Consider the following 230,686-nt stretch of genomic DNA (forward strand, 5'->3'; position numbering starts at 1 on the left):
CTTAGCCATTTACTCACTCCGTTCCTCTGCTTTGTTTCATTATAAACGGGTTTTATTTCTAGAAACAGAAATAACCCGAATAACGGGGCACTTTTTTATAAGTGTCCATTATTCGGGTTACAGTTCATATAAGGATGGGGCTTTCTTTACCCAAGGTATTGCTTGGAAGGTGTGAATTCATCATTCATTAATACATAAGGATGTGTTTCCATTAAGATGGTAACGAGATAATCTGGCATTCTTTCTCCATCATAAGCACAAACAAGTGGAAATGAAAGGTCGTTCACAGCATCATCAACAATTTTCTCGAAGTCTTCTATTAGATAGAGCGGCTCTTCCATTGAAGCCCATTCTACGTGTGCCCAGGAACGGAAGGAAAGGTTGTTTTCTACGTAAGGTTCTACAGTTTCCTTGAAATACTCGTGAATGGCAGGGGGATGATAGCTTCCACTTGAGAAGTAAAAATCAAAGCTATTCACACGGTGAACAAAGCGCAATTGATCCTCCGTTAATCTTACCTTTAATTCTTTTAAAATCATGAGATACAGGCGATCATTTTCAATGAGAATCGTATATTCGCCGTGCAATACGCCTTCTTCAATGTAATCGCAAACTTCTTCGATGTAGCTTTTCGTCCCTTGATAAGCATAAAGCACATGAACACTTTTTTTCTCTATGAATAGCTGCTTCATTTTACTTTTCAACAAATCACTCCCCGCGTTTGATTTTATATTTAGTTTACTACAGTTTCCAAAAGATGAAAAACCCACTTCTTGTAAGAAGCGGGAGCCTTCTTTAATCAATAGGGTCAACGGATTTTCCATATCGGAGAACATCAAAGACAGCCATTCCGTCACTTGGTCTGCCGTCGTCATTACGAAAAGGCATAAGAGAGAAGAAGATAAAGTAGATAGAGAAATACGTAAATTGATAGAAAAAGAGCGTTACGGGAATGGTGTTGGATGTGATTAAAAAGTTAATGATTAAAATGACGATTAAGTTAAATAAACTTCCGCTTAAATAGATGGAAATGTGAGCCCAAGTCTTGTTATATTTTAATTCTTCGTATTGACACCAGCCTTCCATGAAATACTTGCGTTTTATTTCAAGGGGTCCAATATGGAACAATGTTGGACCAGTCCCAATACAAAATTTCACTTTGCCTCCAAATAGTCTTGCTACAAGCACGTGACCAGCTTCATGCACGAGTGTGACAATTGGTAGGATAACGAAGAAATTCACTAGAAACATTGGAATATCATTTAATGTAAACATGTCTTACCTCCATAAGGTGTTGGGTTTTCTATAAAGTAAGACGTTCCCGTATGAAAGCATTCCTAACGTTTTTTCAGTAAGTAACATAAAACGGTAATAAACGAAATCATCACGATACATTTATGGATGATTGTGGTGAATTTTACAGAATGGCGACATTCCACTCGAAAGAGCTAAAAATCAAGAAATCAACCATACAAGCTAACATAGTTTACAGAATCGAGAAGGACATTTGGACAATATGGCGTAAATGTTTTAGTAGAGACCATAAAGGGAGGTGCCTTATGTACGAGTTAAAAACGAAAGAAACAGACAATAGCGTGATTGAATTTATCGAAAGGGTCGACCATCCGAAGAAAAAGGAAGATGCGTATCGCTTGTTAGATCTCTTTACAGAAACAACAGGATATGAAGCGAAAATGTGGGGGCCAAGTATCATTGGGTTTGGCTCTTATCACTATAAATACGCGACTGGGCATGAAGGAGATGCTCCGCTCGTTGGATTTTCTCCACGAAAAGCAAAGATAAGTTTGTATCTTGCGCAAGGGGAACCAGAACGAGAAAAAGCGCTTGAACGATTAGGGAAGCATAAGACAGGAAAAGCATGTGTGTACGTCAATAAAGTAGAGGATATTGATCAAGATGTATTAAAGGAATTGATTGCGCAGTCTGTGCAGCATTTGCAAAAATTATATCCTTCTAACTAGTAGAGAGCCGCTTTTCTTACAAGCGGCTCTCTTCCTTATTGATCGATGACTCTTCTCGATGGATGGGCCATTGTTTGCTAGATTATAAAAATGTTCTTTCATCTAACCACTGGCCCATTCGACTAAAGGGCTGTTTAGATTCGGAAGTGTTGTTTTCATTTGGGGTGCAAAAGGCATAATAATCAACTTCCTCAATAAACGTTATTAAACGGATCACGGCATAAAGAAAGGCAAGAGAGGATCCGATTGAAAAGCTGAGCCCGTATCCATCATAGCCCATTGGTAGAAAGATGAAGGATAGTATGAAGTTAAAACCAAAGAACAAAATCGACGTGATCATGGCCCCTTTGCGATCTTCAAAATATAAAAGAATTAGCGTGATAACTAACACCATGGCATTTGAAAAAGCACCAAGTGTCGTGAAACGGAAAATCGAAATAATGTTAGGCTCGAGTGCAAGGGAGCTAAGAAGATAACCTGCTGTAATGATTATTAAAAGAGTGAAAACGCCCTGACTTCGCAATAAGCGTTCCATTTCTTGTTTTAGCACCAATTGCATGCTTGTTTTTGCTCGCTTGATTTGTTGCAATGTACCGCCTTCGTTGATATAGCCATAAAAAACGCGATAGCGCTCATAAAATCTCGTTTCGACAGAGACTACAAAAATAATGAGTGTAGGTATGATCGTTAAGTATGACCAGAAGATCGCTGTATCGTACGTGCGATTATAAATAAATGAATCAACTAGCGTAGCACTTCCTTCTCCAAACCAAATGACCCAATTGCATACCCAAATCCCAATGTTGTATAAAAACCCAGTCCAGAAGAGAGCAGGAAAGCGATCAAAGTAGCTTAAGTAAGTAAATTGTTTCTTCATTTCTCTATCTGGAAATGTCATTAGCATCGCCATCAGGAGACCAAACAACGTGACCACCATCCCTAATGTAAATCCAATAAGTAAGAACAAACTTGGTGCGTGTTCAAAACTTGGGAGGCGGTCAATGTTTACACCAAAGAGATAGACAAGTCCAACAGAAATGGTGCCGCCTATAAGAAAGCTATAGGCAACAGCTTGATAGAATTTAGCGGCGCTTAGAAATAAGAAGAGTACCCAAATTAAATTGATTGTAATAAATAAAGAGAAAATCACAAGTTCAAACACAAATGGCAAAGGTGAGATCCAGATAAAGATTAGCCAGGCGGTTGTCGCAATGAGAAGCGTAAATTTCGTCATCCCGATAAACGTGGCAAAAATCTCTTTGAATTTTTTTTCATAGAACAGATCTGCGACGTATCTCGTGACAATGAGCTGCTGAATTCCAAGAATGACTTGCGAAAAGATAAAGCAATAAGAGACAGAGAGATTGAAAATGGCTCGCTCTTCAAGAGATAAAATCGAAAAGTAAGAGGTTAGCCACTGAATAAGGGCGATTGTAACGATCACGATGAGCCATGGTCCTGATGTGACAAGCCCCGCAAATGCATAAGCTTTTAAACGGGATGAAAAGTAGTCTTCTTGAAATAGCTTTTGTAATTTAAATCCGATTCCGGCCATATTCAGCACCTCTCTTTTCATATAGGTCAACGTACTGATTAATAAACTGGTGCACTTGATAAAATGTTTTGGTACGATTTTGTCCGTTACGACCAAATTTCTCTGCTTCGATCGGATGATGATAAAACCATGTGCAATGTTCGGCGATTTTCTTAGGATTAACAGGTGGAACGACGAATCCTGCTGGACCATATGGATCATGATCCCGGCCATATATTAGCTCAGAGCAAGAGCCTACATCTGTGACAATCCATGGAATCCCAGCGGCCATACCCTCGAGAACGGCTAAGGGCTGTCCTTCTGAAATGCTTGTTAAAAGGCACAAATCAAAGTTTGGTAAATAGTCGATAATGTTTACTTTTCCAACAAGGAAGACGCATTGATTGAGTTCATGCTGATCGATTAACTGCTGACATTCAGCCGCGTAATCTTCTTCTTCATCAAGTGGGCCCATAATGGTAAGCTTAAACGGAGTTCCGATCTCTTGCAGTAGTTTAGCAGCGTGAATCATCGTTTTAATATCTTTAATTGGAACAACTCGAACAATCGCTCCGATACGGAGTAACTTTTTATCTCCATTTATTTTTGTAACTCCTGATAAACGATCATATTGAATACCATTTGGGATAATCGAGAGTTTATCCTGTGCAGCACCAAGCTCACTTTGGAGGCCACTGTTTTTATCGAATAGGGTAATAATGTCATCTGCTTCTTCGTAAGCCTGTTTTGAAAGGTGGTGGAAGAACGAGATCCAACGTTTTTTATAATAATCTGGAATCCAGGAAGCTTGAAGAATTTCCTCTTCTCTTTCTCTTGAATAAATGCCATGCTCTGTTAAGAGAAAAGGAATGTTCTGTTGCTGCTTGATTGCAGCTGAAATCAGGCCGGCATACCCGGTAGAAGCAGAGTGGATCAGATCCACTTCAGGAAACTTGAATTGAAGCAATTCTAAAACCGGCGTAAACATACCACGCCACATCCAGAAGTAATCAATAAAGGAGCCAGTTTGGCTTTCCTTCTGGTAACTTTCTTGAACAGTCTTCCAGAAAATTCTGCTGGAGAAAAAAGAGTTTGTCCCACCAAGCCTATTCGTGAAAACGTCAATTGCTTCTGGTGTAACCTTGCGAAACATCATCCAGTCCGTAATAGCCTCCTCTTCGAAAGGGGTAAGCTGGATCCTTCGTTTATGATTTGGTTGTTTCATATTTAAAGGTAAATTCGTAACCCCTGTTATGTTAGTAGGTAACTCATAAAGATAGTCTTTTTCTGTAAGCTGAACCGGTGTGATCGCGATGATTTGAAATTCAAACTGAGGCATCCGATTTGCAATCATATGCACCCAGCTCGCAACACCGCCGCTTACATAAGGGTAGCTTCCTTCGACAACGATTCCAATTTTCATCATGTAACATCCTTTATCGATAAGTCTGCATCTGGCTTTGTGAGAGTGAGTTGATAAAGAGAGCTTTCTTTACTCAACAAACTCACTTCTCCATATGGAAAAGAACCTGTTTCTAGTTGTTTACCTTCCTGCACTCGAATGAGGAATGTAGAGGGATTTAATAGTTTTTTTCCAGATATATGAATCTGATCTTCTTTATACGTGACCTCAATGTTTGCTTCCTCATATTTTTTGTATTTTTTTACAGCGTTGTGTTGTGTTAATGGTTCTAGATAGGGATAGAGCTCATTTGTTTTCTTCAACATGGCTTCAAGATTTGTTTTCATACCTTCCCAGCCATCTCCTGTGGATCGAGCAGAGTCTAGCACATCGTCTGGATGAACAAAATGGGACATCATGCCAAAGTTCGCAATCGCATCAATTTGGAAAAATTGATCCTCTTCGCCTTCAAGGTAACCACTAGAAATCCTTGGGAAGTTATATAAGTGATCAAATGTTTCATCTTGGCCGAACTCCTGTATATAGCTTCCTTCTTCGTCACTCCCTGAATAGAGAGCAGCGATGACTTCTAAGTTAGGGAGGCCCTCTTCAAGTGCCGCAATCCCTGTTTTATTAATAATATTGGAAGGAGGGACGTAGGTTTGAATTTCTTCATTTGGAAAGAAATAATCAAACGATGATTTGATGCGTTTTATACCGACGAGCATTTCTTCCAGGCTACTCCATGGTTTGTACCCAAGCGTGGGGTCGATCCGCTCGTCTTTCAAAACAAGTGATTGATGGTTGTATCCATGCAACCCAATTTCGCCATCATGTTTCAATAAATCTCTACCGAAGTAAAGCATCGGATAGCGACTTCGTTCCTTAATATCTTCACTCGTTTGCTCAGTTGTATCTTGATAAGTTCCAATCATTACGCCTGTATATCGCACATGATAATCTTTAGCTAGTTGCTTCATATCCTGCCACCAAACATTGGAATAGAAATCCTTAATCGACATATCATACTTCTTTCGAATGGCGTCTGTTGTTTCATAAGGAACAGGAGACGGAAAATCATCCAGATACATGACTTTAATGCCAGCCTGGCTGCTAACAAAAGCAGGTGTTAAAAAGGACATAGCTTGCAACAATAGGCCACGTGAATTTTTCTCCGCTACGGAAGTGGTGTTCCAGAATAGAACTTTTCCCTTACCGAATTCATGAGTCCACATGATTGGTTCATCCTGGGCTGTAATGAATACTTCAGAAGTCTTTGCGAGCTCTACATCAGCAATACTATGAGCAAACAACGTTGAACTGCTGTCTAAATCTATGTAACCCGGAAACAGTTCTTTCTGAAACGAAAGCCCGTTTATCCCATCCAAGAAATCGCCAAAATCGGTTACACCAATAAGGTCACTCCATTCATCATTAATAAAACGAGAACCGATATAAAGTCTTCCGCCATCTTCGACAAACGATTTAATTTCATCATATGGCCAGTCCTTCGAATGCTCTCCTGCTAGGACGAGGACATTGTACGGGGAAGCCTCGATTGAAGAAATGTCATCTATTGAAATGGGCTCGTAAGCTATTTTGGCGTAATCAAGAGCGTATAGAAGATTTGAGAGAACCGATTTTGATAGGTCGCTATCATCTTCATGGATATAGATCTTCATTTTTTCTCCTTTCAACTCATTGGATGATGAACTCATTGTTGCAAAAGCTACTTCTTTCGATTCTTTTGCAGGAAGGAGCTGTTGAAAGAGGTCAAGGCGAACCATCTGTAAGCCGCCAATAAAGATCAGAAGAAGGGCAAAGATGGCGATCACATATTGGTACGATTGCTTTTTCATTCTGCATTTCCCCCAAGTTGTTTTAGTACAAAGCGCTGATTGTCAGGTATTTTCGATTCTGGCACATATTTTTCTATCGCATTAAGGAGTGGCTTGATCATTGCCCAACTCCGCTTTCCATAATAAAATTCAATTAATTTAAGGTACCCATCTGGTTCATTAGGAAAGGCATTGGAAACGTAAGCATACGTTTTGATTGCTTTTTCTTCATAATCCATTGCTAAATAAAGATTGCCAAGATAAAGGTACCGTTGCTTATCATTTGAGGGGGTTTTTGTTTCATTTTCTAATAAAGTAGCATATTCTTTCTGTACGTTAAGAAGAGAGCTATCTTCAAGCAATCCGCTTTTTAAATAACGCTCGTACACATCAGCAACTTTCAGAAAGCTACTGTCATCATGAAGACGATAAAGTTCTTTCGCTTTCTGGAGTTCTTTTTCATACCGATCAAGAAGAATGTTCATTGTTGCTGCAGCATAATGAACGGTTTCAGAATCACTATTATTTAAGCCAAGGTTTAAATATTTTCCTTGGTTCGTAATGTTTGAATTGATAAGACGGACAATCAAATCTTTTCTAGTCGAATGTTCATGATCGTTGAGTGCTTCTGCTAAAGGGACTAAGTCAAGGCTTGTTGCCGCTTCGTGACGAAGAGATTCAAGGTTTAAAACATCGAAGGTTACATATTCTCCATAGTCAACGAGTATTTTATCTGACACCCAGCGTTTCGCTAGCATCCACGAAATTAGACCAAATAACTCACCGATGAGGGGGAGAAAACATGAAACAATCGAGACCCAAGTCAGCACACCATGATGGTTTTGATCGACTATTCGTTTCAGGAAGTTGGATAAGACGATCATGATCATTGCATGAACGAAATAAAGTAGGAGGAGTGTCATTGGGTGTAAGATATTATCCAGCATGCAACCCACCCTTTTCGGTTAATGCTTTCTTAATTCTTTCTTTTACGGTTTGGGCATTTTCTGGAGCGGTCCCTGGCAATAAGAAAGAGAAAATGTTTTCTGATGGATCATATCCCATAAGATCGATTTCTCGTAGATAAGATCTGAGAATGATTTCAGCTTCTATAGGCGTAATTTGATCAAATTCAGCAAATTGTACGTGAATCACACTAAAGGATTGATCAAATTTCTCACTTCGCTTCTTTTGTATTTGTACCTTTTGCTCGAACGCTTCTTTAAAATAAATATTTGTTCCTTGAAACATCTTTATTTTCTCTTCTTTCAGTTCGAGCTCAGTTGCTTTTTCAATCCTCGATGACATCCAATCAAGGACTAGTGACATGATTTGAATTTCATAAGTTGTTAGTTTCGCAAAATCAACTTGATAAATGACAAGGACTTCTTTGATTTCGTTACCGTAAATAATTGGACCTACGAGAACCGGGGAATTATTCTCATCTTCTATCGTTCGTAGGGTAATCGTTTTATTACGGAAGAGTCGTTTGTAAACGGCAGAGTCTTCTTCAATAAAAACCGTTTGTGGAAGATGATTTGAATCGCCCTTTCGAATATGTAGACGCAACGTCCTTTTAGAAGAATCTAAATGGTAAATCGCTAATTCCTTCGCTTTAAAGAGATTCGAGATGATCGAAATGGCTTCATTTCGAATGAGTTCAGGTGATGACTGATCAAGTGCTTTCCCCACTTGGTAGATCCGCGTTAAACTATGCTCAAATTCGAGCATTTTTTCTTGCATGGTTTTCTGAGAGTGTTCTAAGAGTTTGATAGACTCTGTTAATTGTTCATTCTCGTCTTTTAACTCGTCGTGTCGATAATGAAGGCTTTCATATCGTTCCTGGAAGGATGTGCTAGATAAGCCACAAACAATGGCTAATAATAAGCTAAATATAATCCATGAGGCCTCACTCATATCATAGAAAAGCAGGTAGATATCCCCACCGTTAAACCCGATTGCCATCATATGATAAATAAGGGCTAGAAAGAAGCTGAGCAACCCCAGGGTTAACCCATAACGTAGCGAGAAAAGGAGAACAAAGAAAAATAATGGATCAAGCTCCCAGGTAGTTAAGTGAAGCTGGAAGAGTTGGTCACTCATACCGATAAGTACAATCACTACGATGACCTCTATTAATTTCCTTGCCGTATTTTTTTGTGTGTAAATCATTAAATCATCCTCTTCGAATAAATTAAATACTTTTATGCAAAAAATATTGTGGAATTAATTCCAATGTCTGATATACTATTTTTGACAACTAAATATAGAGAAGGGCAAACTTATTGAAAAATAAGGGCGCAAAGACATGGGTCGTCGATTCTATTCTGTGAATACCGATCGCCAGTCTACAATGCCAGAGCCGCTCTCTGATTAATCAGGAGGCCAACCAATGGGTATTATCTCAACAAAGCAAATTGTTGCCATGTCATGTGCTGTTCTGTTCACTTTAGTCTTGATTTCTCCACTTACCTCTCATGCCACCAGTCATCCACTTTCTGACGTTACATCTTACAAAGTTTATTATGATGCCCCAACAACTCGATTAATTGCAAAAATGAAGCAATACGACGTGATGATCATAGAACCTGTTTACTATAGTAAACAACAAATTTCAGAGATAAAAAGTTCTGGTACAAAAGTTTACGGCTACATTAATACAATGGAAGCTGACAATTGGAATACAGCGCTTATCAATCAATTAAATGAAGATGATTTCTTTCACCGTAACGGAGAAAGAGTACACTATACCGAATGGGATTCCTATCTCACAGATATCACTTCTGTTCACTACCGTGACGTTCTTCTATCAGAAGTGACCAAGCAAATCGCCGATAAGGGACTTGATGGTGTTTTCCTTGATACAGTTGGAGATATAGATGATGAGCATTGGGAAAACCCCGCTGTTTTACAAGCGCAACAAGAAGGAATGGTCACTTTTCTCCAACAAATAAAACAAGAGCATCCTTCGCTTTCTCTTATTCAAAACTGGGGCTTTCAAACGTTGAAAGATTACACAATCCCTTACATTGATGCCATTATGTGGGAAAATTTCAATTATACAACCGTATCGAAAGATGAGTGGTCTAAGGATCGCATGGCTGATTTAAAAAACATCCAACAAGAAACCAATCTAGCCGTTTTTACTGTTTCAACAGAGCAAAAATGGAAGAGCACTGCCTATGCTAAGTCGAATGGGTTTGTTCATTTCCACACAAGAAATGGTTACAATAGCTGGTAAGTTCTTAATATTAGAATTGCATATAAATTAATAAAATACCATATTTTATGTGGAAAATTCGTTAAAATTTAGCATAAATCCGACAGCGTTCGTCAAAAACGAACGCTGTTTTTATATTAAGAACATTCTCGTCTGATTCTAGCTTCGTATCGGCTTTCTGCTTAAAAAGCAGTGTCACACCAATAAAAAAAGGCCTGGCGTATGCCAGACCTTATTAATGTAAGCGAAATCCCGCGACTATTGAACTTGCATTGTTTCAAGTGCTACTGCAGTAATGGCACCTTCCTTTGATTCTGAAACAAACGAAAGCTTGTTTTTACCCGTATAATACACGTGAAGATACTCATTATCGAGTTCGTTAAAAGTTACCTCATCTGGCTCACCAAATTGACAAACCAAATCTGAATAGGGAATAGCTGGTCCTTCTGATAACGCATTATAGCGTAACTGACTTAAGGCTTCATTTGGAGTGAAGTAAGCGTACTTATCATCATAAAAACCAGGCGTTCCTTCATAAAACGTTTTATCATAAGTCAAGTCAGGTTTTATTTTCTTTAATGCTTCTTCTGACATACCTAGGAAAATCGACGCATCTTTTAAATGACCCTGCTCGGCAAATTGTAACAGTTCAGAATGAAACGGTGCCTTCTCGCACGTTGCGGTTTCGTTTGTGGCAGTAGGGTTTTCATCTGAAAGAGCATATTCCCCATTAAAACCGACTGCTGCATCATGGTACTTTAAGCAGGAGTCCTCAATAAATGAAATGACCTCATTTGATAGAACGAATGTACCTGTACAGGAAGGGTCTTCCGGATCCTTAAACGTTGCTTCACTTCCATTGATTGTTGCTGTCCCATTCATTTCTCCAACCTGATCATCGTTGCTAATATTAAATGTAAATTCAAAGGATTCCTTCGTTACGTTTGATAAAGTAAGCTCGCCCTGATCGAAGGTTGGATTAATATAAAGAGCTTCTTGCCAGTTCGCTTCTTCGGCTATTGTTTTTTCTTCAGTCTGGGAAGAAGGGGAGTTACCAACTTCAATCTTTGTATAAACGCCTGTAAAGGAAACGGGGGTTTCATTTAGGCTCTCACACGCTTCGCTCGTGTCGATTGTTAACCGGTCTTCTTTCCAACCAAAGGATACTTTGCATGCTGTGTTTTCAGCATGAATAAATGTTGCAGTTTCCCCGTTAACCTGAGCTGTGCCTGATAATTCACCTACATTCTGACCGTCGTAAGCTTGTAGCATAAACGTAAAAGAATCAGTGTTAGGATCCGTTATATCAAGCCCGCCAAGTATCTCCCCATCTTTTTCCCATTTGTACGTCCCTTCTTGAAAGAGAGCATCACTAGCAGTCTCCGTCGAAGACTTGTCCACCACTTCTTTTTCAGCTTCTGCTTTTTCAGCAGGGTCTGAGGTTGTAAGGAAATTACAGGCGGAAACTGTGAGCAGCAAGATAAATAAAAACACCAAACGAAGGGTTTTCATACGATTCCTCCCTAGTAAAGTAAGTTGATGTCATTATTATACATAAGGTTATCTGAAAGAAAGGAATATTGGTGTCGAGACAGAAAAAAATCTCTTGTCTAGTTTAAGCGAATATTCGTGTAAACTAGTTGTCCATTTCCGGGGAAATTAATGGAAGAAGTCGAAAGGGTTTTTCAATTAGGATTGAAAGGAAGATTGTGTTGAAATAAGCTGTTCTTTCAAAAGATAATGAACGGTTATTCGTGCTAGAGAGGATGGGAAAATCGTGCACAGTTCAGAATGATGGTCCTAAAATGACGACTGCGAAACGGAGTGTCTGTGATGAAATATGATAAGCTAGAAAAAGAATGGAGGAGAGGAGTTGAGTAATGCTGGATTTTATTTCAAATAATGTAATATGGCTAGGGATAGGCTGTATTGTCATCGCTCTATTACTTGCAAAATTCACAAAAAAGAAGTGATGTAACGAAATAAAGAAAGGAACAGACAATCATCTGTTCCGTGTATTCATTATTAGCATTCAGACAATAAAAGGAGTGAACATATTTTGGGGAAATGTACGATTGATCACTCACAAAATGATGTGATGACGAAGCTTGAGGAACAGTCGCCCTATATGCCAGATCACCTTGTGCAGGAAACAAGGAAATTTTTAAAACAAAGGCTTAATCAAGAAACATTAAATGAAGTCTTTCATTTATTAAAAAAATACGACCTTGCATCAGAGGAAGAACGAGAAAAACGAAATGCTGAACTTCAAAAACGCTTCTTCCAAACTAGCTAGCTTTTTTTATTTAGTCTCACTTAGGGAAGACATCGTCTCATGATCATAGACAATTTTTCCACCGTAATGCCCTGTTAATGACAGTGTGATAATGCCAGATAAACAGAGAATTAGAACAAGTGGCTTTATCCATTTTAATGGTATGATTAAGTTAAGTAGCTTCAAAGCGGTAATAGCACCAAAAACTACTAACGTGATCAGGGCGTATGTTTCATGTGTGTGGATGAGGTATTCAACCTGCCTTCCCCAGTGGTCAAAGGCATATCCTTCTGCAGAATCACCCGTAACGTATGAAATAACCGCAAAGACAAATCCGGTAGGGAGAAGGAATAATGCTATTTTTTCAAAATAGTCCTCTTTCCAAAAAGTTAAAAATTGTGCAACCACTCCAATGAACAATAATGCAATCGGAAAATGGACAAGTAAGGGGTGCAAAGGTGATGATAACATAGCTTGAGCTCCTTTCCATATCGTGTGTCATTCATGATTGTAGCTGCTAAATCTGAAATTGGGCTGAAAAAATGCATGGCAAAATTTAGAGAGAAAGAAGTTTTTTTTATGACCATTAAATTATTCTATGAAGACTCCTACATAACGAACTTTACTGCTCATACTTGGGAACAGTTTACGGATGAAGCAAACCGTTCCTACATTGTTCTCGATCAAACAGCTTTTTATCCAACTGGTGGAGGGCAGCCATATGATACTGGGACACTTAATGGTGTTCAAGTACTTGAAGTAGAAGACGTAGATGGCCAAATTCGTCACTACGTTGATGAACCACTGCCTCAACAAGATGCTGTACAAGGTCAAATTAACTGGAAACGCCGTTTTGATCATATGCAGCAACATGCGGGGCAACATATTCTTTCGGCGGCTTTTGAAGACCAGCTTGGATACAGTACGGTCAGCTTTCATCTTGGACAAGACGTTTGCACAATTGATTTAGAGGTTGCTCAATTGAGCGAAAAAGATGTCGCAGTTGTAGAAGCGTTTGCGAATGACATCATACAACAAAACTTGCCGATTGAAACAAAATGGGTAACTGAAGAAGAACTGTCGCAGTATTCTCTTCGCAAGCAGCTTGCTGTGTCGGAAAATATTCGTCTAGTGATCATCCCAAATGTTGACTATAGCGGTTGTGGTGGGACCCACCCTTCTTCGACTGGCCAGGTTAGTGCCATTTCGGTTTTAAAAATTGAAAAGCAGAAAAACCAAACGCGCGTTTACTTTGTTTGTGGACACCGTGTGACCAATGAATTGCGAACAAAACAAGCTGTTGTGCAAGGCCTAACGAACCTATTGAACGTTCCAGAATCTAAGCTTGTTTCGGCAGCTGAGCGCGTTCTGCTTCAATCAAAAGAATATGAAAAAACAATTGATGAGTTAAATGAAAAGCTCCTTGCAATTGAGGCGAAAGATTTACTACACGAGGCAAGTTCAATCCACGATCTAAAGATCGTTCAAATGATATCATACGAATATAGGATGAAAGATCTTCAAAAGCTTGCGAAAATGGTTCTAAAGGAAGATCCTGCGGTTGTTGTCTTTTTTGTTAGTGAACGTGATAATAAGATGCAAATCGTTTGCGGTAGAGGAGAGACCGATCTTGATATGAATCTCGCCTTAAAAGGTGTACTTCCACTAATTAACGGAAAAGGTGGAGGGAAAAAAGACTTTGCACAGGGTGGGGGAGAACCTATACGTTCTGCAGAGGAAGTAATGATGGAACTTGTGAAAACAGTACGATAAAGGGCGCTGAGAAATCAGCGTTTTTTTATAGGAATAACTCTTGTCATACAAGGTAGTGGTGTGTATACTGTGAGTATACCTTGTTTTACAAGATAGCTAACCAACCCTATAACTCTTGCATAACAAGTGTTATAGGGTTAAAGGAAAAGGTGAAGCATATGCAAACAACGCAAATGTTAAAAGGAATCATCGATGGATGTATTTTATCCATTATTCAGGAGGGGGAGGTTTATGGATATGAGCTTGCTTCAAAACTAGATGATTACGGTTTTGAGTCGTTTAGTGAAGGGACGATTTATCCCATTCTCATTCGTCTCCAAAAGGATAAGCTCATTCAGTCCACTTTAAAGAAATCAACCGCAGGGCCAAAACGCAAGTATTATTCTTTAACGGAAAAAGGCGAGGGTGAATTAGCAAGTTTTCACATGCGGTGGAATCAATTAAGTAACACTGTGAATCAAATCTTGCATAAGGGGGAGTAAGAAGATGATGAAAGAAAATGAGAAATTTATTCAAGAGATGCGCGTCTATCTTATCGCTAAAGGTGTGGATGAAGGAGATATGAATAGCTTTCTTATGGAAGCGGAAGATCATTTAATGGAAGGGGAAAAAGAAGGGAAAACGGCAGCTGATATTTTTGGTCGATCACCAAAAGCATATGCAAAAGAGCTTATCGCTTCGATGGATCAGTCTCCACGAGAGAATCGAAATTTGATTGCACGCATCATCGCTGGTGTGTTTGGGATCTTTTTAGTTTCTCAGTTCATTGAAGGGAATACCGCTTTTTCACTAATCGAAATTATTGGTTATCCTGTTTCATCCATTATTTGGTTGATAGCATTAGTTGGTGCGATGCGTCTCAGTTCATTTCACAATGGTGTCAAAAGCTTTCTTATCGTTTATGCGCTCACGATGATTCCCATGCTGTTTACAGTAGGTGTAACGCTTCTTCATATGAGGTATGGAACTGACGTTTTATTTCTAAGTCAACCAGTTGTTTTCATTGTCGGTGGTGTTATCATACTAGGCTTGATTGCTAACTTTACTTCTTTAATTGGCATTTTAACAAGCCTAGTATTGATGGTGATTCTTTTTGGTGGTCAGCTGCTCATTCGTTTCCTTCAATTGGAAGGTTTTGGTTGGGAGTTAGGTGCTTATGCGGTGAGTGTTATTGGACTTCTTGTAATGATAAGCTTTCATAAGGAAGGACCACGAACATTTGTTAAAGATTAGATGAAATGCCTTCTTTGTTATAACGGCTTTGTTATTTCACTTGGTAATCGATTCATCATCTTTACTCGAAAGCTATGCAAAATAATGCCTAGAATAATGAGGATAATTCCAATCCACGCGATTGAGTTCGGAAGCGGACTGGAAAGAAGCAACCCTTCCCCAGCGATCACGAACAACACTTGTGTGGACTGAGTAGCTTCAACGGAAGCAAGTTTTGCCTGGTTTAATCTTACCCGATCGGTGGCGATGAAAAATAACGTTGTCGCGATAACTCCAGAACTAATCGCGACGATAAAGGTTTGAAGCAGTTGACCTGATGAAGGAAAGCCAACAGTGGGAATCGCGAAAAAACTTAAGATGATCCAAAACGGTAGGCTTGAAAGCGTCATACCAAACACACGTTGAAACGTATCAAGGTTATCCCCGCAAAGCTCCATCATCTTACGATTACCGAGAGGATAGGCAAATGAGGCAATAATGACTGGAAGTATCCCTACAAAAATTTCATGAAGTGAAAGGTCGTTAGCTTTTTGCAACTGAATAAGCGCGACACCAGCTAGAATAATGGTAGATATAAGAAGCGCTCTCGTTTGAATACGATGGCGTTTTCTTATTTTCCCTTCCTTAGTATGTATTGTTGTGAAAAAGAGTGGGGTAACTAGAATGCCACCGACGATTGTCATTTGCCATGTACCAGCCACTAGCCAGCCTGCACCATATGAGGCCGCATAGGTTAAAGGGGCATAAAACAAAACGAAACCAACAAAACTCCAGATGAACCATTGGAGAGGTCTCTTCCTGATTTCTCGAATAACTTGTTTTAAATTACGTCTAATGAGTACAATGATAAGAAGAAAAGGAATCATAAATAGAAAGCGAAGGGAAGCACTCCACATCCAGCTCCCGCCTGCTAATTCCATTGATCGATTTAGTATAAATGTAATGGCAAAAAACACTGAGGCGAGAATACCGAGACCAATTTCCTTCATTCCTACCACTTCCTTTTAGTATATTATCATTTACTGTTTATATATTATAATATACTAAATGAGGTAATGAAAAAATACAAGAAAAATCAGTAGAGAGGATTATTTCGTGAGTAATCAAAAAAGCATCGAGGCAGAAAAACTTGCTCAGCAAGTTGGCGCAACGTTAAGGTTTATTCGTAAAGAGCGAGAGATGAGTTTACAGGATCTTGCTGAGAAAACAGACGTTAGTAAACTGACATTAGGTAAAATAGAAAGGGGAGAAGCAAACCCTTCTTTAACGGTAATATGGAAAATTGCAAATGGACTTTCCATTCCAATCTCAAGTTTACTAGCTGAGAAAGAAGAAGTAGTCATTTCGAGAAAAAATGAAGGAAATAAAGTGTTGAGCTCTAATGAGGATTTGACCCTTGAGCCGATGTTTACTAACAGTGGCTACGGTTCTCTTGAAACACATCGGGCTTTTCTTAAACCAGGTGGCACCTATTATACGGAGGCACATCAGGATGATGTAATTGAATATGTCACCGTAATGGAAGGGAAGGCGACCGTTCAAGTTCAGGAGCAAAGGTACGAATTAAACACGTATGATTCCATTAAGTTTAAAGCAGATCAGCGACATGGTTATTTGAATCCCAATCAGGAACCTGCCGTGCTTCATTTCGTTATGATTTACCCAAATGCTAAGCTATGACAATAAAAAAAAGCCACAGCGGTGGCTTTTTTCTATTTGCTTCTTTAATTATTTATTATAGACGGCTAAACGATCAATGAGCTGTGAACTTTCCTGGTTAACACCAGTTACTTTCACGTCGATATCGTTTTGCCTGAATTTCATAATCACTTTATCAACGGCACCAACACCTGAGTCATCCCAGACGTGAGCATCTGATAAGTCAATTTCAACTGTTTTAATGCCTTCTTCTTTGTAATCGAAGCTATTTACAAAGTCAGTAACTGATGCAAAGAAAAGTTGACCGTGAATGTGATAGATTTTTTTCTCAGTCATTTCGTCGATTTTTTCTTCCACACGTACTTTAGAGATCTTAGCAGCGAAGAAGAGCGCGCTTAGTATAACACCAGCAAGAACACCTTTTGATAAATCATGGGTAGTGACAACGGTAATAACCGTTACAATCATGACCGCTGCGTCAGACCGCGGCATTTTATGAAGGTTTTTAATCGATGCCCAATCAAATGTGCCGATCGATACCATAATCATAACGCCGACAAGGGCTGCCATTGGTATTTTGGCTAGCAAGTCATTTAACAAAAGAATAAGAATCATTAAGAAAACACCAGCGACAAATGTGGATAGTCGTCCGCGTCCGCCTGACTTTACGTTAATAACCGATTGTCCAATCATCGCACAACCAGCCATTCCTCCGAAAAATCCAGCGACAACGTTTGCCATACCCTGACCTTTTGCTTCTTTGTTTTTATTGCTGTCTGTGTCTGTTAAATCATCCACGATTTGAGCGGTTAAGAACGTTTCAAGTAAACCAACAATAGCTAGAGCCATTGAATAAGGAAAGACGATCGCAAGCGTTTCAAAGTTCAATGGAATGCTTGGTAGTAAAAACATTGGTAGTGCCTGAGTTAATTCTCCCATATCCCCTACGGTTCGGACGCCGCTTCCTGTCGTGATTGCAATAATGGTAATGACGACGATTGCGATAAGCGGTGACGGAATCGCTTTGGTAAAGCGAGGGACAATATAAATAATCGCGAGTGCGCCTGCTACCATGGCATACATTGGCCATGACTCACCAGAAAAGTGTGGCAGTTGCGCAGTGAAAATAAGAATAGCTAGTGAATTTACAAAACCAATCATTACAGACCGTGGCACAAATTTCATAAAGCGAGCTAACTTAAATACACCTAAGAAAAATTGAATGACACCGGTAAGGATTGTAGCAGCTAGTAGGTATTGTAATCCGTGCTCTGCGACAAGCGTCACCATAAGTAACGCCATCGCTCCTGTTGCAGCAGAAATCATACCTGGTCTACCACCAACAAAAGAAATCACTACGGCAATACAAAAGCTTGCATAGAGTCCAACCATCGGATCGACGCCCGCGATAATGGAAAATGCAATCGCTTCTGGAATTAAGGCAAGTCCAACTACGATGCCGGCTAGGGTATCGTTTTTCACATTGCCAAACCAATCTTGTTTAATAGAAGATAAATTCAATGTTGCACCTCTTTCTAAGTCTAGTATTTTGATGACTCCTAACTCTCATAGAAGTCGGGTCCGTTTACAACAAGATGAAGTTTAGCACAGAAACTATGAAAATGGAAATAGGTATGTAAGCGAAAGTCATCGGTATTTTACTTGGAAATTCTCTTGTATACGTTGATATACGACCGTATTTGTTTTTGATAATTTACTAGTAGCTTTATGAAAACAAGTGATTGTATCTATTTTTAATCTAATTGAACCTAATTTGATATAACCTGTTATAATGAGTTATCGTATTACTAGAGTTTTGATCCATTGTCGAAAGAACTTTGTTAGAATAGGGTGATAGATTGATAAGGAGCGATAACATGAGTCAGGATAATGAGCACCATGATATTATGACGATCTCTCAAGTGGCGAAGTATTTTCAAATAAGTGAGATGACCACATATAAATTGGTTCAGGATGGCAAAATCCCAGCTTTTAAAATTGGCAGTCATTGGCGTATCCAAAAGTCGGATCTAACTGAATTAATTAAGAAACTTAAAAATGGCGAGCGAATTTAATGGAGGCGGCAAACAGAAAGACAGCCCGATGATTTGAAATCATCGGGCTGTCTTTTTTGATTAAGCAGAGGCTTCTCCTCTCAGTTTATTCTCAATGTCTTCTAGACTTTTTCCTTTCGTTTCAGGAACAAATTTTAAGACAAAGAAGAAGGCAAATACTCCAATGATGGCAAAGATGACAAACACCCAAGCCGTGCCTAGTGCGCCAAGTAAAACAGGGAAGAATAGGGAAACAACCAGGTTTGAGGCGGAGAGTAGGAGCGTTGTAAATCCTGTCGCAGCCCCGCGTGCCTTATTAGGGAATAATTCGGGCAGCATGACCCAAACAACCGGCCCCCATGTAGCTGAGAAAAAGACGATAAAGAGACCGAGAAAGACAACCGTTAGCCAGGCAATTGTCGTAGTAAGTTCTGCTGTAAAAAGAATGGTTGCAAGAACGGCTAAGCTTAATGACATCCCTACATTCCCAAGTAGAAGTAACTTCTTCCGTCCAAGCTTATCAATCGTCGCGATGGCAACTAACGTCATTAATACGTTGACGATTCCAATTCCAAGAGTTCCAAGAATAGAAGCTGAATCGCCAAGACCAGCTTTGGTGAAAATCGTTGGCGCATAATAGATGACCGCATTAATGCCGATGAGCTGTTGAAAAATCGCGATACCACTCCCAACGAGAAGCATGGGACGAATCCATTTTGATTTCAACACATCCCAAGTGCTTTCTTCCACTTCTTCGATCTTTTTCATTTGTTTCATTTCTTCATCAATTTCACTTTCTTTACGTGTTAACGACATGACCTTGCGTGCTTCCTCTTCACGATTTCGTTTAATGAGCCAACGAGGACTTTCTGGCATAAAGAGAACACCGATCATGAGGACAATTGCCGGGACGGATGCGAGACCAAGCATCCAGCGCCAACCTTCAATAGGTGCAAAAGCATAATTGATAAGATAAGCAAGCACAATTCCAATAGTAATCATTAATTGGTTAAGCGAAGCAAGCGCACCTCTTGACCTGGTTGGTGCCATTTCCGATAAGTACACAGGTACAATCGCTGTTGAACCACCAACCGCTAGTCCGAGAATAATACGGCCGATAATTAAGATCACCGCGTTAGGTGAAAAAGCTAATACGAGCGATCCAATCATGTAAATGAGGGCGATCGCAAACACTACTCGTCTTCGCCCAAACCGATCAGAGACATATCCACTCATTCCAGCACCTACAATGGCGCCGCCTAACAATGAACTAACTACGACCCCTTGTAGGAAATCCGATAACGGGATGTCCTGTTCAATAAATAATAATGCGCCGGAAATGACACCGGTATCATATCCGTACAATAGTCCTCCGAGTGCCCCAAAGAAAAAAATCCAACCTTTGCTTATGTTTTTTTTCATGAAAGAACCCACCTTTTGATAACTTCATTCTTTCGAATATTTTCCACTCTTTTGTAAAACGCAAACCTGAGATAAAGAAAACAGTGTGCTGAAGCTCAATTCTTGACTTGTGACACAGTGTCACATATAGTAGGTATGGTGATGTGACACCGTGTCATAATTTTTGTGGTAGGTGAGTGATTGTGCCAAAGGCAACATTTTTTAATTTAAAAGAAGAAAAGAAGCAAATATTAATTGATGCAGCGAAGCAGGAGTTCTCTAGGAATTCTCTCTATGATGCATCCATTTCAAATATCCTGAAAACAGCTGGCATTCCACGCGGCAGTTTTTATCAATACTTTGAAGATAAAGAGGATGCGTTCTTTTACTTACTAAATGAACATGCAAAAGAGCGTCACGAGAATTTAATTTCAAACTTAAAGAAGTTTGAAGGAGATTTGTTTAAAGCGATTAGTGAGATTTTTAGATCAACGCTCGAGCATTCGGAGGATACAGGCCAAAGAGATTTCATTCGAAATGTCTTGCTTAACATGAACTATAAAATTGAAAACACCTTTTCGCAGTATTTATCAGATGATGTTGCGAATGAGCGATACGATGACATATATGATCTTGTTAACGTTGAACAGTTAAATGTGTCAAACAGAAAAGAAATGTTTCATGTCGTGCAAATCATCTCAGCAGTAACCTTTCATAATTTGATTCACAGCGTGTCAAACAACTTATCCATCTCAGATGCCATGAGGAAATATGAGACCGAACTCGGGCTGCTTAAATCCGGGCTATTGCGATCGTCTTCTTAATGAACATCGGTAGAACAAACAAACAGGAAGAAAGAAGGGAGAACATGAACGACAAACAATCAGCACAAGAAACTGAGTCTTTTAACAAAGTGCCGCTATTAATCGTATTGTTATCAGGAGCTTTTGCAGCGATACTAAATCAGACGTTATTAGCAACCGCTTTGCCACATATCATGGTGGATCTGGACTTGGAGGCGAGTACGGCTCAATGGTTAACATCGATCTTCATGCTAGTAAATGGAGTGATGATCCCGATTACCGCATTTCTAATTGGGAAATTTACAACGAGGACCCTCTTTTTGACAGCCATCGGGTTATTTGCGGTTGGTACGGCTATTTGTGCGGTAGCACCGAACTTTGCGCTGCTTATGGTAGGGCGGATTATTCAAGCGTCAGGGGCAGGGATCATTATTCCACTCATGCAAACGATCCTCTTTTTAATTTTCCCAGTTGAAAAGCGAGGAGCGGCAATGGGGATGTTCGGTCTCGTCATTTCCTTTGCCCCTGCTATTGGTCCAACGTTATCAGGTTGGCTTGTTGAACAATACCCTTGGAGAAGTTTATTCTATGTCATTCTTCCGATTGTCATCATTGATTTCATCATTGCTTACTTCATTCTTAAAAATGTAACAGAGCAGACGAATCCGAAGCTTGATCTTTTATCCATACTGCTTTCCTCATTAGGATTTGGTGGTTTATTGTATGGCTTTAGTAGTGCAGGTACTAATGGATGGGCAAGCGAACAAGTCCTGATTTCTATGGGTATTGGGACAGTGACGCTCTGTTGGTTCATCTTACGACAGTTAAAATTGAAACAGCCTGTCCTTCAATTTAGAGTATTTCAATACAAACTATTCACCTTAACCACGGTATTAGGGATGGTCGTGTTTATTGCGATGATCGGGGCTGCAACAGTTCTGCCTCTTCTTATGCAAAATATGCTTGGGTTCACTGCGTTTGAATCAGGCTTAATGCTTCTACCAGGGGCACTCATTATGGGCTTTATGAACCCAATTACCGGGCGCATTTTCGATAAGTTCGGTGCAAAATGGCTTGCCATTATCGGGCTAATTATCGTGACCGTCACAACCTTTATGTTTACGAACTTAACCCCTCAAACGACATTCACCTATCTTGCCATTGTGAATGCGGTAAGAATGTTTGGGGTAGCTATGGTGATGATGCCGGTGACAACTGCTGGTCTTAATCAGCTTCCAGCTCATCTTATTCCGCATGGTACAGCGATGAACAACACGATGCGTCAGGTTTCTGGTGCAGTAGGTACGGCGCTTCTTGTAACCGTGATGTCACAGGCAGCCCAGCCATCTCGTGGTGTGGAAGGTCTTGTTCACGGTGTGAATGTCTCCTTTATTGTGGCAGGCATATCTGCGATCGTGGGGCTAGTAATGGCTTTCTTTATCAGACAACCAAAAGCAGAACAAGAATCGGCTAAGCAGACGAAAGTAGCGACTGACAATTAATGCGGTTACTTCTAAACTAACTTGAGATTGAATCATATGGCTAAAACTCTTCCTATAAACAGTAGGAAGAGTTTTTTTGTAATAGATGAAACGATTATCCAACTCAATCGTATAGATAAGATCATCATTAAAAAGGAGCAGTTTTATGAAAAAGTCTACGAATGAAAGTAAGATGGGCGTAGGGATCGGACTTGGAGTTGCAATAGGAGCAGGGATAGGTGTTGCGCTCGGTAATATGGCCGTTGGAATTGGTGTTGGCATTGCGCTAGGAGTGGCTTATGGTTCTAGTAAAGATCGAAAGAAGAAATAGCTCAACCTCGAATAGGTTGAGCTGCCTTATTAGTTGTTTCGGTTTGCATACACGTTCATGGCATCTCGCATAAAGAGAGCAAGACCTTCACCATATTGGTCAATATTTTTCGTGAATCGTGGATCATCGACATACATTTGACCAAGGCCACGAAATGCTTCAAGTGTATAATGATAGCCAAAATTATTGTTTAAGAACTCGTACCATTCATGGATCGCTTTCTGTGCTTCCTCTGAAGCAGGAGAACCATGTCTTATCGTAGCGAGCTTTTGATAAATTCGACGAAATGACTGATTCAGCGCCTCCTTTTCTTTATGACTTAAGCTGTTTACCTTTTGGCTCGAACGATTGACGGCTTCTTCTCCGTACTTTTCGCGGGCTTCTTGTTCATAGTGGTTGTTTGAAAAATCTAATCCGTTGAATTTTTCTTTATCTGTCATGGGTTGTTCTCCTTTCGTATGTTGAATGGTGTGCTCAATCGTATGAATAATGGTTTCTAAACGATCTTTCTTTTGCTGCAAACATTCTTTCTGATAGTACAGAGCTTCAAGGTGATTAAAGTCAGGACGATCCATGATGTTTTTTATTTTTTTTAATGGAAAATCTAGGGCTCTATAAAACAAAATTTGCTGGAGCTTTTCTAGATCTTCTTCTGTATAAACACGATAGCCGTTATCTGTCGTTTCTGGAGACAAAAGACCAATCTGATCGTAGTAATGAAGTGTTCGAACACTAATGCCCGTTAGTGTAGCTACTTCTTTTACGTGCTTCATGAACAATTTCCTCCTTTCCATTTTTACTTTAGACGGTAACGTAACGTAAGAGTCAATAGCCATTCTTTCATTTCTTTATAAGTTTACTTTTGTAATCCCTTCACCTTAAAAAATGTTATTATTTAGAAAACTGTTGGTGTGTCCTATTGAGATATCTCATTTCCTTTTGCGATATGACATTCATAAGGAGGAGCAGATGCAGGAAAAAGCAATGGTATTAAGTGATGGGAGAAAACTTGGTTATTGGGAGTATGGCGATCAGACAGGGATTCCGATTATGCTATTTCATGGAACACCTGGGTCACGCATTTGGTTTTTAGAAGATGATGAACTTGCCAGAGCAAAAGGTGTGCACTTAATTTCAACGGATCGACCTGGATACGGCCTTTCGACCTTTCAAAAAAACAGGACGATTCTTGACTGGGCTGTAGACGTTGAGGAACTCGCAACCCACCTTAATTTTACACGTTTTTCTGTACTTGGCGTCTCTGGAGGAGGACCATTCGCAGCTGCGTGTGCTTTCGCAATTCCTGAGCGTGTTATTCGGACAGCGCTTGTTTCGACGGCTACACCTTTTTATAATGGAAAGGCGCCAAAAGAGATGGGGAAGGAAAATCGTGTTGCGTTCTTTCTAACAAAGTATTTTCCATGGGTGATGAAGAGAGCGAACTTAGCTCAAAAGAAAATGTTAGAGAGAGAACCTGAGAAATACATGGATTCCATGCGATCATCAAATCACCGCCATCTCTCTGAATGGGATCGTGAGTTGTTAAAAACGGAAGCCCTCATTGAGATAAGTTATTATCATGCGAAAGAAGCCTATCGTCAAGGAGTAGAGGGAGTATTATATGAAACGCAGCTCTTAGCGAAGGATTGGGGATTTGAGCTAAATGAAATTCGGAACCCACTTAAAATTTGGCATGGTGAAAAAGACACGTTGTCACCAGTAAATGAAGTCCAGAAATTGGCTAACCATTTAGTGGAAAGTGAAGTGACGGTTGTGTCGCAAGGCGGTCACTTTTTAACCGAAAAAGAAGATCTTTGGGAGGATATGTTACACTATCTTTCTGTAAAACAGGAAGTGTTTATGTAAAGGAGACTAGAAGATGAAAACAGAACGAGAAAAAATGATTAACGGGGAGCTTTACCGTCCCGATGACCGGGAACTAGTAAAGGATCGCCTTCATGCGCGTCAAATCACGAGGCTATATAATCAAACAATGGAGACAGATCTGGAAGAAAGAACAAGACTGTTAAAAAAATTCTTTGGTTCAACAAAAGAGAACGTATACATAGAACCTACATTGAAATGTGACTATGGTTATAACATTCACGTAGGTGAGAATTTTTTCGCGAATTTTGACTGTGTGTTTCTCGATATTTGTGAGATTCGGTTTGGAGACAACTGTATGTTAGCCCCGGGTGTTCATATATACGCTGCTACACATCCATTAAATCCAACCGAACGCAATTCAGGTCAAGAATATGGGAAACCTGTTTTCATTGGAGATAATGTATGGATTGGTGGAGGAGCCATTATTAATCCAGGTGTGACAATTGGAAACAATGCTGTGATTGCTTCAGGAGCGGTTGTTGTGAAAGACGTCCCTGAAAATGTAGTCGTTGGCGGGAATCCTGCTAAGGTCATTAAGGCTATTGAAAAATAAATTATTAGAAAATTCTCGTAAAACTATTGAAAACCCTTTAAAAGTAGGTTATAGTTTTGGATATCAAAGTTACCAAAACGTTTCGGTAAAATGTTGAAGATTGTGAGAGAAGCTAATGGCGACGATTAAAGATATTGCAAAAGCAGCAGGTGTGTCCGTCACAACTGTCTCAAGAGCTTTAAATGGGTATTCAGATGTGAGTGAGCGGACAAGAAAAAAAATTAAGCAGATTGCTGATGATCTTTCCTACAGCCCTAACGCGTTAGCAAGAAGCCTTGTGATGAACAAAACGAAGACAATTGGTTTGCTTGTATCGGGGATCTCAAGAGAAGGTGCGAAGGATAACATTGTTTTCGAAGTGTTAACTGGCGTAAATGAGTATTGTGGTCAAGTTGAATATGATATTGTTCTATTCAATACATCAAGTAGTCAGCAAAAAAAGAAAACCTATACCCAGCTTTGTCGGGAGCGACGGGTTGATGGAGTTGTCATTCAAGGAATTAAAAACGATGATCCTTATTTAATTGAAGTAATTGAAAGTGATATTCCATGTGTGCTTGTCGATATTCCCATTCAAGGTGACACTGTTGGCTATGTTGCAACAGATAATGTAGCAGGGGCTAAAGAGGCCGTTCAACATCTTGTTGATCTTGGGCATAAACAAATCGGCATGATTAATGGTCATGATCGCGCTTTTGTTAGTCAAGAACGCATTCAGGGTTATATAGAAGGTTTAGAAAGAAATCACCTTATCTATAATAAGAGTCTTGTTTATAATGGCGGCTTTTCTGAAAAACAAGCAGAAGCAGCAGCAGTTTCATTACTAGAAAATTATCCTGATACAACCGCTATTTTTTGTGCCAGTGATTTGATGGCATTTGGTGTTATGAGGGGAGCGAAACGACTAGGGAAAGAAGTACCTAAAGATTTATCAATTGTTGGATACGATAATATCAATCTCTCTAGTTATGTGACGCCTTCTTTGACGACAATTTCTCAAGATATGTATCAAATCGGTTACTCTGCAGCGAGTTTATTGATTGAATTATTGGAAGGCGGAGACCCGAAAAGAAGCAAAATTGTTTCTCATGAGCTCGTTATAAGAGAATCAACAGGGGAGCGTAACCAGCCATTTTAAAAACCTGAGTGATCAGGTTTCTTTTTGGAAGAAAATCCGAAACGTTTAGGAATTTCTTTACCCCCTTTCCAAAACGTTTAAGTAGGAGGATAAGATGGAGTACAGAGTAATAAAAGAGAATGACTTATTTCTATTAACTGATGAAAAAGGTAATATTCCAAACGATCACCCTTATGGTCCAGGTCTTTATAAAAAAGACACAAGATTTCTGAGTGAATTTGAGATTAAGATCAATGGTGAAGAACTAATCTTACTTTCTTCAGAAGGAGACAAAAGCTATGAAAATGAAATGATACTAACTAATCCACATATGGAGGAAAATGGACAACTCATTTTATGGAGGGAGTCTATTGAACTGAAACGTAAGCGCTTTATTTATGATGGTGTTTTATATGAACAAGTCGTAGTGAAAAACTATTATCCAAAACCTTTAACATTCCGGATAAGCTTAAATATTGATGTTGATTTTGCGGATATGTTTTTGGTGAGAGGATTTCAAAGCGGGGAAGTAGGGACGTTAGCAGGAGTGGAGCTGGGAAAACGTTCTATGACCTATAACTATAGAGGCGCTGACAGTGTTGTTCGCTCGTCGGTTGTAAGCTGGGATCATGAAGCGGTAGAAGTTAAGGATGGCTATGTTGAGTTTGAATGCCATCTTCTTCACGGTGATGAGCAGAAAATAACGTTCAAAGTTAATCCTGTCATCGATGGAGTAAGTGGCAAAGAGTATGCTGCTGATGTGGCATACACGAAACTTGTTACTTCCTATCACTCTTGGAACGACAAAACGACGAAAGTCCAGACAGACTATCTTCCTTTACAGCGGATGGTTGAGCGAGGTGTTAGTGATTTAAGGGTGCTATTAACTGATGTTGGCTATGGACCGTTTCCTGTAGCTGGGTTACCTTGGTTTGGTGTACCGTTTGGCAGGGATAGTCTGATTGCTGCCCTGCAAATGCTCTCATTCAATCCAGACGTAGCGAAAGGCACCCTTAGAACATTGGCGCATTATCAGGGGATAAACAATGATCCGTGGAGAGATGAACAACCCGGAAAAATCATGCACGAAATTCGTTACGGAGAATTAGCCAATACCAATCAAATCCCATTTACACCTTACTATGGATCTGTCGATTCGACCCCTTTGTTTCTTGTGTTGCTTGTGGAATATGCGAAGTGGACAAATGACCTTACGCTTGTGAGAGAACTTATACCAAATATTCTTGCGGCGCTAAATTGGATTGATCAATATGGCGATCTAGACGGAGATGGACTTGTGGAATATCATCAGGAATCAAGTAAGGGAATTGCGAATCAAGGATGGAAAGATTCAGGTGATTCCATCGTTCATCGAAATGGAGATTACGCAAAAACCCCGATTGCTTTAGTAGAAGTGCAGGGATATGTCTATCAAGCAAAAATAGGGTTAGCGGATTTGTTTGAAGCCTTGAATGATCATCAAATGGCAGAGGAATTAAGGAAGCAAGCTGAAATTCTTAAGGTGACATTTCATAATGCATTTTGGATGGAAGAACACGGTTTTTATGCGATTGCACTTGATAAAGATAAAAACCAGGTTGGCACGTTAACATCAAACCCTGGCCACTTGCTTTATTCAGGCATTTTGGATGAGGAAAGAATCAAGTCTGTCTCAAGCATGCTAATATCAGAAAAAATGTTCTCGGGGTATGGCATCCGGACAATGGGTGAGGGAGAAGCAGCCTACAATCCCATGAGTTATCACGATGGAAGTGTATGGCCTCATGACAACAGTATGATCTTGCTTGGAATGGGGAAAAACGATCGAGCCAAGGAAGCTGCCCTTATAATGGACGGTCTTATCGAGGCATCCAGACATTTTGAATATGATCGTCTTGCTGAATTGTTTTGTGGCTATTCCCATCGTGTACGCAAGCTGATTAAATATCCGGTGGCATGTTCACCACAAGCATGGGCAGCAGGGACACCACTAACCTTTATTCAAACTTTACTCGGCTGTTTTCCAAATAATTTGAAGGATGAAATCACGTTAAATCCTATTCTGCTTGATGGTATGAATGAACTACATGTTGAACAACTTCGGATTGGCAAGGGCATTCTTTCGATATCGCTGTATCGAATGACGAATGGAATGACCGAACTAAAGGTTCATGAAAATACAACTGGTTTAAGAATTGCTGTTGCAGAAACTTCCCTGAGCTAGTTATTCAACTGTTCAGGGTCACTTATATTAATTGTTGAAAGGGGATTCATTATTATGAATAAGAAAAAATGGTTGTCTGCTACTGTTATCTCTTCCTTTTTAATCGGCTCTATTCTAACAGGGTGTAGCAGTGGAGAGGAATCAGGAAGTGAAAGTTCAAATGGAAAAACAGTTGTTGAAATGAGTGGGTGGGGCGCTAGTCCAGAAGAACAAGAATTGCTTGAAGAGACGCTTGCTTCTTTCGAAGAAGAACATCCAGACATCGATGTCGAGTTCCAAACAATTTCGGATCAGTATATGGATGTCATGAAGACACGTTTAATTGGTGGAGAAGCGGCGGATGTGTTTTACCTTGATGCTTCTGAAGCACCAGGTCTCATGAGTAAGGGAGTACTTGAGCCATTAGATGAGTATGTCACGGATGATTTTGATGTAGACGATTTTGAGCAGCCATTAGTAGATGCATTTAAACAAGATGGACGAACATACGGCTTTCCGAAAGACTTTTCTACGTTAGCTCTTTTCTATAATAAAAAAGCATTTAAGGAAGCAGGTTTGTCGGGACCGCCAAAAACAATGGAAGAGCTTAGAGAGTATGCAAAGAAACTAACAGTTGATGAAGATGGTGATGGGAAACCAGAACAGTATGGTCTAGGTTTAGCAAAGGAACTTGCTCGCCAGTTTTACAAGCTAGATGCTTATGGAGCAAAACTGGTTGATAAAGACGGAAATGCCGCATTTGCAAGTAATGAAGCGATTGAAGCGCTTCAACCTGTTGTCGATCAATATCGTAAAGATAAGACATCTGCCCTGCCAAGTGATGTTGGAGCAGGCTGGGGCGGAGAGATGTTTGGACAGGGAGAAGCTGCTATGGTGATTGAAGGCAACTGGGCAGTTCCTTTTCTTGAAAATAACTTCGCTGACCTTGAATTTGGTACAGCTGAAGTTCCTATGATTAAAGGTGAACAGGCTACGGCAGCTTTCCCAGTAGCTTATGTGATGAACAAAGAGTCCAAGAAGAAAGATGCTGCCTGGGAGCTAATATCTTACCTGACGGGTAAAGAGGGAATGAAAATTTGGACGAGTAAAGGATTTGCGCTTCCAACAAGAAAATCAGTTGCGGAAGAATTAGGATATGCAGATGATGAAATTCGCGGAGCATTAGTGGAAGGGGCGTCTTATGCTCAACCTTGGCAGGCAGGTGAAAACCTCCCAACAATCTCTAATAACTTTGATAACCAATTTACAAGTGCATTACTAGGCGAACAACCTCTTGAAAAAGCTCTAAAGAAAGCAGAAGATACAGCTAATCAAGAAATTAGTGCTGGAAATTAATTGAGCATGGGGGAGTCATTCCCCCTTCTTAGATGGAACGTATCTTTGAAAGGAAGTGACACACTTGAGTAAGGGTCATCCTTCTAACCAACCTTTAGAAAAAAATAATGTAAATCCAAACTATGGAAAACGAAAGCCGATTGGGAAAGCATTAAAAGAAACGATGACAGGTTATTTTTTTATGGGGCCAGCTATTTTTGTGATTGGGATATTTATTTTAATTCCCATTTTTTACGCTATTTTTCTTTCGTTTAATAAAGTAGAACTTCTTGGAGGAACAAGCTATCAATTTACAGGACTGGACAACTTCTTAAGGATGGAAGTTGACAGCAGAGCATTAATTTCATTAAAGAATACGGCAGAATATGTGGCAATCGTCGTACCCATTCAAACCTTCCTAGCTTTGATACTCGCGGCAGTTCTAAATTCGGATATTAAAGGAAAAAACTTATTTCGTATTATCTTCTTCTTACCAACGGTTACTTCATCTGCTGTACTAACTCTAATCTTTATGTGGATGTATAATCCAGATGGCTTAATCAATCATGTTCTCGCTTTCGTCAACCTTCCAACATATAACTGGCTAGCTGATCCAGCGATCGCATTGAAATCGATTATGATTATGAATATATGGGCAACAGCTCCATTTTTTATGATCATTTATTTAGCAGCCATGCAAGATATTTCAGATTCAATTTATGAAGCGGCAACGATCGACGGGGCTAATTGGTGGCAGAAGTTCTTTAAAATCACCATTCCAATGTTGAAACCTGTTACCTTTTTTGTTGTGGTTATGTCTGTGATTGGGACATTTCAGCTATTTGACCAATCGTATATTTTTTCAGGTGGATCAGGCGGTCCTAATAACTCAACGTTGACGATCGTGTTATTAATCTATCAGTATGCTTTTAAACTATTAGATATGGGATATGCATCAGCGCTCGCAGTCGTATTGGCTATTATTATACTGGTAGTGACAATCATACAGAGGAAATTCTTTGCGGAAGAAAAACTACATGATTAGGGGGTGCTCAATTTGAAGAAAAAAGGATTTTCGAAACCTCTTTTATATACGGTCCTAATTATCTATGCGGTCATTACATTTATTCCATTTATTTGGGCGATTTCTTCATCCTTTAAGCCACTTCCTGAAATTGTTTCTGGTGAACTTTCACTAATACCAAAAGATTTTACAATTGATAATTATACAGAACTATTTAAACAGGAGCCTTTGTTCTTTAGATGGATGTTGAATAGCTTGGTAGTAACCGGGTCGATGGTGATTCTAAATCTTATTTTTAACTCAATGGCTGGATATGCATTGGCAAGGATTAAATTCTCCGGTCAGAAAGTATGGTTCTTTCTCATTCTAGCTGTTCTTATGATCCCTGGACAGGTAACGATGATACCCAGCTACCTTATTCTAAAAGCATTTGGGTGGCTAAATACTTATCAAGGATTGATCGTTCCAGGCATGGTCAATGCTACCTTTATTTTTATGATGCGCCAGTTCTTTATTAATTTCCCTAAAGAACTTGAAGAAGCTGCTCAAATGGATGGACTTAGTAGAATTGGAACCTTTTTTAGGATTGTTCTTCCTCTTGCCAAGCCTGCATTAGCAGCACAGGCTGTCTTTACGTTTATGGCAGGATGGAATGATTTTATGCGACCGCTCATTGTGATGTCAGACAAAGAGATGTTTACCCTAACGCTTGGATTGAATGCGTTTAAAGGACAATATATTAGTTTCTGGAACTACATTATGGCCGCTTCTACATTGATGACGATTCCTTCTCTATTAATTTACGCCTTCTTTAATCGGTTTTTTATTAAAGGAGTTACTTTTACAGGTGGAAAATAATATATGGTAGTGAAAAGGGGGGAACCTTTCTATTAGAGGGTTTCTCTTTTTCTATTCTTACACAGAAAGATGTTTTTCATGATAGAATGGAAATGATATGTAACATTTTTTCTTACATGCAATTAATTTGATTGAAGTGTTTTTTATATAGTTTTTTCAATAGAATAAATAATCACTTTTTTAATACGCTTGAGTGCTAATCACAAAAAAAACGATATATAGTTCAACTTCCTAATTTATTGGAACTTAGAAATCATTGGAAAGGAAAGGGTGTGCGGGCTTTGACTGTGCGAGAGCAACTACTAGACTACCTCGATCAAAATCTAGAAAGCTACCTTAGAACATGGAAAGAAAAAATTCGAATCTCGGATACAGATGTTCATCGAGATAAGGTAGAAGCCAACGGCATCCTCATGTACCGCCTGGTGCAGAAAAATATTGAAAAGCCCATTAGTGAGGAGAAAATCATTTCTCTCGCACATAAGGTCGCGATTGAGCGAGCAGAAGCAAATGTGAATATTGGCGATTTTATTTACAATGTGAATGCTGGGCGAAGTGTTCTCATGAAGCATGTGACTTATTCAGATATTCAGGTGAATGATTTGCAGGCGATATTGGATGCCATTAATGAATTATTTGATCAATTTTCTTATCACGCTGTGACCGAATACACGAAGCTAAAAGAAAATGAACTTCAGGAGAAAATTTCATTTATTGATGAAACACATCAAGAAAAGCTTTCCATTTTGGGGCAGATGTCTTCTAGCTTCGTACACGAATTTCGAAATCCCCTTACTGCGATTATGGGTTTTGTGAAGTTATTACAAAAAGATTATCCAACGCTTAATTATCTCGATGTTATTGACCACGAACTTCAGCAGTTGAATTTTCGTATTGCTCAGTTTCTTCATGTCTCAAAGAAGGAGATTGATAGCGGTCACGAGGAGTGGCTAGACGTCAATGACATTTTTGAGTCTATTCTCGACTTTATCTACCCGAGTATTGTAGATATTGATGTAGAAATCCAAAACGATTTTCCAGAAGGCATCTCCATATTTGGACAGCAGGATAAACTGCGCCAAGTTTTTCTTAATATTCTGATGAATTCATTAGATGCATTGAAAGCTGTAGGGTTTCCAAGATGCATTCACATTTATGGTGAGAAAGTAAACGGCACAGTTGATATTCATATTACGAACAATGGACCTGAAATTCCAACAAAAACCCTAGACAGAATTTTTGAACCTTTTTATACTACAAAAGAATTGGGTACTGGAATTGGTTTGTATGTTTGTCAGAAGATCATTCAGAATCATAGCGGTTACATTAGTTGCCATTCGGACGAACATGAAACAACTTTTACAATTCGCTTACCTTATGTAGAAAAGAATGAACAAGAAAAAACACTATGAATGGCGCTTTGAGGATAAGTCCGTTTATACTGTGTCCAGGGTTCATTTAATTTCGCTACATAGATGGGAGTGACAAATATTGATTACAAAAAATGCAGGGAAATTAAGCAAAGCTTACTTTAAATCTTATCTGAACCTCGTGATGAGTACACGAAACTTTACGGTAGATGAGGCAAAGTGGTTTGCGTTTGAAGAGCTTTTCCAATCTGATGAAATGAAAAACGGAGAGGAAACATATGAGAGATTTATGCAAGCCTATGCGGAGCTTTTGGATGAAGGTAAGACTTAAGATAAGCTAGAGACTCGGTGCAGTCTCTTTTTTATTGTTGTGTTTTGAAAGGAGGGACTACCATGTTTGGGTGGGAGTATGTACCTGATTGGTTTCCATGGTTTGCTGGGCTTGTGGTCGTATTGTTTCTGATACTTAGTGAATGGTGGATCCGAAGATAGAAAAACAGGCCAAGAATAAAATCCTGACCTGCTATTATTAAAGCATCTTGTATTCTTCGTGTCTTACAACGATTCGTTTCTCTTCGTCTTCTGAGTATTCTTCCCATTCAGCTACAATCGTATTGTTTAATAAGCTAATGACTTTAGCTTTTCGATTATCGATTTCAACGACACTACCGATTTCAGGGAGAATGATTTCCTGTTCTTCCTCCATGCAAATCCCTCTTTTCCATTTAAACTGATTTATATAATAACATAATTCATTTCTAATGCCTAACAATCTGAAGAAATTGATTTTCCTTTTTGCTTAAGAAGCCAAATGGGGGCTCACTGTCGATAGAGAGAGGTGGAATTGGACAGAGATGAGTAGCGTTTTTACGATCATATAAAAAGGTCGTCACGCATATGCTGAATCATAGCCTATTCTCTCCCCCCTCCTTGTGAGGGGTATTTTTTTGTGTAGGAAATGTTAAAGAAAACAGGCATTTTCTCTCTTTTTTGTTGGTGGAATGAGATGTAAAATAAGGAGAGAGAAAATGAATACATATTCAGGAGGTAATGAAATGTTTCGATCACTTGAAGATTTTGTTTCTGTATGGGAACGAGAAACGGCACAAACAACTAAACTATTGCGTCACTTAACAGATGAGTCTCTTTCACAACAGGTTGCGCCAAATCATTTTACACTTGAGAAATTAGGCATCCACTTATCACAGGCGATTACGTTTATGATGAGCAGTGCTGGACTAGATTTAGCTCCATTAGAAGAGCGTGAGTCATACAACGCCAAGGATATTGCGACATTGTACCAACAAACTGCGGAAGGTTTTGTTCGGGTGCTGCAAGAGCAGTGGAGTGATGAGAAATTATTAGAAACGACAACGTTCTTTGGTAGCGAAACGACTTATGGCAGTATCCTACTTCTATTACTTCAGCATCAGACGCATCATCGAGGCCAAATGACGGTTTTGATGCGTCAGGCAGGTTTAACAGTCCCTGGTATGGTGGGGCCATCTCGTGAAGAATGGGCAGCAATGAAAGGATAAGAATCGAGTTGAAGAGGCTTTCTCATTTTAGAGAACAGCCTCTTTTGTTTAGTCGTAAAAAAAATGACAATAATCCCACTTTCCTCACATATACTGCCTGTGAAAAGAGGTGGAGACGTGGAGCGTGAGAATTGCCATCTTCCAAACTGTGCACAAACGAACGATCCAGCCCCTTTGTTTCGAGCTGAAGCTTATGATCCTATTAATAAGAAGATAAAGGAAATCAGTCTTGAAGATTATAAGGGGAAATGGGTTATTCTCTTTTTTTATTCAAGTGATTTTACATTTGTTTGACCAACAGAACTTGCAGCGGTCGCTGCAATTCAGCCTGAGCTTCAGGCGATGAACACTGTCGTACTGGGAATTAGTACTGACAGCGTCTATGCGCATAAAGTTTTTACAGAGGTTTCTCCTGCCGCATCTAAAGTGACTTATCCTCTTGTTAGTGATCGAAATCATCGAATCAGTCGGGATTACCGTGTCTTAAATGAAGAGGCAGGTGCGACGTATCGAGGAACGGTAATTGTTAATCCAGAAGGCGTAATTGTTTCGAAAATGACGTATCCTGTTAAGGTTGGGAGAAATGCATTTGAAATTCTCAGATTAATGCAGGCACTGCAGTACAATCAAAAAACAGGTGAAGCCGTACCGGCAAATTGGATCCCAGGTCAAACGGGTATCCCTCCTCGGTCAAGGTATATAGGAAGAGTATGAACAGAGCCTTTTCGGGCTCTTTTTCTTTGGAATGACTATCATTCATTACATAAATCATCTTACGACAAAAGTGCTTTTCGGTTGCATGTTAGAAGATTGGAAGAAAAGGGAAGGATAAACCTATCGGATATTGTTATAAAAATAGTCCTTTAGCTAACATACCACTTCAGAAATGAAACATACAATGGAGCGTTCATCACTTCCCAAAAGATCGAGAGCGTTGACATCGGAAGGAATGTTTCACAATGAATCAAATGAAACAATCCAAAATATTTGATACTCATGCGAAAATATTTGAAAAAAGAAGAAACAAAAAAACCGTTGATACGAAATGGCGTCACAAGTTGTTAGCTACAGCTAGCGGAGATATTTTAGAACTGTCTGCCGGCACGGGCACAAATTTTCCCATCTATCAAAATGTGACATCACTCACAGCAGTCGATTTTAGTTTAGAAATGGTTCGGTATGCAAGAGAGGCTGCAAAAGAAATGACTTTTCCATGTGAAGTTCTTCTCGAGAACGTGGAAAAACTTGATTTTGAAGAAAACAGGTTTCATACTGTCGTTTCAACGTTATCTATGTGTTCTTATCCACAACCAGGGTTTGTTCTTGAACAAATGGTGAAATGGTGTAAACCAGGTGGACAGGTTTTGTTATTTGAACACGGCGTAAGTTCAAAACCCATTATCGCTAACTTACAGAAAAAGCTAGATCCGTTTTTATCAGAGAGAATTGGCTGTCATATTGATCGAGATATGTTGGAAATCCTTCAACATTCGAGTTTGCATGTCACCAAGATTGAAAGTCACTTTTTTGGAATGTTTCACCTAGTTTTTGCAACTGTATAAGTCCTCCTGAAGTGGACCATCATCGCTAAATATGTCGAATGATGACTTGTTTTAGGAAGCGGTTACGCTAAGTGTTAGATTGTGATTTAATAAAAGAAGTGCCGTTCTGGATTGAGATAAATCAAAACCTTTCGTGTTTCGGTTTCTTCATTCTTTAATCGTAGAACGATGAAACTTTTCACATGATTAAAACGTTCTATAAGATGAATGGCTTAAAGTAAGATAGGATGAAGCAACATAAAATGACTTTTGTGTAACAAATAGTCACTTTATGTAACATTAATATTACATTAATGTTACAATGGCTATATTAATTTAATAGAAAGTGTGGCTAGGATTATGTGTGGTTTTGTTGGCGTGTTACGTACAGAACCAGGAAAAACGGATCATCATAATCATGCTGATTTTGTAAAAAGAAATCAGATTATTACGCATAGAGGCCCAGATGACGAGGGCTATTATACAGATGAATCAATTTCTCTTGGTTTTAGAAGACTAAGCATTATCGATCTTGAAAGTGGACATCAGCCTTATCACTATGAAGATAAGCGCTATTGGATGGTTTTTAATGGAGAAGTTTATAACTATGTAGAACTTCGTGAACGGTTAAAGAAAGAAGGTTATTCGTTTCAAACGGAGTCTGACACCGAAGTGGTGCTCACTCTTTTTGTGCACAAGGGTGTAAAGGCCTTCGCTGAACTAAGAGGAATGTTTTCCATTCTCATTTGGGACAAGCTGGAGAAGAAACTAGTTGGCGCACGTGATCCTTTTGGGATTAAACCACTCTATTATAAGCAAACGGACGAAGACATGGTTTTTGCTTCAGAGAAAAAAAGCATTACGATGATCGATCAGTTCGAGGCTGTGAATCCGGCAGCTCTTCAACATTATTTAAGTTTTCAATACGTGCCAGAACCGCAAACAATGACAGAGGGAATCAAAAAAGTTGAACCTGGTCATTATTTTGTGAAAAAACAACATGAACCAATGATTTTAAAGCGTTACTTTCATGCTACATTTAGCCCGATAACAGCTGAACGAAACTGGGTGAAGGATATTCAACAAGTCCTTTATGATTCGGTTAATCTACACATGCGAAGTGATGTTCCAGTTGGATCGTTCTTATCGGGTGGAATTGACTCAACGATTATCGTTTCGATGGCAAAGAAATTCAATCCGCAAATCAAAACATTTTCTGTAGGATTTGAGCGAGAAGGATATTCTGAAGTCGATGTTGCGAAGGAAACAGCTGATAAGCTTGAGGTTCCGAACTACTCTTACATGATTTCAGCCAAAGAGTACGTTCAAAAACTTCCTAAAATTATGTGGCATATGGATGATCCTCTAGCTGATCCAGCATGTGTACCGCTCTATTTTGTTGCGCGAGAAGCGCGGAAACACGTAACGGTCGTTTTATCAGGAGAAGGAGCAGATGAACTCTTCGGTGGATATAACATCTACCGTGAACCAGATGCACTTCGCCTCTTTCAACCAATGCCTGGTGTGATGAAGAAGATGGTCAATCGTGTAGCCAATGTGCTACCTGAAGGGATGCGGGGGAAGAGTTTCCTTGAACGAGGCTCAACGCCACTTTCGGAACGATATATTGGTAATGCGAAGATGTTTGAAGAGAGTGAAAAGGAAAAGCTGCTGACCACTTACTATCAGAATGAGCATTATCAAAAAATCACTAAGCCTTTTTATCAAAACGTGAAGCGTGACAACCCGGTCAATCAGATGCAATACATCGATATTCAAACGTGGTTAAGAGGGGATATTCTTCTAAAAGCGGATAAGATGACGATGGCGAATGCGCTTGAACTTCGGGTGCCATTCTTAGATAAAGAAGTGTTTCGAGTCGCTCGGGAAATACCTGTGCATGAAAAAATTGCAGATGGAACGACAAAATCTATCTTACGCAAAGCGGCTCGTGGCATTGTACCAGATCATGTTCTAGATCGTAAAAAACTTGGATTCCCAGTGCCAATTCGTCATTGGTTAAGAAATGAATTATACGATTGGGCGAAGCAGTTGATTCATGTAAGTGAAACAGATTATTTACTCGATAAAACAGTTGTCATAAAGCTTCTTGAGGCACATCAAGCTGAAAAAGGGGATTATTCGCGCAAAATATGGACCGTGCTTGTATTTATGCTCTGGCATCAGATTTTTGTGGAAGGTGTTTATTCCTTCGAAGAGCTTCAAGAAGAAGATGAAATTGTAAGCAAAGTAGCGACATATCGATAATCAAAAAAAGGTGACTCTCTAGGGTCACCTTTTTCATGTCTTCTCACCTAAGAGTGATTTTCTTCAATCTCAAGAAGACGTTTTTCAATTGGACCGTAATCCTCTTGATGTCCTGTAAAGACGGCAAGATCATAGAGGCGGTTTAGTAAGTAGTCTCGATCGAGACGGTAGATAAATTCTTTTGGGATATGGTCCATTGAATTTTTAGCAAAATCCCAAACAACATCCAGTTTATCTTTGCTAATGGATTGGGCAACCATGCTAAGAGCCGAGATGATTTCTGTAATAATGGGGTAGTTGTCGCCTGCATAATGCCTAAGATAACCAAATCCTCGATACAAATAATAACTAAAATCTTCTGCATCCATGACCACTCTGACTTGCTTTTCTTGATCGGCAAGATAAGGAGTGAAGGTAATATCTCGCTCTACTTCAAGAAGGAGGTCAGCCATTTGGTGAATGATGGTAATCGCTGTTTGAGGATCATCGTTACCTAATGACTTTACTCCGATTTCAGAGAGTTTTGTCATCCCCATCTTTAAATCCTGAATTTCTGTTTCTTTATAACCCAGTTCAATATGCTCACAGTACTTCTCAACATTCACGCGTTCGGCACCAGCTCCCCAGTAGGAAAAGAATCGATTCCCTTTTAACACGTAATCCCCGACTTTGTTGTGGAGCTTAATAATGATTTGATCCTTTTTTGCTTCATCAATCATCGCTTTAAAATCAATAAGCTGAATATATCCTGAGTCAGGAGCGGTAATCAGCGTTTCTGTTTCTCGTTCTTTATCCATTAGGTCGCCGGGCTCTTCGCAACGAAATTGTTCTAGATCATTGCGGAGCGTTTTTCTTACAATCGAAATGGATTCTTCCTTCATGTTTGTAGCAATGTTATGTACCTGCATCCAACTCGTCGCGTGATTGATAAAAAAGATAAACGTCACCACCGTGACAAATGCGAGAAAAACGGTCGTAGCTGGAATCGCAACGAAATATTCGTCTTCTTTACTAGTAATAAATAAGAAAATGACAAGAACGTAAACAAAGCTACCGTGGAAAATACCGATAAAATGCTGAGTGGTTCGGTCAGCAACGAAATTAAGGAGCATTCTAGGTGAAAACTGTCCACTAAACGTTGTGAGAACAACGAGCAAGGAGTTTAGTGTAAAGGCACTTAGCGTTAAAATTCCACCGATAAGGGCGCTAATGAGTAGCCTTGTTGGTTGCGCTGTTGTTCGAATCATGTTTGGGGTGTATTGAGAAAGTTCAAGAACTAAATCCAAATATAAGGTTAGCGCTACAAATACAAAGGCGCCTAAAATATATAAGCCTGGCATATACCAGAGTGTTGCCTGAAGTTCATGCTTTCGAATACGCTTTGACATCTCAAAATACTTCCGCAGTTGCCAGGGTAAAAGGTTCTTAATCATGACTGGGGAGCTCCCTTCTAATTCAATTGTTAACACTTTAGAATTCCCCTAAGAATAGATCATTAAACAAAAAAACACATTTTAAAAACGGTAGGGAAAGAAGGGGTCATTCTCTTTAGTCCATTTACCCGGTTATGCATAGGTTTCAAAGGCAGGGGGATAATAAAAGGATAGAGGAAATGCAATGAAGGTGATGAACAATGATGATTGAAAAGACAATTCTATGGCTATTAGTTCTAATAGGGGTGGGTTTGTTTGTTTTCAGTATGCGAAAGCCACCAATTAAAGAGTGGCTTCTCTTTTTTTTACTGACAGGTTATTTCTCTTCTATTATTGGAGTTATAGTAGTAGAAGAAGGAATGCTAACCTATCCTGTCAATTTATTCAATCGCCATTTCGATTCTAGTCTTACATATGAGTATGTGCTTTTTCCGGTAGTCGGAGTGTATTATTATCAATCGACTTTTCGTTCAGGATGGACCGGTTACTTTGTGAAAGGATTTATCTATTCGGGGATTATTACCATCACAGAGTTTTTTCTCGAAAAGTATACCGACTTAATTCATTACGAGAGCTGGACATGGTACTACACCTTTTTTAGCACAATACTATTGTTACTGATTATAAGAATCATCGTTAACTATCTACCTGGTATGGAACAAGAGAGGTAACGTTTTCAGGATGTATGTTTTTTATAAAAGGAATGAATACTACCTTCAGAGCATACAAAATGGAGGTAGTCGAATTGCTAAGAAAAGTGATGTTATTATTCAGTCTATTGATTATGGTCCTGTTGCCATCCCATGTTTACGGAGAAGCTCCCTCTTATGCGAAATGGGGGAAAATCGCGATTGAACAAACGACAAAAAAATATCCAAATCAACAAGTTACAGACTACAGATATGATGGAAAGGTATTTATCTCTAATGTAAGAGAGCAATATGATTTTGAATTTACGTTAAAACAAAACGGTCAGTCACGAGAGATACGAGTGTATGTGCTTGTTAATCCTCAAAGTGATGAATTAATTGATGTGAAATATGATGAAATTGAAGAATTTCAATGAGTGAGGTCATGAAAAGCCAGTCTTGGTGACTGGCTTTTTGCTATGGACCCTGTAAAAAAGGGTTTTAGCGTGTTAAATCGAATAATAGTATCTATAGATAGAGAGCGATTTTGCCTTTAAGGAGAGGAAACCATGAACATTATTAAACGTAAGGCAGATGTGGAAGCGTTGTTGAAAGCTTTTGATCAGTTTGCCGAATTTGATCAGCTGGGTCAAAAGCATTATTTTGTTTTTGAAGATACTGAAAAAGATGGTCGATGTACTGTGATGAAATATGAGAATGAATCCTTTTCTATCCATTGCAAAGGCGCTTCTTATTGTGATAGTGAAGAAGTGTTTTTAGAAATAGATGAACTGATCAATCTTCTATGGAAGCGTCGAAAAGCAGTGAATGCCGTACTTCGAGAGACGCTGAAGGAAAAAGTTTCTTGATGTCTGTATGATAATTTACGTGGGGCTTATCCTCTCTATGAGTGTGATTCCTAGTTTGATTGAGCAAGAGTACTGAAGAGTTTCTTACATTCGTGTAAACTGTAAAGGGTAAAAGAATGCAGTTATGAATTGAGGGGCTCTTGTGTTAGGTGTATTTATCGAAATTATTGTACCCGTATTTATTCTAATTGGGATTGGGGTGTTGCTTCATCGCATTTTTCACTTTGATTTATACACGCTTGCGAAAGTGAACATTTATTTCATTGTGCCAGGATTTATTTTCTTGAAGCTTTATGAAACGTCTTTTTCTTTATCTTTATTTTTATCGGTGTTAACGTTCTTTAGTATTTTGATTGTGGTGCTTTACGTGGTATCCAATGTGATTAGTCGGTTATTTGGTTACAGTAGAAGCGTTAGGGCTTCGTTTACAAACAGTATTTTATTCTATAATTCTGGAAACTACGGCGTACCTGTGAATGATCTCGTTTTTAAGCAGGATCCTTTTGCGATGTCGATCCAGGTGATTATCTTAACGTTCCAGAACATCCTCACGTTTTCATGGGGGATTTTTTCATTAAAAACAGTCGAAGGAAGCAAATTAAGTGCGCTACTCGGTTATTTTAAGATGCCAGTCTTGTATGCCATGTTGCTTGGGATTGGCTTCAACCTGATAGACGTTTCGATTCCTGAATTCGTTCTTATTCCGGCAGAGTACATTGCAGACTCAATGATTGCGATTGCCTTATTAACGCTCGGAGCTCAGGTTGCTCAGCTGCGATTATCGAAGAATTTATCTGTGGTGTATGTCAGCTTGATTATACGTCTGTTACTTGGCCCTGCGATCGCGCTTGGTATTATTTACGTGTTAGGAGTCGATGGCGTCACAGCACAAGCATTGTTCATTTCATCTGCGATGCCAACAGCTGTAAATAGTGCGATTATCGCACAAGAATATGAAAATGAGCCAGAGCTTTCTGCCCAAATTGTTCTTGCTTCCACAGTGTTTAGTATGATTACGGTGACCGCAGTTATTTCGTTTGGTCGGTTGTTATTTTAACGGAGATTGTTCAGGGGAGGTTGAATGGAAACCTAATAAAGAGTTTGGAACTGGAAATCGGAACCATTGATTTTATTCGATGGAAGGTGTAGAGTATAAGCATAAGCAATACCCATTTCCTGCAACGCACGTTAACAACGGTTGTCTCAAACCGATGCTAGTTTTCCGGGAACTCTACATCCAGTTGCTGATAACAAGCCGGCCTACTGAGCGGGACGTTAAAGGTAGCTGTGCGGGTACCCACCTGCTTTTACGCGGGCTTTGAGACACTTATAGTGACGACGAAGCGGGTTTGGGTTTAAACTTGCTTATGATCTTACATAGAATGATGCACGTTCATAGATGAAAGGCATGGGAGCGATTCGCTTCCATGCCTTTTTGATGTGTGTCTCTTTTGTTCGACACTGTTCGAGCTAAAACGGGTGGTGACAGGCACTTAAGTAAAGTACTCTAATTTTGCATCAGGGAAGAACTTGTCAATATATCCACCCAGCGTATCTTTCATATCTTGCTGCTGGTCTTTTTGGTAGACGTATTTTCCAATGCCGTATTTTCCCCATTTGTACATGCGGTCTTCTTCTTCCATTTCGAGTTTGGTCATCGGATAGTTTTTTTGAATCACGCGTTTTGCTGGTTTCGTAAAGCGATGCTGAATGAGTTCAAATGTTAAATCTTTTGTTGCGCTTTTTGGAAGCTTAGCTTCTAGTTTCTCAAATAAAGTAAGATAACCTTCTTTCCAATCCTCATACAAGTAAATAGGCGCAACGATAAAACCGAGTGGATATCCTGCTTCTGCCACTTTCGCTGCTGCTTCAATTCGCTCATCCAGGCGTGAGGTTCCTGGTTCTAGAAACTTAATCACGTAATCTGCATTCATACTAAAACGAAAACGAGTTCGTCCCTGATGATCAGCATCAAGCAGATGATCAACGTGTGCGAACTTTGTTACAAAACGAAGGCGGCCATGATCTGATTTGCCAAAGTATTCGATCGCTCGCTTTAGGGTATGCGTTAAATGATCGATGCCAACGATATCTGACGTACAAGAAGCCTCAAAACGAGTAGGTTCTGGTGCTCTCTCCTGCATATACTTTTCAGCCGCTTCGAAAATGTCATCTGTATTCACATATGTTCGAATGTATGGTTTACTCCCCATTGTCGTTTGGAGATAGCAGTAATGACAGTGACCCATGCAACCAGTAGCAAACGGAATCGCATATTCAGCAGACGGTTTGGATGTATCAAACTTCAGTGTTTTTCTTACCCCAACAACAAGCGTTGATTTTGCGACACGATATTGCTGGAAGTGGTTATCCCCTGGTAGATTTCGAACCTGATTGTGAGAGGTTGTTTCTCTAATCTCAATGTTCATTTTTGAAAATTTGTCATGAAGCTCTCGTCCTAATGGATACTCTAAGGCACGTGGTTCCATATAGACGAGTTGAGGCACAAATGGCTTAACCAACAAAATTCCTCCTATTCAATTGATCCGAAATATGTGGCATATGCTTGTTCGGCTTCTGCTTCTGAGCGGTAAATCGCAATGTCAGAATCAAGAGGGTAGTAAGTTTCATATAAGAACAAGGCAAGCTGACCTGGTTGGTCAGGATCGTTTACAACGGCTGCTTCCTGAATATTCGCTACGTTATAGGTATGTGGGTTTCGATACATCACGTAAACTACATCACCTGCGTGATACCCTTGTCCTGAATCATAATTTGAATCATGTAAATCCATTTCATCACTCCTTTACGTTCTACTACCTCATTGTTCCACAAGAGAATGAATTCCTTTCTGGTAAATAACGCCTATTTCAGTCATAAAGCATTGGAATCGTGCATACGATGTTCTGTTGACTTAAAGATGAGGGAGGTGTGTGAAGGCATGTTGAAATGGTTAAAGAATTTGTTGCCTTCACAGAAGGTGACAGATCAACTATTTGCTCGGTTTAAGGGATACAGAAAATGGAGAGGCGGAGCATGGTATAAAGTATCTGATCGTGTTGCCCCTAAAAAGAGCGTGTGGATGAGAGAAGTAAAAGATCCAAATGCTTATTATGTATGGAGTCGTGAAATTTACGATTAAATCCATTAGTCAAAGGCGCCGTGCTCATTCCGGCGCCTTTGACTAATGGATCGACATACTTTGACATATTACGGGTGGTGACAGGCACCATTCATGAATATTGACTCGCAAACTACGTATACTATTTTGTATAATTATGTAAAATGTCAAGGCGCGGAGAGATGACTTTGAAAAAAAGGACGTGCTTCTAGAAGCAAACAATGCTAGCAAATAGGAGAATACAATGAATATTGTACTTGCCACTACCCTAATCATTGCTGTTTTTTTGAAAAGCGATTGGAGAAGTTGGGAAAAATATTATCCGGAGATGCTCTATATTGCGTTAGCAGCATCGGTATATGAACTTATTGCTTATAAAGAATTTCATCTTTGGGAATTTAAAGAAACAGCTATGCTAAGCAAATTCAATGTTCATTTACTTCACAATCTTGTCGTCAATCCGATCGTTGTTTTACTCTACTTGTCGAATTACCCCACACAGGGAAAAAAGCTTTTTTATAATCTAAAATGGATCTTTGGGTTTTGGGTGATCGAATGGTTTGCTTCGATCTTCCATGTGATTTCCTATCATAACGGGTGGAACCTTATATTGTCACTCCTATTTATTATGGTTATGTTTCCAATGATACGTCTCCATCATTCCAACAAAACCCTTGCACTTCCTTTATCAGTTGTGATCTCCATCACCCTGTTGCTACTGTTTGGATATATCTAATCAAACGATAAGAAAAAAGGTGCATTTGTTATACCTACATAGGAAGATGATCGATCGTATTAAAAGTAAATGGCAGCGTATGGTACCGAGTGGTATTGCCCGCTGCCTTTTCCTATGAATAAAAAACAATTATACTAAAGGAAATATCAGTAAAAAAAGAAGTAGTGCTAAACGTTTTTATTTGAATCCATCCTTAATCGAAACGTTGTTTGAATGAAGAGAAACTTCTTTAGTCGATGATGGAAAAACAACGGGAGTTGGGACGAAAACAGGTTCTCCTACATATAAAGTACAATGAGCGCCACTTTTGTAAAAGGTGCATCAACATGAAGGTTTCAAGGTTATTGAAAGAGGAGGACTAACAGAATGAACGCTTTTCATATGATAACCTTTATTAAAGAATTAGAACGTTTAAAAGAGACAACCCGGACGGCATACATGAGAAGCGGAAGGCGCGAGAGTGTGGCAGAACATTCCTGGCGTCTCGCGATGTTTGCTTTTGCCCTAAGTGACGAATTCCCTGAACTCGATCGCTATCGTGTTCTGTCTATGTGTCTGGTGCACGACCTTGGTGAAGCTTATGACGGCGATGTGTCTGCAACTATTCCTGTAGATCAACAAGAAAAGATCAAAAAAGAGGAAGAGGCTGTACAGCGTCTTACTTCTTCGCTTGAGGAGAGAGAAAAAGCCTCCATACTTTCTCTATGTCAGGAGTATAATCGTGGAAAAACGAAAGAAGCCCGCTTTGTAAAAGCACTTGATAAAATGGAGACGATCATTCAGCATACACAGGGCACGAATCCACCAGGCTTTGATTATGAGTTTAACCTTACTTATGGAAAAGAGTACGCCGAATATGATGAATTAGTAAAATTAATCCGCAAGGAAATTGATAAGGAAACGGTTAAAAAAATGAATGAAGATGCTTAACAGCTAACATAAAGGAGAATGCCAGTGAAAATTAAACTGATTCGTCATGGGAAATCTGCATGTGATTTTTCAAAACGTTTAACAAGTCAGAATTATCGTGAATGGGTGAGAAAATACGGGGAGGAAGGAATCTGTGATTTAGCCCCTGCTGATGTACAACTCGCTTTGAGCGAGTCCACACTTGTTTTAACTAGTGACTTAAAACGTGCCATCGATTCCGCGAAAACAGCGGATACCATACAAAGCGATCCCCTCTACCGAGAACTGGATCTTCCTCATTTCCACGTGAACTTTCTTAAGCTCACTCCCCGTATCTGGACAGTCCTTTATCGTTCCCTTTGGCTAATTGGTTTTTCAAAACAGGCTGAAACTCGAAAGCAAGCGAAGAAACGAGCAGCAGTGGCAGCGGAACAATTAGAGAATCACGCGATCACATATGGTACTGTCGCTCTGGTCGGGCACGGCTTTTTTAATCGCTACCTTGGCCGTTCATTAAAAAAACGAGGCTGGGAGATGGATGGCAATAAAGGATCTGCAAACTGGACAATCCATACGTATGATAAAAAAAGATAAGCCGTTCATTGAATTCTTTCTTATTATGTTGAAATATTTTTAGCTGTACGGGTAGAAGTAACATGGAAAACGAAAGATTGTCGAGAGAACTTTGATCATACAGAATGATTTGGGTAACGGGCTATCGATGAGAGCGTTTACGCAATTTTAATCTTCAGTTAAGTAAAGTACCTTTCAACAAAAGCATCGATGACACACATTTTAATTTTACCGACCCTACTTCTGACGATTATCATGATGGACAACCCAACAATGTTATCGCAGCAAAGCATAAACGATGAAGCTTAAGAGCCTTGAGCAGATTGCTTAAAAATCAAGGGGTTGTCAAAAATAAAAAAGCAGGTAAAATGGACGCAAGGTTTAAGAAATCATCTGTTTAGCATCATAGAAAAACAGGCGAAACATATCATGGAAGTATAGAGAACAAACTGTTCCAATGAGGAACCATTACATGCTAGAAAGGGGAAAGAAATCATGAATCGTTCAGTGGTCTGTCCATGTGAGGGTGTTATTGAAAAGATCTTTGTCAATCATTCCTCCCGAGTTTATGAGTGGGAGCCTATGTTTGTCATTCGAAACGGACAGGGCAATATTGAGAAAATTACGCTAGGAGTAAGCGGAGAAATTTCTGAACTTCATGTGAAAGAGAATGATCGCGTGACAGGCGGGCACATTCTTGCATCAATGAAAGAAGATGATTTTGTAACAGGAAGCGATTAATGATCGGTTGATGCCGAACACATTTTAAATAAGAATGAAACCAGCTGGCGCAAGCATCTTACGGGCTACCGTAATGCTTGTGCCTTTTTTTGAACGTGGTCCGATTAACAAAAGTTTCTTTTGAATTTCTAATGAATTTGTCTTGCAGGATCACCCGTTTTTTAGTAAAGTACACATATATTACACCCCAGATGGACAAATGTTTTTGTATGGAGGACACTATGAAGAAGATTGGACTATTACCACGTATTCTTATTGCTATTGCACTTGGTATCGTAATCGGCGCTTTTCTCCCAGACTGGATCGTGCGACTATTTGCGACATTCAACGGGATTTTTGGGAATTTCCTCGGTTTTGCGATTCCATTAATCATTATCGGGTTTATTGCACCTGGAATCGGTGAGATCGGAAAAGGCGCAGGAAAGTTAATCGGAATTACAACATCGGTTGCCTATCTTTCTACGTTTCTTGCTGGTTTGCTTGCGTTCTTTGCGGCAAGAAATCTTTATCCGTTCTTTCTTGAAACCGGTGGAGCTGCATCAGAAATGGCAAACCCAGAAGAGTCATTGTTAAAACCGTTTTTTGAAGTTGAAATTCCGCCAATTATGGGTGTAATGACAGCACTCGTTCTGGCGTTTACACTCGGTCTTGGCATGGCAGCGATGAAGGGAACCATGTTAAAAGGCGTGATGGGTGAGTTTCGCACAATTGTGGAGAAAGTGATTAGCTTCGTCATTATTCCTTTACTACCGCTTCATATTCTTGGTATCTTTGCGAACATGACAAGCGCTGGGCAAGTTCAAACGATCTTAAGCGTCTTCGCAAAAGTATTCGTCATGATTATCCTTCTTCACCTGACAATGCTATTGATACAATATAGCGTAACTGGTGCCGCTACTTCACGGAATCCGTTTAAGCTTCTAAAAGGGATGATGCCGGCGTATTTTACAGCTCTTGGTACACAGTCTTCTGCTTCAACGATTCCTGTAACGTTAAGACAAACGAAAAAGAATGGTGTACGTGAGAAAATTGCGGATTTTAGCGTACCGCTTCTCGCAACCATTCATCTTTCAGGAAGTACCATTACCATCGTATCTTGTGCGATGGCGGTGATGATGCTAAATGGACAAGATCCAACTTTTGCATCAATCATTCCATTTATCCTGATGCTAGGTGTGACGATGATTGCGGCACCTGGCGTACCGGGTGGGGCTGTAATGGCTGCGATTGGGTTACTAGAAACGATGCTAGGATTTGATTCAACGATGATCTCTCTTATGATCGCGTTGTATCTCGCCCAAGATAGCTTCGGCACAGCCTGCAACGTAACAGGTGATGGCGCCTTATCGGGTCTTGTTGATCGATTAACGAGAAAGAAAACATCAATCAAAAGAGCAGTGAAAGCTGGATAAAGGTTTTGAAGTGGACAGGCATTCGCCTGTCCACTTTTTTTGTATACTCATCTCATTATTCATAAGGTAAAAAGGATTTCGCTCTGATGCTCTTGAATTGAATGGAGTTGAGGGGGAGAAAGTGATGAAAAAGACAATTTTAAACGAAAATAAAAAGAGCTGGGATAAAGTGGCGCATCATTTTAATGGCATAGACGCACTTCCTGCTTATGGTCCTTATGCACAAACAGAAGACGAACTACACCTCTTTAGTGAAGTGGAAAATGCAAAAGTCCTTGAAATCGGCTATGGTAGTGGCCATTCGCTTCGCTATATGGCGAATAGGGGAGCATCTGAACTTTGGGGAGTCGATTTGTCTGAAGAACAAAGAAGGATCGCTGAAAATACGCTAGCTGGTTTATCAGCTAACTTATATTGTGCGCCAATGGAACAAGAGATCCATCTACCGAAAAATTATTTCGATTACGTTTATTCGATCTATGCGATTGGGTGGACGACGGATCTGAAAAGTACATTTGAACTAATTTATTCTTACTTAAAGAAGGGAGGAAGCTTTATTTTTAGCTGGGACCATCCTCTCTATGTACATTTAAAAAGTGAGAATGGGGAGATCAAGCTAAACGGTTCTTATCAAAAGGAAGGTCTCCATACGTTTGAAGATTTTAAAGGAGAAGGCGTATCGATGGGGATTCATAAGCGGAAAATGGCCACTTATATTAATGAGTTAATTCAGGCTGGTTTTACCATTGATGAAATGATTGAAAGTGATGTAGGCGAGGAATATAGTGGAAAAGAGTGCGCGTCATCTGATCGTTACTATTCTCTTTATAAAGCGAGAAAATTTCCAACCACAATGATTCTTAAAGCAGGTAAATAGAGGCTGGAGTAGACTAGGAAAAGCACGGCTGATTCTTTTGGAAGAAAACGGAACTTTACTTAGGCCAATTCGTAACCTTTAAGAAGAGTCTCTTATGAAGGATGTGAATTGGTTTGATAGTGAAATTTCTCGCAAGCTTTTGCTTCCTAGTTATGGCCGTTGTTTTTGCGTTCGTCTTTAGCAAGGTGTCTTCTTTTGTTGAAAAGCACATATTAAATAGACTTTGTGTGCAAGAGCAGATAATTGTTATAACAATAGGAACAGTTCTCTTTGAAGCAGGACTTGTGCTACTTTTAGCGAAAGTGATTGCATGGTCTATTATTGATTCTTTGTTTGTGGCAAGTCTATTGCTACTTGCAATGATCTGGTTACCTGCTTATTTTAGACCCTATCAAGAGAATGCTAGTCGGACTGTTGGGAAGTTTCATAGAGGTATTCACTCAGGTGAAATCGAGGTACATAAGTTCGGTTCGATGCATCCATTTTTTATTGGAACGTTGATCTTTTGTGCGGTAGGCTTGCTTACTGTCTTTGGCTATTATTTTTCATATTTTATATAGAAAATCGGATGAAGAACATATTCATACAAGGTGCCACCTTTAGGTATTCGACTAAGGAGATAAAAATAGATGGCATCATCACAAAAAAATAAAAATATGTAACGCAGTTTCGATTGAATTCATGCTTTTACCTCTCCTTCATAGCGTGTTGTTCAGTATTGGCAGTGGGGAAGGTTTTATACGTTTGACAGGGGATGAATCAAATAGCTAGACGAATGAATTGTAACCTTTTAAGATGTAGGTACTGAATCATAAAGGAGCTTCGATATGAATTTTGTCGCATTAGATTTTGAAACCGCCAACTCGTCAAGAGGAAGTGTATGTTCGATTGGCCTTGTAGAATATGAACATGGTCAACTTGTTCGAGAATATTACCGTTTGGTCAAACCGAAACAAAATGTCTTTTCAGGGATCAACGTGAGCATTCACGGGATTACAAAAGAGGATGTAGCGAATGAGCCGGAATTTGATGTTCTTTGGAAAGAGGAAATTCGAGATCTAGTGGAGGGGAAATTTTTGATTGCTCATAATGCCCAGTTTGATATGAGCGTACTACGAGCAGTTCTTGATCAGTATAACCTGCCTTATCCGATGCTGGCTTATAATTGTACGGTGAATCTATCAAAAAAGACGTGGACGCTACCAAAGTATAAATTAAATGTAGTCTCCGATTATCTTGGTATCCAACTCGACCATCACCATGCACTAGATGATGCAAGAGCTTCTGCTCAAATTTTCCTGAAAATAGCTGAGGCGTTAAATACCAACGATGTCAAAGAAGTCATTGAGAAGACTGGTACAGCGAATGGCGTTCTTTTTGATAGCGGTTATGAATCCGCAAAATTGCATAAGAAGAACACAAAGAAAACCCCTGCATCCAAAATTCGCTCATGAATTTTGGTGAGGGGTTTTTTGTTTAAAACGTTAAAAGAAATGAATGAGAAATGAGAGGGTATCAAGCTCTCTGGCTAAATCAATTTGCTGAAGATGGACGTTAGCCGGAAGTTTAAGATAGGCAGAAGAAAAGTTCATAATGCCAAGAATACCGGTTTCGGATAGTTTTTCAGAAATCATCTGCGCCGAAGCAGCAGGAATCGCCAGGATTGCTACGGTTACACTAGCGGTTAAGCGATCATTCATTTCATCAATATGATAGACTGGAACACCGGCAATCGTTTTACCAACTAATTTTGGATTGTTATCAAAAACCATTTTTATTTTTGGAGACGATTTTCTTAAATGATTGTAGTGGAGAAGCGCAGTCCCCAGGCGACCAGCGCCAATCAAAGCCGCTTCTGGCTCAGTATTCTCGTTTACGATCAGGTGAAGATGATTCACAAGTTTTTTGACTTCATATCCTGCCCCTTTACGTCCTGGGGCTTTTATCTTAGAGAAATCTCTTCTCACAAGATCGGATTTATAATTAAGCGCGTTTCCTATCTCTACGGAGGAAATCGATTTTTGACCAGATTTCTTCACGCTTTTTAAATAAGAAAGGTAGAGTGGAAGCCGCTTGATGGTTGCATTTGGAAGCTTGTTCTCTTCCTTTTTCATACTATTACCTCCGTCGAACTAATCCGCTTACTTCTCTATTATAATCTTAATCTAGCAAAGTGCAATTTGGAAAATAATCCAAAAGAACTAGTGAGGGCTTATTTTCACCTCTTATCCCGACGCTGAGGCATTTATACATGACTAACAGAAAAAGAACCGGTCATGTGGCCGGTTCTTTCAAGCAGTTATTGATTGAGTTCTTGTTTACATAAATACCAGTCAATACATTCAAGACCGTCTTCGTTCTCGCGTTTTTTCATATCCTCTTGTGTTTTAGGAGGAGAAACGAGTACTTTGTCTCCAGGCTCCCAATTCGCAGGTGTTGGCGCACCATGTTCATCCGTTGTTTTCAGTGCCTTTACTAGCCGCATAATTTCCTTCATATTACGTCCTGTCGTAAGAGGATAGTAGATAACAGCTCGCACAACCTGTTTATCATCCACAACGAAAACAGCACGGCTCGTTTCTGTTTGACTTTCTTCTGGCATAATCATCCCATAGCGTGTAGCCACTTTTCGATCTAGATCAGCGATAACTGGAAATTCAATTTCGGTATCAAAATTTTTCTCGATATTACGAACCCATGCGAGATGGGAAGAAACGCTATCAACACTTAGACCGATTAGCTCTACATCGAGCTTTCGTAATTCAGGATAGATTTCTTGAAATGCGACAAATTCTGTTGTGCATACCGGCGTGAAGTCAGCTGGATGGGAAAACAACACAAACCATTTTCCTTTATAATCATTTAGGGAAAGCTGACCGTGTGTAGTGTTTGCCGTAAAGTCAGGGGCAAGTGAACCAATTCGTGGTAGCTGATAAGCTGTTTCAGTTTGTTGCTCTGACATAATGAAACATCCTCCTTCTTTTTTTATCTATGATCGTTTTTCCCTCCTATTTTCTAACTAAACTGTCTTTTTTGTGACGAATTTTTTAAAAATTCCTTTTTCAATCGAATGAAAATGATAGAATGAAGCGAAGGAAAAGAATACCAAATTGAAGAGAGGAGAAGGTAAATGAAAATTGAGTTTCTTGGTACCGGTGGCGCGATGGCCATTCCCCGCCCACTTTGTCAATGTGCTGTTTGCATTGAAGCGAGAAAGAAAGGCGTTCCATACAGTCGATCAGGTCCGAGTGTTTTTGTTCATGGGCCAAATGTGCTCATTGATACGCCTGAAGATAGCTATATGCAACTAAACCGATCGCAAATTTCTACGATTGACGGTGTATTTTATTCCCACTGGCATCCGGATCATGTGATGGGAAGGCGTGTGCTAGAATCAGTGAATGCGGATTGGTGCAACTATCCTCCAAAAGGGACAACGACGGACGTTTATTTGCCTGAGCAAGTGGCAATTGATTTTCAATCCAGATTAGGTACAGGGGAGCATCTCGCTTTCTTTGAAAGTCAAGATTACATAGCGCTACATAAGCTGAAAGATGGTCAAAAAGTCACCATTAATGATGTGACGATTACACCTTTTCGTTTATCAGAGGACTATGTCTATGCTTTTTTATTTGAAGGGGACGGTAAGCGTGTTTTGATTGCTCCGGATGAACTTTATGGTTGGGAGCCACCAGAGCTTGGTGATTTAGATCTTGCGATATTGCCGACTGGCATTTGCGAATTTCACCCTTTAACAGGAGAGAGACAGATTAGTCCCGATCACCCTGTTTTGAAAGAAGAAGCGACATTCCGTCAAACACTGGCGATCATTGAGAAACTCCAGGTGAAAGAAGTGTATTTAACACATCTTGAAGAACCTGATCAATTGAGCTATGACGATCTAAAAATAGTGGAAGACACGTTTCAGTATGATAAAAAGATTTCGTTTGCGTTCGATACGTTAACGATTAATCTAGAGAAAGACCTTGTTTAAAAAAAGGGACTTTAGGGAAACATTTTTTTAGAATAGAAACGAGGTGAGCGAGTGGAACTTTCATTTGGATTAATTCTTAATATTGTTATTGCCATTTATTTATTTGTAGATGCGAAGAAACGTGATAAAAGCTCTTTTTTCTGGGCGATTCTCGGCTTGATTTTCGGTCCGATCGTTCTTGGTATCTATTTTATTCAAACTGGTAGAAAAGGCATCGGTTGGTTGATCATTGTCCTTGCATTAATCTGGTTTATCCTTGCCATTGTGCTAGGTATTTTGGCGGGGATCCTTGGTCTCTTATTTTAAGGTGAAACCTGAAGCGCACGCGCTTCAGGTTTTCCTTTGTGTTTAGGAAGGCTTAGAATGTGGAAGAGTGGGAGAGACATCAATACATGATATGAGCGCTTAAGTTGAATGCGTCAAACAGCATTAAGCGTTGCTGCTACTATTCATAGATAAGTAATGTCTCAAGGGGGAAGCGATGGATGATGAAGCAAAAGTGATAGAGTGGATCACTTCCGAAATCGAAGTAGAATCATGCACCATGCAAGATTATCCGGTCTACCAATCGGGTAAACGAATCATCGACCGAAGCGGAGATTATCTAATTGTCTACTTTCATCCGTTGCTTGAGAAAGTTGTTTATACGTTTAAAGGTGTAGAGGATATCTATTTTATAGCCCGCGGTTAAACACTGTAGAATAAGGTGATCTAGATCGTTATAAGAAAGAGGAGCGCAACTGAAGTTGCGCTCCTCTACATTTATGAGACTAGGTGAATGGTTTCCTCTATGTCCTTTGAGGTTATAAGAGAAAGTTGATTTAAAAGGGCAATTTGAAAATCTCCCGGACGATTTTCAATATGATCTGCCGCTTTTTCACTTGCGACCCCATAAAAAGCAAGCGCACCATATGCAGCAAGCATTGGGTCTTCTTCAACTGCTGCAAAAGCGCCGAGAAGAGAGGAGAGGAGACAGCCAGTGCCAGTTACTTTCGTTAAGATTGGGTGGCCATTGCCAAGCTTAAGGGTTGCATCTCCATTAGAAATCACATCGATTGCACCGGTAACGATCACCGTACAGCCGAACATCTTAGCTGCTTTTTTTGCAAGAAATTCGGTGTTTCCTTCTCCTTCCGTGGCATCTACCCCTTTAATTGTCCACTGTTTTCCTGCAATATTTGCAATTTCTGCGGCGTTTCCTCGTAGATACTGCACGTCCACTTCTTTAAGAAGTCGCCGAGCTGTTGATGTGCGATAAGGAGTAGCACCAGCTCCAACAGGATCGAGAATCACGGGGATGTGCATTTCATTTGCCGCTTTTCCAGCAATAATCATTGCATCTACCAGATCCTTCGTTAAGGTACCGATATTTAAAACAAGTGCGCCAGAAATTTTCACCATATCAGCCACTTCTTCTTTTGCATAAGCCATGACTGGACTTGCTCCGGCAGCTAGTAAGCCGTTCGCTGTAAAGTTCGTCACGACAGTATTTGTTATATTATGAATGAGAGGGGATTCCTCTCTTACCTTTGTAATGAGAGCAGCAGCCTGAGATTTTTCCACGATCAACATCCTTTCCTACTTGTCATTTCTTTCACTAAGGCCTTTCCCTTATTTTTTCATTGTATCAATAAGGTGCGAGTGTGGAAATAAAAAATGAGAGGGTGCTCCTGTTTACGGTTTCGAATACCGATTCCAAAAACGTAAGATCCAAGAAAAAGGAAAGGGTAATCGGTAGCCCGCTTTTTCAAGTTGTTTTAAAAGGTTAATAAACGCACCACCTACCCGGCGATTTTGCTTTAATTTTTCCTCGTTTTCTTTTACTGTAATGCGATAGCCGTTTTGAAGACCTTCTATTTTGACCTCTTTTCCACCTAGCTTTTCAGTTGTCTCCTTCATTACTTTAGAATGATCCATTATGATTTCTCCTTTTTGTTCCATAGTCGTTTTTCCATAGCAACGATGAAAAAAATGATAATAAAAGAAATGCCTCCAGTTATGCTAGTAGGGAGGATGAGGGAGTGCATGTCAAGAGCTAGACTTATAAAGAACCCAATGAAACTGAAGCAAAAGAGGATAAACGCATAATGTTTATTCCAGAGCATGCTTTTTGATTGAACTTCACGTTGTTTTAAGCTTTCCTTCCATTGTCGATGGTCTTGAAATTCATCTGATAGTCGATCAAGCGGATTCTCGATGGATGAGATTCTAGCATAAAGCTGCTTAAGAAGCTTTTTCGGGTCATAGCGATGGTCAGCCTCTTCTTCGCGATTGATCCATTCTTGAACGATCGGCTTGCCTTCTTCGATTAAATCAATTTCAGGATCTAACGTATAAAGAATACCGACAATAGTGGAAATGGCTCGTCCGAGAAATGCGAATTCACTCGGTAATTGGATGGGTTGCTTATTGACGAGTGTTTGAACTTCTTTTAATACTTGCTCTGCCGTATCTTCATCCATCATCGTTAGATCCTGTTCAATAAATAAGGTAACGAGCGTTTGAATGGCTTTCTCGATCTGTCTTTTATCTGAATTAGGAAGAAGGAAGCGCAATTCGTCAAGCGCCTCAGTAACTTCAGTATACTGACTAAGCACAATTCCTGTGATGAGCTTTCGAATGGACAGAGCATCTTTTGCTTCAATGTGTCCAACCATCCCAAAATCGATGAAAACAATTGTGCCGTCTTCTTGTATAAGAAGATTACCAGAGTGAGGATCAGCGTGAAACTGACCTTCTTGAAGAAGCTGTTCAAGATACCCTTTTAACAGCTTACGGGCCAGTTCTTTCCGATCAAGTTTCTTCTCATCAATATAAGAAAGGTTTGTGATGCGTGCGCCTTCCATCCATTCCATGACGAGTACTTTTTTCGTTGACCATTCTGGCACGTAATTTGGTACCCGATAGCCTGGATGATCACTGTAGCGCTCCTTAAAGTGAAGCCCATTGTTCAATTCTTTCTTAAAATCAAGTTCATCTTCAATCACATGACGAACTTCATCATATAACCTGCTTAAATCAAGCTGCTTACCGTATGACGTAAATGTATCCATGAGCCAGAATACGATGCGAAGAGCTTGGAAATCAGCTCGAATAATCTTGCGAATGTTTGGTCGACGTATTTTAATTGCCACATCTTCTCCAGATGTTAATGTTGCTCGGTAAACTTGCCCAATAGAGGCCGAGGCGACTGGACGATCCGATAGTTGATCAATGACATCCTTATAATCAGCTGACCATTCTTTTTCAAGAATATGTTTGGCTTTTTCCCAGGGGAAAGAAGGAACGCGATCCACAAGATCTTCAATTTCTTCCAGAAAAACTTTTGGAAGAATGTCAGCTCTCGTTGCAAGAAATTGACCAAGTTTTACGAGTAATCCCTCAAGACGAATCGCTTTTTCCTTGTATTCTCTCGCTTGTTTTTTTAATAACTTCTGCCAGCGTTCCTGGTCCCAGGAATGTTTGCTTTTTCTACGGAACCGTTCTAGTTGAAGAAAGAACTTAACGGACATCCAAACGATGACACTAATCCGATACAGCGATTGATATTTCATAGACGACTCCTACTCCTGAATAAGTTGTTTAGTGTTTAACATAGCCTATTTCCACCTTTTAGAAACAATTTTCATGATTGAAGTGCACATCAAACACCCCTATCGCAACTAACGATAGGGGTGTTGTTTGAATGCGCCAATCAGACTGGTGCATTCACTTCCAGATCTTCGATTACTTTCTCCTGGTATTGCACATCTTTTCTAGCGTTAAAGCGATCCGCTTTTTCAACGGTTACCGTAATGTTGTAATCGGGGATGCCGGCGTATTTTTCATACCGACCTCTTGGTAAGAGGAAGTTTCCTTCAGGAAAATGCACCTCAAGATTTCCACTTGCGATATCCACAAACTTCGCTCTTCCTTGAAAAACACCAAATCCATTGTAAACGACGATTCCTTCCCCTTCCGTGATGCTTAGTCTGCTTGCATCATCGGCATTGATCAGTACATCGTATCGCTCTGCTTTGTTGAAAGGATCGGTTTCTTTATAAACCATTGAGTTAAATTGCTTTCCGCGTCTTGAGGTGACAATAAACTGACCATCTTTTTTCCCAAGATCCGGAATCTCAACAGGAACAAGATTTCCTTTTCCATCTGGAGTTGGGCAGATACCGCCTTCACATAACCAGGCGCCACCCCATTGAAAGACGTCACCTTTCTCCGATAAATGTTGAACACCGTCATAATCACGATTGGCAATCGCTATTTCATTACGAATATCCTGTCCCGTTTTGAAGTCAATAAAGTGGGCTTTCTCTGGCTTAACGCGCTTAGCAAGGTCAAGATAGATTTTCCATTCTGAACGCGCTTCTTCCACTTGATTTTGATTTCCTTCTATTTCGGGCGAAAAGTAAACCATTCGCTCGGTTGAAGTAGAGGTGCCACCACCTTCTTGTTCATATCTAGTTCGAGCGGGTAGCACAATGACTGCTTCTTTCGCATCGACCAGAGTAGAGGTGTTCAGAATAATATCCTGATGAACGCGTACCTCTAACTCCGACAGGGCTTTTTCGATAAAATCAGGATCAGGCATCGTTTCGAGGAAGTTTCCACCTGATAAGTAATAAAGCTTAATCTTTCGCTCGTGATCTTCTGGAAGGACGATGTTTTCTAAGGTCACACCAACGATATCCCCTTGCCATTTTGGTAGCTCAAATCCCCATACTTGTTCCATGCGTCGAATGCTGTTGGCGTCAAACCCGCCCCCAGGTAATACAAACGGATCGGCGCCCATTTCTCCTGAACCTTGCACAGACGAGTGGCCGCGGAAAGGCATGAGGCCACTATTTTTCTTTCCAAGAAAACCTCGGAGTAGAGCGAGATTAGCGACTTGGGAAATGTTATCTGTCGCAAAGGAATGCATGGTTAAACCAAGCGCCCATGCAAAAACAGCACTTTTGCTTTTAGCTAAAAGAAGAGAGAGTTCAATGATGCGCTCTTCTGCTATGCCAGAAAAGCGAACGATCTCCTCCCATGATTGAAGTTGAACGCTTGATTTTAACTCTTCATACCCATTCACATGCTCTTGAACAAATGCGTGGTTAATGGCTGAGCTATGTTCCTCTTCTTCCATATCGAACCAATGTTTCATTATGCCGTGCATAAAGGCAATATCTCCACCAACGTTTACTTGGTAAAAGTCGTCCGCTAATTTCGTTCCAAATAAAGCCGATTCGCCGTTAGAAGGAATCCAATATTTATCCATGGCAGGCTCTTTATAAGGATTGACCATAATGATTTTCGTGCCTCTTTTTTTCGCTTCAAGCATGTATTTTGTGGAGACAGGGGAACTATTCGATGCGACACTTCCCCAGAACATTAATACGTCCGTTCCAAACCAGTCTTGATAGTTCACTGTAGACGCACCGACACCGATTGAACGTTTTAAAGCGGTTTTACTCGGTGAATGACAAATACGTGACGCATTATCAATATGATTTGTGCCAAGGAATCGAGCGACTTTTGCTGCAACGTAATAGGATTCATTTGTAATACCTCGTGATGTTAAATAAAAAGCGTACTGCTTCGGATCAAGCTTTTTCATCTTATTGGCGATCAGGTCCAGTGCATCGTCCCAAGTTAGACGAGAAAACCGATTCTCGCCTTTACGACGAATTAACGGATAAGGGATGCGCCCTAATTTCCTGAGCTCGGTACTGCTGTATTGACGAAGTTCGTTCATATCAGAATGTAAAATACCTTCATTAATCGCAGGCATTGTGTTCAGTCTTAGTACATTGAGCCTTGTTGTACAGACGTGAGGTCCTTTTAATGTTTGATCGTATAATCCTGAAACCCCTAGTGCACATCCATCGCAAACGCCCTGTGTTAAAATTCGCGTCGCATATCCAATATTGTCTCGGTTTTCCCAGGCGATTTTGGCAGTATCACGGAAATGCTGAGGTTTTACTTTTCCTAAGCCAAAAGGGATGGGGCTTACCCAATGCTTTGGCTGCGGTTTTTTAGTTGCTTTAATTGGTCCTTGATGCTTTGTTTCACCCATGTGATTCACTCCTCTAAATGATGTCTAACATAATAAAAACCACCGTTTCCCCGTCGTGTGAAACGGAAAAACGGTGGTTGAGTCTTTAGCAGGGTCGCTACCAAGTGCCTAACCATTTTGGTTTTTATTAAGTAATTTTCATTTTTTCTTCGATGTTTTGATCAAATACAAAGATCGACATTCCGAAATCGCGGTCAATATCGATATCGACAAAGAGGTCAAGAAATTTACTCCCTAGAAACTCTTCCATCTGAACGGGAGGATTGTTTCGATACATTTCTTTTACCATTTCCGTTCTTGCAGCACGCAGCATTTGCTTCCCATCATCTGCGCTAGCAATAAATTTTTCAACGGGTGAAAGATTACCTTCCATCTCACAAATTGCCCAGTTTTTGCAAAACGTTGTTGTGATTTTACTAGGTCCTTTGCCCATATGTTTCTTGCGAAAAGAGCGTACAAGGTTGCTGAATTCTGCTTCATACTTAGTCATACTGTCCTACTTTCTTATCGAGATGGTCATTACCTTACAACTGAATTTACATATTTACAGCTGTAGGCATCTCATTTTCTTTACGAAGCCTACGAATGTCTTTCCGAATGACGATTGATATAATGAGTGCGACGACAAACATACCTGCAAAGAACGTTAAACTCGCAGCATAACTACCTGTTGTATCTTTCATCCAGGCAGCAAACATCGGTCCGACAAGTCCAGCGGCTGCCCAGGCTGTAAGAATGTACCCGTGAATGGCCCCAAGTTGTTTTGTTCCGAACATGTCGCCGATATAAGCAGGAATGGAAGCAAATCCTCCACCATAGCATGTGTACACGATTGCAAGCATGATTTGAAACAAGATTGCGGTCGTCGTATGAGGAAGTAGGGCAAACAGAGCAATTTGTAGAACAAAGAACGTGGTATACGTATTTGGACGCCCAATATAATCGGAAACCGATGCCCATCCGATTCTGCCAAGACCATTAAAGATCCCAAGGACACCAACGAGCGCAGCCGCCTCCGTGGTTGTTAATCCGATACTTTCCTGTGCAAGTGGTTTTGCAGCAGAAAGAATCGCAATTCCGCACGTCACATTGATAAAAAGCATGAGCCATAAGTAATAAAATCGTGATGTTTTAATCGCTTCATTCGCAGTGAGCTGAGAAAGATCTCCTGATTTTTTCGATTGCTTTTGTTTTTCTTTAAACCCTTTTGGGGCCCATTCTTCAGGAGGTTTCTCTAAATACAAAGAAGAAGCGACCATAAGGATAAAGTAACTTGCTCCAAGTATGTAAAAGGTGTTGGCAGTTCCAACTGATTTAATTAACGAATCCATAACAGGACTTGCGATCGCTGCGGCGAAGCCGAACCCCATAATGGCAAGACCAGTTGCAAGACCACGTCGATCTGGAAACCACTTTACTAATGTTGAGACAGGGGCGATATAGCCAACGCCAAGACCAATTCCTCCAAGCGCTCCATAAAAGATATAGAGTAGGGGAAGAGAGCCCATATTGACAGCGAATCCTGAACCGAAAATACCAATTCCAAAAAAACTAGCTGCAAGAAGTCCCGCTTTCCTTGGACCGTATTTTTCTACAAAATGACCGAGAAATGCTGCTGAAAGCCCTAAAAATAAAATGGCAAGACTAAATGTAAACTGTACTTGCTTAGCAGACCAGCCAAATTCGTTAATAAGTGGATCGGTAAAATTACTCCATGCATAAACAGAACCGATTGAAATATGAATTCCAACTGCAGATGCTGCGATTAGCCACCTGTTCTTAACCTTTTTCATCCACTTCATCTCCTTTAGTTCGTTAACAAGCTAACTAATGAAACAAAATAAAAACTGTCGATCGACCAAATAAGAGAATGGGCATTCTCTTGGAGGTGATTGACAGTTAGCCGATAGCAGGTACGCTACTAGACATAACCAACAGTTAATCGCTTTCACTATTGTTATAACCATCAGAACCTGAGGCAGGTTCGCTACCCCGTATCCTTAATTGTTACAACATCATGAACTTTTATAAATAATAGCATAAAATTTTACAACCTATCAATATATTCTTACAGTTTAGGAGAATGGAGTGAATTAATTGGAACGGTTTTTTAACTTTTTTTGAATGAAATATGCAAGTATAGCAGAGATTACTAAAACAATGACGGTTACTAAAAAAGAATTTTCTGCACTTGTGTAATTCCCAGTGCTAGTGTAAGACGATTGGTCATAGAAAATGGCGAAAAATATTCCTGATAAGAGTTGTAAACAAAAGAATAATACGATAAAACTGCTAACGAATGAGAAGTAATTTTTCATTACTATTGTTCCTTCCTATGTTCAGTAAAGCTAGTTAAAGTGACTTCCTTTATATTACTTCGCGCTTCGAATTGATTACTAGGGGAGAAAACGCAAAGATACAATGACGATTGAAAGGAACTACTGTTTCACGTTTCGATAAGAGGGGAATGGTAGGAAAAGACTTTGCAATTTCTGTTTAGGGAGGACAAAATCGTGAAACGTGCTATGCTCATTATCAATCCATCTTCGGGTAAAGAAAAAGCAATGAATTACGAAGAAGAAGCAGTAAACATTTTACAGGAAAATCATGTAGACGTCACAGTAAAATATACAGAAAAAGAAGGAGATGCTGTCCGTTTTGCTAAAGCGGCATGCGAAAATCATTTTAATACGCTCGTTGCAATGGGGGGAGATGGAACAATTAATGAAGCGATTAACGGTTTAGCGAGTCAGTCAGAGCGTCCAAATTTCGGCTTCATTCCTTTAGGGACGGTTAATGATTTCGCTAGAGCGCTCGGCATTCCAATGCAACCGAAAAAGGCGCTAAAAGTCCTGGCACAACAGCATACAAAACCGGTTGATATCGGGCACATTAATGATCAATATTTTATGAATGTGCTTGCTGTAGGAGCCATTGCAGAAGCAGTATATGATGTGACACCTGAGCAAAAATCCAAATTTGGACCGCTTGCTTATTTAATTGAAGGGGGAAGAGCGCTAAAAGATAAAACGCCATTTGACCTGAAAGTGACGTATGATGGGAAACAATGGAATGGAGAAGCGTATATTATGCTGATTGCATTAACGAATTCAGTAGGTGGGATTCAGTCTTTTGCCCAGCATGCCGAAGTGAATGATGGCTATTTTCACGTCTTTATTTTAAGAGAATTTTCTCTCCCAAAAGTATTTAAGATTATTCCAGATCTGTTTACTGGGCATTTACAAGACAACGCTCAAGTGGAATATTTCCCTGCATCTACTCTGAAAGTAGAGTCAGACCATGAGCTTGTCGTCAATATTGACGGGGACGAGGGTGTCCATCTTCCATTTGAAGCAGAAGTGATGCACAATGAATTACATATTTTTGTTCCTAAAGAGTAGGGAGTCTACTCTTTTTTACTTCTTAAAGGAAAAAACCTTTGCAGCTGTTCGCTTAAACCCCGTACTTCTTATTCTAGTGCTACGTGAATATGCTAGTGGTGATGAAAACTGGGATGAGGTGGAAAGTATGGGACAAAAAGTGCTTTTTTTTGGAGACGTTGGGATCGATGACACCATTGCTTTATTATTTGCTTATTTATCAAAAGATGTAGAGGTTGTTGGTATAGTAGCATGTTATGGTAACGTATCGAAGAAGCAAACAACGAGGAATGTTCGTTATTTACTTAAAGAAGTAGGGAGAACGGATATCCCTGTAATGGGTGGGGCGGAAAAACCAATGACAGGGGAGGTACCAACGTATTACCCGAATGTTCACGGTCCAGAAGGTTTAGGTCCGATTACGCCACCACCAAATGAAGCTGAGCCGTTAGAAAACTTCTTTGAAGTGATCCCTCTCATAGAAAAGTATCGAGAAGATTTAGTTATCGTTAATGTAGGCAGAATGACTTCCCTCGCAACGTTGTTTCTTCTCTATCCTGATACGATGAAAATGATTAAATCTTTCTATATTATGGGGGGAGCATTTAATGTGCCAGGGAATGTCACTCCGAGTGCAGAAGCGAACTTTTATGCGGATCCCGTTGCAGGCAATATCGTCATGAAGTACGCAGAGAATGTTTTTTTATTTCCACTAAACGTAACGATGCATGCTATTGTCACACCAGGAATGGTAAATTATATAGAAGCTAAAAGCAAGCCGCCTTTTCTTAAGGCGCTTTTAGATTATTATTATGAGAATTTCTATCAAAAGATGGTCCCGAATATTGAAGGAAGTCCTGTTCATGATGCGCTCACTTTAATGAGTGTTAAAAATAATAGTATCTGTACTTTTTACCGTACGCCAGTTGCAGTAGAAATAACTGGAGAGGCACGAGGCCTTACTATAGGAGATTTCAGAAAATCATTTGAGCAAGCAAAATTTGATAAAAGGCCTGCTCATTTTGTGGCGATCGAACTGAATTACTTCAAATTTTATAAATTATTTATGGAAAACATGACGGGAGAGCCATTCTAGGAGAATGAAACCTTTTCTTGTCATTTTTCGTAAAGAGAGTAAAATCGATAAGAAAACACCATTTTTTAGTAGCTGATCTCTGTACCCACTAAGTGACGAGTCGATTTCGATTACGTATGGACGTTATTTCCCCTTATATATATAATCTGTTGCGAATAGATTAAAAGCTTAGCGTAGCAAATGTAAGAAATGAAGAGGGTGCTTGTGCTTGAACGACATGGAGAGATTATTGATAAACATCAAAATAGAAGGGACAAGTGTTCTTCAGAAGCCAGATGACTTAACGATCATTGGTAGAGGAAGAAGTGCGGTCGTTTTTAAGCTCCCGAGTGTGCCAAAAGTGCTGAAAGTTTTTTACCCTGATTTTGTTCACCTCGCAAAACTAGAAGCATCGATTTATCAAGAATTAGCTAATCGTGATTACTACCCCTCTTTCTATGAAGGAGGAGAGGGGTATGTCGTATTAGAATATCTAGAAGGACGGACGTTCTACGAGTGTTTAATTCAAGGAATCGTGATTACAGATGAAATGATTGCGAAAGTGGATGACGCCCTCAACTACGCTCGTAAGAAAGGTCTAAATCCATCAGACACACATCTTCAGAATGTCATGCTTTTATCCAATGGGGATGTACGCGTTATTGATGTCGTTCGCTTTCGTCAAAGTAAGGTCTGTACCCACTGGGAAGATTTAAAAGTAGCTTATGATTCCCTTTATTCGTTTCGTTTCTTTCCAAAAAAATATCCAGTATGGTTCGTTGAAATGATTATTCGCCTTTATCGTAAAGGCTTGATACGATTGAAAAAAAGGAAGTGATGACATAGTGCAAAAATCGCGCTTATTTCGTTTTTTTATATGGCTTCTTCTCATATTCACAGTGATCTGGGTTGGAAGTAAAATTGAATTTATTTTTCGTCCCCTTGTTATCCTTGTCACAACATTAGCGTTTCCAATTATTGCAGCAGGAGTCTTCTATTACATTCTAAGACCAGTCATTGCCCTTTTAGAAAAATGGAAAATTCCAAGGCCGCTCGGAATTCTTCTCGTGTATCTTGCGCTTGCCGGTGGCGTAACCGGCCTTGTTTTAAGCATTGGCCCAGTGCTTGTTGAACAATTTAATAGTCTTGTAGAGGGTGCCCCGACGCTTGTGAACGATTTGCAAAATGCAATTAATAGCTGGCAGAAGAATCCATACATAGCTAGAATTCTTCAAAGTGAAATGATCGACATACAGGGATTGACTGATCGAATCTCAGGTTCAATTGGAGAAATTAGCTCTTCTTTCGGGAATTATCTCTTTTCAATTTTAAATATAGTTACAAATGTTCTAGTTGGTATTGTGCTTCTTCCATTCATTTTGTTTTTTATGTTGAAAGATGGAAAAAAACTGATGCCCTCTTTACTTAAAGTCGTTCCAAAAGCTCATCGGAAAGAAGGAGCGAAAATACTTGAAGACATGGATGATGCATTAAGTGGGTTTATTCAGGGGCAGCTCATCGTAAGTGTCTTTATCGGGACATTTGTTTATATCTGGTATGTGATTATTGACCTAGATTATGCCTTAATTCTTGCACTTATTGCTCTTTTTCTTAACGTTGTCCCGTTTATTGGGCCGATTATTGGTACGGCACCAGGTGTCATTGTCGGTTTAATTGAATCACCGCTTACAGCTCTTTGGGTGGTTCTGGGGGTAATCGTCATTCAACAAATTGAAAGCAATTTAGTTTCACCGCTTGTAATGGGACGTAAACTGGATATCCATCCTTTGACGATCATTTTACTATTATTGGTGGCAAGTAGTCTTGCAGGTTTCCTTGGGCTTATTCTTGCTATCCCAACGTACGCAGTGTTAAAAGTAATCTTTACGCATACGTATCGTTTAATAAAGCTGCAGCAGCGGGGCAAGCATTCAACAAACGAATAAAAGAAAGACAGGTTCCGAGAGAACCTGTCTTTTTACTATTCAATGACGCGGACCGTTACGTCTTTGCGACCCCAGTTTAGAGCGTCTTGTTGCCCCGGAATAAAAACATCAATTCGATTGTGATTGATGTCACCACCGATGTCAGCTGCAATGGCAGTTCCGTAACCTTCTACCTCAACAATTGATCCTAACGGGATTTGATCTGGATCAACTGCAATGACTTTCGCATCAGGGTACTTTTCTAAATCAATTCCCATTTTCGTAACCCCAGAGCAACCTGTGCAGTCAGCCGTATAAGCCGTACTTTCAACGGTAACTTCTTTACCTGCAGCAGAACGTGGTGAGGCAATTCGATCTAACGCTCTACGTGTAGCAGGTCCAGCAATTCCATCAGCCGTTAGCCCTTTGTTACGCTGAAACTGTTCGACCGTAGCGACTGTTCCGGAACCGTAGATTCCATCAATTTGACTTTCATAGCCAGCTTCCTGAAGCTGACTTTGAATATGTATAACCTGCTTTCCAATGTCTCCTCTTCTGAGGACTTGAATCGCGTGGTTTGTTTCAGAACCAGCGAGCCCATCGACCTGCAAATTTCGGTTTTCTTGAAATGCAGCAACGGCATTTTCCGTAATAGGACCAAAATAACCTGTTGCTGTATGGTAAGGAAACATTCCCTTTGTCATTAAATAGTCTTGAAGCTCTTTCACATCTTCCCCAGAGCTCCCCTTTTGCATTGTTCGATCTCCAATTGCTGCTGAAGCAAAGGAAGGTGTAGCAACAAAAATAGCGCTTGCGATTAGCAGCACTACCATGCTTCTCATTTTTTGAATCATCGTTTCTCCTCCTTAAATGATTTTACATTACAAGTGAAACCATTCGGTTGGAAGAAAAGATATCCGACGTTTTTCTATCAATACACGACAATCTAATTATGAAACAACCACTTAATGGAAAGAGAATGGAATCATACGTTGACTCTTTGCTTCAAGAAACGGAGAATAGAAGAGGGTAAAAAAAGAACGGGTTGTTAAGAAAGGAGAAACGAGTGGCGTGAAAGAGCTTGATCCAAAATGGATACACCTTATTAATATTGTTCTTGGAGTGATTATCGTTCCGTATTCTGCTCTAGAATTTGTTGCTGTCCTTAAGTTAGCTGACAACAACCGATTCCTATTCGTTCCAATTGGACTATTTGCACTCTGGCTAATTTTATATTTTATTCAGTTAAAGCAGATGAAAACCCTCCTTGTCATGGGTGCTGTTTTTCTAAATGTGTTCTACTTATTTTTTGTTATCCCACAATTGCTATATTAGAAAACTTTCTGGACTTAAATAGGATGAATACTTTTATGAAAAGCGGGTATTGTACTAAAGTGGTCATCGTGATCAACAAAGTACTTAGAAGATAAAGGAGAGGAATTCAAATGACTAAAGTATTAATGGTCGTAACAAATCATACAGAAATCGACTCAGAACACAAAACAGGGTTATGGCTTGAGGAGTTCGCTGTCCCTTATAACATCTTCAAGGAAAAAGGATATGATATTAAAGTAACTTCGATCCAGGGCGGCGAAGTTGAACTTGATCCAAATAGTATTCCAGAGGAAGATCCGAAGGAATGGGAAGATGCGCAAAACCAGCTTAAGAATACTACAAAAGTAACAAAAGAAGACGCAAATAACTTCGATGTTGTATTCCTACCAGGTGGTCATGGTACGATGTTTGATTTCCCGAATAGTGAGGTTCTCCAGCACATTCTTCAGGAACAAGCTGAAGCAAATAAACTTATCGGCTCTGTTTGCCACGGTCCAGCTGGACTAGTGAACGTTACGTATAAAGATGGTACGCCTTTAGTAAAAGGGAAGAAAGTCAGTGCCTTTACTGATTCAGAGGAACGTGAAATGGGTCTTGTTGAACAAATGCCATTCTTGCTAGAATCAAAACTTCGCGAAAAAGGTGCGAACTTTGAACTAGCGGATAACTGGTCCGTTTTCTCTGTTCGTGATGGTAATTTGATTACAGGCCAAAACCCTCAATCAAGTGAAAGTGCAGCGAATAAAATTATCGAAGCAATTGAAGGAAAATAAGCGATAACCTTATTTTAATAAAGCGAAATGCTTTTAACGAGTGAGGAGTGAAAGGGAGTGGGCCAGTATTGGTTCGCTCCTTTTCTACGTTTGAACTTTTTCCTAAAGAGGAACTGAGCAAGCATGTGTAGAATGAAAGAAAGATGAGGATGATCAGTTTGAAATTTATATTATCTCACCCCTTTATTGAGGTGACACGCAAAATAGAACGAAACGAACAGAAAACGCTGGAACAGGAGTACGACTTAGAATTATATGAAGATCGTATTATCGTTGGACAGGATCACTTTCCCATTCAACATGTCTTTGATATGTCGTATCGTTTTCAATCAACGCTTTATGGTTTTTTGTACCTTCATACCAATCGAGGTGTGGTGTCCTTTATCATTAAAGAGGATCCAACCGTCTTTATTAATGAATACCGTAAGCTCGTATAAGGTTATAGGAAGCAAAATAAAAAAATAAATTAACAATAGCTTCGTTTTTTAACGCAATTAAAAAGAGAGAAGGAGGTAGATGTGATGGGTATCGAAAAAAGAGTAGTCCTTTCAAATGGCGTTAAAATGCCTTATTTGGGTTACGGTGTTTTTAAAATGAGCCATGATGAAGCGATAAAAGGTGTTAAGGTTGCTTTGGGAACAGGTTATCGAGGAATTGATACGGCATCCTATTATCAAAACGAAGAAGCGGTTGGAAGGGCGATAAAGGATTCCGGTGTTCCGAGGGAGGAAATCTTTCTAACTTCTAAAGTTTGGAATGATGAACAGGGATACAACGCCACATTATCCGCATTTGAGCGGTCACTCGAGCGCCTTGGCACTGATTATCTTGATCTCTATTTAATTCATTGGCCCGTCCCACACTTATTCATTGAAACGTGGCAGGCGCTCGAAAAACTTTATCATGAAGGAAAAGTTTGTGCGATTGGCGTTAGCAACTTTGAAACCCATCATCTTGAAGCCATTTCTCGTATTTCAACTGTGACGCCGGTCGTTAATCAAATTGAGCTTCATCCAGAATTAATTCAGGGTGAATTGCGTGATTATTGTCGTTCAAAAGGAATACGTGTTCAAGCATGGTCTCCTTTAAAACGAGGCCAGGTGCTCGCTCATTCTGTTATTCAAGCCATCAGTGATCGTTATGGGAAAACCCCTGCGCAGGTTGTTATAAGATGGTGTTTACAACATGATCTCCTTTTAAATGTAAAATCTTCTAAAGAAGAACGAATAAAAGAAAATGCAGATGTGTATGACTTCCAATTAACGGATGAAGAGATGACGTCAATTGATTCTCTCCATGCAAACAGCCGTATTGCCCATCATCCAGATGATTTAGATTTCTATGAAAGAACGGTTCCGGGATTCAAAAAATCAACATCGACCACCTAAAAAGGCGCCTGCAAAGGGCGCCTTTTTTATTGATAAATGACTATTTGATCCATTTCTTTTTTAAGGGGCCGTCTACGCCGAAAACCGGATCACATTCAGGTATGGGCACTTTTCGAATGTTTTCAAGAACAGCAGGCCGCTCGTTTCGTTCCCCTGTTTTTAGGTCATGATCGCGGCCATTTGGATAGGCGCCGACGACAAGAAAATCGGAAGAAGCCTGTTCTTTTTTGTGCCCAACTCCTGCGGGTATGACCACAACATCTCCTTTCTTCACATGAATCGTTTCTCCCTGCTCACCCCCAAACGTGATTGAAGCTTCTCCTTTGGCGATGCCAAGTACTTCGTGTGTATTGCTGTGATAGTGATGATAAGGAAAGACCCCATTTTGCCATGCGTTCGTCCAATTGTTATTGTTAAAAAGGGTCATTGCATCATGATTTTCTAAAACAGCACGGTAAAGGGTAAGTGGATAAAAAGGGTTGTTTGGAATTGTACCGTCATCATCAAAGTAAATGGTTTTCATCATTTCTTTTTCCATTGTCATCTCTCCTTTTTTGTTATGTATACGTTTTTAAGCAAAGTGAAACATGAGCGTTTAGGAAATGGAGTAGAGGGAATTTATCTACGAATCTATCCTTCCCCCTTAGATTGAAATAGTTGAGCTTTGGAGTTGACTAACTTGTCTATACAAGATAAACTACAAAGTGAAAGTTGAACTTGTCTATACAAGATATTGAATAAATGAAAGCGGTTGAAAGGAGAAGATAGCGATGTTGAAAAAACTATTTGGTAAAAAAGAAAAACCATCAGAAGAGGTTATTTATGCACCATTAAACGGTAAAGTTGTTGAACTTGAAACGGTCCCTGATCCGACATTCTCACAAAAAATGATGGGAGACGGCGTTGCGATTGAACCGACAGATGGCAAAGTGGTATCACCAGTAAACGGAAAGGTTATTCAGTTTTTCCACACGAAGCATGCAGTTGGAATTGAATCTGAATCTGGTCTGGAAATTTTAATCCATGTTGGGCTTGAAACAGTTGGCATGGGAGGCGAAGGTTTTGAAGGTCACGTGAAAGAAGGCGACAAAGTAAAAGTTGGGGATCCTCTTATTACGGTTGACCTTGATCTTGTGAAAGAAAAAGCAGCAAGCACGATTACACCTGTCATCATTACGAACGCTGATGTTCTTGAAAATGTTGAGAAGAAATACGCAGCAGGCGCTTCAAACGAAACAGAAATCATGACGACGAAAGTGAAAGCCTAAGAATGGCCTTAGAGAGTACATGTCTCATCGTGCTCTCTAAGTAATTAACTGTTTTTCTAAGGGGGAAGAAAACATGGCGATTAATCGAGAGTCCGTTGAGCAAATTCTTGAAGCCATTGGTGGAAAAGAAAACATTTCGACTGCCACACATTGTGTGACTCGTCTCCGTCTTGTTTTACATGACGAAAGTAAAGTAGATACAAAAGCATTGGAAGACAACGAACTTGTAAAAGGATCGTTTTCAGCGAATGGACAGTTCCAGGTTGTCATTGGACAGGGAACCGTTGATAAAGTATATAAGATTTTTGCAGAGTTGGCAGAAATTGAAAGCGCGTCCAAACAGGATGTGAAGGATGCGGCTGCAAGCAAACAAAACATCCTTCAGCGAGGCGTGAAGACGCTTGCCGACATTTTTATTCCGATTTTACCTGCGATTGTAACCGCTGGCTTGCTTCTTGGGATTAATAATATTCTCACAGCACCAGATATTTTCTTTAACGACCCGCTTGTCGAAGTGTATCCGCAATGGGCGGATTTGGCGAGTATTATTAACCTGATTGCCAATACAGCCTTCGTCTTTTTACCAGGTCTAATCGGTTGGTCAGCCGCCAAGCAATTTGGGGGAAGTCCACTGCTCGGTATTGTACTAGGTCTCATTCTCGTCCATCCGGACTTATTGAATGCATGGGCATATGGTGAGGCAGATGATATCCCAACGTGGAACTTATTTGGACTTGAAATTGAAAAAATCGGCTATCAAGGTCAAGTATTACCAGTACTTGTATCAGCCTATATCTTAGCGAAAATCGAAACGTTCTTAAATAAACGAATACCCGATTCGATTCAGATGTTGATCGTAGCGCCTGTAGCGTTACTTGTCACTGGTTTTCTTGCATTTACTCTAATTGGTCCCGTTACATTCTGGATTGCAAATCTCTTAACAGATGGCTTTATTGGTCTGTTTGATTTTGCACCAGCCATTGGTGGACTAGTCTATGGTGCGCTTTATGCACCACTCGTTATTACAGGAATGCACCACACGTTCCTTGCTGTTGACTTACAGTTAATTGGTAGTACGGGTAGCACATTTTTATGGCCAATGCTCGCTCTATCGAATATTGCGCAGGGTGCTGCTGCACTTGCGATGATGCTCATTACACGTAATGAAAAAACAAAAGGTCTTGCAGGAACATCAGCCGTATCTGCCTTCCTTGGCGTCACCGAACCCGCTTTATTTGGAGTGAACTTACGCTTTAAATTTCCATTCTTCGCTGCAATCATCGGATCAGCGATTGCTGGTCTTGTGATTACCGTTAGTGGCGTTGAAGCTACATCAATTGGTGTAGGTGGTATACCAGGATTCCTTTCCATTTTCAAAGAATACTGGGCTGCTTTCTTTACAGGTATGGCGATTGCAATTGTTGTGCCATTTGTTTTAACATTCTTATATGGAAAAGTGAGAAAAGTAAGCGAGCAATGAAAAGGAGCGATATCATCAGGTGCGTAGAAGCTCCGGTGGTATCGCCTTTGTTTTTGATGATTTAATCTAATAATAGGAGTGGAATCAGATGCAACCATGGTGGAAGAAATCTGTTGTTTATCAAATTTATCCGAAAAGCTTTAATGATACGACGGGTAGTGGAACAGGAGATATTCAGGGGATTATTGAAAAGCTTGATTATTTACAAAAGCTAGGAGTAGATGTTGTTTGGTTAACGCCGATCTATGATTCTCCTCAAAATGATAATGGGTACGACATTCGTGATTATTTTAGTATTTATGAAGAGTATGGCACGATGGAAGACTTTGATCGCCTTTTAACAGAAGCTCATGCAAGAGACATTAAAATTATTATGGATATCGTTGTCAACCATACGTCAACGGAACATCAATGGTTTGTCGAATCTCGTAAATCAAAAGATAATCCTTATCGTGATTATTACATTTGGAAAGACGGCGTTGATGGAGCAGAACCGACAAATTGGCAGTCAAAGTTTGGCGGCAATGCCTGGCAGTTTGATAAGGAAACGGGTCAATATTATTTACATCTTTTTGATGTCACGCAAGCTGATTTGAACTGGGAAAATGAGAAAGTACGCGATGAAGTGTATGATATGATGACATACTGGTTTGAAAAAGGGGTAGATGGTTTCAGGCTAGACGTCATTAACTTAATCTCAAAAAATCAGAAGTTCCCAAATGATGACGGATCGGTAGCACCTGGCGACGGACGCAAATTCTATACAGATGGTCCTCGCGCTCATGAATTTATGAACGAAATGAATCGGAATGTCTTTATGAAATATAACAGCATGACAGTTGGTGAGATGTCGTCTACGACAATTGAAGACTGCATCCAATATTCAAACCCTGAGCGTAACGAACTAAGCATGACGTTCAATTTCCATCATTTAAAAGTCGACTATCCTAATGGAGAAAAGTGGTCTGTTGCTGACTTTGATTTCTTGAAGCTTAAAGAAATTCTTTCGACATGGCAAACGGAAATGATCAAAGGTGGCGGGTGGAATGCTCTGTTCTGGTGCAACCATGACCAGCCTCGCATTGTATCGCGCTATGGAAATGACGGAGAGTACAGACGAGAATCCGCAAAAATGCTCGCTACCACGATGCATCTGATGCAGGGTACTCCTTATATTTATCAGGGTGAAGAAATTGGGATGACAAATCCGAAGTTTGATGCGATTTCTTCTTACCGCGATGTGGAGTCTTTGAACATTTTCTCGATCTTAAAAGAGGAAAAAGGGTATAGTGAGGAAGAAGTTCTTGAGATTCTACGCCATAAATCAAGAGATAACTCAAGAACGCCAGTGCAATGGACTTCCGAGCCTCATGCTGGTTTTACGACAGGTGAGCCGTGGATTCCAGTAGCAAAAAACTATGAGACAATTAACGTAGAAGAGACATTGAAAGAAAGAAATTCGGTTTTCGAACATTATCAACAGCTGATCTCACTGAGAAAAAATGTGGATCTCATCACAAATGGCGATTTTGAACTCCTTTTAGCTGAAGATCCTCAATTGTTTGCCTATGTGCGCAATGGGGAAAATGAAAAGCTACTAGTTATTAATAATTTCTATGAAACGGAAGCGACTTTTGAACTACCTGCTCAAGTAGACGTAAACGAATATCATGCAAAGGTGCTCATTTCAAACTATGTCGATTCACCTTCATCCTTTGAAAAAATGACGTTACGACCTTATGAGTCGGTTGCTTATCATCTAACTAAGGCAAGGTGAGGATATGAAGCAAACAAAGTATCAACAAATCTACAACGAGTTATCTGAACGGATTCTAGAAGGTACGTATGAACCGAATAGTAAATTGCCTTCTGAACATGAACTCGCTGAAGCTTATGGCACCTCTCGAGAAACCATTCGGAAAGCTCTGAATTTGCTTTCTCAAAACGGAATGATTCAAAAGATTAAAGCGAGAGGATCTGTTGTTCTTGATCTTGATCGCTATGAGTTTCCGGTATCTGGATTGGTTAGTTTCAAAGAAATCTCACAAAAAATGAACCGCGCATCACGAACAATTGTCCATCATCTTGAAAAAAAGTTGCCAGATCAATGGATCCGTGAGCAGCTTGAGCTTGAGGAAGGGAAAGAAGTTTGGCACGTGATTCGTGCGCGTGAAATTGATGGGGAAAAAATCATCTTAGATCGTGACTTTTTTACAGCTAAATGGGTTCCCAAGCTAACTAAAACAATATGTGAAAATTCCATCTACGACTATCTAGAAAACGATCTTGGGCTTTCCATTAGCTATGCGAAAAAAGACATTATTGTGGAAGAAGCCAACGAAGAAGATCACCGCTATCTGGATTTACATGAGTACAAGCATGTCGTGGTTGTTCGAAATTATGTTTATTTAAATGATACAACCTTAATTGAATATACTGAATCACGACATCGTCTTGATAAGTTTCGATTTGTCGATTTTGCTAGACGTGAAAAACAATAGAGGAAGCGCTCCATGCGGGGCGCTTTTTTTTGATCATTTTTCTCGATGGGAAGGAATTATTTATGTAAGCACGAATGGAGAAAAGGGTAAGAAATCGTAGAAAGGAGCTACAAGTTTGAAAAAAATCGAGGACCGTGTATCGCTAACGAAAGTAGCCCCTCAACATATCGAACCATTAAGGGAATTTACGTTACATAAACAGCAGCTTGCTTTTACTTCTATGCCGATTCTAGCTTACGAAAAATGCTTGCTCGATCAAAAGCGGTTTCCTGTAGCCATATTGGAAGGAGACCGGCCAGTTGGTTTTTTCGTCCTCGATCAGGGGGCAGATGTATGGGCATATTCAAAGAGTACTCATGCGATCTTATTAAGGGCATTTTCGATTAATCTCCCCTATCAGGGCCGAGGTATCGCTAAAGCTTCCCTTCAACAATTAAAACCGTTTGTGAAAACTCACCTCCCTCATTGTCGAGAAGTCGTTCTAGGTGTAAATCAAAATAACCCTTCAGCAAAGAAAGTCTATCTTGGCGCCGGGTTTATCGATACTGGTAAGGAGAAAATTGGACGATCCGGTCCAATGGCGATTTTAAAATTCTTTATTTAATTGCCGTACACATTCATCATACGGGTAGTTAGAAATAAGTGTGGACAAAGGAGGAAAACAACGTGTGGTATGATACGCCAATTACGTCGAAATTAATGATAACGTATCCTATTATTCAAGCCGGCATGGCAGGTGGTGTCACGACACCCGAACTAGTGGCGTCTGTTTCAAATGCAGGAGGACTAGGAAGTTTAGGCGCTGGGTATATGACCCCTGCCCAAATGCAGAAGGCAATACGTGACATAAAGAGGCTCACAACAAAACCTTTTGCGGTTAATCTATTTATTCCAGAGGACGATCGATCTTCAGAAGAGAGTATTGCGAACGCGCAAATCAAGCTTCAATACTTTGAAGCTGAACTGGATATTTCTGATCAAGAACGGAAGAGAAAGTCGTATTTAGAAGCTCAAATGGACTATCAAGATAAGCTTCAGGTGATCATGGATGAAGGCGTTCCAGTATGCAGTTTTACATTCGGCGTTCCTTCTAAAGAAGATGTCAGTCGATTAAAGACGGCAGAAATGATTCTAATCGGGACGGCTACGACGGTTGAAGAAGCAAGGATGAATGAAGAGCGTGGGCTAGATATGGTTGTGTTGCAGGGAATGGAAGCAGGTGGTCACCGAGGGACGTTTAAAGCTGACTTTCAGGAAGCACTCATCGGAATTGCTTCGCTCATTCCTCAAGCTGTAGATGCTGTTAGCATTCCTGTCATTGCAGCAGGGGGAATCATGGACGGTAGAGGAGTGTTAAGTATGCTTGCTCTCGGTGCAGACGCTGTTCAAATGGGCACAGCGTTTGTTACGTGTCAGGAAAGTGGCGCTCATCCGCTTCATCAACATGCCATTTTAACAACTAAAGAAGATCAGACAGTCATAACCTCAGTATTTAGTGGCAAGCCCGCACGTGGTATAAAGAATGATTTCATTACTAGAATGGCCGGACTAAAGGATTTACCAGGATACCCGACGTTAAATACGTTAACAAAAGATATTCGGAAACAAGCAGCGATCGCGAAACGTCCTGAGTGGATGTCGCTTTGGTCTGGGCAAAGTTCTCGCCTTAGTACAACGAAATCAGCTAGGGAGATCATTCATGACAGCGTCCAACAAGTTAACGCTATCCTTAAAAGGCTCTCTACTTCTTAAACAAGATCAGGCCCCTCTCACTATGTGAGAAGGGCCTTTTCAATGACTTGCATTGGTACGGCCGGTCATCTGACAGCATCTTTTGTTATGAAAAGATAATGACCGGCTGTATCATGAAGTGTGGTCATAAATTGGTCAGACAATACCTGTTTGTTTAGAAAGTTAACAGGGAAATGTAAAAAGAACAACACAATGTAGTGGAAAATGAAGGAGGACGTTTAACAATGAAAGCAGTCGTTATAAAGGAATTTGGAAGTCCTTCCAAATTCCAAGTGGAAGAACTCTCTGCAAGAGATTTGAAGCCAGGTGAACTAAAGATTAATGTAAAAGCGACGAGTGTAAATCCTGTTGATACAAAGGTTCGTTCTGGTCAAGCTGAGGCGTTTGCACCAGACTTTCCAGCGGTACTTCATGGAGATGTAGCAGGAATTGTAGAAGAAGTAACCGAGGGAAGTCCTTTTCAAAAGGGAGATGAAGTGTATGCTTGTGCTGGCGGTGTAAAGGGTGTTGACGGAGCCTTACGCGAGCAAATGATTGTCGATCAAAAGCTTGTTGCTAGAAAGCCTGAACGATTATCCATGTCGGAAGCGGCAGCCCTTCCGCTCGTTTCCATCACCGCATGGGAAGCCCTTGTTGATCGCATGAACGTAAGACCTGGTCAAAAAGTGCTCATCCATGGTGCCACTGGAGGCGTTGGTCATATTGCCATTCAGCTAGCAAAATCACTAGGAGCGATCGTATACACAACCGCATCTACTTCCATGAAGATGAACATTGGTAAAGAGTTAGGTGCAGATTATGCGATTAACTATAAAGAAACGTCGGTAGAAGACTATGTTAACCAGTATACAAATGGTAAAGGGTTTGACGCTGTATTCGATACGGTCGGCGGCGATAATATGGAGAAGTCGTTCCAGGCAGTAAAAAACGGAGGACAAGTTGCTTGTATCGTTGGAAGTGGTGAACATGATATGACGCCGCTTTACGTAAAAAGCGCTACCTATCACGGTGTGTTAATGCTTGTTCCTATGTTAACGAATGAAGGAAGAGAGCACCATGGTGATATCTTGACTAATGTGGCTCGAATGGTGGATCACAATGTTATAAAACCTGTCTTAGATGAAGAAAGCTTTACGTTTTCTACCATTGCTGATGCGCATGCTCGTCTTGAATCTGGAAAGACGATCGGGAAAGTTGTCGCAGTAAATGACCTTTCACAATCATAAGGATATTCACAAAAAAGGAACCCTTTCCACAACTGGAGGGTTCCTTTTCTATTAGATAAAGAATTCGAAGATGAGTCGCGCTATTCCGTCCATTCAGAGACGAGTTCTTCGTTCTCTTCGACCCACTGCTGTGCCCCTTTTTCAGCATCATCAGCATCTTTAATCGTAGCCATTAAACTACCAAGAGAATCATCATCCATCTGCCAATTGTTCATCCACTCAACAATTTCAGGGTGTTCGTCACTGAAATCTGTTCTTGTCATGAAGAAGATATCATCTGCTTCACCGTAAACTTTCTTTGGATCTTCAAGATACTTTAAGTCATATTCAGCAAAAGCCCAATGAGGATTCCAGAGAGTGACGATAATTGGCTCTTTGTCTTCATACGCTTTTTTCAATTCACTCATCATCGCCGGTCCTGAACTGTCAACAAGGTCATACTTTAAGTCGTATTCTTTAAGAGCAGTTCGACTCATTTCCATTAAACTAGCACCTGGGTCAATTCCGACAATTTCTTCTAAGCCCAGCTCATCTTTTTTGTTATTTAGTTCATCAATGCTTGTAATGTCCATATAAGAGGGAACAACAAGTCCTAGACCAGTTCCTTCATACCAAGCATCTTCTAAGACAACATCTTCTTTGTACTCTTCGTATAATGGCTTATCTGTGGTCGGTAGCCAAACTTCTGCAGCTACATCAAGATCACCTTGAGAGACCCCTGCCCAGACTGGGGATTTTTCCATTGATTTTAGTTCGATATCGTAGCCTTTATCTTCTAAAATGACCTTCCACATATTTGATACAGCAATGTTCTCTGCCCAGTTGTTTAAACCAAACGTCACTGTCCCTTTCGATTCTGCATCATCTTCTGAACCGCTACACGCAGCTAAAATGGATAGTGCTGCAATGACCATTAGTAAAATTCCTCTTCTCATCGATACACTCCTCTTTCTCTCTTTATTGTGCAAAATTGCACATGTTTCTTATCATAACAAATCTGTCACAGTTTTGCAGGTTTATTACAAAATCAGGACAGTGTATGATTAGAGAAAAGGAGGGGTGGGGAATGATCACAATCGCAACGACGCTTATTGTTATTTTTCTTGTAATTATCTTAATTGGTACATTAATGGTTGCTGGTAAGAGTGATCCTGGTTATGGGAAGAAGGCCAAAAATACGACTGTCACGATCTCCGCTATTTACCTTTTTGTAACCGTTTTAGCAGTAGCTGGAATTGCTGCTTATGTATATTTTAGCTAAACCAAGAAAGCTCCAGAATAGGGCTGGTTAGTCAGTCCTATTTTGAAGCAACAAAGATCATTTCAGCTGCAAGGTAGCCAAATCGTAATCCAAAGAATAATAAAACGATACTTGCGGTTACACTAATGGCACGTAACGTACGTGGTTTCATTAATGTCTTTCCAAAATGGACCGTCATACATAGATTGATATTCCAGAGACCGATTCCTATAAAAACGAGAGCGGATAAAAAGAACGCCTGCCATTTGTCAGGTTGTTGAAGGGATACACTTAATACAGAGCCATAGATCCCTAACCAAAATAAGAGGTTCATTGGATTGAATGCAGCAATCATAAAGCCAGTGAGGTAAGAATGAAAGAGGCCAGCTCCTTCTTTGTCGTTTTCTTCTTCTAAACTTACTCGTGATAAAAATCCTTGAACACCAGAAACCGTTAAAATAATGGCACCTAATATCATGAGGGAGATTTGAACAGCGGTTAACTTTACAAAGGTTGCAATCCCAAAATACATTAAGTACATAAGAATAAGATCAGCGCTCATCCCTCCTGCCCCTACGAGAAGTGATGACCAAAACCCTTTATGTATGCCCCTTTTCATAATTTCAATATTAATTGGTCCAAGGGGTGCAGCTATAGATAAGCCTAGAACGATGTGAGTAAGTGCAATCTCTAACATGCTCGGCATTCTCCTTATTCATCACCCTTTTTTGGAAGATGACCTTATTTAGAAAAAGTGACTGAAAACCGATATTCTCTCTTACTTAAATACATGTCCAAACCATTTAAATTAGAAGTGTAATTTTGAATTTGTTCGAAAATATGCTATTATGCTTTTTTGGGTCGCTCAATATTTTGAAGAAGATGTGGAAAATTGTATAATGAAGGTTACTACTACCATTGGAATTGATGTGATGTGGATATGAAGCATTTTTCGATGTTTACCAAAAGTGAAATAAAAGAACGTTTTCCAGTCAGCTTCTATCAAAGGGGGCTAACGTATTATCAGAATGGACGCGTTTCTGAGCTTACATATGATCAAGAAGATCAATCCTACCGAGCTTATGTAAACGGCAGTTTAGAATATGGCGTGTTAATTGAGCTACTTGGTGATAATTGGTTTGGATCTTGTGAATGTCAGGCATTTGAGACCTACGGGACATGCAAGCATCTCGCCGCCGTTCTCATTGCGATAAGTGAAGAAGGTCCGCCAGAAGAAGAAAGCGAGAAATCATCGCAGGTAACTCAATCACCACGAAGTTATAATGAAACGAATCAGCTTATCCAGGTGTTAAGTGATTATCAACCGGAACCGGGTCGTTCCAATGCAAGAGCAGATGAGCTAAAAGTTGAATTCACGGTAAAAGCAAGCTCGTACCCTACATTACGTAAATCACAGGGTGATTCACCATGGACGCTCGAGCTCAAAGTAGGGGTTAATCGGTTGTATGTTGTAAAAGATATCCGGTCCTTTCTTGATGCAGTCCTAGAAGAGCAGTCGTATTGGTTTACGAAAAAGTTCAGCTATGAACCCGATGAACACACCTTTCATGAAGCAGATAAGTCGCTTATGGAAATTCTCCTTGCGATTAGACGAAACGAAAAGGTTTACTTGGATTTACCTGATAATTGGGGACGGTTTACTGAAAATCGGGAGTTGATTTTACCGCCTTTAACGGCAAATGAATTTCTAACTGAGTTTGTCAAACAAGGTCGCTTACTACGTTTTGAATACAATCGAACGCTTTATGAAGAAACATCACTTGTCGAGAGTGGTCTGCCCTTTTCCTTTGAAATTGATGAGATGGATAACGAGTATGTGATTCAGTTAAATGGTTTTCAAAGTGCAGCTTACTTTCCTACTTATGGTTGGTTATTTCATGAGGAAAAACTTTATAAGCTCTCCAAAAAGCAGCAATCTCTATTAAGAGACCTAACCGCTTTTCGGAATGCGGCTAGAAAGAGTGAACTTTCGATTTCAACAGCGCAAATTGAGCCTTTTCTATCTCAGGTTGTACCTGGATTAAAGAAGCTTGGAAGTGTTGTTATTTCTGAGCAAATCAATGATAAAATCATCAATCCAGAGCTACAGGCAAAAGTCTATGTAAATGCTGAAGGAGACCGATTACTTGTCACGGTAGAGTATGAATATGGTGATGATGTCATCAATCCATTTAAAGATAATAACCGGATTGTCAATGAGCAAGGAATCGTTCTTAGAGACAGTGAAAAAGAACAAGCCATTATGTCCTTAATTGAGCAGGCCTCTTTGAAATTTAACGGTAAAGAACTTTACGCTGAAGATGAAGCGCTCATTTTTGATTTTCTCTATTGGACGATTCCAGAGCTAAATGACCTTGCGGCCGTTTTTCTGACTGAATCAGCACGTGCCTGGTTGTTAGATGAATCGTCTGCCCCTGTGACGTCCGTTGATATGGACAATAGTGGAAACTGGCTTGACGTTAGCTTTGACATGAAAGGGCTCGATGATGAAGAAATATCCAATATTCTAAAAGCGGTTATTGAAAAGGACCGTTATTATCGCCTTTCAAATGGTACCTTTGTTTCAATGGAAAATGAAGATTTTCAACACGTGAGTCAATTATTCGACGACCTGAATATTAAACAAAATGATATCGATCGAGGAGAGCTCCATCTTCCGCTCTACCGAGGATTACAGCTGGATGAAAGAATGAGTGGAGGGAAGCATGGATCTCGCTACAGCAAAGCTTTCCGAGATCTCGTTTCCCGATTGAAACATCCAGAGGATCTCCAATTTGATCTTCCGTCTGGCTTAGAGGCAGATTTGCGTTCTTACCAGATGACGGGCTTTCAATGGTTAAAAGCGCTGGCGCATTATCACCTTGGAGGTATTCTTGCAGATGACATGGGGCTAGGTAAGACGCTGCAGAGTATTGCGTATTTACTTTCTGAGAAACAAGAGAATCCCGAGGCTACTGCACTCGTTGTTGCCCCAGCTTCGCTTATTTACAATTGGAAGAAAGAATTTGAAAAATTTGCACCTGACCTTACGATTGCAGTTAATACAGGAACACCAACAGAACGAAAAGAGCTTCTTAGTCAGGGACTACAGCCGGATGTATGGATCACTTCCTATCCAACGCTTCGCCAGGACATTGACCATTATGAAACAGTACAGTTTGATTCGGTTATTCTTGACGAAGCACAGGCTATCAAAAATCCTGCAACCAAGACGTCACAGGCAGTCAGAATGCTTCGTGCGAAGAAACGCTTTGCCTTAAGTGGAACGCCAATTGAAAATTCACTTGATGAACTATGGGCGCTATTTCATTCGATCATGCCAGGTTTCTTCCCTGATCAAGCGACATTTCGAAATTTACCTCATGAGCGGATCTCGCGAATGGTCAAACCGTTTATTTTAAGACGGGTCAAGAAAGATGTTCTAAAAGAACTTCCTGATAAAATTGAAACGGTTCAAGTATCTGAGTTAACGAAACAGCAGAAAGAGCTGTATATTGGTTATTTGCACCGCATTCAACAAGAAACGAAAGAAAGTCTTGCTGGTGACGGTTTTCAAAAGAATCGCATGAAAATTCTAGCTGGTCTTACGCGACTTCGTCAGCTGTGCTGTCATCCATCACTTTTTGTTGAGAACTATCAGGGGCAATCAGGAAAACTTGAGCAGCTCTTGGATATTGTGACAACATCCATTGACAATAAAAAGCGACTGCTTATTTTCTCACAGTTTTCTAGCATGTTGAAAATCATTCATCAAAAGCTCGCTGATCTTGGATACTCCGTATTTTATCTAGATGGGCAAACCCCATCGAAAGATCGTGTTGAAATGACAGAACGGTTTAATGGGGGAGAAAATGACATTTTTCTAATCTCATTAAAAGCAGGCGGTACAGGATTGAACTTAACGGGCGCGGATACCGTCATCTTATATGATCTTTGGTGGAACCCAGCTGTCGAAGAGCAAGCAGCAGGTCGAGCTCATCGAATTGGACAGAAAAAAGTCGTTCAAGTGATGAGGTTAATTACACAGGGAACGATTGAAGAAAAAATTTATGAACTTCAACAAAAGAAAAAAGAACTCATTGAGAAGGTCATTCAGCCTGGTGAAACGATGATTTCCAGTTTATCTGAAGAGGAAATTAAAGATATTCTAAGCATTCAATAAGGATGCCTTCATCTAACTGTATAGTGTATGAGGAACTAACAAACACTAGCTATTGGAGGATATAAGTATGGATGTATGTGAATTATGTGGAAGAAGTGGCGTCACGTGTACCATTCATCATTTGACCCCAAAGGAAGAGGGCGGAGCGCATAAACCAACCGCATCTCTTTGCATTCCGTGTCACAAGCAAATCCATGCTTTATATACGAACCAGGAATTAGCGATGAGACTTGATTCCATTTCAAAGCTAAAGCAAGACGAGCAAATTCGTCGCTACTTGAAATGGATTAGAAAACAACCTTCAACAAAGAGCGTAAAAATGAAAAAGTCAAATAATCGCAAGCAAAAAAAATAAATTTTCGATTTATTTTTTTATCATCAACCCTTGAGGTCAGCAGGTTTTACCAACTAATTGAGACAAGCAGTTATTTAGTACTAGAAATTACGCGTTTCGACATTTTTTCTCGTGGTATAAATAGGTAGAGGTAAGATTGTACTAATTTATACGGTATGAGAAACAGAAATTATTTTAAGATGAGGTGAAGTGTATGAGGGAAAAAGTATCCTCCGTGTTTTGGAGCACGCTGGTTATTAGTTTGATTATGGTGATCTGGGGGGCAATTTCTCCAGATACGTTAGGTTCGATGTCAGCAAGTGCACAGTCATTTATTTCTAACAAGTTAGGGTGGTATTACCTCATTCTTGTTACGCTATTAGTTATTTTTTGTATTTTTATTATTTTCACGCCGTATGGAAAAATCAAGCTTGGGAAGCCTGATGAAAAACCAGAATTCACAAGATTAAGCTGGTTTGCCATGCTATTTAGTGCTGGAATGGGTATTGGACTCGTCTTCTGGGGAACAGCTGAGCCGATGTCTCACTACGCTGTTAATGCACCAACAGCAGAAACAGGAACACCCGCTGCTATTAAAGAAGCAATGCAGTATTCATACTTTCATTGGGGTATTCATGCTTGGGCGATTTATGCAATTGTCGCGCTCGTACTAGCCTACTTTAAATTCAGACATGACCGTCCTGGTTTGATTAGTGCAACGTTGTACCCGATCTTTGGTGAGCGAGTAAACGGTCTACTCGGTAAAGTCATTGATGTACTTGCCGTTTTTGCTACAATTGTTGGTGTTGCTACGACACTAGGATTTGGAGCTGTTCAAATCAACGGTGGGCTTTCCTATTTAACCGATATACCTAATAGTTTTAGTACACAATTGGTTATTATCGGTGTTGTCACTGTCCTGTTTATGATTTCAGCCTGGACGGGAATTGGGAAGGGTATTAAATACTTAAGTAATGCGAATTTAGGACTTGCAGGGGTTCTTTTCCTAGCGGTCTTTATCCTGGGTCCAACCATTTATATTTTAAATATGTTTACAGATACGATTGGTGCTTATATTACAAACTTTATGGCAATGAGTTTCCGTATTGCACCATTGAATCCAGAAAATAGAGAATGGATTAACAACTGGACGATTTTCTATTGGGCATGGTGGATCTCTTGGTCACCATTCGTAGGAATCTTCATTGCGCGTGTTTCACGCGGAAGAACCATTCGAGAGTTTCTTGTAGGCGTTCTTCTTGTACCTTCTATCGTTGGTTTCCTATGGTTTTCAACGTTTGGTGTCTCAGCGATCAATATTCAACAGCAAGGAATTGCTGATATTGCCTCTCTTGCAACAGAGGAATCGTTGTTTGGTACATTGCAAAATTACCCATTGGGTACCGTGTTATCGATTGTAGCGATTACGCTTATTGGGACTTTCTTTATTACATCAGCTGATTCGGCAACGTTTGTACTTGGGATGCAGACCACATATGGTTCATTAAATCCTGGTTCAAATGTGAAGCTAACTTGGGGAATTATCCAATCTTCCATGGCTGCTGTACTTCTTTATACAGGTGGTCTACAAGCGTTACAGAACGTACTGATTTTAGCAGCCTTACCGTTTTCGGTCATCATGATTCTCATGACCGTCTCGTTCTACAAGGCGCTTAAGAAAGAGAAGTATCTAGTTGCGAAAGATCCAAAGCCACGCAAAGAAAAACGAAAAGAGAAGAAATCTGGCGTTGAAAATGCAGATCACACTGCTCCCGCAACAAAATAGTTAGGAAAAGACGATGAGACATTCTCATCGTCTTTTTTTTCATACGTTAAATCTTTACAATTAGGAAATCTCAGGATAAAATAATTGAGATTATTTATTAAAACTAAGTGGGGATGAACGATGAGCGTTAGCGTCACATTGCAAGTTAGCGAACGAATTTTGGGTCAAAAAGAACACATTGCTATGCAAGTTACGAAGGCACAAAATAAAAAATATTCAACTCTGCTCAAAGATAAAACAGAGCAACTTTTTCCTTTGCGTGTTGAATTAGTGTCAATCTATGCAAAAGCACTTGCACTTGAGGAAGCAGAAGCAGAAAAAAGCATCGAAGCGTGGGGGTTAGAAACAGGTAGGCTGTGTGCACGATTGGAAACAACTCTTGATTCGATGCTAGGAGAAGTCCCTCACTATCGTACCTACATAGGCGAAGTATTAAAAGAAGTGGCGATAGAGCAGGAGATGAGTCTTCAGGAGTTTTACGTTCTGATTTCTAAGCTAGATCATGCTATGAATCTTGTCGTGTATTATTTTAGCGTTCCGTTTGTTGAGTATCAAACCAACTTACTCGAGCAATCGCGCAACGAAATTCTTGAGTTATCTGCGCCAGTCGTGCCAATTATGGAGGGCGTTGCGGTATTGCCTTTGATTGGCACAATTGATACGTATCGAGCAAAAATGATTATGGAAGAGTCGCTAAATCAAAGTGTTCACCTTCGTCTAAATTATTTTGTTTTAGACTTATCTGGTGTTCCGATTGTAGATACGTTTGTTATTCAGCAGATTTTTCAAATTATCGAAGCGCTTAGACTTGTTGGTGTTGAAGCACGAGTGAGTGGGATCAAACCAGAAATTGCTCTTTCTGTTGTAAAACTGGATACCAATTTCAACAAGGTCAACACGTATTCGACGTTGAAACAAGCACTTGCAGATTTATTGATTCAATGCTAATTAGAAAGTGTCATGGAAGAAAGAAATCCTTATCAAATCTTTCAATTCTGTAAACAAATCAGGTAGTTGATTAACTTTAGTTAACAAATATCACGACCTTGGGTTTAGAAAAGCGAATATACGTGAATGGTTAACTATTGGATAAATGAAAGCTGGTGATTTGATGCTTACAGAATTGTTTGAAAAGTCCAGACACACTGTCGTTCTTACAGGTGCAGGAATGAGTACAGAAAGCGGTTTGCCTGACTTTCGATCTGCGCTTGATGGCATATGGAACGAGGTGGACCCGCTCCAGCTTGCAAGCAGAGACGCAATGCAGTACGAACGAAATATGTTTGTTCGTTTTTATAAACAGCGTATTAAAAAGTTGAAAGAAACTTCACCGCATCAGGGTTATTATCATCTCGCTGAATGGGAGCGAAATGGTAAGGTTGGCTCGATTCTTACACAAAATGTTGATGGATTCCATCAGTTAGCAGGAAGTCAAAATGTCGCAGAAATGCATGGATCATTAAGACGCATGTATTGTGATGATTGTGGAGAACAAGCGTCGAGTGATTCGTATTGGAATGATGATCTCATCTGCAAATGTGGCGGATTTAATCGTCCCGGGGTTGTGCTTTTTGGTGAACCTTTGCCGCTGAATGCAATCCACCAGGCTAAGATCGAAGCAAAAAAAGCTGATCTCTTTATTGTTCTCGGATCTTCTCTTCAAGTTTCGCCGGCTAATGTGTTTCCTATGGAGGCAAAACGAAACGGAGCAAAGCTTGTTATTGTTAATGATGAAGAAACAAGTTATGACAAAGTAGCGGATCTTGTTATCCATGATAAGATCGGAAAAGTCCTCAATGATTTAGCATAAGCAAAAGCGTTATAAGTTTGAATGAGGTACCGACACAAGTCGGTATTTTTTTTGACTCTATTCCTCTATTTTTCTAACTGTAGAAATAGTAAGATAATAGAAGGAAGGAGCTGGAGAGTATTGATTAAACTTGTACCAATGAGTGAAATGGATTATAAATTATTCCTAGACACTTCCATTCAAACTTATGCAAAAGAAAAAGTAGCTGCAGGAAACTGGAAAGCGGAGGATGCAGTGGAGAAGTCAAGTCAGGAGTTTCAACGTTTGCTCCCTGAGGGCAAGGAAACGGATAGCCATAGCCTCTATACAATTGTAGTAAAGGCGACTGAAGAGAAGGTAGGAAGTCTCTGGGTGAAAAAAGACACTAAACAAAAGGAAGCATTCATTTATGAATTTAACATTCATGATGATAAACAAGGAAAAGGTTTTGGAACAGAAGCGATCAACGTTCTGGAAAGAATTTTGATGAAACAGGGAATAAGTGGGCTGTCTCTTCATGTTTTTGCTCATAATAAACAAGCCATTCGTCTATATGAACGACTCGGATTTGAAACGACCAACATTAATATGAAGAAAAGGTTACTGGATAGGCAATAGAGAGGAGGATAAAAAAGGTGAACAAGTTAAAAAAAATAACGGTTTTCTGTGGTTCAAGTAACAATGTCGACCAAAACTATTTCCATGCAGTAGAAGAATTGGGAACGTTTCTTGCGGAAAACAACATAGAAGTCATTTACGGAGGCGGAAATGTTGGGTTGATGGGTGCCCTTGCCAGAACGGTACTGAAAAAAGGGGGACAAGTAACTGGGATTATTCCGAGAAAAATCTACGAAAATGTGAGTCACATCGAGTTAACCGATCTGATCATCGTGGAAACTATGCATGAAAGGAAGGCTAAAATGTATGAGTCAGGCGATGCTTTTCTCGCTCTTCCAGGGGGAATTGGTACGCTTGAAGAATTGACGGAGATTTTCACGTGGTATCAATTGGAGTACCACAATAAGCCAATAGGTCTTTTAAATACGAATGGCTATTATGATCCTTTTTATCGGATGCTTGAACATATGGTGAAAGAAGGTTTTCTACATCAACGCTACATGGAACCGCTACTTACAGAGGAAGATCCTAAAAAGTTAGTCGTTAATATTCGTTCACACTCGGTTCCGTTAATGAATAAATGGAAGCAGGATGACATTGGCGATCGTATTTAAATACCGGAATTTCCGGTATTTTTTTAGTGGTCATAAGAATGTTTGTTTGAATTTTCAGTCAAAAAGAGGTTTTTTCATTGTGAGAATGGAACTATACATACGCTACCCAAAACTTAATCATAAGTAAATGGAGGGGTTAAGATGTCTGGTACGATTGGTTCTTTATTTCTTCAAACGGTTAGAAAGTATGGAAAAGAAGAAGCCATTGTAGATGTCGATCGGGGCGTTAGGTGGACTTATTATGAATGGAACATAGAGGTAAACCGGCTTTCTAATGCTCTTCTCGATGCTGGCGTAAAAAAGGGGGATCGTGTATCCACCTTTTTGTTTAATACGATTGAGCTAGCAACTTTATTTTTCTCCTGCGCAAAAATAGGTGCAGTCTTAAATCCAATAAACTTTCGATTAAAATCAAATGAGATCGCTTACATTATTGAGGATGCAAAACCAACTGTTTTCGTATTTGAAAATACGCTTGAACCAATCGTCGCAGAAATACAATCGCGTTATCCAAATGTCTCATTCTGGTCAATCGAGGAAAACGTACCAGCGTATGCTGATAGCTACAAAAAACAAGTTCGCCTTTCTCATAGTGATGAACCATCTTGTGAAGTCGATGAAAATGATACGTATGCCATTATGTACACAAGCGGGACGACAGGACGACCAAAAGGTGTCATGCATCGCCATCGGAATATGCTTGAGCAAAGTATTCTCTGTGGAGCTTCTCTCAATTTGAAACAAGCGGATCGAGGACTCGTTGCTGCGCCGATGTTTCATTGTGCGGAACTACACTGTAATTTTCTACCGAGGGTTCATTTTGGCGCTACTAATATCATCATTCACCATTTTGAACCTAAAAAAGCGCTTCAGGTGATTGAAAGTGAAAAAATATCCGTGTTCTTCGCAGCCCCAACGATGTGGAATATGGTTTTACAAGAAGACTATTCAGCGTTTGATCGAAGCAGCTTAAGAGTAGGATTATATGGTGCTGCCCCAATGGCTCCATCACTTGTTGTGGCCGTGAAAGAAAAGCTCGGTATTAATCTTATTCAAGCGTATGGCATGACTGAAATGGGTCCTGCGGTGACCTTTCTTGATGAGCATGAGCAGTTAACAAAAGTTGGATCAGCAGGAAGAGCCGCACTGAATCACGAGGTAAGAATCGTGAGACCAAATGAGCAAGGATCCTCTGAGCCAGATGATGAGCTATCTGCTTTCGAAATTGGGGAAATCATTGTAAAAGGACCATGTATGATGACCGGCTATTACAATCGTCCAGACGCAACGAAGGACGCTATGTATAAGGGGTGGTACCATTCAGGAGACCTTGGTTATATGGATGAAGATGGCTATGTCTATATCTCTGATCGTGTCGATGATATGATCATTTCCGGAGGAGAAAACGTTTATCCAAGAGAAGTAGAAGATGTCCTACATGGGCACGAGGGAGTCCTTGATGTTGCAGTGCTCGGGCAGCCGGATGAAAAGTGGGGAGAAATTGTTACGGCTATTATTGTAAGAAAACAGGCATCGCTCACTGAAGCTGATTTAGATCAATTCTGTAAAAAAAGTCCAAATCTTGCACATTATAAACGACCGCGAAACTATTTGTTCCTTGAAGAGTTACCTCGCAATGCAAGTGGTAAAATCCAAAAGTTTCGACTCCGTGAACAATTTCAAGTAAATTCAAATTCCTAAGTCTCCACTTAGAACACAGGTGGAGTGAAGAACAATTGGACATGATGCGGGATTGCCCTGTATAATTGAAAAATTGCAAGAAAAAAGCGGGCAGAAGCTCGCTTTTTTCTGTCGTATGAGTTTTCATGAATAACAATTTGGCGTACATACTACTAGGGAATAGGAGGAATGAAAGAATGATAAAATTATTTACTGACAGCGATCTTGATGGAACAGCCTGCGCGCTTATAGCTGAACTGGCTTTTGAGAAAGAGGTAGATGTGACCCATTGTACATATCGTAATTTAGATGACCGGGTGGAAGGATTTATCCAACAAAACAAGAGAGAACCCATCTTTATTACTGACTTATCAGTAAACAAGCACGTTGAAAAGCTTTTAGATGAACGGTTTCGAGAAGGGTCTCATATTCAAATGATTGATCATCATGCAACAGCCATGCATTTTAATGAGTATAAATGGGGGTATGTGGATCCAGGAGAAGATCAAAAAACGTGTGCCGCTACTCTTTTTTATGAATATCTACGAGAAAAAGAAAAGATCGAGCGGTTGGAAAGTCTTGAAGAATTTCTTGAGCTTGTTCGAAAGTATGATACGTGGGAATGGGAAGAAGAAAACGAAGTAGATGCGAAACGCTTAAACGATTTGTTTTCGATCATGGGAAGAGAAACGTTTAAGGCGGAAATGATCAGGCGTTTAACGCGAGAACCTGATTCCTTTAAGTTTAATGAGGCAGAGGAAATGATCCTTGACCTTGAAGAACGTAAGATTGAAAGGTACATTCATCAAAAAAACCGTCAGCTTGTGCAAATGTTTGTCGATGAATATTGTATTGGTCTTGTACATGCTGAGTCCTATCATTCAGAACTTGGAAATGAATTAAATAAGCGAAATCCACATCTTGATTTCATTACAATCATGAATCCGGGTAGCAGACGCTTAGGTTTTCGGACGATCCATGACAGCGCAGATGTATCTGAATTTGCTTCTCGTTATGGTGGTGGTGGCCATCCCAAAGCCGCAGGCTGTGAACTAAATGATGACACGTTCCATATTTTTGTTGAGCCTTCTTTTAAGTTAAAGCCAGTTCGAAAAGATCCTGAACGGAATAAGCTGAATGAGCGTAACAGTGAAAGCGGGTCTTTTTATGAAAATCATGATGGCGTAATCATCTATATTCGTCCTGGACGTGAAGGAAAGTGGGAAGTGATGTGTCGAGGTGTTGTAGAGGATATTGTATTTGACCAGTTTGACGATGCCGAGCGTTTTGTAAAACGATCTTACCATGCATGGCTTCGTTCAGATAAAGATGTAGTGGAAGATTTTGTTCGCGTTCTCCCACTCACTAAAGAGCAAATGATGGACCGGTACCACTTGATGATAAAAGTAATGCTGGATCAAGAAGAAGACGCACTAATTTAGAGTTGTGGTTTTTCTGTGACTACCCCACCTGGTCAATCTTCGGTTATGAAGGAAGTAGAAATTTGTAAAGCACACAAGAAAAATTGTGGTTGCTGTGTAAATAAAAGACTGTTTCTATTTCCTACCACCGGGGTATAGGTATATACATGCCCATGGCACTCAACCGTAGCGTTGCGAGCATGCATTATGGGTGTGAAAGGAGAAAACAGTGAAGCGAATCGTGTTTAACAATCGCTACTCGCAAGTCCTTTACCAGACACAGAAAGCCAGGGCACGATGCATAAAGTTAGAGAAAAGACCGTACATCAGGACGATCGCGACGGCAACTGGATTCTCAGAGGAAGAGATCTTAGAGTCTCTCGAATTTGGTGATGTCGACTACATCATGAAGCTGCGTTTGCACTATAGCTAGATGCAACGTTATGCGTTGTAGCGCCATTAGGGCATGCCAATTCTTTTTTGACCTAAGTTCAAAAAGAGGAGCAGCTATTCATCAAAATAATTGGAGGCTGATTATTTCTTAAAATAATCGGCTTTTTTTATTTGATAAAAAAACAATCTATTAAAATGATTTAACTTTTTTTCAAAAACATGGAACCTTTTAATACAAGAGTCGTAGAAAGAGGTGACATTATTTTGAAAGGTTGTGTACATAATGAACGAAACGTTTGAAGAAACAGGTAAAGCAGAAAAACCATCGGTATTTGGGATGATTTGGAGCCCAGGAGAACAGTTTGCTACCATACGCTCCAATCCGAAAATATGGGTACCCCTTATCATTGTAACGTTGCTTTCATTAATTGGAGGCTGGCTAATGGTGATCGGTCCAGGCTTTGAAGAGCAATTTGCTAAAGCGGAGTTAGAAGGAGAAAACATGGACGGAATTATCTTATTTTCAAAGATTTCAACCGTTGTTTTTTCTGCGCTCGGTCCGATTTTTGGCATTCTCTTTTCAAGCTTTATTTTTTGGTTAATTAATAAAGCAACTAGCTCTGAGGCTACATTTAAGCAATTTTTCTCTATGAATACGTATATCAGCTTTATAAGTGCGATTGGCTTAGTGTTAAATGGTCTTCTTCTTGCGTTGTTAGGTGGATCACCGAATGAGCTTTATACAAGTCTTGGCGCGCTCGTTGGTTCAGAAGGGTCCGTTGGTGCTTTTCTTAATGGAATTGAAATCTTTGGTATCTGGACGATTGTCTTAACGGGTATTGGACTTCGAATAACAGCAAAGTGGCCGAAGGGACTTGCCTGGACGATCGCCATTATCTTTCTTGTCTTTACAGTGGGTGCTGCAGCGGTTGGTGGTATGATGAATACCATGTCAGGAATGTAAGCAATGAAAAAGAAAGTATGGATGATCATTGCTGTAATAACAATCATTATTATAATAGTAGGTGCAAATATCTATCGTACGTATGCAGATCGAACGGCCACTGTTGAAACCGAACAGGCGAAATTAGAAGAAATGAAGTCAACCATCATGACACCTGGAACACTGGCCATGGCTGAGGAAAGTACCGTTTATCAGGACGCGAGTAAAGGCGCAGTGAAAGAGGTTCTTGTTAAAGAAGGAGATTCAGTTAAAAAAGGTGATCCGGTTGTTAAATATGAGAACCAGGATTTAGAGATGGAGAAAGAGCAAAATGAAATAAACATTGAGTCGCTTTATTTACGAATCAACTCACTTGATAAACAAGAAAAGCGACTTAAGGAAAAACAAAATGATTTAGCTGATGATGTTGGAGAAGATGAAGCAGAAGAAACGATGGAAGCTGAAATCGATCAGGTAAAGATGGATAAACGGATGGCGAATCTAGATTTACGTCAGGCACTACTTCAGCGAGATCGTTTAAAACAGAAGGTTAGTGAGCTTGACGTAACAAGTGAGATTAGCGGTATCGTACTCGAAGCAAATGATTCAAGTGTGCCGGAGTCAACCCAAATGGAGAAACCTCTTTTACGGATCGGAAGTATGGAAAATCTTATCGTAGAAGGCACGCTTTCGGAATACGATACGTTAAATATCGAAGCAGGTCAAAAGGTAACGATAACAACAGATGTTCTCCCTGATGAAAAGTGGGAAGCAGAAATTATGGAAGTAGGTTATTTACCACAAGCGTCTTCACCTGAAGCGAATACGTCAGCTGTTCAATATCCATTTTCTGTTAAATTTAATCATCCAGAGGATGTGGATTTAAAGCCTGGTTTCCAAATGATCCTTGAAATTGAAACAGAATCACATGAAGCTCTAACGTTACCATTAGATGCGGTGCAACAAGATGGAGAAGAATCCTTTGTCTTTATCGTAGAAGATGGAAAGGCCATTAAACGCCAAATTGAAACGGGCTCTTCCACTACAAAACGAATTGAAGTAGCTAAAGGAATATCTCAGAAAACTAAAGTTATCGTCAATGCACCTGATCATCTTAAAAACAAAATGGACGTGTCCGTAAAATGATCCAACTTGAAGAAATAACAAAAAGTTATACACTTGGCAAGGAGTCGGTAAATGTACTGAGAGGTATAAGTCTTGTCATTAATAGTGGAGAATTTGTCGCTATTATGGGACCATCAGGATCGGGGAAATCAACCTTGATGAATATCATTGGTTGCCTCGATCGCCCGACGACGGGTTCTTACTTATTAAATGAAGAAGATGTCTCTCAACATAAAGATCAAGAGTTAGCAAAAGTTCGAAATCAGTCCATTGGTTTTGTGTTTCAACAGTTTCAATTGCTCCCAAGACTTACTGCGCTTAAAAATGTCGAGCTTCCTATGGTCTACGCAGGTGCTTCTAAAAAAGAGCGGGAAGAACGCGCGCGCGATGCATTAGCGAAAGTAGGATTGCAAGATCGAGTTGAACACCTTCCAAATGAGCTCTCAGGGGGTCAAAAGCAACGGGTGGCCATTGCGAGAGCTCTAGTGAATAATCCATCGCTTATTCTTGCGGATGAGCCCACAGGTGCTCTTGATACGGCGACAAGTGTTGCGATAATGGATTTGTTTGTTCAGCTTAATCAAGAAGGAACCACAATTGTCGTTGTGACTCATGAACCAGAAGTAGCTGAATACGCAAATCGAGTAATTTATGTAAGAGATGGCTTACTGGGCCAGAACCCTTTCGAGAAAGGGGGACAAACACGTTGAGTCTTTGGGAAAATATCAAAATGGCTCTCATGTCAGTCAAAGCCCATAAGATGCGATCGATTTTAACGATGCTTGGGATTATCATCGGTGTCGCAGCCGTCATCGTTGTTGTGGCGATCGGTCAAGGTGGAGAAGCAATGTTGAAATCCCAAATTGCTGGGGATGGGAATACGATCGAAGTCTTTTACCAGCCATCTGAAGAAGAAATGCAGCAGGGGAAATGGGAGGAGAATCCCTTTACCCAAGAAGACATTCGACAGCTAGAGGGAATCGAAAAAGTTTCAAATGTGGTTGCTTCTTCTTCAGAATTTTCAACAGCTAATCTCCGCGATGAAGAAGCAGAAACGTCCATTACTGGCATTAATGAAGCGTACTTGGACGTGAATCAGTTGAAAGTGGAGAAGGGCCGCTCCTTTACGAACGCTGATTTTCTCGGCGGTCGTAGGGTAGCGATCGTCAGTGCAGCGATGCAGGAAGAGTTGTTTGATGGGAAATCACCAATAGGAGAAATTATTCGCATTGGTGTTCAGCCTGTGGAAGTGATCGGTGTTTTAGAGAAACCAACTGGTCTTTTTGCGTTCGGTTCCGTAGAAACTTATATTCCTTGGACGGCAATGCGAAATATGCTTGGTACAAATAACTATAGTCAAGTTACGCTCCAAGTGGAAAATGCAGATGACATTCAGCCTATAGGAGAGCGTGCTACGACGGTTTTAAATCAACTTCATGACACAGAGGATTCCTATCAAGTCATTAATATGGAAGAAATTGCTCAAGGGATTGGGCAGGTGACAACCATCATGACAACGATTATCGGTAGCATTGCTGGTATTTCACTACTAGTTGGTGGCATAGGTGTAATGAACATTATGCTCGTTTCTGTTACAGAGCGAACGCGTGAAATTGGGATTCGAAAGTCACTAGGAGCGACGAGACAGCAAATTCTTCTTCAGTTTCTGGTTGAATCAATTATACTAACTTTAATTGGTGGAATCATTGGTATCATACTTGGAGCAGGAACGGCGTATCTGGTGTCGTTCTTTGCGGACTGGCCATCGTTGATTTCGTGGCAGGTTGTTCTTGGAGCCGTTCTATTTTCAATGCTTATTGGGATTGCCTTTGGTCTCTTGCCTGCTAACAAAGCTTCAAGACTGGATCCAATTGATTCGCTTCGCTATGAATAAACAAAAAAGAGGATGACTCATCCTCTTTTTTTGTTGTTATTTTTTTGTAGCTAAACGATTTTTCGTTAAAGCGACTTTTATTTGAAAGTAAGTGAACGATTCAGGAAGTGCTTCTTTTATTGGTTTTAATTTATCAAATCCTACTGATTCTGCTTTTTCTAAAATCGCATTTTCTATTTCTTGATCAAGCAGTCGAGTGGTGTCTTGAAACAATCCTTCTTCCAGGGCTTTTAGCAAGTGACTTTCAACAGTAGTAGGACTTAACGATCGAGCAGCGGCGATGTTTACGATGTCTTTGCCCTCTTCAAATAATTTTAGTGAAGCCCTATGACTTGCATCTTCTGAAGAAGATGGCGTTGATTTAGCCGAAAGCAAAAGTTCTAAAAAAGCTTCCCCGTATTTCTCAAACTTCATCTCTCCAATACCTTTAATTTGAAGCATTTCTTCACGAGATGTCGGCATGTGAGCACTCATTTCTCGCAATGTACTGTCAGCAAACACAACATATGGCGGAACGTTGTCGCGGTCAGCTATTTGCTTCCTTAACGTGCGTAGTTGTGTAAAGAGCTGATCATCTTCCCCGGATGCAACCGGTTTTCGAGCAACTTTCTTAAAAATCGTTTCTTGTCCTTTTAAAACAGGGAGCGTTTTTTCTTGGAGGATTAATGTTGGGTATTTGCTTTCTGTTAAAAGGAGGTACTGTTCTGCTGTTAGAAAGTCAATCATATCAACGATTTCCTGCTGAGTAAGGTGTTTTAATAGTCCAAACGTGGAAACACTAGTTAACTTTAACTCACTAATCCGCTTCGACTTTGAGCCTTTTAAAATCTGTGCGATCATCGTTTTGCCAAAACGTTCGTTGACCCGTTTTATAGTAGAAAATATCATCTGGGCTTCACGTGTAATGTCCATCGATTCTCTGTCATCGATACAATTGCTACACTTGCCACATCGATAGCCAGGTCGTTCATCACCAAAATAGTGAAGAATGGTTCCTTGGAGACATTTCTCAGTATGACAATAATCCACCATCGCTTTTAATTTCGCGAGATCAGCTGATTTTCGTTCATCTTCGTGCTGGTTCTGATCAATGAGAAATTTTTGTACGTGGATATCACCTGCGGAAAAGAGAATAAAACAATCACTTTCTTCACCATCACGTCCAGCACGACCAGCTTCCTGATAGTATGATTCCATATTCTTTGGCAGGTTATGATGAATAACAAATCGAACGTTAGATTTATCTATCCCCATTCCAAAAGCATTCGTAGCGACCATCACCGAAATATTATCGAATAAAAAGGCTTCTTGAGCAGATTTTCGTTCATTCTCCGTCATGCCGGCGTGATACTTGCCTACTTTTATTCCCTGCTTTAAAAGGGCGTTATACAGCTGGTCTGCTTCTTTTCTGGTCGCTGTGTAGATGATGCCGGATTCCGTTCGGTTTTGACTGAGGTATTTGTCGATAAACGATTTTTTCTTTTCGCCTTTAACTACCGAGAAATGAAGATTTTCTCTTGCGAAACCAGAGATAAACGTCTGTTCAGGTTCAATGTTAAGAAGACGCTGAATATCTTGAATAACTTCAGGCGTAGCTGTCGCCGTTAGGGCAACGACAGGAGGCTGAACTTCAAAATGCCGGAGCATCTGGCTAATCTTCATATAACTTGGTCTAAAATCATGTCCCCACTGAGAAATACAGTGTGCTTCATCCACAGCAATAAGAGAAATGCTCGTTCGCTGCAACAAACGTTGAAAACTCGGTGCTTCCAGACGTTCAGGGGCGACATATAAGAGCGTTAGTTCTCCACTTTCTGCTTCTAGCATTCGCTCTCTTATTTCTGTTTCTGTAAGAGAACTGTTTATGTATGCCGCGTCTATCCCGTAACTTGCGAGAGCATCTACCTGGTCTTTCATTAAAGAGATAAGTGGAGAGACAACAAGTGTTAATCCATCTGAGATGAGTGCCGGTATTTGATAACAGATTGATTTTCCTCCACCAGTAGGCATAATGCCGAGCGTATTATAGTGGGAGAGCACACTAGAGATGATCTCTTCTTGCCCCCCTCGAAATTCATCATATCCAAAGTGCTGTTTCAGCTGTTCTTTTGCTTTTAAAAGCATCCTATCTTCCTTTCTCATTCGCCAGTTCCTTTGTTTTTTCATCTTACCGTATCTATTGAACTGTGTATAGACACAACACCATCCAATGTAAAGTCTATCTCCTGCATATTCTAGCTCGCAGAACACAGGGGGAAATGACACTTCGAAAGTTGTGTATAAAGGTTCATTTCAGGACAAACTACTACAATATGGAAAAAATAAGTGGTTTTACGTCAAAAAAAAGGGGAATATTCTTATGGGCGACTTGATAGAAGTTATTTTAAGATCACTGTTCATTCTTATTGGACTTTTTATCATTACAAAGCTACTTGGTAAAAAACAGTTATCGAAGTTATCTTACTTTGAATATATTGTAGGTATTATTATTGGTGATATTGCAGGCAGTTTATCGATGGACGTTAAAGTTAGCGTGCTTCATGGCGTCACAAGTATTATGATTTGGACAATCATTTCTATTTTCTTAAGCTACATTTCACTGAAAAATAAAAAGGTAAGGGATTTTGTAGAGGGAAAGGCGAGAGTATTTATTAAAGATGGAAAGATACTTGAAGAAAACCTGAAGAAGGAGCGGTTTACCACAGATGAACTGCTGGAGATGCTGCGAAAAAAGAGCGTCTTTTCGGCCAATGAAGTTGAATTTGCACTTCTTGAATCAGATGGAGAGCTTAGCGTTTTATTAAAACGAGATTATCGAACGGTCAAGCCAGCTGAGCTTTGGCTTCATCTACCTGCTGATAAAGAACCGAAAACGGTCATTATGGATGGCGAAATCATGAACGAAGCAATAACTGAAGTCGGGCATAATGAGGCATGGCTTAGAAAAATGTTATCTGATAAAAGTGTGGCTATAGATGAAGTTTTTCTAGCACAGCTACATTCAGATGGTAAGTTAACGCTTGATTATTATGATGATGGCAAGTTAGAAGTTGAGTAGAACCATGGAGGAAAATCATGAAAAAGGAATTTTCTTATCGATCAAAGGATGAACTGATTGTTCTTCTTCTAGATCGAGGTATATATAAAGTAAAGCATAAGCAGTTATATGAATGTTCACAAACCGAATTGTTTTATTACTATCTTTCGATTACAAGGGAATCCTTGCAACAAGTAAAATCAAAGGTGAGTTCTTAACAGCTTCTTAAAAGAAGCTGTTATTTTTAAGTTAAATGGTCTTATATGAAAGTACAGTTCGAATACTATAATTGTGTCCTTTAACAGAGATAATAAATGATTTTGTCTAGTTTTGACGAAACCCTTCACAAGACGACTGATAATTTGGATAATAGAGCTTGTACTTATAAGAGGAGGGGGTGGCGAGCCTTGTTATATGTGAAACAGGATGCAAAAGAAGAATTGCTTCATTGGATTAAGCGTAAGCAAGAGGAAATGATCGAGATTGGCACTGCAAAAGGCATTTCGCATAAAGAAACATTACAGTGTAGTCAAGAGTTAGATGATTTGCTAACTTCTTATCAACGTTTGACCTCCGTCAACCAATTGAGAAGTTAACCTTTGAATCGAGTGGAAAATGGCTTCTTTGACGACTGGTGGATAATCGTTTTGGAATTCAGAAATACAATCACGAATTTGTTGAATTAGTAGGATCTCCTCATGACTCGCATCTTTCATCTCAACATCCTCCTCAAGAATCGATTGATACACCAATCATGACAAATTAGAGTCGTTTTCGTCAATGCTTTTTCTTAAAATTCGTCCAAATGATATCGGAAATTTCTTTATTTTCTGTTAAATGAGGACTTATTACCCACAAGTGAGCAAGGCATACATACGTAATCAATAAATTCTTAAAAAAACTTTCATACAATGTTTGAACTAATCGCATAAAGATTATATACTAGAAAGGACGGGTTTTGGTGCCCAAAGATTTCAGGGTCCAAACCTCTGTTTATTTCTATACCATTCATTTTAACGTAAATGATGATTTGATCGATAAAGGAGGTCTAGCAATGAAGGAAGGAATCCATCCAAAATACCAGCAAGTTGTATTTTTAGACGTTAGTACTGGTTTTAAATTTCTAACTGGTTCTACAATGGGATCTAATGAAACAATTGAGTGGGAAGACGGTAGCGAATATCCACTAATTAAAGTTGATATTAGTTCTGAATCTCACCCATTCTACACTGGTCAACAGCGCTTTAACGATGCTGGTGGTCGTGTTGAAAAGTTCAAAAAGAAATACAACCGCTAATAAAAGTAGAAAACACTCCCCTGGAGTGTTTTCTTTTTTATTACCAAAACGAATCGATACAATCAATCTCCTGTCCTTTTTGTTGAACTTAAGGCAAAGATTTAACTAATTGGAGAGGAAGATCGCGCCTTGTTTTCGTAATTTAGTAATCGCGCTTTTTCTCCACGATTTTACAGCTTCTACACTAACTCCTTCTGCAGCAGCCACACTTTTGAGGGATCTCCCTTCAAGGACTACCTTTTCGACCCATTTTCTTTGATTATTAGAAAGAGAAGTTAAGTCAACGGTATGCGGTTCAACTGGAAGAGGAGCACTGAAAATCTCTTCATGTTCGCTCCAATTTAGAGAACGCTGATTGTAAGCGCGGATTTCCTTTCTTCTTTCATCAAGTAGCTTACCGCGTACTTTTATATAAGCATAAGCGGAGAAGCTTCCTTTTTCCACGCGATAATTCTCTACACATTCCCAAAGTGCAATTAACCCCGCCTGCTCGTATAATGAATAATTCGTTGTAAGGTTTAATTTGTGAATTTGACTTTTAATAAGTGGAATATACTGATCTACTATTCTTTCAAAAGAAGCATCTTGCACAACATGAATCTCCCAAGTGAGGGTGCACCCATCTTTATTCCGTCGGTAAAGATCACAATACGGTAATCATATGCACGTGTCATATGGGTGGATTGATTGTTTTACGATCTGAAAGTGGGGCATACTTCTCGTTTCGTCTTAGGAGATATTAAGTTTAAGAAGACTAACCGTATCCTTATTCTTCGTAAGAACTGTCTTTTCACTTTAAACCCAAGAGGAGCTCTTATATACTGAATTTGGTGAAAAATGCAAACAAAAAAACGATCTGCAGTTAGATCGTTTTTGAGGGAGAGGACTTATGCTTTTCGATAGCATAGCTGTGCGTTAATTCCTTTTAATTGAAGTTCGCGTACAATACGTCTCAATTCTTCTTTTGTCAGGAGCGGTTCCTTCACAATCTTCCACCTCCACTAATTTCTAATTACTAATCCAGGTTTAGCGAGTTCACTAGAGCACTTTTATGTGAGTTAAGTTCAGAGTATCCTTCAAATTGATGAAGCATTCCTTTAAAAATAAAGCGTCTTGGGTTCGGTTCATTTATTTCTTTTAATAAAAAATTGACCGTTTCAAGCAGTTCTTTTCTTTTGTTTTCTTCTACTTTCATCTGTTTAATGGTTGAAGCCATATTCGTTAAAATAAAGGATGGTGACTGCTTTTGACATCCCTCCGATTGACTGCTTTTTTCAAAAATAGCAGAAGCTTGTTTCATCGTTAGAAATGGCTCAGTATTTCTTTCCATCATGCCATACACCAAGTCATTTAACCGATTTAAAATAAATCGAGGAAGCTCTTCTAAATCAAAATCTGCATTCTGCAATACAATTAGTTTGATGTAAGAAGAGAACATGCCATCAAGCAGCAAGACGCAATCTGGTAAGATAGGCGTAACGCGCTGACCATATAAATCATGGATACTACTTGCGAGCGTTTCAAGAGACTCCATTCTAATCTTCAAAATAAGTTCATCTATTTCTTTGTTCATCGAAATAGCCTGTTCCCTGAATTGCATAATAATAAACTCTTTATGCTGTACAATTTCTCTAGCTTGCACATACAGTAACTTTTCAAGTCGTTCTTCAGGGGTAAAAGACTCCAGTTTAGCATCGGATAATTTCTTTTTTAACATCTCATAATAGTAAGAAAAGATGGAATATAGCACATCATCTTTTGATTGGAAATGAAGATAGACGGCTCCTTTAGAAATTCCGCTTTCATTGGCAATTTCCTGTATCGAAGTGGAATGAAATCCTTTACGTGCAAAAAGCTGCATAGCTGATTCAAGAATGAGTTTCTTTTTTTCGTTCATCGTACACCTCTGTTTGTCAGAGTGAACTGACCAGTATTTACTGACCAATTGGTCATAACCATTATATCACGTTCACCGTTTTTTCATAACCCATTAAATACTTTGTAAAATCTCTGTATATTCTCTATAATGCCTTGAATTATATCGTGTTATTCAGTATAGTGATCATGTAATGACCAGTCAGTCATAAAAGCGTAGAGAAAAAAGGAGTGGAAGTTGCTTGAGAAAGCTGATTCAATTTTCGTTAAATAATAAGTTTGCAGTTTGGCTGCTAACGATTATTATTACAGTTGCTGGATTGTATTCAGGTTTTAATATGAAAATGGAAACAATTCCAAATATTAATACCCCATTAGTATCAGTAACAACTGTCTATCCAGGGGCTACACCTGAAGAAGTATCGGATAAAGTATCAGAGCCGATCGAAAATAAAGTGGAAAGTCTTCCGGGGGTAAATGTTGTAAGTTCTTCTTCATTTGAAAACGCCTCGAATGTCCAAATTGAATATAACTTTAGCAAAAACATGGATGAGGCTGAAGATGAAGTTCGTGAAACTCTGCAGTCGCTTTCATTACCTGATGAAGTGCAAGATCCGGATGTATCACGATTAAGTTTTAATGCATTCCCTGTCATGTCACTAAGTGTGTCAGAAGATAACAGTTCACTTACTGAATTAACACAGCGTGTTGAAGAAAAAGTCCTGCCTGCCATTGAAGGTGTAGAAGGGGTTTCATCTGTTTCGATTGCTGGACAAGAAGTAGAAGAAATTTCTTTTTCATTTAAAGAAGATAAGATGAAAGAGTATGGCCTGGATGAAGAGACAGTGAAAAATCTGATTAAAGGTTCATCTGTCAACATCCCACTAGGTTTATATAACTTTGAAGATAATCAAAAGGCTGTCGTAGTAGATGGCAATGTTTCTTCATTGGAAGATCTAAAAGAGCTTGAAATTCCAGCGATTCCGGCTCAGCAAGCACAAGCACCAAGTCAAGCGCCAAACAATTCAGCGCAAGGCCAGGCACCTGCTACAGGAGCTAACGGAGGTCAACCTCAAGTGCCAACGGTTCAGCTTCAGGAAATTGCAGACATTGAATTAGTTGGTGAAGCTGAATCGATTTCCCGAACAAATGGGAAAGAATCAATTGGGATTCAAGTAACAAAAAGCGCCGATGCCAATACGGTGGATGTTGTTAACGGTGTAAAAGATCAAATTGCATCGCTTGAAGATGCAAATGATAAATTGAGTATTGTGACCATTTTTGATCAAGGAGAGCCGATCGAGGAATCAGTTAGTACTATGCTGAACAAAGCCATTATTGGTGCTATATTTGCAGTACTAATTATCCTATTATTCTTGCGTAACATTCGCTCAACATTGATTTCAGTTATTTCGATCCCTTTAAGTCTATTAATTGCTCTATTGGTGTTAAACCAGTTAGACATCACCTTAAACATCATGACCTTAGGAGCGATGACGGTTGCCATTGGTCGTGTTGTTGATGATTCGATTGTGGTGATCGAGAATATTTATCGACGAATGGCCATTAAGGGCGAACAATTAAAAGGAAAAGAACTCATCACGGAAGCAACAAAAGAGATGTTCCTTCCAATCATGTCTTCAACGATCGTAACAATCGCCGTCTTTTTACCGCTTGGATTGGTTCAAGGGCCTGTAGGCGAACTGTTCCTACCTTTTGCTTTAACAATTGTATTTGCACTACTAGCTTCGTTACTTGTTGCCATTACAATTGTACCAGCGATGGCTCATTCACTGTTTAAAAAAGGTTTGTCGAAAAAAGGAAAAGAAATAGAGCAAAAGGAAGAAGGCAATGGCCGCCTTGCTCACCGCTATAAAAAGATATTAAATTGGACGTTAAACCATAAGCTCATCACATTTGGAGCAAGCATTCTTCTGTTAGTCGGTAGTTTATTCCTGGCACCGATTGTAGGTGTAAGCTTCTTGCCATCGGATCAACAGAAAATGATTGTGGCAACGTATAATCCAGAGCCTGGTGAAACGACTGAAAGCATTAACGATCTTGCTCTAGAGGCGGAGGACTACTTCCTTGATAAAGAAGATGTCGAAACCATTCAATATTCAGTTGGTGGAGAAAATCCGATGAATCCGGGAGCTAGTAATCAAGTTCTTTTCTTTGTTAGCTATGATGAAGAAACAGAAGGATTTGATGACGAACGTAAATCAGTTCTAGAAGATTTAAAGCAAATGAGTGATAAAGGGGAATGGGGCTACCAGGATATCTCAGCTTCTGGTGGAAGCAATCAGATTACCCTAGTTGTTAATGAAGAGAATATGGATGATCTAGGTCCAGTTGTAAAAGACGTCACTTCGGTTCTTGAGAAAGAGGATAACCTCTCGAACATTAGTTCAAGTATTTCAGAATCCTATGATCAGTACACAATTGTAGCGAACGATGAAAAGCTAAGTGAATTTGGATTAACAGCTGGCCAAATCGGAATGGAGCTTCGCAATACGGGAGAAGCGCCAGTGCTCACAACTGTTGAAAAAGATGGAGAAGAATTGAATGTCGTTCTTCAGGTTAACGAAAAGACCTTTAAGGACAAAAGTGAGTTAGAAGAGACGACCATTCAGTCACCGCTTGGTATGGAAGTACCACTTAGTGAAGTGACGAAAATCGAGGAAGGGCAATCTTCGAATACGATTACTCGTCGTGATGGAAAAGTATATGCGAACGTGACTGCTGAAGTACTTGATGACAATATTGGTCAGGTTTCAAGCGATGTTCAAGAAGCCATAGATGAGATGGATTTGCCTGACTCTTCAGAAGTCACTCTTGGTGGCGTAACAGAGGATATTAACGAATCCTTCACTCAGCTAGGACTAGCCATGCTAGCAGCGATTGCCATTGTTTATCTCGTACTTGTTGTTACATTTGGTGGCGGTCTTGCGCCACTTGCGATCTTGTTCTCGCTTCCGTTTACGGTTATTGGGGGACTTGTTGGCCTTCTGGTTGCTGGTGAAACGATTAGCATCTCCTCATTAATTGGGATGCTCATGTTAATAGGTATCGTCGTAACGAATGCCATTGTATTGATTGACCGCGTGATTCATAAAGAGAAAGAAGGTTTAACAACAAGAGAAGCACTGATCGAAGCCGCTGGTACGCGTCTACGTCCGATCTTAATGACTGCTCTTGCCACAATTGGGGCTTTAGCACCGCTTGCGTTTGGCTTAGAAGGTGGAGCACTTATTTCAAAAGGTCTAGGTGTAACCGTTATTGGAGGGTTAACAAGCTCAACTCTTCTAACACTCATCATTGTGCCTGTTGTGTATGAATTCTTTATGAAGTTTAGAAGGAAACCAAAAAGCGAATAGAGAATAAGAAAACGGAGGCCTCTTGTACAAGGAGCCTCCGTTTTATCATTTGCTAGCGGGGTGCGTTTAGACAAGTAAGTGTTCACCCCTTCATCGGCACTTAGGCCGATGGAAAAGGTGTACAATCTTCCAATTACGGGAATCAATAAATTATCAATGATCAATAGGAGAGACATAACAATGGATAAAGTTGAAACAATGTATGTCGAATACTTTCATGAACGGCTTGAAGAAATAGGAGAAAAGTGGACAAACAGACTTCAACTACTTGTGGATGAGAAAGAAGCGACAGACACAGCTGTTCTGAAAGTTCCGGAATTAAAAAACGAAATAAAATTATTTTGTTCTGATTTTGTTAAACAAATGATCTTTCAAGAATCAAACAACCGAGACGTACAAGAATGGGCAGGGCGTATTGTTGAAATTTTCTCGAGCCATACGTTTTCCCTGCAACAATCGGTAGCTAGTCTAACGAATTTGAGACAAATACTTTGGGATGTGATGGTCGACTTCAGTGAGGAGCATGAACGTTTAATTGAAGCAAGTCGATTAGCAGGATGGGGCAGTTACATGAATAAATCGTTTGATCTACTGCTTCATAAAGTCACAGTTTATACCAATCAACTAAACGAAGAACAATTAGCTTCGCAGCAAACCAAAATCACTGAGCTAAGCGTTCCGATTATTTTAATCGGAAAAGACACTGGCGTTTTGCCTTTGATCGGAACAATTGACACTTATCGTGCCTCACTGATTCAACGAAAAGGGATTGAACGAAGCTCAGAACTTCGACTCTCTTACCTGGTCATTGACCTATCGGGAGTTGCCATTATGGATACGATGGTTGCGAATGAAATCTTTCAACTCATCAAGATGCTAGAATTGTCAGGTGTGGAGTCCATTTTAACAGGAATCCGTCCTGAAATAGCTCAAACAGCTGTTCAGCTTGGGATTGATTTTACAAATGTCACGACTTACGCTCATCTTCATCAAGCGTTAAAAGTCATCTCACCGCATTCTTAAGGTATAGCAAAAGCCTCATAGGAAATTTTCCTTTGAGGCTTTAAGCTAGGCAATTTAAATGGTTTTGAAGACAACTGTAATCTCCGTGTTTAAGTAGGAAGAGAGCCAAGATGTATTTGCTATGCTGTTTGAGGATTCCAATGTTAAAGAAAAATTGTTTAGAAAGGTCTCGATATGGTAGCTTTTTTGATTTAAATACTTTTGCTACCAGTGTTTCGGTTGCTGCTAGTTTCCAGGCGGCATCTTTACACAAATTCCGAATGTTGTTCTCGCTTGGCATTTTTGCAGGAAGCTTTTGAAGCGAGATACGAAAGACACGAAGCTGTTCCTGATAGCGAATGATTTCATTCTGAAGTAAATAGTCGACCTTTATCATAATTCGAATACCTGGCTACTTTCTATTAGTTTTTAGTGAATAAACACTGCAATGTGTTGATTATACGATTATGGCGCGTACTGGTCAATGGGCCTATTTTGGTAAAAAAACAGATGCTTCATAGGTATATAGTACGGTTCTTCAACAAGAACAAATGAACCTGCACGGCAGTTCAGAAAATACAGAGTATGCAAAGTTAGTTAACCCAATTGAGTATGTCCTTTAAGTCATCATAGATCGCATCTGGGGGAAGATTTAGATATTCAACTGGAAGGTCATTTCGATTGATCCACGCAGTATGAAAGCCGAAATTTTTTGCTCCTGAAATATCCCATCCATTTGAAGACATAAAGAGAATATTTTCTCGCTTTAATTCAAGAAAGTTAAGTGCATGGGTATAGGAAGCAGGAGTCGGTTTAAACTGTTTAATATCGTCTGCACTGATGACATAATCAAGATATTCAGCAAGTGGCGATTGTTTTACTAATGGATCGAGCATATCGTGTGATCCATTTGAGAAAATAGCTAGAGTGACGCCTTTCTCTTTAAGATCTTTCAGTACTTGGGGAACCTCTTTATATACAGATAGATGTTGATAAGCATGGAGAAGGGAGTCTTCTTTCTCCTGTGTTAGTTCTGCACCTGCTTCTTCAACAGCATAGCGAAGGGCCTTTCGCGTTACTTCTGAGAATGGTCGATAGTTTCCCATCATTTGTCGTAAATAGCTATACTCAAGCTGTTTCTTTCGCCACGTTTGGCTTATTTGGTTACCCTTATTCGGATATAGCTCTTCACATTTTTCAATAACAGAAAAAACGTCAAATAAGGTTCCATATGCATCGAATACAAAAGCTTTCACTTGGTTCATATCCATCCTCCTTTTATCCATCACTCTTCATACCCTGATTAGTCTCATGTAAAACCATTCTTCAATCGTAGTTCGGTTTCCAACTTTACCTGTTCAATTGAAAGTGTAAAACAAAGATCATTTTATGTTTTCCTTCATTATTTAACAAAAAATAGTTCAATTGACCGTGGCGTTTCGATGGAATAGTATAGGAAAATTATGCTAGACTTATCATAGAAATTTCGTTTGTGGAGGGTCATATGAAAAGTGATGGAGAATCAAACTGGTTAAAAGAGTGGGGGACCCCGCTTTTATTCGCTGTTATTCTAGCTTTCGTCGTAAAGATGTTTGTCATGGCCCCTTATATTGTAGAAGGGGCTTCCATGGATCCCACCCTGCATGACGGTGATCGTCTCCTGGTTAATAAATTTATATCTTACGTTCAGGAAGAACCTGAACGAGGAGACATCATTATTATTAAGGATGAAGATGCCGAAAAGCATTATGTGAAACGCGTGATTGGTTTACCGGGGGATATCGTTGAAATGAAGCAGGATAAGCTCTATGTGAATGAAAACGAGCTAAAGGAACCTTATCTTGAGTCTAATCGAGATGATGCTGAGAACATGGGGATGAGATTAACAGAGGATTTTGGACCTGTAGAAGTACCGAAAGACCAGCTGTTTGTAATGGGGGATAATCGCTTAAGAAGCATGGATAGTCGAAACGGTCTTGGTAAAATAGAGCTTAAAGAAGTTGTAGGAAAAGCGGAAGTGGTTTGGTATCCATTTAAGGATGTGAGACCTACTAAGTGAGTTAAGAGGGAAGGGCATGGTGCTCTCCCTCTTTTTGTTACCGTTCTGAAACACTTGAAACAAAACGTTAATGGTTTCTCATTTCCTAAAATGTGGATTTCTTTCCATTCGAAAAAAAAGCATACTGGTTAATGAAGTGACGCGAAAGCCTTGATATGAAAAGCTTTAGGAACGAATCGCCTCCTAATCTCTGAAAACTACTTTTGGTATGGATTACCGGTACAGGAAGTTATTATGGTCTTTTAGACTAGCAATCTTGTGATATTCTCATGGTGTAAGAAATTTCACCAATCAGGGAGGAATCACATTGAAAAAGTCAATTATTCTAGGTGTCACAGCGGCAGCGGCCCTGCTGGCAACAAACCCAACATCAAGTTCTGCAAGCACTCAGCCTGCAAACGTAGAAGTAAAGGCTCAAACATTCCAGGTCAGCAATATGGATGAGCTTCAATCCATTCTTGACCGTTTTGAAAAACAATATAACCTTTCAATTAACGATACTATTAATTTAGATCAGCTAGATCATCTTCTTCAACAAAAAGAAATGAAGAAGCAAGCACCAGAGAAACAAGCAGAAAAAGCCGCGGCTCCTGAAAAAGTAGAAGCACCTGCAGAGCAAAAAGCAGAAGCCCCGGCTCCAGCGAAGCAACAAGCAGAAGCCCCAGCTCCAGCGCAGCAAGAAGCTGAACCAGCGAAAGAGACAACAGCAGACAATGGTCTATCAGAATTTGAACAGCAAGTTGTAAACCTAACAAACGATGAGCGTGCAAAAGCTGGACTACCTGCCCTTGAAGTAGATACAGAACTTAGTAAAGTGGCGCAGGCAAAATCAGAAGATATGAGAGACAACAACTATTTTGCACACAATAGCCCAACTTACGGCTCTCCTTTTGACATGATGAATCAGTTTGGCGTAGACTATCAATCTGCTGGTGAGAATATTGCCAAAGGCCAGCAGACTCCAGAAGAAGTTGTCAATGCATGGATGAACAGTGAAGGTCACCGTAAAAATATTATGAACGGTAGCTTTACTCACATTGGTGTTGGTTATGTAGAAGAAGGCAACATCTGGACACAGCAATTTATTGGGAAATAAATAGAGTGAACCCATCCGTATGGATGGGTTTTTTTAGGTATTACTTTAACTCCTCCGTTTTGTTCTTTTTAAGTATTTTGCTACCCTCTCTTTTACTAAGGGGAGCTAAAGGATATTCATTAATGAAAGTTTCAACAGTTTGAGGTGCTGTCTTTGAGTATTCACGAAGAGACCATCCAATGGCTTTTTGGATAAAAAATTCGTTTGAATCGGAATGCATTAAAATCACTTGTTTTAAAAGCGGCCAGTCTGTATTTTCTTTATAAGAAAGTTGGAAGAGGATGGCGCTTCGATTTAACCACATGTTCTCGCTTTTTATCCAATTATCAATAACAGGCTTCCTCTCATCTGGATGTTGTTTGAAATAATTTCCTGCACTGTTCCCGGAAAGGCTATCAACTGTATCCCACCATGACTTTGTCACGATCAGCTGTTCCATAAAAGTGATAGACTCTTTTGGGAAATACTTAACATGGCCGAGTAAGTCTAGCGCTACATTTTGATATTCGCGCTCTGGTAACAACCATAGTTGCTGAAGTAAAGGACGAATTTCCTGAAAATCAAGGGTACGCTCCTGTTTTAAAACCGTTTTAACAGCTTTCCTTCTTTCAGGCGTTTTAACCCCGAGGAAGGGAAATTGATTTCGCATATACTTTTCCATCTTTTTAGCTTGTTCTTTATTCTGTACCGCTTCAAGCTCTTCTTGTATTCGATTTAAATTAATCACATTAAAGCTCCTCTCTCTATAAAGATTCCTTCGCTTAATATGTCTGATCTCCTGTATCAATCGTAAGAAAATAGAAAAAGCAGCGGCCATGGCCGCTGCTTTTTCAAACTAAAATAAGGAGGTTTCCCGGGGGAGGGAAGGGATGCATTATTTTACTATACGTTGGATTCCAGAAGCTTTCCGGGTTGGGGAGAAAGCTGACCTGGAATACGTTCAGTATAGCAGGCTTCAATTAAAAAATGAGCAATATGGGATGTTTTTGATAAGAATGACAGAAATGTGAACGGAATAAGGTTACGTTGTAGGAGTTGAAAGAACTGCGAGATCTGTTAAAGCATTATGAAGACTCGATTTGATTGTTAACTTATGAAGATCAATCCCTAACTGGACCGCAGAAATCGAAATCGAAGGGCTAATGCCTGTTAGCGTTACCTGAACGCCCATAAGACTGAGTGCTTCTGTAATATCAAACAAATGTTTTGCCACCATGGTGTCCATTGTGACAACTCCTGATAAGTCAATGATCATATGATTTAACTGCAATTTGCGCGTTTGTACTAACGTTTTTTCCATGATGAGCGTTGCTCGATACGTATCGATATTCCCAACAAGCGGAAGAATGGCCAGGTTTTTAATAATTGGAATGATGGGAGTAGACAGTTCTTCTAGGGTGGAATCATATTTCGTTTTAAGCTGTTGATTACTTGTAATATAAGTGCTTCCGTAACTATATACAAACTGATCTAGGAGAGGATCGATTTTTCCTGGTAACTTAATGACCTCGCGTGGCTTCATGTTGAGTTCATCGACGATCGGTTCAATTGCCTCCCAAATGGCCTCGCGAATTAGTGGTACCGTCACGATAAGGGATACGATCATCTCATTTTCATCTTGAACCAGTTCACCTGATTCCTCCCCAAATTCTTCAATCGCAACCATGGTATTGGTCGTGTATTGCTGCAAGCTTTTACCAATCAACTTAATTAAGTAGGTTGTATTTGCCAGGGATAATTTAGACTCATTTAAAAAATTAGCTTCATCAAGGTCATGTCGTTGTCTTTCATATGTACTTTGTGCAATCTCCGAAGCCTGTGCAAGAATAAAAGCCCCTACTTTTTGAGTGGATGTCTCAGTAGTCACGATATTTCCTCCCTTAAAGGTTGGTCCATAAACGAATCGTGTTAACGGAATAGATTGGACAGTTAACACGATTCAGTAACAGGACCTTATTTCTTTTAGCTACTTGTTATTAGTACAGTGTGTGCTAATTCATCACTGGAATAAATCGTTCGTGAAAAGCTTTGTACTTGCTAGAAATACTGGAAGCTGATGTTCCGTACTTTTTAGCAAGTGCACTTTGGCTGACTGACGAATCAAAGACTTTAGAGGCGAGGTACTCAAGGGCAGCGGCAAAGATCGCAGGTTTTCTAACAGACGGTTGTTCTTCTTGAGTGTATTTTCTCCAGAAATGAAGAATTTCCTGAACTTGTTCGCTTGAGAATGCATCACTGATCTTTTCAGTAAAGAGAGAAGCAACTTCAGCATCTTCTTTTCTAGACCAGATCATTTCAATTGATTCCGCTTCTTCTGATCCATTGCCATGCTTCACAATTTCACTAAGAATTTCTGGGAAGTCGCTTTGCATCATGGAACGAACGTTGGTAGAAACGTCTCCAGTTGCTAATTTGTTTTCTACTAATTCCATTGCATCCGGCGCAATTTTTAGTAGTTCGATAAATGGCATTGCACCATTTTTAACTGGGAGAAGAATACCTGCTAAGCTTTCTCCTTTAGATACGATCACTTCTTCATGTAAAAGAATGCTAATTGGTTGATTTGAGCTTAGCTCTTTTACAACGGCGGTGTTTCCTGCAACTTCTTCCACCGTATAGATGGACATATAAGCATCACGCCACTCGTTAACGGTTTCTTTTACTTTCTCAGTGGAGAAGGTATGGGAGTAAAGCTGAATATACTCTTTTACGATAGTCTTATTCCATTGATTAACGGCTTGATGGAAAATCGCCCAAGGGAATATCCCGTGCATATAAGCTTCCTCAAGATTTTGAGGAATATCATATCGCGTAAATAAATCGTTTGCTAAAGAAACCATTTTTTGGTCATGTTGGCTCATCGCATATTCAACGAGCTGAGCTTGAACGGTGTAAAGTTCCTGAGTGTATAGCTGTTCTTCTAGTTGATCCTGCGCACTTTCAGATGTCATACAGCATTTTTTATATTTTTTGCCGCTGCCACATGGACAGGGATCATTTCGTTTCGGTTTTTGCAATGTTGCTTCCTCCTTCAGGTCTAACTTATTCAACAATAAGAGACGAATGATATTTTAGCACACAAAGGGTTGGAAGCACAAAAAAATAGACAAAAAGACCTATTTTCCTAATAAAAGATTTTACGTCATAAGTAAGCTTGAATTAAGTGCTGGGAGAATTGTTTTTTGGGAAATGGAGAGTGACAGTCGTTCCGATTCCGACTTCGCTATTAAAAGCAATCCTTCCATTATGGTTTTCAATAATTTTAAAGCTGGATAAAAGTCCGAGACCGGTACCCTCTTCTTTCGTCGTATAAAATGGTTCTCCGAGCGTTTTTAACTTATGATCAGGAATGCCCACTCCTTCATCAGTTATCGTTACTTCAATTAAATCTCCTGTTGCAAAGGTTCTTAAGCTGACGCTTCCCCCTTCTGGCATTGATTCAATCGCATTTTTAATTAAGTTAATGAAAACTTGTTTAAGCTGATTCTCTTCCCCATATAAAGTGTCATCTTTCTCTGTAAAGTGTTTAATGAAAGTAATATTGTACAGATTGGCCTGCGTACTTAATAACTGTAGAACATAGGAAATTAACTTATTTAAACTAAAAAAAGTAAAGTGGGAGGCCTGTGGTTTCGCTAACACGAGCAAGTCTTTAATAATCGCATCCATTCGATCAATTTCTGAAAGCATAATGGGTAGAAACGGCGTTTTTTCTGCGATTGATTGATCGTCGTTTAGAAGCTGGATAAATCCTTTTACAGAAGTAAGTGGGTTTCGTATTTCATGAGCAACGCTTGCCGCTAATTGACCTACTGCCGATAACTTTTCAGTTTTTAGCAAAGCTTCTTCCGTTTTCTTTTTATCTGTGATATCCAAAAAAGCTGCCATAATGCCATCAATCTTCCCGTTTTCATCTACAATTGGAGCGGTAGAGAGCGCTGTGTGAACAATTGATCCATCTTTTCTCAGGCGTTGCACTTCTTTATTGACAATATGACCATGAGAAATGATTTCAGGTATCGTAATATCTTTTTCACCTTGAGGTACAATGGGACTTTTCTTGCCCATTACTTCCTCACTTTTCCATCCAAATATCTTTTCTGCAGCTGGATTCCATAGGCGAATATTGGCATCCATATCAAGAGCGAGAGTTGCAATTGGGGAGGCGCTAATAATGGCATGGATGAGTTGCTTTGCTTCCCATAACTCTTTTACGGCTTGTTTTCGTTCTGTAATGTCACGGGTTTGAATAATCGTCATTACTTTTTGATCAAAACGTATCGGGATGAGCGTTGATTCTACATCCATTATGTCATTGTTCGAGCGCAACAATTGGTATTCAATTGTTTCTGAATCCTTGTTTTGATTCGTATGAATGTTGTGCAAAATTTCCTTGATCTTTCTTTGATCCTCTGGATTGACGACGAGAGAATCACGATGCAGATAGAGATCACTAAGAGAATTAACACCAGCCATTCTTAAACCTGTGTGGTTTGTGTAAGTGATTTCTCCATCTTTTAACAAACAAATGGCATAGGGAGAAGACTCAACAAGACGACGATATCGCTCTTCGCTTTCTAAAAGTTGATTTTCCATTTCTTTATTTTTTTGCAAAAGATATTTTAAAAGAAAATAAAGAAATAAACTTGTTAAAAAAATGAAAAACCATCCTTTATAAAGGCCGATCTGTTTGTTTGTAATAAAATCAAAGGAAAAGCGGTAAAGAATCATATCTGAAAGTAAAATCCACAATGATCCAAATAGAAAGTAGCTACCAATAATAATCCATGGGATTGATTTTGTTTTTATATGCAAGAGAGTTTGTCCTTTCTCAAGGTCTTCATTTTTTATTTTACTGATGTGGTAAGTGAATGACAAAGTGCACGGAAGATTGGAAAAATATTTAGGTAGATAGTAATAAGAAAGAATGGTACATTTATAGCTAGGGTTAACGCAAATAAACGGATTTACCCATTTTTTGATGAATGATTGACCGTCGATCATCCTGGTGGTGACACGAATGGTCTATAAATAACGAATGATGATTTATATTGAAGGAGATAAAATTTCTATGAATGACAAACAAATGGAACCTCGTCGTCGATATAAACCGAAGAAAAAACGCCGAGGCTTACGAATCACGCTTTTGCTATTATTACTTATTATAGTCGGTATTGGTGGATACGGTGGATATCTTTATTATAAAGTATCAAGCGTTTCTGACAAATCATTAATGCAACCAAATCGAGGCGAACAGTCTGATCTTAGAGACAGTGCAGTCGATATAGGAAAAGATCATTTTTCAGTGTTACTACTTGGTGTTGACGATGAAGAAAATACATCGAACGGTCGCAGTGATTCCATGATGGTCGCAACTTTCAATCAAGATGATAAATCCATGAAGCTTCTCAGTATCCCGCGCGATTCCTACGTTCAGATTCCGGGTAGAGGGATGGACAAAATTACTCATGCTCACGCGTTTGGTGGCATTGACTTAACAATTGACACAGTTGAAGGCTTGCTCGGCATTCCGATTGATGAAGTCGTTCGAGTTAACTTTGATGCGTTTAAAACAGCCATTGATGAGCTTGGCGGAATTGATGTTACGATTGAATCGCAACTTATAGCTGATCAATTATATAAAGAATCAAAAGGTAAAATTGATTTGGAGGTTGGTGAGCAAACGCTAAATGGTAAAGAGGCACTTGCTTTTGCAAGGACACGTAAGGCAGATTCAGATTTGAAACGTGGACAGCGCCAGATGGAAGTGATTACAGCTGCGATCGACAAAGTAAGCTCCCTTTCCTCTATACCAAAATATGGCGATGTTGTGGATCGAATTGGAGAAAACTTAACGATGAGTTTTACGTTTAATGAAGCTCTCGGCCTATATCCGTTTATTTCTAAGATTGATTCAATTGAAAAGCTTCAGCTAACAGGAACCGACTTCCAACCAGCTGGAACCTATTACTTTAAGCTTGATGATCAGTCGTTAGCTACTGCTAAATCAGAACTTCGATCTCATCTTAATCTAGAAGACCAAATGGATGATCCAAATGGGAATATGAATGCTTTAGATGGAGAACAGGGTGAAACAACGCCTTAGAGAAATAGTTAAATCGAAAGGAGCAGACATCGCGTCTGTTCCTTTTTGATTGGGAGTATGATTACACCACAACAATATCGGGAAAGGGGTTGGAGAATGTTAGAAAGGGGTTAACGAAATGGCGGGATTAACGTTTGTTAAAAAGCTTGGGAAAGAAATAGGTGAGGATCGCGTGACGAGTCTTGCAGCTGAATTGGCCTATTATTTTATGTTATCGATCTTTCCATTACTTATTCTTATTCTCTCAATCCTTCCTTATCTGTCCATTGACAAGCAGGAAGCGGTGAGTTTTCTAACGAAATATGCTCCCGGAGAGACAGGGAGCATCCTTCAGGACAATGTTCTCTCCATTATCAGTGAGCCGCAGGGAGGGTTATTAACAGTCGGGATACTTGGCACAATCTGGTCAGCTTCAAATGGTATGATGGCATTAATGAGAGCATTGAACCTTGCGTATGATGTAGAAGAAACAAGATCGTTTATTAAAGCACGCCTTCTCTCCATTGTTCTTACAATAGGGCTTGTGCTTGTCTTTATTGTCACACTCGTATTACCTGTTTTTGGAGATGTGATTATTGATGCCGTCACATCTGCTCTGAATCTTCCGAGCTCGACGGAATTTCTTTTTCGTATTCTTCGCTGGGTCATTGCTGTGGCAATCATGGCATGCATTCTTGCAGCGTTATATCGCTTTGCACCAAATAAACATTTCCCTTTTAAAGAAGTTATTATTGGAGCTATCGTTGCAACCGTAGGCTGGCAGGTGATTTCCCTGGCGTTTGCTTTCTACGTAAGTAATTTCGGTAATTATTCTGCAACTTATGGAAGTCTTGGTGGCGTTATTATTCTAATGCTGTGGTTTTATTTAACTGGCATGATTCTGCTCATAGGCGGCGAGGTAAATGCGCTTCTTCATAAAAGGAAGCGAACGGCTAGTGTTAGTGAGCAGGAGCAAATTGGTTTTTAAATCAAGTGCAGCAAAGGCAGTTGAATTGAAAAGGTTGTACCGAAAGATGGAGAACTTTTCACATTCATCGACCCGTTATGACTTTGAATAATTTGTTTGCTAAGGAACAGGCCAAGGCCAGTTCCTTTTTCTTTTGTTGTATAAAAAGGATTAAAAACACTATCTTGTGTGGAAGCGTCCATCCCGATCCCATTGTCTCGTATGTTGATTGTCACAAAATGAAAATGTTGATGAACTGATAGTGAAATGAGCCCATCCTTTCGGTTCGTTATGCGGATCGCTTCGAGCCCATTCTTTATCACATTTAAAAAAACTTGCTTTAGCTGTCCTTGATTCATCATAACTTCAATTGGCTGTTTGAACTTCTGGAGATTGTTGGTTAATTCGCATTTATTTAATTTTGCTTCGCTCTGAAAAAGAAGCAGCATATCTTTAAGGAATGGGATAAGGTCCATACGCTCTGTCGTCTGTTTTGCTGGTCGAGCGAGCTGTAGGAACTCTTCTACTAGATTGGTTGTACGTTGTATTTCTGCTAATAATAAATCGGCTATCTCACTTTTTTGCAACTTATCAAGATCAGGTTTGATTAGTTGTAGAAACCCTTTCATGATCGTAAGAGGGTTTTTAATTTCATGGGCCACGCCCGCTACAAGGATATGGATGCTACTTAAAGCGTGATTTTCAAAAGCTAACGTTTCCAATTGATGTATCAAGTGATTGTGTTCTTCTATTGTTGGCGATGGGTCGTGTCGTGGAATCAACGGGCGAATCCCTTTCGTATTTAATTTAGGCTGCTCCAAGTCCGTTACCCCTTTCGTTAACTATTTCTAAACGGATAATTATAGAGTAACACCCAAAAATTGCGAAAATTGAAAGTTTGTCGGAAATAATTCAAGTGTTTTTGAAAAAAGTTGTTTGATTTTGACATAAAAAAGAACCTGCACGGTACAGGTTCTTTTTGAGTTAAGCAGGTTCATAACCTGCTTCTTCAATTGTTTGCATAATCGTCGATTGCTCAACCGCTTCTTCATCAAATAAAATCGTGACCGTTTCTTTTTTCAGATCGGCTAACGCGCGTTCTATTCCATTTAAAGAGAGAAGGGCAGATTCGATTTTCTGAATGCAGTTCTCACCCTTCATACCTGCTACAGAGATCGTCATTTCATTCATTTGGCTAAACTCCTTTCTTTATCTAGAAACCATTACCCGAATGAAGAGGAGTTTAATCTGGTGTAGCTAAGGCTTATTCGGAGTTTCACTTGAAAGCTGCTCTAAAGATTTGATTTTACCATGTGGATTTTGTGCTTCTTTTCTTTTGCGAAATTGTCTTTCTCGTTGTCCTTTCGACTGACTCATGCGTTTTTCACCCCTTATGATTGTGTTCTTTCATAAGGTGGCCTCAAGAACAAAATGTACTCACTGCAAATTATGGGAGTGTAGTTGAACAAAAGTGTACCCTTTTTTCTGTAAGGCGGGTATCGCTTTTTTCACGCCTTCTGCCGTTCCTCCGGTCGGTTGATTCATATGAAGAAGAGCAATATCTCCGGGTTGTGCTTGCAACAGAGCATCGTTTACCTGTTTGGCGGTAAATGTTGCGCCGGCATCTCCAAGTATGGTGTAATTCACAATTTGAATACCAAGTTCGTGAGCAACTTGAACGGCTACGTCATCATAATAAGCTGTTCCTGAACGGAAAAGTGTCGGTGATTCACCTGTAAGTCCCTCGATTTTCTCTTGATTCTCTTTCATTTCTTCAATTACTTCTTTAACCGAGGTTGTTCCCGAGATGCCCCAAGCTGACTCTCCGTTTACAGATAGCGGTTTGTGAAGCGTACCGTGATTTTCAATTTGAAAGAGTGGATCATGAGCAAGTTCTTGGAAGAGCGCAGTGTTTTGATCAATCCATCTGCTGTTAATAAAAAGAGTGGAAGGCACTTGCTTTTCTTTTAAATAAGTAATCAATTCCTCATCAACACCATTGCCGTGAGCACCGCCACAAGCATCAAATGTTAAGGCGATTTCCTTTTTAGATGAATGAAAATGAGTGTAAACACCAGCTACATTTTCACCAAATTCAGTTGGGATTTTGTTTTCGTATTTTGCAATGAGTTGTTCCTTGCTATTTTCCACAAGAAAAGAAGGGACAGATCTTTTCGTATTCGTCTCCTCTAGAAGTGATAGGTTATCTGCTTGTTGAATCTGACAACCCATTAGAAAGAAGAAAAGAAGGATCAATCCAATTTGTTTTACGAATGTCATAGTCATCACCAGAACTTAGCATATCATAGAAAAGATAGGATGAAATGGAAAAAACCTCCTTAGATGAAGATCAAGGAGGTTTGTCGAACTTTCTTACCCTCTAGATGGTGTGTAAGAAAAAGTTTATAAAAAACAGGCCTGCGATAATGTACATCGGTACAGGTACTTCTTTCCCTTTTCCTAAAGCAATTTTTAGGAACGGATAAGCAATGAAACCAAAAGCAATGCCGTCCACGATGCTGTAGGTGAGCGGAATCATTACAATGATCAAGAAGGCAGGAAATCCTTCAGAAAAATCCTGTAGGGAAATGTTTTGAATGGATGTAATCATCAGACCGCCAATAATAATCAGAACTGGTGCAATAGCCGAGTCAGGTATGATTTTGAAAATAGGGATAAAGAATAGCGACGTTAAGAACAATAACCCTGTTGTAATAGCTGTCATTCCTGTTCGACCACCAGCTGAGATGCCTGAAGCACTTTCAACGGTAGAAACTGTTGGACTTGTACCGAACAAACCAGAGGAGATAGCTGATATTGCGTTTGCCTGGTAAGACTTAGCGAACTTTCGCTGATCCGGTAGTAATCCAGTTAACAAACCCATATTCTCAAAGACAAGAATCATCGCCATTGAGAAAGTCGCGATCCAGAATGGAAGCATGAGAATGTCATCGAATGACATGGCAGCAAATACCGATCCATAGGATGAGAATGAAAAGCGATCTTGTTGACCAGTTTCAATTAATCCAAGCGACCACGCAAGTGCAGTGCCCGCTAACATACTGATAAGAAAGTGGCCTTTCACATTTCGGATGAAGAGAATGGCAGCTAATGCTAGCGTGGCGAGAGTAGCAATCACATGAGCGGACCCGAGGTTTCCAAGTGCCACAAATGTAGAATCGCTGGAAACGACGATCCCGCCTTTTTGTAAACCGATGAATGTAAGAAATAAACCAATTCCGACGGTAATCGCTTCTTTTAATGAACGTGGGATTGCTTTTGAAAGAACACCAGAGAGCGGTGTAAAAGCGGTTATCGCAAATAATATCCCTGCAACAAAGACAGAAGCGAGCGCCACCTCCCATCTTAGTCCCATTGATTCAACCATTGTATACGTAAAGAACGCATTTACACCCATCCCTGGAACGAGGATAATTGGTGCATTTGCGTAAAAACCAATTAACAGGCAGCCGACCACTGACGTCAGGACTGTTGCAATCATTCCTGCTTCAAAAGGAATTCCTGCATCAGCAAGTATTGACGCGTTAACCGCTGCAATATAAACAATTGTAAAAAATGACGTAATGCCGGCAAGAATTTCTTTCTTCAGTGAAGTATCGTGAGCCTGAAAATCAAAATGAATTTTCGTTTTCACTTTATTCCCTTCTTACTTGTGTTTCCCTCTCCCACCCGTGTATTTGAAAAATCAAATCACCAATAAAACAGTATATCAGAGCAAGAGATGTTTTTATAGTGGAAAAAAACGTAATGACCTGTGCGAACCGCTTTGATAAGATGAAGGTGTACATAATTCGTTTTGATGAAAGAAGGCTTTTACATGCGTAATACGTTATCTGCTCTTCAATGGGCGATCTTTATGATTGCAGGCTCGATCGTGGCGCCTGTTGCGATTGCAAGCTTGTTCCATCTAGATCCTGCGATGGCAGCAGGATTCGTTCAGAGAACAATGTTTGTTCTAGGCGTAGCTGGAATTTTGCAGGCTACGCTCGGTCACCGTCTGCCGATTAATGAAGGTCCTGCAGGGTTATGGTGGGGCGTCTTTGTTTTATATGCAGGATTAAGCTCCACGCTATTTGGGTCGGAGGTAGAGACACTTCAAGCGCTCGAACTTGCCATGATTGTTAGCGGAATTGTTTTTATCTTACTTAGCGCATTTGGTTTAGTAGAGAAGCTATCCCGTCTTTTTACTCCAGTCGTAACAGGGATTTATCTATTACTTCTTGTCGCTCAGTTAAGTGGCTCCTTTCTCAATGGAATGATGGGGGTAGGTTATCTGAAAGAGGGGATTGACCTTCGAATTGCAGGGCTATCTCTACTGCTAGTCATTGTATCCATCTGGTTTTCGAGATCCATGCCTGCAATGATTCAGCAGTATAGTATCCTGATTATTTTAATTGTCGGATGGATTTTATTTGCTGTGCTTGGATTAGCAAAACCAGTCGTTCTTCCAGAGGGAGGGTTCATTCAATTACCAGAGGTATTTGCGTTTGGTTATCCAACTTGGGATTCTGGAATGATTGTCACGGCGCTCCTTGTCACACTTCTTTTACTTACAAATATGATTGCAAGTATTAGGGTCGTGGAAGAAGTATTAAATAAGTTATCAAATTCTAAGCCAATGGGTCGGTACAGACAAGCAGGATTTATATCTGGGATTAATCAACTATTAGGTGGCGTCTTTTCGGCAGTGGGAAGTGTTCCCATATCGGGTGCTGCAGGATTTATTTTAACGACAGGGCTTAAACGAAAGTTACCGTTTATTTTGGGTAGTGGATTTATTATCGTCATTAGCTTATTCCCAGCGCTGATGGCGTTCTTTGCCGCATTACCCGAACCGGTTGGCTATGCTGTTATTTTTATTGTTTTCGTAAACATGGTCGGCATTGCGTTTAACGAGTTTAAAAAGGATGAAACAGAGGGAAAACCATTTATAATAGGCATTTCTTTTATGGTTGGGATTGGGACGATGTTTATCCCGCCAGAAGCTTTTCAGCAAGCCCCGCCTATTGCCGCTTCCATTTTAAATAACGGTCTGATTCTTGGCTCTATTACGGCGATTTTCACAGAGCAGCTCCTATTCAAAAAGAATCGTGATTAAAGTCACAGGACTTGTCTCGCTAAAGTGGTAAGCTGAAATCAGATCAGGGGAGGAGAATGGTGAGATGAAAAAATATAGTAAAATCCTTGTTGCTTTTGATGGATCTGAACTAAGTGTAAAAGCACTAAATGAAGCTATAGCCATGGGTAAAGAAAATGAGGCACTTGAAATTGATGTGGTTACGGCTCTAAATCCGACTGCTCAGATTAGCTCTGCCCTTGTTTATGCAAGTATCCTGAATGAACTTAGAAAAGAAGCTGTTGATATGTTAGAAGGAATTAGTGAAAAGTTATCCGTACAGCTACCAAATCATAAGATAAAAACAAAGGTTCTAGAAGGTAACCCTGGGAACGAAATAGTAGAATATGCAGATGAAAACGACCGTGATCTTATTATTATGGGGAGCAGAGGACTGAATGGGATACGAGAATGGTTTCTTGGAAGCGTTAGTCATGCGGTACTTCAAAGGTCTCATTGTCCCGTTCTAATCGTAAAATAATGAATGTGCGCCCGGCTTTATTAGCCGGGCGCTTTTTCTATTTTTCAATGTATGTAATGGTGTTTTCTTGTCCAATAATGGCTTTTGCTGCATAGCCTATAAACAGTCCGTTCTCCACTACTCCTGGAATTTGATTCAGTGTATCATGAAGCGTGGTTGGGTAATGAATTTCACCGAACGAGCAATCTACAATATAGTTGCCATTGTCAGTTAGAAAATTCGATTCATTTTCTTTACGAAGTGATGCGGCACACCCTAACTTTTCTAGCGCATTCACTGTTTTGGCATAGCCAAAGGGAGTGATTTCTACGGGTAGAGGAAACGTTCCCAGTTGGTTGACAAATTTACTTGAATCAGCAACAACAATCATATGTGTTGAATGGTAAGCAATCATTTTTTCGCGAAGTAAAGCACCTCCGCCTCCTTTAATAAGAGTTAGATCCTCTGTCAGCTCATCCGCTCCATCAATCGTAAGGTCGATGGAAGAAACATCTTCTAGTGATACGAGTGGAATGCCAAGTTCTTGAGCAAGTTTTTCCGTGTTATTCGATGTTGCAACACCTGTGATTTTCATCCCCTCTTTCACCATCCTGGCAATTTCAAGAATTGTCCAATAAACCGTACTCCCAGTTCCGAGTCCAACAGTCATGCCTTCTTGAACATAGGATGCTGCTTTTTTGCCAGCTAGTTGTTTTTCGTTCATAAACCCTTCACTCCTTCACTTATTCCAATATATTATTAATTATAATCGTTATAGGGCGTGTTTCCCAATGATGACGATTGAAAGCGCCTTCTTTGTTGTGAAGGTGGGATATTGAAAGATCTTGACTCGAAAGATCATCGATAAAATCGAGTGGAAACCACCTTTTTCTTAGTTACTAATCTTTGCACGCTTTCGTGGAAAGACGTATAATGCATACTGTCAGGCTGTTCGCGTGACTAGCTTAATGGCAAGTGCACATAATAGTGAAAGTGTATGAGTATCTTGAGTTCATGAAGTTCGCGGCAGTGGGTTCACGAAATTTTAGGGAAAAGAGTTGGAGGGAATAAGATGTCAAAACAACAAATTGGTGTAATTGGATTAGCCGTCATGGGGAAGAACCTCGCGATGAACATCGAAAGTCGCGGCTATTCTGTTTCCGTGTATAACCGCTCGGAAGAAAAAACGAAAGAAATGATGTCTGAAGTTGAGGGACGAAACTTTCAGGATACATACAGCATTGAAGAATTCGTTCAATCACTTGAAGCACCTAGAAAGATCTTGCTAATGGTAAAAGCAGGTATGCCAACAGATGCAACGATTGATCAGCTTCTTCCACATCTTGATAAAGATGATATTATCATTGATGGCGGGAATGCGTTCTTTAAAGACACGCAGAAGCGTAGCGAAGATTTGAAAGAAAAAGGTATTCGCTTTATTGGTACTGGCGTTTCAGGTGGAGAAGAAGGCGCATTAAACGGTCCTTCAATCATGCCTGGTGGACAACCGGATGCGTTTCGTGAAGTTGAAGATATCTTTAAAGCAATCGCTGCAAACGTTGATGGTGATCCTTGTACAACTTACATTGGTCCAGACGGCGCTGGTCACTATGTGAAAATGGTGCATAACGGCATTGAGTATGGTGACATGCAGTTAATCGGCGAAGCTTATTACATGATGAAGAACGTGCTTGGTCTTTCGACTGACGAGCTTCACGAAGTCTTTAAAGAATGGAATAAAGGTGAGCTTGATAGCTACCTCATTGAAATCACAGCTGACATCTTTACAAAGAAAGATCCTGAAACTGGCAAAGCTCTTGTTGATGTCATTCTTGATACAGCTGGACAAAAAGGGACTGGTAAATGGACAAGTCAAAGTGCACTTGATCTTGGTGTACCGCTTTCCATCATTACGGAATCTGTTTTTTCACGCTTCATTTCTGCAATGAAAGAAGAGCGCGTAAAAGCAAGCAAGCTTCTTTCAGGACCAAACGTGCCAGCGTTTGATGGCAATAAAGAAGAGTTAATTGAAAAGATTCGTAAAGCCCTTTATATGAGTAAGATTTGTTCGTATGCTCAAGGATTTGCTCAAATGCGCTACGCTTCTGATGAGTATGACTGGGATCTAGACTACGGCTCAATCGCGATGATCTTCCGCGGTGGATGTATTATCCGTGCTGGCTTCCTGCAAAATATTAAAGAAGCATACGACCGTGAGCCTAGCTTAACAAATCTTCTTCTTGATCCTTACTTCAAAGAGATCGTTGAATCTTACCAGAGCGCTACTCGTGATATCGTATCACTTGCTGTACAGCGCGGAATTCCGGTTCCTGGTCTTGCTAGTGCGATTGCATACTATGATAGCTACCGTAGTGAAACGCTACCAGCCAACCTACTTCAAGCGCAGCGCGACTACTTTGGTGCTCATACGTACCAACGTATTGACCGTGAAGGCGTGTTCCACACAGAATGGCTTGAAGACTAAGAGCTAAACTAAACCGCTAATCACTTCCTTTATCGTAAGGAGGGAATTAGCGGTTTTTTACGTTGTACACGATTTTTCTGAAAGTGAGAATGATCTTCCAGATAACACCAATTATAATCAGGACAAAACTAGCATAAATGCATACCCATTTGATCGAGGTGAAGAAAGGGGCAGTCCATGAGATGACGGGCACTTTATTGGGATAAAAGAACATCACAGCGGATGTTGATAGATTCTCTAAGTAATCAAATAGAATACCGAAAAAGGGAAGTAGGTTTAGGAGTTGCCATTTTGCGCTGGTAATAGACTGATAGAGAACAGTAAGGGAAGCGGTTAAAAAGAACCAGTAAACGAGTGGCCAGATAACATCGAAGCTAAAGCGCTCTTTAATGTAATAGCTTCTTCCGCTTTCTCCATATTGTTCTGCAACGCTATATAGTTTTTTTGGAGTATAAAAGAAAGAACCATCTGGAGAATCACTCGTTTGGGTGACTTCATAAGATCGATCTGATACTTCGGGAAGAATAAAAATGAGGAATAGGGCGAAAATGATCACAGAGAGGAAGCACATGCCTGGCGTTAAGTGAGAACTTAATTTTTTTGATAGAGAAGTTAGGAACTTCATAAAACCCCTCCTGTAAGGTTAGATAAATTTTAGAATAGAAAGCAAGCCAGGGAACCTCCCTGGCTTGCTTTCTTTGTATTAGGCTTCTTTTAATCCTTCAAACAAGAGAACGCGTGCAGGGGATGCATCTGTTCCTTGTAACTTCAATGGGGCAGCAACCATGAAGTATTCTCCAGCTGCCACGTCTTTTAGACGTAAGCCCTCCATGATGATAACATCTTTTTCAAATAAAGAGCGGTGCGTAGGATGTTCTGGTTGGCTACGCTCAATGCCAAGACCATCTACCCCTACGCCTCGAATGTTACGTTCAGCGAGATAGCGGGCTGCATCTTCCCCAACGAAAACGAAGTCAAAATTAAATTCTTCCTCAAAAGAATTTTGTGATTTGAAAAGGATGAAGTCGCCTTCTTGAATGTCTTCTGCTTCGATATCTTTATCAGAGATCGCACCTTTTACATTCGTCACGTCAATTACTTTTGCTTGGCCTACTAAATCTTCTTGGTTGATTGATTCAAATGTTGCTCCATCGTTCATCATGTGAAGAGGCGCATCAACGTGTGTACCAGTATGTACATCGAGAGAGAGACGAGACTCTGTTACGTGTCCATTCGTTGTTGTGTTGATTTCAGGCTGCTTTTCTTCTTTGTTTTTATAAACCGCCATACCATTAAATATAGGTGCACTAACATCGTACATTTTCATATATAAGCACTTCCTTTCAAGTAGTAGTGTATATGATAAAGAAAGATACGTGAAGCACGTATCTTTCTTTTGTCATTTAAAATTGCGCGCTTGACCAGCGCTTGTCGACCCTAAGCGGCCACTTCCGCTTTTACTCTTTCGGTAATGGCCACCAGTGGAGGTTGTCTTTCTCTAGAAGCTCATCTGCTGCTTTTGGTCCCATTGAACCAGCTGGGTAGTTCGGGAAGTCTTTTTCTTTCTCGTTTGCCCATGTAACCGAAATAGGATCAATGAACTGCCATGAGAGCGCCACTTCATCCCAGCGTGCAAAGTTTGTAGCATCACCGCGCATAACATCATGAAGAAGACGTTCATACGCTTCTGGCGAGTTCATGTTATTTTCTTGATCGTTGTTAAAGCTCAACTGGATTGGCGTTGTTTTTCGCATATCGCCTGTATCCTTGGCATTCAAGTGAAGGGTAATGCCTTCTTCAGGTTGAATATGAATCACAAGAATGTTTGGTCCTAGTTTACCACTTTCATTTTTATACAGATTCATTGGTAAGTCTTTAAACTCAATGAGAATCTTAGTGGATTTGTTCGTCATACGTTTACCAGTTCGAATATAGAACGGCACGCCTGCCCAGCGGAAGTTATCAATCATGAGCTTGGCAGCTACAAAAGTTTCTGTATTGGATTCCTCGTCAACGTTGTCTTCTTCGCGATAGCCAGGAAGGGTTTCTCCGTCAACTTCTCCTTGCTTGTATTGGCCACGAACGAAGTAATCATTTACTTCTTCTGGTTTTACAGCTCGAAGGGAGCGAAGAACTTTCACCTTTTCACCGCGAATTTCTTCTGTTGAGAGACTAACAGGTGGTTCCATCGCAAGTAGTGAGACCATTTGAAGAATGTGGTTTTGAACCATATCACGAAGGGCGCCGGACTTTTCGTAGTATCCTCCGCGTGTTTCAACACCAACCGTTTCACTAGATGTGATTTGGATATTGGAGATGTGTCGACTGTTCCATAGAGGTTCAAACATTGAGTTTGCGAAACGAATCGCTTCAATATTTTGGACCATTTCTTTTCCTAAGTAGTGGTCAATACGATAAACTTCATCTTCAGAAAAGACCTGGCGAATTTCATCATTCAACTTTTGAGCCGATGGGAAATTGTGGCCAAACGGTTTTTCAATAACAAGACGATTAAAGCCTTCTCCATCAGTTAATCCTTCAGAATCCAAATTCAATGCAATTGTTCCAAAGAATTCTGGAGCCATCGCCATATAAAAGATGCGGTTTCCTGGAATATTGAATTTTTCATCGAGTGTTTTTGTTAATTCATTTAATTCTTGATAAGATTCTTTCTTCGTTACATCAAATGGTTGATAGAAGAAGTGACTGCTAAATTCCTCATGTTTGTCATTTTTATCCATGCAAGCTGTATGTATCACAGAATCATGAACGTTTGCACGGAATTCTTCATTTGTAAGCTGTCTTCTTGCTACTCCCACTACAGCGAAATCCTCAGCAAGTACACCTTTGCAATAGAGGTTATACAGTGATGGGAATAGCTTGCGTTTGGCAAGATCTCCTGTTGCACCGAAAATAACGATAACAGAAGCCTGTTTTGATGGTTGATTCATCTTTGTGACCTCACTTTTTCATTATTGCTGTTCCAGAGGGAACGTATGGACGGAACAGTGAATTCCCTACTTCATTTAGTAAAGATAAGACTAATCAAATGCTGATCAGATGATATCGATCCCGTAACAGAACAAGTTACCGGGTTCCCAAGTAAAAATTTTATAGCTTTTTCGCGTTAAAATCAAATTGTGTGATTGAATGAAATCAATACATAAACGCTGTAAGCGATACCATGGTGATTACCGTGGGGAGAAAGATAGGTATGACTTTTGTAAGGGGAATTTTCAACTTTTCCCTGAGAATTAGAATGGTTGTCTTTATTTGTGGCGAATATAAGTAGAAAGGGAATGAGAGTGAACGGGGAGGATGAGTAAGATGATTCGAGCACTGATAATCTTCTTCCTGCTTTTTAGCATGATGATAGGGTGTGCCATTGAGAAACCCAAGGATCCTGGAGTAGCAGAGGCAGATCGTCCGGCATCTGTTCAAGCCATCGCTATGGAAAAAGCGTATCTTGTGTTAAATGCCCTGAAAGAAAAGAACATGGAAGAAATTTCTGGCTCTGTTCATCCGCAAAAAGGAGTGTTATTTTCTCCTTTTGGAATGGTCGATAAGAAACGATCGCAGGTATTGATGCCTGCTCAAGTAAAAGAGTTATTTCAGGTGAAAAATCAGAAGCAGCTCGAATGGGGAAAGGAACCGAGAAAAGGAGAACCAATTCGCCTCACCCCTGAGGCTTATTTTAATCAATATGTGTATGATGCAGAATATAGTGAGACAGAGCTCGTAACATATGATGACACTTATCAAAATACGAATGACATACAAAACATGAAAGATACTTTTCCAAACAGTCATTTTGTTGAGTTTTTTGTACCTGGATCGGAAGAATTTGAAGAAATGGATTGGAAAAGTCTTAAGCTGGTCTTTTCCGAACATGATCAAGAACTCTATCTAGTTGGGATTGTTCACGATCAATGGATGCCTTAATGTGAACAAAACGTGTCATTGCATGTATTTTTATGTGTGAGATGAATCACATAGGTTGCTCATTTCAAAAAACTTTCTTATCCTTAATAAGTAGATTAATGTGATAAGGAGAAGGACTCTAATGAATGATGTAAAACAACGGAACTATACACCATGGATTGTAGGACTTTCCATTGCAGTCAATGTGCTTGTGGTCATCCTTTTCTTCCTACCAGAATATAGCGGAGATGTAGGATTCGATATTACGCTACTGCCTTTGCTTAATGCGGTGTTTAATAGCTTTACTTTTGTTTTTTTAGTAGCTGCACTTATCTTTATTAAGCAGAAAAACATTAAGTTGCACAAGCGCTTTATTTTTGCGGCCTTTACAACGACAGCGCTATTTTTAGTATCTTATGTCACGTATCATGGATTGTCTGAATCCACTTCTTTTGGTGGCGAAGGCCTGATTCGACCTATCTATTTCTTTATTTTAATCACACATATCATTCTAGCAGCAGCGATTGTTCCTCTTGCTTTAATTACAGTAACTCGCGGACTAAATATGCGGGTTGAGAAGCACAAGAAAATTGCAAGATGGACAATGCCTTTATGGTTATATGTGAGCATTACGGGAGTCGTCGTTTATCTCATGATCTCACCATACTATTGATGTAGCAAAAAACAGGCAATCGCCTGTTTTTTTATATTAAAAAAGAACTGCATGGTCCAGAAGTGCAGGGGAGAGACTAACATTGTACGAATGCATGTAGCAAATCCTCTCATCTTATGCTACTTTTGATAGGAAACGTATTTATTCAAGGAGGTATGACAATGAGTGTACATATTGGAGCAAAACAAGGAGAAATTGCAGAAACAATTCTATTACCTGGAGATCCGCTTCGTGCCAAGTATATTGCAGAAACATTCCTAGAAGATGTTGTTTGCTATAACGAAGTAAGAGGGATGCTTGGGTATACGGGTACATATAAAGGGGAACGGATTTCTGTACAGGGAACAGGAATGGGTGTACCTTCCATTTCAATTTACGTTAATGAGCTTATCCAAAGCTATGGCGTAAAGAACTTAATTCGAGTGGGCACATGTGGCGCCTTAAAGAAAGAAGTGAAAGTGAGAGACGTCATTCTTGCGATGAGCGCGACTTCCGATTCTGGTGTAAATCGTCTACAATTCAATGGCATGGACTTTGCCCCAACAGCTGATTTTAATCTTCTAAAAAATGCTTATGATGCTGCAGCTGAAAAAGAAATGAGTGTGCATGTGGGGAATGTGTTTACAAGTGATTCGTTCTATCGGGACAATCCGGAAATTTTCCAGCAGCTTGCTGATTATCAAGTGCTAGGTGTCGAAATGGAAACTTCCGCACTTTATACAATCGCCGCAAAATACGGTGTAAATGCACTAACGGTTTTAACGGTGAGTGATCATATCGTAACAGGCGAAGAAACGACTTCTGAAGAGCGTCAAACAACATTTAAAGAAATGATGATTATCGCGCTTGAAGCGGCTTTAAAACAGAAATAAGTGAAAGAGAAGACGAGCATACCGCTCGTCTTTTTTGAAGCTGTTAAAGTTAATTAACGTCACCATGATCGATTCAGGCAAGTAGCTAGTAAGCGATTCCGACCCTTTTTCCAATATGGTTCTTCTCAATCAACTCTTGGTAGACAAAGTTAGCTGTGTCTCCGGTTGAAATTTCTCGTCCATTTTCAGGCAAGTACTCTTCTTCGATCCGATAACCACCGCGCGCCTCACCTTCTGGTAAATAGGTAGGGCATATGATTGTCCAATCTAACTCACTCTTGTTGAGCATTTCATAGACAGCGAGATGCTCTCTTGCTGCTCGGGTTGTTTTCCGCTTTGATTCAGAAGACTCAAAACGGTAAATGCTAGGATCCGTGCGGCTGTTTAGTATACCTGCTGTCCCAACGGTAATGATGCGCTTTATTCCATGTTTCTTCATCGCTCTAATGAGGATTGGTGTGCTCTCAGATAAGGTTGTCGTTTTATCTGTTCCGAGTGCACTAATAATTACGTCACTTCCCTCACTTGCTTTCAAAACGTCCTCTTCGTTTAACACATTACCTTCAATAATGGCTAATCCTTTTTGAAAAGGAAGCTTTTCTGGTGAGCGAACAAGAACGGTAACTCTATGGTGATCTCTAAGAGCTTGTGTTAAGACTTTGCTACCAACCCTGCCTGTAGCCCCTAAAATGAATACATTCATCTTGTTTCCTCCTCATTAACGCTTTCACTTCATTTTAGAAAACGATCGGAACCATTGCAAATATGAGAGTTGCATTTTTTTATTATGATTGAACTGCTCTAAGAAAGTTAATGGATTACATAATATTTCACAACAGATTTGCAAGAATTACTTATAAAGTTCAGAATTTTTGTTAAAATACTCATAACGTATACCGCATTGAGGAAGTCATGCTTGATTGAGATAGAGGAGAAGGAGAGATCTTACATGAGAACAGCACTTTTTGAGAGATTAGAAGAGTTATACCCACAAATGGTTGAACTGAGAAGAGAGCTTCATCAGCACCCCGAGCTATCTTTCCATGAAGTTCGTACGCCGAAACGAATCGCTGATTTTTATAAGCAGCTGGGGATACCTATTCGAACGGAAGTTGGGGGAAGAGGTGTAGTGGCAGTTCTTGAGGGAGCATTACCAGGGAAAACAGTTGGCCTACGAGCGGATTTCGACGCTTTACCGATCAATGATGAAAAATCAGTATCTTATAAATCGACTGTTCCTGGGGTGATGCATGCGTGTGGACATGACGGGCATACTTCTACACTCCTACACCTTGCGAAAGCCCTATATGAAGAGCGACACCAGTTAGAAGGACGCATTGTTTTTATCCATCAATTCGCAGAAGAAATCACGCCAGGTGGAGCAAAACCGATGATTGAAGATGGATGCCTTGATGGAGTTGATGTACTATTTGGCACTCACCTCTGGTCTGGCTTCCCGACAGGAACGGTTGCGTATAAAACGGGACGAATTATGGCCGCTGCTGATTCATTCGAGATCGTTGTTAAAGGTAGAGGCGGGCATGGAGGGATCCCCCATGAAGCAGTTGATGCAATTGTTGTAGCGAGTCAATTAGTTAGTCAGTTGCAGCAAATCGTCAGTCGATTCATCAACCCTGGCCATACAGCTGTATTATCAATTGGCTCATTTCATGCTGGGTCGGCATTTAATGTCATTTCAGAAACGGCAACGTTGAAAGGAACCGTTCGTACCTTTGATCGAGAGGTTAGAGAAAGAATCATTACATTAATGGAGCGCATGATTAAAGGCACGTGTGACAGCAGCGGGGCTGACTATTCATTTACTTATGATCGAGGGTATCCGCCCGTTGTGAACCATGAAAAAGAAACGGTCTTGTTAAAAGAAGCGGCTGAAAGAGTAGCGGATGTGAAAGAGGTTGTGGAAACAGAAGCATTAATGGTAGGAGAGGATGTCGCCTATTACCTTGAAGAGGTACCTGGCACCTTCTTTCTAACTGGGGCAGGAAATGCGGAGTTAGAGGCAACTTATCCACATCACCATCCCAGATTTGATATAGATGAGAAGGCCATGTTGATTGCTGCAAAAACGCTTGGTGAAGCTACCCTATCTTATCTAGAGCAAAAAGTAGAAAAGGTTTATCAGTAAAGAAAAGGGGGAGGAAATGAATGGCGAGAGGGTTGCTTGAAAATGAAGCAGAACTAAGTAAAAGACAGCTACATGTATTAATGCAAGTATCTACAATTTTTAACACCTCACTTGATTTCTATGCCGTTATTCAGTCTGTCATTGAAGAAGCCGTCTCAGTCATCGATGCTGCAGATGGTGGCGTCCTTTTTTTATATGATGAGGAGAAAGAAAGATTAAAAGTAGCCGGATCAACTGGCTTTCGAAAGAAAACGGTCAATGAAGTATTGCTTCATTCTGGAGAATCCATGACAGGACAAGCATTTCAACAAAAGAAAACCTTACATTTTAAAACAAATCTTGAAGTTGAAGAAGCTATGAAAACAATGACGCCTCAGAATGCGACCCTCTACCATCAGTCGGCCGATAACTTGCCAACGAGCACGATCTGCATTCCAATTATGAAGGAAGAGAATTGTACAGGTGTGATCGTGTTAGATCGCTTTAATCAAGAAAAGTTTTTTACGGAAGACGATATTCGATTAGTTGAAGCAATCTCTTCTCAAGCAGCGATTGCCATTATGAATGCGAAGTTGTATCGAAATAAGGAAGCCTCTTTGCAACAATTAAAGCAGTTTAATCAAAAGATGATCAACCAAAATGAACGTTTATCAAGATCAGTAGAAACGCATCATGCTTTATCAGATATTGGGATGAACGAAGGGTCTTTTCAAGAAATTTGTTCTTATCTGACGAAATCGATTGGAAAGTACGTGGTGATTTTTGATCCATTCGGTGATGTGAAAGCGTCCAGTCATGAGGATGGGTCTTTAAACACTCATATCCAAACAACCATTCTTAAGCATTTAAATATGATTCAGTATAAAAAACATGAGGTTGAATTCGTTCATGTGAAAGAAGATCTTTTGTTATTTCCACTCGGTAGACTTACGTTTCCGCTTGGGTACATGGCCATTATTTCTGAATCGTTACCCCTCACAAGGTTTGAACACTCCGCCGTTTTCCATGCATGTACGGTGGCTGGACTTCAATTAATGAAACAAGAAGCAGAACATAAAGAACAGCAACGATTAACCGGCGAACTTCTCATTCACTTACTTTCCACTCAGGAGGAGGAAGTCGATTTAAGCTTTTTTGCGGATCGTCTTCATACAGATTGGGAAGATTATTTTTCAGTTGCCATTCTCGATGTGCCCCAATGTGAGCAAGGTCATGAAGAGTGGATGCGTAGCTGTATTCATGCGTCCATTCGACATCTACTTCATAAAAACAATACTAAATTGCTTGTTACGGAGTGGGGAAGACAGATTGTTATTTTGTTTCATAAAGATCGTTATAGTGGAATCGAGTCCTGTGTTGGTTCAATCAATTGCTTTATTCAAGATTTTAAACAATTAATCTCAAAGATTACGGTTGAAAAAATGTGTAGAATCGGCATTGGCAAACCCGTTAAAGGGGTACTTACGGTGGGAGAATCATTTGAGGAAGCTAAGAAAACGATTAAATTTCTGGAACGGTTTACGTTCGCTGGGCATTCGTCGTGGTATGGAGAAATAGGCGCCCTTCGCCTTCTCTTAAATAACAATGAGGATGATCTAGCGAATTATGCGCTTGAGTATCTCTCCCCCTTACTTGCTTACGAAAAGCGACGCAAAGGAGAGCTTTTTCAAACATTGTTTGTCTACTTATCAACCGGACAGGATCTGAAAAACGCTTCTGAACAGCTTCATGTTCATGTGAATACGATGAATTATCGTATTCAGCGCATTCAAGAAATCTTAGCTATTAACTTTAACGAACCATCCGATCTGATGAATATTCAAGTAGCTTGTACAATTTATCGCTATTTGTTTGAAGCGTAAATTATTCATCATCCGGCTCTAGATAAGGACGCAGTTTTCGAACATACCTTCGAATATCAAATAAAAGTTTTGCTTGTAACTTTTTATTTTCTTCAAAAGTTTGGATATGGGCGATGGAAGGGAAGGAACCATGTTCGTTGAATTGAACTGGAATTTGCCCTGTTTTTTCTAACTCTCCATTTTCTCGATTGATAACTTCAACTTCGACAGAAGCTTCATATGTATCTGGGATGTGATGGTCTTTGAGTCGTTTCACGTGCTGAACTTTGAATAATATTTGAGCCATTGACAAATCCTCCTTCTCATACCTTTACCCATTCTTATAAAGAAATAGCCGTGAAACTTGTGAAAACAGCCGATTCAATTTCGGCTGTTTTTACTTGTTAAAATAAAAATTTAATTAAAACAACTTATATGCAAAAGTGGAAGGATTTTGAAGGTTTATGTCTAATTGGTAATAGGCATACAGCAAATCAAAAAAGTAGAATGTCGGTATTAAAAATGGAGTGGAGTACATAATGGAAAGTCTCACTTATGAGTTTCATTTTTTTCTTATTGTCATTTCGATTTTGATGGTTGTGAGCTATACTTATGTGGCTTTTGATTTTCATGAAAAAGCTTGCAGCATGACACAAACCTATCGAAAACTATGGATATTTGGAAGTTCACTAGCGATGGGCGCTGGGATATGGATTTTGCAATACCTTGTTCTATTGGGACTATCTACAGCAGATGCTTCTTTTTATGCACCATGGTTTGTAGGTATATCGTTGGTTGTTCCGGTGGTTGGATCTCTCTTAGGCTTTTTAACGCTCTCATCTAACTGGAAAATTAAACAAATTGTAGGAGCAAGCATATCAATTGCCTTATCACTATTACTATTGCAAACCATTAGCTCCTATTATTTGTTAGGGGTTACTTACCAAAAAGAGGACTGGTGGAGAATCGTTCTTCCCTTTCTAATGGCTTTTTTCTCAACATTAAGCAGCTTATGGCTTGTTTATGGCACTTTCAATGAAAGGAACAACTACTGGGGAAAAGTATTTGGTGCCATTACCTTTGGGCTCGGAACGCTTGCAGTTCATTATTTTACTATGATGACTTCATCGGTTGAAACTAGATTTCAAATAGAGAGCTATAGTGAAAACCCCCTTTTACAATATGTTGCTTTAACTGGAATTTTCATTATTTCTGTACTTATTTTAATTCGCATGGTTCGAAATCAAAAGCTTGAAAGTCAAGCGTCCATGCTTCGAGAAAGCGAAAGAAAGTATCACTCCCTTGTTGAAAATAGTCCAGACGGCATCATGTTATTAGATGTAAATGGTCGTATTTTAAATATCAATCCCTCACTAGAACGAATGAGTGGGTATACGGTAAAAGATGTTCAGGATAAATCCAGTCTGCACTTTCTGGAAAAACGATACTTTGAGCAAACCACCAATTGTTTTGAGAAAACAAAAGAAGGCGTTCCCCAAAAATGTGAATCGGCAATCGTTCATCGAAATGGTCATTCCATACAGGTGAAATTAATTTCTATCCCTCATATCGTCGATCATCAGGTGCAGGGTGTGATCGTTATCGTAGAGGATATTACGGAATTAAAGGAAACAGAAGCGTTGCTGAGACGCTCTGAAAAATTAACTGCTGTCGGAGAACTTGCTGCAGGAGTGGCCCATGAAATACGCAACCCCCTTACGTCATTAAAAGGGTTTGCAAACCTAGTTTATAACGCTTCTTCTGATGAGAAATCAAAAGAATTTCTGCAAATAATGCTATCTGAAATTGATCGTATTAATTTCATCGTTAGTGAATTTATGATTCTAGCGAGACCACAGGAGAAAGAGTTTGCTAAGAGTGACTTGGTTTCACTTCTCAGGCACGTCATTTCGTTGTTGAAATCTCAAGCAATCTTAAAAAATATTGAGATCCGCACACAGTATGACTTCGAAGAGTTTCCTGTACTAGGAGAAGAAAATCAATTAAAACAAGTGTTTGTAAACATTCTAAAGAACGCCATTGAAGCGACTGACAGCGGTGTGATCTTTGTAAAAGTAACTAAAAATGATAAAGGTGATGCTCTTATTATTATCCGCGATCAGGGAGTGGGAATCCCTGAACATCAATTGCCTAGAATAGGAGAACCGTTCTATACATTAAAGGAGAATGGCACTGGCCTAGGGCTTATGGTAAGCTTTAGCATTATTGATAATCATAATGGGAAGATAAATTTAACAAGTGTAGAGGGTGAGGGAACAACGGTCGAAGTTTCACTACCGCTCTATGAAAGAAAGTTAGTGGAGGTATAAGAAAAAGCGCTGTCATGACAGCGCTTTTTCTTAAGGTTTTACTTAGATTGCATTCCTGTGTCTGCTTGTTTTAACGCATCAATCGTATCCTTTTCAAGAAATTCAGAAGCTGGAATGTCGAGAGCAGTCGAGATCTTTAACAAGGTTTGGACATCGGGCTGATACCGATTCTCCTCGATTTTTTGCATAAGGCCAGCGCCAATCCGAACTTTTACAGCCAATTCCTGAATCGTCATATTTGCTTCCAGACGATGTTTACGTATTTTGTCTGCTATGTTCATTTTGTTGCTCCTCCTTATCAGAAACTTTTACGCTTCGTACAATCATCACATCACAAGTAGCATGTCGTGTAATGTGTTCAGAAACACTGCCCATAAGCAATCTTTCAACACGGTTCATCCCAGTTGCCCCACATACAATTAAATCGACTTTGTTTTGCGGAGCAATGGTTTTGGCGATTTTGACTTTTGGTGATCCATATTCAATCACGGTTTTAATCGTTTTTACTCCGGCAATCATAGCCTTTTCTTCGTATTCTTTTAATAACCGCTTCGCGAAATCCTCAGCTCTTTCAGTTGCGATATCATAAAGTTCAAAAGTGGAAAAATTTCTCGTGTCAATGACATGGGCAATGATTAGGGATGCCTGATCTTGGATACAAAGTTCAACCGCTCGTGAAAAAGCGACCTCAGCAGATTCAGAACCGTCAACAGCAACAAGTATGTTTGTGTGTTTTACACTCATTTGCAATCCCTCCAATATAAATTCTTTTACTTTCTATTTATAGTTTAGATGATTTTGCTGTAAAAAACTGTGATGTTTCTCACACCACTATCAAAAACCTTCTACTTTTTCATTAGTATTCAAGCAGTGCTTTTCGATGCTAAGAATCCGATTGTTTTGTATGGCATTACGCTGTGAGCAGCTCAAAACTCAAATGACTGTCAAAGATACTCGCATGGAATAGCTTGCTCACTGTATGATCTTAATAGTTTAACGCGATGAATTAGAAAAGAAATGATTCGAAACTATATGAAAATTTCGTGATCTATAGTATAGTAAAGAAACGCGATAGCTTGTGCCCACAAGTCTATCTCCTCAACTAGCAGCCTTGTAAGCGAATGCTGGATTCGCTTACAAGGCTATTTTTTGTAGAAAAACCCCTAAATAATGGATAGAAAAAAATATACCCTTTTAGATTGAAAGTAATGATAACTGGGAATAGAGAGAGTGGATATACGATTCGAGTAAATGGAAGGGGAATTATTAAGATGGAAACAGGTACAGCTGCAAAACACAAAGCGAAGCAGGCATCAAACGATGTAAAGCCTTGGATTAGAGGGCTAGCAAGAATGGGGTACGCAGCCAAAGGTGTGGTTTATTTAATTATTGGTATTCTAGCATTTCAGGCAGCGCTTGGTCCTGGAGGAAAAACCACCGATTCAAAAGGGGCATTCGTAACGATCGCTGGAAAACCTTTTGGAGAAGTACTTTTATGGATTCTGATTGTTGGATTAATCGGTTACTCTGTATGGAAGATGCTTCAGGCAATTAAGGACCCCGACAACTATGGAAATGATGTGAAAGGTATTTTAATTCGAATTGGATTTTTTGGCGCTGGCATTATTCATTTATTTCTTGCTTATAACGCTGTTTCCATCATTACAAGAGCTGGAAGTTCATCTTCTGGTGGGAAACAATCGATGTCTGCTAAACTATTAGAACAGCCATTTGGTCAATGGATTATTGGATTTATCGGTTTATGTTTTATCGGATTTGGTGTTTACCAGGTGATCAGAGGGTATAAGAAGTCATTTATGAAGCAACTAAAACAATATGAAATGCATAATCAAGAAGAGTGGTGGGGCAAGCGTGCCGGACAAATTGGGCTTGCAGCACGAGGTGTCGTTTTTACCATGATGGGTGTTTTCTTTATTCAAACGGCGATTTCAGCTGATCCGGATAAAACGAAAGGGCTTGATGGTGCGCTTGCTGAACTAGCAAAACAACCATATGGTGCAATATTGCTAGGTTTAGTCGCTATTGGTTTTATTGCTTATGGCATCTTTATGTTCGTTAAAGGAAAGAATAGACGAATGAATCTTTCTTAATCAGGATGATGTTAGAAGGTGAGGAAACTGAAACAAATTTCGCTTGATGAAGCATATGAGGGTATCGAACAGAATCGCCTTTACTTTCTTTACCTATACGGGACGAATTGCTCAGTGTGTCATGCCTTGTTGCCTCAGGTAGAAGAAGTAATGAAAGATTTCCCTCAAATCATTCGAGAAAAGCTCAATGTTCATGAAATCCCAGCAGCGGCAGGCGCGTTTTCAGTGTTTACAATCCCAGTCCTTCTTCTTTATGTGAATGGAAAGGAAAGCATAAGAGAAGCAAGGTTTGTAAATATAGATTCGTTCCGTTCTTCGCTAAATCGTATTGTATCGATGTTGGACTGAAAAACACTCTAAAAGGGTGTTTTTTTGTTTGAAAACATATACACTTTAATGGAAAATTCAGTATACTGAACATATCTCATTAAAGAAAGGAATTATGTGACAGTAGAATGAATGATTCGAAACAATTAACTTCAAACTCTGAAACATCTCTTTTTGTGATCTTACTCGTTTTTAGTATCATGGCCTATATTTTTCTGTTATTTTCTGTCATTGGGATTGCCATCATCTTATTTCTTTGGCTTATCTCCTTTATGAGTAATGGACTGTTTCTTGGACAAATTCGAAGCAACGGTGTGAAAATATCAGACAGCCAGTACCCTCTCATTCATCAAAGGGTACAAGAGTTGTGTAGGGACATGGACATTCTAAAAACGCCCGATGTTTATGTCATTGAATCTGCTGGGATTTTAAATGCATTTGCGACACGGTTATTAGGAAAAAATTTCGTCGTGCTTTACTCTGATATTTTTGAGCTAATTGAAGAAGAAGCGGAAGAAGAGGTCACATTCATTCTTGCTCATGAACTAGCTCATATTAAACGCAATCATATTATGAAACAACTTCTTCTTTTACCAGGAAATCTTGTGCCATTTCTTGGCTCTGCTTATTCTAGGGCATGTGAATTCACATGTGATCGAATGGGGGCGCATTATATTAAGAACGGCGAGCGTGCAGGAAATGCATTAATGATTCTCGCTGTCGGAAAGCGTTTGTATCAAAGTGTTAACAAGGATATCTATATCAAACAGCTTCAATCAGAGAAAAGCTTTTTTGTATGGCTAAGTGAAATGCTTTCAACTCACCCACCGTTACCAAAACGAATAGCGGCAGTTGAGTCTTTTATGAAGATACGAGAAACGACGTATTTTCCTTCACCTCGAAAGAAGTTACTCATTCTTTCACTTGTTCTATTTCTTTTCATAGTAGGAGGTATTGGGTCCGCAGTCATTGCCTCAGTATTGTTTCCTTCGCTAGCTTCAATAAGTGAAGAGGAAAGTACATATACGGACGGAGATGTGACAGAGGTCACCCCACTAATGGAGGCCATTATGTCACAAGATGAATCGGAATTTGATGAGCATCTTTCAGCAGGTAATTTAGAGGCTACTGATTCCGAAGGGTGGAATGCGCTACATTATGCGGCACAGTATCCAGAGAGGGAGCAGATGCTTGAATCGTTACTGGATCTCGGGATGGAGCCTAATGCCGTAGATTTGTATGGAATCACCCCTTTAATGATATCCAGTCAAAATGGTGATGTTACTAAAGTTGAACTTCTTCTTGATGCTGGCGCAGACCCTAATCTTAAGGATCAAGATGGTTGGACATCACTTATCTATACAGCTTATATGGAACCAGAGAATCGCGAGGATATTTATGAGACACTCCTTTCTGGCGGAGCGGACCCTTTTCAGGTAGATGAATCAGGTTATACAGCTATGGATTATGCCCAAGAGGCAGGCAACGATAAAGACATTAGGCTTCTTACGGAATAATTTTTGGAAAAAGACCCATAGAAATAATACAAAAGGCGGGATTAAAATGAATGATTCTCAACTAGTAAAGCAGTTTACGTTTTGGCGTTACCGTACGATTCAGTCTTTAGAGGCAACGACTGAAGAGCAAGCCGATCGTCTTCCCGAAGGTTTTACAAATACTGTTCGGTGGAATTTGGGGCATATTTTAGTAACTGCTGAGTTTGCTTTAGAGCGTTTTACTGAAATGGAAAATAATCTCCCTGTATTTTATACTTCTTTATTCAAAGCTGGGACAAGGCCGGACGAATGGACGGAAACCCCGCCATTACTTAGTGAAATGAAGCACCACCTACTAGAGCAGAATACTCGTATGAACGAACTGAAAGGTCAATTAAGCGATCCACTACAGAGTGAATTTTCAATCGGTTCTTATTTGAAACTCGAAACCATTGGAGAGCTTCTGTTATTTTTAATGAACCATGAAAATCTTCATCTAGGCACAATTAGTGGAATAAAAAGGGCCCAGGGAATAAAAGAACTTTGGAAAAAAGAAACTGTATGAGTACAGAAAAAAACGCGTGTCTAGCACGCGTTTTTTTGTTTGTTTACAAATATAAGGCAAAAAAGCGGCTTAAATGAAGGCTTAATTTGTCAAAATCACATGTTTTTAAAATTTTCTAAAAAAAGGTTGAACACTTTTGAAAGGTTGTTATATAATACTAACAAATAAAATAAATTGTATTATAACAGATGGAGGGAAGTAAAAATGGATTGTTATACTTGTTATGGAAATGGCGAGCTTGAATGTCCACATTGTCATGGGAAAGAAAGAAAGAGTGAAGGCTGTCACCACTGCGAAGGAGAAGGGTGTATTGGGTGTCATCGCTGTAACAGTAGCGGAAGACTTGAATAGGAGGGAAAGCTGTGCTTGATGAAGTAATTGAAAGCGCTAACGTTCATGGAAGTAGCTTACTCACACAGGAGGCGATGGTGTTTTTAGAGAGGCTCCATCGTCACTTTCATCAAGATTTGCAACAATTAGATGAACAGCAACATCGAACAAATAATAGGCAAATGACGAAAGCGCAAATAAAGAATGCGAATTGGGAAGTTAAGCCTGTTCGAAAAGATCTACAAGATCGACGTATTGTTCTCAAAAACTCAGCCACTAATTTAGAAACCGTATTGGACTCCATGCAACCTGGACCCAATCTTTTCATAGCTGATTATTCCTATGCGTCATTTTCTCTTAATGATCGTTTGATCGCACAGGAACTTGTGAAAATGTTTCTTCATCAAAATTTTTTCTACACCGTTCCGAAACCAATGGCGGTTATGATTACGCCTTCTGACTGGAGAAAAAGTGATGATATCAATGGTTTATGTCTGTCAGCTTGCCTTGTAGATGTTGGTCTTTATCTCTTTCATCATACCGAAACATTAGTAAGAAACGGTTCGGCTCCATACCTTTGCTTAAAAGGATTGGCAACTTATGAAGAAGCACGATGGTGGAATAGCGTGATTTCTTATTTAGAGAGAGAACAGAATTTGAAAGAAGGAACGATTAAAGCGAGTATCTCAATTACGGAGGAAAACGTTCACCAGCTAGAAGGAATGCTTTATGAGTTACGTGATCATTGTGCGGGGATTCATTTAGTAGAAGAAGGCAGGGGGGTATCGGACGTCGCAAGGTACGTTATTAGTATTGGTCACAAGCGAAAAACACATGTGATCCGAGAAAATCTTGGTAGCGAAACAAACTCCAATGCAGCTCTTTTTGAACAGGGAACGCGTGAAGCGGTAGAGGGGTTTGATGGTAAATGCGTGACAGATGCCAATTTAATTAAAATGATGAAGGGGATCTGGAATCATTATATGCCTGAACCAAATCAAATCTGGAAAAGGCGCCAGGAATACTTAAGTTTAGTTAATGAATCAACGGTAGTATAAAAATTTAATGAAATCTAGGGGGAAATCATAATGACAAAGCAAACGGCAGCAACAATTCAAGAAAACTGGAAGCAAGAGCGTTTTAAAGGAATTGAACGTCCATATTCACCTGAAGACGTACTAAAGTTACAGGGATCTATTCAAATTGAGTACACCCTTGCCAAAAGAGGGGCAGAACGCTTATGGAAGCTTGTGAATGGTGAGGATTTCATTAATGCGTTAGGCGCTTTAACTGGTAACCAGGCTGTTCAACAGGTGAAAGCTGGCTTAAAAGCCATATACTTAAGCGGTTGGCAAGTAGCTGCCGATGCAAATGTATCAGGGCAAATGTATCCGGACCAAAGTTTGTATCCTGTAAACAGCGTACCGCAAGTCGTAAAACGGATTAATCAAGCCCTTCAACGTGCGGATCAAATTGAACATTCAGAGGGGGTTCACGATCGTGATTGGTTTGTCCCCATTGTAGCTGATGCGGAAGCTGGATTTGGCGGTGCGCTAAACGTATTTGAACTGATGAAGTCGATGATTGAAGCAGGTGCAGCAGCTGTTCATTTTGAAGATCAACTTTCTTCTGAGAAGAAATGTGGTCATCTTGGAGGAAAGGTTCTTCTTCCAACTCAGCAGGCAGTGAAAAACTTAATTTCAGCACGTTTAGCCGCAGATGTCATGGGCGTGCCAACGTTAATCATTGCAAGAACGGATGCGAACGCGGCGAACTTAATTACAAGTGATGTCGATCAATATGATAATGAATTTCTAACAGGAGAACGTACGCCGGAAGGTTTCTTTTATACGAAACCTGGACTTGATCAAGCGATTGCAAGAGGTCTTGCTTATGCGCCTTACGCTGATCTTATCTGGTGTGAAACGTCTGAACCTAATTTAGAAGAAGCACAGAAATTCGCAAATGCGATTCATGAGCGCTTCCCTGGTAAACTTCTCGCCTATAACTGTTCTCCTTCATTCAACTGGAAGAAGAAGCTTGATGATGAAACGATTGCTAAATTCCAACGTGAGCTAGGAAAAATGGGCTACAAGTTCCAATTTGTTACACTTGCTGGCTTCCATGCTCTAAACCACAGCATGTTCGAGCTTGCAAGAGATTACAAGGACCATGGTATGGCAGCCTATTCAAGACTTCAGCAAGCTGAATTTGCGAGCGAAGCAGATGGCTATTCGGCTACAAGACATCAGCGTGAAGTAGGAACAGGTTACTTTGATGCTGTCTCACAAGTGATTACAGGTGGAACTTCATCAACTACTGCTTTAAAAGGATCAACGGAGGAAGAACAGTTCACTTCATCAAAATAAAAGTAAAAACCGGCTGAAATTCAGCCGGTTTTTGTATGGAATTCGTTTACATAAAGAAAGCGGGTGAAAATGAGCGCTTGAAAACGGAAGTACAATGAGTGAAAAATACTTATTTCCGCGATACTTCAAAGAATTCCGCGAAGTTGGTTTTGGATAAGCTCCAACACCCTGCGGATTTAACCGCCCACTTTCGCATTCCATTATTTAAACTTAATTCCCGATTCTTCAACAATTCCACCTTCGTTCGCTTCGACTAGGACGTCGAGGGCTTTGTTTAGGACTTGTTTGTGTTGGTCTTTGTTGTTAGGTTGTCCTACGGCGCTGCCGAATGGGAAGCGATTATAGAGAGAGCGTGGGACATTTACGTATTCGCTAATTTCTTTTGACATCGTTAATGTGATTGTTGGGATACCGTTTTCTTCAAGTACGCGAGCGACCAGACCGGCCGACTGTTGACAGACTGGTCAGGAAGGCACCAACAAAGCGAAGTCTACATGTTCTTTCAGTAGTTTTTGTGCCACCTCTTGCGCAGTTACGTTTTTTAACGGGTGAGGTGTTGGGATATATCCCATAAAGCTATAGTGTGTTTCAGCAAGTTCACCAATACGACCTTCTTCTTGAAGTTCTTTCATCACATCAAGAGGAAAGAGGACGTTCGCATCTTGTCGTGCATTTGTTTGATCGTAATGTTCATGAGAAATGGAAAGATCTTTTAAAGCTGTTGAAACTGGAATCTCTCGATAAGATGGATCGCCAAGACCGAAGTTGTCATTAAAAGGGGTTTGACCTTTTACATAAAAACCACCAGTTGAAATCACGGCGCCTTTGGCATTACTCAAGTCTTTAGTAAATGGTGTAAAGGGTGTTGATTCATTCTTTTCATATTGAAAAGACGGAACCCAGTTTTTTTGAACGGCTTGTTCAACTTTTTCAATCATATTTTCTCCTCCTTCTTGCATGGTTTATGATACCTTTTTGTTTTAGCATGTATGTAAAAAAAACAAAAGGAAAAGGTCCTAAACAGCATAAACGTCTTTTTTTTGAAATAGGATGGATAGTAAATGAGCAAGGAGGGACAGGCCGCTATGAAAAAGAGAAGGAACGCCTTAGTCAAATGATCATTCGCTTCTTCACTTTCTTAATAGGTTTTGGTCTCTCCGTTGCTGGTGGTGTTACGTTAATTCTTGAACTTAATTTAATGATCATTGGACATAGCTTGCTTGAATATCTTGCTTATATTTCTAAAACACCTGAGCTTTATTTATTTGTATCAGGCGTGGCTGTCGTTTGGGTTAGTGTGTATTGGCCAAGGTTATAGCCCTTAAGAATTCGTATTTCTCCGCTAATGCCCCTTCCCGAATAAGAAACTTCTCATACCCTATACTGTAGGCAACTATCATGATAGCCAACGGGAAAGGGAGGAGACTATGGACAATTATCTCCCCTCACAGGGGAACTTCTATCATTATCCAGAAACACGAATGACTCATGAAATAAGGCAATATGCTTATCAACGGCCATATCCCTTTATTGGTGGATTTGCAGGTGGGCTTGCAGGGGGACTTGCAGGAGGGTTGTTAGGTGCTGCTTTCCTAATTCCAGGACTATACGGTGGATATGGCTATCCTCCGCCACGACCTGGATACGGTTATCCAGGCCCCGGTTATGGTGGTTATCCAGGTCCCGGATATGGATACCCCGGAAATCCAGGAAACCCTGGAGGTCGACCACCTTATGGATACGGACCATACCGCACATAAACGTAATAAAAAGCAAAGGATACCCTTTGCTTTTTCCTTTGTCTTTTTTTAGAACGGTTTCCATTTTAATTGACGAGCTTTCGCAAATCGTTTGTTTACTTCATTCCAATTTACGATTTTCCACCAGTTTTCGATGTAGTTCTTTCGTTTATTCTCATACTGCAAATAATAGGCATGTTCCCATACATCAATCGCGAGGAGGGGAACAATATCCCATTGGCTCAAATTCTGGTGCTTTTCAGCTTGTAGTATTTCAAGTCTTCTGGAGACGGGAGACCAGACGAGAATTGCCCAACCTGAACCTTCTACTTTATTCGCTGCATTCGTAAACTGCAGCTTGAATTGATCGAATGATCCAAAGCTATTTTGAATCTCAGTTAAAAGTTCACGATCTGGTTTGCCACCATTTGGACTCATAATCCGCCAAAATAACGTGTGAAGATAGTGACCTGCTCCATTGAAAGCTAATTCTCGTTCCCAATGTTTAATAAGTTCATAGTCATTGTTCTTTCTAGCTTTTTGTAAAGCAAGTTCAGCCTTATTTAAGCCATCTACGTAACTTTGATGGTGAATATCGTGATGTAGTTTCATAATTCTTTCACTAATGACTGGTTCGAGTGCATTGTAATTGTATGGCAATGGCGGTAAGGTATGCCCTCCTATCGGTACAGAAGTTTCTTGCAAGTTTCGCCACTCTTGATATAAGGAGTGAGCAACTTCATAGAGCTCTTTTTCTTTTTCTTCTTCTAGCGGTTGAGTAGAATGTTGCATTTCATCTAACCAATTTTCTATTCGAATAAGCAGTGAGGAAGTGATACTTTTGTTTCTAGCTAAGACACGGTTTCTAAAAAGATATCCCCAATCAAGCAGTTTATCGGACACTTCCTTCACCCTCTCCTATATTAAGTAGACGTTAATACTATATGAGGCATGTTAATAAATTGTTTCAATCTCTTAATAAATGTTTTTAATATGAAACATTTGGGTAACCCCTCTCTATGGAGAGTTACGTTAAGGGGGATTATAATGGAAAAAAATATGAAGGAAGAACCAAATACAGGTAAAAAGGAAGGTCGAAAGAAAAAGAAGCATTTTGTACGGAACGTTTTATTAACAGCAGCTTTTCTAATGGTGTTTGTCCTTACTTTTGGAGGTTACCAAACGTATGCCTACATAAATGAAGCTCCGACGCTTGAAGGGAATAAATTAAGTTTACCGCAATCATCTACTTTATTTGATGCAGAGGGAAAGAAAATAACGGACATTGTCGGAAAAGAACATCGGAAAGTGGTTTCATTTGATCAAATACCTGAACATGTCGTGAATGCATTTATTGCTGTAGAAGATGTTAGGTACTGGGAGCATAATGGCGTGGACTTGAAACGGATCGGTGGAGCAGTCGTCGCTAATATTCAAGATGGCTTTGGGGCAGAAGGAGCAAGTACAATTACCCAGCAGGTCGTTAAGAATATGCTTCTTGAACCAGATAAAACCGTCAAACGAAAAGTTCAGGAAGCTTATCTTGCAATGGAATTAGAAAAACAATATTCAAAAGAAGAAATTTTAGAAATGTATTTAAATAAAATTTATTTTGGAGAGGGAGCTTATGGCGTTGCCACAGCAGCTGAGACGTATTTTAATAAATCGTTGGACGAGTTAACGACAGCTGAAGCGGCATTGTTAGCAGGTCTTCCGCAACGTCCTTCTGGATACGATCCATATAAACACCCAAAAGTTGCACAAGATCGTCGAGCAATCGTATTAAGTTTAATGGAGCAACATGGGTTTATCTCTGAAAAAGAACGCCAAGAAGCGGCAGCCGTCTCCATTCAAGATTCAATCGTTGAAAAGAAAGAGCAGTCTACAACAAATGATGCTTTTATTGATCAAGTGATTGATGACCTTGAGAAAGCAGGTATCCCTGAAGATGCCCTCTATTCAGGAGGACTGGAAATTTATACGACGCTCGATCCAAAAGCACAGACCATTGTCGATGAGGCGCTCACAACAAATCAGGTAGTCGACTATCCAGACGAGAAATTCAGAGCTGGTATTTCACTTATTGATACCCAGTCAGGTGCTATCCGCGCCATTGGAGGAAATCGCCAAACAGGTGATGACGATGTTCAAAAAGGGTTTAATTACGCGACTCAATTGCAACGTTCACCAGGCTCAACCATTAAACCAATCCTTGATTATGCTCCTGGTATCGAAAAGTTGAAATGGTCAACAAATCAACAGTTTATCGATGAAGAACTTGAGCTAAATGGAAAAGAATTTCGGAACTGGAATGACGAGTTTCAAGGTAGTGTTTCGATTCGAGAAGCTCTTCAATGGTCATATAACATTCCAGCGATTAAGGCCTTTATGGAAGTAGGAGGAGAAGAAGCGCAAGGCTTTGCTAAGAAGCTAGGGATCTCAATTGAAGAAACGTATCCTGCCTACGCGATCGGTGGATTCGCGAAAGGAATCTCTCCTTTACAGCTTTCTGGAGCTTATGCAACATTTGGTTCGGGCGGTACGTTCCATAAACCTTATAGCGTAGAAAAAGTAGTCTATCCAAATGGAAAGGAACTGAAGCTTTCGTCCAAACCAGAAAAAGCAATGAGTGAAGGAACAGCTTATATGATTACGGACATGCTACGAACGGTCGTTAAAGAAGGAACTGGTATGCAGGCAGCAGTTAAAGGTCTAGATTTAGCCGGAAAAACAGGGACAACTAGTCTTGAAGAAGGCATTCATGGAGATGGTGTTTCAGACGCATGGTTCTCTGGGTACACAACAAATTATACTGCAGCGGTGTGGACAGGGTATGACAAGACAACTCAGGATACTTACATTCATAAAGAAGATGATGACATTGCAAAATTGCTGTTCCGTCATGTGATGAGTGAAGTATCCAAAGGTAAAGATACACCTGCTTTTGAACAGCCAGATTCCATTGAAGAAGTAGAAATTGATAAGACGACTGGATTACAGGCTAATAAAGCAACGCCTTCTTCCAATATTAGTAAAGAGCTGTATTTTAAAGGAGAAGAGCCGAAAAAAGCACCATTGCCCAAAAAGAAAAAAACATCAAATGATTCGGTAGAAAAGAATTCTGAGCCTACTGTAAAAAAGGTGGAGAAAGAGAAAAAGGAGAAGGTAGAAGAAAAACCTAAGAAAAAGACAGAGGACACTGTTAAGGAAAAAGCAAAGACAGAGCCTAAGAATAAGCAAGAAGAAAAACAAGAACCTAAGGAAAAGAAAGAGTCAAACAAACAGAAAGAACAGAAAGAACAGAAAGAACAGAAAGAACCATCTCAGCCATCCAATGAGCCTGATGAAAATTCAGCGCCTGATGAAACTACGGAATCCGAGAGTACCGACGGAAGTGAGACTACACCAGAAACGAACAATGAAGATTCTGGTAACGAGGACTCAGGTAATGATGGTACGGATGGAGAAGAATCTGGCACAGAAGAAGATGGTTCAAGTTCAGACACCCAGCCAGATGATACGGAAGCAAGTGAGAATGAAGAGAACGCCACGAATGAAGCTTCATCTAATACAGAGGAAGCCAACGGTAGCAATGAAAATGACCGGACTTCAGGATCCGGTGGAGATAATGAAACAAGTAACTCAAGTGACGCAAGTTCAAACACGTCTGCTGCAGACTCTTCACAGTCAACTGAGGACTCTGCAGGAACCAAAACAAAGGAACAAAAGGCAGAAGAATAATCATAACTTGTGACAAATGTAACAGTCATCCCAAAACGCCTCCATTATGATGAAGAAGGAAACAAAAATTCATTCATCAAATGGAGGTTTTTACTATGAAAGCAGCCGTTGTACATGCCTTTAAAGAACCGCTATCAGTAAAAAACGTGGACAAACCTGTCATTGGACATGGAGAAATATTAGTACGCATTAAAGCATGTGGTGTGTGTCACACGGATTTACACGCTGCTCATGGAGATTGGCCAGTAAAACCAAAACTTCCACTCATTCCCGGTCACGAAGGGGCTGGTGTTATTGAAGAAGTAGGGGAAGGGGTTACGCATCTTAAAGTAGGAGACCGTGTTGGAGTACCATGGCTATACTCCGCATGTGGTCACTGTGATTACTGTTTAACAGGACGTGAAACGCTTTGTAAAGAACAGCAAAATGCAGGATACTCTGTGGATGGAGGATACGCGCAATATTGTAAAGCGGACGCTGATTACGCTGTGAGAATTCCAGATAACTTAAGTTTTGAAGAAGTGGCCCCGATCTTTTGTGCTGGTGTCACAACATACAAAGCATTAAAAGTAACCGAGGCAAAACCTGGACAATGGGTAGCTATTTATGGAATTGGCGGTTTGGGACATGTAGCTGTTCAATATGCAAAAGCGATGGGCCTTCATGTTGTAGCCGTCGATACTCATAATGAGAAGTTAACTTTGGCGAAAGAACTTGGTGCAGACCTTACTGTTAATCCTTTAGAAGAAAACTCTGCAGAATTTATTCATAGAGAAATTGGCGGCGCCCATGCAACGGTATGTACAGCCGTTTCTAAACCCGCATTTAGCGAAGCATATGCTGCAGTCCGTCGAGGTGGAACAGTGGTAGCTGTGGGGTTACCTCCAGAAGAAATGCCAATCCCGATTTTTGATACAGTGCTAAATGGCGTAAAAGTGATAGGGTCTATTGTAGGTACCCGTAAAGATTTAATGGAAGCTTTGCAATTTGCAGCTGAAGGAAAAGTGAAAACGATTATTGAGACTCGTCCACTAGAAGAAATTAATCAAATTTTTGAAGAACTCGAGAATGGAGATATTAATGGAAGAGTTGTCCTTACCTTTGAATAAAAAAACCGCCAAATGGCGGTTTTTTTATGTTGGTGGGGCAAGTGGCACATATGGTGTCTCTTCAGAAACTTGTGCGGATGATAGCTCAGGAGCAGGTTCTGTATATCCCCCTGTGTTATAGAGGTTTGAAAGTGGTTTAATGATACCAGCACTGCCAATTTGGAGAACAGATGAATTCGCGATTCCATCGACCCTGAGCTGGTGAATGACAATGTTTTGGTTCACAAAGAAATTCACGAATTTTCAGCTCCCTAATTGTTAGCGGTGATGTTTTCATCCGAAACATCTGGATCAAGGGAATTCGTTAAGCTGAACCCGTTGTTCACAATATGAAAATCCCCTGTATTGAATCCTCCTGAACCAGTATATGTTTTCGATGTTGATTTTGGTGTAGTGTTAAAACTATCCCCAAAGTTTACAACGCCACCTGCACTATTAATTTTAACTGGTCCTACGATTGAAGGCATAAATGAACACCCTTTGATTCGTTATATCGTAGTGTATGTGTTCGTAAGCCATTGCGTTCTTAATCTTCATCTCCATAAGGGTCAGAGAAATATTCCCGATTATGTTTCACTCGAGCTTCTGATCGAATGAATTTTGTAGAACCTACGTGTAGCACGGATGAAGCAGCGACACCTGTGACGCGTATACTGCCAACCTTAATAATAGGATGCTCGTGAATGGTTGTTTGCCTTACGTTTTCTGTTAGAAGAGGGAGTGGAAGTGGCTGTGAGTATATAGGGAATTGTGAGAGGTCTTCCACTTCATTTCCGTTAAAAATAGGCTGTTCTCTTTGTAAGGCATAGATTTTAGTTTCTGGCGTTATCTGATTACTATCCCCAATTTGCACTGTCCCACTACTGTCAACAGAAGTAACGTAAATCCAGTTCACTAACGAAGAGCGACTATACATTTAATCAATTCCTTATGAGGTGGATAATGGTACAAATGGTCTTGAGATAATTAACGATTCAGGGGGTGTATCAAATATGGAGGAACAAACGATTGATTCGGTGTCACCAACAAGCAACACAGACGAGCTTGCGACAGCTGTAATCTCGATGTGGCCTACTGATAATCCCCTGTTAATAACGGTGTAATTCAATTTAAGTCAGCCCTTCCCGGTAAGTTTTTTAGAAAAGCTTCCATACCATTCGAAATATCTCTTTTGATTTTTTCTGATACATCATTTACAAGTTGCTCAACATCCCCGTTTGGTGTACGCGACATTTGTTGATTCACGTAATAATTGATTCTCTGATCAAGCTGTTTTTGAATATCATTCAAGATAAAATGGCGATAAGGATCATCAAGCGGATAGTTGAATTTGTTTTCTAATTCACCAAGCTTCTGCAAGGCACCATTTTGCATATAAGATTGCACATTTTGTTGAATGGATTGAACCGCTTCAGGCGGGACATTCGAAGGATTCATTCCGTTTCCACCGTTAACGGTAAAGTCATCAAGCACATCAGCTCCTCCATTAGGAGTAAGGCCGATATTCAAGGTGCCATCCAGTCTTTCGATCTTTAACTGATCAAATTTGTATTCGATCTTTTCAATGTTTGTTTTAGGCGATTTTGATAACTCATTGCAGTTATCTCTTAACTCATCAATCATATCTTCAAGCATTTTGATACGATTGTTTTGCTGTTCAATGCTTTGTTGCATCCGTTGCAAGATCGCGTAGAAATTATCGTTTGGATACATTGACCATCAACTCCCGTATCAAAATGTTGGTCTCACCTTATTTAATTGTATGTTGTGAACATAATTAGGTGAATGCCCTCTTAAATATTCGCAACCACATTTTGATCCGCAACATCACTATCGTTCACACTTGTGACGCTATAAGAACTGCTCACGTTTAACCCATCTCCGGTATTAAATGAACCCCCACCAGCAAATGTCCGTACGGCACTCGTTGGAGAAACAATAAAGACATCGCCGACATGGAAAACACCACTACTTCCAATCGTGTTTACTTTAATAGCTCCGACGATTGCCGGCATGATTTCACATCCTTACAAACAGATTTCATTACTACTGTATGCGAAAAAATAGCGTTCGTTCGAAATAAGAGATGTGAAGAATCTCTCGTAAATTCATGAATAATAATTCCCTTTCAGTAAAAAATAGGCAAGTCAACAAACAAAAAGAAAGGGATGTCGTTTATGAAGTGGTTATGGAGTTTTATAATGGTTGTAGCAATTTGTATAGCAATTTCTCCACAAAGCTTAGCGTCAGAAAAAAATAATAATGCCAATGTTCGAGTGATTCATGCTTCACCTGATGCACCAGCAGTAGATATTTATGTAGATGGTCAGCCTGCTTTTGAAGATGTAGCGTTTAAAGATGTCACGGACTATGCAAGTCTTGCTCCAGGAGAAAAAACGATTCAGGTCTATGCTTCATCAGCAAATGGAGAAGGTAAGCCGGTTCTTGAACAAAAGCTTGCTGTTGAAGCCGGTAAGAATTATTCAGTGCTTGCCGTTGGAAAGCTTGAGAACCTATCCCTAAAAGTATTAGAAGATAAAAAAGGATCAGGGGAAAAAGCTGGTTTGCGAGCAGTCCATGCTTCGCCAAATGCACCAGCAGTTGACATTGGTATAAAAGGCGGAGATGCTCTCATCAAAAATCTAGCTTTTACTCAAAACTCAGAGTATCAATTCATTGATCCAGGCACGTACAATTTAGAAATCCGAGCAGCCGGAACGGATAAAGCTGTGTTAGATCTTCCTAATTTACCAGTGGAAGCAGGAGTAAACTACACAGCAATTGCATTAGGATTATTAGATGAAGATCCAGCGTTAAACGTTATTCTTCTAAAAGATGGGAAATAATAAGAAGACCGCAGCTCAGCTGCGGTTTTATTCATGAATCAAGATAGGAAAGGAACATTGGAGGATGCATACAAAACAAACCGTACGCTACATCTGTGAACGTTACATGAGTGGAAATTGTTATTACTATAAACAAGAGCTCATTACGCATGATTCCTGGCAAAACCCAGCTTCAATCAAGTGGTCAGCTAAACGACCAATCACAAGTAAGACATTTCTAGTGAAAGAGAAAGAGGGGTATAAGACACTCACAATTGTCCATCAAAAAAAGCCAGCTGAAATCCTTCCATTTTCAAGAGCATAGGTTTATGTGCACATAAAGAATGGTATGTGGTAGTTGAGGAGGTATATAATATATGAAAGCAAAAACCACTTATCACATTCAAAATGGATCAACAGGTTCATGGGAATTAAAGAAAGAGGGCGCAGACCGCGCAACAAAAACGTTTGATACGAAAGAAGAAGCTTACCAATATGGAAGAAAGGTTTGTGATGACAATCGGCCAGCAGAGCTAGTTGTTCATCAACAAAACGGACAGATTGAAGATCGAAGTTTATATAACAGTTAGAGATTTCTGTTCGAGTCGTACATATTTTCTAGCAAATGAATAAACATAGTACTAACTACTATCCTGATGAAAGAAGGGAATATTCATGGATTTTATAAGTCCAACAGCTGGAAAAGTAACGATCGAACAGGTCACACAGTTAATTGAAAACTATACGAAGGAAGATCCTAAAGGAACCTATCGCATTGTGATTGGAACTGATTCTCAGACAAGCCGCAAAGCAACGCAGTTTGTAACAGCCCTCATTATTCACCGAGTAGGTAAAGGCGCACGAATTTTCTACCGTAAAGTGAAGCAAAAACCGATTCATGAGCTCAGGCATCGTATTTATAAAGAGACTGAAATGAGTCTTGAGCTCATGGAATCGTTAAAAAATGAAGGCTTTGCAAAGTTGTTAGAAGCGTGGCCAATTGAAATCCATCTAGATGTTGGGACACAGGGTGAAACGAGAAAAGTCATCCAAGAAGTAGTGGGTTGGGTCACCTCTGTGGGATACATTGCACGCATTAAACCTGATTCTTATGGAGCTAGTAGCGTTGCAGATCGGTATACAAAGTCCATTAGTTAATCAAAGCTGGCAATTTAGCCGGTTTTTTTGTGTTATTTAGCTGGAATGAACTGTTTTTATGTGAAACTTCTTCCTATTTGACTCGTATTACTAGTAGATAAAAAATGAGGAGGAGAGGCAAATGAAATTTAAAATGATTGCTTTAGTTAGTGCGCTCATGCTTGTTTTAGCAGCGTGTAGTGGAACAACAGAATCAGGCGGGGAAGTAAAAGTTGAGGAAGGCATTGATGCAAAAGATGTGTTTGAGAAATCGATTGCTGCCCAGGAAGAGATTGAGAACTTCCACATGAGTGCCGATATGTCGCAAATCCTTGGATCAGGCGAGGAAGAGATGGAAGTGAATACTGTTATTGATTCAGACATGAGTCTGGAGCCGATGGCTTTTCATCAAATGTTGGAGATGACAGCGAATGGGGAGAGCATGGAAGCAGAACAGTACTTTACTGAAGAAGGCTTTTATATGAAACAGGGAGAGCAGTGGATGAAGCTTCCTGATGAAATGACAGATGAGATGCTTACTCTCCAAGAAACACAAGGTGATCCTGCCGAGCAAATGGAAATGATGGTAGACTATGTTGATGAATTTTCGTTAACAGAAGAAGATGGATCGTACGTGATGTCCCTTAAAGCATCAGGTGAGAAATTTCAGGGCTTAATGGAAAAAACAGCTGAAGAAATGGGTTCACAAAATCAAATGATGCAAGAAGCGATGGACCAAATGAAAGTGAATGAAGTCGCCTACACGTATACAGTTGATAAGGAAACTTTCCTTCCAACGAACTTGAAAATGAAGATGGACAGTGAAATAAGTATGGAAGGAGAAACAATATCTACTAAAATGGAAATGGATTCAACTTATGATCAGTACAATGAAGTGGAAGATGTGAAGGTGCCAAAAGAAGTAATGGAGCAAGCACAGGAAATGCCAGGGATGAGTGAGTAATCTTTCAGGAGTGCGTGATGCCGCACTCCTTTTTTATGTAAGAACGGCGTTATTACTGGAAAAATGTGCACGAAAGCGTTACGATTAGCACATTAGGATTGTTTGAAAGGAGCGAAGATAATGGCAACAGAAAATTTCGTGTATGATGAGTTCAAACGCCCGCTTCGGGATCTTCGCATATCGGTTACAGATCGCTGTAATTTCCGCTGTCGGTATTGTATGCCGGAAGAAACGTTCGGTCCAGATTATGAATTCCTTCCAAAAACAAGTCTTCTTCAATTCGAAGAAATTACAAGGCTTGCTCATTTGTTTGTTGAAATGGGGGTTGAAAAGATCCGTCTTACTGGAGGTGAGCCTCTTCTAAGAAGAGATCTTGACGTTTTAATTAAAATGTTAGCTGATATAAAAGGCTTAAATGATATTGCACTGACAACTAACGCTTCTCTCTTAAAAAAGCAGGCACTCAAATTAAAAGAGGCTGGTTTAACACGAGTGAATGTCAGTTTAGATGCCATTCATGATGAAACATTCGGCAAGATGAATGGACGAGGCACGAAAATCAAACCTGTCCTTGAAGGGATTCAAGCTGCAGCAGATGCCGGCCTACAGGTGAAAATCAATATGGTGGTGCAAAAAGGCGTTAATGACCATGAAATTGTTCCTATGGCATCTTATTTTAGAAATAGTGGCCATATCGTTCGGTTCATTGAATATATGGACGTCGGCAATTCGAATGGCTGGAAGTTTGATCACGTGATGAGCAAAAAGGAAATTATTGATCAGTTATCTGAAGTATATGATCTAGAACCAGTGGATGCATCTTATTTTGGAGAGGTGGCATCGCGCTATCAGTATCTTGATGGGTCCGGAGAGATTGGCGTCATTTCATCTGTTAGCGATTCATTTTGTTCAAGCTGCACAAGGGCACGCCTTTCTGCAGATGGGGCGCTGTACACATGTTTATTTGCTTCAAAAGGGACAAGTCTTCGAAATCCATTACGAAACGGTGCTACCGATGAAGAGCTAAGGAGCATGTTAGCAAAATTATGGCATGGACGGGATGATCGCTATTCAGATGAACGAACGGAAGAAAGTGTGTTAACCCGAGAAAAGATTGAAATGTCCTTTATAGGTGGGTAATCATGGAGAATGAATCAAAACATTTAACAGATCGAATGGTTTTGAGCTATCAAGCAGGCGAATGGATTGAACAAGAAGATCAAATCGCTCTTGAAAAGCCGTTAACGCTTCGGATTAATGACACAGAATTTGCAACACTCGTGTGTACACCAGAGCATTTAGAAGACATGGTAACTGGGTTTTTAGCTTCAGAGGGAGTGATTTGGTCTTCTCTAGATATTGAAGAAATGCTCTTTAATGAAAGTCAGGGAATTGTAAACGTAAAAGCAAGCGTTCACGTACCTTTAACTTCTGATACATATACAAAAAGAGTCATTGGATCATGCTGTGGGAAGAGTAGACACTTTTACCTGCAAAGTGATTCAAAGACGGCTAGAACCATTATGAAGGCACCAGAGCTAACGGCAGACGAGTGTCTGGAAAACATGAAAACCCTCCAAAATCAATCTACCACTTTTAAAACAACTGGTGGTGTGCATAATGCGGCCATCTTTAGAAACGGCGAACTTTTAGCTTCAAGAACGGATATAGGGAGACATAATGCCCTAGATAAATTATACGGTTATGTTCTTCGTCATCAGCTTAAATCGTCTGAGCTTAGCGTCGCTTTTAGCGGGAGAATCTCATCTGAAGTAGTGATTAAGCTTTCAAAAATGGGAATTGGCGTTCTCCTTTCGAAATCTGCGCCGACTGAGCTCGCCATTCAATTAGCAGATGATTTAAACATCACCACCGTTGGCTTTATTCGTCACGGAAGATTCAATGTGTATACCAAGTCAGAACGAATCAAACGCTAAACACCTCACAGACTGAGGTGTTTTTTTTGTGAAAGTCGTTCATACTACTGAACAAACAGGCGTTTTAAAGAAAGGAGAATCACGTATGGCTTGGACAATAGCTGTGATTTTTTGGATTGCTGGTGTTGCGTTTGTAGGTAGTCCCAGATATTTGTTTCATCGTCTTGAGGCTGCAAAGTCAAATACAGCTGGTCGATCAAGAGCCTCTGAGAACACTAATAAAGAAGAAAGTATATTTTTCTTTATTGAAACAAAAGCTCTTGACTCAATCCCTTGGTGGGTCGTGACGATGTCCTGTGTCATGATCGGACTCTTTTTAATTGCGTTTGGTGTCATTGCTCTTGTTTTTTCTTACTGAATTTGAAACTTTCTCGTTCTATTATTCGTCTTTAATGAAGGGAGGATATTGCGATCGGTTTGGCTACCCTCCATTAGTGGTAAAGAAAGAGAAAGCTCGTTTGAGATAGGGAGATATGAGAGGTGCATAATTCATGGATGTAAAGAGTAAAGAAGAGAGGGCAGTGTGGCGTTTTTATTTTTTATTAGTAGCGTTACTTGTCCTAAAAACTTACCTTGTTTATCGGTTTGAATTTACGTTTTCGTTAAATGGTATAGGGGAAGAGTTATTCCTCATGATTAATTCAATTGGATCAATCGCATTACTGCTAGGTATCGGTCTTTTTAGAAAGCAATCAAAACCAGGCCTGATGCTAGCAGTTTATTTTGTTTTATCTGCCCTTCTATATTGCAACATTTTATATTATCGCTTTTACATAGACTTTGTAACAGTACCTGTCCTTTTTCAGTTTGGAAATGTAGGTGGACTTGGACAAAGTACAGTTGAGTTATTGAACTTATATGATCCATTCATTGTTTTTGATTCAATCGTTTTATTTTGGCTGCTAAAGCGGAAAGGACTACATAAAGTCGCTCTTTCCAAAACACTGAAGAAGAGAACGGCAGTCGGTAGCGTAGGAGTCCTTCTCTTTACAGCTGTTTTGGCACTGATCATGCATCCTCTTTTATTTGAGAAATCATATGATCGAGAACTTTTTGTGAAGTCTCTCGGAGCGTATACGTATCATATCTATGACATAGGATTTAATTCTTTTACTTCAATTAACAGCGCATTTGCAGATGATACGGAGCTCTCTGAGATTGAAGACTATGTAAAAGATAAGAAAGTTAAACCTTCCTCCTATGAGGGCATTGCTGAAGGGAAGAACCTTATTATTATTTCGCTTGAATCGACTCAGGCATTTATGCTTGATCAAAGCATTGACGGAGAGGAAGCGACTCCCTTCTTAAATAAGCTAAAGGAAGACAGCTACTTTTTTCCGAATTTCTATCATCAAACAGCTCAAGGGAAAACATCCGATGCGGAATTTATGATTGACAATAGTTTATACCCTCTATCAGGTGGATCTGTTTTTGTAAGAAAGCCACAAAATGAATTTTTCTCTCTCCCTGAAGCGTTAAATCAAGAAGGGTATACCACAACTTCATTTCATGGAAACGATCGCGACTTCTGGAATCGTTCTGAAATGTATGAGACGCTCGGTTATGATCGATTTTATTCTAAAAAAGATTTTGATGTGAGTGATGATAATTCCATTAACTACGGTTTGAAAGACATCCCATTTTTTGAACAGTCTATTCCCTATTTAAAAGAGTTGGATCAGCCGTATTCGGCCAAGTTTTTAACGCTCACAAACCATTTTCCGTATTTATTAGAGAAGGAAGATACGATGATTCCCTTACCAGAAACAGAAGAAGAAGTGGTGAATCGCTATTTTGCGACTGTCCGTTACGAAGATGAAGCCATTAAAACCTTTTTTGAGGAAATGAAAGCTGCTGGTTTATATGAAGATTCCATTTTTGTTCTATATGGTGATCACTATGGTCTATCTGAAACATACGATACCGCCCTTGGTAATTATTTAGGTGAAGATATTGGGCCAGTTGAACACATTGATCTTCAAAAAGTGCCTCTTATCATTCACATACCTGAACAAGAGGGAAAAGTCATTAATACCGTTGGTGGACAAGTTGATTTAAAACCAACTATATTAGAACTTTTAGGTGTTAAAGAGGATCCAAGTTTAAACTTTGGCACGAGTCTCTTCTCAAAAAAACGCAAAGACCTTGTGATCTTTCGTGATGGAAGCTTTGTAACAAAGAACCTGATATATGCGAAGAACACGTGTTATAACAAAGAGACAGGATCAAAAACAAATCGTAACAAATGCGCCCGTTATTTTGGTGATGTACAGGATGAACTGGACTTTTCAGATCAAATTATTTATGGGGATTTATTGCGGTTTATTAACTAGTCATGGTGTTTTTTCCGAACCATTCATGGTACGCTTTTTAAGGATAAATCTTGCAAAGGGATGAGAATAGATGGACTTAGAAAGATTGCAAATATTAACAGAAGTTGTAAGAGAATACAAAACGGCGATTCATATGGATCAGAACAAAGAAGAAGTCGGGAGAGAAGTGCTTGATATTGTGATGAACTCACAGGATCTAGTGTTATATGGCCACGTAAAGAGAGCGAGGGAAATTGAAAAATTCCCCGATGAAGCTATTAAGCACCTTGATCAGGCAACGTCATACCTTCATGAAAAAATAGATGAACAGTTAAAACACTCCTAGCAGTAGGAGTGTTTTCTTTTCAATTGCCATTTTTTGTTGAACGAAAAATAGGAATAGTTTGTATTTTAAAGAGTGTGTTGTAACAGTTGCAATGCATTGTAATAAAGTGATAAGCTTTTGCTGTTTACTAGATTAAAGGAGAGTGAAATGAATGACTAATTTAATAAAACGCCTGACTCCTGTTCTTCTAATGGGACTGGTTGTTTTTGTTATAAGTGCTTGTTCGAACGGAAATGAATCGAACGAAGCCAATAGTGAGAAAGAAAAAGAGACTAGCACTTGGGAAAAAATACAAGATGAAGGAAAACTTGTTGTCGCTACGTCTGGAACACTTTATCCGACTTCTTATTATGAAGAAGGGTCTGATGAAGTGACGGGTTATGAAGTGGAAGTTGTGAAAGAAATGGCAAAGCGACTAAATCTTGACGTTGAATTTGAAGAAATGGGCTTTGATGGCATGTTAACAAGCCTTAATTCAGGCAAGGTGGATCTTGCTGCTAATGATATTACCTCCACGGAAGAAAGAAAAGAAAAGTTCACTTTCTCAGAACCTTTGAAGTATTCTTATGGAACAGCGATTGTAAGAAAAGACGATCTTTCTGGTATAAAATCACTGGATGATCTTGATGGAAAGATTGCAGCTGGTGCTTCTACGACAGTTTATATGAAGGTAGCGCGTGAGCACGGAGCCGAAGAGAAGATTTATGATAATGCGACGAACGAACAATACTTGCGTGATGTATCAAATGGAAGAACGGATATTATTCTAAATGATTATTATCTACAAACGCTGGCTCTTGCGGCTTTTCCAGACTTAAACATTACGATTCATCCTGATATTCAATACTACCCAAATAATCAGCACATTGTGATGAAAAAGGGTAGTGGAGAACTAGAAACAAAAGTAAATGAGACGTTGAAAGAAATGAAAGAAGATGGCACGATGAAAGAATTATCAGAAAAATTCTTCAATGGAGCTGACGTGTCGGTTAAACCAGATCTTGATATCGAAAATTAAGTGGGAGTTGTCATAAGTGGGGGAAATACACTGGGAATATTTATTTGATGCGGGTCTTGCGTTAAAGTCATTTCCCTATGTGATTCAGGGCCTTGGATTAACATTATTAATTGCATTTGTTGGAATGATCATTGGAATGGTAATGGGCTTATTTCTTGCTCTTGGTAGAATGTCCAAATGGAAAGCGCTCAGATGGCCAGCGCGTCTCTACATTTCGTTTATGAGAGGAACGCCAATTCTTGTTTTTCTTTATATTTTGTATTTTGGTCTGCCCGTGGTAGGCATTCAATTCTCAGCACTAACGTGTGCGTTAATTGGTTTTAGCTTAAATAGCGCCGCTTATATTGCGGAAATTCAGCGTTCGGCTCTTTCATCCGTTGAAAATGGCCAATGGGAAGCTTCGACTGCTCTCGGCATGTCTTATTGGACGACGATGAGAGAAGTGGTTCTCCCACAAGCAACGCGAATCGCTATACCACCGCTATCGAACGTGATGCTCGATCTTATCAAAGCGTCTTCTTTAGCAGCAGTAATCACCGTTCCAGAACTGCTCCACCATGCGAAGATCGTTGGCGGCAGAGAGTTTGATTTTATGACGATGTATATTCTCGTTGCGCTTATTTATTGGGGAGTATGCGTTTGTGTCTCATTTTTCCAAGAACGATTAGAAAAACGCTATTATTATCTACACTAATCCTGGTTTTTTTCCAGGATTCTTTTTTTTATCTATTTTTACTGTTTGAAGCATGCGTTTTTTCTGCTTTATAGGAAACACCTCCTCGAATCGAAACCATCAAAAAAACAAAAATATCCCATATTCTTCATGAAGTTTTTTTAAGAATGTTATACTATGGACAATAAGCAACATAGACGATTCGTCATATTTGAAGGGAGTTCATCAATTGCATGAAAAAATATCTTAGTTTAATGCTAATTATTGGGGTTCTATTACTTGCTGCTTGTAGTAATAATAGTGAGGCGACGAATGAAGAAACTGCTTCTGAAGATTCAGCAACTATAGAAACAGAAAAAGAATTAGAAGCGATGAAAGTAGATGAAGACAAAGTCGTCGCAACTGTAAATGATAAGGAGATTAAAGGAAAAGATTATAATTCAATGCTTGTGCAGACCCAGCTTCGCTATACAATGAGTGGCGAAGATCCATCAGACGCAGAAGTAGCGAAATCGATCGAGCAAGAGGTGATGGATAATTTAATTGGGCAAGAACTTTTACTTCAAAAAGCGAAGGAAGAAGGGTTCACAGCATCCGATAAAGAAGTAGAAACAGAACTTGAGCAAATTAAAGCTCAGTTTGATGGAGAAGAAGAGCTAAAGAAAGCGTTAGAAGGTCAGGGCATGACGCTTGAGCAACTCGAAAGCCAGTATGCCGACATTGTCGTCGTGGATAAATTTGTGAAAGATAAAATTGGCACTCCGGATGTTTCTGAAAAAGAAGTGAAAGCATTTTATGACGATCAATTCTCCAAAGATGCTGAAAACCCACCTTCTTTTGATGAAATGAAAAAGCGAATTAAAGATTATTTAGTAGAAAAGAAAACGCAGGAAAAGGTTCAGGAAATGAAAGCTGAACTGATGAAAAAAGCCGAAGTGAAAGAGAACTTATAGGTCAGCCTCGTGCTGGCCTTTTTCTATGATAAACTAGCCTAAAAGATGTAGAAACGGGACGAAAAAAAACGCAGGGAGAGAGAATAGAATGAATCAGGTCGTCAATGAAATACAAATTTATGTTCGTAAAAAATTAGAAATGGAAGGAAGTGGGCATGATTGGTATCACATCGAACGAGTTCTGAAGCAAGCGCGTCGAATTGCAAAAGAAGAAAATGCCAATCTCTTTATTTGTGAAGTTGCCGCTCTTGTTCATGATCTTGCAGATGATAAAATCGCTTCTTCTGAGAAGGCAGGATTGGAAGAAGTTGAGCAGTTGCTAGTACCTTTACATAAATCAGATCAAGCTCACGTTTTGGAAATTATTACAACGATGTCCTTTAAGGGAGGAAACCGTCAGCCTGTTCGAACACTTGAAGCACAAGTTGTGCAAGATGCTGATCGCCTGGATGCGATAGGAGCTATCGGAATTGCCCGTACGTTTGTCTATGCCGGTTCTAAAGGCGATTTAATCTATGATCCATCGATCCAGCCCCGACAGCACATGACATCAAGCGCTTATCGTCATGAACAGTCAACAGCGATTAATCATTTTTATGAAAAGCTATTGAAGTTGAAAGATTTAATGAATACGAAAACAGGATTAAAGATAGCTGAAGAGCGCCATGCTTTTTTGGCGTCATTTCTAACTCAATTTCATCGAGAGTGGGAGGGGTCTAACTGATGGTCATTCAGCCGATGACAGAAGAAATAGCAAAAAGAATTCAAACGTGGCAATATGAGGAGCCATATTCTTTATATAGTCTAAAAGGAGATCCGGACGTATTCTCTGAGCTCATGAATGGCTCTTATGTTTTTGTTGAAGATAATGATGCGTTAATCGGCTATTTTTGCTTTGGATCATCAGCACAGGTTCCTGCAGGTCATGAGGTAAATGCTTATTCAGATCCTATGCTTGACTTAGGATTGGGACTCCATCCAAAGCATACAGGGAAAGGAATCGGACTACGCTTTGTTCAGGCAGGTTTGGATTATACATATAAAACATATGGTCAAAAGAATGTTCGTCTATCGGTAGCTTCCTTTAATAAACGAGCAAAAAAAGTGTATGAACGAGCAGGATTTAGCTATTTACGATCGTTTACTAAGACGAATAAAAAAAGTTCGACAACTTTTGAAATTATGGTAAAAAGGTATGAAGTTGAATAGAAAAGTAAGATTTAGAAGAAGTTTGGATTAAACAATGTAAAAGGGGGAATAAAAGAAGTATACAAGCAAGAAAGAACAGGAGGAAGGTTTCATATTCATAGCTAGATAACTAAATAAGCATCGGGTTCAGCGGGATTACTTGTCTTATTCCTACTATTTCTGACAGACTATAGGAAGTTTAGTCGAATGCGTTTTGATTCCTCCGAGATTTGGGCATAATGATAATGTATTGCCGTGAGGAGGAATGAGGGATGTATGATGCAATCGAAAAAAAAAGGAAAGAAATGTTTGATATGGCGGGACGTTATGGTTTTGCATCAGAGAGAACCATTCGCTGTAGTCAAGAGCTGGACCGATTATTAAATGCTTTAATGCAAACGAAACAACATAATGAGGAAGTATTGTGAAACTTAAATCTAATTTTTCTTCCTGTGGGGTAAAATAAAGGAGGAAACCGTATGAAGTTTGATCTTAAAGCAATTCTCACAAAAGAGTTGTTTGATTGGATAGAAGAGCATCCTAAGCGCAATCAATTGATTGAATCAATCCAGGGAGAGATCTTCCAATCCGTCGTCCATTTCCGTGAGTGGAATGACTCTGACTATAATGGGAACGATGACTGGATTCTGTATGCGCTTCGAAATGAAGAAGCGTGGCGAGATGAAGTGGGTCCGATTGATCAATGCGAAAGCCGTTAGGAATGCGGCTTTTTTTTTGTGGAAATTTAGAACTTAATGTAGATTATAGCAGGAATCATTTGCTTTGAAAGAGAACACCTACATACTATGGAAATAATCCTGTGTACGTGGGGGGACTTTTAGTGAAACATTCACAAGATGTTCTTATAGATAAACACCAGCTTCAAGAACTTCACATCAATTATCAAACGTACAAATCTCTATTTGCTCACTATCCAGGTATGATGTATCTTCTAGATCATAATGGGTTAATTCAGAATATAAATCTTTATGGTGATTGGTTGTCACGCCATCATAACGTTAAAATTAATAAAAAGCATTATACAAAGTTTATTTTATCTTCCGAACATGATGAAGTGAATCATTATTTTTATGAAACGCTTAAAGGTAAAGTAACGCATTTTAATACGGTTTTTCTTACGCCAGATCAGGAACCTTTCGATGTTGAATTAATCAATATACCCGTTTATATTGATCATAAAGTGAGCGGTGTATTCACGCTTGTTCGAGATATTACAGAAGAAAGGGCAGCTGCTTTTGCTCTAAGAGAAAGTCAGGAAAAGTACCGACTGATTGCTGAGCATACGTCAGAATTAATAAGGTTGGTGAAGGTGGAGAGTGGTGTTATTACCTATGCTTCTCCGTCCCATGCGTCCATTCTTGGATTTCCAACTGAAAAATACACAGGTCGATCATTTTATGAAGACATTCATCCGGATGACCAAGAGGTAGGCATTCATTTGCTACATAGCACGAAAACAGAGCCATCTGTTGCGGAATTTCGTAGGAGACACAGGAATGGTACCTGGATTACGCTTGAAGACAGAGCCACATCTATTCCATACGGAATTAGTGGAGAGCGGATGATCGTGGTGGTTTCACGAGACATTACCGAGAAGAAACGAGCAGAACATGAACTTCAGCGCACATTAAAGCAGTTAAAAGATTTAAAATATGCGCTTGATGAGAGTGCTCTTGTATCTGTCACGGATGAGGCGGGCATCATCTCATCGGTAAATGATAAATTTTGTGAGATTACAGAGTACTCAGAAGTGGAACTTCTCGGTCAATCCCATATGATTCTAGATTCGGGGTATCATCCACAGTCGTTTTTTGATGAAATGGATAAGCAAATTCAATCCGGTGCAGTTTGGAAAGGTGAAATTAACAACAAAACGAAAAATGGAAACGATTTTTGGGTTGATACAACGATTGTGCCATTCATTGGAGAAAACGGCCTTCCTTACCAATATGTTTACATCAGAAAGGACATTACAGATCGAAAACGCGCAGAAGAATTATTGCGAACATCTGATAAATTATCGGTTATCGGTGAGCTTGCTGCTGGCGTGGCACATGAGATTCGGAACCCCTTAACTTCTCTTAAAGGCTTTACACAAATATTGAAATCTCGACTGAATAGTGAAAGTGATCAAGAGTTTATTAGCATTATGCTAGATGAATTAGATCGCATTAACATGATCGTGAATGAATTTATGGTCCTTGCGCGACCTCAGGCACTAACTCATGAAAAAGCGAATTTACAAGATTTGATTCAAAATGTTCTTACTTTAATAGAAACTCAGGCAACGTTAAATAATGTTCAAATTATCACAAGAGTAATTGAAAACATTCCTGACATTTCTTGTAATGAGAATCAGATCAAACAGGTTCTGATAAACGTTCTAAAAAATTCGATAGAAGCGATGCCAGAAGGCGGAGAAATTATTCTTTCCCTTTTTCCGATTCAAGATGAAGTTATCATTGAAGTAAGAGATAATGGAGAAGGTATTCCTGACCACCGATTAAGCCATTTAGGTGAGCCTTTTTACACGACGAAAAAAAAGGGGAATGGTCTGGGATTGATGATTTGTCGAAGAATTGTTCAAAACCACCAGGGTACCTTATTAATCGATAGTAAAGAAGGAGAAGGTACTGTTGTCTCGATAAAACTCCCCCATATGCTCTCAAATGAATTGCGCTGATCGAGCGCTTTTTTTCTTTGAGAAACGCTTTACTTTAAATAAGTAAGCGCTTACAATTAACCCAAGGAACCGTTAGACTAATCAAATAAGGGACGTGTTGAGAATGAGAAGCGAGACGAGTTATCGTATGCTTGCCTTTGAAAAATTCAACGCTGAAAAGAATTGGTCAGAAAACAATCGCCTTTTTAATTATTCGCTTGCGGGCCTAGGGACATTATTTTGTGTTTTTTCAATGTTATTTTGACGTATTGTACGATAAGACGAAATTCTAAAAAAGAGCTTTCTATTCTTAAATAGAGAAGCTCTTTTTTGAGAAGTTTTAGAATAGGAAAAGGGTAGCTTAGCTATGACAAAAGGAAAAGCTTCGAAGCTCAAATGAAGTTGTTTGATAGGCTTTAGCAATCCCTTCTGAAAAGACTAACTTTTTTGGAACTCGCTTCAGTTGAACTTGAAACGTCTGCTCTTCCTTAAATAAGGGATAGGAAAGATAGATGATTTCCTCAGATTTCCAATGTGTTAGGATCGGATTGTCTTTGGTTAGAAAATAGAAAGATTGCGGAAACCCTCTTTTAAACCATGAAATCTCATCCTCTTTTGACACACCTGGCTCTTGGAAGCAGGCATATAAGGACAAATCATCACAGAACTGGAGCAATTGATAATGAAATGTAAGAAGTGAATCAGTTAGATCAAAGCTTTCGCTAAGTTGATTTTGTCTTATCGTCTCTTCTTTATAAAATGTTTTAGCTAGATTAGAGGTAGCACCGTTAAAGAAAGATTGATAATGTTTGCTACAAAGAAAACCACCGTAATTTGTTTCTTTACTAACTTCGTCTATTCCTTTCTTATAAAACGTTAATTTAGGAGCGAGCGGGAAATCTAGAAAAGAATAAGGACTATTAAGGCGATCATTCCAAAACGGAACGTCATCAAGCGGCACCCAGCCGCAGTCATGATATTGAATGGCATGTATAACATCTTCACGATAAAGTGAGTCAGGCCAATAGTGTTCTCTTAACGCTGTTGCAAACTGCCCGGATAAAAGCGCATGATCATGCTGAGTAATCATAACAAAACAATCATTCTCCTCGTAAACAATCATCAAATCAATCCTTTCAAGAAAAGCGTATTTGACCGCTTACCCTGTATTAGGGGTAGAAGAGCTATCAAATGAATTGTAATAAAAAAGCGATTCCGTTAAGGAGCGCTTTTTTGAATCTCTTTAAAGTTAACGCGGGCATTTGTCATATCCACTTTCGCTATGACAATTGGTTTAGTAATCGCTTGTGTGACCATGTCATCTTTTTTTGGATCGGTATAATAATAAGAGACAACGAGTTCCTCATCGACTTTTTCGATACTTTTGATATTAACTGAATATCCGCCCGTTGGCATCTCGCCTCGAGTAATAATAATATAGAGGTCCTCGTCAGAAGGAATTGTAAAAGTCGATTTTTCTAACCATTTTTGTTGAACGGTTGCTTGAATGTCTTTGGGTGCACTTTTCATTTCCACCGTTTCAAAAGCGATTTTTTCTTTCATTTTTTCGCCCCCATTTGACTCGTTTTCTGACTCTGAGGCATTATTTCCACAACCTGCCAAAATCATAAAGACTACTGATAGTAGTAATAGTATTGAACGCAACTTCCTACCCCTTTCTGCTCATAACCCTTCCTACTAGGAAGATGATTATCTTAAGTTTAGCGAATTTTAATAAGCTTGGAAAGAGTAGGGTGATTAAACGATTACAAATTCGTAACATAGGGTAATAAATAGTGGTGAGCAAATGGCGTAACGAAAGGAGAATGGAGATGCAAAAAGAAATAGTAAGCTTTTTAAAAAACGTGGAAGAACCAGTCACAACTAGAGAGATTATGGAATACTTATCGGGTAAGGGGTTTAACCCTGATGAGGAAGAGCTCGTTCGAGCCATAAAGAATATGCCAAAGGGAGTAGTGAAGGAAGAATATGACGCATCGGTTATTGATCCTTCCCCATCCGTTGTATATAAAGCTGGACCGAACGCATAACGGTTTATTTTCGAAATCGATCAACAAAATACAACCCAAAAATGAGTAGAAATACGATTCCAACTCCATAGAGTAGATCGATGATAACTTCCATCTTAAGACATCCTTTCAAACTGTTTAGTTTAAGTGTACCAAATGTTCCTCCTCCCTTTAGATTTATTTGTTATGGAAGGGTAGAGAAATGATATAATAGGGTCATTGAGTGAAGCATGGAAGGATGTCGTCATGAAAAATTGGAAGTTGGATCGCTCAAAGTTGATCATCCTATTTTTTATTGCGTTTATTATTGTAGGCGCTGTCAACGTACTGTTTAGCGATCGTAAAATGAATACGAGTGAATACTTACTTAGTGAGAATCAGCGTGACGTTGTTTCGCGGTCTGAAACACAGCCGAAGATACCAGTAGGTGCGCTTGTCAATAGTAAGCTTGCTGAAAATGGTGCAATCACTCTTAAAGCTAAAATTAAATATGAAGGGGAAGAAGAGACAAAAATTGAGGTAGTCGATAATAGTATGTTAAATTATCAAATTACAGAAGAAAAGTCCGACAAAGTTATTGTCCCTTATGCGTCTTCAGACCCTTCCGTTCCAAAGTCAATCTCTACAGATGAAATTATTGAAGGAAAGTCTTTGACAACTGATCCACTTGATTCAGGGGTTTATCAAATTGAAGTGACGGTTCCGATTATAATGGACGAGAAGGAAGAGAGTTTCTTATTTCGCATACCTGTCGAGATTTCCTCATCATGAACACTAGAAAACTCCCAATTAGGGAGTTTTTTTATAGTAGTTCTTTTTATACTGGGTTAAACTGTCAGAAAGAAACTGATAGAATAGAAGGATACGACACAAGTGGAGGGTTTTTGTGAAGAAGCTGAATCTCTATAAAATTATCGCAATTTTCGTATCATTTGCTTTGTTTCTTATCATTTTTAATCACTTCCAACATGGTGAACCGAATTTTGAAGTAAATGACTCTATGTTTGATGTGTATGAATCAGTTCATGAATGGGAGAAGTCTATGAATAATAGTATTCCACAATTACAGTTAGCAAAAGAGATAGGGGCAATAAAAAATAATCAACATCGCATCCCTCTTCTCGCGGCTGAACGAGACCTAATGATCCATGATGTCATGGTTGTTCACTATGGCGCGGTCTATGTCACTTACTCCTTCTCCATGAAGGAAAAGGATGAACCGTATAATATACCTACGCTTCAAATTGGTTCCTTACGATTTAAAGGGAATGGGAACGCCGATCAATCCTATTTAGTAAATCAACAACAAATATCAAGTCAGACAAGTGGAAAGCCATCTGTGATTAATCATCGTATTTACCGTGCAGATATCTTATATCCGAATCTTGAGGAAACTGACTTTATTGAAGAATTTGATCAATTACCAGATGTTGATTCGGTTATGCTCGAAAATCTGGTCGTACAGGTGAGCGATGAGAAGGTGAAAGTCGATAATCAAGAGCTCGATTTGAGTAGTGATTACCCAAACCATCTTTATGGTGAAGCGGATTTGAATCAGAGGGTACATACAGAAGAAGGAAATTTTATTTTCACTCGTTTGGAGGCTGGGCTTAATTCAAATAAATTGTATATTGAAGGCATGGATAACCCACTTGCACGTATAGTGATGAAAAATACGAACCAAAAAGATTTTTATTCGTTTGAACGTCCTTTATTAAAAGATGATCGAGGGACTTTCGTGGCGCTTGAACCGTTTCGTTCGTTACAAGAGAAGTTTTCCTACAAAGTTAATGAAGTGATTTTCAATCAAGATGGCGTGATTCGTAAGGAGCTTACGAAAACGGATTGGAATGAGATGGAAAAGGATGAAAAGATTCCTCTGGGAGAATACAGTGGGCTAACCTATTCAATTCAAGCTGAAAATAAGGGGGACGGTAACCAGCTTGTTCTTTCAATTGATGCTAAGACAGGGGAGCCTCCACAATTATTGAGTCAGTTTTACATGGAAAGCAAGCAGGCTTATGAAGATCGTTTACGTTCAGTACCAGAAGAGGAACGAGCGATTTATGAAGAACAAAAACCGCCTTTATTAAGTATACAAGATAAAAATAAAAATGATGTTCTCATCTACCAAACGTCTTCTAGAGAGGTACCGAAAGAATTTCGGATTGATTTTGATTATGAACATTTTTCTTCAGGATTGCCTGCTGTGATCACCTTATCAAACTTACCTGATTTCGAGTCAGTGGATGTTAATTTAAAAGGGACTCTAGAATTAAACGAAAAAAATAAATAAAAAATTTAAATTTGAAGTTTGGTTTTTAGTGAATGGGGAATATTCTTTTCATAACCCCCTAAGTAGTTTGAAAGTGATTTTCCCCCTGTTAACCGTACTCATGTGAGTGCGGTTTTTTTATTTCATACATGAAATGGAGATGAAAGGATGAAGCGTTTCCATTAACCGGTATTCGTGGTAACCTTTTAGGAGAGACTCAATTATAGAAAGTGAGAGGATGAGGCATTTGGCGAAGAAAGGAATTTTGACTGAGCTTACTGAAGATCTTGTATCTTTTTTTGAAGGGGAGAAGCTTGTCATGCTTTCAACGATTGACCATGAAAGCGGGACTCCAAACGTATCAGCCATATCATGGGTGAAATGTTTAAATAAGAATAACATTCGCTTTTCAGTTACATCAAACTCACGTACGATTCAAAATGTAAGAGAGAATGCGAATGTTGTCTTAACCATCATTGGATTGGAAACCGTGTATTCCATTCACGGAAATGCCTCAATCCTTGAAGAAGCCATGAAAGGTGTTTCATTAAAACTTGCGAAAATTAATGTGAAGATCGATCAAGTAATGGAAACAATGTTTTGGGGAGCAAAAATTACAGCCGAACCCCAATATGAGAAAACGTATAACCAAAAAAAAGCAGAAGAATTAGATGAAGAAGTGTATGAAGCGTTATTGAAATAGCAACATACTTTCTTATCACAATTTTTTGTGATTTAATGAAAGAATAAGCATTTTGTGCTGTCGCTCTGACATATGCACCAGGAAACGAGGTTGATTCCCATATGGAGTGGGAAATGATTAAAGACTTTTTAAATGAAGAAACAATCAGACAATGGCTGGGGCAATATCGTGCGCTTGGGCCACTACCAGGAATTCTGCTTCCTATGCTTGAAGCGGTGATTCCAATCTTGCCGCTGTTTCTATTCGTAGCAGGGAATGCTGCAGCGTATGGATTTTGGTATGGTTCTTTGCTTTCATGGCTCGGTGCATCTCTTGGTGCTCTGATTGTTTTTATGGTGGTCAGACGGCTTGCAAGGCAGCGTTTCATGCGAGTAGTAACCAAACACGCTAAAATCGAAAAAACACTACGCTGGATCGAGCGACATGGATTTGGAATGGTGTTCCTGCTTCTATGCTTTCCATTTACACCTTCAGCATTAATTAATGTGGTGGCAGGTCTCTCCAATATGAGTATTCGAAGTTTTGTTCTAGCTGTTTTACTTGGGAAAATGGTGATGATCTTAATCGTCTCTTTTATTGGACATGATGTATTTGCGTTAATCCATCAACCACTGCAGTTAGTTCTCATTCTTGTGGCGATCGTCCTCCTTTGGGGAGCGGGTAAATTAATTGAAGTGAAACTAAATCAGCGTCCTCGCAAGCATCGCACTGAGGATCAGGCTAGATAAATAGAAAGCCATGCCGGTTTCGGCATGGCTTTTGTGTGCATCCGTTTCTAAACGCTCGTCTTCGCTTTTCGTGAGATCCAGCTACAGCGCCCAGACACTCGGTCACTTCACCCTATAACTCGAACACAAAAACCGTGTTCAATTTATAGGGTTCCAGTGCCTGCCGTGTCTAACCGCTCACTTCCGCTTCCTCTCGATCGCTTCACCTCCTAAAATGAACACAAAGACCGTGTTCTTTTGATAAGGCTCCAGCGCTTGTCGACCCTAACCGCCCACTTCCGCTTTTCAAATGATCCAGCTACGACTCGCAGAAACTGCGATATTTCACTCTTTCACCAGAACACAAAAAGCGTGTTCTAGTTCAAGAGTTCCAATATCTCCGTTTCTAAACGCTCGTCTTCGCTTTTCGTAGATCCAGCTGCAGTGGGCAGACACTCGGTCACTTCACCTTTTCATCCGAACACAAAAACCGTGTTCAAATGAAAAGGTTCCAGTGCCTGCCGTGTCTAACCGCCCACTTCCGCTTTTCTAGTTAAAATATCCTTTTTTTGTCTCTTTCTTCTTTAAGTATTTCAACGGCTTCTCGGAAGCGTTGGGAGTGGATGATTTCGCGTTCTCTTAGGAAGGCGAGGGAGTCGTTTAGGTCTGGGTCGTCTGAGAGGTCGATGATCCATTGGTAGGTGGCTCGTGCTTTTTCTTCTGCGGCGATGTCTTCGTACAGGTCAGCGATGGGATCGCCTTTAGCGGCGATGTAACTTGCTGTCCACGGTACGCCAGCTGCGTTGGAATAAAAGAGGGCACTGTCATGATTGGCGTAATGGGCGCCAAGTCCAGCTTCTTTCATTTGGTCGGCTGTGGCATCTTTGGTTAGTTTATAGATTGAAACCAATATGCAACTATGGTAAAGTATTGATACATCAACATTTATCAAACTTACAGAGGAGCATGAGAGTGGAAAATACATTGCCAATGACTAAAATAAAGAAGGTTGCCATTTACAGCAGGAAATCCAGACCAGATGAAACTGATGAGGTCATAAAAAGGCAGTTAGCTTATCTTGTTGATAAATGTGTAGAAAATAACTGGGAATTTGAGGTCTTTCAAGAAATTGGATCATCTCAACAAATGGATGTGAAGAATAGACCAGAATTAAATAAAATGTTAGATAAGGTAAAGGCATTTCATTATGATGCTGTTGTAGTAACTGATCAGGATAGACTTTCTAGAACTACAGTAGGCTTTTCTCAGATCAAAGAAATCCTTACTAATTATGGTGTACACCTTGTAACATCTTCTAAAATATATGACTACACTTCTCAAGAAGATGACTTGATGAGTGATATGCAGTCAATTGTAGCAAAGCAAGAGTACCTAAACATTAAGAAAAGACTGGTAAGAGGTAAGAGACAGTCAGCAAAAGAGGGTAACTGGGTAGGAGGCAAAACTCCTATAGGTTACAGCTATGACCATAAAACTAAAAAATTAGTGCCTGATGAAAATGCTCCTGTTATCAAAAGGATCTTTACATTATACCTTGCAGGCAACACCTCTACAGATATAGAGAGAATGTTTGACTTAGAAGGGATATTAACTCCTACAGGATCAAAGTGGAATAAGGCAAGAATATCTGTAGTACTGGCTAATCCAGTTTATAAGGGTACTGTTATCTATGGTAAGACAAGAATCTCTAAAACAAGTAAAAAACCAAGTGGATCTCCAAGACAGTTAAAGACAGAGAATGATGAGCAGATCATCTTTGAAAATGCTCATGAGCCTATAGTTTCTGTTGAGGATTGGGATAAAGCAAAAGCAATTAGAGAGGGAAGATTAACTAGACCTCCTAGTGCAAGGATTGGAAAAGTTATTTTTACTGGATTAATCAAGTGTGCCATCTGTGGAAGGACTCACAGTTTCCAAAGAAGAAAAGGTAAAGAGTTGAGAGTTACATCCTGTCAAACAAGAAACTATAGTGAGGATGGGATTAAGTACACCACCTGTAAGAATAAAGGAGTTAAACTAGAGAATTTTGAAGCAGTATTCTTTTCAAAGTTTGCTCAGTTTGTAGATAGGTTGGAGCTGTATCTAGAGGATGTTAAAGGAAACATTAAGGAAGATGAGACTAATCCTGTAGATGAAAAAAATGTACTAACTAACAATCTAAAGAGGATAGAGGCAAGTATTAAAAAGGTACAGCAAGGTTATATAGCTGAGATTTTCACTGAGGAAGATGCCCAGAAACAGATAAAGCAGTTAAAAGCTCAGAGAGAGCATACTGAGGCTCAGTTAGAAAGATTGAATAGTAGGACTAATGATGAGAAGGTAAAAGAGCTAGAGGCTGTCTTGGAAAGGCTAAAGAGCTTGCTAAAAGGTGAGTCTGAATTAGAAACAAAAGAAATGAATCAATTGCTTACATCTGTAATAGATAGGATTGAGTATAAGAGGGTTGGCGATCACAAAGCAGAGATTGATATGAAAATACACTATAAAGGGCAGGCAGAGGAGCTAGAGCAGTAATTCTAGCTTCTTTTTTATAGGTATAAAGCTCTGAATATTGTTATATTTTCTGTTATTATAAAGATATGAAGATTTTGGCAATAGGAGTGTAGTGAATGTATCAGGATGATATAGATAAAATCTTAAAGGAAAGCTCATTGTATGACAGATATGAAATTACATCTCAAAACAAAGAATTATTGAATACTATGTTTAAAGATGAAGTAACAATAGATACATATTGTAAAGACTGTGGAAAGGAAAGCACATTCAAAGCAAAAATGCATAACTCACAATTAAAGACTATAAATGGTCTTACTAAAGAAGGGATTGGAAGATCACATCTTATGGGATCTACTGTATCTGAGGATGGAACTGTTGATGTCCAGGAGGATATTGATAGTTACATATTAAAAAGGTTTTGGAATAATGTAGCTCCTCTGGTTCATAGATTCACATGTCAAAGAGATGAAAGTCACAAAATGTTTTTTATATTTTTAGTCAGGGATAATGCTCTTATGAAAATAGGACAATACCCTTCCACAGCTACTATTGATAATGCTGACTTACAGAAATACAGAAAGATTCTAGGAAATGATAAATACAAGGAGTTAAGTAAGGGAGTAGGCTTAGCCTCTCATGGGGTAGGTATAGGCTCTTTTGTTTATCTGAGAAGGATATTTGAGGGGTTAATTGAAGAGAGTCATCACAAGGCAAAGAATGAGCTTAGCGACTGGAATGAGGATGATTATAGACAGGCTAGGATGAATGAAAGAATAAAATTATTGGAGGATTACTTACCACCCTTTTTAGTAGAGAATAGTGTACTGTATGGCATTCTTAGTAAGGGTGTCCATGAGTTAGATGAGGATACATGTTTGCAGATGTTCCCTAATATTCAGGTAGCGATTGAAATAATATTAGATGAGAAGATAGCTGAAAGGGAGAAAGAGAGTAAACTAAAAAAGGCATCAAGATTTCTAAAAGAAACACATGAAAATTTTAAGTGAAGCAAGCAAAACAAAGAGGCTTTTTAGTCTCTTTTTACTTAGATATGAAGTTGTTAAATGGAGATAGCATAGATTTTAGTTTTATAGACTTTTGTGTCAAAGGTGGTGTGTTTTAAATGCCTAAGAGAAGAAAACCAACTGAAAATGAGAATGCAATACTTCTTGCAGAAGTAGAAAATATGTGCCCTCTATGTACAAGACCCCTTATGTATGAAAAGGGTGGGAAAAAATATAAAATATTTCAAGGTGCTCATATCTATCCTCTTAATCCTACTGAACAAGAAAAAGAATTATTAAAGAATGAGGAAGTAATTCATGAGGATGTAAATGACCTAACAAATTTCATCGCATTATGTACTGAATGCCATACAAAGTTTGATAATCCTAGAACTGTCAAAGAATATAGGTTGTTATTAAGCATGAAGAAAAACATTTTGTCTAAAAGTGAGTCCAGAGCTAAGTACCATGATTATCAAATAGAATCAGAAATAAAGGAAGTTATTGCCACCCTTGTAGAGGAGTTTAATGAAGGATCTCTAAAACCATTGGAATTAAAGGCATTAAGGCTGGATGAAAAATCTGATGAAACATTAACAGGTATAACCAAAATAAGAATTAGAACTGAAATCACTGAATATTACTATTATATACAGGAGCAGTTTTTCCAGTTAGATAGTCAATACCCTAGATCATTTAATGCAATAGCCTCACAAGTTAGCGCATTCTATAACAGTTTAAGCAGAACTGAATCTTCCCAAGAAATAATATATGAGCAACTTACTGAATGGCTCTCTAAAAAAACTGGTAATACTTCTTCTGGAGCATGTGCAATTGTTATTTCATTTTTCATACAAAATTGTGAGGTGTTTTCATGATAGTACCTAACAAGGTTATAAGGTTTAGTGATTCAATTATAGGTAAAATGCCTATTATTCTTGAGTATATCTCAACAAAAGAAATGACAATAAAGGAATTATACTTTTCTACACAGAATCACTTTGAAGAGATTGATGAGTTTATTTACTCAATAGATGTTTTATATCTACTTGATGCCATAAGGGTAGATTTTGATAAAGGAGTAGTCAAATATGTTAGTAAGGATTAAAAGCGCAATATTTGCAGAAGATAAAATTGAGTTTCATCAGGGATTGAATGTAGTCTTAGGCGATAATAAAGGCTCTAACTCTATAGGTAAATCAACTTTACTGATGATGATAGATTTTATCTATGGAGGTAATACATATCAAAATCATAATAGCGATGTTATAACTCATTTGGGTCATCATGATTTTGGGTTTACTTTTAAATTTGACAATTATGAATATCATTTTGTGAGAGGTACAGAAAATCCAGATATAGTTTATAAAAGTAATGAAAAATATGAAAAACTATATAAGATGAAGGTGAATGACTACACTAATAAGCTAAAGAGGTATTATGATTTAGCATCAGATCAAATAACTTTTAGAACTGCTGTAAGTACCTATTCAAGAGTATGGGGAAAAGAAAATTACAATGTTAATAAACCTCTGCATAGCTTTCATAAGCAAGTATTTAGTCAATCAGTTACAAATTTAATTAAATTATTTAATAAATATAATGCTATTGAATTGCAGGATAAGGAATTAAAAGACCTAGAGGATAAAAAGCAGGTATTAAATAAAGCTGGCAAGTATAAGTTGATCCCTAAGATAACTAAGAAAGAATTTGATAAAAACCTCAAAGAAATTAAATCTCTTAATAAAGAAATTGAAAGGTTGGGGAAAAGCGCTTATAGTACCTCAGGTGATATTAAAGAAATAGTCTCTGATGAAATGATTGATCTTAGAGAAAAGAAGAAAAAACTGATTGAAGAGAGAGAATATTACATATCTAGACTAAATAGGACAACAAGGACAATAAAAAAGTCAGCGGATGCTGGGTTTGAGAGCCTAATGGAGTTTTTCCCTGATGTTGATCTTGAGAAATTGCAAAATATTGAATCCTTCCATGAGGGAATAAGCTCGATACTTAGTAATGAGCTAGAAGATGCTCGAAAAGAATTATCAAATAAAATAGATGAGTTAGAGAAAGAAATCAATGCAGTTATTAAACAGCAAGATCACCTTCTTAACCCTGATGAAGAGCTTACAGTATTTATAGATACTTTAATTGAATATTCATCAAAGGTAAAGAATCTTAAGCTAGAAAATGAGTACTATAACAAGTTGACTAATGTTAGAGAAGATGCAAGTACCAAAAAGGGGGAGCTTGAAGAATTAAAGGAGAAAATTGTAGAGGAACTTAACAAGGCGATTAATACAAAATTAAAAGAAATCAATGACTTTATTCATGAGGACAAAAGGGCAGCACCAGAAATTAATTTAACCTACAATAAATATGATTTTAAAGTTTTTGATAATACTGGGACTGGTAAAGCATATACTAATTTAATTATTTTTGACCTAGCTATATTGTCATTAACTGATTTACCCTTTATCATGCATGACTCATTCTTATTTAAGAATATTGAGAAGGATGCAGTGGAGAAAATTATTAAGTTTTATAGCTCAATGTCTAAGCAAGTGTTTATTGCTATTGATATTATTGATATGTACAATCAAGAAACCCAAGATATTTTACAAAGAAATAAAGTAATACAATTGTCTGAGGATAATTTACTGACAAAATTGGATTGGAGAGATAGTAAATAAGGAAAGATTCTCTCCTTTTTAAAGGCAGGGTTTAGCAATTAGCTAAGCGCTGTCTTTTTTGTTCATTCTAGATAATTCCTTAATGCAATTTCCAGACTAAGGATTTGAAATTTGTAAAAGAAAGAGGAAGAAAGGTAAATAAGATAATGAATTACACTATACTGGAATACATTGACATATATTTGTTTTTTGCTAAGATCTAGCTTAGCTAACTAAAAAAAGGTGTGAATGCAAAATGTATATTGACAAAGGAATACTTACTAAGGATGAGCTGACATTAATAGCCAGGTACCCTGATAAGATACAGAGTAGGTTAGAGGAGGAGGTACTTAAAGCAAAGGAAGTAGAAATTAGCTCATTTTCATATGATAATTGGATTAAGTGGATGGAGACAGGCAAGCAAATTTCTTTTGATGGAAATGTAACAAGCATAGGGGATCTAAATACATACAGGCTTGCAAGGAAAGCAGTTGAAATGGAAGAAGGTTTCAGTATTGAACCCCATGAAAAAGAAATTGACTTTGATGACAGAATAGAAAGTTTCAAACAGTATCCTAAAGGCTCAAGAGTTAGAGCTAATGGTGATTTAATTAAGAGGGAGGAGTGATCCTCTCTTTTTTATTTATAGGAAAGTATTCCTGCTATATTCAAAAAATAGGAAACAGAATTTTCTCAGAGGATACAACAAATAATTGGAAGGGGGTGCTACATGCCTCTAATTCCTTTAAAAATGGAATATGTATATATGGTACACAACTTGCACTGGATATTAGCCCTCTGTCCCCCTTTGGGTGGGGTAAAGTTTACAAATAGGATTGCTATATCAAACAGAAAAAGCTCCCTAAACAGAGAGCCTTATCAGTTATATTCCTATAGACATTGTAGAGGTTACTTTATTAGCCTCATCTTGAGTGATTCCAATATACCTTAATGTAACTGCTTGTGTGCTGTGATTAAATATGTACTGTAGCAAGGACAGATCCACACCATTCTTATAAGCCATGTAGCCAAAAGTCTTTCTGAGGCTATGACAGCTAAGAGTAATACCTATCATATCTCCTGCCTTAGCTACAATCCTATGAGCCTGTACTCTGCTTATTGGCTTGCTCCTATCCTTATTACTGTAGAAAAGGAAGTCATCAGGCTGTAGATTATTAGCCTCTACATAATCCCTTATCAGTAACTGTAGCTTTGCATTAAGCTGTATGATCTTCTCTTTACCTGTTTTCTCTTCTCTGTCCTTCCAGATCCCTTGCGAGCTATCCTGTACATTAGCCCTCAATATATCAGATATCCTAAGCCCTGTATTTAAGCTGTAGGCTAAGAGCAGATACTGCTTAGATCCTTTCTTATATACCTCCATTACTTCTCTTATCATTACTGGATCAGTTATAGGCTGAGCTGTATTCATTTATGTACCTCCTGTATGTAATGTAAATACTCATTGTGTTACTTTTCAACCCCTACAAAACAACAGTAGCAATAAAACCTCTACAAATCAATGTTTAACAGGTAACACAATGCAATTAAGTTACATTTTTTCTTGATACTCATTCATTCCAGTTATATAAGAATGTTTATTATTCCTACTGAAACAAGGGAGGATACACTACAGGAATGGATCAGATTGTAGGCAGGGCAAGGGCTGAGGTCTCTTGCTTGTGGATAACCTGTGGATAACTTATGCAAAAGGGCAGGTACTTGCAGGGCTTGTTTCTTGGATATTTTAAGCATTATTCCCCTCCTACAATAACTACCCCTGCTACCTAACTGGATCTTATACTGCTCTCTTACTGATCTCTTACAGTCCTCTTTAAGTTATTCTCCTCCTTGAGCTACATTACTTACTGGATCTGTATAGAAATAAGACATAAAAAAAGCCCCTCACTATAGCAATTAAGCTACAGCAAGGGGGGGCTACAGTATTTTATTACACTACATATATAAAAAACTGCTATCTAAACAGATATTAAAAGAGACTAGGAGGAGAGTACTGCCAACTGCTTTCCCACAGAAAGAAATTGCTTTCCTCATCCTGCCTACATCCAATCAAGATAAGAGCTATGCACACCAACAGCACACAGCCTTTAGGAGAGTGTACAGAGAATTAATCTAACAAAAGATTAAAGCTCCCTACATTTATTTATCCTGCTGTATGACTATTTTTAAAGGCTCAGTACAATATTTACTTACTGTTATTTAGTCAGGCATGTAGCTGTCTTTTTTAACCCTGTACCACATCCTGCGACTGAATCAATTACTTAATAATAAAGAGTAAGAGATAGTAAAGCAGGTAGTTCAGTATAAATTTTTTGTACACAATGACTGCTATCCCTGTCATGGCAGTTATTAAGACCTAAAGAGATTAGAGATAGGAGCTAAAGCTCCACAACTACTTAGAAAAGATCTGAGTAACTTAAAACATAACTACAATAACTCCTGTACTACCTCCCTGACTGTCTTTACTGCTCCTAACTGCTTAGAGAGCTCCTGACTGCCTCAACTGGGTATAAGCCCTTATATTGTAGCTACTAAAGTTATTAAGACATTCCCTTTATTGTATGAGGACTGACCATAGGGAAGGACTTAGGCTTTAGCCTATACTACCTTTAACTATGTCAAGACTAAGAAGAAACTTTTGCCTTAAAATGGCTGTACCTCTTGTGGCTCTAAGGCTCAAGCCTCTTTTTTTTATGTTCACAAAATACCCCCAATCAAGCCTGTTTATGTTCACAAAATACCCCCAATCAAATCAGAGTATTAATCCTACCCCCTGTCATGTTTTTATATTTAACTCTAATCATAGTAATGAGACCGCTAAAAAAACTTTTTATAACTTTTTTACTCAAAGTACTTGTTAAGTACCCCATGCAGCTGGATGTATTAGTGAACAAAAGAAAGGAGCTGATTAGCTCACTTAAAAACACATGGAGGGTTATACAATGAAACAAGTAAGAGGCACAGAATATATCAATAGAGATACAGGAGAGATACATGAATTTGCTTATGCTAGGACAGTAGATCAGGAGAAAGCATATCAGGAGAAAAAGCAGAGAGAGGACAGCAGAAAGAAAGCTAAAGCTTTTACCTTCTCAAATATGGAAAATGCTAAGGAGGCTATTGAGGTGCTAACAACAGTAGAGCTAGGATATTTTCTGGTATTACAGACTTATGTAAGGTATGAGGATAATGTATTGATTAAATCCAGTCATAATCCTGTACCAATGAATAGAGGAGACATTGGAGAGGTCTTAGGTATCAATAACAGGAGTCAGATTAAGAAACATATTGATAACTTTTTAGATAAAGAAATGATGTCAACTAAGGCAATTACAGTAGAAGGTAAGCAGGTAGATGCTTTTGTTATTAATAATAAATATCACTTTAAAGGCAGGACAGAAAATAAAAGAGTAGTCAAGGCTTTCTCAGAGCAGATCAGAAAGCTGTATCAGGCTAACATCAATAAAAAGAATAAGAAAAAACCTGCTGATATGGGCTTTTTATATTTAATCTTGCCTTACATCAACTATGAAAATAATGTACTTTGTACTAATCCTTTTGAAACTGAGGGAGAGGTTATTGAGGCACTATCAATAGCAGATATTTGTAAGATTACAGGGCTAGATAAGAAGAATGTACAGGCTAAAATAAACAATCTTAAATGGGATGGGATGACAGTTTTTGCTAAGGTCTTAAAAGGCAGAAAAACACATCTAAAACTTAATCCTTTTGTATTTTACAGAAAAGATGGAGAGCCTGATAAGTCATTACAAGCAGATTTCTTAATCAGAGGAAACTAAGGAGGATCTACAGCATGGAGAATATAAAGCCTTTAACAGAGACAACTAAAAAAGCATTAATGTATTTAGTACAGATTGAGGGCATTACTCAGACTTATGATCCTGTATTGAAAAAAGTAGATTTCATGGAGGTAGCTGAGGCTATTGGATTGCCTCCTGAGGTCACTATGTCAGAGATATGTAACTCTATATTAAAGGAGCTTAATGCTAGAAATATAACTATTGCTTTTGTACCTGATAAGAAAGATAAAAATTGTATTTATATAGGGCTTAGACCTATCTTACTCAATACCCATCATGAGTTTTTAGAGGATGGTCTAGAGATTAAGACAAAAGATAGAGACTATGTAGCTCAGGTAGTAAATATATAAAACTTTTTAAATTTTTTTGGATTAAACACTTTACTAATGTTCATCCAGTAGCACTAGAGGGTGGAAAAGGTAACAGGCTACTTTAGCTAGTAGCTTGCTATCTTTCCTGAGTATTACACTACACTACATTTATAAGAAACTGAAAGCAGAAAGGGGTAACACAGCATGACAGACAAGCAAACAGAATTAATTGAGGAGTATCTTGCAGAGGTTATGCCTAGTCAGGCTATTGAACATGCTATAGCTTTTGGATATTTAAAAGGTACTGACTCACAGATTACACAGACAATGTACTCAGAGAGAGCAGGTATAAACTCTAGGACTCTCAGAAAGTACATTGCAGAGAATAAGCAAGCATATGAGGAGGAGCTAGAGAGGGCTAAGGAAAATGCTGAGCCTGAAATTGACATTTCTAACTTAGACAGTAGGAGCTTATCAGAGGAGCAGATTGATAAGTTTATTGAGGTATTGTATCAGTCTGCTATTACAGGCAATGCAAGAGATAGACAGCTTTTGATTGACTTTACAGGCATGACTGCTACTGATGTTATGACATTCCAGAATACAAAAGCATCAAGCCTCAGGTGGTTTGTTAAGTCTACACTCTCAACAATTAGTAAGCATATGGATGCAAGGGCTTTAGGGATCAACTTAGCAGAAAGCTCCTATTTGTACAGAGGTGATAAGTCCAGTAATGGAAATGCTCAAAACTTTATCAATGCAGATCTTGAGGATGAGAGCTTTAAACTTGAGCTTATGTATTGGGGAATGGCTTTTATGTCTCTATACAATCAGACAGAGCATCCTGACATTAAACTACTTGAGAAAGTAGTAAGACTAGAGAGAATGGAGCAGGAGACAGCTCAGGAGATCAATAAAGCTGAGGTTAAGAAGTATGAGGCAGGTAAAGACATCAAGGCAGATAAAAAGCCTTTAAGTAGGGAGGCATTATACAGCAAACTTAGTGAGGTCTTTACTGATGAGGAAATAGATGAAATGAGAGCTAAACAGAAAGAGGCAGACAGAGTAACTAAGCCTCCTGAGCTAGACAAGGAAAAAGTAGAGCAGAGAGCTTCACAGCATGAGGACAAGTTAGAAGTACTATTGTCTATTGAGGATGAGCTTAAAGCTATGATGAAAAAGGCAGACCTTAAAAACAGAGCAAGAAAATACCAACAATAAAAAGGAGAATGGTTATTATGAATTCACAAACAGCTATGAAAGATATGCAGGAAAAGGTACAGGAGCTATTAACAGCTAAGGATGCAGTAGAGGCAACAGTAGATAATATGGAGGAGCAGAAAGAGCAAGGTAAGAAGGCTTTACAAGAAATGCAGGAGGATCTACAGCAGGCTCAGGAGACTAAAGAAACAGCTACAGATGTTACTGAGGTAAAAGAGGCAGTAAAAGCTATTAATCAATTAAATGAGGATATTGAGCTACAGGAGTCAGTAAATGTAGCTATGAATAACAAAGGTAAGCAGGAGCTATTTAATGTATCTGATGAGTTTTATCAAGTATTCAATCAGGCGAAAATGATGTATTCCCCTCTTTATAAGTCAGTTATTGCAGAAGCATCTATTAATAGTGTTGATGAAGATATTGAGAAGATGAATGCAGTAGCTAATCCTATTAATGTAACTTTTGGATCTGTAAAAAACATCTTAGAGGATAAGGGAGTTATTGATAGAGGACAGAATCAGTTTAAAGCTAGTGGAAAGCCTGTACATCTTAAACAGAGAGGACTGGATACAGCAGACTTAAAGGAGCTAAAGCATTCTTTTAGACCTCTGATTGACAAGTATTTCACTACAGCAAGGTAAGAGGTAAAGAGATCCAACTATTGTAAAGAGACAGATCCTTATAAGGAGAGAGAGTTAGGAGCAATACACTACATCAGGAGGGCTACCAACATGGCACATGCAATTCTTGAGGGAGTTATTGTCCTATCTCTAATTAAGACTATGACACTCATTTTCAGTATTAAATCATAAGAGCAGGAGCAGGGCTTAAACAGTCTTGCTCTTTTTACATTCAGAGGGGAGAAAACTAAACATGATGAATTATAAAATTAACACTTGGATTCAATCAGGAGAGCAAGCAAAAGAGATCAGCAGTAAAGGGTATGAGCTTTTGAGGGCAGGTAATCAATCTTACTCAGGTCAAACCATTGGCTACATCCTATATTGTCACTACATTAAAGGCGATTCTTTCAATGTTATTAACAGAGAAAACAAAAGTATGCCTGCTAACATTATTAAGGGTATTCTTACAGGTACTTATAGTCCTAAAACCTTCAATGCTTTTATGGAACTAGCAGATGCTGAGCCTGAGACATTAGAGGCTATTTATTCAGATGTAAAAGAAGGTGAGAATATTGGCTAAGGTAAACAGGCTTGAGTTTATGGATCTTAAAAGCAGATACTTGTCTAAATTAAGAGATAACAATATTCCAATGGATCAGGTAAAGCATTATATTTCTAGGGATATTACAGACAGCAAACAAGCTGAGAAGATGATTAAAGAGCTAGATAAAGAATTTACAAAGATCAAAGAGGATGATTTAGATCTATTGCTATTTAATGTATTGGAGATCTTACAGGAGACTCCTACTAAGTGGACAGTAGATAAGGGTGATAACTTGTATGTAGTTTATCCTCATCCAGTAGTAAGCAATGGCAGGGTAACAGGAGTAGAGTACAAGCCTCATAAGAGTTATTACTTTGAAGATACTGAGCTTTTTGAAAGGTACATTGTTTTACAGAATGACATTGCTAAAGCAAGTAAAAAGAAAAAAGGATCAGGAGGCAGAGGTAGACCTTCTAAGTTTTCTGTTGAGCAGGTAGCTGAGTGGGTTAAGCTAAAAGATCAGGGCTACAGTTATAAGGATATAGCAGAAAGTAATGATGTATATGCTACTACTATAGGTAGCTATGTAAGGAAATATAAAAAAGAGCAACAGGCAGGGTAGATAAGCCCTGTCTTTTTTTATGTATAAGAAGTCACACCAACACTACACAAAAATAAAAGGGGAGCTTATAAATGATTAGATTAAATGCAGAAAGACTACAGCACAGGATAGAGCTAGTTAAGGAGTATATGGATCTTGAGGGCAGTAACTACAATTTAGAGGCAGGCAGTATTACAATAGCTAAGAAAGCAGGGAAAGGATCTAGCAAGGCATCTATTTCTACAGATGGATATGCTAACTACTCTTTAAGGGATGGATCTAGAGGTAAAAGCTATACAGTTTACTTACATCATATTGTAATGATCCTAGCAGATCCAGAGGAGTATATTAGGCAGATGCAGGAGGGTATGACTATTAACCATAAGTCAGGAGATAAGACAGACAACAGCCTGAGTAACTTAGAGTACCTGACATTAGAGGATAATCAGACACATTCTTATATTAATGGCTTAGGGTTAAGCAACAGGCACAGTATAGAGGATCTTATTAGCTACAAGGATGCTTACTTTATTTTAAGATCTTACTATGTAGATCAGGAGAGCATCAGGGATATTGCAACAAGGACAGATCTTACTGAGTATGCTGTAAGAAAGATTATAAGAGGTAAGGTATATACAGGGATAAAAGCTATGTTTACTGCTTTAAATGATGATGTAAGAAACTCAAGAAAGTCTACATTGAGAAAGACAGAGGTAAGAGACATATTAAGCCTGTACTATACTTTAAAAATGCCTCAGACAGAAATAGCTAAAAGGTACCATATCAGTAGATCATCTGTGGCAATGATCTGCAATGGTGCAAGGTGGAGAGAAGTATATAAGGAATTTAAACAAGTGGGAGCTTAGAGGCTCCTGCTTTTTTTTTATAGATTTATAATTACATTCCCTCTCTGGTGTCACAGTTACAAAATCTCCTCTTAATCATAAGTGAGAGCAGTTATTCAAGTTATTAGGACAAACAGGACTCACATATAGATTTTGTAACAGCAGAGGGGGAGACATCATGAGCAAGCAACAAGTTTTAGAATCAAAAGGTAAACTGGAATTAGTTGAAATAATTGATGAGAAGACAATTTATATAGAAGGAAAAGGAAAGGCAACTGATGTAGGGGAGCTGGATATGAGGAAGTTTATACATGAAGCAATGAATTTAAATTCCTTTTGGAAGTAGGGTAAGGCTTAAAGCCTTGCTCTTTTTTTTATGCTTTTTTAAAAGTTTTATTTAGAGGTATATAATAAGGAAGTTTTTTGTATAATGTATTGTAGCATTTTAGTTATGTTCTATTTGTATACCATCGTGGCAATCATTTCTAGATGAGCGAATTCTTCTGTGCCGATATCGGTTAATAACCCGACCACTTTATCAGGAATGGTATAGCGCTGATTCAGGTAGCGGAGAGCTGCAGCCAGCTCACCATCAGCTCCTCCGTATTGCTCAATTAAAAACTTGGCTAGCATAGGGTTACACGTACTCACCTTGACGGGGTATTGTAATTTTTTTTCATATATCCACAAATTTGTTCACCCTTTCGGAATTAGACTTGCCACGGCCATGGGGCATCTTTCCAATCCCATGGGTAGTTGGAATAGCTGTTGCCATATTGTTGCAATGGACCATATTCTTTTTCATACCGTTTCTTAAGCTGTTTCTTCATTTTTGCATACTCATTGAATTGTTGAATGGCTTCATAATCATTCGGATGGGTATCAAGATAGAGCGTTAATTCGACAAGTACAAAATCAACAGCTTGAAGCTCTTCTAACAGCTCATAATATTCTTTTGGCAATTGTTTTTGAGACATGAGTTATTCCTCCCTCTTTGAAGGATAAGGATAAGGATCATAAAAGGCTTTCCAGAGTGTCCCTTTCTGTAGGGCTTCGCGAGCAGAATATTGTTCAAGACCTGGCGGTTGAAATCCCATATACAAATTTGGTGGAGTCGAGTAAGATTTCACACGGATTGGAGGACACGGATCAAACGGACTGACATATGGCTCGTAAAATTTTCGGTTTGTATGCATTTCTTGACCTCCTTCTTTACAAATCTCTACTCTTAAGTTGTATGAACGAAATAAGAAAACATGAATCTCAAATAAAGAAGCACTTCCATTTTGGAAGTGCTCCTATCCTTTACATTTTATTAACGGTATTGTTCCATCTTGCCAGCATGTTTTTTAAGTCGTGAAGATCAGATTTGAACGGAAAATCTGCTGCAACACTGCGCTTTTGGCCATCATCTAATTTTTCATAACTATGAACAAACTCAGTCATGTCTCGTGTTAATCGGTTTAATTCCCATTTAAACGTTTCAAATTCTTTTTCCATCACGAAAACTCCTTTATCAATTCATTCTTATGAGTTCTATACCCGAGTACATAAAGAGGGAAACCAAAGAGTGTTCGATTTGGTAGTAAATGTCGTTTCACATACGAACGTGTTTTCTTATTTCTATTCAATTGATCGAAAACATGAGATAATAGATGAAGAATTTACGTTGTAGGAGGTAGAACAAATGACCGTGCAATTTGTCATTGGTCGATCAGGAAGCGGAAAATCGGACCATTGTTTAACAGAAATGCAACATGAACTGAGCAACCGACCGATTGGACAGGATATGATTTACCTCGTTCCAGAGCAAATGACTTTTCAATCAGAGTATGAATTGGTACATAATAGAGGTTTAAAAGGAATGATTCGCGCGCAAGTTTTTAGTTTTACAAGACTAGCATGGAAAGTCCTTCAGGAAACCGGGGGCATGGCTCGTCCTCATTTAACAAGCGTCGGCACAAGTATGATGCTGCGTCAGATTATTGAGGAGAAAAAATCGGAATTAAGAATTTATCAGCGCTCTTCTGAGAAAACGGGATACGTGGAACAGCTTAATGATATGGTAACCGAGTTTAAACGATATTGTCTTGAACCAGGTGATATTAAGAGCTTTGCAGATGACCTTTATCTAGAGAATGAGAGAAGTCTCCTTCGGGATAAACTTTATGATTTGCATCTTGTTTACGAAGCTTTTCAAAAGAAAATGATTGGTCATTATCTGGATTCAGAAGACTATCTAGCACTATTGGCTGAGAAAATTGAGGAATCCGATTATCTGACAGATGCAACCATTTGGATAGACGGATTTCATAGTTTTACACCTCAAGAACTACTCGTCATTGAAGCTTTAATGAAAAAAGGCACTGCGCTCTCATTCACGTTGACAATGGATCCGGAAATGATTCCATCTGCCATACATGAACTTGATCTTTTTCATGAACCAGGCAAAACGTATCAAACACTCCAGGGAATGGCGAATGAAGCCGGGGTTGAAATCAAGGAACCTCTTATCCTTACCACGCAGAAGCGTTATCAAAATAGTGAGATGGCTCATTTAGAAGCGAATTATGGTGAACGTCCACCTGTCCTATACCGTGGGGAGCTGAACCATATACAAGTTCATCATGCGGTTAATATACGTTCTGAAGTGGAGGCTGCAGCACGCGAAACGCTCAGGCTTGTTCGAGATGAAGGATATCGGTACAGAGATGTTTCCATCATGGTGCGAAACATGTCCACTTATTATGAACTTGTAGAAACGATATTTGCAGATCATGGGATTCCGATTTTCTCAGACCAAAAGCGGACAATGCTTCACCATCCTCTGATTGAGCTAATTCGTTCAAGTCTGGACATTATTCAATTCAACTGGCGCTATGAATCGGTTTTTCGTTGTGTGAAAACGGAGCTCTTGTTTCCTGACGATACGGGCGAGAGTCTTGAAATGATTCGTGAGCGCATGGATGAGCTCGAAAACTACGTGATAGCAAAAGGGATTAAAGGCTATCGGTGGAAAACCGGTGAACGCTTTAAAGCCAATATTTATCGTCAATTAGAAGATAAGGAAGTTATTACTTCAGATCAACTGGAAGAAATGGAAGATCGATTGAATGAAACGAAAGATTGGATTGCAACCCCGCTTGAGAAGTTTGAGCGAAAAATGAAGAAAGCGACCACTGTTCAAGATATGTGTGAAGTCCTTTATTATCATCTTGAAAACTGTCAAGCTGCAGAGAAGATTGATCGATTGAAAGAGCAGGCAGAAAAGTCAGGACAGCTTTCAAAAGCACGTGAACATGATCAGGTATGGGATGCGGTGATTTCACTACTTGATGAAACGGTTGAATTAATTGGGCAACAGAATCTTTCAGTAGAACAATTTACGAAATTACTAGAAGCGGGAATGGAGAACATGAAATTTGCTCTCGTCCCTGCTTCTCTTGATCAGGTCGTCATGGGAAGTATTGATCGGACGAGATTTACTGATGTGAAATGTGGTTTTCTCCTGGGTGTAAATGAAGGGGTTATTCCAGCAAGAATACAAGAAGACGGCTTGTTGAATGAGCAAGATCGAGAGAAATTAGAAGAACAAGGCATTCAGCTTGCTCCAGGGTTAAAGCGACGTTTGCTTGATGAAGAATTTCTGATTTACCATTCGTTGTCTACTCCGTCAGATTCTTTATGGATTAGCTGTCCGCTTGCTGACGAAGAAGGAAAAGGACTACAGCCTTCTATTGTCATGAATCGATTGCAGGAAATGTACCCTGATCTTAACATCGGACTAAAGTTTGCAGAGCCTGGTGAAGAGGTGACCGAAGAGCTATCATTTATTACGAATCCATCTAAAACGATTGGACGGTTAACGGGGCAGCTTCGCCAGTGGCATCGTGGTTATCCAATTGATCCAATCTGGTGGGATGCCTACAATTGGTTTATTGAGGCACCTTCAGAGAAAGATCGCATTCGCTTAATTGATAGTTTATTTTACCGTAACAAAGCGGATCGTCTAACAGAATCAACGAGTAGAAAGCTGTATGGGAATCAATTTCAAACGAGCGTATCCAGAATGGAAAGATACAAGTCTTGTGCGTTCTCTCAATTTGCTTCGCATGGTCTCAAGTTAAAGGAACGTGCAACATTTAAGCTTGAAGCCCCTGATATTGGACAGCTTTTCCATGCGGCATTGAATATGATGGCGGAAACGATTAAGCAGCGACATTGGGACTGGGCGAAGCTTTCGGCTAATCAATACTATGAGCTTTCAGGACAAATTGTGGAACAGCTCGCACCAAAGCTGCAAAATGAAATTCTATTAAGCTCAAATCGCTATCACTATATCATGAGAAAGTTAACGCAGGTAGTTGGCCGCGCTTCATCCGTTCTTGGACAGCAGGCAAAGAAAAGCGGGTTTCAACCAGCCGGCCTTGAATTAGGATTTGGTCCAAATCAAGAACTACCTCCGATTGAGTTTACGCTTAAAAACGGTGTGAAAATCCAGCTTGTTGGTCGAGTCGATCGAGTTGATCAGGCTTTGAATGGAGAGGAACTTCTTCTTCGCATTATCGACTATAAGTCTAGCGGTACTTCTCTTGACCTTTCAGAAGTGTACTTTGGGCTTGCTTTACAAATGTTGACGTATTTGGATGTGGTGATTACGAATGCACCTATCTGGCTTGGAAAAGAAGCTACTGCAGCAGGTATGCTGTATTTTCATGTCCACAATCCTATGCTTCAAACTTCCTCTCCAGGACAGGCGGCCATCCAACAGGAGCTTTTCAGAAAATTTAAGATGAAGGGGCTTTTACTTGCGGATAAAGACGTCGTGAGTTTAATGGACAATGACATCGAGACAAAGAAATCCGATATTATTCCAGCTGCATTGAAAAAAGATGGGAGCTTTTACAAAAACTCCTCCGTTTTATCCTCGGATGACTTTCAAGCGCTTCGTTCCTATACTCGGAAGACCATCCAAACGATCGGAACTGAAATCTCAGATGGGCGCATTGAGATTGATCCTTATAAAATGAAGGATCGCATACCATGTACGTTTTGTTCTTACCGATCATTTTGCCAATTTGATCAGGCAATGGAAGATAATGCGTATCGTCCTATTGCTGCTCAAGATGATGAAACGATATTAAGACGAATGCGAGAGGAGGCAGATGATGATCAATAAACCAGAAGGGTCAAGATGGACCGATGAACAGTGGGAAGCCATTGCTTCAAGAAATCAGGATGTGTTAGTAGCCGCAGCGGCGGGCTCGGGCAAAACAGCTGTTTTAGTGGAAAGGATCATCAGAAGATTGGCAGACGAGAAGGATCCAGCTGAAGTTGATCGCATCCTAGTCGTGACATTTACAAATGCGGCAGCAGCTGAAATGCGTCACCGAATAGGGGAAGCCCTTGAAGAAAAACTGAAAGAAGACCCTTCTTCGCTTTATTTAAGAAGACAGCTTTCGATGTTAAATCGTGCTTCTATTTCAACTTTACATTCATTTTGTATGGAAGTTTTGCGTCGGTATTATTATGAGATTGATCTTGATCCTGCTTTTCGGGTAGCAGACCAAACAGAAGCTGCACTACTGCGAGAAGAAGCGATGGAAGAGCTCTTTGAAGAGCATTATAGTCAGAAAGAAAATGAAGCTTTTTATGACCTGGTCGATCGCTATAGTAGCGATCGTAGCGATGTGGATCTTCAGCTTCTAGTAGAGCGACTTTTTCATTTCTCTTCAAGCCATCCGTGGCCAAAGCAGTGGTTGCTTGATAGTGTCGCGTTGTATAAGAATGCCGGTGACAAAAGCTTCGATGAGCTTGTCTGGGTCGAAGAATTAAAGAAGGATGTTGTCCTTCAGTTAGAAGGGATGCGTGAAGTGCAAGACAAGGCGAGGACCATGTCTTCTTCTCCAGGTGGACCGGAACCTTATTTATCAACAATAGAAGCAGAACGCGAAATGGTGAATGGGCTTCTTGAAGCTTCGAACCAATCATGGGAAGCGTTAAGAACCGCGTTTGAAGCTGTTTCATTTGGTCGTTTGAAGCCCTGTAAAGGTGATCAATATGACCCTGAAGTCGTTGAGACCGTAAAAGGAATGCGTGATCGCGTTAAGAAAACCGTTCAAAGCATGAAAGAAGACCTTTTTCAAAGGGAAGCTCATGAGTACGTGGAGGATATCCAGAAGCTTGCGCCTGTTCTTGAAACGTTAGCTTCTCTCGTTAATGAATTTAGAGAGAAGTATGCAGAGCTGAAGAAAGAAAAGGGACTCGTTGACTATAGCGATCTCGAACACTACTGTCTTTCCATACTATTAGATGACGCATCAACACCAGAAAACCCTGTTCCTTCTAGTGCAGCGAAAGAATACCAAACGCAATTTGCTGAAGTGCTTATTGATGAATATCAAGATACAAACTCTGTACAAGAAACGATTCTAAATGCGATTAGTCGAACATCAGAAAACGGCGGAAATCGCTTCATGGTGGGGGATGTGAAACAAAGTATTTATCGATTTAGACTGGCTGAGCCCGGATTGTTTCTTGAAAAATATAAATCGTTTGGTCGCACTGTCGAGTCTCCTTCCAAACGAATCGACCTTGCACGAAACTTTCGAAGTCGCGAGGAAGTGCTAAATGGGACCAACTTTATTTTTAAACAAATTATGGATGAGCGTGTAGGTGAAATTAACTATGACAGTGCAGCAGAGCTGATTCCAGGAGCGGATTATCCAAAGTCACAGACGGTTACCCCGGAAGTTCACGTCATCGATCAAAGCTCTAGTGAAGAGGAAGAGATTGAGAAAGTTCAGCTTGAAGCGCGTTTGATTGCAGCCAACATTAAATCTATGATGGGTAAAAGCGAAAGAGAACGCACCAAAATCTATGATCGAAAAGAAGATCGTATGAGACCGATTCAGTATCGCGATATGGTGATCTTAATGCGGGCTACTTCAAGCTGGGCTCCTGTGATGATGGAGGAATTGAAAGAGGCAGGGATCCCGTCTTATTCAGACCTTGCTACAGGTTATTTTGAAGCGACAGAAGTAGCGATTATGATGAGTCTACTAAACGTCATCGATAACCCCTATCAGGATATCCCTCTCGCTTCAGTCCTGCGTTCTCCGATTATTGGTTTATCGGAAGAAGAGCTTGCCTTGATTCGAATTAATGAGAAACAATCAAGTTATTACAATGCTCTACAGATATATTGTGAGACCGAATCAAATGAGCTTTCTGAAAAGCTTCTCCGATTCATTGAGAAATTAAATCGATGGCGAGAACAAGCAAGACAGTCATCTTTAAGTGAGTTAATTTGGCAATTGTATCGTGAAACGAACTATTACGAATTTGTTGGCGGAATGCCTGCTGGCTTACAGCGCCAGGCGAATTTGCGCGCCTTATATGATCGTGCTAGACAGTATGAAGCAACTTCTTTCCGTGGCTTGTTTCGCTTTCTTCGTTTCATAGACAGAATGAAAGAACGAGGAAGCGATCTTGGTACAGCACGGGCATTAGGAGAGCAGGAAGACGTCGTACGTGTTATGACCATCCATAAAAGTAAAGGACTTGAATTTCCTGTCGTCTTTGTAGCCGGGATCGCAAAGCAATTTAATATGAGAGATATGGCCAATCAAATGCTTCTGCATAAGGAGTTCGGATTAGCAACGAAATACATTGATCCACTCAACCGGATTAGCTATCCGACCTTACCCTACTTTACTTTGCAAAAGCGCATGAAGCTTGAGCTGTTGGCTGAAGAGATGCGAGTGCTGTACGTCGCCTTAACGAGAGCAAAAGAGAAATTGATTTTAGTTGGTACGGTGAATGATTGGGAGAAAGAATTGCTTTCTTGGGCGGAAGCTCCAGGAGAAGAGTGGCTCCTATCCGATTATGAACGTTCCACAAGTAAAACGTACTTAAGCTGGATCGGACCAGCGATTATAAGGCATCAGGATCTGACCTCTCTAACAGAAGGAGTCGTTCACTTTCCTAAACATGAAGATGTTTTTCAGCATCCGTCAAAATGGTCTTTAACGTTGCATCAAGCTTCCGATTTTTCTCAAATTGAATCAGAAGACGTGAAGAAACACGACGAATATGAGAAACTGCTTCAAAGGAAAGAACCTATTCCTGAAGAGAGTGTCTTTAAGAAAATCGTGAACGATCGTTTGAATTGGACATATCCACACCAGGCAGCGGCTGAAACTAGGTCAAAGCAATCAGTAACGGAAGTAAAGCGCCAGCGTGAAATTTTCCAGGATGAACGGAGTGACGATCGCTTAGTAAGAGGATTCAGCCAATCACTAAAGGAACGTCCTCGCTTTCTCCAAAGTAAAAAGCTGACTCCCGCTGAGCGTGGAACTGCCATGCACATCGTGATGCAGCACATTGATCTGCACAAACAGCATGAGGAAAAAAACATTAAAGAATTAATTGCAAAACTTGAAACAAAAGAGTTGCTAACGAGTGATCAGGCATTAGCGATTGACATTAAGCAAATTAAAAAGCTAATTGATTCTGAACTTGGTGAAAAGATGAGAAGTGCCATCGACATTTATAAAGAAGTTCCTTTTAGTCTCGGTGTGAATTCAAAATGGATTTATCCTGACTTCAATGGAGAAGACGAAACCGTCGTATTGCAGGGAGTGATTGATTGTATTCTGCGTGATCAACATGGGGAATTGCTTTTAGTCGATTATAAAACAGACGTGATTGAAAATCGTTTTTCTTCAGAAGACCAAGCAATGGAAACGATGAAACGTCGCTATTCAACACAGCTTCAACTCTATGAAAAAGCGATTAATGAGATTTGGGGGTTGCCATGCAAAGAGAAAATCCTTTTCTTCTTTGATGGTGGCAGGTCACTCTTAATCGATTAAAAATAGCCGGGCAAATGTCCGGCTTCTTTCATTCAATGTATCTAAACGATAAGGAGTGAAAAACATGAAATTGCTTCATACCGCTGACTGGCATCTCGGTAAAACATTAGAAGGTAGAAGCCGTCTCCCTGAACAGCGAGAGTTTCTGGAGGAGCTGCAAACCATTGCGGAAGAAGAAAATGTAGACGCCATTTTAATGGCCGGTGACGTATTTGATACCGTAAATCCACCGGCAGCCGCAGAGACCCTTTTTTATGACGCAGCTGTAAAATTAACAAGCCGTGGGGAACGGCCCCTCATTATTATTTCTGGCAACCACGATAATCCAGAACGATTATCGGCAGCTCGGCCTCTTGCACATACTAGCGGCATCACCATTATTGGATTCCCGACAACAAATCCGATTGAAGTAACCGTGCGGAATGGTCAAAACCTTTCCATCGCCGCTCTTCCATACCCGTCGGAATCACGCTTAAATGAATGTTTAACAGAAGGTCAGGAAGAAGATGCGCTACAGCTTGCATATGACGATCGGGTGAAGAAGCTGTTTAGCGATTTAGCGGAGGCTGGGAAAGAGGATGCCGTTCATATTGCGATGAGTCATATTTACGTGGCAGGAAGCCGTGAAAGTGATTCAGAAAGGCCGATTCAAGTAGGTGGGGCCTATACCGTTTCAGCTAATTCGTTACCTGAACAGGCGCAATATGTAGCGCTTGGACATTTACACCGTCCTCAGACGATTACGAAGGGTTCTGCACTTGCTCGCTATTCCGGCTCGCCCCTTGCTTATAGCTTTTCGGAGGCGAATCAAGCGAAATCCGTGACGATCATTGATGTGGAGCCGAAAGGCCTTGCTCATATTAGTGAAATTCCGTTGCAATCTGGTAAACCGCTCGTGCGCTGGATCGCAAAGCAGGGAATTGAACAAGTGTATACATGGCTTGAAGAAGGAAAAGATCAGGATGCGTGGATCGATCTTGAAGTCCATTTAAATGATACGCTGTCCATTGAGGAAATACATCGGCTTCGCAATCAACACAAAGGCTTTATACATATCCGACCTGTGTTTAAAAAGAAAGAAGAGCAGCGAGAAGTGTCATATGCCAATTTACCAATAGAGGAACTTTTTAAACGGTTTTATGAAAAGCAAACGGACGGTGCTGAACCAGATGATGAGCTTGTGCAGCTTTTTCTAGATTTATCACAGGAAGATGAAGAGTAAGAAAGGAGTGAGAACATGAGACCGATTACCTTATCCGTTTCAGGACTGCATAGTTTTCGTGAAAAGCAAGAAATAGACTTTGAAACGCTTTGTCAGGGAGGAATCTTCGGGATTTTTGGTCCCACAGGAAGTGGGAAATCCTCTCTCCTTGATGCAATGACCCTTGCTCTTTATGGAAAAGTGGAGCGGGCGACAAATAACACTCAGGGGATTATGAACCATGCGGAAGATACGCTTTCTGTTTCTTTTACGTTCGCACTGAGCGACTTACGCTACCGCGTTGAGCGCACGTATAAGCGGTCAGGGGATGTATCCATTCGCTCAGCTAATTCTCGTCTTATTGAAATAGGAGATGAGAATACTGTGCTCGCGGATAAAGACCGGGACGTATCACAAAGAATTCAGGAAATTCTCGGCTTAACGATTGATGACTTTACTCGTGCTGTTGTTTTACCCCAAGGGAAATTTGCGGAGTTTTTATCGTTAAAGGGAACGGAAAGAAGGCAGATGCTTCAGCGTCTCTTTCAACTTGAAAAATATGGTGATCAATTTAATCGTCGTCTTAGATCTAGAGTGGATGAGAAAAAACATCACTTAAATGAAGTCACCGCAGAGCAAACAGGCCTCGGTGATGCCTCAAAAGAATTTCTGAAAGAAGCGAAGGAAGCTGTAAATACAGCAGATCAAGCAGCTCAAAAAGCGAAAGAAGACCTTCTTTTAGCGGAAAAGCAAAAAGAAAACGTCATCGAAATCTGGAACCTTCAACAGCAGCTTGCTGACCTCCAAACGAAAAAAAACACGCTAGCAAAAACGCAGGATGAAATCAGTACACTTGAAGAAAAGATATCTCAAGCAACAGCGGCTGCTCAACTAAAACCTTACCTCGATGCGGTTGAAGCGACTGAGAAAGAAGTTCAAGATGCGAAGCGCCGTTTTGAAGAGACGAAACGGGTTCTAAGTGAAATGAAATCTTTGTACCAATCATCGAAAAACAACTACGAGGATAAACGAACGCAGAAAGAGAAAGAAGAGCCGCTTTTCATGAAACAATTGAATGATCTTGAACGCGGATTAGCGCTTGAAAACGAAATCAAACAGATTAGCGATCAGTTAAAAGATCGTGAAGAGCAGTCTTCATCGCATGACCAAAAAGCAAAAACGGTGGAAGAAGAAACGACGAAAGCCCAACAGGATTTAAAAAAGGCGCGCACGCTACAGTCTGATTTAAATCAAGAACTAACGAGCCTCCAGGTCACGCCAGAAAAACGAAAGAAAATGGGAAGAGCTCAAAGCTTGAAACAGGAGTTCCAATCACTGAATAAACAGCTTGATACGGCTGTTAAGGAAGTAGAGAAACAAATTAGTGAACAAAAGGCACTTCACCCTACTTATGAAGAATTAGTGAAAGATGTAAACCAGATGCGAGAGCGCTATATAGGATACTATCAGGCTGTGCTTTCAACGTATCATGCTGTTTCCTCCCATAAATTAACGCTCGAACAGCATATTCGTAAAGTTCAAGAAGAAATTGAGCAAGGGCAGCGTAAATTAGATGAAAGCCGAACTCATGCCATTGCCATTCGTCTGGCAAAAGGGTTAGAAGATGGCGACGCTTGCCCCGTTTGTGGTGCGACAGAGCACGTTTCTCTTGCAGACGGTGAGGATCAGACAGAGCAAATCAATGAACTTCTGAATCAAAAGGAACAAACACGTGAAAGGTTAAAAGAGATGCTTCAATCGGCGAATCAACTGCAGTATCAGTTAGAACAAACGTCAGATACGATGACAGCCCAAGAAGATCTGTTTCACGTTCAGAAGAATGACATGCCTGAAGTGAAGCGTAATCTTTCAGCAGAAGAGTTGATGACAGAGATTAAGTCACTTACTCAAGACGTTCGTGAATTAGAAGAGAAAATCAAACATACTGGTAAAATCATCCAAGAGAAGCAATCTAAAGAGACAGAGTACCGCTACCAACTGACCCAAATTCAAAAGGATCTTGATTCAAAGAATGAGAAACAAACGAATCTAAAGGAAGAAATGACTTTAATAGAGGAAACGATTCAGAAGGAAATCTCTCTTTCTATTGAACAAATTGAATTAGAAATGGATCACATTGAAAAAATGGATCAACAAGCAAACGTAATTCGCGACAGACTTGCAAAAAGTGGTCCCTACATTGAAGCGAAAGAGCAACATGTTCAGGAACTTCATGAAAAAATGCAGGAGCATTCTGTTCGAAAAGTAGAATTAAGAAGTGCCACACAGCAGCTTTCTGAACAAATTCAAAAGGCAAAGTCAGAACACAAAGCCCTCGTAGGAAATACAACGGCTAAAGAAGGATTATCGCAGGTAAACGAACAGCTTAATGCCATTCGTCAGGCTGAAAAGCGTGCGCTCGAGCAACTACAGCAAACCGAAGAACGGTACCAGCAAGCTGAAAGACGTGCTGCTGCTGATGAAAATTATCATAACGATGCCCACCTTCGCTTAAAAAAAGCAGTTGAAACGTATGAAGCAGCTGAAGCAGCTTCGATTTTTGAAAATCGCTCTCAAATAAGGCATGCCGAAGTACCACAGGAGCAGAAAATGAGTTGGGAAAAGCGTGTGGAAACGTATCGGAAGGAATGGAGTCAAACAGAGCATTCGATCAGTGAGATGAATGAAAAGCTTGCTGGTAGAGGAATCTCAGAAGAAGCTTATAAAGAAACAATCAACCAGGCGGAACAGGCAGGTCTCATACGGGAAGAAACGCTTTCTCGGTTTGCTGCTGCAAAACATCATCTAGAAGACGTCACGAACCGGCATGAACGATACATGGATCTCGAGACGGTTCGTAATTCTGTCAGTGAAGAGCTCGAAAAGCTCGGTAAGCTGCAAACGGTTTTCCGAGGAAATAGTTTTGTTGAGTTTATTGCTTCCGAGCAGCTTGAACAAGTGAGCCTCGATGCGTCTCAAAAACTTGGTGACCTTACCTCACAGCGATATGCGATTGAAGTGGATTCTAGCGGAGGTTTCCTCATCCGGGATGATGCGAATGGTGGTGTGAAGCGTCCTGTTTCCACGTTATCTGGTGGAGAAACGTTCTTAACATCTCTTGCGCTCGCGCTTGCTCTCTCGGGTCAGATTCAATTAAGAGGCGCACACCCACTACAATTTTTCTTCCTCGATGAAGGATTTGGAACCCTTGATGAATCTTTATTAGATACGGTGATTACTGCACTTGAAAAGTTACAGAATGAGAGCTTGTCTGTAGGTGTGATCAGCCACGTGCCAGAACTAAGGGCAAGACTTCCGAGAAAAGTGGTTGTTTCTCCTTCTGAACCTTCAGGACGAGGGAGTCGAATTAAGCTGGAAACCTTGTAACTTGTCATTAGGGTGCAAGAATGATTCTCGTTAGACAATAAATTGTTCATTTAGCCAATATATTACGAGTATGGACAATAAAAATAAAAAATGGCCAATATATCACGGATTTAGCCAAAAAAGAGTCATGGCCATCTCCTTAACGTCATGAGGCATTGTTAGGCTGGGGTCATATGTTCATTCATAAAGAGAAAAACGATCTGAAAGGATATGTTTTCTCTTTTTTTCTTGAAAGATACTGTCAAAATACGAGAGTTTATGTAAAAATATGAATAGTAGTTGAGGTAACTTACATAGGAGGAACATGGATGTCGCATTCTATGAGACTAGTTTTAGGAAGCTTTAAACCTTTTTCACACTTTCGGCCGCTTCAGTCAGCTTATCGGTTGAAAGGGTCGTGGTGGCGCATCATTTTACTTGCCATTTTTTCATTCATCATTGTAGGATTCACATCGTTTATGAACATCAAATATGCTGGTGACATGCCGGAATATACGGGGATTGCATCCGATGACCGCTTGCTTTTTGTGCTAAGCGAAGTAATCACAGATGGTTTGATAGGTGTCCTAACAATGATTGTCATCGTATTAGGAGGAGCACTCCTATACTGGCCATTTTTTCAGCAGGTTGGCTTTAAAAGACTTGCCTACATACATAGCTATGTTGTCTTTATTCTATTAATCGGTATGCTCCTTCAATTACCGTTTATTCCTTTTCTTCATGAGCCGTCACTCGTTTCTCCTTATAGCCTGGGTGTATACGTGGATCTCATAACAAATGTCCCATTTTGGTTATATTTCAGCTATAGTCTGTCCCTTTTTTTAGCGTGGGGGACCTTCGTTCAGTATGTAGCGATTAGGCAAAGCTCATCGGTTTCAAAAGGGTATGTCATTTTTTGGACGATTGCCTTGAATCTATTAATAGCAGCGATTATTGCTTACATGAGGACGGCATTTTGAAAAAGGTGGAGGGTCAAATCGTGAATCGTAAGTCACTTTGGATTAGTATTAGCGCTACACTTATCCTGCTTCTTTTTATTACCGTCAACACCTTGATCATACAGAGTGTCATCGCAGGTGAAAAGAAGCTTGAAACCGTTACTGTAAAAGGAAAAACATATGAGGAACTTGTGACGTTTGAAGGCGTTCTTATTCCTGAAGTGGAGGAGTCTTACTATTATCAATCTTCACGTGGGAATATGTCAGATGTTCTAGTGAATGAAGGGGATGATGTTTCAACGGGAACTTCTCTTTTTGAATATGAAAAAAGTGAAACCGTTGATGTATCTGATTTGAATTCACAGCGGAACAAGGCAGAAACAGCTGTTTCTGTACTTGATGATCAGCTTAGTGATCTTGCCGTTCAGTCATCACGTATTGCCTCTAATGAAGATCTTGAAGATGAGCAAAAGCTTCAATTGCAGCTTGATGTCGAAGAGCAAATACGAGATACCGAGTATAAGAAAAGACTAGCGGAGCTTGACGTAAAAGAGTTGGAGCGTCAAATCGCAGAAGCTGAGACGAATAAAGAGGAGACTTCCGTTGATGCCACGTTTAATGGTGTTGTAGAGGAAGTGAATCGAACGCCTGAAGATGGTGAAGCCGTGGTTAAAGTATTGTCGAAAGACTTAACTGTACAAGGAGCTGTTAACGAAATAGACTATCCGACACTAGCCGTTGATCAGGAAGTTCTCATTCGTTCCGCTGCTTATCCGGGACAACCCGCTAAAGGACGTATTACAATCCTCGAAGATCGACCTTACGAAGTAGAGGATGAAGCAGGTATTAGTATGTATCATTTTAACGTTATGTTAAGTGAAGAAAGTGACATGAAGGTTGGAACACATGTGGTTATTGACGTTCCACTTCATCAGAATACCAATGCGCCGTCTGTCCCTGAAGAAAGCATCATTGAGAAGGATGATAAGAGTTATGTCGTCGTTTTCGAGAAAGACGAAATTCATTTACGAAAAGTAGAGCGAAGACGAATCGAAGATGGTCGCGTTGAAATCCTTTCAGGACTTAACTTAAAGGAAAAGGTTTTAACTGAACCTAGAGAAGCTTTTACAGAATTGCTTTCCGAGAAAAAAGATCAGAAGAAAGAAACAGAAGAAGATCAGCAGCCTGCTTCGGATAATGAAAGCAAAGGCTGAGTGAAAAGACCTGTTGCCATACAGGTCTTTTTTGTATGCATTCGTTTCTTTAATCGACTCTTTATTAACACACTATTCGTGAAATTAAATCCCCTTTCATGTCATAATAGGTGTAATGTTCATAAATCTGTTTCTAAATGCAAAGGAGTGGTTGGTTTTATGAAATTTGTTTCATTTCAAGCAAAAGAAGAATCTGGGTTTGGTATTTTAGATGAAGAGAATCAGCAGATTGTAAACTTGAAAGACTACTATTTTGATCAGGGGGTGGACATACCAGATTTACAAACGTTCATTCGACAAGGTGCACCTGAGTTTGATCAGCTTGATAACCTTTCAGCTCAATACTATCTTTCAGTTGAAAGGGTGGAGATCCTAGCGCCTATTACGAGACCAGCTAAAAATATTTTCTGTGTCGGAAAAAATTATCGAGATCATGCGATTGAAATGGGGAGCGAGAAAGATATTCCGCAACACCCGATGATTTTTACGAAAGCGCCAACAACCGTCTCAGCGCCTAATCGCGTTCTTACGTTTGGACGTGAGTTATCTGAAACGCTTGATTATGAAGGTGAGCTTGCTGTTGTGATTGGTAAGAAAGGAAAAGGAATAAGCAAGGATGATGCGATGGACTATGTGTTTGGCTATACAATCATCAATGATCTTACAGCACGGGATCTTCAAAAAAAACACGGCCAATTTTTTATAGGTAAAAGTCTGGATGCTTCTTGTCCAATGGGTCCAGTTGTCTTACATACCTCAGCAGTTCCTGAGCCGCATGAACTATCCATCGTGACGAAAGTAAATGGAGAAGTAAGACAAAACGGAAGCACATCCGATTTTATTTTTGCGATTCCTGAGCTTATCCATGTTCTCTCTAAAGGGATGACGTTAGAACCTGGTGATATTATTGCAACCGGAACTCCAGCGGGAGTTGGAAAAGGATTCAACCCGCCTAAATATCTTATGGATGGGGACGTAATTGAAGTAACCATTGAAGGAATTGGCACATTACGTAATGAAATAAGAAAAAGATAACGTTCTGGTGTTTATATTAGTCTAAAAAAAGGAATTGTTATCCAGAGAACCGACTAGGAGGGTTTAGCAAATGGAAAAGTTTCATTACATTAATGGTGAATGGACAGGTCAGGATCTTGAAAAGCTTGAAGTGAATAACCCGGCAACTGGTGAACTCGTTGGGACTGTTCCAGTAGGAGGGAAGTCGGAAACGAAGAAGGCAATTGACGCTGCCCATCAAGCATTCCCGGAGTGGTCAAGCCTCACCGCATATGAGCGGTCTTCATACTTAAAGAAACTTCATGGCCTTATGATGGATCACGAAGATGAACTCGCTGAACTTATGACACTTGAAATGGGAAAGCCGCTTCATGAATCAAAAGGAGAAGTTGCGTACTCTGCTTCATTCGTTGAATGGTTTGCAGAAGAAGGAAAGCGTATTTATGGTCGTACGATTCCTCCCCATAAAGAAGAGCGGATGATGGAAGTACGTAAGCAGCCAGTAGGGGTTGTTGGTGCCATCACACCGTGGAACTTCCCAGCAGCTATGATTGCGAGGAAACTTGCCCCGGCTTTAGCAGCAGGATGTACATTTGTTGTAAAGCCACCGTCCGCAACACCACTAACGGCTGTGCGTCTCGTAGAACTTTGTGAGGAAGCCGGTATACCGAAGGGGGTTGTTAATCTCGTTACAGGTAAATCTTCAGAGGTAGCTGGTGAACTCATGAGTAACCCGCACGTTCGGAAAATCACTTTTACTGGCTCAACGGAAGTGGGTAAGAAACTAATGGAACAAGCAGCTGAAACGGTGAAAAATATTTCGCTTGAACTTGGTGGACATGCCCCAATTATCGTTCTTGACGATGCAGACATCGACAAAGCGGTTGACGGCGTTATTGCATCTAAGTTCCGTAATGGCGGTCAAACGTGTATTTGTGGGAATCGCGTCTATGTTCAAGAGAAAATTTATGATGAATTTATTTCGAAATTTGCTGATAAGACGAAGGACCTTAAAGTTGGAAACGGATTAGAAGAGGGAACAGATATTGGTCCGATGATTGACAAAGATGGCTACGAGAAAGTAGAAAAACATGTTCAAAATGCGCTTAGTCAAGGAGCTGAATGTGTCGTAGGTGGAGAAGGGTATGAAGAAAATGGCTCTTATTTCTACCGTCCTACTATCTTAAAAGATGTCACGCCAGGCATGTTAATTATGAATGAAGAAACATTTGGACCGGTTGCTCCCATTCAGAAAGTGACAACAGATGACGAAGCAATTAAATATGCGAACCAAACGCCGTTTGGACTTGCCGCATACGTATTTAGTGAAAGCGTTCGAAGAGGAAACTACGTTGTGAATGGTCTTGACTACGGCATTGTAGGCTGGAATGATGGCGTTCCTTCAGCGGCACAGGCACCATTTGGTGGGATGAAGCAAAGTGGTATTGGTCGTGAAGGCGGTCACGAAGGGATAGAAGCTTATCTTGAAACAAAATACGTTTCGATCGGATTATAAAACACAAGAAAACCTCGCTACATGTAGCGAGGTTTTCTTATTTCTATCTATTGGACTGATAACACTTCTGTAATTTGCTCAATCGCCCAATTTAAATCTTCTTCGCTAATAATGAGTGGAGGGGCGAAGCGAATAACCGTTTCGTGCGTTTCCTTACAGAGTAGACCTTTTTCTTTTAGCTTCTCACAATATGGACGAGCCGCTTCATGAAGTTCAACTCCGATAAAGAGGCCGCGTCCGCGCACTTCTTTAATAATAGGGTTGTTGATTTCTTTTAACTTCTCTTGAAAGTAGTTTCCAAGTTTAAGAGAGCGATCGGCTAGTTTTTCATCTTCAAGCACTTCTAACGATGCCACCGACACGGCGCACGCTAGCGGGTTACCTCCGAATGTGGACCCGTGAGAGCCAGGTGTAAATACGCCAAGCACTTCTTCGTTAGCGGCTACACACGAAATTGGAAACACGCCGCCACCAAGTGCTTTCCCTAGAATGTACATATCCGGTTCTACGTTATCCCAATCACATGCGAAGCGTTTACCAGATCGACATAGACCAGCTTGAATTTCATCCGCAACGAATAGAACCCGTTGTTCCTTACAATAATCATAAGCTTCTTTAAGAAATCCTTCAGGAGGAATGTTTATACCTGCTTCGCCCTGAATCGGTTCGAATAAGAAGCCAGCTGTATTTGGCGTGATCGCTTTTTTCAAAGCATCTAAGTCACCGTAAGGAATTAACTTGATTCCTGGTAACATAGGACCAAATCCTCGCTGGTACTCTTCTTCAGAAGAAAGTGAGACAGCCGTCATTGTACGGCCGTGGAAATTCCCTTCGCAGGCAATAATTTCGGCTTTATCTTTCTCAACGCCTTTCACTTCATAAGCCCAGCGCCGCATCGCTTTAACAGCTGTTTCAACTGCCTCAGCGCCGGTGTTCATCGGAAGAATCATTTCTTTGTTAGTAAATTCAGAAACTTTTTGGTAAAAAGGAGCCAGTTGGTCATTATGGAAAGCGCGAGAAGTTAATGTCACGCGATCAGCCTGATCCTTTAAAGCTTGAATAATTTTTGGATGTCGATGTCCTTGATTAACCGCGGAATACGCACTAAGCATATCCATGTAACGATTGCCTTCAGGATCTTTTACCCAAACACCCTCAGCTTCTGCAATAACGATTGGCAGTGGATGATAATTGTGCGCACCGTATTGCTCCGTCATTTCAATAATATCTTTTGTTTGTACCATATGACCCTTCACTCCCATTCTTTTAGTTTTCCATACTAGTATAACAATGAAATCGTTTCCTTCCTATCGTTTAAGGAAATTTAGGGAGGATATTCCATTATCACTCGGAATAAATTTTCATGATATGATTTAGGAGAGACTGTCATAAAGGAGAGATTGTCAATGCTTCATGCCCATTATACTGCCTGGGGGCTAACTCTTATTCTTTTTCTAGTAAGCTACTATTTCATGAGAGCTGGAAAAGAAAAAGCGCAAACGAGAGTCCACATGATCCTTCGTTTATTTTATATTTTCACAGTGATTACCGGCATGTTCCTCGTTGTTGGGTATCAATTCTGGGGACCATCTATTGTAAAAGGTGTAGTCGCTTTATGGCTCATTTTCTCAATGGAAATGATTCTGGTGAGAGGGAAAAAAGAAAAAATCATATGGCCTTTTTGGCTTCAATTTATGTTCGCTTTTCTCCTCGTTATTTTTTATGGGTATTCTGTACTGCACCTTTATCAGCTATAAGTCCTAAAACCACCTCTAATCAGGTGGTTTTTTTCTATTAAAAGTTTGAATTGATTATGCCGATATAAGAAGTAGGGTCGATTGGCATATTTCTGGAATAGATGTATTCGTCTATTTTAGTTTTTGATATGATAGATATAATAAAAACTTTCGAATTAAAGGCATTGAAGGTTGAGGTGTGTAAAGCTTGAGAACATTTTCAGTTAAAGTTTCTAATGAAGACAACTTGTTTGACGATATGATGAATCACTCGAATTTGTTTCAAGCGCATGCCGTCCTCGTTCAATTATTTTGTTTTTCTCATAATAAAGAACGTACGGCTCGTGTTGCAAAAATCATTTCAGAATTTCTACCTCATGCCGTTCTGATTGGTACAACTGCAGAAGGCGCCTATTGCGAAAATAGCCTGGAAACAGAAGGCATTCTTGTTTCGTTCACAACGTTTCAGGATGCAGAGTTGAAACCATTCGAAATGGAAGGTTCCAATTTGCGTAAGCCGTTTGCCGATCCAAAAGAGCTTGTTATTCTTTTTAACAGCGAGATTGATGATCGTACTGTATTGGAAACAATGGAGCAGACACCATTCATTGGAGGAAAAGCAACGAAGAGAAACGGGATCTCTTTTGTGGTATCAGGTCAACATGTACGAACAAAAGGCATAGTAGGAGTTCGCATTAGTGGTGAGAGTGTGGAAATGAATCATCATCGTGAAGCGTTTTGGAAGCCGGCAGGAAGATCCTTTGAAGTGACACAAGCATTAGGGTCTCGTCTCTTTGAAGTGGAAGGGTTAAGCGCGGTCAAGTTCTATGAGAAATATTTAGGCTATGACGTGGCAAATCGATTACCTGAATCATCCACTTATGTGCCGTTGATTCAGTTGTTAAATGGGAAAGAAAAGCCAATTTCCGTTCTAGAAAAGCATCGAGATGGATCGGTAACAGTCAATACGTTACTCAATCAAGGATCAAAATTGCAATTTTTCTATGGTGATGTCACACAAATGTCTATGTCTTATGAGCGGTTAAAACAGAACGTTGAAATGGATGGCTTAAAAACCCTCTTTTCTTTTTCATCCGCCTCTTTACCTAAACTTTTAAACAGTGGAATTGTTCACTATTTTGATCGTCTTGAGAAGGTCTGCACACATACATCGATTTTGCTTGAATCTGAATACTACTCAGATGGCTCTTCGTTTTATTATAATGAAAATCAGATGGTATTTGCGCATTTCAACGAAAAACATGACAAACAAAAAGGTGTAAGGCTTCTGCCATTACACAATCAGGAGATGAATGACTTGGATGGTTTAATGGCACTTTCGCATTTAATTAAAGCTTCTACAGAAGAATTAGAGACGTTAAACACCAATCTACAACAGTCAGAGCAGCGCTTTAAATCTCTTTTTGAGCAAAATCCAAATCTTGTTTATTCGGTTGATGTATTCGGTAAGATCACGAGTGTTAACCCTGCATTAAAATCATTGCTTGGCTATTCGTCTGAAGAAGTAATGAGTAAACACTCCCTTCAGTTTGTCTCCCCTTCAGATGTAGAAATGACAAGAGATAAATTTCATCAGACGTTTCAGGGAATGGCTCAGACTTATGACGCGCATCTTGTTCATAAGACTGGAGTGGACGTGTTATTTACCATTACAAATATTCCAATTTTAGTAAACGGAGAAATTACCGGGGCATATGGGGTTGCCAAAAGTATCATGAATCAGCGAAAAGCTGAAGAGAAAATTGCACATCTTGCCTATTATGATGTACTAACAGAACTACCCAATCGCCTGCTGTTTGAGAAACTATTAAATGAATCGTTAAAAAATACAGAAGAAAAATTAGCTGTCATGTTTATTGATCTTGATCGCTTTAAATTGATTAATGATAGCTTAGGACACCAACGGGGAGACCAAATTCTGAAGCAGGTGACCACCCGTATTAAAGAAGCGATTAAAGATGATGCTGTGCTTGCAAGATTTGGTGGAGACGAATTTACTGTTCTTCTTCCCGGGCTCACGTGTGAAAAAGATGCATTGATGCTGGCAAAACGCGTTGTTGAACATTTAAAACAACCGATTCTTTTTGATGATGTCGAATACTTTATGACGGTTGGCATCGGAATTAGTCTGTTTCCACTTGATGGCCAGGATCTCGACACGCTCATGAAAAATGCTTATATTGCTTTAGATCGTGCGAAACAGCAAGGGGCAAACTATATTGAGTTTTATACGGATGAAATGACCGATGAAGCGTTTGAACGATTGGAGCTTGAAAGTTATTTAAGAAGAGCGATTGAAAAAGACGAGCTGACACTATTCTATCAGCCTCAGGTAAACTTAGATGAGAAGAAAATTTACGCTTGTGAAGCATTAATCCGCTGGAACCATCCGAAGCTGGGGCTCGTTTCACCAGCTCAATTTATTCCTCTCGCAGAAGAAACCGGTTTGATTGAAGAAATAGGCATATGGGTGTTAAATGAAGCGTGCATGCAAACAAGCAGGTGGCAGGCACTTGGATATGATGATTTATCAATTAGTGTAAACGTGTCTGGACGCCAGTTCCAAAGTGAGAAGTTCGTAGGATCTGTTCGTGAAGCCCTACGAGCATCGGGTCTCTCGCCTCATTCGCTCCATCTTGAAGTAACAGAAAGTACCACGCTTGTGAATACGGATTATAGTATTTCAATGTTAAATGAATTGCGTGGCATGGGCATTAAAGTATCGATTGACGATTTTGGAACAGGCTATTCTTCCCTTAGTTACTTGAAGGACTTTCCTCTAGATATTCTGAAAATCGATCAATCCTTCATTCGAAATCTTCAAGAAAATAATGCTGATGCGGCCATTGTTAAAGCCGTTATTACGATGTGTGAAGGGTTAAATTTATCCATCGTCGCAGAGGGCATTGAAACGAAAGAGCAGGGTGACATTATACGTAGCTTTGGCTGTAACTTTGCTCAAGGATTTTTTTATAGTAAACCATTGAATAAGGATCGTTTTGAAAAACTACTTTTATCAAAACGATTCCCACTAGCAACTTAGCGAATCGACCCCTGTGGTCGATTTTTTTGTTTTTTTGAGTAGGGAAGAATGAGCTGCAGCAATGTGTTATGCCTGTTTCAAGCAACAATTGGAAGGGAATAGAAATGTAGCGAAGAAGAGGTGATGGTAGATGGATTATGATGTGATGATCATTGGCGGAGGGATATCAGGACTTACGCTGGCTGTTAAATTAGGGCAGTGTCAAGTGAAAACGCTATTAATCGAAAAAGATCGAAAGAGCGGTTTAATTTATAAAGGGGAACTCCTGCAGCCAAAAAGCCTTGAAGTACTTGATCGGATCAATGTATTAGACGTTGTAAAGGAAAATGGTTTTTTGCTACCTTCTATTGAATTCTATGAGTATAACCAAAAAGACGATGGCACGATGGAGCAGCTAAGCGCAAATGAATTCCGTTATGATGTGATTCCATCTCCTTATAATACGTCATTGATGATTCCACACGAACGGCTAAAAGAGCTTTTATTCGAAGAAGCTTCAAAATACGACTCCGTTGATTATATCCAGCCGGCAAAATTGACTGGTTTTACCGAAGGGCCGCCCGAGAAAAGGAAAGCGATTATTCAAACAAAAGAAGGAGAGCGTGAAATTCACGCAAACTTTTATATTGGTTCTGAGGGAAGGGCTTCTCCAACTCGAACAGCAATGGAAGTTGAGATGAAAAACACAAAGTACAATCATCATTTTTTAACGGTTTCCTTCCCGAGACCAGAGACGCTCAATCAGTCGACAATTATTACCACACAAAATAAATTCGTTGGCCTTTTTCCACTCCCTAATAATCAGGTAAGAAGCGTTCTTCTCATAAAACCTGGTGAGTTTAAAACGATGCGTGAAGAAGGATTAGAATCATTCTACCGTGCTTATTGCGAGCTTATGCCTGAGCTTGAAGGATACGTGCATCAAATTGATACGTGGAAAAAAATTCAGCTCATGATTCCGGTCAGACACAATGTTTCAAACTACGTGAAGAACAATTTGATTTTAACGGGGGATGCGGCTCACAGTGTTCACCCTATGGCTGGGGAAGGGATGAATCTCGCTATTCAGGACTCAGATGTATTAGGCGAACTGCTTTGCTGGATGTTTCAGACAAAACAAACGGAATGGAAGCAGTTGAAATGGTATGAGAAAGTAAGAAAGCCGCGAGCGGAATACGTCTCAACTTTAAGTCATCAGGCTGCATTGCTTTATTCGTTTCCATATCGCCCTTGGCAAAAGCTTCGCATCAAGGGCGTCAAACAAACAGAGCACTCCCCGCTTTTGCATTATAAACAAATGCTGAACACATCCGGTCTTGGAATTTGGAAATTCAACTTAGTGGATCGTATGAAACAAGCAGGGTTCATTCCAGCTTCCGTAGGGAATGGAAAAATAAGTAATCATCCTAAAAAAAATGTAATGTTTACGAAGGAAGATGACTATCCATGGTATCGCAAATGAGATGGGAGGAAACAAAATGAAAGAAGTAAAAAAGATCTGGCGTGCTAGGAAATGGATGAAAAGCAATGAACCGTTTTTATATGCCTGGCACGCTCACGTTGGCTATGTACACGATTTATTTGATGAATTTGAGTCCAGCACAACCGTCTCAAGCGTTGCCAGCAAACGAAATATGAATGAACTGCTCTTAACAAGGTGGGCCGATGTCGGTGTGGCAATTGGTCACTTAACGAGTGGTAAAGATGGTAAAATTCGTTCAAAAAAACACATGGTGGAATCAATATCGAAGAACAGCGAGCAGTCTGTTGGAATTCTATTGAAAGAAATGATGGAATTACATATCCCGATTCTGCTTTCTTACCCGGACTTATTAAATAAAGAACATCGTGCGCTCTATCAGGATGAAGATTATGGAGGGACCGTTGCGGCAACCTCTAGTTTTATTGAACGGTTTGCTTTCCCTAAAATTTATCAAGCCATTAAATCGACAAATGCAACATCGGTCATTGATTTTGGTGCTGGTTACGCGGGATATTTATCGCGCATTGGAGCAAAGCTTGAAAATATGAAACTTGTAGGCATTGAAAAGAATCGTTCCGTTTGTCTAGATGCTGAGGCCAACATTCATTTTCCGTTAAAATCACCCATTAACTTGTATCCAGATGATATGATGACGTGGAAGTGGGATGGCAAGCCGTTTGATGTGGCGATGATGAATAATTTACTTTACTACTTTGCCCCTGAAGAGAGGCGTCATCTCTTCCAAAAAGCTTATGAGGTAACCGGAAAAAAAGGCCAGCTACTTATTATTACCCCGATGCATGAATCCAAACATGGACACGCTTTCTCAGCTGCTTTTAACAGTTTTATGAGTGCACATGATAATTTGTATCCTTTACCGAGCCGTAAGGAAATGACGGAGCTCGCATCAGAAACAGGATTTCAATTAAAGCAGGTAAAGCCAGTAGTAAAAGAAGGCGCATGGTACTTCTTGCGTTTTCAAAAAGTGTGAGACCTTAGTGAAGGTCTCTTTTTTTCGTTGTTCCTAACATTTTGCACGAAACTTGGGCGTATGCATATTGTGAACAGAGAGCAACGAGGGGAGGAAGATCTTTTTGTGTGGAATAACGGGATGGGTTGATTGGAAACAGAACCTTACTGGTGAACAGAAAGTCCTTCAGCATATGGCACAGACCTTATCAAAACGAGGGCCGGATGCTTCCAATTGCTGGGTCAACGGACATTGCGGGTTTGGTCATACGCGATTGATTGTGGTCGATCCAGCGGGTGGAAGTCAGCCGATGACAAGAAAACATGGTGAAACCGACTACACCATTTGTTATAACGGTGAATTGTACAATACGGAAGATCTGCGCAAAATCCTCCTTGGAAAAGGGTATACGTTTCAATCACATTCGGATACAGAAGTGCTTTTAACGTGCTATATCGAGTGGGGAGAAAAATGCGTTGAGCATTTAAATGGCATATTTGCATTTGGCATATGGGATGGGGAAAGGCTTTTTCTGGCGAGAGACCGTCTCGGAGTCAAGCCACTATTTTATAGACAAAGTGGAGCGTCCCTTCAATTCGGTTCGGAATTAAAAGCTATACTTGCTCATCCAGACGTCAAAACGGAGATTGACCGAGGAGGATTACAAGAAATTTTTGGATTAGGTCCATCTCGAACGCCAGGTCACGGTGTTTTTCGTGGAATCAATGAGCTACGGCCGGGCTTTGCTATGAAGTTTGAACGAAGCGGCGTTCGAATTTGGCGCTACTGGGATGTGGTTAGTCGTGAACACACCGATGATCTTGATACGACTGTAGAAAAAGTTGGCAATCTATTAAAAGATTCCATTCGAAGACAGCTTGTGGCGGACGTACCTGTTTGTACATTTTTATCGGGTGGTGTTGACTCAAGCGCGATTACTTCTGTTGCAAGAAGCGCATTTCAAGAGGAAGGGAAGGGCACGTTACGCTCTTTTTCCGTTGACTATGTTGATAATGATAAGTACTTTAAGAGCAGTGAATTTCAGCCTAATTCAGATGCACCTTGGATCAAAAAAGTGTCTTCTGAGCTTGCAACCGATCATACGAACTGTGTGATTGATACCGCTCAGCTTGTTTACCATCTCAAAGAAGCGATTGAATGTCGTGATCTTCCTGGTATGGCAGATGTGGATTCTTCCTTACTATGGTTTTCGAAGGAGATCAAAAAGCATGCTACTGTTGCGCTTTCAGGTGAATGTGCGGATGAAATATTTGGAGGGTATCCATGGTTTCACAAGCCTGAACTACTTGATAAGGAACAGTTTCCGTGGATGCGATCGACGAGGGAAAGACAGGCGATGCTAAAAGAAGAAGTTCGTACGAAATTAAAACTAGAAGATTACGTGACGGAAAGATATCGCGAATCAATGAAAGAAACCCCAGTACTTGATGGAGAAAGTGAAATCGAAGCCAAGCGAAGAGCACTCTTTTATTTGAACTTAAATTGGTTTATGACCACACTCCTTGAACGAAAAGATCGTATGAGCATGGGAGCTAGTTTAGAAGTAAGGGTGCCGTTTTCAGATCATCGTATCATTGAATATGTTTGGAATGTACCGTGGGAAATGAAAATGCTTGATGGACGAGAGAAAGGGTTATTACGAAAAGCGATGACTGGCACGCTCTCACACGATGTCCTTTACAGGAAAAAGAGTCCTTATCCTAAGACCTATCATCCTGCTTATACGAAAGCTGTATCCGCATGGCTTCAAGATACGCTTAATCATAAGCAGGCGCCACTGCTTGAGTTAATTGATGCTAAAGTGGTCCAGGATATTGTCGACTCAGAAGGGAAAGCGTTTAAAGTTCCATGGTTTGGGCAACTGATGGCAGGCCCTCAACTCATCGCGCATCTCGCTCAGATTAATTATTGGATGGAGCATCACAAGGTAGACCTCGTTGATTAAAAAAGAACCGAAGCAGATGGCTTCGGTCCTTTTTTTTGAGATAATCTTAATAAAAAATTTGTTTGCGTTATGAAATCTTAAAAGGTGAGCCTCATGCCTTGTAAACCTTATACGCTCGTTTCCGCTTTTCTCTCCTTCGGCGGTTCGAGTCCGTTTAGTCGTTCGACTAATCCATGACCAAATGGTGAGCTAGAAGAGGGACTTTCATTGTTATTGAGGATTCCGCCTCTAACCTCGTAAGCAGTAGATCCGTGCTCTGCGAAATCAAGTCCTTGAATTTCTTCTTCACGGGAAACACGTATAGAAGAAAAACGAGTGTAAATGAATAAAAAGATACCAACCGTTCCTAATGTCCAGGCCATAACGGCTAGAATACCGATTGCTTGAACAAGCAGAAGAGATGCGCCGCCTCCGTAGAACAAGCCGCCATCAATGGCGAAGAGTCCAACAGCAAGGGTTCCCCATACTCCGCATACACCGTGAACTGCTATTGCACCCACTGGATCATCTAATTTGACGCGACGATCAATCAGTTGAACCGCTTCAATTAAAATAACTCCTGAGATCAGACCGATAAACATCGCACCAATTGGGGAGACGCTTGCAGTACCAGCTGTAATCCCTACGAGACCGGCGAGTGCGCCATTTAATGTTAAGGAAGCATCAATTTGCTTATAGCGAATGTAAGAGTAAAAGGCACTACCGATCACACCACTTGAAGCTGAAAGAAGCGTGGTCGCTACAATTGTAGGAATAAGTGCATCGCTTGCAGATAGAGTACTACCTGCATTAAATCCAAACCAACCAAACCAGAGAATGAAGACGCCGAGAGCGCCTAGTGGAATGTTATGTCCCTGAATAACGTTAACTTTGCCGTTTGAGTATTTTCCAAGACGTCCACCAAGGAAGGCAACTGCAACGACGGCACCAAGGGCACCAGTCATATGGACGACGGTTGAACCTGCAAAGTCTGTAAATCCTAATTCTGCAAGCCATCCGCCACCCCAGATCCAATGACCGACAACAGGGTATACAAATCCGATCATAACAACTGTAACAGCGATATAGCTAATTAATTTCATTCGTTCAGCTACTGCTCCAGAAATAATCGTGGCACAAGTTGCTGCAAAGACGGCCTGGAAAACAAAGAAGCCGATATTATCAGATTGTCCAAAGAGTAGGAAACCGTCAGATCCGATAAACCCACCGGCAGATGTACCGAACATTAATCCATATCCCACAATAAAATAAAGAACAGCACCGATCGACATGGTAAGTAAGTTTTTCATTAAAATGTTTAACGCGTTTTTGGAGCGAGTAAATCCCGTTTCAACCATTGCGAATCCTGCATGCATAAAAAACACAAGAAACGCAGCAATCATTATCCAAACCGTATCCATTGAAGCACTTAGTGCGGCTACCTCGGAGGTATCCCCTGCAGCAAACACATGCCCACCTGAAAAAAGAAAGAGAAGTGCGAACAAACCAGTCATTTTTTTCATACCGTTACCATCCTTTTAAGTTTATTTAAATGCTGTGAGCCCGTGCTCACCAGAACGTATGCGGATCACATCTTCTACTGGATAGACGAATATTTTACCGTCGCCCACTTCGCCAGTTGCACAGACATCACGAATGGTCTTGGCCACATGGTCTAGAAGGTGATCATCAAAAACGAGCTCGACTTTGATTTTTGCCTGTAGTGATACTTCGAAGTGGCTTCCCCGGAATACACCAGTTTGCTTTTTCTGTAATCCGCATCCAGCTACTTCAGATACGGTCATGCCAGTGATCCCCTCATCTCTTAATCGATCTCTCAAATCCTGGAATGCTTCAGGACGAATAATAGCTTCTACTTTTTTCATATAAGACCCTCCATGTCAGTTTTTCTAACATTGCCTTTTTTCTATATCCTCATGTTATGCTGAGAAAAAGCGAAATTCAAGTATATTTTTAGAAAATTTAAAATACTTTGTTATATAATCTACCGTAATAGAATTAGGATTATCAGAATAGTGTAGAAGTGGTAAGGGTGGTTGCGCTTCCAAAGTAAAATGCCCTATGAAGACATAAAAAGCTCCTGGACCAAGGTCCAGGAGCTTTTTATTTAGGAATAACTTAATATGGCATAACCATACGGATTTAGATTAAGAGGAGAGTTTGATTCATATTGACTACCTAGAATAAGAGTCATATTTTTGTTCGATGGAGAAAGAGTAAGAGATACTTTATTAGGTGAGTTGTTTAATAAAAAGAGTAAGGTTTCGTTCGCTCCATGTTTTTTGTACTGAATAAGTGTTTCATCTGCATCCACGATCTCGAAATGTCCCTCATTGCCAAAGGCGGAATGTTGTTTTCTTAGTGAAATAAGCGTTTGTAGAAACTGAAATAGTTCTGTATCTTGCTTATTATCATTCCAAATCATACATTCACGACATCCGGGATCAGCGCCACCTGACATTCCTATTTCATCGCCATAGTAAATGCAGGGTGTTCCTGGAAAAGAGAATTGTAGGATATACATGAGTTTCACAACTTCTTTTTTTCCATTTGCCAATGTCAAAAGTCGCGGGGTATCATGACTTCCTAGCAAATTAAATGCGACTTCATTTACGTTAGCCGGATAGGAATGAAGAAGGGAGGAGAGACGATTTCCCATCGTTTCGGCTGTGATTTTATTATGTGCATAATGATCGAGAAGGGCTGATGTTAGAGGATAGTTCATCACCGCATCAAACTGATCTCCCTCGAGCCACGGCATTGCATCATGCCAGATCTCCCCGAGAATATAGATTTCAGGTTTCACTTTTTTGATCTCTCTCCTGAATTCCCGCCAAAATCGGTGATCAATTTCGTTCGCAACATCTAAGCGCCACCCGTCAATATCAAATTCTTCGACCCAATAGCGGCCTACTTGAAGTAAGTATTCTTTTACTTCAGGATTTTCTGTATTTAGTTTAGGCATTTTTGCTTCAAAAGCAAAAGCATCATAGGAGGGAATAGGCTTTGTCTCGATCGGATACGAACGCACGTGAAACCAGTCTTTGTAACGGGAACGCTCTCCGTTCTTTAGCAAATCTTGAAACGGTTTAAAATAATAGCCACTATGATTAAAAACCGCATCAAGCATCACTTTAATTCCTCGTTCGTGACACGCCTGAACGAGTTTTTTAAACATTTCTTTATTCCCAAATTGAGGATCGATCTCCATATAATCAATAGTGTCATATTTATGGTTCGATTCTGCTTTAAAAATAGGGGTGAAATAAATTCCGCTTATTCCAAGTGCTGTTAAATGGTCCAGGTGATCAAGAACTCCTTGAAAGTCACCACCAAAAAAGTTGTTTTGCTTTGGAGGATATTCTCCCCATGGAAGGGTGCCTTCAGGATTAAGAGAAGCATCACCGTTTGCAAATCTTTCAGGAAAAATTTGATACCAAACTGTCTCCTTTACCCAGGCAGGGGCAGTAAAAACATCAGCAGAATTTAAAAAAGGGAAACTAAAATAGTCATTCGTATCTTCAGGTTGCTTAGTAAAGAAGCCTTTTTCTGTATAAACATAAGCTTCTTTGTCATCTTCAAGATAGAAACCGTATCGCAATCGGCGATAAGGGGGTTGGATTGAAATACTCCAATAGTCGAACAGTGAATCCGAACCGCTTACTTTCATTGATTGAGAAGTAAATTGCCATTTGTTGTTTTGCCAATCATAAGGATCGCCATAAATAAGGGAAACGGAAGTAAGGTTGTCTTTCTTCGTCCGTATCATCAATTGAAGGGTGTCTTGATTATAAGCATAGGCATAGTTGTTCTTCGGACGGTGATAAATAGCTTCTTTGATCATTCAGGTGAACCTCCTTGTGCAATCGCTTGCAATAAATTGTATGAAAAGCTCTCAAGGCTTTTGACATGAAGGGAAGAGGATATTGCGATCCTTCTCTATCAAATGTAGAAGATCAATCGCTTTTAGTCAAATGGCAAAAAACAAGTGGATTAGGTATTTCGAAAAAATTTTGAAAAAACTTTGTGCAAACGGTTGCGAAAAAAGTTTAGGCATGTATAATAGGTTATAGAAAGTCAGTGCAATCGTTTTCACGAAATGGATGAAAGCGCTTGTATGATGATCGTAAATTTAAGAGGGGGTTAACACATGAAACGCTTTTTCGCTTTGTTTCTTACTCTAGTTCTTGCAATCGGCGTTCTTGCAGCATGCGGACCGCAAAACAATGAGAACGCTTCAAGTAACGGTGGGGGCGGTGATTCCGAAGGGGACGACGCTAACAAACCTGAGAAGCTCGTTGTTTGGGAAGATACAGATAAAGGGATTGCACTTGAACCTGCTATTGCTAGTTTTGAAGAAGAGTATGGCATTAAAGTAGAATTTAAAGAACTAGGGATGGCGGATGAAATTAGAGAACAAATTCGTCTTGACGGCCCAGCAGGTACTGGACCTGACGTTATTACACTTCCACACGACCAAATTGGACAAGCTGCAGTTGAAGGACTTATTTCTCCAATTGAAGTTGACCAGTCAGTTGTCGATACGTTTACAGAGTCTTCTATTCAAGCAGAAAATTTTGATGGAAAGCTTTACGGACTTCCAAAAGCGACAGAAACACCAGTATTTATTTACAACAAAGAACTAATGGACAAAGCTCCTGAATCAATGGATGAGGTTTATGATTTTGCAAAAGATTATACAAAAGATAAGCAATATGGTTTCCTTGCACTCTGGGATAATTTCTATTTTGCAAACGCTGTATTAGCTGGTTATGGCGGTTATGTTTTTGATCGTACAGATGAAGGCTTAAATCCACAGGATCTTGGTCTTAATAATGAAGGTGCAGTAGAAGGTACAGAATATATTCAAAAATGGTACAAAGAAGGTCTATTCCCTAAAGGTCTAATTGGGGAAAATGGTGGATCAACTATGGACGGTCTCTTTAATGAAGGAAAAGCCGCTTCTGTTATGAACGGACCATGGTCATTCCAGGGCTATAAAGACGCTGGTATTGATATTGGTGTAGCTCCAATGCCGAAACTACCAAATGGTGAAAACTTTAAAACTTTCATCGGTGTTAAAGGCTGGCACGTAAGTAACTTCTCAGAAAACAAAGAATGGGCAACTAAGCTTGTAGAATGGATTACAAATGAGGAAAATGCGAAGATTCGTTATGAAAAAACGGCAGAAATTCCTCCAGTGAAATCACTGATTGAAGATCCAGTTATTGCTGACAATGAAGGTGCTTCTGCAGTAGCGGTTCAATCTCAATATGGTGTGCCAATGCCTAACATTCCAGAAATGGCAGAGGTATGGGAGCCAGCAGCATCTGCACTTCAACTTGTTGCAACTAACAAGCAAGAACCAAAAGCAGCACTAGATGAAGCTACCAAAACGATCAAGTCACAAATTGAACAAAATCACAGTAACTAATGATTTGAAAATTCAAAGCGGTACTCCGGAAACGGGGTACTGCTTCTCACTTTAAAGCTAGAAAAGTGAGGAGAAGAAAGGGGATTGCCATCACGATGGAGGCAACTGAACGTCAAACGAAGCATCGCAAAACAGCATTAGCACTCTCAATCATACCTGGATTTGGTCAGTTTTATAACAAGCAAATTCTCAAAGGACTAATGTTTTTCATTCTAACCGTTTCCTTTGCAGTTGCTTTTGCTGACTTAATCAACATTGGACTATGGGGGATCGTTACGTTAGGAGAAAAGCTCCCTCGGGATCATTCCATCTTCTTATTAACACAGGGAATTATCGCTGTTCTTGTTATCCTAATCGGATTAGTCATTTACTTCTTAAATTTGAGGGATGCATACTTGAACGGAAGAAATCGTGATCTCGGCATTCCTCTAAATTCAGTTAAAGAGCAGTACCGAAATGTTACGGAGCAAGGCTTTCCATATTTGATGTTATCACCAGGGTTTTTCCTATTAATCTTTGTGGTTATCTTTCCAATTTTGTTCGTTATTTTATTATCGTTTACAAACTATGATCTTTACCATTCACCTCCAGCTAACTTAGTAGACTGGATTGGGGTTCAGAACTATATTGATATATTTAAATTAGATATATGGCGCGATACATTCTTGGATGTATTTTCTTGGACGATCGTGTGGACATTTGTAGCTACTACTGGACAAATCGCGATCGGAATTTTCCTAGCTGTTTTAATGAATCAAAAAGACCTTAAATTCAAAGGCATATTTAGAACAATCTTTATCTTGCCATGGGCAGTACCGGCGTTCGTATCCATTCTTGTCTTTGCTGGAATGTTTAATGAAACGTTTGGTGCCATTAACAATGACATCTTAGCAGCTTTCGGGATTGATGCCATTCCATGGCTAACAGAGCCATTTTGGACGAAGGTTGCTTTAATACTCATACAGTTCTGGCTTGGGTTCCCGTTCATTTTCGCAATGGTAACAGGGGTGCTACAATCCATTCCAGATGAATTATATGAAGCCGCGACGGTTGATGGAGCGAATATGTGGCAGAAATTCAGAGGGATCACGCTTCCGATGGTACTGTTTGCGATCGCTCCCATCTTAATTACGCAATACACATTTAACTTCAATAACTTTAATGTGATTTACCTGTTTAATGGTGGGGGGCCTGCAGTCTCAGGTCAAACAGCTGGTTCCACTGATATTTTGATTTCGTGGATTTATAAACTAACCTTTACATCCGCACAATATGGTAAAGCTGCTGCAATTACAATGATTCTATCGGCTATTGTTATTGGCGTTGCTCTGTGGCAGTTTAGAAGAACGAAATCATTCCAAGAAGAGGATATGATGTAATATGAGTCCAAAAATGCAGAATACCGTACGCTTAACATTGTCCTATATTGCAATCGCAATTGCATGTGTCATTATTTTGTATCCAGTTCTCTGGATTGTAGGTTCTTCCTTTAACCCTGGTGACAGTCTATCGGGATCATCGATTATTCCGAAAGATGCGACACTTGATCATTACAAGTCGTTATTTAACACCGCTGAAAGTGACTACCTACTGTGGTACTGGAACACGCTGAAGATTTGTATCATTACAATGATTCTAGCTGTAGCTATGATCTCTTGTATGGCCTATGCTTTCTCCCGCTATCGTTTTGTTGGTCGTAAAAATGGGTTGATGACTTTCTTAATCCTTCAAATGATCCCAAACTTTGCGGCACTAATTGCCATTTACGTTTTGGCTTACATTACCGGATTATTAGATACGCATTTTGCGTTAATCCTTGTTTATGCGGGTGGGTTACTTCCGATGAATACATGGTTAGCCAAAGGGTATTTTGATACAATTCCAAAAGAACTAGATGAGTCAGCACGTATTGACGGAGCAGGGCACTTTCGGATTTTTTGGCAAATTATTTTGCCACTTGCGAAACCAATTCTTGCTGTAGTAGCACTATTTAGCTTCATTACGCCATTTACGGACTTTATCCTTGCGCAAGTGATCCTAAGAAGTGAAGAAAAATTCACGCTTGCTGTAGGACTTTACAAAATGATTTCAGATCAGTTCGGTAATGAATTTACAACATTTGCTGCTGGGTCCGTATTAATCGCTATTCCAATTTCCATCCTATTCCTATCGCTTCAACGCTATTTTATTTCTGGCCTAACTGCCGGAGGAACAAAAGGCTAAATCGTGACTAGAGAAAGAAGATGAAGAGGAAAGCTTCTCTTATTCCTTCTTTCTCTTTTTATGAGATGTCTTTTTAGGAAGAAATCGTTTACAATAAATGATTAGGTCATTCTAAATGTAAGATGGATTAGCACTAAAGCGCTAGCTTTGTATAGGAGGATTTCCAATGGCTGTAACGATAAAAGATGTAGCAAAACTTGCGAATGTCGCGCCATCGACTGTATCACGCGTCATCGCAAATAACCCCCGTATTAGTGAACGAACGAAACGACGTGTAAGAGAAGCGATGGAAGACCTTGGTTACCATCCTAACTATAATGCAAGAAGCCTTGCCAATCGAAGCACCCAAACGCTTGGCCTTGTGATGCCTAGTTCGGCAGATAAAGCGTTACAAAATCCGTTTTTTCCTGAAGTGCTTCGTGGGATTAGCACAAAGGCTCATGAGAAAGAATACACGCTTTATCTTTCAACGGGCGCTACAGAAGAAGAGATGCTAGAAGGCGTTATGGGAATGGTTCACGGGCGTAGAGTGGATGGCATTGTCATGCTTTACTCAAGAATCGATGATAAGATCATGGCCTTTTTAGAGCAACAGAACTTTCCATTTACGGTGATTGGAAAGCCGTTAGTAAACCCAGATTCCATTACTCATGTGGATAACGATAACTTTCGAGCTGCAAAAGATGTAACCGATCATTTTATTAAAAAAGGCCATACGCATATTGCGTTCGTCGGAGGGAATTTAGATCTCGTTGTTACCGTGGATCGACTAAATGGGTATGAAAAAGCCCTTCGTGAAGCCGATATACCTTATGAAGAAGATTACGTGGTTCACGTAGAATTTCTAAAAGAGGGTGGGCAAGAAGCGGTTATGGAGTTGTTTTCATTAGAAAAGCCACCAACTGCACTTGTGGTTGCTGATGATTTGATGGCACTTGGTATAATGAGCAAACTTGATGAAATGGGGCTATCTGTCCCTGAAGATGTTTCTATCATTAGCTTTAACAATGTCATGCTAGCGGAATATTCCAGCCCGCCGCTTACCTCAGTCGATATCAACATTTTCCAACTAGGCTATCAGGCAGTCAATTGCTTGCTAGAAAAAATTAACGATCCTGATTCAGGAAATAAGCGTGTTTGTGTTCCGCATAAAGTAGTCGAGCGATGGACGGTGAAAACGTTAGATGAAAAGAAAGAAGTAAAATAATCGCCGTTATAGGCGGTTATTTTTTTCTTGGCCGATAAGCCAATTGAGAATCTGTTGGAAGGGTTGTACAATCCTTGCTTCCTCATAGCTTTCAAAAGGATTGGCCTTTCTATTTAATACTTTTTCCATTGAAAATTGGAGTGGGGATAGCTCATCTGTTAATTCGCTCCACTCAATCGGGACAGCTACAAGTCCGTTCTGATTACCTCGTACTGAATAAGGAGCAATAATCGTTTTCCCACTAGCATGTTGAACATAATCAATGTAAAGGCGGCCGTGGCGCTTCTTTTTAAGTCGTTCAACTGTAAACTTTTCAGGGTTCATTTCCACTAAGTAATGGGCTATGAAAGATGTGAAAATTTTAGTTTGATCATATGTGAAAGTATTCTGTGGAAGAGGAATGTGGATCTGGAGACCTTTGTTTCCAGATAATTTCAAAAATCCCGTTATATGAAGGCGATCAAGAGTGATTTTAATTTGCTTTGCTGCTTCAACAGCTAAGTAAAATGCTTCTTGCGAAGGTGGATCAAGGTCAAAGACGATTTCGGAAGGTTGTTCACTTTGATAGGGAGCAAATGGAACATGAAATTCAAGGGCAGCCTGGTTCCCAAGCCAGAGTAAGGTCGGTAAATTTGAACAGATGATGGCTCTATGGTCATGATACTGGACCGTTTGAATGAAATGTGGAGCATATTCAGGACAGTTCTTTTGGTAGAAGGCTTCCCCGTTAACTCCATCAGGATAGCGAATAACGGTTAATGGTTTATCATGCAGAAATGGAAGCATTTGTGAAGAAATCTTTGTTAAATAATGTAGATAGTCTGCTTTGGTGATTCCCATCCACAAAAGCTTTTCAGGATTGGTAATCGTAATATCTATTTCGCCCACTGTGATTGAATGTTTATCCATGTGCAATCCTCCCAAGACTTTTCAAAACAAAACTGACCAAATCTGGGTTGTCTTAATTTTTCTTTATAAAGATCCATGTATTTAAGAGCTAATACGATTCCGGGGTTTACATAAGTAACTCCTGACTTTTCCAACACTTGATTACGTTTCACGACCTCAATTAAAACGGATCTTTCTTCAGAATGAAGTCCATGTGAAAACGTTCCTACCTGATAAATTTCGCCACTTCGATTAACTGCTACGTGAAAATACCCATTACTTTGATCAAACGCGTGTAAAAAAACGTAAGCGATTTTCCAGTTTTTTAACTTTAACCATTGTTTAGAACGTTTTGCAGGGGTATAAGTACTGTTCGTTTTTTTACATATCATTCCTTCCCCATTATTGGCAGTAATGCTTTCCCAAAGAGGATCCGCTTCACTGTATGATTTAACGTAATAAACACTTTTACTTGAAGGGAGTTTATCGATAACTTGCTTAAGATGCGTTTTTCTCTCTTGAAGTGGAGTCGTTAAAAAGACTTCTTGCTTTAACTCTAAAAGATCAAATGCCATAAACGAGAGGTCTTTCTTCTCACCGGTATGGAGGGCTTGAAAGTTAGCCAAATACATATTTTCTATGACACATATTTCACCATCTAAAATACATGTGGGTATAGAGGCTTCTTGAAATAATTTAGTGAGCGAACATGATAAGAGTTGAAATTTCTGATCAAAGCTATAACCATTCCGGCTCGTCAAGATGATCTGATGACCATTCCAATTTAAAATGGCCCGATACCCATCGTATTTCACCTCGTACAACCAGTTCGTTGTATGAGGCACTGAGGTAGTAAGTGTAAGTAGCATAGGAAGATAAGGTGAGGTCATTTAGCAACCTTCTTTTTTCTAGGTGCTGCTTTTTTCTTTTTAGGCGGCGCTTTCGGGCTTGTATCAAGGCTTGCTTGTAAAGCATCCATGAGATCAGCCACATTTTTTTTTGGCTTTTCTTCAACCACTTTAATTTCATTCCCCGAAATTTTACTTTCGATCAGAGCCATCATCGCTTCACGTCGTTCATCCTTGTATTGAGAAGGATCAAATTTAGTTGTCAGCTGTTCGATTAACTGCTTTGCTAATTTTTTTTCTTTATCACTAACTTCTAGTTCTTCTGGAATATCCGGAACATTTCCAATCTCTCTTACTTCATCAGGGAAATACATCGTCTCAAGTATTAATCCCTTGTCATAAACCCGTACAGCCGCAAGGTGTTCTTTCGATCGTATTGTGATTTTCGCGAGTCCAATTCTACCGGACTCTTCCATTGCTTGCTTTAACAACATATAAGGCTTCGTCCCTTGCTCATTAGGTCCAATAAAATATGAACGATTGAAGTAGATGGGGTCTATATCACTTAGCTCAACGAAATCGACAATTTCAACGGACTTGTTTTTTTCATGGGCTAGTGCTTCAATTTCATCTTTTTCCATAATGACGAATTTGCCATCTTCATATTCATATCCACGCACAATGTCTTCCGATTCCAGAGGGCGATCACAAGTAGGGCAACGCTTCTCATATTGAATCGGAGTATGGCATTCTTTATGAAGGTAGCGCATCTTTATGTCCTTATCTTCCGTCGCAGCATAGAGCTTAACAGGAATATTCACTAACCCGAAGCTAATGGCCCCCTTCCACATCGTATGCATTTCACTCACCCTTTCCAATTCTTTTCCTTAGTTTCTCATGAGAATGAAAAATCATAATAGAAAATGGTGGGAAGTGTTCGGGAAGGAAATAAAAAAACCTCCGATGGAGGTTTTTAAGTGGTGATGAATTGTCCACCATTAATGTGAATGGTTTGGCCGGTCATATACGAAGAGCCATCTGAACCAAGAAGCACGTAAGCGGAAGCTAATTCTTCGGGCTGTCCAGGGCGCCCCATTGGTGTGTTGGTTCCAAAATTCTTAACCTTTTCTGCAGAAAAGGTAGAAGGAATGAGGGGTGTCCAGATTGGTCCAGGAGCTACGCTGTTCACTCGGATTCCCTTGCCAACAAGAGATTTAGCAAGACTTCTCGTAAAGGTTGTAATCGCTCCTTTTGTACTTGAGTAGTCAATTAGCTGTTCATTCCCTTCATAGGCCGTAACGGACGATGTGTTAATAATTGCACTACCTTTCTTGAGGTGAGGTAGTGCTGCTTTCGTTAAGTAAAACATGGAAAAGACGTTTGTGCGAAACGTTTTCTCAAGTTGCTCGGCTGAAATCTTTTCAATTCCCATTTGAGGATGCTGCTCTGCTGCATTATTAATTAAAATATCGAGCCTCCCAAAATGTTCAATGACTTGCTGGACCACATTGGTTGCAAAAGCTTCGTCTCCAATGTCACCGGGCAATAAGAGGCATGCTTGTCCCTCTTCTTCAATTTGTTTCTTCGTATTCTGAGCATCTTCATGTTCGTTAAGATAGACGATCGCTATATCAGCGCCTTCTTTTGCATAAGCAATGGCAACTGCTTCTCCAATCCCGCTATCTCCCCCAGTAATAAGGGCAACTTTACTTGCCAACTTTCCTGATCCTTTGTAATCGTTATCCTCTGTTAAAGGGAGAGGATTCATTTCTTTTTCGGTTCCAGGTTGGTGATTTTGATGCTGAGCAGGCTGTCCGTCTGTTTGTCTAAAATCGGGACGCATATCATCACTCCTTTCAGATTGTTTCATGTAAAAGTTTGCCAATTTATATGTTTTCTAAACCTAATCAAAGAGAAGTAATGATGAGCGGTACATTACATGATAAAATGAATCGTACCTAAATGTAGTTTGTGAGGCGAGAGACATGAACGTTGGTCTAAAAGAATCTGAATTTAAAGAGCAGCTTGCTTCTTTTTTAGAAAAGAGTCAGCCAATCATTGTTGAAAAATGGCTAATTGGAGCAAAGATTTCTGAGGATGATCCTTATTATGAAGAGATTATAAAAAATGGAAAGCGGACGGTTGAGCTGATTTCTCGCTATATTCGAGTGCAGGATGAAAGTTGGATCATTACGCTAACAAAAAAAATCGCCAATGAACGAATTGAGGCAAATGTCAATATAGGCGAATTTATTGCGAATATTAACTTTGGGCGATCCGTTGTGCTATCTGTTCTAAATGAATCCTCTTTTAACAGAGATGAACTGTCAGAAGGTCTACAAATTATAAATAATTACTTTAATGCTTATTCTTATCATTCAGTTACGGAATATACGAAGTTGAAAGATAGTATTATCCAGGATAAAAATAAATTTATACAGGAAATGCATAGCGATCGGTTAACGATCCTTGGTCAACTTGGAGCAAGTTTTGCACATGAGTTTCGGAATCCCTTAACTTCTATAAAAGGCTTTTTGAAACTTATTGAAGATGAATGTGAAGCAAGTTCAGCCAATCATTATTTTGAAATTCTAAACAGTGAAATGAAGAGTCTTGAAGAAAAGGTTAGCCAATTTCTCTTCTTATCGAAAATGCGAGGAATCGATGATCGACCTCTTTCTTTAAACTTAAGTGGCTTATTAAGGTATACAATTGAGATTCTTTACCCCCGACTTCTAGAATCGAATATAGAAGTGGAGACTGAAATTATGCCGGATATTCCGTTATTTGGTGTTGAGGAACAAATCAAACAAGTCATCTTGAATATTGTGATTAATTCGATCGAAGAATTAAATGAAAATATTATTGAAAATCGTAAAATTACTTTAAGAGCACAAGAAAATCAGGGGCGAATCATCATTGAAATTTCGAATAATGGAAGAGAAATTTCTTCCCATCTCGTTGAGAGTATCTTCCAACCGTTTATTAGTACGAAAAAGCTCGGTACTGGACTTGGCTTGTCAGTTTGCAAACAAATCATTGAAAAACATGAGGGCATGATTTCTGTTCAATCTAACCCTCAACGAACAACATTTGTCATCGAGCTTCCGGTAATGGTTGACAAAGGTGTGAAAGAAGAGTAGCTTAATAGTTATCAAACTAACATTCAAAAAGCTTTTTATATATCCACTAGGGGAGTCATTTTAATGACTGAGACAGGCATGCCTGGACCCTTTGAACCTGATCTGGTTAGCGCCAGCGGAGGAAAGTGGAGACGGATGCCATCGCAGCCGCTCCATTTCTGGAGCGGCTTTTTAACGTAGTAAAAAACGTTGAATCGCTTTAGAAATGACGGGATTATCGGCATTCAAGCTCCTTTCCTCTTTATCAGTTGGATGAAAAGCGGAGAGGAGTTTTTTTATGTCATTTACAGAACAGTTAAGAGAGGAAGCTGCACCAATTTTTGAGGCGATTTTTAAACATCCTTTTGTGAGAGGGATCGCGGAAGGAAAGTTAGGAAAGGAACAATTGGTACATTACGTCAAGCAGGATTTTGAGTATTTGAATACGTTCGTACGAATTTATGGAATTGCGTTATCAAAATGTGATACTCGCGAGGAAATGACTCTTTTTCAGGAGCAAATTTCTTTTGTCCTCCATAGTGAAATTCATCCACATAACAATTTATGTCGCGCAGCAGGCGTTTCATATGAAGAGCTACAAGGCTACCCACTTGCACCGACTGCACACCATTATACGAGACATATGCTTGATGCGGCACACTCTGGAACGCTAGGTGAAATTGTTGCGGCTCTCCTACCATGTCCGTGGACATACCTTGAAATAGGCCAGCGTTTAATGGAAGAGGTCGATCCTAAACGAGATCATCCTTTTTATGATTGGATTACGTTTTATGGAGAGAAGTCAATGGAACCGGTGACGGATCAGCTAAGAAAGATACTTGATGATTGGGCGGAGACAGCACCAGAACGAGAATTGAAGCGAATGAAAGACTATTTTATTCTTAGCTGTCAGCTAGAGTACGGTTTCTGGGAAATGGCATATCAAGTAGAAGAGTGGCCTGTTTCGTTACAGGAAGGTGAGCATGTATGAAACGTTTAAAGCTTTCGGACATTTTGATTACAATTGTGATTGCCCTTGTTTTTGGGATTATTTATAAATTGTGGGGGCCGGTCTATAACATCTTTAAACCATTTGGCCTCCATATTGGTGATGTGATTTACGGAATGTGGTTTATTGCGGGTACAGTGGCCGTTCTTCTTCTACGTAAGCCAGGTGTGGCACTACTTGCAGAAACGGCTGCAGCTTCTGGTGAATTTTTGGTTGGTTCTGAATATGGATTATCTGTTCTTCTATATGGAGTTGTTCAAGGATTAGGAACGGAATTAATGTTTGCCTTATTTGGATATAAACGATACACCGCATTTGTTGCGGCGCTTGGAGGCATAGCGGCAGCAGTAGGCTCTATTGTAATGGATGCTGCCTATGGATACGTGATGGATCTTGCGCTATGGAAATTACTTCTTCTCATTGGTGCTCGTTTAATCGGTGGTTTTCTATTAGCTGGACTTCTTGCTTATTTCCTTGTAGAGGCTTTAGAGAAAACAGGCGTGACTAGCTTGATTAGACCAGCAAGTGATGAGGATTATAAAGCATTGGATCAGTAAGGAGTGATGAGATGAAAGTAGGTGTATCTAACCTTCGTGTGAAATACGCGGGAGCGGACACGCTGTTATTCAATCGATTGTCTCTTGAAATTAAAGAAGGGGAAAAGGTCTTATTTCTTGGTCCGAGCGGGTGTGGGAAATCAACTCTTCTCCAAATATTATCCGGTTTAATACCACATGCCGTTCCAGTGCCTATGAAGGCTGACGCAAAAAGCATTCCAACATCTTCAGGTGTCGTATTTCAAGATCCAGATTCTCAGTTTTGTATGCCATATGTGGATGAAGAAATGGCCTTCGTATTGGAAAACCGCGCTGTCCCTCAACCTGAAATGGAAGGATTGATTCGTCATTATCTTGAAAAGGTGGGTCTTACCTTTAAAGATCCGCATATTGAGATTGGTTCCCTTTCACAAGGGATGAAACAGCGACTTGCCATTGCCTCGATGCTTGCACTTGAGCCAGACGTCATTTTTTTGGATGAACCAACAGCATTACTTGATTCTGCAGGAACATCAGATGTATGGAAAACAATTAAGCTAATGAATGCCAAACAAACGATGATTATCGTAGAGCACAAAATTGATGAAGTGATCGATTTTGTAGATCGCATCGTCCTTTTTGATTCAGAGGGGATGATGATCGCAGATGCTGACCCAATAAGTGTCTTTTCATTTTATAAACATAAGATGAAGGAATATGGGATCTGGTATCCAGGCGTATGGGATGAGCATGCAAAGGAAAAAAAACTTCCTGCTCCATATGTGAAAGGGAAAGAAATTCTTGAAATCAATCAGTTAAAAGGGTATCGAGGCAAAATACCTAAGATTGAAGTGCAGCATAAAACAGCTCATGAAGGAGAGTGGATTGTTCTAACCGGAAAGAATGGAGCCGGAAAAACCTCTTTTCTTTTAAGTTTAATGAATGTGATGAAAACGTCTGGTAAAAAGAGAGTTATGAATAAGGAATTAAAAACCATCAAAGCCTCCCGTGAACAACTTGCATTTGTTTTTCAAAATCCAGAATTTCAGTTTGTCACAAATTCTGTCTACGATGAGCTGGCGTATTCCCTTGAAATGATGGAAGACATAGGTGTCGAACAAAAAGTACACCAATGGCTTGAGAACTATGATCTTAAGCAAGTTCGAACGCTTCATCCGTACCAGCTTTCTACAGGTCAAAAAAGAAGGTTAAGTGTTGGAACGGCTATGTTTGGTGCACAACCGATCCTTTTGTTAGACGAGCCGACATTTGGTCAGGATGCACGCAATACCTTTAAGTTACTCGCTTTATTTGAACAATTAAGGGAGAATGGAATGCTTATTTTGATGGTAACGCATGATGAGATGATTGTTCGAAATTATGGAACACGAGAATGGGTCATTGAAGAGGGTAAGCTAACAGTTGATCGAGATCTTAGGAGAAGGGAAGAGAGGCAGCATCATGCAGTGGACTTTACAGTATAAAGAAACGTGGCTTCATCGTTTAAATCCATCTTTCAAA

At 39.8% G+C, this 230,686-nt stretch carries 233 protein-coding genes, 1 other RNA gene, 2 pseudogenes and 2 riboswitches (1 of these 238 cut by a window edge); of the genes and pseudogenes, 161 read left to right on the plus strand and 75 right to left on the minus strand.

Annotation, left to right across the window (positions count from 1 at the left end; genetic code table 11):
* Nucleotides 1–146 precede the first annotated feature (146 nt).
* Entirely contained in the window at nucleotides 147–704 is a 558-nt protein-coding gene (locus tag PQ511_RS00005) for an MEDS domain-containing protein (protein ID WP_273849878.1), read from the minus strand.
* A 91-nt stretch (nucleotides 705–795) separates the two neighbouring features.
* Nucleotides 796–1,275 (minus strand): site-2 protease family protein, encoded by a 480-nt coding sequence (locus PQ511_RS00010; RefSeq protein WP_273849879.1) that lies wholly within the window; start codon nucleotides 1,273–1,275, stop codon nucleotides 796–798.
* A gap of 284 nt (nucleotides 1,276–1,559) precedes the next feature.
* On the opposite strand from PQ511_RS00010, the gene PQ511_RS00015 reads away from it, so the two are divergent.
* Complete coding sequence (locus PQ511_RS00015; RefSeq protein ID WP_273849880.1) at nucleotides 1,560–1,982, plus strand: DUF1801 domain-containing protein; 423 nt, start codon at nucleotides 1,560–1,562, stop codon at nucleotides 1,980–1,982.
* 82 nt (nucleotides 1,983–2,064) lie between these two features.
* On the opposite strand, the gene pelG is transcribed toward PQ511_RS00015, so the two are convergent.
* From pelG to PQ511_RS00040, 5 genes are read right to left on the minus strand one after another with little or no spacing between them, the layout of a single operon-like run.
* Complete coding sequence (pelG, locus tag PQ511_RS00020; RefSeq protein ID WP_273849881.1) at nucleotides 2,065–3,537, minus strand: exopolysaccharide Pel transporter PelG; 1,473 nt, start codon at nucleotides 3,535–3,537, stop codon at nucleotides 2,065–2,067.
* Nucleotides 3,518–4,939, minus strand: coding sequence for a GT4 family glycosyltransferase PelF (gene pelF, locus PQ511_RS00025; protein WP_273849882.1), 1,422 nt, complete (start codon nucleotides 4,937–4,939; stop codon nucleotides 3,518–3,520). The genes pelG and pelF overlap by 20 nt, the downstream gene beginning before the upstream one ends.
* Nucleotides 4,939–6,777: a DUF2194 domain-containing protein gene (locus tag PQ511_RS00030; RefSeq protein WP_273849883.1), complete on the minus strand. Its 1,839-nt coding sequence runs from the start codon at nucleotides 6,775–6,777 to the stop codon at nucleotides 4,939–4,941. The genes pelF and PQ511_RS00030 overlap by 1 nt, the downstream gene beginning before the upstream one ends.
* The gene (locus tag PQ511_RS00035; RefSeq protein ID WP_273849884.1) at nucleotides 6,774–7,703 is read right to left on the minus strand and encodes a tetratricopeptide repeat protein; all 930 of its coding nucleotides are present in this window, start codon (nucleotides 7,701–7,703) and stop codon (nucleotides 6,774–6,776) included. The genes PQ511_RS00030 and PQ511_RS00035 overlap by 4 nt, the downstream gene beginning before the upstream one ends.
* Nucleotides 7,693–8,928 (minus strand): hypothetical protein, encoded by a 1,236-nt coding sequence (locus PQ511_RS00040; RefSeq protein WP_273849885.1) that lies wholly within the window; start codon nucleotides 8,926–8,928, stop codon nucleotides 7,693–7,695. The genes PQ511_RS00035 and PQ511_RS00040 overlap by 11 nt, the downstream gene beginning before the upstream one ends.
* 93 nt (nucleotides 8,929–9,021) lie before the next feature.
* A riboswitch (cyclic di-GMP riboswitch) is annotated at nucleotides 9,022–9,112 on the plus strand.
* Between the two features lie 36 nt (nucleotides 9,113–9,148).
* Here PQ511_RS00040 and PQ511_RS00045 point away from each other — a divergent pair.
* Nucleotides 9,149–9,997: a glycoside hydrolase family 191 protein gene (locus tag PQ511_RS00045; RefSeq protein ID WP_273849886.1), complete on the plus strand. Its 849-nt coding sequence runs from the start codon at nucleotides 9,149–9,151 to the stop codon at nucleotides 9,995–9,997.
* 237 nt (nucleotides 9,998–10,234) lie between these two features.
* Here PQ511_RS00045 and PQ511_RS00050 read toward each other — a convergent pair whose 3' ends face one another.
* Nucleotides 10,235–11,488: a hypothetical protein gene (locus tag PQ511_RS00050; RefSeq protein ID WP_273849887.1), complete on the minus strand. Its 1,254-nt coding sequence runs from the start codon at nucleotides 11,486–11,488 to the stop codon at nucleotides 10,235–10,237.
* 547 nt (nucleotides 11,489–12,035) lie between these two features.
* Between PQ511_RS00050 and PQ511_RS00055 the strand changes: the two genes are divergently transcribed.
* The gene (locus PQ511_RS00055) at nucleotides 12,036–12,272 is read left to right on the plus strand and encodes a hypothetical protein (RefSeq protein WP_420541645.1); all 237 of its coding nucleotides are present in this window, start codon (nucleotides 12,036–12,038) and stop codon (nucleotides 12,270–12,272) included.
* Nucleotides 12,273–12,278: 6 nt separating this feature from the next.
* Here PQ511_RS00055 and PQ511_RS00060 read toward each other — a convergent pair whose 3' ends face one another.
* A complete protein-coding gene (locus tag PQ511_RS00060; protein ID WP_273849888.1) occupies nucleotides 12,279–12,722 on the minus strand; it encodes a DUF2231 domain-containing protein in 444 nt (147 codons plus the stop codon).
* 108 nt (nucleotides 12,723–12,830) lie between these two features.
* Between PQ511_RS00060 and PQ511_RS00065 the strand changes: the two genes are divergently transcribed.
* From PQ511_RS00065 to PQ511_RS00075, 3 genes are all read left to right on the plus strand, one after another.
* A complete protein-coding gene (locus PQ511_RS00065; RefSeq protein WP_273849889.1) occupies nucleotides 12,831–14,024 on the plus strand; it encodes an alanyl-tRNA editing protein in 1,194 nt (397 codons plus the stop codon).
* A gap of 158 nt (nucleotides 14,025–14,182) precedes the next feature.
* Nucleotides 14,183–14,506 (plus strand): PadR family transcriptional regulator, encoded by a 324-nt coding sequence (locus PQ511_RS00070; protein ID WP_273849890.1) that lies wholly within the window; start codon nucleotides 14,183–14,185, stop codon nucleotides 14,504–14,506.
* Between the two features lie 4 nt (nucleotides 14,507–14,510).
* Nucleotides 14,511–15,257: a DUF1129 family protein gene (locus PQ511_RS00075; RefSeq protein ID WP_273849891.1), complete on the plus strand. Its 747-nt coding sequence runs from the start codon at nucleotides 14,511–14,513 to the stop codon at nucleotides 15,255–15,257.
* Between the two features lie 17 nt (nucleotides 15,258–15,274).
* On the opposite strand, the gene PQ511_RS00080 is transcribed toward PQ511_RS00075, so the two are convergent.
* Nucleotides 15,275–16,246 (minus strand): DMT family transporter, encoded by a 972-nt coding sequence (locus PQ511_RS00080; RefSeq protein WP_273849892.1) that lies wholly within the window; start codon nucleotides 16,244–16,246, stop codon nucleotides 15,275–15,277.
* Nucleotides 16,247–16,352: 106 nt separating this feature from the next.
* Between PQ511_RS00080 and PQ511_RS00085 the strand changes: the two genes are divergently transcribed.
* Complete coding sequence (locus tag PQ511_RS00085) at nucleotides 16,353–16,937, plus strand: helix-turn-helix domain-containing protein (protein ID WP_273849893.1); 585 nt, start codon at nucleotides 16,353–16,355, stop codon at nucleotides 16,935–16,937.
* A gap of 48 nt (nucleotides 16,938–16,985) precedes the next feature.
* Here the strand turns inward: PQ511_RS00085 and PQ511_RS00090 are convergent, their stop codons facing one another.
* Nucleotides 16,986–18,437 carry a SulP family inorganic anion transporter gene (locus PQ511_RS00090; RefSeq protein ID WP_273849894.1) on the minus strand — a complete coding sequence of 484 codons (1,452 nt, stop codon included), beginning with the start codon at nucleotides 18,435–18,437 and terminating at the stop codon, nucleotides 16,986–16,988.
* A gap of 356 nt (nucleotides 18,438–18,793) precedes the next feature.
* On the opposite strand from PQ511_RS00090, the gene PQ511_RS00095 reads away from it, so the two are divergent.
* On the plus strand, nucleotides 18,794–18,991 hold the full coding sequence (locus PQ511_RS00095; RefSeq protein WP_098442909.1) for a helix-turn-helix domain-containing protein: 198 nt from the start codon (nucleotides 18,794–18,796) through the stop codon (nucleotides 18,989–18,991).
* Between the two features lie 60 nt (nucleotides 18,992–19,051).
* On the opposite strand, the gene PQ511_RS00100 is transcribed toward PQ511_RS00095, so the two are convergent.
* On the minus strand, nucleotides 19,052–20,392 hold the full coding sequence (locus PQ511_RS00100) for a sugar porter family MFS transporter (protein ID WP_273849895.1): 1,341 nt from the start codon (nucleotides 20,390–20,392) through the stop codon (nucleotides 19,052–19,054).
* 182 nt (nucleotides 20,393–20,574) lie between these two features.
* On the opposite strand from PQ511_RS00100, the gene PQ511_RS00105 reads away from it, so the two are divergent.
* From PQ511_RS00105 to PQ511_RS00115, 3 genes are all read left to right on the plus strand, one after another.
* Complete coding sequence (locus PQ511_RS00105; protein WP_273849896.1) at nucleotides 20,575–21,195, plus strand: TetR/AcrR family transcriptional regulator; 621 nt, start codon at nucleotides 20,575–20,577, stop codon at nucleotides 21,193–21,195.
* A gap of 44 nt (nucleotides 21,196–21,239) precedes the next feature.
* On the plus strand, nucleotides 21,240–22,676 hold the full coding sequence (locus tag PQ511_RS00110) for an MDR family MFS transporter (protein ID WP_273849897.1): 1,437 nt from the start codon (nucleotides 21,240–21,242) through the stop codon (nucleotides 22,674–22,676).
* Between the two features lie 145 nt (nucleotides 22,677–22,821).
* Complete coding sequence (locus PQ511_RS00115) at nucleotides 22,822–22,986, plus strand: glycine zipper domain-containing protein (RefSeq protein WP_273849898.1); 165 nt, start codon at nucleotides 22,822–22,824, stop codon at nucleotides 22,984–22,986.
* A gap of 29 nt (nucleotides 22,987–23,015) precedes the next feature.
* Here PQ511_RS00115 and PQ511_RS00120 read toward each other — a convergent pair whose 3' ends face one another.
* Nucleotides 23,016–23,780 (minus strand): MerR family transcriptional regulator, encoded by a 765-nt coding sequence (locus PQ511_RS00120; protein WP_420541651.1) that lies wholly within the window; start codon nucleotides 23,778–23,780, stop codon nucleotides 23,016–23,018.
* Nucleotides 23,781–23,955: 175 nt separating this feature from the next.
* On the opposite strand from PQ511_RS00120, the gene PQ511_RS00125 reads away from it, so the two are divergent.
* The 9 genes from PQ511_RS00125 (at nucleotide 23,956) to PQ511_RS00165 (ending at nucleotide 33,664) form a co-directional block, all read left to right on the plus strand.
* Nucleotides 23,956–24,852 (plus strand): alpha/beta fold hydrolase, encoded by an 897-nt coding sequence (locus PQ511_RS00125; protein ID WP_273849900.1) that lies wholly within the window; start codon nucleotides 23,956–23,958, stop codon nucleotides 24,850–24,852.
* Between the two features lie 13 nt (nucleotides 24,853–24,865).
* A complete protein-coding gene (locus tag PQ511_RS00130; protein WP_273849901.1) occupies nucleotides 24,866–25,426 on the plus strand; it encodes a maltose acetyltransferase domain-containing protein in 561 nt (186 codons plus the stop codon).
* Nucleotides 25,427–25,541: 115 nt separating this feature from the next.
* Nucleotides 25,542–26,564 (plus strand): LacI family DNA-binding transcriptional regulator, encoded by a 1,023-nt coding sequence (locus tag PQ511_RS00135; protein ID WP_273849902.1) that lies wholly within the window; start codon nucleotides 25,542–25,544, stop codon nucleotides 26,562–26,564.
* Nucleotides 26,565–26,658: 94 nt separating this feature from the next.
* Nucleotides 26,659–28,767 carry an amylo-alpha-1,6-glucosidase gene (locus PQ511_RS00140; protein ID WP_273849903.1) on the plus strand — a complete coding sequence of 703 codons (2,109 nt, stop codon included), beginning with the start codon at nucleotides 26,659–26,661 and terminating at the stop codon, nucleotides 28,765–28,767.
* Nucleotides 28,768–28,821: 54 nt separating this feature from the next.
* On the plus strand, nucleotides 28,822–30,102 hold the full coding sequence (locus tag PQ511_RS00145; RefSeq protein ID WP_273849904.1) for an ABC transporter substrate-binding protein: 1,281 nt from the start codon (nucleotides 28,822–28,824) through the stop codon (nucleotides 30,100–30,102).
* Between the two features lie 163 nt (nucleotides 30,103–30,265).
* Complete coding sequence (locus PQ511_RS00150; protein ID WP_273850604.1) at nucleotides 30,266–31,126, plus strand: carbohydrate ABC transporter permease; 861 nt, start codon at nucleotides 30,266–30,268, stop codon at nucleotides 31,124–31,126.
* Nucleotides 31,127–31,138: 12 nt separating this feature from the next.
* Entirely contained in the window at nucleotides 31,139–31,963 is an 825-nt protein-coding gene (locus PQ511_RS00155) for a carbohydrate ABC transporter permease (RefSeq protein ID WP_273849905.1), read from the plus strand.
* Nucleotides 31,964–32,250: 287 nt separating this feature from the next.
* A complete protein-coding gene (locus PQ511_RS00160; protein WP_273850605.1) occupies nucleotides 32,251–33,375 on the plus strand; it encodes a sensor histidine kinase in 1,125 nt (374 codons plus the stop codon).
* Nucleotides 33,376–33,454: 79 nt separating this feature from the next.
* A complete protein-coding gene (locus PQ511_RS00165; protein ID WP_273849906.1) occupies nucleotides 33,455–33,664 on the plus strand; it encodes a hypothetical protein in 210 nt (69 codons plus the stop codon).
* Nucleotides 33,665–33,862: 198 nt separating this feature from the next.
* Here PQ511_RS00165 and PQ511_RS00170 read toward each other — a convergent pair whose 3' ends face one another.
* Nucleotides 33,863–34,039 (minus strand): hypothetical protein, encoded by a 177-nt coding sequence (locus PQ511_RS00170; RefSeq protein ID WP_226658766.1) that lies wholly within the window; start codon nucleotides 34,037–34,039, stop codon nucleotides 33,863–33,865.
* Between the two features lie 349 nt (nucleotides 34,040–34,388).
* Here PQ511_RS00170 and PQ511_RS00175 point away from each other — a divergent pair, with 349 nt between their 5' ends.
* The 4 genes from PQ511_RS00175 (at nucleotide 34,389) to asnB (PQ511_RS00190) (ending at nucleotide 38,680) form a co-directional block, all read left to right on the plus strand.
* Nucleotides 34,389–34,871 carry a DinB family protein gene (locus PQ511_RS00175; protein WP_273849907.1) on the plus strand — a complete coding sequence of 161 codons (483 nt, stop codon included), beginning with the start codon at nucleotides 34,389–34,391 and terminating at the stop codon, nucleotides 34,869–34,871.
* A 63-nt stretch (nucleotides 34,872–34,934) separates the two neighbouring features.
* Entirely contained in the window at nucleotides 34,935–35,585 is a 651-nt protein-coding gene (locus PQ511_RS00180) for a peroxiredoxin (RefSeq protein WP_273849908.1), read from the plus strand.
* A gap of 245 nt (nucleotides 35,586–35,830) precedes the next feature.
* Nucleotides 35,831–36,433, plus strand: coding sequence for a class I SAM-dependent methyltransferase (locus PQ511_RS00185; protein WP_273849909.1), 603 nt, complete (start codon nucleotides 35,831–35,833; stop codon nucleotides 36,431–36,433).
* A gap of 339 nt (nucleotides 36,434–36,772) precedes the next feature.
* On the plus strand, nucleotides 36,773–38,680 hold the full coding sequence (asnB, locus tag PQ511_RS00190; RefSeq protein WP_273849910.1) for an asparagine synthase (glutamine-hydrolyzing): 1,908 nt from the start codon (nucleotides 36,773–36,775) through the stop codon (nucleotides 38,678–38,680).
* Nucleotides 38,681–38,727: 47 nt separating this feature from the next.
* On the opposite strand, the gene PQ511_RS00195 is transcribed toward asnB (PQ511_RS00190), so the two are convergent.
* Nucleotides 38,728–40,149: a DUF2254 domain-containing protein gene (locus PQ511_RS00195; protein ID WP_273849911.1), complete on the minus strand. Its 1,422-nt coding sequence runs from the start codon at nucleotides 40,147–40,149 to the stop codon at nucleotides 38,728–38,730.
* Between the two features lie 164 nt (nucleotides 40,150–40,313).
* Between PQ511_RS00195 and PQ511_RS00200 the strand changes: the two genes are divergently transcribed.
* From PQ511_RS00200 to ssrS, 5 genes are all read left to right on the plus strand, one after another.
* Nucleotides 40,314–40,784 carry a CBO0543 family protein gene (locus PQ511_RS00200; RefSeq protein ID WP_273849912.1) on the plus strand — a complete coding sequence of 157 codons (471 nt, stop codon included), beginning with the start codon at nucleotides 40,314–40,316 and terminating at the stop codon, nucleotides 40,782–40,784.
* Nucleotides 40,785–40,858: 74 nt separating this feature from the next.
* Nucleotides 40,859–41,179 carry a DUF3889 domain-containing protein gene (locus tag PQ511_RS00205; protein WP_273849913.1) on the plus strand — a complete coding sequence of 107 codons (321 nt, stop codon included), beginning with the start codon at nucleotides 40,859–40,861 and terminating at the stop codon, nucleotides 41,177–41,179.
* A 132-nt stretch (nucleotides 41,180–41,311) separates the two neighbouring features.
* Nucleotides 41,312–41,611, plus strand: a complete 300-nt coding sequence (locus PQ511_RS00210; RefSeq protein ID WP_273849914.1) for a hypothetical protein — start codon at nucleotides 41,312–41,314, stop codon at nucleotides 41,609–41,611.
* Between the two features lie 142 nt (nucleotides 41,612–41,753).
* Nucleotides 41,754–42,668 (plus strand): AEC family transporter, encoded by a 915-nt coding sequence (locus PQ511_RS00215; RefSeq protein WP_273849915.1) that lies wholly within the window; start codon nucleotides 41,754–41,756, stop codon nucleotides 42,666–42,668.
* A gap of 113 nt (nucleotides 42,669–42,781) precedes the next feature.
* A non-coding RNA gene (gene ssrS / locus PQ511_RS00220) (6S RNA) lies at nucleotides 42,782–42,965 on the plus strand.
* A 139-nt stretch (nucleotides 42,966–43,104) separates the two neighbouring features.
* Here ssrS and splB read toward each other — a convergent pair.
* Nucleotides 43,105–44,133 carry a spore photoproduct lyase gene (gene splB / locus PQ511_RS00225; RefSeq protein WP_224595657.1) on the minus strand — a complete coding sequence of 343 codons (1,029 nt, stop codon included), beginning with the start codon at nucleotides 44,131–44,133 and terminating at the stop codon, nucleotides 43,105–43,107.
* 11 nt (nucleotides 44,134–44,144) lie between these two features.
* Nucleotides 44,145–44,405 (minus strand): transcriptional regulator SplA domain-containing protein, encoded by a 261-nt coding sequence (locus PQ511_RS00230; RefSeq protein WP_224595652.1) that lies wholly within the window; start codon nucleotides 44,403–44,405, stop codon nucleotides 44,145–44,147.
* 147 nt (nucleotides 44,406–44,552) lie between these two features.
* Between PQ511_RS00230 and PQ511_RS00235 the strand changes: the two genes are divergently transcribed.
* The 9 genes from PQ511_RS00235 to PQ511_RS00275 all read left to right on the plus strand — a co-directional run bounded on the left by PQ511_RS00235 (nucleotide 44,553) and on the right by PQ511_RS00275 (nucleotide 51,434).
* Nucleotides 44,553–44,753, plus strand: coding sequence for a hypothetical protein (locus tag PQ511_RS00235; RefSeq protein ID WP_273849916.1), 201 nt, complete (start codon nucleotides 44,553–44,555; stop codon nucleotides 44,751–44,753).
* A 223-nt stretch (nucleotides 44,754–44,976) separates the two neighbouring features.
* Nucleotides 44,977–45,468 carry a CBO0543 family protein gene (locus PQ511_RS00240; protein WP_273849917.1) on the plus strand — a complete coding sequence of 164 codons (492 nt, stop codon included), beginning with the start codon at nucleotides 44,977–44,979 and terminating at the stop codon, nucleotides 45,466–45,468.
* A 366-nt stretch (nucleotides 45,469–45,834) separates the two neighbouring features.
* Nucleotides 45,835–46,398, plus strand: a complete 564-nt coding sequence (locus PQ511_RS00245) for an HD domain-containing protein (protein WP_273849918.1) — start codon at nucleotides 45,835–45,837, stop codon at nucleotides 46,396–46,398.
* 24 nt (nucleotides 46,399–46,422) lie between these two features.
* Nucleotides 46,423–46,971, plus strand: coding sequence for a phosphoglycerate mutase family protein (locus PQ511_RS00250; protein ID WP_273849919.1), 549 nt, complete (start codon nucleotides 46,423–46,425; stop codon nucleotides 46,969–46,971).
* A 474-nt stretch (nucleotides 46,972–47,445) separates the two neighbouring features.
* Nucleotides 47,446–47,691 (plus strand): biotin/lipoyl attachment domain-containing protein, encoded by a 246-nt coding sequence (locus PQ511_RS00255; protein WP_224595639.1) that lies wholly within the window; start codon nucleotides 47,446–47,448, stop codon nucleotides 47,689–47,691.
* 221 nt (nucleotides 47,692–47,912) lie between these two features.
* A complete protein-coding gene (locus tag PQ511_RS00260; RefSeq protein WP_273849920.1) occupies nucleotides 47,913–49,103 on the plus strand; it encodes a dicarboxylate/amino acid:cation symporter in 1,191 nt (396 codons plus the stop codon).
* Nucleotides 49,104–49,227: 124 nt separating this feature from the next.
* Entirely contained in the window at nucleotides 49,228–49,980 is a 753-nt protein-coding gene (locus PQ511_RS00265; protein ID WP_273849921.1) for a class I SAM-dependent methyltransferase, read from the plus strand.
* Nucleotides 49,981–50,093: 113 nt separating this feature from the next.
* Complete coding sequence (locus PQ511_RS00270; RefSeq protein WP_273849922.1) at nucleotides 50,094–50,540, plus strand: hypothetical protein; 447 nt, start codon at nucleotides 50,094–50,096, stop codon at nucleotides 50,538–50,540.
* A 267-nt stretch (nucleotides 50,541–50,807) separates the two neighbouring features.
* Nucleotides 50,808–51,434 carry a 3'-5' exonuclease gene (locus PQ511_RS00275; protein WP_273849923.1) on the plus strand — a complete coding sequence of 209 codons (627 nt, stop codon included), beginning with the start codon at nucleotides 50,808–50,810 and terminating at the stop codon, nucleotides 51,432–51,434.
* Nucleotides 51,435–51,464: 30 nt separating this feature from the next.
* Here the strand turns inward: PQ511_RS00275 and PQ511_RS00280 are convergent, their stop codons facing one another.
* Both PQ511_RS00280 and PQ511_RS00285 read right to left on the minus strand, forming a co-directional pair.
* A complete protein-coding gene (locus PQ511_RS00280) occupies nucleotides 51,465–52,094 on the minus strand; it encodes a redox-sensing transcriptional repressor Rex (protein ID WP_273849924.1) in 630 nt (209 codons plus the stop codon).
* A 185-nt stretch (nucleotides 52,095–52,279) separates the two neighbouring features.
* Complete coding sequence (locus tag PQ511_RS00285; RefSeq protein WP_273849925.1) at nucleotides 52,280–52,942, minus strand: peroxiredoxin; 663 nt, start codon at nucleotides 52,940–52,942, stop codon at nucleotides 52,280–52,282.
* Between the two features lie 168 nt (nucleotides 52,943–53,110).
* On the opposite strand from PQ511_RS00285, the gene PQ511_RS00290 reads away from it, so the two are divergent.
* The 3 genes from PQ511_RS00290 (at nucleotide 53,111) to PQ511_RS00300 (ending at nucleotide 54,665) form a co-directional block, all read left to right on the plus strand.
* The gene (locus PQ511_RS00290) at nucleotides 53,111–53,974 is read left to right on the plus strand and encodes an MBL fold metallo-hydrolase (protein ID WP_273849926.1); all 864 of its coding nucleotides are present in this window, start codon (nucleotides 53,111–53,113) and stop codon (nucleotides 53,972–53,974) included.
* A 51-nt stretch (nucleotides 53,975–54,025) separates the two neighbouring features.
* Entirely contained in the window at nucleotides 54,026–54,280 is a 255-nt protein-coding gene (locus PQ511_RS00295; RefSeq protein ID WP_273849927.1) for a hypothetical protein, read from the plus strand.
* Nucleotides 54,281–54,455: 175 nt separating this feature from the next.
* On the plus strand, nucleotides 54,456–54,665 hold the full coding sequence (locus PQ511_RS00300) for a hypothetical protein (RefSeq protein WP_273849928.1): 210 nt from the start codon (nucleotides 54,456–54,458) through the stop codon (nucleotides 54,663–54,665).
* 71 nt (nucleotides 54,666–54,736) lie between these two features.
* Here PQ511_RS00300 and thiM read toward each other — a convergent pair whose 3' ends face one another.
* From thiM to PQ511_RS00330, 6 genes are all read right to left on the minus strand, one after another.
* Nucleotides 54,737–55,537, minus strand: coding sequence for a hydroxyethylthiazole kinase (gene thiM / locus PQ511_RS00305; protein WP_273849929.1), 801 nt, complete (start codon nucleotides 55,535–55,537; stop codon nucleotides 54,737–54,739).
* Between the two features lie 111 nt (nucleotides 55,538–55,648).
* Complete coding sequence (locus PQ511_RS00310) at nucleotides 55,649–55,891, minus strand: hypothetical protein (RefSeq protein WP_273849930.1); 243 nt, start codon at nucleotides 55,889–55,891, stop codon at nucleotides 55,649–55,651.
* Nucleotides 55,891–57,528, minus strand: coding sequence for an ABC1 kinase family protein (locus PQ511_RS00315; protein WP_273849931.1), 1,638 nt, complete (start codon nucleotides 57,526–57,528; stop codon nucleotides 55,891–55,893). Before PQ511_RS00315 ends, PQ511_RS00310 begins: the two co-directional genes overlap by 1 nt.
* A 140-nt stretch (nucleotides 57,529–57,668) precedes the next feature.
* Nucleotides 57,669–60,029, minus strand: a complete 2,361-nt coding sequence (locus tag PQ511_RS00320) for an FdhF/YdeP family oxidoreductase (protein WP_273849932.1) — start codon at nucleotides 60,027–60,029, stop codon at nucleotides 57,669–57,671.
* A 127-nt stretch (nucleotides 60,030–60,156) separates the two neighbouring features.
* The gene (locus tag PQ511_RS00325; protein WP_273849933.1) at nucleotides 60,157–60,519 is read right to left on the minus strand and encodes a Na-translocating system protein MpsC family protein; all 363 of its coding nucleotides are present in this window, start codon (nucleotides 60,517–60,519) and stop codon (nucleotides 60,157–60,159) included.
* 46 nt (nucleotides 60,520–60,565) lie between these two features.
* Nucleotides 60,566–61,822, minus strand: a complete 1,257-nt coding sequence (locus PQ511_RS00330; protein WP_273849934.1) for an L-lactate MFS transporter — start codon at nucleotides 61,820–61,822, stop codon at nucleotides 60,566–60,568.
* Nucleotides 61,823–62,542: 720 nt separating this feature from the next.
* On the opposite strand from PQ511_RS00330, the gene PQ511_RS00335 reads away from it, so the two are divergent.
* From PQ511_RS00335 to PQ511_RS00350, 4 genes are all read left to right on the plus strand, one after another.
* Nucleotides 62,543–63,430: a diacylglycerol/lipid kinase family protein gene (locus PQ511_RS00335; protein ID WP_273849935.1), complete on the plus strand. Its 888-nt coding sequence runs from the start codon at nucleotides 62,543–62,545 to the stop codon at nucleotides 63,428–63,430.
* Nucleotides 63,431–63,557: 127 nt separating this feature from the next.
* On the plus strand, nucleotides 63,558–64,505 hold the full coding sequence (locus PQ511_RS00340; protein ID WP_273850606.1) for a nucleoside hydrolase: 948 nt from the start codon (nucleotides 63,558–63,560) through the stop codon (nucleotides 64,503–64,505).
* A gap of 208 nt (nucleotides 64,506–64,713) precedes the next feature.
* On the plus strand, nucleotides 64,714–65,322 hold the full coding sequence (locus PQ511_RS00345; protein ID WP_273849936.1) for a serine/threonine-protein kinase: 609 nt from the start codon (nucleotides 64,714–64,716) through the stop codon (nucleotides 65,320–65,322).
* A gap of 7 nt (nucleotides 65,323–65,329) precedes the next feature.
* On the plus strand, nucleotides 65,330–66,430 hold the full coding sequence (locus PQ511_RS00350; protein ID WP_273849937.1) for an AI-2E family transporter: 1,101 nt from the start codon (nucleotides 65,330–65,332) through the stop codon (nucleotides 66,428–66,430).
* Between the two features lie 35 nt (nucleotides 66,431–66,465).
* On the opposite strand, the gene PQ511_RS00355 is transcribed toward PQ511_RS00350, so the two are convergent.
* Nucleotides 66,466–67,263 (minus strand): peptidoglycan-binding protein, encoded by a 798-nt coding sequence (locus tag PQ511_RS00355; RefSeq protein ID WP_273849938.1) that lies wholly within the window; start codon nucleotides 67,261–67,263, stop codon nucleotides 66,466–66,468.
* Between the two features lie 217 nt (nucleotides 67,264–67,480).
* On the opposite strand from PQ511_RS00355, the gene PQ511_RS00360 reads away from it, so the two are divergent.
* From PQ511_RS00360 to PQ511_RS00375, 4 genes are all read left to right on the plus strand, one after another.
* The gene (locus PQ511_RS00360) at nucleotides 67,481–67,744 is read left to right on the plus strand and encodes a hypothetical protein (protein ID WP_273849939.1); all 264 of its coding nucleotides are present in this window, start codon (nucleotides 67,481–67,483) and stop codon (nucleotides 67,742–67,744) included.
* 110 nt (nucleotides 67,745–67,854) lie between these two features.
* The gene (locus PQ511_RS00365; RefSeq protein ID WP_273849940.1) at nucleotides 67,855–68,517 is read left to right on the plus strand and encodes a type 1 glutamine amidotransferase domain-containing protein; all 663 of its coding nucleotides are present in this window, start codon (nucleotides 67,855–67,857) and stop codon (nucleotides 68,515–68,517) included.
* A 149-nt stretch (nucleotides 68,518–68,666) separates the two neighbouring features.
* A complete protein-coding gene (locus PQ511_RS00370) occupies nucleotides 68,667–68,954 on the plus strand; it encodes a hypothetical protein (protein ID WP_273850607.1) in 288 nt (95 codons plus the stop codon).
* Nucleotides 68,955–69,038: 84 nt separating this feature from the next.
* Nucleotides 69,039–69,905, plus strand: coding sequence for an aldo/keto reductase (locus tag PQ511_RS00375; protein WP_273849941.1), 867 nt, complete (start codon nucleotides 69,039–69,041; stop codon nucleotides 69,903–69,905).
* Nucleotides 69,906–69,945: 40 nt separating this feature from the next.
* Here the strand turns inward: PQ511_RS00375 and PQ511_RS00380 are convergent, their stop codons facing one another.
* Nucleotides 69,946–70,443 carry a cupin domain-containing protein gene (locus PQ511_RS00380; protein ID WP_273849942.1) on the minus strand — a complete coding sequence of 166 codons (498 nt, stop codon included), beginning with the start codon at nucleotides 70,441–70,443 and terminating at the stop codon, nucleotides 69,946–69,948.
* Nucleotides 70,444–70,675: 232 nt separating this feature from the next.
* Between PQ511_RS00380 and PQ511_RS00385 the strand changes: the two genes are divergently transcribed.
* The 7 genes from PQ511_RS00385 to PQ511_RS00415 all read left to right on the plus strand — a co-directional run bounded on the left by PQ511_RS00385 (nucleotide 70,676) and on the right by PQ511_RS00415 (nucleotide 78,132).
* Nucleotides 70,676–71,173, plus strand: a complete 498-nt coding sequence (locus tag PQ511_RS00385; protein WP_273849943.1) for a PTS sugar transporter subunit IIA — start codon at nucleotides 70,676–70,678, stop codon at nucleotides 71,171–71,173.
* 73 nt (nucleotides 71,174–71,246) lie between these two features.
* Entirely contained in the window at nucleotides 71,247–72,653 is a 1,407-nt protein-coding gene (gene treP / locus PQ511_RS00390) for a PTS system trehalose-specific EIIBC component (RefSeq protein WP_273849944.1), read from the plus strand.
* Between the two features lie 88 nt (nucleotides 72,654–72,741).
* Nucleotides 72,742–74,430, plus strand: a complete 1,689-nt coding sequence (gene treC / locus PQ511_RS00395; RefSeq protein WP_273849945.1) for an alpha,alpha-phosphotrehalase — start codon at nucleotides 72,742–72,744, stop codon at nucleotides 74,428–74,430.
* A 4-nt stretch (nucleotides 74,431–74,434) separates the two neighbouring features.
* Complete coding sequence (treR, locus tag PQ511_RS00400; protein ID WP_273849946.1) at nucleotides 74,435–75,154, plus strand: trehalose operon repressor; 720 nt, start codon at nucleotides 74,435–74,437, stop codon at nucleotides 75,152–75,154.
* Between the two features lie 115 nt (nucleotides 75,155–75,269).
* On the plus strand, nucleotides 75,270–75,758 hold the full coding sequence (locus PQ511_RS00405; protein WP_273849947.1) for a GNAT family N-acetyltransferase: 489 nt from the start codon (nucleotides 75,270–75,272) through the stop codon (nucleotides 75,756–75,758).
* A 62-nt stretch (nucleotides 75,759–75,820) separates the two neighbouring features.
* Nucleotides 75,821–76,906 carry an NAD(P)H-dependent flavin oxidoreductase gene (locus tag PQ511_RS00410; RefSeq protein ID WP_273849948.1) on the plus strand — a complete coding sequence of 362 codons (1,086 nt, stop codon included), beginning with the start codon at nucleotides 75,821–75,823 and terminating at the stop codon, nucleotides 76,904–76,906.
* A gap of 224 nt (nucleotides 76,907–77,130) precedes the next feature.
* Nucleotides 77,131–78,132: a zinc-dependent alcohol dehydrogenase family protein gene (locus PQ511_RS00415; protein WP_273849949.1), complete on the plus strand. Its 1,002-nt coding sequence runs from the start codon at nucleotides 77,131–77,133 to the stop codon at nucleotides 78,130–78,132.
* 80 nt (nucleotides 78,133–78,212) lie between these two features.
* On the opposite strand, the gene PQ511_RS00420 is transcribed toward PQ511_RS00415, so the two are convergent.
* Entirely contained in the window at nucleotides 78,213–79,067 is an 855-nt protein-coding gene (locus PQ511_RS00420; protein WP_273849950.1) for a glycine betaine ABC transporter substrate-binding protein, read from the minus strand.
* 131 nt (nucleotides 79,068–79,198) lie between these two features.
* On the opposite strand from PQ511_RS00420, the gene PQ511_RS00425 reads away from it, so the two are divergent.
* The gene (locus PQ511_RS00425) at nucleotides 79,199–79,393 is read left to right on the plus strand and encodes a hypothetical protein (protein WP_273849951.1); all 195 of its coding nucleotides are present in this window, start codon (nucleotides 79,199–79,201) and stop codon (nucleotides 79,391–79,393) included.
* Between the two features lie 37 nt (nucleotides 79,394–79,430).
* Here the strand turns inward: PQ511_RS00425 and PQ511_RS00430 are convergent, their stop codons facing one another.
* Nucleotides 79,431–80,069 (minus strand): LysE family translocator, encoded by a 639-nt coding sequence (locus PQ511_RS00430; protein ID WP_273849952.1) that lies wholly within the window; start codon nucleotides 80,067–80,069, stop codon nucleotides 79,431–79,433.
* Between the two features lie 243 nt (nucleotides 80,070–80,312).
* Between PQ511_RS00430 and PQ511_RS00435 the strand changes: the two genes are divergently transcribed.
* From PQ511_RS00435 to PQ511_RS00500, 14 genes are all read left to right on the plus strand, one after another.
* A complete protein-coding gene (locus tag PQ511_RS00435) occupies nucleotides 80,313–83,555 on the plus strand; it encodes a DEAD/DEAH box helicase (RefSeq protein WP_273849953.1) in 3,243 nt (1,080 codons plus the stop codon).
* Between the two features lie 67 nt (nucleotides 83,556–83,622).
* Entirely contained in the window at nucleotides 83,623–83,910 is a 288-nt protein-coding gene (gene hlpB, locus PQ511_RS00440) for an HNH nuclease-like protein HlpB (RefSeq protein ID WP_273849954.1), read from the plus strand.
* Nucleotides 83,911–84,103: 193 nt separating this feature from the next.
* A complete protein-coding gene (locus PQ511_RS00445) occupies nucleotides 84,104–85,675 on the plus strand; it encodes a glycine betaine uptake BCCT transporter (RefSeq protein WP_273849955.1) in 1,572 nt (523 codons plus the stop codon).
* Between the two features lie 120 nt (nucleotides 85,676–85,795).
* A complete protein-coding gene (locus PQ511_RS00450) occupies nucleotides 85,796–86,623 on the plus strand; it encodes an STAS domain-containing protein (protein WP_273849956.1) in 828 nt (275 codons plus the stop codon).
* A gap of 163 nt (nucleotides 86,624–86,786) precedes the next feature.
* The gene (locus PQ511_RS00455; protein ID WP_273849957.1) at nucleotides 86,787–87,485 is read left to right on the plus strand and encodes an NAD-dependent deacylase; all 699 of its coding nucleotides are present in this window, start codon (nucleotides 86,787–86,789) and stop codon (nucleotides 87,483–87,485) included.
* A 120-nt stretch (nucleotides 87,486–87,605) separates the two neighbouring features.
* Nucleotides 87,606–88,082, plus strand: coding sequence for a GNAT family N-acetyltransferase (locus tag PQ511_RS00460; RefSeq protein ID WP_273849958.1), 477 nt, complete (start codon nucleotides 87,606–87,608; stop codon nucleotides 88,080–88,082).
* 17 nt (nucleotides 88,083–88,099) lie between these two features.
* The gene (locus PQ511_RS00465; protein WP_273849959.1) at nucleotides 88,100–88,696 is read left to right on the plus strand and encodes an LOG family protein; all 597 of its coding nucleotides are present in this window, start codon (nucleotides 88,100–88,102) and stop codon (nucleotides 88,694–88,696) included.
* Nucleotides 88,697–88,837: 141 nt separating this feature from the next.
* Nucleotides 88,838–90,397, plus strand: coding sequence for a fatty acid--CoA ligase (locus tag PQ511_RS00470; RefSeq protein WP_273849960.1), 1,560 nt, complete (start codon nucleotides 88,838–88,840; stop codon nucleotides 90,395–90,397).
* A 176-nt stretch (nucleotides 90,398–90,573) separates the two neighbouring features.
* The gene (locus PQ511_RS00475; protein ID WP_273849961.1) at nucleotides 90,574–91,818 is read left to right on the plus strand and encodes a DHH family phosphoesterase; all 1,245 of its coding nucleotides are present in this window, start codon (nucleotides 90,574–90,576) and stop codon (nucleotides 91,816–91,818) included.
* A gap of 208 nt (nucleotides 91,819–92,026) precedes the next feature.
* On the plus strand, nucleotides 92,027–92,230 hold the full coding sequence (locus tag PQ511_RS00480; protein ID WP_226658706.1) for a hypothetical protein: 204 nt from the start codon (nucleotides 92,027–92,029) through the stop codon (nucleotides 92,228–92,230).
* A 243-nt stretch (nucleotides 92,231–92,473) separates the two neighbouring features.
* Nucleotides 92,474–93,154, plus strand: a complete 681-nt coding sequence (gene yknW, locus PQ511_RS00485) for a YknW family membrane protein (RefSeq protein ID WP_273849962.1) — start codon at nucleotides 92,474–92,476, stop codon at nucleotides 93,152–93,154.
* A gap of 3 nt (nucleotides 93,155–93,157) precedes the next feature.
* Nucleotides 93,158–94,279 carry an efflux RND transporter periplasmic adaptor subunit gene (locus PQ511_RS00490; RefSeq protein WP_273849963.1) on the plus strand — a complete coding sequence of 374 codons (1,122 nt, stop codon included), beginning with the start codon at nucleotides 93,158–93,160 and terminating at the stop codon, nucleotides 94,277–94,279.
* Complete coding sequence (locus PQ511_RS00495; protein WP_273849964.1) at nucleotides 94,276–94,968, plus strand: ABC transporter ATP-binding protein; 693 nt, start codon at nucleotides 94,276–94,278, stop codon at nucleotides 94,966–94,968. Before PQ511_RS00490 ends, PQ511_RS00495 begins: the two co-directional genes overlap by 4 nt.
* Nucleotides 94,965–96,152, plus strand: a complete 1,188-nt coding sequence (locus PQ511_RS00500) for an ABC transporter permease (RefSeq protein ID WP_273849965.1) — start codon at nucleotides 94,965–94,967, stop codon at nucleotides 96,150–96,152. Before PQ511_RS00495 ends, PQ511_RS00500 begins: the two co-directional genes overlap by 4 nt.
* Nucleotides 96,153–96,188: 36 nt before the next feature.
* Here PQ511_RS00500 and recQ read toward each other — a convergent pair whose 3' ends face one another.
* Nucleotides 96,189–98,294 carry a DNA helicase RecQ gene (recQ, locus tag PQ511_RS00505; protein ID WP_273849966.1) on the minus strand — a complete coding sequence of 702 codons (2,106 nt, stop codon included), beginning with the start codon at nucleotides 98,292–98,294 and terminating at the stop codon, nucleotides 96,189–96,191.
* Nucleotides 98,295–98,511: 217 nt separating this feature from the next.
* Here recQ and PQ511_RS00510 point away from each other — a divergent pair, with 217 nt between their 5' ends.
* The 4 genes from PQ511_RS00510 (at nucleotide 98,512) to PQ511_RS00525 (ending at nucleotide 100,486) form a co-directional block, all read left to right on the plus strand.
* Nucleotides 98,512–99,210, plus strand: coding sequence for a DUF421 domain-containing protein (locus tag PQ511_RS00510; protein WP_273849967.1), 699 nt, complete (start codon nucleotides 98,512–98,514; stop codon nucleotides 99,208–99,210).
* A gap of 17 nt (nucleotides 99,211–99,227) precedes the next feature.
* A complete protein-coding gene (gene fbpA / locus PQ511_RS00515) occupies nucleotides 99,228–99,407 on the plus strand; it encodes a Fur-regulated basic protein FbpA (RefSeq protein ID WP_226658699.1) in 180 nt (59 codons plus the stop codon).
* Nucleotides 99,408–99,605: 198 nt separating this feature from the next.
* Nucleotides 99,606–99,785 carry an aspartyl-phosphate phosphatase Spo0E family protein gene (locus PQ511_RS00520; RefSeq protein ID WP_273850608.1) on the plus strand — a complete coding sequence of 60 codons (180 nt, stop codon included), beginning with the start codon at nucleotides 99,606–99,608 and terminating at the stop codon, nucleotides 99,783–99,785.
* A 458-nt stretch (nucleotides 99,786–100,243) separates the two neighbouring features.
* A complete protein-coding gene (locus PQ511_RS00525) occupies nucleotides 100,244–100,486 on the plus strand; it encodes a type B 50S ribosomal protein L31 (RefSeq protein WP_048310190.1) in 243 nt (80 codons plus the stop codon).
* A 105-nt stretch (nucleotides 100,487–100,591) separates the two neighbouring features.
* Here PQ511_RS00525 and PQ511_RS00530 read toward each other — a convergent pair whose 3' ends face one another.
* A complete protein-coding gene (locus PQ511_RS00530; protein WP_273849968.1) occupies nucleotides 100,592–101,077 on the minus strand; it encodes a sigma factor in 486 nt (161 codons plus the stop codon).
* A 424-nt stretch (nucleotides 101,078–101,501) separates the two neighbouring features.
* Nucleotides 101,502–102,383, minus strand: a complete 882-nt coding sequence (locus tag PQ511_RS00535; RefSeq protein ID WP_273849969.1) for a TetR/AcrR family transcriptional regulator — start codon at nucleotides 102,381–102,383, stop codon at nucleotides 101,502–101,504.
* 220 nt (nucleotides 102,384–102,603) lie between these two features.
* Between PQ511_RS00535 and PQ511_RS00540 the strand changes: the two genes are divergently transcribed.
* Complete coding sequence (locus PQ511_RS00540) at nucleotides 102,604–105,738, plus strand: efflux RND transporter permease subunit (protein ID WP_273849970.1); 3,135 nt, start codon at nucleotides 102,604–102,606, stop codon at nucleotides 105,736–105,738.
* 180 nt (nucleotides 105,739–105,918) lie between these two features.
* Nucleotides 105,919–106,761: an STAS domain-containing protein gene (locus PQ511_RS00545; protein ID WP_273849971.1), complete on the plus strand. Its 843-nt coding sequence runs from the start codon at nucleotides 105,919–105,921 to the stop codon at nucleotides 106,759–106,761.
* A gap of 40 nt (nucleotides 106,762–106,801) precedes the next feature.
* Here the strand turns inward: PQ511_RS00545 and PQ511_RS00550 are convergent, their stop codons facing one another.
* Complete coding sequence (locus tag PQ511_RS00550; protein WP_273849972.1) at nucleotides 106,802–107,137, minus strand: hypothetical protein; 336 nt, start codon at nucleotides 107,135–107,137, stop codon at nucleotides 106,802–106,804.
* A gap of 196 nt (nucleotides 107,138–107,333) precedes the next feature.
* On the minus strand, nucleotides 107,334–108,011 hold the full coding sequence (locus PQ511_RS00555) for a haloacid dehalogenase type II (RefSeq protein ID WP_420541646.1): 678 nt from the start codon (nucleotides 108,009–108,011) through the stop codon (nucleotides 107,334–107,336).
* A 233-nt stretch (nucleotides 108,012–108,244) separates the two neighbouring features.
* Here PQ511_RS00555 and lepB point away from each other — a divergent pair, with 233 nt between their 5' ends.
* Together lepB and PQ511_RS00565 are read left to right on the plus strand one after the other, a co-directional pair.
* Nucleotides 108,245–108,799, plus strand: a complete 555-nt coding sequence (gene lepB, locus PQ511_RS00560; RefSeq protein WP_273849974.1) for a signal peptidase I — start codon at nucleotides 108,245–108,247, stop codon at nucleotides 108,797–108,799.
* Nucleotides 108,800–109,106: 307 nt separating this feature from the next.
* Nucleotides 109,107–109,895 carry a CAP domain-containing protein gene (locus tag PQ511_RS00565; RefSeq protein WP_273849976.1) on the plus strand — a complete coding sequence of 263 codons (789 nt, stop codon included), beginning with the start codon at nucleotides 109,107–109,109 and terminating at the stop codon, nucleotides 109,893–109,895.
* A gap of 40 nt (nucleotides 109,896–109,935) precedes the next feature.
* Here PQ511_RS00565 and PQ511_RS00570 read toward each other — a convergent pair whose 3' ends face one another.
* Nucleotides 109,936–110,622 (minus strand): DNA alkylation repair protein, encoded by a 687-nt coding sequence (locus PQ511_RS00570; RefSeq protein WP_273849977.1) that lies wholly within the window; start codon nucleotides 110,620–110,622, stop codon nucleotides 109,936–109,938.
* A 142-nt stretch (nucleotides 110,623–110,764) separates the two neighbouring features.
* Here PQ511_RS00570 and PQ511_RS00575 point away from each other — a divergent pair, with 142 nt between their 5' ends.
* The gene (locus PQ511_RS00575; RefSeq protein ID WP_273849978.1) at nucleotides 110,765–110,905 is read left to right on the plus strand and encodes a hypothetical protein; all 141 of its coding nucleotides are present in this window, start codon (nucleotides 110,765–110,767) and stop codon (nucleotides 110,903–110,905) included.
* 11 nt (nucleotides 110,906–110,916) lie between these two features.
* Here the strand turns inward: PQ511_RS00575 and PQ511_RS00580 are convergent, their stop codons facing one another.
* The 3 genes from PQ511_RS00580 to PQ511_RS00590 form a co-directional block, all read right to left on the minus strand.
* Entirely contained in the window at nucleotides 110,917–111,762 is an 846-nt protein-coding gene (locus PQ511_RS00580; protein ID WP_273849979.1) for an STAS domain-containing protein, read from the minus strand.
* 124 nt (nucleotides 111,763–111,886) lie between these two features.
* The gene (locus tag PQ511_RS00585) at nucleotides 111,887–112,912 is read right to left on the minus strand and encodes an SEC-C metal-binding domain-containing protein (protein WP_273849980.1); all 1,026 of its coding nucleotides are present in this window, start codon (nucleotides 112,910–112,912) and stop codon (nucleotides 111,887–111,889) included.
* A gap of 142 nt (nucleotides 112,913–113,054) precedes the next feature.
* Nucleotides 113,055–114,710: a PAS domain-containing sensor histidine kinase gene (locus tag PQ511_RS00590; RefSeq protein WP_273849981.1), complete on the minus strand. Its 1,656-nt coding sequence runs from the start codon at nucleotides 114,708–114,710 to the stop codon at nucleotides 113,055–113,057.
* Nucleotides 114,711–114,966: 256 nt separating this feature from the next.
* Here PQ511_RS00590 and PQ511_RS00595 point away from each other — a divergent pair, with 256 nt between their 5' ends.
* Both PQ511_RS00595 and PQ511_RS00600 read left to right on the plus strand, forming a co-directional pair.
* Nucleotides 114,967–116,001 (plus strand): LCP family protein, encoded by a 1,035-nt coding sequence (locus PQ511_RS00595; protein WP_337957730.1) that lies wholly within the window; start codon nucleotides 114,967–114,969, stop codon nucleotides 115,999–116,001.
* 118 nt (nucleotides 116,002–116,119) lie between these two features.
* Nucleotides 116,120–116,968 (plus strand): YihY/virulence factor BrkB family protein, encoded by an 849-nt coding sequence (locus PQ511_RS00600; protein ID WP_273849983.1) that lies wholly within the window; start codon nucleotides 116,120–116,122, stop codon nucleotides 116,966–116,968.
* Here PQ511_RS00600 and PQ511_RS00605 read toward each other — a convergent pair.
* From PQ511_RS00605 to PQ511_RS00625, 5 genes are all read right to left on the minus strand, one after another.
* A complete protein-coding gene (locus tag PQ511_RS00605) occupies nucleotides 116,965–117,768 on the minus strand; it encodes a two-component system sensor histidine kinase NtrB (protein WP_273849984.1) in 804 nt (267 codons plus the stop codon). The two genes, PQ511_RS00600 and PQ511_RS00605, sit on opposite strands and share 4 nt — an antisense overlap.
* Before the next feature lie 163 nt (nucleotides 117,769–117,931).
* Nucleotides 117,932–118,138: a heavy-metal-associated domain-containing protein gene (locus PQ511_RS00610; RefSeq protein ID WP_273849985.1), complete on the minus strand. Its 207-nt coding sequence runs from the start codon at nucleotides 118,136–118,138 to the stop codon at nucleotides 117,932–117,934.
* Nucleotides 118,139–118,204: 66 nt separating this feature from the next.
* A complete protein-coding gene (locus PQ511_RS00615; RefSeq protein WP_273849986.1) occupies nucleotides 118,205–118,324 on the minus strand; it encodes a DUF6254 family protein in 120 nt (39 codons plus the stop codon).
* A gap of 60 nt (nucleotides 118,325–118,384) precedes the next feature.
* A complete protein-coding gene (locus tag PQ511_RS00620) occupies nucleotides 118,385–119,227 on the minus strand; it encodes a polysaccharide deacetylase family protein (protein WP_273849988.1) in 843 nt (280 codons plus the stop codon).
* A gap of 100 nt (nucleotides 119,228–119,327) precedes the next feature.
* Nucleotides 119,328–120,602: an NCS2 family permease gene (locus PQ511_RS00625; protein WP_273849989.1), complete on the minus strand. Its 1,275-nt coding sequence runs from the start codon at nucleotides 120,600–120,602 to the stop codon at nucleotides 119,328–119,330.
* Nucleotides 120,603–120,785: 183 nt separating this feature from the next.
* Here PQ511_RS00625 and PQ511_RS00630 point away from each other — a divergent pair, with 183 nt between their 5' ends.
* Complete coding sequence (locus PQ511_RS00630) at nucleotides 120,786–122,066, plus strand: purine/pyrimidine permease (RefSeq protein WP_273849990.1); 1,281 nt, start codon at nucleotides 120,786–120,788, stop codon at nucleotides 122,064–122,066.
* Between the two features lie 64 nt (nucleotides 122,067–122,130).
* Nucleotides 122,131–122,565, plus strand: a complete 435-nt coding sequence (locus PQ511_RS00635) for a universal stress protein (protein ID WP_273849991.1) — start codon at nucleotides 122,131–122,133, stop codon at nucleotides 122,563–122,565.
* Between the two features lie 37 nt (nucleotides 122,566–122,602).
* On the opposite strand, the gene rpiA is transcribed toward PQ511_RS00635, so the two are convergent.
* Entirely contained in the window at nucleotides 122,603–123,268 is a 666-nt protein-coding gene (gene rpiA, locus PQ511_RS00640; protein WP_273849993.1) for a ribose-5-phosphate isomerase RpiA, read from the minus strand.
* A 348-nt stretch (nucleotides 123,269–123,616) separates the two neighbouring features.
* Here rpiA and gndA point away from each other — a divergent pair, with 348 nt between their 5' ends.
* A complete protein-coding gene (gndA, locus tag PQ511_RS00645) occupies nucleotides 123,617–125,029 on the plus strand; it encodes an NADP-dependent phosphogluconate dehydrogenase (RefSeq protein ID WP_273849995.1) in 1,413 nt (470 codons plus the stop codon).
* A gap of 46 nt (nucleotides 125,030–125,075) precedes the next feature.
* Here the strand turns inward: gndA and PQ511_RS00650 are convergent, their stop codons facing one another.
* The 3 genes from PQ511_RS00650 to zwf all read right to left on the minus strand — a co-directional run bounded on the left by PQ511_RS00650 (nucleotide 125,076) and on the right by zwf (nucleotide 127,980).
* Entirely contained in the window at nucleotides 125,076–125,654 is a 579-nt protein-coding gene (locus tag PQ511_RS00650; RefSeq protein WP_273849996.1) for a hypothetical protein, read from the minus strand.
* A gap of 78 nt (nucleotides 125,655–125,732) precedes the next feature.
* Nucleotides 125,733–126,356 carry a cyclase family protein gene (locus tag PQ511_RS00655; protein WP_273849997.1) on the minus strand — a complete coding sequence of 208 codons (624 nt, stop codon included), beginning with the start codon at nucleotides 126,354–126,356 and terminating at the stop codon, nucleotides 125,733–125,735.
* Nucleotides 126,357–126,486: 130 nt separating this feature from the next.
* Nucleotides 126,487–127,980: a glucose-6-phosphate dehydrogenase gene (gene zwf / locus PQ511_RS00660; RefSeq protein ID WP_273849999.1), complete on the minus strand. Its 1,494-nt coding sequence runs from the start codon at nucleotides 127,978–127,980 to the stop codon at nucleotides 126,487–126,489.
* A 376-nt stretch (nucleotides 127,981–128,356) separates the two neighbouring features.
* Between zwf and PQ511_RS00665 the strand changes: the two genes are divergently transcribed.
* The 3 genes from PQ511_RS00665 to deoD all read left to right on the plus strand — a co-directional run bounded on the left by PQ511_RS00665 (nucleotide 128,357) and on the right by deoD (nucleotide 130,495).
* On the plus strand, nucleotides 128,357–128,971 hold the full coding sequence (locus PQ511_RS00665) for a hypothetical protein (protein ID WP_273850000.1): 615 nt from the start codon (nucleotides 128,357–128,359) through the stop codon (nucleotides 128,969–128,971).
* Between the two features lie 121 nt (nucleotides 128,972–129,092).
* The gene (locus PQ511_RS00670) at nucleotides 129,093–129,623 is read left to right on the plus strand and encodes a DUF420 domain-containing protein (protein ID WP_273850001.1); all 531 of its coding nucleotides are present in this window, start codon (nucleotides 129,093–129,095) and stop codon (nucleotides 129,621–129,623) included.
* 161 nt (nucleotides 129,624–129,784) lie between these two features.
* Nucleotides 129,785–130,495, plus strand: coding sequence for a purine-nucleoside phosphorylase (gene deoD, locus PQ511_RS00675; RefSeq protein WP_226658671.1), 711 nt, complete (start codon nucleotides 129,785–129,787; stop codon nucleotides 130,493–130,495).
* An 85-nt stretch (nucleotides 130,496–130,580) separates the two neighbouring features.
* Here the strand turns inward: deoD and PQ511_RS00680 are convergent, their stop codons facing one another.
* Nucleotides 130,581–131,198, minus strand: a complete 618-nt coding sequence (locus PQ511_RS00680) for an NAD(P)-dependent oxidoreductase (RefSeq protein WP_273850002.1) — start codon at nucleotides 131,196–131,198, stop codon at nucleotides 130,581–130,583.
* A 246-nt stretch (nucleotides 131,199–131,444) separates the two neighbouring features.
* On the opposite strand from PQ511_RS00680, the gene PQ511_RS00685 reads away from it, so the two are divergent.
* The gene (locus PQ511_RS00685; RefSeq protein ID WP_273850003.1) at nucleotides 131,445–132,641 is read left to right on the plus strand and encodes a M20 family metallopeptidase; all 1,197 of its coding nucleotides are present in this window, start codon (nucleotides 131,445–131,447) and stop codon (nucleotides 132,639–132,641) included.
* Between the two features lie 20 nt (nucleotides 132,642–132,661).
* The gene (locus tag PQ511_RS00690) at nucleotides 132,662–134,503 is read left to right on the plus strand and encodes a helix-turn-helix domain-containing protein (protein ID WP_273850004.1); all 1,842 of its coding nucleotides are present in this window, start codon (nucleotides 132,662–132,664) and stop codon (nucleotides 134,501–134,503) included.
* A gap of 1 nt (nucleotide 134,504) precedes the next feature.
* Here PQ511_RS00690 and PQ511_RS00695 read toward each other — a convergent pair whose 3' ends face one another.
* Nucleotides 134,505–134,789: a hypothetical protein gene (locus PQ511_RS00695; RefSeq protein ID WP_273850005.1), complete on the minus strand. Its 285-nt coding sequence runs from the start codon at nucleotides 134,787–134,789 to the stop codon at nucleotides 134,505–134,507.
* 232 nt (nucleotides 134,790–135,021) lie between these two features.
* Here PQ511_RS00695 and PQ511_RS00700 point away from each other — a divergent pair, with 232 nt between their 5' ends.
* On the plus strand, nucleotides 135,022–136,812 hold the full coding sequence (locus PQ511_RS00700) for an ATP-binding protein (protein WP_273850006.1): 1,791 nt from the start codon (nucleotides 135,022–135,024) through the stop codon (nucleotides 136,810–136,812).
* A 38-nt stretch (nucleotides 136,813–136,850) separates the two neighbouring features.
* Here PQ511_RS00700 and PQ511_RS00705 read toward each other — a convergent pair whose 3' ends face one another.
* Together PQ511_RS00705 and PQ511_RS00710 are read right to left on the minus strand one after the other, a co-directional pair.
* Nucleotides 136,851–137,093 carry a helix-turn-helix domain-containing protein gene (locus tag PQ511_RS00705; RefSeq protein ID WP_273850007.1) on the minus strand — a complete coding sequence of 81 codons (243 nt, stop codon included), beginning with the start codon at nucleotides 137,091–137,093 and terminating at the stop codon, nucleotides 136,851–136,853.
* A complete protein-coding gene (locus PQ511_RS00710; RefSeq protein ID WP_273850008.1) occupies nucleotides 137,068–137,556 on the minus strand; it encodes a universal stress protein in 489 nt (162 codons plus the stop codon). The genes PQ511_RS00705 and PQ511_RS00710 overlap by 26 nt, the downstream gene beginning before the upstream one ends.
* Before the next feature lie 527 nt (nucleotides 137,557–138,083).
* On the opposite strand from PQ511_RS00710, the gene PQ511_RS00715 reads away from it, so the two are divergent.
* The 7 genes from PQ511_RS00715 (at nucleotide 138,084) to aceA (ending at nucleotide 144,010) form a co-directional block, all read left to right on the plus strand.
* Entirely contained in the window at nucleotides 138,084–138,923 is an 840-nt protein-coding gene (locus PQ511_RS00715) for a DUF1206 domain-containing protein (RefSeq protein ID WP_273850009.1), read from the plus strand.
* Nucleotides 138,924–138,941: 18 nt separating this feature from the next.
* Nucleotides 138,942–139,271, plus strand: a complete 330-nt coding sequence (locus PQ511_RS00720; RefSeq protein ID WP_273850010.1) for a thioredoxin family protein — start codon at nucleotides 138,942–138,944, stop codon at nucleotides 139,269–139,271.
* A gap of 107 nt (nucleotides 139,272–139,378) precedes the next feature.
* Nucleotides 139,379–140,767 carry a M48 family metallopeptidase gene (locus PQ511_RS00725; protein WP_273850011.1) on the plus strand — a complete coding sequence of 463 codons (1,389 nt, stop codon included), beginning with the start codon at nucleotides 139,379–139,381 and terminating at the stop codon, nucleotides 140,765–140,767.
* Nucleotides 140,768–140,813: 46 nt separating this feature from the next.
* Nucleotides 140,814–141,311 (plus strand): DinB family protein, encoded by a 498-nt coding sequence (locus PQ511_RS00730; RefSeq protein ID WP_273850012.1) that lies wholly within the window; start codon nucleotides 140,814–140,816, stop codon nucleotides 141,309–141,311.
* Between the two features lie 204 nt (nucleotides 141,312–141,515).
* The gene (locus PQ511_RS00735; RefSeq protein WP_273850013.1) at nucleotides 141,516–141,662 is read left to right on the plus strand and encodes a hypothetical protein; all 147 of its coding nucleotides are present in this window, start codon (nucleotides 141,516–141,518) and stop codon (nucleotides 141,660–141,662) included.
* An 11-nt stretch (nucleotides 141,663–141,673) separates the two neighbouring features.
* Complete coding sequence (locus tag PQ511_RS00740; RefSeq protein ID WP_273850014.1) at nucleotides 141,674–142,699, plus strand: aldolase/citrate lyase/malate synthase family protein; 1,026 nt, start codon at nucleotides 141,674–141,676, stop codon at nucleotides 142,697–142,699.
* A 30-nt stretch (nucleotides 142,700–142,729) separates the two neighbouring features.
* Entirely contained in the window at nucleotides 142,730–144,010 is a 1,281-nt protein-coding gene (gene aceA / locus PQ511_RS00745; protein ID WP_273850015.1) for an isocitrate lyase, read from the plus strand.
* A 464-nt stretch (nucleotides 144,011–144,474) separates the two neighbouring features.
* Here the strand turns inward: aceA and PQ511_RS00750 are convergent, their stop codons facing one another.
* On the minus strand, nucleotides 144,475–144,948 hold the full coding sequence (locus tag PQ511_RS00750; RefSeq protein ID WP_273850017.1) for a glycine/sarcosine/betaine reductase selenoprotein B family protein: 474 nt from the start codon (nucleotides 144,946–144,948) through the stop codon (nucleotides 144,475–144,477).
* A 47-nt stretch (nucleotides 144,949–144,995) separates the two neighbouring features.
* On the opposite strand from PQ511_RS00750, the gene PQ511_RS00755 reads away from it, so the two are divergent.
* Together PQ511_RS00755 and PQ511_RS00760 are read left to right on the plus strand one after the other, a co-directional pair.
* Nucleotides 144,996–145,328 (plus strand): YuzI family membrane protein, encoded by a 333-nt coding sequence (locus tag PQ511_RS00755; protein ID WP_273850018.1) that lies wholly within the window; start codon nucleotides 144,996–144,998, stop codon nucleotides 145,326–145,328.
* Between the two features lie 109 nt (nucleotides 145,329–145,437).
* Nucleotides 145,438–145,770: a hypothetical protein gene (locus PQ511_RS00760; RefSeq protein WP_273850019.1), complete on the plus strand. Its 333-nt coding sequence runs from the start codon at nucleotides 145,438–145,440 to the stop codon at nucleotides 145,768–145,770.
* 48 nt (nucleotides 145,771–145,818) lie between these two features.
* On the opposite strand, the gene PQ511_RS00765 is transcribed toward PQ511_RS00760, so the two are convergent.
* Nucleotides 145,819–146,652 (minus strand): superoxide dismutase, encoded by an 834-nt coding sequence (locus PQ511_RS00765; protein ID WP_273850020.1) that lies wholly within the window; start codon nucleotides 146,650–146,652, stop codon nucleotides 145,819–145,821.
* Nucleotides 146,653–146,796: 144 nt separating this feature from the next.
* Here PQ511_RS00765 and PQ511_RS00770 point away from each other — a divergent pair, with 144 nt between their 5' ends.
* Together PQ511_RS00770 and adhP are read left to right on the plus strand one after the other, a co-directional pair.
* Nucleotides 146,797–149,490, plus strand: coding sequence for a transglycosylase domain-containing protein (locus PQ511_RS00770; protein WP_273850022.1), 2,694 nt, complete (start codon nucleotides 146,797–146,799; stop codon nucleotides 149,488–149,490).
* A 95-nt stretch (nucleotides 149,491–149,585) separates the two neighbouring features.
* Nucleotides 149,586–150,599, plus strand: coding sequence for an alcohol dehydrogenase AdhP (gene adhP / locus PQ511_RS00775; RefSeq protein WP_273850024.1), 1,014 nt, complete (start codon nucleotides 149,586–149,588; stop codon nucleotides 150,597–150,599).
* Nucleotides 150,600–150,623: 24 nt separating this feature from the next.
* On the opposite strand, the gene PQ511_RS00780 is transcribed toward adhP, so the two are convergent.
* The 6 genes from PQ511_RS00780 to PQ511_RS00805 form a co-directional block, all read right to left on the minus strand.
* Nucleotides 150,624–150,836 (minus strand): spore germination protein GerPB, encoded by a 213-nt coding sequence (locus PQ511_RS00780; protein WP_273850025.1) that lies wholly within the window; start codon nucleotides 150,834–150,836, stop codon nucleotides 150,624–150,626.
* A 14-nt stretch (nucleotides 150,837–150,850) separates the two neighbouring features.
* Nucleotides 150,851–151,066, minus strand: a complete 216-nt coding sequence (locus PQ511_RS00785; RefSeq protein ID WP_273850026.1) for a spore germination protein — start codon at nucleotides 151,064–151,066, stop codon at nucleotides 150,851–150,853.
* A 59-nt stretch (nucleotides 151,067–151,125) separates the two neighbouring features.
* Nucleotides 151,126–151,515 (minus strand): spore germination protein GerPE, encoded by a 390-nt coding sequence (locus PQ511_RS00790; protein WP_273850028.1) that lies wholly within the window; start codon nucleotides 151,513–151,515, stop codon nucleotides 151,126–151,128.
* A 12-nt stretch (nucleotides 151,516–151,527) separates the two neighbouring features.
* Nucleotides 151,528–151,707, minus strand: coding sequence for a spore gernimation protein GerPD (locus PQ511_RS00795; protein WP_273850029.1), 180 nt, complete (start codon nucleotides 151,705–151,707; stop codon nucleotides 151,528–151,530).
* Nucleotides 151,704–152,312, minus strand: a complete 609-nt coding sequence (gene gerPC, locus PQ511_RS00800; protein WP_273850030.1) for a spore germination protein GerPC — start codon at nucleotides 152,310–152,312, stop codon at nucleotides 151,704–151,706. Before gerPC ends, PQ511_RS00795 begins: the two co-directional genes overlap by 4 nt.
* An 80-nt stretch (nucleotides 152,313–152,392) precedes the next feature.
* Entirely contained in the window at nucleotides 152,393–152,614 is a 222-nt protein-coding gene (locus PQ511_RS00805; protein ID WP_224595221.1) for a spore germination protein, read from the minus strand.
* A gap of 162 nt (nucleotides 152,615–152,776) precedes the next feature.
* On the opposite strand from PQ511_RS00805, the gene PQ511_RS00810 reads away from it, so the two are divergent.
* The 18 genes from PQ511_RS00810 to PQ511_RS00895 all read left to right on the plus strand — a co-directional run bounded on the left by PQ511_RS00810 (nucleotide 152,777) and on the right by PQ511_RS00895 (nucleotide 166,656).
* The gene (locus PQ511_RS00810) at nucleotides 152,777–153,445 is read left to right on the plus strand and encodes a DUF4397 domain-containing protein (RefSeq protein WP_273850031.1); all 669 of its coding nucleotides are present in this window, start codon (nucleotides 152,777–152,779) and stop codon (nucleotides 153,443–153,445) included.
* A 64-nt stretch (nucleotides 153,446–153,509) separates the two neighbouring features.
* A complete protein-coding gene (locus PQ511_RS00815) occupies nucleotides 153,510–153,749 on the plus strand; it encodes a hypothetical protein (protein ID WP_273850032.1) in 240 nt (79 codons plus the stop codon).
* A 52-nt stretch (nucleotides 153,750–153,801) separates the two neighbouring features.
* Nucleotides 153,802–154,014, plus strand: a complete 213-nt coding sequence (locus PQ511_RS00820; RefSeq protein WP_273850033.1) for a DUF2188 domain-containing protein — start codon at nucleotides 153,802–153,804, stop codon at nucleotides 154,012–154,014.
* A gap of 85 nt (nucleotides 154,015–154,099) precedes the next feature.
* The gene (locus tag PQ511_RS00825; RefSeq protein ID WP_224595206.1) at nucleotides 154,100–154,582 is read left to right on the plus strand and encodes a ribonuclease H-like YkuK family protein; all 483 of its coding nucleotides are present in this window, start codon (nucleotides 154,100–154,102) and stop codon (nucleotides 154,580–154,582) included.
* 121 nt (nucleotides 154,583–154,703) lie between these two features.
* Nucleotides 154,704–155,525, plus strand: a complete 822-nt coding sequence (locus tag PQ511_RS00830; RefSeq protein ID WP_273850035.1) for a DUF6612 family protein — start codon at nucleotides 154,704–154,706, stop codon at nucleotides 155,523–155,525.
* Between the two features lie 120 nt (nucleotides 155,526–155,645).
* Complete coding sequence (gene moaA, locus PQ511_RS00835) at nucleotides 155,646–156,665, plus strand: GTP 3',8-cyclase MoaA (RefSeq protein WP_273850036.1); 1,020 nt, start codon at nucleotides 155,646–155,648, stop codon at nucleotides 156,663–156,665.
* Between the two features lie 2 nt (nucleotides 156,666–156,667).
* On the plus strand, nucleotides 156,668–157,462 hold the full coding sequence (gene fdhD, locus PQ511_RS00840; RefSeq protein ID WP_273850037.1) for a formate dehydrogenase accessory sulfurtransferase FdhD: 795 nt from the start codon (nucleotides 156,668–156,670) through the stop codon (nucleotides 157,460–157,462).
* Nucleotides 157,463–157,547: 85 nt separating this feature from the next.
* A complete protein-coding gene (locus PQ511_RS00845) occupies nucleotides 157,548–157,820 on the plus strand; it encodes a hypothetical protein (protein ID WP_273850038.1) in 273 nt (90 codons plus the stop codon).
* A 133-nt stretch (nucleotides 157,821–157,953) separates the two neighbouring features.
* Nucleotides 157,954–159,795, plus strand: coding sequence for an LTA synthase family protein (locus PQ511_RS00850; RefSeq protein ID WP_273850039.1), 1,842 nt, complete (start codon nucleotides 157,954–157,956; stop codon nucleotides 159,793–159,795).
* Between the two features lie 70 nt (nucleotides 159,796–159,865).
* Nucleotides 159,866–160,120 carry a hypothetical protein gene (locus tag PQ511_RS00855; protein ID WP_273850040.1) on the plus strand — a complete coding sequence of 85 codons (255 nt, stop codon included), beginning with the start codon at nucleotides 159,866–159,868 and terminating at the stop codon, nucleotides 160,118–160,120.
* Between the two features lie 151 nt (nucleotides 160,121–160,271).
* Nucleotides 160,272–161,138 (plus strand): transporter substrate-binding domain-containing protein, encoded by an 867-nt coding sequence (locus PQ511_RS00860; protein WP_273850041.1) that lies wholly within the window; start codon nucleotides 160,272–160,274, stop codon nucleotides 161,136–161,138.
* Between the two features lie 16 nt (nucleotides 161,139–161,154).
* Nucleotides 161,155–161,832, plus strand: a complete 678-nt coding sequence (locus PQ511_RS00865) for an amino acid ABC transporter permease (protein ID WP_273850042.1) — start codon at nucleotides 161,155–161,157, stop codon at nucleotides 161,830–161,832.
* A gap of 212 nt (nucleotides 161,833–162,044) precedes the next feature.
* Nucleotides 162,045–162,764: a SurA N-terminal domain-containing protein gene (locus tag PQ511_RS00870; RefSeq protein WP_273850043.1), complete on the plus strand. Its 720-nt coding sequence runs from the start codon at nucleotides 162,045–162,047 to the stop codon at nucleotides 162,762–162,764.
* Between the two features lie 88 nt (nucleotides 162,765–162,852).
* Nucleotides 162,853–163,488: an HD domain-containing protein gene (locus PQ511_RS00875; RefSeq protein WP_273850045.1), complete on the plus strand. Its 636-nt coding sequence runs from the start codon at nucleotides 162,853–162,855 to the stop codon at nucleotides 163,486–163,488.
* Nucleotides 163,488–163,973 carry a GNAT family N-acetyltransferase gene (locus PQ511_RS00880; protein WP_273850047.1) on the plus strand — a complete coding sequence of 162 codons (486 nt, stop codon included), beginning with the start codon at nucleotides 163,488–163,490 and terminating at the stop codon, nucleotides 163,971–163,973. The genes PQ511_RS00875 and PQ511_RS00880 overlap by 1 nt, the downstream gene beginning before the upstream one ends.
* Nucleotides 163,974–164,224: 251 nt before the next feature.
* Nucleotides 164,225–164,380 carry an aspartyl-phosphate phosphatase Spo0E family protein gene (locus PQ511_RS00885; protein ID WP_273850049.1) on the plus strand — a complete coding sequence of 52 codons (156 nt, stop codon included), beginning with the start codon at nucleotides 164,225–164,227 and terminating at the stop codon, nucleotides 164,378–164,380.
* Between the two features lie 51 nt (nucleotides 164,381–164,431).
* Nucleotides 164,432–164,671, plus strand: a complete 240-nt coding sequence (locus PQ511_RS00890; RefSeq protein ID WP_273850050.1) for a hypothetical protein — start codon at nucleotides 164,432–164,434, stop codon at nucleotides 164,669–164,671.
* A gap of 122 nt (nucleotides 164,672–164,793) precedes the next feature.
* Complete coding sequence (locus tag PQ511_RS00895; protein WP_273850051.1) at nucleotides 164,794–166,656, plus strand: PAS domain S-box protein; 1,863 nt, start codon at nucleotides 164,794–164,796, stop codon at nucleotides 166,654–166,656.
* 340 nt (nucleotides 166,657–166,996) lie between these two features.
* Here PQ511_RS00895 and PQ511_RS00900 read toward each other — a convergent pair whose 3' ends face one another.
* A complete protein-coding gene (locus PQ511_RS00900; protein ID WP_273850052.1) occupies nucleotides 166,997–167,758 on the minus strand; it encodes a DUF3891 family protein in 762 nt (253 codons plus the stop codon).
* 95 nt (nucleotides 167,759–167,853) lie between these two features.
* Nucleotides 167,854–168,300 carry a protease complex subunit PrcB family protein gene (locus PQ511_RS00905; protein ID WP_273850053.1) on the minus strand — a complete coding sequence of 149 codons (447 nt, stop codon included), beginning with the start codon at nucleotides 168,298–168,300 and terminating at the stop codon, nucleotides 167,854–167,856.
* A gap of 167 nt (nucleotides 168,301–168,467) precedes the next feature.
* Here PQ511_RS00905 and PQ511_RS00910 point away from each other — a divergent pair, with 167 nt between their 5' ends.
* From PQ511_RS00910 to PQ511_RS00930, 5 genes are all read left to right on the plus strand, one after another.
* The gene (locus PQ511_RS00910) at nucleotides 168,468–168,686 is read left to right on the plus strand and encodes a transcription initiation factor IIE subunit beta family protein (protein WP_273850054.1); all 219 of its coding nucleotides are present in this window, start codon (nucleotides 168,468–168,470) and stop codon (nucleotides 168,684–168,686) included.
* A gap of 225 nt (nucleotides 168,687–168,911) precedes the next feature.
* Nucleotides 168,912–169,436 (plus strand): hypothetical protein, encoded by a 525-nt coding sequence (locus PQ511_RS00915; RefSeq protein ID WP_273850055.1) that lies wholly within the window; start codon nucleotides 168,912–168,914, stop codon nucleotides 169,434–169,436.
* A 115-nt stretch (nucleotides 169,437–169,551) separates the two neighbouring features.
* Complete coding sequence (locus PQ511_RS00920) at nucleotides 169,552–170,961, plus strand: hypothetical protein (RefSeq protein WP_273850056.1); 1,410 nt, start codon at nucleotides 169,552–169,554, stop codon at nucleotides 170,959–170,961.
* Nucleotides 170,962–171,187: 226 nt separating this feature from the next.
* Nucleotides 171,188–171,643, plus strand: coding sequence for a pyridoxamine 5'-phosphate oxidase family protein (locus tag PQ511_RS00925; protein ID WP_273850057.1), 456 nt, complete (start codon nucleotides 171,188–171,190; stop codon nucleotides 171,641–171,643).
* Nucleotides 171,644–171,744: 101 nt separating this feature from the next.
* Nucleotides 171,745–172,371: a TVP38/TMEM64 family protein gene (locus PQ511_RS00930; RefSeq protein ID WP_273850058.1), complete on the plus strand. Its 627-nt coding sequence runs from the start codon at nucleotides 171,745–171,747 to the stop codon at nucleotides 172,369–172,371.
* Between the two features lie 532 nt (nucleotides 172,372–172,903).
* Here the strand turns inward: PQ511_RS00930 and PQ511_RS00935 are convergent.
* Nucleotides 172,904–173,263, minus strand: a pseudogene (locus PQ511_RS00935) (manganese catalase family protein); the annotation flags it as partial.
* Between the two features lie 59 nt (nucleotides 173,264–173,322).
* Here PQ511_RS00935 and PQ511_RS00940 point away from each other — a divergent pair.
* From PQ511_RS00940 to PQ511_RS00965, 6 genes are all read left to right on the plus strand, one after another.
* Nucleotides 173,323–174,885 carry a recombinase family protein gene (locus tag PQ511_RS00940; RefSeq protein WP_273850059.1) on the plus strand — a complete coding sequence of 521 codons (1,563 nt, stop codon included), beginning with the start codon at nucleotides 173,323–173,325 and terminating at the stop codon, nucleotides 174,883–174,885.
* Between the two features lie 95 nt (nucleotides 174,886–174,980).
* Entirely contained in the window at nucleotides 174,981–175,874 is an 894-nt protein-coding gene (locus PQ511_RS00945) for a hypothetical protein (protein WP_273850060.1), read from the plus strand.
* Between the two features lie 116 nt (nucleotides 175,875–175,990).
* The gene (locus tag PQ511_RS00950) at nucleotides 175,991–176,749 is read left to right on the plus strand and encodes an ABC-three component system protein (protein WP_273850061.1); all 759 of its coding nucleotides are present in this window, start codon (nucleotides 175,991–175,993) and stop codon (nucleotides 176,747–176,749) included.
* Entirely contained in the window at nucleotides 176,746–176,979 is a 234-nt protein-coding gene (locus PQ511_RS00955) for an ABC-three component system middle component 7 (RefSeq protein ID WP_273850062.1), read from the plus strand. Before PQ511_RS00950 ends, PQ511_RS00955 begins: the two co-directional genes overlap by 4 nt.
* A complete protein-coding gene (locus PQ511_RS00960; protein ID WP_273850063.1) occupies nucleotides 176,963–178,567 on the plus strand; it encodes a DUF2326 domain-containing protein in 1,605 nt (534 codons plus the stop codon). Before PQ511_RS00955 ends, PQ511_RS00960 begins: the two co-directional genes overlap by 17 nt.
* A 235-nt stretch (nucleotides 178,568–178,802) precedes the next feature.
* Nucleotides 178,803–179,174 carry a hypothetical protein gene (locus PQ511_RS00965; RefSeq protein WP_273850064.1) on the plus strand — a complete coding sequence of 124 codons (372 nt, stop codon included), beginning with the start codon at nucleotides 178,803–178,805 and terminating at the stop codon, nucleotides 179,172–179,174.
* A gap of 255 nt (nucleotides 179,175–179,429) precedes the next feature.
* On the opposite strand, the gene PQ511_RS00970 is transcribed toward PQ511_RS00965, so the two are convergent.
* A complete protein-coding gene (locus tag PQ511_RS00970; RefSeq protein WP_273850065.1) occupies nucleotides 179,430–179,978 on the minus strand; it encodes a tyrosine-type recombinase/integrase in 549 nt (182 codons plus the stop codon).
* Between the two features lie 1,531 nt (nucleotides 179,979–181,509).
* Here PQ511_RS00970 and PQ511_RS00975 point away from each other — a divergent pair.
* From PQ511_RS00975 to PQ511_RS01010, 8 genes are all read left to right on the plus strand, one after another.
* On the plus strand, nucleotides 181,510–182,367 hold the full coding sequence (locus PQ511_RS00975) for a hypothetical protein (RefSeq protein ID WP_273850066.1): 858 nt from the start codon (nucleotides 181,510–181,512) through the stop codon (nucleotides 182,365–182,367).
* 14 nt (nucleotides 182,368–182,381) lie between these two features.
* The gene (locus PQ511_RS00980; RefSeq protein WP_273850067.1) at nucleotides 182,382–182,738 is read left to right on the plus strand and encodes a hypothetical protein; all 357 of its coding nucleotides are present in this window, start codon (nucleotides 182,382–182,384) and stop codon (nucleotides 182,736–182,738) included.
* 165 nt (nucleotides 182,739–182,903) lie between these two features.
* Nucleotides 182,904–183,920 carry a hypothetical protein gene (locus tag PQ511_RS00985; RefSeq protein ID WP_273850068.1) on the plus strand — a complete coding sequence of 339 codons (1,017 nt, stop codon included), beginning with the start codon at nucleotides 182,904–182,906 and terminating at the stop codon, nucleotides 183,918–183,920.
* A 17-nt stretch (nucleotides 183,921–183,937) separates the two neighbouring features.
* Nucleotides 183,938–184,561 carry a hypothetical protein gene (locus PQ511_RS00990; protein ID WP_273850070.1) on the plus strand — a complete coding sequence of 208 codons (624 nt, stop codon included), beginning with the start codon at nucleotides 183,938–183,940 and terminating at the stop codon, nucleotides 184,559–184,561.
* Between the two features lie 232 nt (nucleotides 184,562–184,793).
* Entirely contained in the window at nucleotides 184,794–185,123 is a 330-nt protein-coding gene (locus tag PQ511_RS00995; RefSeq protein ID WP_273850071.1) for a hypothetical protein, read from the plus strand.
* Complete coding sequence (locus tag PQ511_RS01000; protein ID WP_273850072.1) at nucleotides 185,116–185,709, plus strand: transposase; 594 nt, start codon at nucleotides 185,116–185,118, stop codon at nucleotides 185,707–185,709. The genes PQ511_RS00995 and PQ511_RS01000 overlap by 8 nt, the downstream gene beginning before the upstream one ends.
* A gap of 71 nt (nucleotides 185,710–185,780) precedes the next feature.
* Nucleotides 185,781–186,554, plus strand: a complete 774-nt coding sequence (locus PQ511_RS01005) for an HNH endonuclease (protein WP_273850073.1) — start codon at nucleotides 185,781–185,783, stop codon at nucleotides 186,552–186,554.
* Nucleotides 186,555–186,711: 157 nt separating this feature from the next.
* On the plus strand, nucleotides 186,712–186,879 hold the full coding sequence (locus tag PQ511_RS01010) for a hypothetical protein (RefSeq protein WP_273850075.1): 168 nt from the start codon (nucleotides 186,712–186,714) through the stop codon (nucleotides 186,877–186,879).
* A 113-nt stretch (nucleotides 186,880–186,992) separates the two neighbouring features.
* Here PQ511_RS01010 and cotJC read toward each other — a convergent pair.
* From cotJC to PQ511_RS01030, 4 genes and pseudogenes are all read right to left on the minus strand, one after another.
* Nucleotides 186,993–187,223: pseudogene (gene cotJC / locus PQ511_RS01015) on the minus strand (spore coat protein CotJC); the annotation flags it as partial.
* Nucleotides 187,224–187,243: 20 nt separating this feature from the next.
* The gene (locus PQ511_RS01020) at nucleotides 187,244–187,510 is read right to left on the minus strand and encodes a spore coat protein CotJB (RefSeq protein WP_224595124.1); all 267 of its coding nucleotides are present in this window, start codon (nucleotides 187,508–187,510) and stop codon (nucleotides 187,244–187,246) included.
* Between the two features lie 3 nt (nucleotides 187,511–187,513).
* Nucleotides 187,514–187,729, minus strand: a complete 216-nt coding sequence (locus PQ511_RS01025) for a spore coat associated protein CotJA (protein ID WP_273850076.1) — start codon at nucleotides 187,727–187,729, stop codon at nucleotides 187,514–187,516.
* Between the two features lie 109 nt (nucleotides 187,730–187,838).
* A complete protein-coding gene (locus PQ511_RS01030; protein WP_273850077.1) occupies nucleotides 187,839–188,033 on the minus strand; it encodes a hypothetical protein in 195 nt (64 codons plus the stop codon).
* A 187-nt stretch (nucleotides 188,034–188,220) separates the two neighbouring features.
* Here PQ511_RS01030 and addB point away from each other — a divergent pair, with 187 nt between their 5' ends.
* The 8 genes from addB (at nucleotide 188,221) to PQ511_RS01070 (ending at nucleotide 204,679) form a co-directional block, all read left to right on the plus strand.
* Complete coding sequence (gene addB, locus PQ511_RS01035) at nucleotides 188,221–191,712, plus strand: helicase-exonuclease AddAB subunit AddB (RefSeq protein ID WP_273850078.1); 3,492 nt, start codon at nucleotides 188,221–188,223, stop codon at nucleotides 191,710–191,712.
* Complete coding sequence (gene addA, locus PQ511_RS01040) at nucleotides 191,702–195,409, plus strand: helicase-exonuclease AddAB subunit AddA (protein ID WP_273850079.1); 3,708 nt, start codon at nucleotides 191,702–191,704, stop codon at nucleotides 195,407–195,409. The genes addB and addA overlap by 11 nt, the downstream gene beginning before the upstream one ends.
* A gap of 64 nt (nucleotides 195,410–195,473) precedes the next feature.
* Nucleotides 195,474–196,631 carry an exonuclease SbcCD subunit D gene (locus PQ511_RS01045; protein WP_273850080.1) on the plus strand — a complete coding sequence of 386 codons (1,158 nt, stop codon included), beginning with the start codon at nucleotides 195,474–195,476 and terminating at the stop codon, nucleotides 196,629–196,631.
* Nucleotides 196,632–196,646: 15 nt separating this feature from the next.
* Complete coding sequence (locus tag PQ511_RS01050) at nucleotides 196,647–199,997, plus strand: AAA family ATPase (protein WP_273850082.1); 3,351 nt, start codon at nucleotides 196,647–196,649, stop codon at nucleotides 199,995–199,997.
* 308 nt (nucleotides 199,998–200,305) lie between these two features.
* Complete coding sequence (locus tag PQ511_RS01055; protein WP_273850083.1) at nucleotides 200,306–200,956, plus strand: hypothetical protein; 651 nt, start codon at nucleotides 200,306–200,308, stop codon at nucleotides 200,954–200,956.
* A 20-nt stretch (nucleotides 200,957–200,976) separates the two neighbouring features.
* Entirely contained in the window at nucleotides 200,977–202,149 is a 1,173-nt protein-coding gene (locus PQ511_RS01060) for an efflux RND transporter periplasmic adaptor subunit (RefSeq protein ID WP_273850084.1), read from the plus strand.
* 159 nt (nucleotides 202,150–202,308) lie between these two features.
* Nucleotides 202,309–203,184, plus strand: a complete 876-nt coding sequence (locus PQ511_RS01065) for a fumarylacetoacetate hydrolase family protein (protein WP_273850085.1) — start codon at nucleotides 202,309–202,311, stop codon at nucleotides 203,182–203,184.
* A 70-nt stretch (nucleotides 203,185–203,254) separates the two neighbouring features.
* Complete coding sequence (locus PQ511_RS01070; RefSeq protein WP_273850086.1) at nucleotides 203,255–204,679, plus strand: NAD-dependent succinate-semialdehyde dehydrogenase; 1,425 nt, start codon at nucleotides 203,255–203,257, stop codon at nucleotides 204,677–204,679.
* A gap of 47 nt (nucleotides 204,680–204,726) precedes the next feature.
* Here the strand turns inward: PQ511_RS01070 and PQ511_RS01075 are convergent, their stop codons facing one another.
* The gene (locus PQ511_RS01075) at nucleotides 204,727–205,923 is read right to left on the minus strand and encodes an ornithine--oxo-acid transaminase (protein ID WP_273850087.1); all 1,197 of its coding nucleotides are present in this window, start codon (nucleotides 205,921–205,923) and stop codon (nucleotides 204,727–204,729) included.
* A 162-nt stretch (nucleotides 205,924–206,085) separates the two neighbouring features.
* Between PQ511_RS01075 and PQ511_RS01080 the strand changes: the two genes are divergently transcribed.
* The 5 genes from PQ511_RS01080 (at nucleotide 206,086) to asnB (PQ511_RS01100) (ending at nucleotide 213,898) form a co-directional block, all read left to right on the plus strand.
* Nucleotides 206,086–206,436, plus strand: coding sequence for a DUF1516 family protein (locus tag PQ511_RS01080; protein WP_273850088.1), 351 nt, complete (start codon nucleotides 206,086–206,088; stop codon nucleotides 206,434–206,436).
* A 187-nt stretch (nucleotides 206,437–206,623) separates the two neighbouring features.
* On the plus strand, nucleotides 206,624–209,479 hold the full coding sequence (locus tag PQ511_RS01085) for an EAL domain-containing protein (protein WP_273850089.1): 2,856 nt from the start codon (nucleotides 206,624–206,626) through the stop codon (nucleotides 209,477–209,479).
* 130 nt (nucleotides 209,480–209,609) lie between these two features.
* Nucleotides 209,610–210,941, plus strand: coding sequence for an FAD-dependent oxidoreductase (locus PQ511_RS01090; protein WP_273850090.1), 1,332 nt, complete (start codon nucleotides 209,610–209,612; stop codon nucleotides 210,939–210,941).
* A 16-nt stretch (nucleotides 210,942–210,957) separates the two neighbouring features.
* Nucleotides 210,958–211,953, plus strand: coding sequence for a class I SAM-dependent methyltransferase (locus tag PQ511_RS01095; protein ID WP_273850092.1), 996 nt, complete (start codon nucleotides 210,958–210,960; stop codon nucleotides 211,951–211,953).
* A 103-nt stretch (nucleotides 211,954–212,056) separates the two neighbouring features.
* A complete protein-coding gene (gene asnB / locus PQ511_RS01100) occupies nucleotides 212,057–213,898 on the plus strand; it encodes an asparagine synthase (glutamine-hydrolyzing) (protein ID WP_273850093.1) in 1,842 nt (613 codons plus the stop codon).
* 107 nt (nucleotides 213,899–214,005) lie between these two features.
* Here asnB (PQ511_RS01100) and PQ511_RS01105 read toward each other — a convergent pair whose 3' ends face one another.
* The 3 genes from PQ511_RS01105 to PQ511_RS01115 all read right to left on the minus strand — a co-directional run bounded on the left by PQ511_RS01105 (nucleotide 214,006) and on the right by PQ511_RS01115 (nucleotide 217,742).
* Nucleotides 214,006–215,400, minus strand: coding sequence for an ammonium transporter (locus tag PQ511_RS01105; RefSeq protein WP_273850095.1), 1,395 nt, complete (start codon nucleotides 215,398–215,400; stop codon nucleotides 214,006–214,008).
* Between the two features lie 21 nt (nucleotides 215,401–215,421).
* Nucleotides 215,422–215,763, minus strand: a complete 342-nt coding sequence (locus PQ511_RS01110) for a P-II family nitrogen regulator (RefSeq protein ID WP_273850096.1) — start codon at nucleotides 215,761–215,763, stop codon at nucleotides 215,422–215,424.
* Nucleotides 215,764–216,005: 242 nt separating this feature from the next.
* Nucleotides 216,006–217,742 (minus strand): glycoside hydrolase family 13 protein, encoded by a 1,737-nt coding sequence (locus PQ511_RS01115; RefSeq protein ID WP_273850097.1) that lies wholly within the window; start codon nucleotides 217,740–217,742, stop codon nucleotides 216,006–216,008.
* A 306-nt stretch (nucleotides 217,743–218,048) separates the two neighbouring features.
* Between PQ511_RS01115 and PQ511_RS01120 the strand changes: the two genes are divergently transcribed.
* From PQ511_RS01120 to PQ511_RS01135, 4 genes are all read left to right on the plus strand, one after another.
* Entirely contained in the window at nucleotides 218,049–219,332 is a 1,284-nt protein-coding gene (locus tag PQ511_RS01120; RefSeq protein ID WP_273850098.1) for an extracellular solute-binding protein, read from the plus strand.
* Between the two features lie 95 nt (nucleotides 219,333–219,427).
* Nucleotides 219,428–220,711, plus strand: a complete 1,284-nt coding sequence (locus tag PQ511_RS01125) for a carbohydrate ABC transporter permease (protein ID WP_273850099.1) — start codon at nucleotides 219,428–219,430, stop codon at nucleotides 220,709–220,711.
* 1 nt (nucleotide 220,712) lies between these two features.
* Entirely contained in the window at nucleotides 220,713–221,555 is an 843-nt protein-coding gene (locus tag PQ511_RS01130; protein ID WP_273850101.1) for a sugar ABC transporter permease, read from the plus strand.
* 166 nt (nucleotides 221,556–221,721) lie between these two features.
* Entirely contained in the window at nucleotides 221,722–222,762 is a 1,041-nt protein-coding gene (locus PQ511_RS01135) for a LacI family DNA-binding transcriptional regulator (RefSeq protein WP_273850102.1), read from the plus strand.
* A 6-nt stretch (nucleotides 222,763–222,768) separates the two neighbouring features.
* Here PQ511_RS01135 and ligD read toward each other — a convergent pair whose 3' ends face one another.
* The 4 genes from ligD to PQ511_RS01155 form a co-directional block, all read right to left on the minus strand.
* Nucleotides 222,769–223,671: a non-homologous end-joining DNA ligase gene (gene ligD / locus PQ511_RS01140; protein ID WP_273850103.1), complete on the minus strand. Its 903-nt coding sequence runs from the start codon at nucleotides 223,669–223,671 to the stop codon at nucleotides 222,769–222,771.
* Entirely contained in the window at nucleotides 223,638–224,540 is a 903-nt protein-coding gene (locus tag PQ511_RS01145; protein WP_273850104.1) for an ATP-dependent DNA ligase, read from the minus strand. Before PQ511_RS01145 ends, ligD begins: the two co-directional genes overlap by 34 nt.
* Complete coding sequence (ku, locus tag PQ511_RS01150; protein ID WP_273850105.1) at nucleotides 224,537–225,358, minus strand: non-homologous end joining protein Ku; 822 nt, start codon at nucleotides 225,356–225,358, stop codon at nucleotides 224,537–224,539. The genes PQ511_RS01145 and ku overlap by 4 nt, the downstream gene beginning before the upstream one ends.
* A gap of 113 nt (nucleotides 225,359–225,471) precedes the next feature.
* Nucleotides 225,472–226,341 (minus strand): SDR family oxidoreductase, encoded by an 870-nt coding sequence (locus tag PQ511_RS01155; protein ID WP_273850106.1) that lies wholly within the window; start codon nucleotides 226,339–226,341, stop codon nucleotides 225,472–225,474.
* A 142-nt stretch (nucleotides 226,342–226,483) separates the two neighbouring features.
* Between PQ511_RS01155 and PQ511_RS01160 the strand changes: the two genes are divergently transcribed.
* The 5 genes from PQ511_RS01160 to PQ511_RS01180 all read left to right on the plus strand — a co-directional run.
* The gene (locus tag PQ511_RS01160) at nucleotides 226,484–227,641 is read left to right on the plus strand and encodes a histidine kinase N-terminal domain-containing protein (protein WP_273850107.1); all 1,158 of its coding nucleotides are present in this window, start codon (nucleotides 226,484–226,486) and stop codon (nucleotides 227,639–227,641) included.
* A gap of 38 nt (nucleotides 227,642–227,679) precedes the next feature.
* A riboswitch (TPP riboswitch) is annotated at nucleotides 227,680–227,782 on the plus strand.
* Nucleotides 227,783–227,918: 136 nt separating this feature from the next.
* Nucleotides 227,919–228,611 (plus strand): thiaminase II, encoded by a 693-nt coding sequence (tenA, locus tag PQ511_RS01165; protein ID WP_273850108.1) that lies wholly within the window; start codon nucleotides 227,919–227,921, stop codon nucleotides 228,609–228,611.
* Nucleotides 228,608–229,186, plus strand: coding sequence for an ECF transporter S component (locus PQ511_RS01170; protein ID WP_273850109.1), 579 nt, complete (start codon nucleotides 228,608–228,610; stop codon nucleotides 229,184–229,186). The genes tenA and PQ511_RS01170 overlap by 4 nt, the downstream gene beginning before the upstream one ends.
* 11 nt (nucleotides 229,187–229,197) lie before the next feature.
* Nucleotides 229,198–230,649 (plus strand): ABC transporter ATP-binding protein, encoded by a 1,452-nt coding sequence (locus PQ511_RS01175; protein WP_273850110.1) that lies wholly within the window; start codon nucleotides 229,198–229,200, stop codon nucleotides 230,647–230,649.
* Nucleotides 230,627–230,686, plus strand: partial view of an energy-coupling factor transporter transmembrane component T family protein gene (locus tag PQ511_RS01180; protein ID WP_273850111.1) — the start only. The gene runs 735 nt beyond the window's last position; 60 of the gene's 795 nt are visible here — the first part of the coding sequence; its start codon is at nucleotides 230,627–230,629; the stop codon falls past the right edge of the window. The genes PQ511_RS01175 and PQ511_RS01180 overlap by 23 nt, the downstream gene beginning before the upstream one ends.

The sequence above is a fragment of the Guptibacillus spartinae genome (assembly GCF_028610625.1).
GTDB classification, from domain to species: domain Bacteria; phylum Bacillota; class Bacilli; order Bacillales; family Guptibacillaceae; genus Guptibacillus; species Guptibacillus spartinae.

Bases quoted from the DNA above. Each gene is read 5' to 3' on its own strand.
- PQ511_RS00300 (WP_273849928.1), top strand. From the start codon at position 54,456: ATGGATGATGAAGCAAAAGTGATAGAGTGGATCACTTCCGAAATCGAA.
- PQ511_RS00875 (WP_273850045.1), top strand. From the start codon at position 162,853: ATGAATCAGGTCGTCAATGAAATACAAATTTATGTTCGTAAAAAATTA.
- moaA (WP_273850036.1), top strand. From the start codon at position 155,646: ATGGCAACAGAAAATTTCGTGTATGATGAGTTCAAACGCCCGCTTCGG.
- adhP (WP_273850024.1), top strand. From the start codon at position 149,586: ATGAAAGCAGCCGTTGTACATGCCTTTAAAGAACCGCTATCAGTAAAA.
- asnB (WP_273849910.1), top strand. From the start codon at position 36,773: ATGTGTGGTTTTGTTGGCGTGTTACGTACAGAACCAGGAAAAACGGAT.
- PQ511_RS00595 (WP_337957730.1), top strand. From the start codon at position 114,967: ATGAATGACAAACAAATGGAACCTCGTCGTCGATATAAACCGAAGAAA.
- PQ511_RS01175 (WP_273850110.1), top strand. From the start codon at position 229,198: ATGAAAGTAGGTGTATCTAACCTTCGTGTGAAATACGCGGGAGCGGAC.
- PQ511_RS01075 (WP_273850087.1), bottom strand. From the start codon at position 205,923: ATGGTACAAACAAAAGATATTATTGAAATGACGGAGCAATACGGTGCG.
- PQ511_RS00315 (WP_273849931.1), bottom strand. From the start codon at position 57,528: ATGAAATATCAATCGCTGTATCGGATTAGTGTCATCGTTTGGATGTCC.
- PQ511_RS00830 (WP_273850035.1), top strand. From the start codon at position 154,704: ATGAAATTTAAAATGATTGCTTTAGTTAGTGCGCTCATGCTTGTTTTA.
- PQ511_RS00655 (WP_273849997.1), bottom strand. From the start codon at position 126,356: ATGAAAATGTACGATGTTAGTGCACCTATATTTAATGGTATGGCGGTT.
- lepB (WP_273849974.1), top strand. From the start codon at position 108,245: ATGAAAAGTGATGGAGAATCAAACTGGTTAAAAGAGTGGGGGACCCCG.
- PQ511_RS01030 (WP_273850077.1), bottom strand. From the start codon at position 188,033: ATGGAAAAAGAATTTGAAACGTTTAAATGGGAATTAAACCGATTAACA.
- PQ511_RS00375 (WP_273849941.1), top strand. From the start codon at position 69,039: ATGGGTATCGAAAAAAGAGTAGTCCTTTCAAATGGCGTTAAAATGCCT.
- PQ511_RS01050 (WP_273850082.1), top strand. From the start codon at position 196,647: ATGAGACCGATTACCTTATCCGTTTCAGGACTGCATAGTTTTCGTGAA.
- PQ511_RS00555 (WP_420541646.1), bottom strand. From the start codon at position 108,011: ATGGATATGAACCAAGTGAAAGCTTTTGTATTCGATGCATATGGAACC.
- PQ511_RS00995 (WP_273850071.1), top strand. From the start codon at position 184,794: ATGATGAATTATAAAATTAACACTTGGATTCAATCAGGAGAGCAAGCA.
- PQ511_RS00320 (WP_273849932.1), bottom strand. From the start codon at position 60,029: ATGGGTGAAACAAAGCATCAAGGACCAATTAAAGCAACTAAAAAACCG.
- PQ511_RS01080 (WP_273850088.1), top strand. From the start codon at position 206,086: ATGCTTCATGCCCATTATACTGCCTGGGGGCTAACTCTTATTCTTTTT.
- PQ511_RS00135 (WP_273849902.1), top strand. From the start codon at position 25,542: ATGGCGACGATTAAAGATATTGCAAAAGCAGCAGGTGTGTCCGTCACA.
- PQ511_RS00910 (WP_273850054.1), top strand. From the start codon at position 168,468: ATGCAAAAAGAAATAGTAAGCTTTTTAAAAAACGTGGAAGAACCAGTC.
- PQ511_RS00810 (WP_273850031.1), top strand. From the start codon at position 152,777: ATGAAGTGGTTATGGAGTTTTATAATGGTTGTAGCAATTTGTATAGCA.
- PQ511_RS00230 (WP_224595652.1), bottom strand. From the start codon at position 44,405: ATGGATTTACATGATTCAAATTATGATTCAGGACAAGGGTATCACGCA.
- PQ511_RS00650 (WP_273849996.1), bottom strand. From the start codon at position 125,654: ATGAAGTTCCTAACTTCTCTATCAAAAAAATTAAGTTCTCACTTAACG.
- PQ511_RS00985 (WP_273850068.1), top strand. From the start codon at position 182,904: ATGACAGACAAGCAAACAGAATTAATTGAGGAGTATCTTGCAGAGGTT.
- PQ511_RS00950 (WP_273850061.1), top strand. From the start codon at position 175,991: ATGCCTAAGAGAAGAAAACCAACTGAAAATGAGAATGCAATACTTCTT.
- PQ511_RS00490 (WP_273849963.1), top strand. From the start codon at position 93,158: ATGAAAAAGAAAGTATGGATGATCATTGCTGTAATAACAATCATTATT.
- PQ511_RS00075 (WP_273849891.1), top strand. From the start codon at position 14,511: ATGATGAAAGAAAATGAGAAATTTATTCAAGAGATGCGCGTCTATCTT.
- PQ511_RS01115 (WP_273850097.1), bottom strand. From the start codon at position 217,742: ATGATCAAAGAAGCTATTTATCACCGTCCGAAGAACAACTATGCCTAT.
- treP (WP_273849944.1), top strand. From the start codon at position 71,247: ATGGCGATTAATCGAGAGTCCGTTGAGCAAATTCTTGAAGCCATTGGT.
- PQ511_RS00755 (WP_273850018.1), top strand. From the start codon at position 144,996: ATGTATGTAAAAAAAACAAAAGGAAAAGGTCCTAAACAGCATAAACGT.
- PQ511_RS00010 (WP_273849879.1), bottom strand. From the start codon at position 1,275: ATGTTTACATTAAATGATATTCCAATGTTTCTAGTGAATTTCTTCGTT.
- PQ511_RS00820 (WP_273850033.1), top strand. From the start codon at position 153,802: ATGAAAGCAAAAACCACTTATCACATTCAAAATGGATCAACAGGTTCA.
- PQ511_RS00030 (WP_273849883.1), bottom strand. From the start codon at position 6,777: ATGAAAAAGCAATCGTACCAATATGTGATCGCCATCTTTGCCCTTCTT.
- PQ511_RS00415 (WP_273849949.1), top strand. From the start codon at position 77,131: ATGAAAGCAGTCGTTATAAAGGAATTTGGAAGTCCTTCCAAATTCCAA.
- PQ511_RS01045 (WP_273850080.1), top strand. From the start codon at position 195,474: ATGAAATTGCTTCATACCGCTGACTGGCATCTCGGTAAAACATTAGAA.
- PQ511_RS00725 (WP_273850011.1), top strand. From the start codon at position 139,379: ATGAATGATTCGAAACAATTAACTTCAAACTCTGAAACATCTCTTTTT.
- PQ511_RS00280 (WP_273849924.1), bottom strand. From the start codon at position 52,094: ATGAAAAAGGAAGAGAACAAGCTTCCAAATGCAACCATCAAGCGGCTT.
- PQ511_RS00275 (WP_273849923.1), top strand. From the start codon at position 50,808: ATGAATTTTGTCGCATTAGATTTTGAAACCGCCAACTCGTCAAGAGGA.
- PQ511_RS01135 (WP_273850102.1), top strand. From the start codon at position 221,722: ATGGCTGTAACGATAAAAGATGTAGCAAAACTTGCGAATGTCGCGCCA.
- PQ511_RS00255 (WP_224595639.1), top strand. From the start codon at position 47,446: ATGAATCGTTCAGTGGTCTGTCCATGTGAGGGTGTTATTGAAAAGATC.
- PQ511_RS00860 (WP_273850041.1), top strand. From the start codon at position 160,272: ATGACTAATTTAATAAAACGCCTGACTCCTGTTCTTCTAATGGGACTG.
- PQ511_RS01005 (WP_273850073.1), top strand. From the start codon at position 185,781: ATGATTAGATTAAATGCAGAAAGACTACAGCACAGGATAGAGCTAGTT.
- PQ511_RS00750 (WP_273850017.1), bottom strand. From the start codon at position 144,948: ATGATTGAAAAAGTTGAACAAGCCGTTCAAAAAAACTGGGTTCCGTCT.
- PQ511_RS00735 (WP_273850013.1), top strand. From the start codon at position 141,516: ATGGATTGTTATACTTGTTATGGAAATGGCGAGCTTGAATGTCCACAT.
- PQ511_RS00880 (WP_273850047.1), top strand. From the start codon at position 163,488: ATGGTCATTCAGCCGATGACAGAAGAAATAGCAAAAAGAATTCAAACG.
- PQ511_RS00700 (WP_273850006.1), top strand. From the start codon at position 135,022: ATGGAAAGTCTCACTTATGAGTTTCATTTTTTTCTTATTGTCATTTCG.
- PQ511_RS01070 (WP_273850086.1), top strand. From the start codon at position 203,255: ATGGAAAAGTTTCATTACATTAATGGTGAATGGACAGGTCAGGATCTT.
- PQ511_RS00535 (WP_273849969.1), bottom strand. From the start codon at position 102,383: ATGAACGAAAAAAAGAAACTCATTCTTGAATCAGCTATGCAGCTTTTT.
- PQ511_RS00705 (WP_273850007.1), bottom strand. From the start codon at position 137,093: ATGAACATAGCAGACAAAATACGTAAACATCGTCTGGAAGCAAATATG.
- PQ511_RS00975 (WP_273850066.1), top strand. From the start codon at position 181,510: ATGAAACAAGTAAGAGGCACAGAATATATCAATAGAGATACAGGAGAG.
- PQ511_RS00845 (WP_273850038.1), top strand. From the start codon at position 157,548: ATGGCTTGGACAATAGCTGTGATTTTTTGGATTGCTGGTGTTGCGTTT.
- PQ511_RS00120 (WP_420541651.1), bottom strand. From the start codon at position 23,780: ATGGAAAGGAGGAAATTGTTCATGAAGCACGTAAAAGAAGTAGCTACA.
- ku (WP_273850105.1), bottom strand. From the start codon at position 225,358: ATGCATACGATGTGGAAGGGGGCCATTAGCTTCGGGTTAGTGAATATT.
- PQ511_RS00990 (WP_273850070.1), top strand. From the start codon at position 183,938: ATGAATTCACAAACAGCTATGAAAGATATGCAGGAAAAGGTACAGGAG.
- PQ511_RS01120 (WP_273850098.1), top strand. From the start codon at position 218,049: ATGAAACGCTTTTTCGCTTTGTTTCTTACTCTAGTTCTTGCAATCGGC.
- hlpB (WP_273849954.1), top strand. From the start codon at position 83,623: ATGGATGTATGTGAATTATGTGGAAGAAGTGGCGTCACGTGTACCATT.
- PQ511_RS00210 (WP_273849914.1), top strand. From the start codon at position 41,312: ATGAACATTATTAAACGTAAGGCAGATGTGGAAGCGTTGTTGAAAGCT.
- PQ511_RS00575 (WP_273849978.1), top strand. From the start codon at position 110,765: ATGCATTATTTTACTATACGTTGGATTCCAGAAGCTTTCCGGGTTGGG.
- pelF (WP_273849882.1), bottom strand. From the start codon at position 4,939: ATGAAAATTGGAATCGTTGTCGAAGGAAGCTACCCTTATGTAAGCGGC.
- PQ511_RS00310 (WP_273849930.1), bottom strand. From the start codon at position 55,891: ATGGATCATTCTAAAGTAATGAAGGAGACAACTGAAAAGCTAGGTGGA.
- PQ511_RS00260 (WP_273849920.1), top strand. From the start codon at position 47,913: ATGAAGAAGATTGGACTATTACCACGTATTCTTATTGCTATTGCACTT.
- PQ511_RS01110 (WP_273850096.1), bottom strand. From the start codon at position 215,763: ATGAAAAAAGTAGAAGCTATTATTCGTCCTGAAGCATTCCAGGATTTG.
- PQ511_RS00175 (WP_273849907.1), top strand. From the start codon at position 34,389: ATGTTTCGATCACTTGAAGATTTTGTTTCTGTATGGGAACGAGAAACG.
- PQ511_RS00330 (WP_273849934.1), bottom strand. From the start codon at position 61,822: ATGAAAAAGGTTAAGAACAGGTGGCTAATCGCAGCATCTGCAGTTGGA.
- PQ511_RS00960 (WP_273850063.1), top strand. From the start codon at position 176,963: ATGTTAGTAAGGATTAAAAGCGCAATATTTGCAGAAGATAAAATTGAG.
- PQ511_RS00115 (WP_273849898.1), top strand. From the start codon at position 22,822: ATGAAAAAGTCTACGAATGAAAGTAAGATGGGCGTAGGGATCGGACTT.
- PQ511_RS00445 (WP_273849955.1), top strand. From the start codon at position 84,104: ATGAGGGAAAAAGTATCCTCCGTGTTTTGGAGCACGCTGGTTATTAGT.
- addA (WP_273850079.1), top strand. From the start codon at position 191,702: ATGATCAATAAACCAGAAGGGTCAAGATGGACCGATGAACAGTGGGAA.
- PQ511_RS00015 (WP_273849880.1), top strand. From the start codon at position 1,560: ATGTACGAGTTAAAAACGAAAGAAACAGACAATAGCGTGATTGAATTT.
- PQ511_RS00470 (WP_273849960.1), top strand. From the start codon at position 88,838: ATGTCTGGTACGATTGGTTCTTTATTTCTTCAAACGGTTAGAAAGTAT.
- PQ511_RS00955 (WP_273850062.1), top strand. From the start codon at position 176,746: ATGATAGTACCTAACAAGGTTATAAGGTTTAGTGATTCAATTATAGGT.
- PQ511_RS01155 (WP_273850106.1), bottom strand. From the start codon at position 226,341: ATGCGTCCCGATTTTAGACAAACAGACGGACAGCCTGCTCAGCATCAA.
- PQ511_RS00200 (WP_273849912.1), top strand. From the start codon at position 40,314: ATGATGATTGAAAAGACAATTCTATGGCTATTAGTTCTAATAGGGGTG.
- PQ511_RS00710 (WP_273850008.1), bottom strand. From the start codon at position 137,556: ATGAGTGTAAAACACACAAACATACTTGTTGCTGTTGACGGTTCTGAA.
- PQ511_RS00525 (WP_048310190.1), top strand. From the start codon at position 100,244: ATGAAGGAAGGAATCCATCCAAAATACCAGCAAGTTGTATTTTTAGAC.
- PQ511_RS00665 (WP_273850000.1), top strand. From the start codon at position 128,357: ATGATTCGAGCACTGATAATCTTCTTCCTGCTTTTTAGCATGATGATA.
- PQ511_RS01025 (WP_273850076.1), bottom strand. From the start codon at position 187,729: ATGCATACAAACCGAAAATTTTACGAGCCATATGTCAGTCCGTTTGAT.
- PQ511_RS00380 (WP_273849942.1), bottom strand. From the start codon at position 70,443: ATGGAAAAAGAAATGATGAAAACCATTTACTTTGATGATGACGGTACA.
- PQ511_RS00370 (WP_273850607.1), top strand. From the start codon at position 68,667: ATGATCAGTTTGAAATTTATATTATCTCACCCCTTTATTGAGGTGACA.
- PQ511_RS00425 (WP_273849951.1), top strand. From the start codon at position 79,199: ATGATCACAATCGCAACGACGCTTATTGTTATTTTTCTTGTAATTATC.
- PQ511_RS00945 (WP_273850060.1), top strand. From the start codon at position 174,981: ATGTATCAGGATGATATAGATAAAATCTTAAAGGAAAGCTCATTGTAT.
- PQ511_RS00235 (WP_273849916.1), top strand. From the start codon at position 44,553: ATGTTGAAATGGTTAAAGAATTTGTTGCCTTCACAGAAGGTGACAGAT.
- PQ511_RS01065 (WP_273850085.1), top strand. From the start codon at position 202,309: ATGAAATTTGTTTCATTTCAAGCAAAAGAAGAATCTGGGTTTGGTATT.
- PQ511_RS00965 (WP_273850064.1), top strand. From the start codon at position 178,803: ATGTATATTGACAAAGGAATACTTACTAAGGATGAGCTGACATTAATA.
- PQ511_RS00670 (WP_273850001.1), top strand. From the start codon at position 129,093: ATGAATGATGTAAAACAACGGAACTATACACCATGGATTGTAGGACTT.
- PQ511_RS01160 (WP_273850107.1), top strand. From the start codon at position 226,484: ATGAACGTTGGTCTAAAAGAATCTGAATTTAAAGAGCAGCTTGCTTCT.
- PQ511_RS00930 (WP_273850058.1), top strand. From the start codon at position 171,745: ATGGAGTGGGAAATGATTAAAGACTTTTTAAATGAAGAAACAATCAGA.
- PQ511_RS00060 (WP_273849888.1), bottom strand. From the start codon at position 12,722: ATGTTATCATCACCTTTGCACCCCTTACTTGTCCATTTTCCGATTGCA.
- PQ511_RS00045 (WP_273849886.1), top strand. From the start codon at position 9,149: ATGGGTATTATCTCAACAAAGCAAATTGTTGCCATGTCATGTGCTGTT.
- gndA (WP_273849995.1), top strand. From the start codon at position 123,617: ATGTCAAAACAACAAATTGGTGTAATTGGATTAGCCGTCATGGGGAAG.
- fbpA (WP_226658699.1), top strand. From the start codon at position 99,228: ATGAAAAAGGAATTTTCTTATCGATCAAAGGATGAACTGATTGTTCTT.
- PQ511_RS00915 (WP_273850055.1), top strand. From the start codon at position 168,912: ATGAAAAATTGGAAGTTGGATCGCTCAAAGTTGATCATCCTATTTTTT.
- PQ511_RS00100 (WP_273849895.1), bottom strand. From the start codon at position 20,392: ATGAAAAAAAACATAAGCAAAGGTTGGATTTTTTTCTTTGGGGCACTC.
- PQ511_RS01125 (WP_273850099.1), top strand. From the start codon at position 219,428: ATGGAGGCAACTGAACGTCAAACGAAGCATCGCAAAACAGCATTAGCA.
- PQ511_RS00435 (WP_273849953.1), top strand. From the start codon at position 80,313: ATGAAGCATTTTTCGATGTTTACCAAAAGTGAAATAAAAGAACGTTTT.
- PQ511_RS00885 (WP_273850049.1), top strand. From the start codon at position 164,225: ATGTATGATGCAATCGAAAAAAAAAGGAAAGAAATGTTTGATATGGCG.
- PQ511_RS00140 (WP_273849903.1), top strand. From the start codon at position 26,659: ATGGAGTACAGAGTAATAAAAGAGAATGACTTATTTCTATTAACTGAT.
- PQ511_RS00070 (WP_273849890.1), top strand. From the start codon at position 14,183: ATGCAAACAACGCAAATGTTAAAAGGAATCATCGATGGATGTATTTTA.
- PQ511_RS01130 (WP_273850101.1), top strand. From the start codon at position 220,713: ATGAGTCCAAAAATGCAGAATACCGTACGCTTAACATTGTCCTATATT.
- recQ (WP_273849966.1), bottom strand. From the start codon at position 98,294: ATGAGAAAGGAAGATAGGATGCTTTTAAAAGCAAAAGAACAGCTGAAA.
- PQ511_RS01170 (WP_273850109.1), top strand. From the start codon at position 228,608: ATGAAACGTTTAAAGCTTTCGGACATTTTGATTACAATTGTGATTGCC.
- PQ511_RS00610 (WP_273849985.1), bottom strand. From the start codon at position 118,138: ATGAATGAAATGACGATCTCTGTAGCAGGTATGAAGGGTGAGAACTGC.
- PQ511_RS00815 (WP_273850032.1), top strand. From the start codon at position 153,510: ATGCATACAAAACAAACCGTACGCTACATCTGTGAACGTTACATGAGT.
- PQ511_RS00690 (WP_273850004.1), top strand. From the start codon at position 132,662: ATGGCGAGAGGGTTGCTTGAAAATGAAGCAGAACTAAGTAAAAGACAG.
- PQ511_RS00130 (WP_273849901.1), top strand. From the start codon at position 24,866: ATGAAAACAGAACGAGAAAAAATGATTAACGGGGAGCTTTACCGTCCC.
- deoD (WP_226658671.1), top strand. From the start codon at position 129,785: ATGAGTGTACATATTGGAGCAAAACAAGGAGAAATTGCAGAAACAATT.
- PQ511_RS00790 (WP_273850028.1), bottom strand. From the start codon at position 151,515: ATGTATAGTCGCTCTTCGTTAGTGAACTGGATTTACGTTACTTCTGTT.
- PQ511_RS00545 (WP_273849971.1), top strand. From the start codon at position 105,919: ATGGATAAAGTTGAAACAATGTATGTCGAATACTTTCATGAACGGCTT.
- PQ511_RS00850 (WP_273850039.1), top strand. From the start codon at position 157,954: ATGGATGTAAAGAGTAAAGAAGAGAGGGCAGTGTGGCGTTTTTATTTT.
- PQ511_RS00450 (WP_273849956.1), top strand. From the start codon at position 85,796: ATGAGCGTTAGCGTCACATTGCAAGTTAGCGAACGAATTTTGGGTCAA.
- addB (WP_273850078.1), top strand. From the start codon at position 188,221: ATGACCGTGCAATTTGTCATTGGTCGATCAGGAAGCGGAAAATCGGAC.
- PQ511_RS00285 (WP_273849925.1), bottom strand. From the start codon at position 52,942: ATGTCAGAGCAACAAACTGAAACAGCTTATCAGCTACCACGAATTGGT.
- PQ511_RS00035 (WP_273849884.1), bottom strand. From the start codon at position 7,703: ATGCTGGATAATATCTTACACCCAATGACACTCCTCCTACTTTATTTC.
- PQ511_RS00730 (WP_273850012.1), top strand. From the start codon at position 140,814: ATGAATGATTCTCAACTAGTAAAGCAGTTTACGTTTTGGCGTTACCGT.
- PQ511_RS00095 (WP_098442909.1), top strand. From the start codon at position 18,794: ATGAGTCAGGATAATGAGCACCATGATATTATGACGATCTCTCAAGTG.
- yknW (WP_273849962.1), top strand. From the start codon at position 92,474: ATGAACGAAACGTTTGAAGAAACAGGTAAAGCAGAAAAACCATCGGTA.
- ligD (WP_273850103.1), bottom strand. From the start codon at position 223,671: ATGGATAAACATTCAATCACAGTGGGCGAAATAGATATTACGATTACC.
- PQ511_RS01145 (WP_273850104.1), bottom strand. From the start codon at position 224,540: ATGACCTCACCTTATCTTCCTATGCTACTTACACTTACTACCTCAGTG.
- PQ511_RS00615 (WP_273849986.1), bottom strand. From the start codon at position 118,324: ATGAGTCAGTCGAAAGGACAACGAGAAAGACAATTTCGCAAAAGAAAA.
- PQ511_RS00385 (WP_273849943.1), top strand. From the start codon at position 70,676: ATGTTGAAAAAACTATTTGGTAAAAAAGAAAAACCATCAGAAGAGGTT.
- PQ511_RS00825 (WP_224595206.1), top strand. From the start codon at position 154,100: ATGGATTTTATAAGTCCAACAGCTGGAAAAGTAACGATCGAACAGGTC.
- PQ511_RS01105 (WP_273850095.1), bottom strand. From the start codon at position 215,400: ATGAAAAAAATGACTGGTTTGTTCGCACTTCTCTTTCTTTTTTCAGGT.
- PQ511_RS00245 (WP_273849918.1), top strand. From the start codon at position 45,835: ATGAACGCTTTTCATATGATAACCTTTATTAAAGAATTAGAACGTTTA.
- PQ511_RS00050 (WP_273849887.1), bottom strand. From the start codon at position 11,488: ATGAAAACCCTTCGTTTGGTGTTTTTATTTATCTTGCTGCTCACAGTT.
- PQ511_RS00890 (WP_273850050.1), top strand. From the start codon at position 164,432: ATGAAGTTTGATCTTAAAGCAATTCTCACAAAAGAGTTGTTTGATTGG.
- PQ511_RS00290 (WP_273849926.1), top strand. From the start codon at position 53,111: ATGAAAATTGAGTTTCTTGGTACCGGTGGCGCGATGGCCATTCCCCGC.
- PQ511_RS00080 (WP_273849892.1), bottom strand. From the start codon at position 16,246: ATGAAGGAAATTGGTCTCGGTATTCTCGCCTCAGTGTTTTTTGCCATT.
- rpiA (WP_273849993.1), bottom strand. From the start codon at position 123,268: ATGAACGAAAAACAACTAGCTGGCAAAAAAGCAGCATCCTATGTTCAA.
- PQ511_RS00355 (WP_273849938.1), bottom strand. From the start codon at position 67,263: ATGATTCAAAAAATGAGAAGCATGGTAGTGCTGCTAATCGCAAGCGCT.
- treC (WP_273849945.1), top strand. From the start codon at position 72,742: ATGCAACCATGGTGGAAGAAATCTGTTGTTTATCAAATTTATCCGAAA.
- PQ511_RS00630 (WP_273849990.1), top strand. From the start codon at position 120,786: ATGCGTAATACGTTATCTGCTCTTCAATGGGCGATCTTTATGATTGCA.
- PQ511_RS00980 (WP_273850067.1), top strand. From the start codon at position 182,382: ATGGAGAATATAAAGCCTTTAACAGAGACAACTAAAAAAGCATTAATG.
- zwf (WP_273849999.1), bottom strand. From the start codon at position 127,980: ATGAATCAACCATCAAAACAGGCTTCTGTTATCGTTATTTTCGGTGCA.
- PQ511_RS00770 (WP_273850022.1), top strand. From the start codon at position 146,797: ATGGAAAAAAATATGAAGGAAGAACCAAATACAGGTAAAAAGGAAGGT.
- PQ511_RS01010 (WP_273850075.1), top strand. From the start codon at position 186,712: ATGAGCAAGCAACAAGTTTTAGAATCAAAAGGTAAACTGGAATTAGTT.
- fdhD (WP_273850037.1), top strand. From the start codon at position 156,668: ATGGAGAATGAATCAAAACATTTAACAGATCGAATGGTTTTGAGCTAT.
- PQ511_RS00475 (WP_273849961.1), top strand. From the start codon at position 90,574: ATGATAAAATTATTTACTGACAGCGATCTTGATGGAACAGCCTGCGCG.
- PQ511_RS00900 (WP_273850052.1), bottom strand. From the start codon at position 167,758: ATGATTGTTTACGAGGAGAATGATTGTTTTGTTATGATTACTCAGCAT.
- PQ511_RS00150 (WP_273850604.1), top strand. From the start codon at position 30,266: ATGACAGGTTATTTTTTTATGGGGCCAGCTATTTTTGTGATTGGGATA.
- PQ511_RS00145 (WP_273849904.1), top strand. From the start codon at position 28,822: ATGAATAAGAAAAAATGGTTGTCTGCTACTGTTATCTCTTCCTTTTTA.
- PQ511_RS00805 (WP_224595221.1), bottom strand. From the start codon at position 152,614: ATGCCGGCAATCGTCGGAGCTATTAAAGTAAACACGATTGGAAGTAGT.
- PQ511_RS01090 (WP_273850090.1), top strand. From the start codon at position 209,610: ATGGATTATGATGTGATGATCATTGGCGGAGGGATATCAGGACTTACG.
- PQ511_RS00695 (WP_273850005.1), bottom strand. From the start codon at position 134,789: ATGGCTCAAATATTATTCAAAGTTCAGCACGTGAAACGACTCAAAGAC.
- PQ511_RS01020 (WP_224595124.1), bottom strand. From the start codon at position 187,510: ATGTCTCAAAAACAATTGCCAAAAGAATATTATGAGCTGTTAGAAGAG.
- PQ511_RS00265 (WP_273849921.1), top strand. From the start codon at position 49,228: ATGAAAAAGACAATTTTAAACGAAAATAAAAAGAGCTGGGATAAAGTG.
- PQ511_RS00365 (WP_273849940.1), top strand. From the start codon at position 67,855: ATGACTAAAGTATTAATGGTCGTAACAAATCATACAGAAATCGACTCA.
- PQ511_RS00635 (WP_273849991.1), top strand. From the start codon at position 122,131: ATGAAAAAATATAGTAAAATCCTTGTTGCTTTTGATGGATCTGAACTA.
- PQ511_RS00760 (WP_273850019.1), top strand. From the start codon at position 145,438: ATGGACAATTATCTCCCCTCACAGGGGAACTTCTATCATTATCCAGAA.
- PQ511_RS00185 (WP_273849909.1), top strand. From the start codon at position 35,831: ATGAATCAAATGAAACAATCCAAAATATTTGATACTCATGCGAAAATA.
- PQ511_RS00125 (WP_273849900.1), top strand. From the start codon at position 23,956: ATGCAGGAAAAAGCAATGGTATTAAGTGATGGGAGAAAACTTGGTTAT.
- aceA (WP_273850015.1), top strand. From the start codon at position 142,730: ATGACAAAGCAAACGGCAGCAACAATTCAAGAAAACTGGAAGCAAGAG.
- PQ511_RS00685 (WP_273850003.1), top strand. From the start codon at position 131,445: ATGAGAACAGCACTTTTTGAGAGATTAGAAGAGTTATACCCACAAATG.
- treR (WP_273849946.1), top strand. From the start codon at position 74,435: ATGAAGCAAACAAAGTATCAACAAATCTACAACGAGTTATCTGAACGG.
- PQ511_RS00110 (WP_273849897.1), top strand. From the start codon at position 21,240: ATGAACGACAAACAATCAGCACAAGAAACTGAGTCTTTTAACAAAGTG.
- PQ511_RS00240 (WP_273849917.1), top strand. From the start codon at position 44,977: ATGAATATTGTACTTGCCACTACCCTAATCATTGCTGTTTTTTTGAAA.
- PQ511_RS00855 (WP_273850040.1), top strand. From the start codon at position 159,866: ATGGACTTAGAAAGATTGCAAATATTAACAGAAGTTGTAAGAGAATAC.
- PQ511_RS00600 (WP_273849983.1), top strand. From the start codon at position 116,120: ATGGCGGGATTAACGTTTGTTAAAAAGCTTGGGAAAGAAATAGGTGAG.
- PQ511_RS00970 (WP_273850065.1), bottom strand. From the start codon at position 179,978: ATGAATACAGCTCAGCCTATAACTGATCCAGTAATGATAAGAGAAGTA.
- PQ511_RS00040 (WP_273849885.1), bottom strand. From the start codon at position 8,928: ATGATTTACACACAAAAAAATACGGCAAGGAAATTAATAGAGGTCATC.
- PQ511_RS00430 (WP_273849952.1), bottom strand. From the start codon at position 80,069: ATGTTAGAGATTGCACTTACTCACATCGTTCTAGGCTTATCTATAGCT.
- PQ511_RS00455 (WP_273849957.1), top strand. From the start codon at position 86,787: ATGCTTACAGAATTGTTTGAAAAGTCCAGACACACTGTCGTTCTTACA.
- PQ511_RS00620 (WP_273849988.1), bottom strand. From the start codon at position 119,227: ATGACATTCGTAAAACAAATTGGATTGATCCTTCTTTTCTTCTTTCTA.
- PQ511_RS00495 (WP_273849964.1), top strand. From the start codon at position 94,276: ATGATCCAACTTGAAGAAATAACAAAAAGTTATACACTTGGCAAGGAG.
- PQ511_RS00170 (WP_226658766.1), bottom strand. From the start codon at position 34,039: ATGGAGGAAGAACAGGAAATCATTCTCCCTGAAATCGGTAGTGTCGTT.
- gerPC (WP_273850030.1), bottom strand. From the start codon at position 152,312: ATGTATCCAAACGATAATTTCTACGCGATCTTGCAACGGATGCAACAA.
- PQ511_RS00785 (WP_273850026.1), bottom strand. From the start codon at position 151,066: ATGCCTTCAATCGTAGGACCAGTTAAAATTAATAGTGCAGGTGGCGTT.
- PQ511_RS00340 (WP_273850606.1), top strand. From the start codon at position 63,558: ATGGGACAAAAAGTGCTTTTTTTTGGAGACGTTGGGATCGATGACACC.
- PQ511_RS00680 (WP_273850002.1), bottom strand. From the start codon at position 131,198: ATGAATGTATTCATTTTAGGGGCTACAGGCAGGGTTGGTAGCAAAGTC.
- PQ511_RS00715 (WP_273850009.1), top strand. From the start codon at position 138,084: ATGGAAACAGGTACAGCTGCAAAACACAAAGCGAAGCAGGCATCAAAC.
- tenA (WP_273850108.1), top strand. From the start codon at position 227,919: ATGTCATTTACAGAACAGTTAAGAGAGGAAGCTGCACCAATTTTTGAG.
- PQ511_RS00510 (WP_273849967.1), top strand. From the start codon at position 98,512: ATGGGCGACTTGATAGAAGTTATTTTAAGATCACTGTTCATTCTTATT.
- PQ511_RS01055 (WP_273850083.1), top strand. From the start codon at position 200,306: ATGTCGCATTCTATGAGACTAGTTTTAGGAAGCTTTAAACCTTTTTCA.
- PQ511_RS01095 (WP_273850092.1), top strand. From the start codon at position 210,958: ATGAAAGAAGTAAAAAAGATCTGGCGTGCTAGGAAATGGATGAAAAGC.
- pelG (WP_273849881.1), bottom strand. From the start codon at position 3,537: ATGGCCGGAATCGGATTTAAATTACAAAAGCTATTTCAAGAAGACTAC.
- PQ511_RS00550 (WP_273849972.1), bottom strand. From the start codon at position 107,137: ATGATAAAGGTCGACTATTTACTTCAGAATGAAATCATTCGCTATCAG.
- PQ511_RS00065 (WP_273849889.1), top strand. From the start codon at position 12,831: ATGACCATTAAATTATTCTATGAAGACTCCTACATAACGAACTTTACT.
- PQ511_RS00420 (WP_273849950.1), bottom strand. From the start codon at position 79,067: ATGAGAAGAGGAATTTTACTAATGGTCATTGCAGCACTATCCATTTTA.
- PQ511_RS00870 (WP_273850043.1), top strand. From the start codon at position 162,045: ATGAAAAAATATCTTAGTTTAATGCTAATTATTGGGGTTCTATTACTT.
- PQ511_RS00325 (WP_273849933.1), bottom strand. From the start codon at position 60,519: ATGACTAAGTATGAAGCAGAATTCAGCAACCTTGTACGCTCTTTTCGC.